This is a genomic window from Nonomuraea sp. NPDC004354 (genome assembly GCF_053602555.1).
Map to the genome: position 1 here is coordinate 1 of NZ_JBSGDV010000018.1, position 219719 is coordinate 219719.

186 protein-coding genes, 1 tRNA gene and 2 pseudogenes are annotated in these 219719 nt (G+C 71.7%); 97 read left to right on the top strand and 92 right to left on the bottom strand.

Annotation, left to right across the window (positions count from 1 at the left end; genetic code table 11):
* Nucleotides 1-402: GAF domain-containing protein (locus ACWENQ_RS35665; protein ID WP_452418325.1), on the bottom strand; the 402-nt coding region annotated here is incomplete at its 3' end.
* 225 nt (nt 403-627) lie between these two features.
* Here ACWENQ_RS35665 and ACWENQ_RS35670 point away from each other — a divergent pair.
* Both ACWENQ_RS35670 and ACWENQ_RS35675 read left to right on the top strand, forming a co-directional pair.
* The gene (locus ACWENQ_RS35670; protein ID WP_452418135.1) at nt 628-3141 is read left to right on the top strand and encodes a cation-translocating P-type ATPase; all 2514 of its coding nucleotides are present in this window, start codon (nt 628-630) and stop codon (nt 3139-3141) included.
* A gap of 191 nt (nt 3142-3332) precedes the next feature.
* Nucleotides 3333-3686 (top strand): isoamylase early set domain-containing protein, encoded by a 354-nt coding sequence (locus tag ACWENQ_RS35675; protein WP_452418136.1) that lies wholly within the window; start codon nt 3333-3335, stop codon nt 3684-3686.
* A gap of 117 nt (nt 3687-3803) precedes the next feature.
* Here the strand turns inward: ACWENQ_RS35675 and ACWENQ_RS35680 are convergent, their stop codons facing one another.
* The 4 genes from ACWENQ_RS35680 to ACWENQ_RS35695 form a co-directional block, all read right to left on the bottom strand.
* On the bottom strand, nt 3804-4883 hold the full coding sequence (locus ACWENQ_RS35680) for a carboxylate-amine ligase (protein WP_452418138.1): 1080 nt from the start codon (nt 4881-4883) through the stop codon (nt 3804-3806).
* Between the two features lie 136 nt (nt 4884-5019).
* Nucleotides 5020-5658, bottom strand: a complete 639-nt coding sequence (locus tag ACWENQ_RS35685; RefSeq protein WP_452418140.1) for a DUF1876 domain-containing protein — start codon at nt 5656-5658, stop codon at nt 5020-5022.
* 187 nt (nt 5659-5845) lie between these two features.
* The gene (locus ACWENQ_RS35690; protein ID WP_452418142.1) at nt 5846-6769 is read right to left on the bottom strand and encodes an NADP-dependent oxidoreductase; all 924 of its coding nucleotides are present in this window, start codon (nt 6767-6769) and stop codon (nt 5846-5848) included.
* Between the two features lie 73 nt (nt 6770-6842).
* Nucleotides 6843-7568 carry an SDR family oxidoreductase gene (locus tag ACWENQ_RS35695; protein ID WP_452418144.1) on the bottom strand — a complete coding sequence of 242 codons (726 nt, stop codon included), beginning with the start codon at nt 7566-7568 and terminating at the stop codon, nt 6843-6845.
* 105 nt (nt 7569-7673) lie between these two features.
* On the opposite strand from ACWENQ_RS35695, the gene ACWENQ_RS35700 reads away from it, so the two are divergent.
* On the top strand, nt 7674-8513 hold the full coding sequence (locus ACWENQ_RS35700; RefSeq protein WP_452418146.1) for a LysR family transcriptional regulator: 840 nt from the start codon (nt 7674-7676) through the stop codon (nt 8511-8513).
* Between the two features lie 396 nt (nt 8514-8909).
* Here ACWENQ_RS35700 and ACWENQ_RS35705 read toward each other — a convergent pair whose 3' ends face one another.
* The 3 genes from ACWENQ_RS35705 to ACWENQ_RS35715 form a co-directional block, all read right to left on the bottom strand.
* Nucleotides 8910-9026, bottom strand: coding sequence for an aromatic-ring hydroxylase C-terminal domain-containing protein (locus ACWENQ_RS35705; RefSeq protein WP_452418148.1), 117 nt, complete (start codon nt 9024-9026; stop codon nt 8910-8912).
* On the bottom strand, nt 8977-10413 hold the full coding sequence (locus tag ACWENQ_RS35710) for an FAD-dependent monooxygenase (protein WP_452418150.1): 1437 nt from the start codon (nt 10411-10413) through the stop codon (nt 8977-8979). Before ACWENQ_RS35710 ends, ACWENQ_RS35705 begins: the two co-directional genes overlap by 50 nt.
* 73 nt (nt 10414-10486) lie before the next feature.
* The gene (locus tag ACWENQ_RS35715) at nt 10487-11089 is read right to left on the bottom strand and encodes an acyl-CoA-like ligand-binding transcription factor (RefSeq protein WP_452418151.1); all 603 of its coding nucleotides are present in this window, start codon (nt 11087-11089) and stop codon (nt 10487-10489) included.
* A 299-nt stretch (nt 11090-11388) separates the two neighbouring features.
* Between ACWENQ_RS35715 and ACWENQ_RS35720 the strand changes: the two genes are divergently transcribed.
* From ACWENQ_RS35720 to ACWENQ_RS35730, 3 genes are all read left to right on the top strand, one after another.
* Nucleotides 11389-13266, top strand: a complete 1878-nt coding sequence (locus tag ACWENQ_RS35720; protein ID WP_452418153.1) for a LamG-like jellyroll fold domain-containing protein — start codon at nt 11389-11391, stop codon at nt 13264-13266.
* 99 nt (nt 13267-13365) lie between these two features.
* Nucleotides 13366-13911, top strand: coding sequence for a TlpA family protein disulfide reductase (locus ACWENQ_RS35725; RefSeq protein WP_449930384.1), 546 nt, complete (start codon nt 13366-13368; stop codon nt 13909-13911).
* A 30-nt stretch (nt 13912-13941) separates the two neighbouring features.
* Nucleotides 13942-14790, top strand: a complete 849-nt coding sequence (locus ACWENQ_RS35730) for a cytochrome c biogenesis CcdA family protein (protein WP_452418155.1) — start codon at nt 13942-13944, stop codon at nt 14788-14790.
* Nucleotides 14791-14876: 86 nt separating this feature from the next.
* Here the strand turns inward: ACWENQ_RS35730 and ACWENQ_RS35735 are convergent, their stop codons facing one another.
* From ACWENQ_RS35735 to ACWENQ_RS35745, 3 genes are read right to left on the bottom strand one after another with little or no spacing between them, the layout of a single operon-like run.
* Nucleotides 14877-15872 (bottom strand): NAD-dependent epimerase/dehydratase family protein, encoded by a 996-nt coding sequence (locus ACWENQ_RS35735; protein ID WP_452418157.1) that lies wholly within the window; start codon nt 15870-15872, stop codon nt 14877-14879.
* 10 nt (nt 15873-15882) lie between these two features.
* The gene (locus tag ACWENQ_RS35740; protein ID WP_452418158.1) at nt 15883-16560 is read right to left on the bottom strand and encodes a TIGR04282 family arsenosugar biosynthesis glycosyltransferase; all 678 of its coding nucleotides are present in this window, start codon (nt 16558-16560) and stop codon (nt 15883-15885) included.
* Nucleotides 16557-17222 (bottom strand): glycosyltransferase family 2 protein, encoded by a 666-nt coding sequence (locus ACWENQ_RS35745; protein WP_452418159.1) that lies wholly within the window; start codon nt 17220-17222, stop codon nt 16557-16559. The genes ACWENQ_RS35740 and ACWENQ_RS35745 overlap by 4 nt, the downstream gene beginning before the upstream one ends.
* Before the next feature lie 104 nt (nt 17223-17326).
* Between ACWENQ_RS35745 and ACWENQ_RS35750 the strand changes: the two genes are divergently transcribed.
* From ACWENQ_RS35750 to ACWENQ_RS35780, 7 genes are all read left to right on the top strand, one after another.
* Complete coding sequence (locus ACWENQ_RS35750) at nt 17327-18634, top strand: hypothetical protein (protein ID WP_452418161.1); 1308 nt, start codon at nt 17327-17329, stop codon at nt 18632-18634.
* A 96-nt stretch (nt 18635-18730) separates the two neighbouring features.
* The gene (locus ACWENQ_RS35755; RefSeq protein WP_452418162.1) at nt 18731-19249 is read left to right on the top strand and encodes a TQO small subunit DoxD; all 519 of its coding nucleotides are present in this window, start codon (nt 18731-18733) and stop codon (nt 19247-19249) included.
* A complete protein-coding gene (locus ACWENQ_RS35760) occupies nt 19246-19587 on the top strand; it encodes an Rv1678 family membrane protein (protein ID WP_354915270.1) in 342 nt (113 codons plus the stop codon). The genes ACWENQ_RS35755 and ACWENQ_RS35760 overlap by 4 nt, the downstream gene beginning before the upstream one ends.
* 41 nt (nt 19588-19628) lie before the next feature.
* Nucleotides 19629-20747 carry an Rv1679 family acyl-CoA dehydrogenase gene (fadE16, locus tag ACWENQ_RS35765; RefSeq protein ID WP_449930369.1) on the top strand — a complete coding sequence of 373 codons (1119 nt, stop codon included), beginning with the start codon at nt 19629-19631 and terminating at the stop codon, nt 20745-20747.
* Nucleotides 20747-21538, top strand: coding sequence for an Rv1680 family SBP-like protein (locus ACWENQ_RS35770; RefSeq protein ID WP_452418163.1), 792 nt, complete (start codon nt 20747-20749; stop codon nt 21536-21538). The genes fadE16 and ACWENQ_RS35770 overlap by 1 nt, the downstream gene beginning before the upstream one ends.
* A complete protein-coding gene (locus ACWENQ_RS35775) occupies nt 21532-22506 on the top strand; it encodes an Rv1681 family radical SAM protein (protein ID WP_452418165.1) in 975 nt (324 codons plus the stop codon). The genes ACWENQ_RS35770 and ACWENQ_RS35775 overlap by 7 nt, the downstream gene beginning before the upstream one ends.
* Before the next feature lie 103 nt (nt 22507-22609).
* Nucleotides 22610-23278, top strand: a complete 669-nt coding sequence (locus tag ACWENQ_RS35780) for a hypothetical protein (protein WP_452418167.1) — start codon at nt 22610-22612, stop codon at nt 23276-23278.
* 88 nt (nt 23279-23366) lie between these two features.
* On the opposite strand, the gene ACWENQ_RS35785 is transcribed toward ACWENQ_RS35780, so the two are convergent.
* The 4 genes from ACWENQ_RS35785 to ACWENQ_RS35800 all read right to left on the bottom strand — a co-directional run bounded on the left by ACWENQ_RS35785 (nt 23367) and on the right by ACWENQ_RS35800 (nt 28445).
* On the bottom strand, nt 23367-26273 hold the full coding sequence (locus ACWENQ_RS35785) for a YbhB/YbcL family Raf kinase inhibitor-like protein (protein ID WP_452418169.1): 2907 nt from the start codon (nt 26271-26273) through the stop codon (nt 23367-23369).
* 325 nt (nt 26274-26598) lie between these two features.
* On the bottom strand, nt 26599-26697 hold the full coding sequence (locus ACWENQ_RS35790; RefSeq protein ID WP_452418326.1) for a BBE domain-containing protein: 99 nt from the start codon (nt 26695-26697) through the stop codon (nt 26599-26601).
* Nucleotides 26675-27940 carry an FAD-binding oxidoreductase gene (locus ACWENQ_RS35795; RefSeq protein WP_452418170.1) on the bottom strand — a complete coding sequence of 422 codons (1266 nt, stop codon included), beginning with the start codon at nt 27938-27940 and terminating at the stop codon, nt 26675-26677. Before ACWENQ_RS35795 ends, ACWENQ_RS35790 begins: the two co-directional genes overlap by 23 nt.
* 28 nt (nt 27941-27968) lie before the next feature.
* The gene (locus ACWENQ_RS35800; protein ID WP_449930359.1) at nt 27969-28445 is read right to left on the bottom strand and encodes a carboxymuconolactone decarboxylase family protein; all 477 of its coding nucleotides are present in this window, start codon (nt 28443-28445) and stop codon (nt 27969-27971) included.
* 248 nt (nt 28446-28693) lie between these two features.
* Between ACWENQ_RS35800 and ACWENQ_RS35805 the strand changes: the two genes are divergently transcribed.
* From ACWENQ_RS35805 to ACWENQ_RS35820, 4 genes are all read left to right on the top strand, one after another.
* Nucleotides 28694-29578, top strand: coding sequence for an RNA polymerase sigma-70 factor (locus ACWENQ_RS35805; RefSeq protein WP_452418172.1), 885 nt, complete (start codon nt 28694-28696; stop codon nt 29576-29578).
* A 422-nt stretch (nt 29579-30000) separates the two neighbouring features.
* Entirely contained in the window at nt 30001-31026 is a 1026-nt protein-coding gene (locus ACWENQ_RS35810; RefSeq protein WP_452418173.1) for an alcohol dehydrogenase catalytic domain-containing protein, read from the top strand.
* A gap of 32 nt (nt 31027-31058) precedes the next feature.
* A complete protein-coding gene (locus tag ACWENQ_RS35815) occupies nt 31059-31181 on the top strand; it encodes a hypothetical protein (RefSeq protein WP_449930355.1) in 123 nt (40 codons plus the stop codon).
* Between the two features lie 8 nt (nt 31182-31189).
* Nucleotides 31190-31549, top strand: a complete 360-nt coding sequence (locus ACWENQ_RS35820) for a hypothetical protein (RefSeq protein ID WP_449930353.1) — start codon at nt 31190-31192, stop codon at nt 31547-31549.
* A gap of 43 nt (nt 31550-31592) precedes the next feature.
* On the opposite strand, the gene ACWENQ_RS35825 is transcribed toward ACWENQ_RS35820, so the two are convergent.
* Entirely contained in the window at nt 31593-32270 is a 678-nt protein-coding gene (locus tag ACWENQ_RS35825; protein ID WP_452418175.1) for a response regulator, read from the bottom strand.
* Between the two features lie 292 nt (nt 32271-32562).
* Here ACWENQ_RS35825 and ACWENQ_RS35830 point away from each other — a divergent pair, with 292 nt between their 5' ends.
* The 6 genes from ACWENQ_RS35830 (at nt 32563) to ACWENQ_RS35855 (ending at nt 39577) form a co-directional block, all read left to right on the top strand.
* Complete coding sequence (locus ACWENQ_RS35830; RefSeq protein ID WP_452418177.1) at nt 32563-33585, top strand: fatty acid desaturase family protein; 1023 nt, start codon at nt 32563-32565, stop codon at nt 33583-33585.
* A gap of 101 nt (nt 33586-33686) precedes the next feature.
* Nucleotides 33687-34115: a pyridoxamine 5'-phosphate oxidase family protein gene (locus tag ACWENQ_RS35835; protein WP_452418178.1), complete on the top strand. Its 429-nt coding sequence runs from the start codon at nt 33687-33689 to the stop codon at nt 34113-34115.
* Nucleotides 34116-34218: 103 nt separating this feature from the next.
* Nucleotides 34219-36597, top strand: a complete 2379-nt coding sequence (locus tag ACWENQ_RS35840) for a heavy metal translocating P-type ATPase (protein ID WP_452418179.1) — start codon at nt 34219-34221, stop codon at nt 36595-36597.
* A gap of 319 nt (nt 36598-36916) precedes the next feature.
* Nucleotides 36917-37351 carry a cupredoxin domain-containing protein gene (locus tag ACWENQ_RS35845; RefSeq protein WP_452418181.1) on the top strand — a complete coding sequence of 145 codons (435 nt, stop codon included), beginning with the start codon at nt 36917-36919 and terminating at the stop codon, nt 37349-37351.
* A 54-nt stretch (nt 37352-37405) separates the two neighbouring features.
* Nucleotides 37406-37954 carry a hypothetical protein gene (locus tag ACWENQ_RS35850; RefSeq protein ID WP_452418182.1) on the top strand — a complete coding sequence of 183 codons (549 nt, stop codon included), beginning with the start codon at nt 37406-37408 and terminating at the stop codon, nt 37952-37954.
* An 81-nt stretch (nt 37955-38035) separates the two neighbouring features.
* Nucleotides 38036-39577, top strand: a complete 1542-nt coding sequence (locus tag ACWENQ_RS35855) for a multicopper oxidase family protein (protein ID WP_452418183.1) — start codon at nt 38036-38038, stop codon at nt 39575-39577.
* A 195-nt stretch (nt 39578-39772) separates the two neighbouring features.
* Here ACWENQ_RS35855 and ACWENQ_RS35860 read toward each other — a convergent pair whose 3' ends face one another.
* Together ACWENQ_RS35860 and ACWENQ_RS35865 are read right to left on the bottom strand one after the other, a co-directional pair.
* Nucleotides 39773-40444: a DUF305 domain-containing protein gene (locus tag ACWENQ_RS35860; RefSeq protein ID WP_452418184.1), complete on the bottom strand. Its 672-nt coding sequence runs from the start codon at nt 40442-40444 to the stop codon at nt 39773-39775.
* A gap of 82 nt (nt 40445-40526) precedes the next feature.
* Nucleotides 40527-40898, bottom strand: a complete 372-nt coding sequence (locus ACWENQ_RS35865; protein WP_449930335.1) for a hypothetical protein — start codon at nt 40896-40898, stop codon at nt 40527-40529.
* A gap of 181 nt (nt 40899-41079) precedes the next feature.
* Between ACWENQ_RS35865 and ACWENQ_RS35870 the strand changes: the two genes are divergently transcribed.
* The 3 genes from ACWENQ_RS35870 (at nt 41080) to ACWENQ_RS35880 (ending at nt 43784) form a co-directional block, all read left to right on the top strand.
* Nucleotides 41080-41412: a hypothetical protein gene (locus ACWENQ_RS35870; RefSeq protein ID WP_452418185.1), complete on the top strand. Its 333-nt coding sequence runs from the start codon at nt 41080-41082 to the stop codon at nt 41410-41412.
* 72 nt (nt 41413-41484) lie between these two features.
* Nucleotides 41485-42555, top strand: a complete 1071-nt coding sequence (locus tag ACWENQ_RS35875) for a PLP-dependent cysteine synthase family protein (protein ID WP_449930331.1) — start codon at nt 41485-41487, stop codon at nt 42553-42555.
* The gene (locus ACWENQ_RS35880) at nt 42552-43784 is read left to right on the top strand and encodes an MFS transporter (RefSeq protein WP_452418186.1); all 1233 of its coding nucleotides are present in this window, start codon (nt 42552-42554) and stop codon (nt 43782-43784) included. Before ACWENQ_RS35875 ends, ACWENQ_RS35880 begins: the two co-directional genes overlap by 4 nt.
* Nucleotides 43785-43861: 77 nt before the next feature.
* On the opposite strand, the gene ACWENQ_RS35885 is transcribed toward ACWENQ_RS35880, so the two are convergent.
* The 4 genes from ACWENQ_RS35885 to ACWENQ_RS35900 form a co-directional block, all read right to left on the bottom strand.
* Nucleotides 43862-44389, bottom strand: coding sequence for a carboxymuconolactone decarboxylase family protein (locus ACWENQ_RS35885; protein ID WP_449930327.1), 528 nt, complete (start codon nt 44387-44389; stop codon nt 43862-43864).
* A 621-nt stretch (nt 44390-45010) separates the two neighbouring features.
* Complete coding sequence (locus ACWENQ_RS35890) at nt 45011-45367, bottom strand: PRC-barrel domain-containing protein (RefSeq protein ID WP_449930325.1); 357 nt, start codon at nt 45365-45367, stop codon at nt 45011-45013.
* Nucleotides 45368-45538: 171 nt separating this feature from the next.
* Nucleotides 45539-46555: an alpha/beta fold hydrolase gene (locus tag ACWENQ_RS35895; RefSeq protein ID WP_449930323.1), complete on the bottom strand. Its 1017-nt coding sequence runs from the start codon at nt 46553-46555 to the stop codon at nt 45539-45541.
* 328 nt (nt 46556-46883) lie between these two features.
* A complete protein-coding gene (locus ACWENQ_RS35900; protein ID WP_452418187.1) occupies nt 46884-47444 on the bottom strand; it encodes a MarR family winged helix-turn-helix transcriptional regulator in 561 nt (186 codons plus the stop codon).
* Between the two features lie 82 nt (nt 47445-47526).
* On the opposite strand from ACWENQ_RS35900, the gene ACWENQ_RS35905 reads away from it, so the two are divergent.
* Entirely contained in the window at nt 47527-48990 is a 1464-nt protein-coding gene (locus ACWENQ_RS35905; protein WP_452418188.1) for an MFS transporter, read from the top strand.
* Between the two features lie 44 nt (nt 48991-49034).
* Nucleotides 49035-50192, top strand: a complete 1158-nt coding sequence (locus tag ACWENQ_RS35910) for a cytochrome P450 (protein ID WP_452418189.1) — start codon at nt 49035-49037, stop codon at nt 50190-50192.
* 120 nt (nt 50193-50312) lie between these two features.
* On the opposite strand, the gene ACWENQ_RS35915 is transcribed toward ACWENQ_RS35910, so the two are convergent.
* The 4 genes from ACWENQ_RS35915 to dnaE all read right to left on the bottom strand — a co-directional run bounded on the left by ACWENQ_RS35915 (nt 50313) and on the right by dnaE (nt 59194).
* Nucleotides 50313-51701 (bottom strand): protein kinase domain-containing protein, encoded by a 1389-nt coding sequence (locus ACWENQ_RS35915; protein WP_452418191.1) that lies wholly within the window; start codon nt 51699-51701, stop codon nt 50313-50315.
* The gene (locus ACWENQ_RS35920) at nt 51686-55087 is read right to left on the bottom strand and encodes a protein kinase domain-containing protein (protein ID WP_452418193.1); all 3402 of its coding nucleotides are present in this window, start codon (nt 55085-55087) and stop codon (nt 51686-51688) included. The genes ACWENQ_RS35915 and ACWENQ_RS35920 overlap by 16 nt, the downstream gene beginning before the upstream one ends.
* Before the next feature lie 247 nt (nt 55088-55334).
* Nucleotides 55335-55652, bottom strand: a complete 318-nt coding sequence (locus ACWENQ_RS35925; protein ID WP_449930311.1) for a DUF6300 family protein — start codon at nt 55650-55652, stop codon at nt 55335-55337.
* Nucleotides 55652-59194: a DNA polymerase III subunit alpha gene (dnaE, locus tag ACWENQ_RS35930; RefSeq protein WP_452418194.1), complete on the bottom strand. Its 3543-nt coding sequence runs from the start codon at nt 59192-59194 to the stop codon at nt 55652-55654. Before dnaE ends, ACWENQ_RS35925 begins: the two co-directional genes overlap by 1 nt.
* 92 nt (nt 59195-59286) lie before the next feature.
* On the opposite strand from dnaE, the gene ACWENQ_RS35935 reads away from it, so the two are divergent.
* Nucleotides 59287-60267 carry a LysR family transcriptional regulator gene (locus ACWENQ_RS35935; protein WP_452418196.1) on the top strand — a complete coding sequence of 327 codons (981 nt, stop codon included), beginning with the start codon at nt 59287-59289 and terminating at the stop codon, nt 60265-60267.
* Nucleotides 60268-60469: 202 nt separating this feature from the next.
* Here the strand turns inward: ACWENQ_RS35935 and ACWENQ_RS35940 are convergent, their stop codons facing one another.
* From ACWENQ_RS35940 to ACWENQ_RS35950, 3 genes are all read right to left on the bottom strand, one after another.
* Complete coding sequence (locus ACWENQ_RS35940; protein WP_452418197.1) at nt 60470-61672, bottom strand: DUF6004 family protein; 1203 nt, start codon at nt 61670-61672, stop codon at nt 60470-60472.
* A 97-nt stretch (nt 61673-61769) separates the two neighbouring features.
* A complete protein-coding gene (locus ACWENQ_RS35945; protein ID WP_452418199.1) occupies nt 61770-62315 on the bottom strand; it encodes a GNAT family N-acetyltransferase in 546 nt (181 codons plus the stop codon).
* A gap of 98 nt (nt 62316-62413) precedes the next feature.
* Nucleotides 62414-62764, bottom strand: a complete 351-nt coding sequence (locus ACWENQ_RS35950) for an alpha/beta hydrolase family protein (protein ID WP_452418201.1) — start codon at nt 62762-62764, stop codon at nt 62414-62416.
* A gap of 214 nt (nt 62765-62978) precedes the next feature.
* On the opposite strand from ACWENQ_RS35950, the gene ACWENQ_RS35955 reads away from it, so the two are divergent.
* Nucleotides 62979-63368: a hypothetical protein gene (locus ACWENQ_RS35955; RefSeq protein ID WP_452418202.1), complete on the top strand. Its 390-nt coding sequence runs from the start codon at nt 62979-62981 to the stop codon at nt 63366-63368.
* Between the two features lie 102 nt (nt 63369-63470).
* Here ACWENQ_RS35955 and ACWENQ_RS35960 read toward each other — a convergent pair whose 3' ends face one another.
* Complete coding sequence (locus tag ACWENQ_RS35960) at nt 63471-64403, bottom strand: NAD-dependent epimerase/dehydratase family protein (RefSeq protein ID WP_452418204.1); 933 nt, start codon at nt 64401-64403, stop codon at nt 63471-63473.
* A 127-nt stretch (nt 64404-64530) separates the two neighbouring features.
* Entirely contained in the window at nt 64531-65553 is a 1023-nt protein-coding gene (locus tag ACWENQ_RS35965) for an MASE1 domain-containing protein (protein WP_449930295.1), read from the bottom strand.
* Between the two features lie 188 nt (nt 65554-65741).
* Between ACWENQ_RS35965 and ACWENQ_RS35970 the strand changes: the two genes are divergently transcribed.
* From ACWENQ_RS35970 to ACWENQ_RS35980, 3 genes are read left to right on the top strand one after another with little or no spacing between them, the layout of a single operon-like run.
* Nucleotides 65742-66152 (top strand): ArsR/SmtB family transcription factor, encoded by a 411-nt coding sequence (locus ACWENQ_RS35970; RefSeq protein ID WP_452418205.1) that lies wholly within the window; start codon nt 65742-65744, stop codon nt 66150-66152.
* Nucleotides 66149-66865 (top strand): cation transporter, encoded by a 717-nt coding sequence (locus ACWENQ_RS35975; RefSeq protein ID WP_452418207.1) that lies wholly within the window; start codon nt 66149-66151, stop codon nt 66863-66865. The genes ACWENQ_RS35970 and ACWENQ_RS35975 overlap by 4 nt, the downstream gene beginning before the upstream one ends.
* Complete coding sequence (locus ACWENQ_RS35980; RefSeq protein ID WP_449930289.1) at nt 66862-67215, top strand: DUF3703 domain-containing protein; 354 nt, start codon at nt 66862-66864, stop codon at nt 67213-67215. The genes ACWENQ_RS35975 and ACWENQ_RS35980 overlap by 4 nt, the downstream gene beginning before the upstream one ends.
* 82 nt (nt 67216-67297) lie before the next feature.
* Here the strand turns inward: ACWENQ_RS35980 and ACWENQ_RS35985 are convergent, their stop codons facing one another.
* Genes ACWENQ_RS35985 through ACWENQ_RS36010 form a run of 6 tightly spaced genes read right to left on the bottom strand, consistent with a single transcriptional unit; the run spans nt 67298 to nt 83692 of the window.
* Entirely contained in the window at nt 67298-72769 is a 5472-nt protein-coding gene (locus ACWENQ_RS35985) for an SDR family NAD(P)-dependent oxidoreductase (RefSeq protein ID WP_452418208.1), read from the bottom strand.
* Complete coding sequence (locus ACWENQ_RS35990) at nt 72766-74472, bottom strand: fatty acyl-AMP ligase (protein ID WP_452418210.1); 1707 nt, start codon at nt 74470-74472, stop codon at nt 72766-72768. Before ACWENQ_RS35990 ends, ACWENQ_RS35985 begins: the two co-directional genes overlap by 4 nt.
* Nucleotides 74465-75757 carry an LLM class flavin-dependent oxidoreductase gene (locus ACWENQ_RS35995; protein WP_452418211.1) on the bottom strand — a complete coding sequence of 431 codons (1293 nt, stop codon included), beginning with the start codon at nt 75755-75757 and terminating at the stop codon, nt 74465-74467. The genes ACWENQ_RS35990 and ACWENQ_RS35995 overlap by 8 nt, the downstream gene beginning before the upstream one ends.
* Before the next feature lie 12 nt (nt 75758-75769).
* On the bottom strand, nt 75770-79024 hold the full coding sequence (locus ACWENQ_RS36000) for a non-ribosomal peptide synthetase (RefSeq protein WP_452418213.1): 3255 nt from the start codon (nt 79022-79024) through the stop codon (nt 75770-75772).
* Complete coding sequence (locus ACWENQ_RS36005) at nt 79021-79218, bottom strand: MbtH family protein (RefSeq protein ID WP_354915398.1); 198 nt, start codon at nt 79216-79218, stop codon at nt 79021-79023. Before ACWENQ_RS36005 ends, ACWENQ_RS36000 begins: the two co-directional genes overlap by 4 nt.
* 13 nt (nt 79219-79231) lie before the next feature.
* Nucleotides 79232-83692 carry an amino acid adenylation domain-containing protein gene (locus ACWENQ_RS36010; RefSeq protein WP_452418215.1) on the bottom strand — a complete coding sequence of 1487 codons (4461 nt, stop codon included), beginning with the start codon at nt 83690-83692 and terminating at the stop codon, nt 79232-79234.
* A gap of 397 nt (nt 83693-84089) precedes the next feature.
* Here ACWENQ_RS36010 and ACWENQ_RS36015 point away from each other — a divergent pair, with 397 nt between their 5' ends.
* Genes ACWENQ_RS36015 through ggt form a run of 5 tightly spaced genes read left to right on the top strand, consistent with a single transcriptional unit; the run spans nt 84090 to nt 90339 of the window.
* Nucleotides 84090-85268 carry a cytochrome P450 gene (locus ACWENQ_RS36015; RefSeq protein ID WP_354915404.1) on the top strand — a complete coding sequence of 393 codons (1179 nt, stop codon included), beginning with the start codon at nt 84090-84092 and terminating at the stop codon, nt 85266-85268.
* Nucleotides 85269-85278: 10 nt separating this feature from the next.
* Nucleotides 85279-86391: a hypothetical protein gene (locus ACWENQ_RS36020; protein ID WP_452418217.1), complete on the top strand. Its 1113-nt coding sequence runs from the start codon at nt 85279-85281 to the stop codon at nt 86389-86391.
* Nucleotides 86388-87011 (top strand): flavin reductase family protein, encoded by a 624-nt coding sequence (locus tag ACWENQ_RS36025; RefSeq protein ID WP_354915409.1) that lies wholly within the window; start codon nt 86388-86390, stop codon nt 87009-87011. The genes ACWENQ_RS36020 and ACWENQ_RS36025 overlap by 4 nt, the downstream gene beginning before the upstream one ends.
* Before the next feature lie 22 nt (nt 87012-87033).
* Nucleotides 87034-88497 (top strand): APC family permease, encoded by a 1464-nt coding sequence (locus ACWENQ_RS36030; protein ID WP_449930275.1) that lies wholly within the window; start codon nt 87034-87036, stop codon nt 88495-88497.
* 3 nt (nt 88498-88500) lie between these two features.
* Nucleotides 88501-90339: a gamma-glutamyltransferase gene (gene ggt, locus ACWENQ_RS36035; RefSeq protein WP_452418218.1), complete on the top strand. Its 1839-nt coding sequence runs from the start codon at nt 88501-88503 to the stop codon at nt 90337-90339.
* A 169-nt stretch (nt 90340-90508) separates the two neighbouring features.
* Here ggt and ACWENQ_RS36040 read toward each other — a convergent pair whose 3' ends face one another.
* Genes ACWENQ_RS36040 through ACWENQ_RS36065 form a run of 6 tightly spaced genes read right to left on the bottom strand, consistent with a single transcriptional unit; the run spans nt 90509 to nt 96420 of the window.
* Nucleotides 90509-91948 carry an MFS transporter gene (locus tag ACWENQ_RS36040; RefSeq protein ID WP_452418220.1) on the bottom strand — a complete coding sequence of 480 codons (1440 nt, stop codon included), beginning with the start codon at nt 91946-91948 and terminating at the stop codon, nt 90509-90511.
* On the bottom strand, nt 91945-92847 hold the full coding sequence (locus ACWENQ_RS36045) for an SDR family oxidoreductase (RefSeq protein WP_452418221.1): 903 nt from the start codon (nt 92845-92847) through the stop codon (nt 91945-91947). The genes ACWENQ_RS36040 and ACWENQ_RS36045 overlap by 4 nt, the downstream gene beginning before the upstream one ends.
* Entirely contained in the window at nt 92844-93203 is a 360-nt protein-coding gene (locus tag ACWENQ_RS36050) for a VOC family protein (protein WP_449928706.1), read from the bottom strand. Before ACWENQ_RS36050 ends, ACWENQ_RS36045 begins: the two co-directional genes overlap by 4 nt.
* The gene (locus ACWENQ_RS36055) at nt 93200-94663 is read right to left on the bottom strand and encodes an NAD(P)/FAD-dependent oxidoreductase (RefSeq protein WP_452418223.1); all 1464 of its coding nucleotides are present in this window, start codon (nt 94661-94663) and stop codon (nt 93200-93202) included. The genes ACWENQ_RS36050 and ACWENQ_RS36055 overlap by 4 nt, the downstream gene beginning before the upstream one ends.
* A 1-nt stretch (nt 94664) precedes the next feature.
* Nucleotides 94665-95891, bottom strand: coding sequence for a nitric oxide synthase oxygenase (locus ACWENQ_RS36060; RefSeq protein ID WP_452418225.1), 1227 nt, complete (start codon nt 95889-95891; stop codon nt 94665-94667).
* Nucleotides 95892-95910: 19 nt separating this feature from the next.
* Nucleotides 95911-96420 carry a winged helix-turn-helix domain-containing protein gene (locus ACWENQ_RS36065; protein WP_354915431.1) on the bottom strand — a complete coding sequence of 170 codons (510 nt, stop codon included), beginning with the start codon at nt 96418-96420 and terminating at the stop codon, nt 95911-95913.
* Between the two features lie 212 nt (nt 96421-96632).
* Between ACWENQ_RS36065 and ACWENQ_RS36070 the strand changes: the two genes are divergently transcribed.
* The 5 genes from ACWENQ_RS36070 (at nt 96633) to ACWENQ_RS36090 (ending at nt 101051) form a co-directional block, all read left to right on the top strand.
* On the top strand, nt 96633-97601 hold the full coding sequence (locus ACWENQ_RS36070; protein WP_452418226.1) for an ATP-binding cassette domain-containing protein: 969 nt from the start codon (nt 96633-96635) through the stop codon (nt 97599-97601).
* The gene (locus tag ACWENQ_RS36075) at nt 97598-98365 is read left to right on the top strand and encodes an ABC transporter permease (protein ID WP_354915436.1); all 768 of its coding nucleotides are present in this window, start codon (nt 97598-97600) and stop codon (nt 98363-98365) included. Before ACWENQ_RS36070 ends, ACWENQ_RS36075 begins: the two co-directional genes overlap by 4 nt.
* Before the next feature lie 123 nt (nt 98366-98488).
* Nucleotides 98489-99109 carry a DUF6073 family protein gene (locus ACWENQ_RS36080; protein WP_354915439.1) on the top strand — a complete coding sequence of 207 codons (621 nt, stop codon included), beginning with the start codon at nt 98489-98491 and terminating at the stop codon, nt 99107-99109.
* A 66-nt stretch (nt 99110-99175) separates the two neighbouring features.
* Nucleotides 99176-100459, top strand: a complete 1284-nt coding sequence (locus tag ACWENQ_RS36085; protein ID WP_449928698.1) for an MFS transporter — start codon at nt 99176-99178, stop codon at nt 100457-100459.
* Entirely contained in the window at nt 100452-101051 is a 600-nt protein-coding gene (locus ACWENQ_RS36090; protein ID WP_449928696.1) for a class I SAM-dependent methyltransferase, read from the top strand. The genes ACWENQ_RS36085 and ACWENQ_RS36090 overlap by 8 nt, the downstream gene beginning before the upstream one ends.
* A 115-nt stretch (nt 101052-101166) precedes the next feature.
* Here ACWENQ_RS36090 and ACWENQ_RS36095 read toward each other — a convergent pair whose 3' ends face one another.
* Nucleotides 101167-102444 carry an ABC1 kinase family protein gene (locus tag ACWENQ_RS36095; RefSeq protein ID WP_452418228.1) on the bottom strand — a complete coding sequence of 426 codons (1278 nt, stop codon included), beginning with the start codon at nt 102442-102444 and terminating at the stop codon, nt 101167-101169.
* Between the two features lie 53 nt (nt 102445-102497).
* Between ACWENQ_RS36095 and ACWENQ_RS36100 the strand changes: the two genes are divergently transcribed.
* Genes ACWENQ_RS36100 through ACWENQ_RS36150 form a run of 11 tightly spaced genes read left to right on the top strand, consistent with a single transcriptional unit; the run spans nt 102498 to nt 114240 of the window.
* On the top strand, nt 102498-103226 hold the full coding sequence (locus ACWENQ_RS36100; protein ID WP_452418229.1) for an O-methyltransferase: 729 nt from the start codon (nt 102498-102500) through the stop codon (nt 103224-103226).
* Nucleotides 103223-104236, top strand: a complete 1014-nt coding sequence (hppD, locus tag ACWENQ_RS36105) for a 4-hydroxyphenylpyruvate dioxygenase (protein ID WP_449928690.1) — start codon at nt 103223-103225, stop codon at nt 104234-104236. Before ACWENQ_RS36100 ends, hppD begins: the two co-directional genes overlap by 4 nt.
* On the top strand, nt 104236-105348 hold the full coding sequence (locus ACWENQ_RS36110) for an alpha-hydroxy acid oxidase (protein ID WP_452418231.1): 1113 nt from the start codon (nt 104236-104238) through the stop codon (nt 105346-105348). Before hppD ends, ACWENQ_RS36110 begins: the two co-directional genes overlap by 1 nt.
* Nucleotides 105345-106658 (top strand): aminotransferase-like domain-containing protein, encoded by a 1314-nt coding sequence (locus ACWENQ_RS36115; protein ID WP_452418233.1) that lies wholly within the window; start codon nt 105345-105347, stop codon nt 106656-106658. The genes ACWENQ_RS36110 and ACWENQ_RS36115 overlap by 4 nt, the downstream gene beginning before the upstream one ends.
* 5 nt (nt 106659-106663) lie before the next feature.
* Nucleotides 106664-108181, top strand: coding sequence for a 4-hydroxyphenylacetate 3-hydroxylase N-terminal domain-containing protein (locus tag ACWENQ_RS36120; RefSeq protein WP_452418235.1), 1518 nt, complete (start codon nt 106664-106666; stop codon nt 108179-108181).
* Between the two features lie 17 nt (nt 108182-108198).
* On the top strand, nt 108199-108990 hold the full coding sequence (locus tag ACWENQ_RS36125) for a hypothetical protein (RefSeq protein WP_452418237.1): 792 nt from the start codon (nt 108199-108201) through the stop codon (nt 108988-108990).
* Complete coding sequence (locus tag ACWENQ_RS36130; protein ID WP_452418238.1) at nt 108987-110252, top strand: aminotransferase class V-fold PLP-dependent enzyme; 1266 nt, start codon at nt 108987-108989, stop codon at nt 110250-110252. Before ACWENQ_RS36125 ends, ACWENQ_RS36130 begins: the two co-directional genes overlap by 4 nt.
* 8 nt (nt 110253-110260) lie before the next feature.
* Nucleotides 110261-111088: a class I SAM-dependent methyltransferase gene (locus ACWENQ_RS36135; protein ID WP_452418240.1), complete on the top strand. Its 828-nt coding sequence runs from the start codon at nt 110261-110263 to the stop codon at nt 111086-111088.
* Nucleotides 111085-112212, top strand: a complete 1128-nt coding sequence (locus tag ACWENQ_RS36140) for a trans-sulfuration enzyme family protein (RefSeq protein ID WP_354915471.1) — start codon at nt 111085-111087, stop codon at nt 112210-112212. Before ACWENQ_RS36135 ends, ACWENQ_RS36140 begins: the two co-directional genes overlap by 4 nt.
* Nucleotides 112209-113087 carry a homocysteine S-methyltransferase family protein gene (locus tag ACWENQ_RS36145; protein ID WP_452418241.1) on the top strand — a complete coding sequence of 293 codons (879 nt, stop codon included), beginning with the start codon at nt 112209-112211 and terminating at the stop codon, nt 113085-113087. Before ACWENQ_RS36140 ends, ACWENQ_RS36145 begins: the two co-directional genes overlap by 4 nt.
* Nucleotides 113041-114240 carry an aminotransferase class V-fold PLP-dependent enzyme gene (locus ACWENQ_RS36150; protein WP_449928672.1) on the top strand — a complete coding sequence of 400 codons (1200 nt, stop codon included), beginning with the start codon at nt 113041-113043 and terminating at the stop codon, nt 114238-114240. Before ACWENQ_RS36145 ends, ACWENQ_RS36150 begins: the two co-directional genes overlap by 47 nt.
* Nucleotides 114241-114244: 4 nt before the next feature.
* Here ACWENQ_RS36150 and ACWENQ_RS36155 read toward each other — a convergent pair whose 3' ends face one another.
* Genes ACWENQ_RS36155 through ACWENQ_RS36165 form a run of 3 tightly spaced genes read right to left on the bottom strand, consistent with a single transcriptional unit; the run spans nt 114245 to nt 117131 of the window.
* Complete coding sequence (locus ACWENQ_RS36155) at nt 114245-114931, bottom strand: DUF899 family protein (protein ID WP_452418243.1); 687 nt, start codon at nt 114929-114931, stop codon at nt 114245-114247.
* Nucleotides 114932-114943: 12 nt separating this feature from the next.
* The gene (locus tag ACWENQ_RS36160) at nt 114944-116521 is read right to left on the bottom strand and encodes an alpha/beta hydrolase (protein WP_449928668.1); all 1578 of its coding nucleotides are present in this window, start codon (nt 116519-116521) and stop codon (nt 114944-114946) included.
* 37 nt (nt 116522-116558) lie between these two features.
* Entirely contained in the window at nt 116559-117131 is a 573-nt protein-coding gene (locus tag ACWENQ_RS36165; RefSeq protein WP_354915485.1) for a DoxX family protein, read from the bottom strand.
* 99 nt (nt 117132-117230) lie between these two features.
* Here ACWENQ_RS36165 and ACWENQ_RS36170 point away from each other — a divergent pair, with 99 nt between their 5' ends.
* Genes ACWENQ_RS36170 through ACWENQ_RS36180 form a run of 3 tightly spaced genes read left to right on the top strand, consistent with a single transcriptional unit; the run spans nt 117231 to nt 121118 of the window.
* Complete coding sequence (locus tag ACWENQ_RS36170) at nt 117231-118091, top strand: metallophosphoesterase family protein (protein WP_449928664.1); 861 nt, start codon at nt 117231-117233, stop codon at nt 118089-118091.
* Nucleotides 118088-118780 carry a 4'-phosphopantetheinyl transferase family protein gene (locus ACWENQ_RS36175; protein ID WP_354915491.1) on the top strand — a complete coding sequence of 231 codons (693 nt, stop codon included), beginning with the start codon at nt 118088-118090 and terminating at the stop codon, nt 118778-118780. The genes ACWENQ_RS36170 and ACWENQ_RS36175 overlap by 4 nt, the downstream gene beginning before the upstream one ends.
* 52 nt (nt 118781-118832) lie before the next feature.
* Nucleotides 118833-121118: an ATP-dependent Clp protease ATP-binding subunit gene (locus tag ACWENQ_RS36180; protein ID WP_449928661.1), complete on the top strand. Its 2286-nt coding sequence runs from the start codon at nt 118833-118835 to the stop codon at nt 121116-121118.
* An 11-nt stretch (nt 121119-121129) separates the two neighbouring features.
* On the opposite strand, the gene ACWENQ_RS36185 is transcribed toward ACWENQ_RS36180, so the two are convergent.
* Nucleotides 121130-121825 (bottom strand): winged helix-turn-helix transcriptional regulator, encoded by a 696-nt coding sequence (locus tag ACWENQ_RS36185; protein WP_354915497.1) that lies wholly within the window; start codon nt 121823-121825, stop codon nt 121130-121132.
* Between the two features lie 448 nt (nt 121826-122273).
* Here ACWENQ_RS36185 and ACWENQ_RS36190 point away from each other — a divergent pair, with 448 nt between their 5' ends.
* A complete protein-coding gene (locus ACWENQ_RS36190) occupies nt 122274-123167 on the top strand; it encodes an aldo/keto reductase (RefSeq protein ID WP_449928657.1) in 894 nt (297 codons plus the stop codon).
* 20 nt (nt 123168-123187) lie between these two features.
* On the opposite strand, the gene ACWENQ_RS36195 is transcribed toward ACWENQ_RS36190, so the two are convergent.
* Entirely contained in the window at nt 123188-123853 is a 666-nt protein-coding gene (locus ACWENQ_RS36195) for a response regulator transcription factor (RefSeq protein ID WP_354915503.1), read from the bottom strand.
* A gap of 101 nt (nt 123854-123954) precedes the next feature.
* The gene (locus tag ACWENQ_RS36200) at nt 123955-125196 is read right to left on the bottom strand and encodes a LeuA family protein (RefSeq protein WP_449928655.1); all 1242 of its coding nucleotides are present in this window, start codon (nt 125194-125196) and stop codon (nt 123955-123957) included.
* Between the two features lie 204 nt (nt 125197-125400).
* Between ACWENQ_RS36200 and ACWENQ_RS36205 the strand changes: the two genes are divergently transcribed.
* Nucleotides 125401-126417: a UbiA family prenyltransferase gene (locus tag ACWENQ_RS36205; RefSeq protein ID WP_449928653.1), complete on the top strand. Its 1017-nt coding sequence runs from the start codon at nt 125401-125403 to the stop codon at nt 126415-126417.
* A gap of 129 nt (nt 126418-126546) precedes the next feature.
* Nucleotides 126547-127575: a sensor histidine kinase gene (locus ACWENQ_RS36210; protein ID WP_452418244.1), complete on the top strand. Its 1029-nt coding sequence runs from the start codon at nt 126547-126549 to the stop codon at nt 127573-127575.
* Here ACWENQ_RS36210 and ACWENQ_RS36215 read toward each other — a convergent pair.
* Nucleotides 127524-128837, bottom strand: a complete 1314-nt coding sequence (locus tag ACWENQ_RS36215) for an MFS transporter (protein ID WP_452418245.1) — start codon at nt 128835-128837, stop codon at nt 127524-127526. The two genes, ACWENQ_RS36210 and ACWENQ_RS36215, sit on opposite strands and share 52 nt — an antisense overlap.
* 169 nt (nt 128838-129006) lie before the next feature.
* On the opposite strand from ACWENQ_RS36215, the gene ACWENQ_RS36220 reads away from it, so the two are divergent.
* Nucleotides 129007-129741 carry an AfsR/SARP family transcriptional regulator gene (locus ACWENQ_RS36220; protein ID WP_449928647.1) on the top strand — a complete coding sequence of 245 codons (735 nt, stop codon included), beginning with the start codon at nt 129007-129009 and terminating at the stop codon, nt 129739-129741.
* Here the strand turns inward: ACWENQ_RS36220 and ACWENQ_RS36225 are convergent.
* The 9 genes from ACWENQ_RS36225 to ACWENQ_RS36265 all read right to left on the bottom strand — a co-directional run bounded on the left by ACWENQ_RS36225 (nt 129738) and on the right by ACWENQ_RS36265 (nt 142793).
* On the bottom strand, nt 129738-130667 hold the full coding sequence (locus ACWENQ_RS36225) for a hypothetical protein (RefSeq protein WP_449928645.1): 930 nt from the start codon (nt 130665-130667) through the stop codon (nt 129738-129740). The two genes, ACWENQ_RS36220 and ACWENQ_RS36225, sit on opposite strands and share 4 nt — an antisense overlap.
* Nucleotides 130664-131398, bottom strand: a complete 735-nt coding sequence (locus tag ACWENQ_RS36230; protein WP_449928643.1) for an NADPH-dependent F420 reductase — start codon at nt 131396-131398, stop codon at nt 130664-130666. Before ACWENQ_RS36230 ends, ACWENQ_RS36225 begins: the two co-directional genes overlap by 4 nt.
* A complete protein-coding gene (locus tag ACWENQ_RS36235) occupies nt 131395-131844 on the bottom strand; it encodes an acyl-CoA thioesterase (RefSeq protein ID WP_449928641.1) in 450 nt (149 codons plus the stop codon). Before ACWENQ_RS36235 ends, ACWENQ_RS36230 begins: the two co-directional genes overlap by 4 nt.
* On the bottom strand, nt 131811-137339 hold the full coding sequence (locus ACWENQ_RS36240) for a type I polyketide synthase (protein ID WP_452418247.1): 5529 nt from the start codon (nt 137337-137339) through the stop codon (nt 131811-131813). Before ACWENQ_RS36240 ends, ACWENQ_RS36235 begins: the two co-directional genes overlap by 34 nt.
* Nucleotides 137340-137349: 10 nt before the next feature.
* Nucleotides 137350-138276 (bottom strand): enediyne biosynthesis protein UnbU, encoded by a 927-nt coding sequence (locus tag ACWENQ_RS36245; RefSeq protein WP_452418249.1) that lies wholly within the window; start codon nt 138274-138276, stop codon nt 137350-137352.
* 2 nt (nt 138277-138278) lie between these two features.
* Complete coding sequence (locus ACWENQ_RS36250; protein WP_452418250.1) at nt 138279-140144, bottom strand: FG-GAP repeat domain-containing protein; 1866 nt, start codon at nt 140142-140144, stop codon at nt 138279-138281.
* The gene (locus ACWENQ_RS36255) at nt 140141-141091 is read right to left on the bottom strand and encodes a DUF1702 family protein (protein WP_354915537.1); all 951 of its coding nucleotides are present in this window, start codon (nt 141089-141091) and stop codon (nt 140141-140143) included. The genes ACWENQ_RS36250 and ACWENQ_RS36255 overlap by 4 nt, the downstream gene beginning before the upstream one ends.
* A 309-nt stretch (nt 141092-141400) precedes the next feature.
* Nucleotides 141401-142123 carry a helix-turn-helix transcriptional regulator gene (locus tag ACWENQ_RS36260; protein ID WP_449928633.1) on the bottom strand — a complete coding sequence of 241 codons (723 nt, stop codon included), beginning with the start codon at nt 142121-142123 and terminating at the stop codon, nt 141401-141403.
* A 139-nt stretch (nt 142124-142262) separates the two neighbouring features.
* Nucleotides 142263-142793: a class I SAM-dependent methyltransferase gene (locus ACWENQ_RS36265; RefSeq protein WP_449928631.1), complete on the bottom strand. Its 531-nt coding sequence runs from the start codon at nt 142791-142793 to the stop codon at nt 142263-142265.
* A gap of 201 nt (nt 142794-142994) precedes the next feature.
* Here ACWENQ_RS36265 and ACWENQ_RS36270 point away from each other — a divergent pair, with 201 nt between their 5' ends.
* The 3 genes from ACWENQ_RS36270 to ACWENQ_RS36280 are packed head-to-tail and all read left to right on the top strand — an operon-like array spanning nt 142995 to nt 145687.
* A complete protein-coding gene (locus ACWENQ_RS36270; protein ID WP_449928629.1) occupies nt 142995-143615 on the top strand; it encodes a class I SAM-dependent methyltransferase in 621 nt (206 codons plus the stop codon).
* A 14-nt stretch (nt 143616-143629) separates the two neighbouring features.
* Complete coding sequence (locus tag ACWENQ_RS36275) at nt 143630-144901, top strand: cytochrome P450 (protein ID WP_354915547.1); 1272 nt, start codon at nt 143630-143632, stop codon at nt 144899-144901.
* 3 nt (nt 144902-144904) lie between these two features.
* Nucleotides 144905-145687 carry an alpha/beta fold hydrolase gene (locus tag ACWENQ_RS36280; protein ID WP_452418251.1) on the top strand — a complete coding sequence of 261 codons (783 nt, stop codon included), beginning with the start codon at nt 144905-144907 and terminating at the stop codon, nt 145685-145687.
* A 185-nt stretch (nt 145688-145872) separates the two neighbouring features.
* Here ACWENQ_RS36280 and ACWENQ_RS36285 read toward each other — a convergent pair whose 3' ends face one another.
* The 3 genes from ACWENQ_RS36285 to ACWENQ_RS36295 all read right to left on the bottom strand — a co-directional run bounded on the left by ACWENQ_RS36285 (nt 145873) and on the right by ACWENQ_RS36295 (nt 149594).
* Nucleotides 145873-147684, bottom strand: coding sequence for a hypothetical protein (locus tag ACWENQ_RS36285; RefSeq protein ID WP_452418253.1), 1812 nt, complete (start codon nt 147682-147684; stop codon nt 145873-145875).
* A gap of 174 nt (nt 147685-147858) precedes the next feature.
* On the bottom strand, nt 147859-148692 hold the full coding sequence (locus ACWENQ_RS36290) for an alpha/beta hydrolase (RefSeq protein ID WP_452418255.1): 834 nt from the start codon (nt 148690-148692) through the stop codon (nt 147859-147861).
* Nucleotides 148689-149594, bottom strand: a complete 906-nt coding sequence (locus ACWENQ_RS36295; RefSeq protein WP_449928620.1) for an alpha/beta hydrolase — start codon at nt 149592-149594, stop codon at nt 148689-148691. Before ACWENQ_RS36295 ends, ACWENQ_RS36290 begins: the two co-directional genes overlap by 4 nt.
* A 119-nt stretch (nt 149595-149713) precedes the next feature.
* Here ACWENQ_RS36295 and ACWENQ_RS36300 point away from each other — a divergent pair, with 119 nt between their 5' ends.
* The gene (locus ACWENQ_RS36300) at nt 149714-152449 is read left to right on the top strand and encodes an ATP-binding protein (protein WP_452418256.1); all 2736 of its coding nucleotides are present in this window, start codon (nt 149714-149716) and stop codon (nt 152447-152449) included.
* 159 nt (nt 152450-152608) lie between these two features.
* Complete coding sequence (locus ACWENQ_RS36305) at nt 152609-153403, top strand: class I SAM-dependent methyltransferase (RefSeq protein ID WP_452418258.1); 795 nt, start codon at nt 152609-152611, stop codon at nt 153401-153403.
* Between the two features lie 173 nt (nt 153404-153576).
* Here the strand turns inward: ACWENQ_RS36305 and clpX are convergent, their stop codons facing one another.
* Entirely contained in the window at nt 153577-154839 is a 1263-nt protein-coding gene (clpX, locus tag ACWENQ_RS36310) for an ATP-dependent Clp protease ATP-binding subunit ClpX (protein ID WP_452418260.1), read from the bottom strand.
* 231 nt (nt 154840-155070) lie between these two features.
* On the opposite strand from clpX, the gene ACWENQ_RS36315 reads away from it, so the two are divergent.
* The 3 genes from ACWENQ_RS36315 (at nt 155071) to ACWENQ_RS36325 (ending at nt 157971) form a co-directional block, all read left to right on the top strand.
* Nucleotides 155071-155430, top strand: a complete 360-nt coding sequence (locus ACWENQ_RS36315; RefSeq protein WP_354915561.1) for a DUF2203 domain-containing protein — start codon at nt 155071-155073, stop codon at nt 155428-155430.
* Between the two features lie 124 nt (nt 155431-155554).
* Entirely contained in the window at nt 155555-157378 is a 1824-nt protein-coding gene (locus tag ACWENQ_RS36320; RefSeq protein ID WP_449928610.1) for a glycoside hydrolase family 15 protein, read from the top strand.
* A 119-nt stretch (nt 157379-157497) separates the two neighbouring features.
* Entirely contained in the window at nt 157498-157971 is a 474-nt protein-coding gene (locus ACWENQ_RS36325; RefSeq protein WP_452418262.1) for a DUF6194 family protein, read from the top strand.
* Between the two features lie 84 nt (nt 157972-158055).
* Here the strand turns inward: ACWENQ_RS36325 and katG are convergent, their stop codons facing one another.
* Both katG and ACWENQ_RS36335 read right to left on the bottom strand, forming a co-directional pair.
* Nucleotides 158056-160287 (bottom strand): catalase/peroxidase HPI, encoded by a 2232-nt coding sequence (gene katG, locus ACWENQ_RS36330; protein ID WP_449928606.1) that lies wholly within the window; start codon nt 160285-160287, stop codon nt 158056-158058.
* A gap of 24 nt (nt 160288-160311) precedes the next feature.
* Nucleotides 160312-160758: a Fur family transcriptional regulator gene (locus ACWENQ_RS36335; RefSeq protein WP_354918169.1), complete on the bottom strand. Its 447-nt coding sequence runs from the start codon at nt 160756-160758 to the stop codon at nt 160312-160314.
* 311 nt (nt 160759-161069) lie between these two features.
* Between ACWENQ_RS36335 and ACWENQ_RS36340 the strand changes: the two genes are divergently transcribed.
* Entirely contained in the window at nt 161070-161318 is a 249-nt protein-coding gene (locus tag ACWENQ_RS36340) for a hypothetical protein (protein WP_449928604.1), read from the top strand.
* Between the two features lie 102 nt (nt 161319-161420).
* Here ACWENQ_RS36340 and ACWENQ_RS36345 read toward each other — a convergent pair whose 3' ends face one another.
* The 5 genes from ACWENQ_RS36345 to ACWENQ_RS36365 all read right to left on the bottom strand — a co-directional run bounded on the left by ACWENQ_RS36345 (nt 161421) and on the right by ACWENQ_RS36365 (nt 166790).
* Nucleotides 161421-162839, bottom strand: coding sequence for an oxygenase MpaB family protein (locus ACWENQ_RS36345; protein ID WP_452418264.1), 1419 nt, complete (start codon nt 162837-162839; stop codon nt 161421-161423).
* Nucleotides 162836-163561 (bottom strand): polyprenyl diphosphate synthase, encoded by a 726-nt coding sequence (uppS, locus tag ACWENQ_RS36350; protein WP_452418266.1) that lies wholly within the window; start codon nt 163559-163561, stop codon nt 162836-162838. The genes ACWENQ_RS36345 and uppS overlap by 4 nt, the downstream gene beginning before the upstream one ends.
* A 269-nt stretch (nt 163562-163830) precedes the next feature.
* Nucleotides 163831-164679, bottom strand: coding sequence for a M55 family metallopeptidase (locus ACWENQ_RS36355; protein WP_449928598.1), 849 nt, complete (start codon nt 164677-164679; stop codon nt 163831-163833).
* A gap of 2 nt (nt 164680-164681) precedes the next feature.
* Nucleotides 164682-166115 carry an MFS transporter gene (locus ACWENQ_RS36360; protein ID WP_452418268.1) on the bottom strand — a complete coding sequence of 478 codons (1434 nt, stop codon included), beginning with the start codon at nt 166113-166115 and terminating at the stop codon, nt 164682-164684.
* A 63-nt stretch (nt 166116-166178) separates the two neighbouring features.
* A complete protein-coding gene (locus tag ACWENQ_RS36365; RefSeq protein WP_452418270.1) occupies nt 166179-166790 on the bottom strand; it encodes a TetR/AcrR family transcriptional regulator in 612 nt (203 codons plus the stop codon).
* A 68-nt stretch (nt 166791-166858) separates the two neighbouring features.
* Between ACWENQ_RS36365 and ACWENQ_RS36370 the strand changes: the two genes are divergently transcribed.
* Entirely contained in the window at nt 166859-168178 is a 1320-nt protein-coding gene (locus tag ACWENQ_RS36370) for a M14 family zinc carboxypeptidase (protein WP_452418272.1), read from the top strand.
* Nucleotides 168179-168272: 94 nt separating this feature from the next.
* Here ACWENQ_RS36370 and ACWENQ_RS36375 read toward each other — a convergent pair whose 3' ends face one another.
* The gene (locus ACWENQ_RS36375) at nt 168273-169019 is read right to left on the bottom strand and encodes an NADPH-dependent F420 reductase (RefSeq protein WP_452418273.1); all 747 of its coding nucleotides are present in this window, start codon (nt 169017-169019) and stop codon (nt 168273-168275) included.
* A 189-nt stretch (nt 169020-169208) separates the two neighbouring features.
* Here ACWENQ_RS36375 and ACWENQ_RS36380 point away from each other — a divergent pair, with 189 nt between their 5' ends.
* Complete coding sequence (locus ACWENQ_RS36380) at nt 169209-170036, top strand: helix-turn-helix domain-containing protein (protein WP_449928588.1); 828 nt, start codon at nt 169209-169211, stop codon at nt 170034-170036.
* Nucleotides 170037-170365: 329 nt separating this feature from the next.
* Nucleotides 170366-175825: an ATP-binding protein gene (locus ACWENQ_RS36385; RefSeq protein ID WP_452418275.1), complete on the top strand. Its 5460-nt coding sequence runs from the start codon at nt 170366-170368 to the stop codon at nt 175823-175825.
* Between the two features lie 88 nt (nt 175826-175913).
* On the opposite strand, the gene ACWENQ_RS36390 is transcribed toward ACWENQ_RS36385, so the two are convergent.
* Complete coding sequence (locus tag ACWENQ_RS36390; protein ID WP_452418276.1) at nt 175914-176273, bottom strand: hypothetical protein; 360 nt, start codon at nt 176271-176273, stop codon at nt 175914-175916.
* Between the two features lie 3 nt (nt 176274-176276).
* Entirely contained in the window at nt 176277-177353 is a 1077-nt protein-coding gene (locus ACWENQ_RS36395; protein WP_452418278.1) for a serine/threonine-protein kinase, read from the bottom strand.
* A 250-nt stretch (nt 177354-177603) separates the two neighbouring features.
* Here ACWENQ_RS36395 and ACWENQ_RS36400 point away from each other — a divergent pair, with 250 nt between their 5' ends.
* Nucleotides 177604-178479: a TIGR03619 family F420-dependent LLM class oxidoreductase gene (locus tag ACWENQ_RS36400; protein WP_452418280.1), complete on the top strand. Its 876-nt coding sequence runs from the start codon at nt 177604-177606 to the stop codon at nt 178477-178479.
* On the opposite strand, the gene ACWENQ_RS36405 is transcribed toward ACWENQ_RS36400, so the two are convergent.
* The 7 genes from ACWENQ_RS36405 to fdh form a co-directional block, all read right to left on the bottom strand.
* Nucleotides 178419-178841: an alpha/beta fold hydrolase gene (locus ACWENQ_RS36405; RefSeq protein ID WP_452418328.1), complete on the bottom strand. Its 423-nt coding sequence runs from the start codon at nt 178839-178841 to the stop codon at nt 178419-178421. The two genes, ACWENQ_RS36400 and ACWENQ_RS36405, sit on opposite strands and share 61 nt — an antisense overlap.
* Before the next feature lie 63 nt (nt 178842-178904).
* Nucleotides 178905-180749, bottom strand: coding sequence for a SelB domain-containing protein (locus tag ACWENQ_RS36410; RefSeq protein ID WP_452418281.1), 1845 nt, complete (start codon nt 180747-180749; stop codon nt 178905-178907).
* Nucleotides 180749-182038: an L-seryl-tRNA(Sec) selenium transferase gene (gene selA, locus ACWENQ_RS36415; RefSeq protein ID WP_449928576.1), complete on the bottom strand. Its 1290-nt coding sequence runs from the start codon at nt 182036-182038 to the stop codon at nt 180749-180751. The genes ACWENQ_RS36410 and selA overlap by 1 nt, the downstream gene beginning before the upstream one ends.
* A gap of 15 nt (nt 182039-182053) precedes the next feature.
* Nucleotides 182054-182146: transfer RNA gene (locus tag ACWENQ_RS36420), tRNA-Sec, on the bottom strand.
* Between the two features lie 34 nt (nt 182147-182180).
* Nucleotides 182181-183005, bottom strand: coding sequence for an NrfD/PsrC family molybdoenzyme membrane anchor subunit (gene nrfD, locus ACWENQ_RS36425; protein WP_452418282.1), 825 nt, complete (start codon nt 183003-183005; stop codon nt 182181-182183).
* A gap of 89 nt (nt 183006-183094) precedes the next feature.
* Nucleotides 183095-183931 (bottom strand): 4Fe-4S dicluster domain-containing protein, encoded by an 837-nt coding sequence (locus ACWENQ_RS36430; RefSeq protein WP_452418284.1) that lies wholly within the window; start codon nt 183929-183931, stop codon nt 183095-183097.
* Nucleotides 183924-187103, bottom strand: a complete 3180-nt coding sequence (gene fdh, locus ACWENQ_RS36435) for a formate dehydrogenase (protein ID WP_452418285.1) — start codon at nt 187101-187103, stop codon at nt 183924-183926. Before fdh ends, ACWENQ_RS36430 begins: the two co-directional genes overlap by 8 nt.
* Before the next feature lie 278 nt (nt 187104-187381).
* Here fdh and ACWENQ_RS36440 point away from each other — a divergent pair, with 278 nt between their 5' ends.
* The 3 genes from ACWENQ_RS36440 to ACWENQ_RS36450 all read left to right on the top strand — a co-directional run bounded on the left by ACWENQ_RS36440 (nt 187382) and on the right by ACWENQ_RS36450 (nt 190346).
* Complete coding sequence (locus tag ACWENQ_RS36440; protein ID WP_449928568.1) at nt 187382-187786, top strand: hypothetical protein; 405 nt, start codon at nt 187382-187384, stop codon at nt 187784-187786.
* Nucleotides 187787-188361: 575 nt separating this feature from the next.
* Nucleotides 188362-189576, top strand: coding sequence for an FAD-dependent monooxygenase (locus ACWENQ_RS36445; protein ID WP_452418287.1), 1215 nt, complete (start codon nt 188362-188364; stop codon nt 189574-189576).
* Between the two features lie 50 nt (nt 189577-189626).
* A complete protein-coding gene (locus ACWENQ_RS36450; RefSeq protein WP_452418289.1) occupies nt 189627-190346 on the top strand; it encodes a TetR/AcrR family transcriptional regulator in 720 nt (239 codons plus the stop codon).
* A gap of 120 nt (nt 190347-190466) precedes the next feature.
* On the opposite strand, the pseudogene ACWENQ_RS36455 reads toward ACWENQ_RS36450, so the two are convergent.
* Nucleotides 190467-190793 (bottom strand): annotated as a pseudogene (locus ACWENQ_RS36455) (saccharopine dehydrogenase NADP-binding domain-containing protein); the annotation flags it as partial.
* Nucleotides 190794-190971: 178 nt separating this feature from the next.
* Between ACWENQ_RS36455 and ACWENQ_RS36460 the strand changes: the two are divergent.
* From ACWENQ_RS36460 to ACWENQ_RS36475, 4 genes are all read left to right on the top strand, one after another.
* Complete coding sequence (locus tag ACWENQ_RS36460) at nt 190972-191802, top strand: S1 family peptidase (protein ID WP_452418291.1); 831 nt, start codon at nt 190972-190974, stop codon at nt 191800-191802.
* A 153-nt stretch (nt 191803-191955) separates the two neighbouring features.
* Nucleotides 191956-192939 (top strand): AraC-like ligand-binding domain-containing protein, encoded by a 984-nt coding sequence (locus ACWENQ_RS36465; protein WP_452418293.1) that lies wholly within the window; start codon nt 191956-191958, stop codon nt 192937-192939.
* Nucleotides 192940-193047: 108 nt separating this feature from the next.
* On the top strand, nt 193048-193443 hold the full coding sequence (locus tag ACWENQ_RS36470) for a VOC family protein (protein ID WP_449928542.1): 396 nt from the start codon (nt 193048-193050) through the stop codon (nt 193441-193443).
* Between the two features lies 1 nt (nt 193444).
* On the top strand, nt 193445-194266 hold the full coding sequence (locus tag ACWENQ_RS36475) for an alpha/beta fold hydrolase (protein WP_452418295.1): 822 nt from the start codon (nt 193445-193447) through the stop codon (nt 194264-194266).
* Between the two features lie 596 nt (nt 194267-194862).
* Here ACWENQ_RS36475 and ACWENQ_RS36480 read toward each other — a convergent pair.
* On the bottom strand, nt 194863-196014 hold the full coding sequence (locus ACWENQ_RS36480) for an epoxide hydrolase family protein (RefSeq protein WP_449928538.1): 1152 nt from the start codon (nt 196012-196014) through the stop codon (nt 194863-194865).
* Nucleotides 196015-196077: 63 nt separating this feature from the next.
* Here ACWENQ_RS36480 and ACWENQ_RS36485 point away from each other — a divergent pair, with 63 nt between their 5' ends.
* Nucleotides 196078-197055, top strand: a complete 978-nt coding sequence (locus tag ACWENQ_RS36485) for a helix-turn-helix transcriptional regulator (protein ID WP_452418297.1) — start codon at nt 196078-196080, stop codon at nt 197053-197055.
* Between the two features lie 224 nt (nt 197056-197279).
* Here ACWENQ_RS36485 and ACWENQ_RS36490 read toward each other — a convergent pair whose 3' ends face one another.
* The 5 genes from ACWENQ_RS36490 to ACWENQ_RS36510 all read right to left on the bottom strand — a co-directional run bounded on the left by ACWENQ_RS36490 (nt 197280) and on the right by ACWENQ_RS36510 (nt 200443).
* Nucleotides 197280-197405 carry an STAS domain-containing protein gene (locus tag ACWENQ_RS36490; RefSeq protein WP_452418299.1) on the bottom strand — a complete coding sequence of 42 codons (126 nt, stop codon included), beginning with the start codon at nt 197403-197405 and terminating at the stop codon, nt 197280-197282.
* 283 nt (nt 197406-197688) lie between these two features.
* Complete coding sequence (locus tag ACWENQ_RS36495; protein WP_452418301.1) at nt 197689-198594, bottom strand: DnaJ C-terminal domain-containing protein; 906 nt, start codon at nt 198592-198594, stop codon at nt 197689-197691.
* A 226-nt stretch (nt 198595-198820) separates the two neighbouring features.
* A complete protein-coding gene (locus ACWENQ_RS36500) occupies nt 198821-199255 on the bottom strand; it encodes an Hsp20/alpha crystallin family protein (protein ID WP_452418303.1) in 435 nt (144 codons plus the stop codon).
* 108 nt (nt 199256-199363) lie between these two features.
* Entirely contained in the window at nt 199364-199732 is a 369-nt protein-coding gene (locus ACWENQ_RS36505; RefSeq protein WP_452418305.1) for a MerR family transcriptional regulator, read from the bottom strand.
* A 537-nt stretch (nt 199733-200269) separates the two neighbouring features.
* The gene (locus ACWENQ_RS36510; RefSeq protein WP_452418306.1) at nt 200270-200443 is read right to left on the bottom strand and encodes a hypothetical protein; all 174 of its coding nucleotides are present in this window, start codon (nt 200441-200443) and stop codon (nt 200270-200272) included.
* A gap of 609 nt (nt 200444-201052) precedes the next feature.
* Between ACWENQ_RS36510 and ACWENQ_RS36515 the strand changes: the two genes are divergently transcribed.
* Genes ACWENQ_RS36515 through ACWENQ_RS36525 form a run of 3 tightly spaced genes read left to right on the top strand, consistent with a single transcriptional unit; the run spans nt 201053 to nt 203314 of the window.
* Nucleotides 201053-201664, top strand: coding sequence for a hypothetical protein (locus tag ACWENQ_RS36515; RefSeq protein WP_452418308.1), 612 nt, complete (start codon nt 201053-201055; stop codon nt 201662-201664).
* A gap of 53 nt (nt 201665-201717) precedes the next feature.
* A complete protein-coding gene (locus tag ACWENQ_RS36520) occupies nt 201718-202179 on the top strand; it encodes a GbsR/MarR family transcriptional regulator (RefSeq protein ID WP_449931629.1) in 462 nt (153 codons plus the stop codon).
* A complete protein-coding gene (locus ACWENQ_RS36525) occupies nt 202172-203314 on the top strand; it encodes an FAD-dependent monooxygenase (RefSeq protein ID WP_449931631.1) in 1143 nt (380 codons plus the stop codon). The genes ACWENQ_RS36520 and ACWENQ_RS36525 overlap by 8 nt, the downstream gene beginning before the upstream one ends.
* Nucleotides 203315-204186: 872 nt before the next feature.
* Here the strand turns inward: ACWENQ_RS36525 and ACWENQ_RS36530 are convergent.
* Nucleotides 204187-204456 carry a DUF397 domain-containing protein gene (locus ACWENQ_RS36530; RefSeq protein ID WP_452418309.1) on the bottom strand — a complete coding sequence of 90 codons (270 nt, stop codon included), beginning with the start codon at nt 204454-204456 and terminating at the stop codon, nt 204187-204189.
* Nucleotides 204457-204896: 440 nt separating this feature from the next.
* Between ACWENQ_RS36530 and ACWENQ_RS36535 the strand changes: the two genes are divergently transcribed.
* Entirely contained in the window at nt 204897-206216 is a 1320-nt protein-coding gene (locus ACWENQ_RS36535; RefSeq protein ID WP_452418310.1) for a hypothetical protein, read from the top strand.
* Between the two features lie 432 nt (nt 206217-206648).
* On the opposite strand, the gene ACWENQ_RS36540 is transcribed toward ACWENQ_RS36535, so the two are convergent.
* Together ACWENQ_RS36540 and ACWENQ_RS36545 are read right to left on the bottom strand one after the other, a co-directional pair.
* A complete protein-coding gene (locus ACWENQ_RS36540) occupies nt 206649-207068 on the bottom strand; it encodes a hypothetical protein (RefSeq protein WP_452418311.1) in 420 nt (139 codons plus the stop codon).
* On the bottom strand, nt 207020-207373 hold the full coding sequence (locus ACWENQ_RS36545) for a hypothetical protein (RefSeq protein WP_452418313.1): 354 nt from the start codon (nt 207371-207373) through the stop codon (nt 207020-207022). The genes ACWENQ_RS36540 and ACWENQ_RS36545 overlap by 49 nt, the downstream gene beginning before the upstream one ends.
* Before the next feature lie 275 nt (nt 207374-207648).
* On the opposite strand from ACWENQ_RS36545, the gene ACWENQ_RS36550 reads away from it, so the two are divergent.
* Nucleotides 207649-208191: an MBL fold metallo-hydrolase gene (locus tag ACWENQ_RS36550; protein ID WP_452418314.1), complete on the top strand. Its 543-nt coding sequence runs from the start codon at nt 207649-207651 to the stop codon at nt 208189-208191.
* A gap of 83 nt (nt 208192-208274) precedes the next feature.
* Here the strand turns inward: ACWENQ_RS36550 and ACWENQ_RS36555 are convergent, their stop codons facing one another.
* Complete coding sequence (locus ACWENQ_RS36555; RefSeq protein WP_452418316.1) at nt 208275-211094, bottom strand: ATP-binding protein; 2820 nt, start codon at nt 211092-211094, stop codon at nt 208275-208277.
* An 11-nt stretch (nt 211095-211105) separates the two neighbouring features.
* On the opposite strand from ACWENQ_RS36555, the gene ACWENQ_RS36560 reads away from it, so the two are divergent.
* From ACWENQ_RS36560 to ACWENQ_RS36605, 10 genes and pseudogenes are all read left to right on the top strand, one after another.
* The gene (locus tag ACWENQ_RS36560) at nt 211106-212191 is read left to right on the top strand and encodes an alkene reductase (protein WP_449931645.1); all 1086 of its coding nucleotides are present in this window, start codon (nt 211106-211108) and stop codon (nt 212189-212191) included.
* Complete coding sequence (locus tag ACWENQ_RS36565; RefSeq protein WP_452418318.1) at nt 212188-213489, top strand: MFS transporter; 1302 nt, start codon at nt 212188-212190, stop codon at nt 213487-213489. Before ACWENQ_RS36560 ends, ACWENQ_RS36565 begins: the two co-directional genes overlap by 4 nt.
* Before the next feature lie 100 nt (nt 213490-213589).
* Nucleotides 213590-215161 (top strand): MFS transporter, encoded by a 1572-nt coding sequence (locus ACWENQ_RS36570; protein WP_452418319.1) that lies wholly within the window; start codon nt 213590-213592, stop codon nt 215159-215161.
* Between the two features lie 276 nt (nt 215162-215437).
* Complete coding sequence (locus tag ACWENQ_RS36575; protein ID WP_449931651.1) at nt 215438-215590, top strand: hypothetical protein; 153 nt, start codon at nt 215438-215440, stop codon at nt 215588-215590.
* A 499-nt stretch (nt 215591-216089) separates the two neighbouring features.
* Nucleotides 216090-216505, top strand: a pseudogene (locus tag ACWENQ_RS36580) (YciI family protein).
* The gene (locus ACWENQ_RS36585; RefSeq protein ID WP_449931653.1) at nt 216505-217719 is read left to right on the top strand and encodes an RNA polymerase sigma factor; all 1215 of its coding nucleotides are present in this window, start codon (nt 216505-216507) and stop codon (nt 217717-217719) included. Before ACWENQ_RS36580 ends, ACWENQ_RS36585 begins: the two are co-directional and overlap by 1 nt.
* Nucleotides 217720-218318: 599 nt before the next feature.
* Nucleotides 218319-218495: a tyrosine-type recombinase/integrase gene (locus ACWENQ_RS36590; RefSeq protein ID WP_449931661.1), complete on the top strand. Its 177-nt coding sequence runs from the start codon at nt 218319-218321 to the stop codon at nt 218493-218495.
* Nucleotides 218492-218632, top strand: coding sequence for a hypothetical protein (locus ACWENQ_RS36595; RefSeq protein WP_452418321.1), 141 nt, complete (start codon nt 218492-218494; stop codon nt 218630-218632). The genes ACWENQ_RS36590 and ACWENQ_RS36595 overlap by 4 nt, the downstream gene beginning before the upstream one ends.
* Before the next feature lie 35 nt (nt 218633-218667).
* Complete coding sequence (locus ACWENQ_RS36600) at nt 218668-218832, top strand: hypothetical protein (protein WP_452418322.1); 165 nt, start codon at nt 218668-218670, stop codon at nt 218830-218832.
* On the top strand, nt 218829-219719 hold an 891-nt coding region (locus ACWENQ_RS36605; RefSeq protein WP_452418324.1), incomplete at its 3' end, for a hypothetical protein. The genes ACWENQ_RS36600 and ACWENQ_RS36605, both read left to right, overlap by 4 nt.

Below are 219719 nucleotides of genomic sequence, written 5' to 3' on the forward strand. Positions count from 1 at the left end.
AAACGTCCCCATCGGCGGATGACCCGGCGGGAAACCGTACGACTCCGGATGATCGCAGATCCGCCCCAGCCGCAACGGCCGCGCATCCTTGATCAACAACCCCAGCAGACCCAGCCCGTGCGGCCAGTGCTCGATCCTGGCGATCTCCTCCTCGCTCAACCCCACCGGGATGAACTGCAGAAGCGTCCGCTCCTCCCCCACCACGCCCAGCGCCCCGTAACTGGCGTCCACCAGATCGGTCGCCGTCTCCACGATCCGGCGCAGCATCGTCTCCAGATCCAGGTCACTGCCCACCGACACCACCGCGTCCAGCAAGGCGTGCACCCGGTCACGGGTGGCCAGCACGGCGTTCAACCGGACCTGGAGTTCGGCCAGCAGCTCGTCGAGTCGCATGTTCGGCATGAGTGGATCGGGCACGTTTCACATCTTCTCAGCAGCGCGGCGAGGGGTCACCCTTGGCGTGCTCTTCGCTGCCCGGCGGTCCCGCCGGTGTGCGGCACGCCACCTCGCACGGCCGGGTATCGGGGACCTTCGTCCCTGTTCAGGCCGCGCGGCACGCCGAAGACTGAGATCACGTGCCAGGCACTCGACGAAGACACTCGACGGAGACACCGGAGGACGGGCAGGATGTCGGCGACCACCACCGCGCCCCACGGGCTCTCATCGGCCGAGGCGGCTGACCGCCTTGATCGCGACGGACCGAACCTGCTGCCGGAGAAGCCCCCGGTGCCGCTGTGGCGCCGGATCCTGTCCCAGCTGCGCGATCCGCTGATCCTGGTGCTGCTGGTGGCCGTGGTGCTGACCATCGTCACCGGCGACTGGAGCGACACGACGGTGATCATGCTGGTGATCGTGGTCAACACCGCGGTCGGTGTGAGCCAGGAGATCAGGGCCGACCGTGCCATCACGGCGCTGACGCGGCTCACCGCCCCGGCCGCCCGGGTGATCAGGGACGGCGTGGAGCAGCACGTGCCGGCCGCCGACGTGGTGGTGGGCGACCTCCTGGTGCTGGCCGAGGGCGACATCGTGCCCGCCGACGCCAGGGTGACGCAGTCGGCGGCCCTGCTCGTCGACGAGTCGGCCCTGACCGGTGAGTCGGTCCCCGTGGAGAAGGCGCGTGAGGAGCAGGTGTCGTCCGGAACCGTCGTGGTGCGGGGCCGTGGGCGGGCGGTGGCCGGCGCGACCGGCGTGGCCAGCGCGACCGGCCGGATCGCCGCCCTGATGGCCCAGGGGTCGGGCCTGACCCCGCTGCAGCGGCGCCTGATGGGGGTCGGCCGCCTGCTGGCCGGCGTCACCGTCCTGCTGTGCACGCTGGTGCTGGCCCTGGGGCTGGTGCGCGGCCAGCCGATCGAGCTGATGGTGATCACGGCGATCAGCCTGGTGGTCGCCGCCGTACCGGAGTCGCTTCCCGCCGTCGTGACCTTGAGCCTGGCGCTGGGCGCCCGCCGGATGGCCGCCCGCAACGCGCTGGTGCGCAGGCTGCCCGCGGTGGAGACGCTGGGCTCGGTGACCGTGCTGGCGACCGACAAGACCGGCACGCTGACCGAGGGCCACATGGTGGTCAGGCGGCTGTGGACACCCGCCGGTGAGGCGGCGGTCTCCGGCTCGGGCTACGCGCCGGACGGCGAGATCACCCGGGAGGGGACCCTCGATGACCGGAGCCTCACCGGCCTGCTGACCGCGGCGGCCCTGTGCAACGACGCCACCCTGTCCGCCGGCGACGAGGGAGAGTGGATCGCGATCGGCGATCCCACCGAGGCGGCGCTGCTCGCGGCCGCGGCCAAGGCGGGCCTGCGCCGTCCGGAGCTGGAGCGCGGCCTGCCCCGGTACGCCGAGATCCCCTTCGACAGCGGGCGCAAGCGCATGACCACCGTGCACCGGCGGGCCGGTGGCCGGGGCGCCGTGGTGCTGTGCAAGGGCGCCCCGGAGGCGCTGCTCCACGCGGCTGCCCTCGTGGACGACCCCGCCCTGCTGGCCAGGGCCAGAGCGCGGGCCGACGAGCTCGCCCGGGACGGCTACCGGGTGCTGGCCGTCGCCAGGGCCGACCTGGCCGACGTACCGCAGGAAGCCGAGGAGCGGGGCCTGTCCCTGCTCGGGCTCGTCGCGATCATGGATCCGCCGCGCGCCGCCGCGGCGGCGACCATCGCCGCGTGCCGGCGGGCGGGCATCCGGCCGGTCCTGATCACCGGCGACCATCCGGGTACGGCCCGCGCCATCGCCACCGACCTGGGCATCATCGACGCCGGCGACGCCGTGGTCGACTGCCGCGCCGCCGGGGGGCTCGACGGGCAGAACGCCGCCGTCTACGCCAGGGCCACCCCCGAGGAGAAGCTGGTCCTCGTCCAGAGCATGCGCGAACGCGGCGAGATCCTCGCCATGACCGGCGACGGCGTCAACGACGGGCCCGCCCTGCGCCGCGCCGACATCGGGGTGGCCATGGGCAGGCGCGGCACCGAGGTCGCCCGCCAGGCCGCCGATCTGGTGCTGGCCGACGACGACCTGAACACCGTGGTGGCGGCGGTCGAGGAGGGTCGCCGGGTCTACACCAACATCCGCCGCTTCCTGGTCTACGGCCTGTCCGGCGGCGCGGCCGAGATCGCCGTCATGCTGCTGGGCCCGGCCGTCGGCCTCGCGCTTCCGCTGCTGCCCGCCCAGATCCTGTGGATCAACCTGCTCACCCACGGGCTGCCCGGGGTGGCGCTGGGCGGCGAGCCCGCCATCCCGCAAGCCATGGCGACACCGCCCCGTCCGCCGTCGCAGAGCATCCTGGGCGCCGGGCTGTGGCAACGCGTCGTCCGCGTCGCCGTCGTGCTCACCGCGGTCTGCCTCGGTGTCGGCGTGTGGGCCTACCAGACGGACCGCCCCTGGCAGAGCATGATCTTCTTCGCTCTCGGCGCCGCCCAGCTCGGCGTGGCGCTCGGCTCCCGCACCCGGCCGGGCTCGCTGGCCAACCCGCTGCTGCTGCTCGCCGTCGCGGGCGCCTTCGTCCTGCAACTGGCCGGGCTGTACCTGCCGCCCCTGCGGGAGCTGCTCGGCACCGAGCCGCTGGCCGCGGGCGATCTCCTCGTCGTCACGGCGCTGTCGGTCCTCGGCTACGCCGCCGCGCGCCTGGACCGGATCCTGCACCGATCGCGGAAGTGACGTCGGCGGTGGGTAGGACCGTTCGCGGGCGAGGTGACGTCCGGCAGCGGCGAAAAGCCCGGAATCGGGGATGAACGTGCTTTCGCGGTCAAGAGCCTGTCATGGACGGCGTGGCTCCGTTGTCCGGGTACGCGGACTGCCGTACGACGGCAGGAGACATCACCAGTCATCACTGCATGCAGGGGGAAAAGATGATCTCGCGCGGTAAGCCGGACAAGAATGCCATGGTCGCGATCACCTTCTCGTTGCCCGGCGAGGTCACCGGGCCGGTCTCAGTCGTCGGCGACTTCAACGACTGGGACCCCTACGTCCACCCGATGACCAAGGGCCCCGACGGCCGGCACGCCGTCACCGTGACGGTGCCGCAGGGGCTCACCTTCGCCTTCCGCTACCTGCGGGACGGCGGCATCTGGTTCGACGACCCGCAGGCCGACGAGTACGACGCGCGGGGCGGCATCCTCCACGTCCCGGCCGCGGACGCCGGCCGTCCGGCCGCCAAGGACAGCAAGGACAGCAGCGACGAGCCCGAGCCGGTGTCGGCCTGAGGCGCGGTGTGATCGTCGCCCGGTCGCCGTCCCGGCTCGGTGCCGCGACGGCGGCCGGCTTGGCACCACGACGGCGGCCGGCCCTTCCAGACATAGGGGGCCAGGGCGCGCTGGTGGTCAGACCAGGCAGGTGCCGCGGGACAGGGCGGCGACCGCCGAGCCGAGCGTGGCCTCGGCCATGAGCTTGGCGAACGCGGGAAGCGTGCCGGCCCGCTGCCACAAGGCCCGCTGCCGGTCCGCGCCGGTGCCGCGCTGGACGAAGGCGGCCAGCAGCGTGCAGACCGGCTCGGCCAGGGCGACGCGGTCGGGCAGCGCGGCCGCCGCGCCGAGCCCGTGCCGGGCGGCGGCCGACAGGTCCGCGGCCACCTGGTCGTCGGTCAGCGGCGTGACGGGCACGCCCTCCCGGATGTCCGCCACGGCGGCGGCCATCAGCTCCCGCACCAGCGCGGCGACGAGCACGGTGTCGTCGACGCTGAGGCAGGTGTCCATGACGCGCACCTCGACGGTCGGGTAGCGGGGTGACAGCCGGGCGTGGAAGTAGGCCGAGCGCTCGTCCAGGATCTTGCCGGTCCTGACCAGCTCGCGCACCTCGGCGTCGTACTCCTCGACGTCGCGCCAGGCGCGGGGGGCCACCGCCGACGGCCATCGCGACCAGCGGAGGTACCGCCGGCTCGCCCAGGCGGTGTCCCGGTGTCCGGCGATGGGCGAGTTGGCGCTGATGGCGAGCAGCGTCGCCAGCCATGGCCGCAACCGCCCGATCACCTGCAGTCCCAGCTCGCGCGACGGGACGCCGACGTGCACGTGGCACCCGCAGGTGCCGGTCGTGGCCACCAGCCGCGGATAGCGCTGGGCCAGCCGCCGGTAGCGCGGATGGTCGGTGAGGGGCACCAGGTCCGGGAGGAATCCCGGTGCGACCCCGGAGGCCACCAGATGGCAGCCGACCTGCTCTGCCGCCGTCGCCGCGATCACGCGCCGGCGGGCGACCTCGCGCTCCACCTGGTCGATCGTCGCGCAGACGCCGGTGACCGTCTCGAGCTGATAGCGCAGAGCCTCGGGTTTGATGCCGTCGTGGCCGTCGAGACCGGCCAGTACCTGCGTCGCCATGGGAGCGAGCACGCCGGTGTCCGAGTCGAGGAGGAAGAACTCCTCCTCGACCCCCAACGTCAGCGGGAACGCGCCGGGGTCCGACCGTGTCATGACTCCAGTATCGGCGTCTGGAACGTTCCGTACAGGGGGCTGAGGTCCCGGATCCGGCGCCGAAGAGCCCGGCCGTCCGTCCCGTTCGTCAGCGTGGCGCGGGTGTCCCGCGCGGGTAGTGAGCAGGCACGGGTGTTCACCACGACCATTTGGGCATCGGAGCGTCCACGAAGCGGGCGATGTCGCGCTGCGTGACGACGGCCAGCTTGTCGGCGAGATCGGCGAGTGCGCGCGAGGCCGCGAGCTCGTCACCGATCTCGGGGATCGACGGATCGGTCGGATTGCGCCGCGCCCGGCCGGTTCCGGACAGATGCGTGCCCTCCCTCGTGATGAGTTCGGCCTTGGCCGTGGTGTCGTCTCCGTCCTCGGCGATGTAGATCTGCACGGTCCACTGTTTGGCTTTCATGGTGCCGCTTTCCTCAGCCAGGTGTCGGCTCTCCGCGATGGAGACTTCACTCCCATCCACCCCCGCTGCGAGCCGGCTGCCAAGAGGCGAAAGACCCCGGGTGCGGCGGCGAAGGTCACGTCCCGCACCTCCCGCCGCCCAGGCGCACGGCGGTGACCTTGTACTCCGGGCACGACGCGCGCCTCCGCACAGCTCCTCACGCAAGAACTCTCGCAGCAGCGGCACCTCCAGCGCCTGCGTGTGGAAGGCCGCGCTCACCCCGTACGCGCACGCGTACAACAGCACCCGCTGCAACGCCTGACCCGCCGCGAGCCACTCCGATCTGCCGTCCTTCGCCGTCGTCAGCACCGTGACCACCCCGGTCGCCACCGCCGACTGCTCGCCCTCGATGCCCCACGGGTAGTCACGCTGCGGGAACCCGGTGTCGGCGGGCTCACGCGGATAGGCGTCGACCGGCGCCCCGTCCCGGCGCGCGCTGCCCGGCGGGCGGGCCCGCCGACGGGGATCATCCTGCGGTTGAGCAGAGCCTTGAGCGCGCTGCGTCGCATGGTGCCGGTTAGGGTTTGAGCACGATCTTGCCGTGGGTGTGTCGGCGTTCGAGTTCGGTGTAGGCCTGGCGGACCTGCGTCAGCGGGTAGACGTTGGCGATCGGGACTTCGAGGTGTCCGTCGGCGATCAGGGCGGCCAGTTCGGCAAGTACCTCGGCGCCCGGTCTGGCGTTGGTTCCGGGTTCGGTCTTGACTCCGTACTTGGCGGCTGCCGCGAAATCGGCGATGGTGTCGATCCGTTCGACCGCGACGCCGAGGGCAAGGGCCAGTTCGACGTACCCGCCGCCGTGGGTGTCGATGAAGGCATCGATGCCGCTCGGTGCGGCGGCCTTGATCCGGTCGGTGACGCCGTCGCCGTATGCGACCGGGATCACACCGTGTGTTCGCAGCCACTCGTGGTTGTGCTGGCTCGCCAGGCCGATGACCGTGGCTCCGGCACGGCGGGCGAGCTGAACGGCGAGCGAGCCGACTCCTCCGGCTGCTGCGGAGACGACAACGGTCTCCCCCTTGTCGAGTTGCACGGAATGTACTGCCCCCCAGGCAGTCACCCCGGCGACGTACAGGCCGCCAGCCACCTCCCAGGGGACGCCGTTCGGTTTGGGTGTGAGGTTGTCGACGTCGACCAGGACCAACTCGGCCTGGGCGGCCCGCTTCTCGGAGAACCCGATCACCTCGTCGCCGACCGAGAATCGGTCGACTCCGACGCCGACCTCGGCGACGACCCCGGCGAGATCGCTGCCTTGCCCGGACGGAAACGTCGAGGGAAAGATGTCGGCCATCGCGCCGGTGCGTATGGCCGCCTCACCGGGGTTGATGCCTGCCGCCTTGACCCGAATCAGGACCTGCCCGTCGTCAGGCACGGGGCGGTCGACATCGTCGACCCGCAAGACCTCGGTTCCGCCGAACTCGTCGTATCTGACTGCCTTTGCCATTGTCTTGCTTCTCCTTCGATGCACGACGCGCGGCTGACCTCGAGAACGGGAATGGTGGGCACCGGTGTGCTGATCACCAGGGCACCGTTCCGGCGTCGTCGAAGAATCCGCCGGTCGGTCCGTCGTCGGGCAGGGTCGCGAGGTGAATCGCGATGGCCGCGCCCTGTTGTGGTGTGCGGACGCCTCGGAAGCCGTTGAGGTCGGTGGCGGTGAAACCGGGGCAGCCGGAGTTGACCAGGATGTTGGTGTCGCTCAGTTCCTTGACGTATTGGATGGTGAGGGCGTTGAGGAAGGTCTTCGAGGCCAAGTAGGCGGCCGGAACCTGGCCCATGTCGATGCCGGGTGTGGTTTGCAGGGCGAGCGAGCCGACGCTGCTGGACATGTTGACGATCCGTGGTGATGCCGAGTCGCGCAGCATCGGCAGCATCGCGTTGGTGACCCGGATGACCCCGATCACGTTGGTTTCCACGACAGCTCGCACGGTCACGGGATCGACCGTGGTCGGTGTCTGCGGCATGCCGCCGGTGATCGCGGCGTTGTTGACCAGAACATCGAGCCCTCCGGCATGGCCGGCGATCAGCTCGGCCGCCGCGGCCACACTTGCGTCGTCGGTCACGTCGAGCGGCACACCGAACGCATCGGTCCCGGCCGCGCGCAGCTTCTCCACCGCGGTGTCGCGGCGTTGCCGATCGCGCGCGCCCACACCGATTCGCCAGCCGAGCGCGCCCAGGCCAGCGGCGATCTCGTATCCGATTCCCTTGTTCGCGCCGGTCACCAGCGCGATCGTCCGTTCACTCATACCGTCGATCATGTTGCGGACTCGGCTGGGGCGTCCAAGACCGGTCGGGTGGGCGGCGATACCGCACGGGTATTGGTCGTGGTCAGCGCTGGATACGATGAGCGGGTGGAGACGCGGGAGTTGCGATACTTCGTCGCCGTCGCCGAGGAGTTGCACTTCGGGCGGGCGGCACAACGGCTCGCGATGGCGCAACCACCACTGTCGCGGGCGATCCAGCAGCTGGAACGGCGGCTCGGAGTCGTTCTGCTGCACCGCACTGCTCGCGCCATCGCCTTGACCGAGGCCGGGTCGGTGCTGCTGCGGGAGGCCCGGACCGCGCTCGACGCGGTCGAAGCCGCCGAGCGGCGAACCCGCCGTGCCGCGGGCGACCAGCCGGGTGTGGTGCTGGCCGCCAAGGCCGGAGCGTCCAGGGAACTGTTGGCGAAGCTTCTGGACGCCTACGCCGCTGAACCGGGCTCCGTGGCAGTCGAGGTGATGTTGTGCGGGCCGGGCGAGCCGGAAAGTCTGCTGCGCACCGGGCGTGCCGACGTTGCTCTGCTCCACCGGCCTTACGACACGACAGCCGGATTCGACACCGAGGATCTGCACACCGAACAGCAGGTCGTGGTCCTGCCCAAGGGTCATCCCCTCGCCAACCGGGCGCATCTGTCGTTGGTCGAGGTCAACGCCCAGACGGACCTGCCCCTGCCGCGCTGGCCTGGACGGGATGGCGGCCATCCGGACGGCCCCGGCCCGCAGGTGCGCGACCATACCCAACTGTTCCAACTGATCGCGCTCGGACTGGCCTGCGCCGTCGTACCCGAGTCGCTCCAAGACCGGCTACGCGACGACCATGCCATCGTGCCGGTGCCGGACGCACCGGCCGTCACGACCGTCATCGCCTGGCCACCACACAGCAGATCCAAAGCCGTCGCCGACCTCGTCCGCACCGCGATACGCCTCTAGCCGATACCCGCGTAGCGCTGCATCTGGAACATCTCAGCGTGCTGGCTGTCGCGCACCGTGCGGGCGAAGTCGGCGACTTCCCCGCCACGATCCGGTGCGTCGCTCCCATCGGCCGGCAGGGCTGCTGCCACCCGGCGGCCGTGGCGGTGGGTTCCGGCCGGCGGTCGGCGGTGGCGAGGACGCCTCCGCTCACCGCTACGGCCGTTGCCACAGCTGCGGTTGTCAGCGTCGCCACGGTCATGGAGCGTTTCATGTCATCCCTCCGCCCCTTGAAGGAGGTGCCTGTCTCAGACTCCTCCCCGCCCGCATTCCGCGCCCAGAGCCGTCAGGCCTGCTCGCCGGGGTCCATGGTCCTGCCGGCCAGGCAACGTTCGAAGAACGCCTCCTGCGAGCAGGTCAGGCGGCGGTGAGCGTCAGCGACCAGCGGGCGAGGGCGGCTTCGAGCGACGCGCGCGACTTGTCGTCAGGCTCCGGCACGTCGGTCGCCCAGGCCACGTACCCGTCGGGCCGCACCAGCAGGGCCGTGCAGGACCCGGGCGGAGCGTCCCCGCACCTGGGGGTGCCCCCAGTCCCCGCCGGTGAAGTCGATCAGCAGCGGCCCAGCGTCCCTGGTCAGCTCGGCCAGTCGCGCTCCGTCGTCGAGGATCAGGTCGGGCGCCCACCGGCCCACCAGCGGATGGTCGCCTGCGGCGTAGCGGATGTCGTTGCCCGACATGAGATCGGCGACGCGCCGCAGGCTGTCCGGGTCGGCGAGCAGTTCGGTGAACAGCTCGCGCAGCCCGGTGACCTCGCTGCCGGGGGCGACGAGGGCGGCCTGGGCTCGCGTGGACATGATCACTCGCTCGGCGGCCGGCCGGCGCTCGGCCTCGTAGGTGTCCAGCAGGTCCTCCTCGGCCCGGCCGCCGATGACGGCGGCCAGTTTCCAGCCGAGGTTGACCGCGTCCTGCAGGCCGAGGTTGAGCCCTGGGCCGCCGATCGCGGAGTGCACGTGGGCGGCGTCACCGACCAGGAGCACGCGCCGGTCGCGGAACCGTTCGGCCAGCCGGGTGTTGCCGCCGGTGAGCTTGCGCAGCAGGTGCGGCCCTTCGCCCTCGGGCGCGCCGAGCTCGATGTCGACGCCGAGCACCCGGCTGATGCTGGCCCGCAGCTCGGGGATGGTCAGCGGCCCTTCGGCGTCCTCCTGGCTCCATTCGGTCGTGGCGACCAGTGGCCACGGACTGGAGGGCAGCGGCGCGTAGACGAACATGCCGCGCTCGGTGCGGTGATGCAGCATCGGCGGGATCGGGCCGTATCCGGGCAGGTCCAGCCCGCCGGTGGCCGGGTCGACGAGCTCGGCGGGCACCCTGGCGTGGGCGGTGCGCGAGATCGTGTGGTCGGTGGTCACCCCGGGGAAGGCGATCTCGGCGAGGTTGCGCGTGATGCTGTGCCCGCCGTCCGCGCCGACCAGGTAGCGGGCCTCGATCCGGTACGGCCCGGCCGCGCCGGAGACCTCGATGACGACGCGGTCCTCGTGCTGGGTGAAGCCGGTGACCTCCTGGCCCCGGCGGATCTCCACGCCGAGCTCGATCGCCCGCTCCTCCAGCATCTGCTCGATCTTGCGCTGTGGGGCCAGCAGGGTGTGGAGCGGGTTGTCCTCGAGCATGCGCAGGTTCAGCGGCAGGGCGCCGAACACGAAACCGGGGGTCGGCGCGGGCGGGTCGGTGGTTCCGGCGAGCCGTTCGTACAGGCCGCGCCGGTCGAGCATCCGCACGACCTGGCCGACCAGTCCGTTGGCCCGGCTTTCCTGGGTGCGCTCGGGGAGCCGTTCCACGACCAGCGGGCGCACGCCGGCCAGGCTGAGCTCGCAGGCCAGCATGAGACCGTTCGGGCCTGCTCCGGCGATGACGACGTCTGTGACCATGACACCTCTCCTAGGGTGTTCGAGGGCATGACGGATCGACCGGCGCGCGGCCGGTTGATCTCGCGGACGGGGGTCAGGGCGTGGGGAGCCCCGCGGTGAGCTGGCGGAAGGCGTCGCGCAGCAGTTCGGCGACCGGAGGCCGCGAGTCGGCACGCAGCAGCAGGTCCGACACCGCCGACAAGACGGCGGCGACCGACCCGGCGACCAGGTGCGGGTAGAGATCGCGGTCGAGATCGGTGCCGGTCCGCTCGGCCACGGTTGCGGCCAGTTCCTCCTGCGCGGCCCGGCTCGCCCGCAGGAGTTCCCCTTGGATCGCCGGGTGCTGCAGCATCAGCCGGATGCCGGCGTTCCAGCCCTCGTCGGAGGGCGCTTCGTCCTCGGTCATGCCGAGGACGAAGCGTGCCGCGACGGCTTGGACGATGGCCTCCCACAGCGGCTCGTCGGCCGGCCTCGCACGCAGTTCCCGCGCGATCTGGGCGGCCCGCTCGCGATGCCGCGCGGCGATCGCCTCCGCCTTGCTCGAGAAGTAGTTGTTGAACGTGCGGGGTGAGACGCCCGCCTCGGCGGCGATGTCCTCCACCTTGACGTTGTCGAAGCCGCGCTCGACGGTCAGCCGGATCGCCGCCCAGCTGAGGGCGATCCGCAGCTCTTCCTTCTTGCGCTCTCTCAACCCCATGAGATCACTCTACACAAAAGTGCGTGTCACGCAATCTTTCGTGACACGCATCTTTTTCGGGGCGCCTGGAGACCTCGCGCCTGCCTCTACCTCGGCGGCGGACAACGGATCCGCCGTCGCAGGGCGGCGCGGCCGTTCCGCTGTGATGTTCACCCGGGCTTCCTCGGCCGTTGCCGGGAGATCAGCCGGGCGCTTCCGTTCGCTCCCACAATCAGGACGTGGCTCACGAGACGTGGGCGATTCCAGGGATTTGTGAGACTCCGGATGCCCGCGTGGCAGGCGGAGATGGGGAGCACGGCATGCAGCACCACTCCAGCGGATCGTCGGCCTCCAGCCGCCGCTCGTTCCTGCGGGCCACCGGGCTGGCCGGCGTCGGCACGGCGGCCGCGATGGGCCTGACGGTCACGCCGGCCGCCGCGTCCGAAGCGGCCGCCTCGAGCGAGGCCGGGACGGCCGGATGGCGGCCCGACACGGACAGCCCGCGTTTCACCGTGGCCGTGATGCCGGACACCCAGTACCTCTTCGACGACACGAGCATCAGGCCCGAACCCGTCGAGGCGTCCTTCCGCTACCTGCTGGACAGGGGCCGCGAGGACAACATCGTCTTCCTGGCGCACCTGGGCGACCTCACCCAGAACGGTCTGAAGCACGAGTTCGAGCCGATCGGCAAGGCCTTCGAGCTCCTTGACCGGCGGGGCCTGCCGTACAGCGTGCTGGCCGGCAACCACGACATCGACTCCTCGACCGACGACCAGCGCGGCGCCACGCCGTACCTGGACGCCTTCGGGCCGCGCCGCTTCCGCCGCTCGCGCTCCTTCGGCGGGGCCAGCCCCGACGGGTACAACACCTTCCACACCTTCCGCGCCGCGGGCCGGGAGTGGCTGGTGCTCGCGCTGGACTGGCGGCCGTCGGCGGCGGGCATCGCCTGGGCGGCGGACGTCATCAGGCGGCATCCGACGGCGCCGGTGATCCTGACCGTCCACGAGCTGATCTACGCCGACACCTACGGCGAGGAGGGCCGCTTCTCCGACTTCGGCGCGCAGGTGTGGGACCGGCTCGTCGCGGGCAACGACCAGATCTTCCTGGCCCTGAACGGTCACTACTGGCCGCCCGCGCGGACCGCCAGGAAGAACGCCGCGGGCAACGACGTCCACGCGCACATCGCGAACTACCAGAACCGCTACTACGGCGGCGCCGGGATGATCAGGCTCTACCGGTTCGACCTGTCCAGGAACACGATCGACGTCGAGACCTTCTCCCCGTGGCTGCTCGGCCAGGACGACGGCCGCCTCAACGCGCTGGAGCGCCTGGAGATCGAGCAGACGGGCCCGCAGGACTCCTTCTCGGTGGCGATCGACTTCGAGCGGCGCTTCGCGGGATTCGCACCCGTCGTCCCCCGCCCGTCGCGGTCCGCGCCGTCCATGGTGATCCCCGGCACGGTGGCCTACTGGCGCTTCGACGGCGCCCACGAGGACGGCTCGCCCACCGCCGACACCGTGGCGGACCTGTCGGGCCGCGGCAACGACCTCACCAAGGTCACCGTGCAGGGCAGCCCCGCGACCGCGCTGACCTGGTCCGCCCAGCACCACCCCGACCAGCCCGGGCACGGCAGCCTCTGCTTCGGCGGCGCCAAGAGCCCGCTGCGCGGCGCCTACCTGCAGACCGTCCCGACGGCGCCGATCAACACCGCCACCTTCCCCACCGGCTACACCGTCGAGGCCTTCGTCAAGCTGCCCGCCGACTGGGATCCGGGCCAGAACGGCTGGGCGGCCCTGCTCAGCCGTTGGGGGCTGAGCAGGGAGGCGGGCAAGACGCAGGGCGACCCCGACGAGCCGGTGGCCACGCTCAGCCTGTCGCCGGGCCGCGAACCGCAGTGGGCCGTCTACCCGGTGAACCTGCAGGGACCCGTCACCAACTGGGGGCACGAACTTCCGCTCGACACGTGGTGGCACGTCGCCGTCGTGAACGACGGCCGCCACACCACCATGTACGTCGACGGCTGCCCCGTCGCGCGCAACCCCGCCACCAAGGCGGTGGGCCTGTCCACGGTGGGACAGCCGTGGCTGCTGGGCGGCTACGAGTACGGCGGCAAGCTGGACCAGGTGCTGCACGGCTGGGTCGGCGACGTGCGCATCGTCGACCGGGCCCTGCCGGTGGAGCAGTTCATGAACGCGTGACGCAGGCCGGGTGCCGGGTGCCGGTCAGGGCTCGCCGCGGGTCGCCGGCCGGCGGCGACCTGCGGCAGGTCGCCCGGGTGCGGGGGTTACGCTGGAGTGGTGGTGGGGACCCGTACCGCGGCGGTCCTCATGACCGCCGCGTTGCTGACGGCCGCATGCGGAGCGCAGGGGGACGGCCCGGCTGGCGCGCTGCCCACCTGGCCGTCGGCCCCCGCCGCCGCTTCCGCCCCGGAGACCGTTCCCGCCGCGTTGAGGTTCACCGCCAGGACCCTGGACGGCAAGGATTTCAAGGGCGAGAGCCTGGCGCGAAAGCACGTGGTCTTCTGGTTCTGGGCGCCGTGGTGCGGGAACTGCTGGGACGAGGCGCCGGCGGTCAGGGCGGCCGCGGCGAAGTTCGGTGACGTCGCCTTCATCGGTGTCGCGGGCCTCGACACCGAGGCGGCGATGAAGGACTTCGTCCAGCGCACCAAGACCGGCACCATCGTCCAGCTCTCCGACGACAAGGGCGTGGTGTGGACCAAACTGGGGGTCACCGAACAGTCCACTTTCGTGTTCATGAGGCCGGACGGCTCGACCAGGCGGACGTTGGGGCCGCTCACCACCGAAGAGCTGACCGGTTATGTCACCGCGACGCTGGCCGGCTAGCACGACGCCCCCGCCGGGGCCACGACGGTGGTGAACGCCGACCTGCCGCTCGCGCTGGCCCTCACCGCGGGCACCCTGGCCGCCTTCAACCCGTGCGGCTTCGCGTTGCTCCCGGCCTACCTGGCCATGCTGCTGTCCGACGACACGGAGCCTCGCTGCCGTCCCGTGCCGCGGGCGCTCAAGCTCTCGCTGGCCATGACGGGCGGGTTCGTCACCGTCTTCGGCCTGTCCGGCCTGGTCCTGACCCCGCTGGCCGTATCGGTCGGGCAGTACCTCCCCTGGCTGACGATCGTGATCGGCGTCGTCCTCGCCGTCCTGGGGCTGTGGCTGCTGAGCGGCAGGGAGCTGTCCCCGCGCATCCCGAAGCCGGCCACCGGCCGCCCGGCGATGTCGGTGGGATCGCTGTACGGGTACGGGCTGACCTACGCGGTGGCCTCGCTGTCGTGCACGGTCGGCCCGTTCCTCGCCGTCGTCTCCGCCGCCCTGGTCGGTGGCGGGGTGCTCGGCGGGCTGGCGGTCTTCGTGGCCTACGCGCTCGGCATGGGGCTGGTGGTCGTGTTTCTCTCCCTGGCCGTCGCGCTGGCCAGGGACGCGGTCGTGGGCGGGCTGCGGCGGGTCCTGCCGTACGTGTCACGGATCGGCGGCGGCCTGCTCCTGCTCGCCGGGCTGTACGTCGCCTACTACGGCTGGTACGAGCTGCGCGTTCTCACGGGCGCCTCGAGCGGCGATCCGATCGTCGGCGCCGCCAGGGCCGTGCAGCGAACGGTGGCGGGATGGGTCGGGGCCCTGGGCGCCGGCTGGATCGCCGTCGCGCTGGCGGTGGCCGCTCTCGCCGCGTTCGGGCTGGGGCGCGGCCGTACCGGATCACGCCGGAAGTGAGCGCGGGAAGTGAGCGCGGGAAGTGAGCGTGGGAAGTGAGCGCGGCACGCCGGGCGGCGGGCACCGCTGCGGGAGTGGCGCCGGCGTCACCCCGGTGAAGCCAGGGGTGCCCAGGCGAACTCGCGCATGCCCTCGGCGAACCCGATCGCGGCCGTGAACCCCAGCTCCGCACCCGCGAGGGAGGGCGAGGCCACGATGTGGCGCACGTCGCCGAGCCGGTACTCCCCCGTCGTGACCGGCGTGGGACCACCCCGCTCGGCGGCCAGCGCCGCGGCCATCTCCCCGATGGTGCGCGGTTCGCCGCTGGCGACGTTGTAGGCGACCAGCGTGCCTGGCCGCCCCGCCCCGAGCGCGGCCAGGTTCGCCCGCGCCACGTCGCGCACGTGCACGAAGTCGCGGCGCTGCCTGCCGTCCTCGAAGACCCGGGGCGCCCTGCCCGCCTCCAGGGCGGAGCGGAAGATCGCCGCCACCCCCGAGTACGGCGTGTCCCTGGGCATGCGCGGGCCGTAGACGTTGTGGTAGCGCAGCGCCACCACCGTGCCGCCGGTCTGTCTCGCCCATCCGGCGGCCAGGTGTTCCTGGGCGAGCTTGGTCGTGGCGTAGGCGTTGCGCGGGTCCGCCGGCGCGTCCTCGCCGATCGGGGCGGGGCACAGGCCGCCGCCGCATCGCGGGCAGCGCGGCTCGAACACCCCCCGTGCCAGGTCCTCCTCGGCGCGCGCCGCGGGGCGGACCCGGCCGTGCTCGGCGCAGTCGTAGGCGCCCTCGCCGTAGATCACCATCGACGAGGCCAGCACCAGCCTGCCGACGCCGTGCCTGGCCATCGCGGCGAGCAGGACGGCGGTGCCGTGGACGTTGATCGAGGCGTAGTCGGGGAGGTCGGCCACGTCGACCCCCAGCCCCACCTTCGCCGCCTGGTGCGCGACGGCGTCCACGCCGGGCAGCAGCCGGTCCAGCGCCGCGCCGTCCCGCACGTCGACCCCGTCCCGCAGGTCGAGTCCGACCACCTCGTGGCCGGCCCCGGCCAGGGCCGCGCGGACGTGGCCGCCGATGAACCCGGCCGAACCGGTGAGAAGTACCTTCACGCTGGTGAGACTACGACCGGCGCCGCGCCCGCCGTCCGGGAACGAGGTTCATCCCGGCGAGAGCGGCCGCGAAGCGGGAGCGTGGCGCCTCGGCCGCCACGCGGATCGTGTCCTGGAAGCAGTCGACGTCGGTCAGCTCCGGCATCACGGCAACCGTCAGCCCGGCCTGCCGCAGGCGCCGTAGCTGAGTGTCTCCCGTCGTGGGCCGGGACATCGGCACCCCCAGCACCAGCGCCGGGTCGGGCCGGCGCAGGCCGAGCAGCCAGAACCCGCCGTCCGCGGCGGGGCCGTACACCGCGTCCCCGGTCCGCAGCGCGGCGACCGCCTCGGCCAGCAGGTCCGCGGTCACCTGGGGCGTGTCCATGCCGATCACCACGACGGGCAGCGGGCACCGCCGGTAGGCGTCCTCGAACGCGGCGGCGAGGCGTTCGTCCAACGGCCCGCCGCGCTGAGGGATGACCACGAAACCGTCGGGCGACCACGCGCCGGGCGGGCCGTCGAAGGCGAGGACCCGCCGGCGCACCCGGACCGCGGCCACGGCGGCCAGGGTGTCCTCCAGTGAGGCCGCCGCCAGGCGCGCGGCCTCCTGGGGGGTGAACGGCGGGGTGAGCCGGGTCTTGACCTTGCCGGGTAGGGGTTCCTTCGCGAGGACGACGATCTGCGCGGCGGCGTGCCGGAGCGGGATCATGCCTGTCCGTCCTGCTCGGCCAGCACCCGCCGCATGTCGCCGAGCGCCCTCAGCGTGCCGCGCACGGTGCCGGTGACCTTGGACCGGCCGGCGCGCGGAAGGTAGTCCACCTCGGTCTCGGCGATGCGCCAGCCGGCCCTCGCCGCGCGCAGCACCATCTCCAGGGGATAGCCGGACCGCCGGTCGGTCAGCCGCAGTGCCAGCAGCTCGGCCCGTCTGCAGGCCCGCATCGGGCCGAGATCGTGCAGCTGGACGCCGGTACGGCGCCGCACCGTCGCGGCCAGGACGCGGTTTCCGAGGCGGGCGTGCAGGGGCCAGCGCGCGCCGGCGCGGGGCATGCGGCGGCCGAGCATCAGATCGCATCCGCCCGCCAGCACGGGGCCGGCCGTCCTGGGCAGCTGGCGCGGGTCCATGGAGGCGTCGGCGTCCATGAAGCACACCACCTCACCGTCGGCGGCCAGGAGCCCCGCATGGCAGGCCGCGCCGAACCCGCGCCGCGGCTCGTTCACCACCAGCACGCCGTGCTCGGCCGCGACCCGTGCGGAGCCGTCGGTCGAGCCGTTGTCGACCACGATCGGGCGGTAGCCGTCCGGCATCCGCCCGAGCACCCACGGCAGGGCCGTCTCCTCGTCCAGGCACGGCAGCACCACGTCGACGGTCACAGCTTTCACGGTAGGGCCGACCGGGGCGGCGAACTCCTATGCGCCGGTGCGGTGTGCTCAAAGAGTTTCCAGCTCGGACCGGCCGTGGGCCTACCGTGGGAAAGGTGGTCGAGCGTTCCGGGGATCGGCCTGGCACGGCCGGCGAAGCCCCTGCCGGGCGGCCGCCGGCCCGCCAAGGCCGGTGGGTGCCGGTCGCGCTGGCCGTCTGGGCCGCGCTGATCGGGTGGTCCTTCTTCGAAGGCGCGGCCCTGCGCGCGCGGGGCGCGCTCCCCATCGACCGCCTGGCGCCGCTGCACGGCGACCTCCGCCTGCTGACGGTCACGCTGCTGCCCGCCGCCGTCTTCGCGGCCATCGCCGTCCTCACGTTGCCGCCCCTCGTGGCGCGGGCGCGCTTCGGCTGGGCGTTGTTCGTGTCGTACGGTTTCGCGCTGGCCTGGACGGTGCTGCTGGCGGTCTCGGACGACGGGCTGGCGGCGCCGCTCACCCATGCCACCGACTATCTCGCCGTGCTGCCCGCCGTGGGCAACGATCCGATGGGCTGGCTGGCCGGCTTCACCCGACACCTGCCTGACTATCCGACCCACGTGCGAGGGCATCCACCGCTGGCCGTGCTCATGCTGTGGGCCCTGGCGGCGGCCGGGCTGCGCGGGCCGGCCTGGGCGGCGCTGCTGGTCGTCGCGGTCGGCTGCTCGGCCACCGTGGCGATCGCCGTGACGGTGCGACGGCTGGCCGGGGAGACGATGGCCCGCCGCAGCCTTCCCTACCTGGCGTTGACCCCCGCCGCGGTCTGGATCGCCACCAGCATGGACGCCTTCTTCGCCGGCGTCGGCGCGTGGGGAGTCGCCCTGCTGGTGCTCGGCCGGGCCTGGATCGCCTTCGCGGCGGGGCTGCTGCTCGGCGCGCTGCCGTACCTCAGCTACGGGCTGGTGCCGTACCTGCTCATCCCCGTGGTGGCCGGTGTGGTGGCCAGGGTGCCGCGCGCGACCGTGCTCGCGGCCCTGGCCGGTGCGGCGTCGGTGACGGCCGCCTTCGCCGCGGGGGGCTTCCTGTGGCCGGCCGGGGTGCTCGCGACATACGCCGAATGGGCCCCCGACCCGGGCGCCGCCGCCCGGCCGTACCTGTATTTCCTGGTGGCCGACCTGGCCGTGCTGGCCATGCTCACCGGTCCTGCGACGGCGGCGGGCCTGGTACGGCTCCCGCCGTACGGCGTGCGGGCCGTCGTCGCCGCGGCGGGGGTGGCGGTGCTCGCACTGGACCTCAGCGGGGTGACCCGTGGCGAGGTCGAGCGCATCTGGCTGCCCTACGCGGTGTGGATCGGCCTGGCGGCGGGGATGTCGCCGGGCCGCCGGTGGCTCGCGGCTCAGGTGGTCACGGGGCTGCTGTTGCAGGCCCTGGTCGACTCGCCCTGGTGAGCCGGCGACGTTCGCACTCGGTAAGAATCGAGGTAGTTGGCCAGGGATATCGTCTGGGTACTGGATGAATGACATTCCGTAACCAGGGAGGCGCTGATGGTCGACGCCGTGACGCTGCCACGGGGCGGCCCCGCCATGATGGCTTTCGTCCGCGTGGCCGTCGCCTGCCTGTGGATCCAGAACTCGGGCTGGAAGACACCCGGTGACGACTTCGGACGGATGGGGCGACGGGGGCTGTACCTGTTCACCGGCTACGCGGTCGAACATCCGGTGTTCCCGCCGTTCACGTGGCTTGTCGAGCATGTCGTGCTGCCGAACTTCGTCATCTTCGGCTGGCTGACGCTGCTCGTCGAGACCTCGCTCGGGGCGTTCCTGCTCGCGGGGCTGGCGACGCGGCTGTGGGCCCTGATCGGGATCGGGCAGTCGCTCGCGATCACGTTCTCTGTGCTCTACGCGCCGCACGAGTGGCACTGGTCCTACTTCCTGATGATCCTGGCGCACGTGGCGTTGTTCGCCACCGCCGCGGGCCGGTTCTACGGTGCCGACGGGTTGCTGCGCCCCTCCTGGGAGAGATCGCCCAACCTGGCGGCCCGGTGGCTGGTGAGGTTCTCATGAGGGCCCCGGACCGGTTCGCGCTCGCCCTGGGCGTCGCCTCGGTGCTCAGCGCCGTGTTCGTCTTCGTGCACGGCGACCCGTGGCAGCTGGTCAAGATGACCGGCCAGGCGGTCCCGGTCGCCATCGTCCTCGGCGTCCTGGCCTGCCTGGCCGGAGCGCTCCGGCGTCCGCCGATGCAGACGACCGCCGGCGCGCTGTTCGTCCTGTCCGCCCTGCTGGTTCTCGCGGAGCTGGCCTTCGGGTTCTCGCTGACCGCGGGCAGCGCGTCCACGGCGAGCCTCTGGCTGGGGCTCGGCATCGGGCTGGTGTCGGCGGGCCGTACGCCCCGGGAGCCGTGAGGGCTCCTCGCACGCCCCGCCGTACCATGGGAAGGAGTGACATGGATCTTTCAGCCCGCCTCGAACCTGTCCTGGACATCGCACGGCAGTCGGCCAGGACGGTGGACGCCGACGGCGGCTTCCCGGTCCAGGCGGTTGACGCCGTGCGCCGTTCCGGCCTGCTGGGGTTGACCCTGCCGCCGCGGCGGGGCGGTCTCGGTGGCGGTCCCGAGGCGCTCGTGGAGGTGCTGAGCAGCCTCGCGGCCGTCTGCGGGTCCACGGCGATGGTCTATCTGATGCATGTGAGCGCGGCCATGGCGGTCGCCGCGGCACCGCCGAGCGGCCATCCCGCGCTGCTCGAGCGGCTCGCCTCGGACTGCCTGGCGACGCTGGCATTCAGCGAGGCAGGATCGCGCTCCCACTTCTGGGCACCGGTCTCGCAGGCCCGCCGTGAAGGGGACACGATCGCCGTGCGGGCCGCCAAGAGCTGGGTCACCTCGGCGGGTCATGCCCAGGTGTACGTGGTGTCCACCCTCGCCCCGGATGGCGAGGAGGGGGCGGTCGACCTCTACGCCGTCTTCGCCGAGAATCCCGGGGTCGAGGTCGCGGGCTCGTGGCGGGGGCTCGGCCTGCGCGGCAACGCGTCCTCTCCCATGCGCTTCGAGGTGCTCGCCGGCGACCACGAGCGGATCGGCGAGCCGGGCGGCGGCTTCCCCCTGATGCTCCAGTCGGTGATGCCGTGGTTCAACCTCGGCAACGCCGCCGTCTCGCTCGGACTGGCGCAGGCCGCCGTGGACGCGGCCGTGGCGCACGCGAGCGGCGTCAGGTTCCAGCACACCGGCGAGGGCCTGGCCGACCTGCCGACCATCCGCGCGCAGCTGTCCCGCATCGCGCTGGACCTCGCGATGGCCCGCGCCTACGTGGAGAAGGCGGCCCGCAGCCTCGCCGCCCCCGACGACTCGACCATGCTGCACGTGCTCGGCGTCAAGGCGGCCGCCAACGACATGGCCCTGCGCGTCACCGACACGGCGATGCGGGTCTGCGGCGGCGCCGCCTTCTCCGAGCACCTTCAGCTCGAGCGGTTCTTCCGGGACGCCCGAGCCGGCCATGTCATGGCCCCGACCGCGGACGTCCTCTACGACTTCTACGGCAAGGCGATCACCGGACGGGAGCTGTTCTGATGCTGACGATCGGCGCGGTGGCCTACACACCCAACGTCGTGCCCATCTGGGAGGGCATCCGCGGCTACTTCGACGGCAGCGGCGCCGAGATGGACTTCGTGCTGTTCTCCAACTACGGCAGGCAGGTCGACTCCCTCCTCGCCGGCACCGTCGACATCGCCTGGAACACCAACCTGGCCTGGGTGCGAACCGTGCTCCAGACCGGCGGGAGCTGCCGCGCCCTGGCCATGCGCGACACCGACCTGACCTTCGCCAGCGTCCTGGTGGCGCGAGCGGGCAGCGGCCTCAGCGGTCTGGACGCCCTGCACCGTCGCCGCATCGCGCTCGGATCCCGCGACTCCGCCCAGGCGGCGATCCTGCCCGTGCATTTCCTCACCCGCGCCGGCGTCACCGACGTCGAGTACCTCCGCATCGACGGCGATCTGGGCAAGCACGGTGACACCGGCCGCAGCGAACTGGACGCGATCCGCGCGGTGCTCGACGACCAGGCCGACGCCGCCGCGATCGGCATCACCACCTGGGGGGCCATCGGCAAGGACGAGCTCATGCCCGACGCGCTCGAGGAGGTGTGGCGCTCCGAGCCGTACTGCCACTGCAACTTCACCACCCTCCTGCCGCCCGAGCGCACCGAGCCGTGGGTGGAGCACCTTCTCGCGATGGACTGGAACGATCCCGCCCACCGGCCCATCCTCGAGATGGAGGGTCTGCGCCGGTGGGTGCGGCCCGAGCTGGACGGCTACGCCTCGCTGTTCGAGGCGGTGCGACGGCAGGGACTCTCGCCGACATGGTGATCCTCGACCTGGTCGAGCGGATGGGCGCGCTCCCCGTCGGGGCGACGGCCGAGGTCCCGCTCGGCGCCGGGGAGGCCGAGCTCGTCGAACGCTGGTGCGCCCGGACCGGGAACGAGCTCGTCGAGATCGGCCGGGGCGTGGCCGTGGTCCGGCGGGGCCGCCCGCCCGACCCCGTCGCCGACCTCCCGGCCGACCGGCGGCCGGGAGCCCGGCTCTGGCTCTACACGAACTTCGACTGCAACCTCGCCTGCGACTACTGCTGCTCGCGCTCCTCGCCACGGACCGCGCGCCGCGCGCTCGGCCTGGACCGGGTGCGCCGGATCATGGCGGAAGCCGAGGGGGTCACCGAGGTCTTCCTCACCGGCGGGGAGCCGTTCCTCCTGCCGGACCTGGACGAGATCGTGCGCGCCTGCACCGACCGGTTCCACACGACGCTGCTGACCAACGGGATGCTCTTCCGCGGCCACCGGCTCGACATGCTGCGTGCTATGCCGCGCGACCGGCTGGCGCTGCAGATCAGCCTCGACTCGCCCACCCCCGACCGGCACGACCGGCACCGCGGCAAGGGGAGCTGGAACCGCGCGATGGCGGGCATCAGGACCGCGCTCGACGAAGGGTTCCGCGTCCGCGTGGCGGCCACCATCGCGCCGGGGGAGGACGCCGACGCCGAAGCGTTCCACGCCTGTCTCGACGGGCTCGGCATCGCCGTCCAGGATCGGGTCGTCCGCCCGGTGGCCAGGCGCGGGTCCGCCGAGGAGGGAGTGGCCCTCACCGTGGAGACCCTCGTGCCCGAGGTGACGGTGACCGCCGAAGGCGTCTACTGGCATCCCGTCGGCGCCGACCACCTCGACCAGCTGGTCACTCGGGAGATCTTCCCCCTCTCCGCCGCGATCGAGGAGGTACGGCGCCGCTTCGCCGAGTACCGGCGTGGCGCGATGGAGGCGGCCGCGAGCTTCCCCTGCGCGTGAAGCGTCCTCGTCGCGGTGGTCGTTCTCGCTATCCGGCCCGCCGTCCTGGTTGGTGCGCGCTCCGCACTGCCATGGAGAGGCGGCGGGTCGTAGACTGCGCGGCATGGGTGATCTTCCCGTTTACGATGTCGTGCTGCTGCCCCCGGCCGACGTCGCCGCGGCGGCCGTCCGGTTGAGCGAGCAGTGCGCGGAGGCGGCTCCCGCCGAGTTCGTCCTGGCCGAGGAGCGGGTGTATCCGCACCTGTCGCTGTTCATGGCCACCTTCGCACCCGAGCAGTGCGCGGCCGCCGTGCGGCTGCTGGGTGACATCAGCGCGCGGACGACGATGATCCCCTTGCGGGGTGATCACTTCGCGGGCAACGAACACGGCATGTTCGAGCTGTTCTACGAGAAGACCGCGGCCGTCACCACGCTGCAGGAGGACATCCTGGCCACGGTGGCGCCGCTGCGCACGGGATGGCGGCGGCGCGATCCGGTCGGGCGCGTCCTGGCGGACTACCGGCGCACCGCTCCCGCGGCCGCCCGCGACAATCTCGAGCGGTACGGCTACGACGAGGTCGGCGCGCTGTTCCGCCCGCACATCACCCTGACCCGTTTCCAGAAGCCTGGTCAGGGAATCGCGCCGGCGCTGCTGCCACCCGCGCGGTCGTTCACGGCGGCCTTCGACACGCTCGCGCTGTGCGTGATGGGCGAGCACGGCACCTGTACCGAGGTCGTCGCCCGCTTCGCCTTGGCCGGCGAGGCCGTCGGCCCGGCCCCAGCTCGCCCCTAGAGTGGAGATGGGATCTCTCCCGCCGGGATCGCGCGCGTCCCGTCCGATGTTTCCGGGGGCCTGGGCGCTCCAGGCCCCCGGAAACAGGTCAGCCGGTGGCGGCGTTGGAGTTGCCCGCCAGCTTGGTGGCGGCCAGGTCGTGCGCCAGGATCGCGGTCTCGACCGCGGCCACCGACGAGCTCTGCGTCACGCCCGGCAGGGTCGCGGTGTCCAGCGCGTACAGGGTGAACTCGTACTTGTGCGTGGAGCCGCCCGGGCACGGCCCGAAGTACTGCAGGGCCTTGTTGCCGCTGCTCATCGCCTTCTGCCTGGCCGGAGCCTGGCCGGGCACGTCGTAGCCGAGCCCGAGTCCCTCCGGCAGCGAGGCCTTGGCCGCCGGGATGTCCCAGATCGCCCAGTGCTTGCCGCCGTTGGCCGTGTCGATGAAGGTGATCGCGTAGCTCTTGGCCGTGGCCGGTCCGTTCGCCCAGGCCAGAGCGGGCGAGATGTCGTTGCCTGACACCCCGTCCTGCGCGCAGGTGTACCTCGCCGGGATGGTGCCGTTGTGCGCGAAGGCCGTGCTGGTCAGCGTGAACGGCGGGCCGGCGAACTTCAGCCTGACGATGTCGTTGTCGATGACGGTGGGTGTGCCGCCGTCCTTGTCGTTGTTGGTCGAGGTCAGCCACAGGCCGCCGTCGGGAGTCTTGACGACGGTGCGCAGCCTGCCCCACTGGCCGTTGAAGAAGGCGCGCGGGGTGTCGGTGGTGTTGCCGGTGATCTTCATGACCCACAGCCGCTGGCCGCGGACGGCCGCCATGTAGATCCAGTCGTTGACGATCTCCAGGCCGCTCGGCGAGGCCGACGAGACGCTCCACACCCTGACCGGGTTGACGTAGCGGGTGTCGCTGCAGGTGCCCTCGCAGGTCGGCCAGCCGTAGTTCTTGCCCGGCTGGATGAGGTTGAGCTCGTCCCAGGTGCCGTCGCCGAACTCCGACTCCCACAGCCTGCCCTGCGAGTCCCAGGCGATGCCCTGCGGGTTGCGGTGGCCGAGGCTGTAGACGCGCGGCGCGTTCGGGAACGGGTTACCGGGGGCGCCGGCGCCCGTGGGCGTCACGCGCAGGATCTTGCCGTTGAGCGAGTTCAGGTCCTGCGACCGGCTGCTGGTCTGCGCGTCTCCGGTGGTGATGTACAGCATGCCGTCCGGACCGAACTTGATCCGCCCGCCGTTGTGGAACTTGGCCTTGGAGATGCCGGTGACGATCGGCTCGCGCGGGCCGATGGAGCCGTTCTCGTACTTGAAGCGCACGACCCGGTTGTCACTGGCGGCCGTGTGGTAGGCGTAGACGTAGTGGTCGGTCGCGAAGGTCGGCGACAGCGCCAGGCCGAGCAGGCCGCCCTCGCCGACGGTGGTCACGGCTTCGGTGACCTTGCCGACGGTGGTCTTCTGCCCGGTGGCGGTCACCCTGACGACCTCGAAGCGGTCGCGCTCGGCGACCAGCGCGCTGCCGTCGGGCAGGAAGGCGACGCCCCAGGGCAGGTCGAGCTTGGCGACGTCGCGGTCGAAGAGCGGGTCGCCGCCGGTGGCCTGCGTGGAGGTCCGCACCGTCAGCGCCTGGCTCCTGGCCGAGACGTTGCCGTTGGCGTCGAACGCCTCCACGGCGAAGGAGTACTCGGTGTTCTGCGTGAGCCCGTCCGCGGTGGCGGTCAGGTCGGGCACGGTGGCGAACTTGACGCCGCCACGGTAGACGTTGTAGCCGGTCACCTCGACGTTGTCGGTCGATGCGTCCCACGCCAGGGTGACGCTGGTGGCGCTGACGTTCGTGGAGCGCAGGTTCGCGGGCACGCCGGGCGCCTCGTGGTCGTCGCTCGGCGGCGTCGTGATCGACACGTTGCCGCTGGCCGGCGAGCCGTTGCCGGCGGCGTCGTAGGCCAGCACGCTCAGCACGTAGGTGGTGTTGGGCGTCAGGCCGGTGACCGTGGCGGTCGTCTGGTTGCCGCCGACGGTCTTGACCACGTTGCCGCCGTTGTAGATCACATAGCTGGAGACGCCCACGTTGTCGGTCGAGGCGTCCCACGCCAGGTCCACGGCGTTCGGCCGTACGTCGCCGACGACCCTGAGGTTGCCCGGCGCGGTGGGGGGCTGCCCGTCAGGCGGCACCGTGGCGGTGATGCGGTCCAGGTTGGGTCCGCCGTTCACCGTCGTGGCGGCGGCGCGGAGCTTGTTGGCGCCGGCGATCAGCGGGACGGTCACGGTCTTCTCCACCCACGTCGTCCAGGCGCCGGTGCCGGGGAAGCTGACGTTGGTGGCCGCCGCCCCGTTGACCGAGACGCCCATCGGCCGGTCGGCTGTGGTGCCGTTGGCGAAGCGGAACTTCACCTCGTAGTTGCCGGCCGTGGCGGCGTTGATCGTGAACTCCACGTGGGAGCCGACCACGTTGTCGTAGTTGACGAAGCCGGTCCCGGTGAAGCCGGCGTGGTTGGACTCCACCACGCCCTGGGAGATGGTCGCGTTCTCCGCCTGCAGCTCGGTGCTCGGCGCGGCCACCTCGACGTCGGCGAAGTCGAGGTTCGGGTTGCCGTTGGCCGTGGTGGCGGTGACACGGATCTTGTTGGTACCGGCGGTGAGGGGTGCGGTGAACGTGGCGGTGGCCCACGTGGTCCACGCGCCGGTGCCGGCGAAGACGTGTCCGGCCGAGATCACGCTGCCGTTGACCGCGATGTCGGCGGGCCGGTCGGCGGTGGTGCCGTTGGCGTAGCGGATGCCGATCGTGGCCTGGCCGGCCGTGGCGGCGTTGACGGTGAACTCGACGTGGCTGCCCGCCACGTTGTCGCCGTTGACGAAGCCGGCGCCGGAGAAGCCCGCGTGGTTGGACTCCACCACGCCCTGGGAGACGGTCGCGTCCTCGGCCTCGTACCGGGTGGGCGCGGCCTCGACGGGCACCGCCTGCAACGCGCTCACCAGTAATGCGGCCACGAGCGCGCCGGCCAACGCGCGCGCCCGGGAGAGAGATCGCATGGATCCTCCTAAGCGGGGGGTGATAGTTAAGAATATTTCCTAACTTGCGATTGATAGGATCATTCCCGACGAGGCCTGTCAAGCGAGATGACACATCCCGGGAGACCTCCCGCCACTGGCGTACCGGCCGATCACCGCGCAGCTCGCACGCCGGGCGCGGCACCCCGATGGAGCGCTTCGGAACCCCCCGGCTCCAGCCGGGGGGTTCCGTCTGCGACGCGTCTTGACGATCGGCGGCGGTCGCCCGACCGCTTCCCGCATGCCGTGCGTCCCGTCGAGGAAGGGGTGCCGGCTCCTCCTTGCTGTCCGAACTCGTCCGCCGGGCCTACCGGGGTCGGACGTTGTGGTTGCCGGCGAACAGATTGCCGGGGTCGTACTGACGCTTGACCGCCGCGAGCCGCTCATAGGTCTGCGGTGGATAGATCGCGGCGACGTCCTCCTCGGTGGCGGAGGCGAGGAAGTTCGCGTAGGCGCCGTTGACGTGAGGCGCGAGTCTCTCCCAGATCGCTTCCAGAGCAGGACGAGCGGCCTCGACGACCGGCCGCGGACCCGCGGTGGTGGTCACGAACATCAACTCGGCTCGGCGATGCGCGTAGGCGGTGGCATCGTCGGGAATCCCGGGACACCGCCCCGCCGACGCTGCGAACAGCGATCAACGGCGACCGCTCCGACGCCCCCACCTCAGCAAGGATCCGAAGGACCTCGGGCACCGATCCCCTGTCGACGAACGCGCTTCGGGTGAGCAGCTGGATGCCAGGCGGCGGGGTCGCGCCATCCACGAGCGTGTCCGCATAGGGTCTCAGCGCGACATCGTCGTCGATCACCGTGCCGAGCCGGCGGATCGGGTCGATCGCCCGCGCCGCGAGCCGCGGGTCATCGCCGTCGAAGGCGACCTGGATCTCGACCGGCGCTTCCGGCCCGCCGGCGAAGGGATTGGCGAAGACCACGATGGAGGTGAGCTCTTCGGGCGCGGTGCGGAGGTGGTCCGCCCACCCCTGGAGCACGCCGGCCGCCTCCGCCGCCGGGAAGGCGATCCTGCCGTAGAAGACGTCTGTCGTCGGGTGTGCCGCGAACTCGAAGGCGGTCACGATCCCGAAGTTGCCGCCGCCACCGCGAATCGCCCAGAACAGCTCCGGGTTGTCCTCGGCGCTCGCACGCACCACCTCTCCGGCGGCCGTGACCACCTCTGCGGCGACCACGTTGTCCAGGGCCAGGCCGTACTTCCTGACCTTCCAGCCGATGCCACCGGTCAGCGTCAGCCCACCGACACCGACGCTCTTGGTGTCGCCCGAGGAGATCGCCAGGCCGTGCGGGGCCAGGACGGCCGCGACCTGCCCCCAGGTGGCGCCGCCGCCGATCCGCACGAGGTGGCGCTCCTTGTCGATGATCTCGACGTCCGCGAGCTCGCCGAGGTCGAGCACGACGCCGCCGTCGTTGGTGCCGAAGCCCGGAAAGCCATGGCCGCCGCCTCGCACGGCGAGCACCAGCCCCGCGCCGGCAGCGAATCTGACACCTGCTTGCACGTCACCGACGCTCTCGGGCCGCAGGACATAGGCCGGACTGCCCGAAGCCAGCACCGAGCGACGAGCCGATTCGTACTCCGCTCCGCCCGGTTCGATGATGTCGCCGCCGAAGTGACGGCGAAGGGTTTCAAGCGCTGAGCTCATGATGTTCCTTCCACACGGGAGAATCTCGTCATCCGAACTGGCCGGGCTGGTAGTCGCCGGCGGGCTGCTGGACGATGACGTTCAGGCGGTTGGCGGCGTTGATGAGGGCGATGATCGACACCAGCGCGGCGAGCTGCTCCTCGTCGTAGTGCTTGGCGGCGTTCGCCCAGACCTCGTCGGGGACGCCACCGGCCGCATCAGCGATGCGGGTGCCCTGCTCCGTCAGCTCCAGGGCGGCGCGCTCGGCGTCGGTGAACACCGTGGTCTCCCGCCAGGCCGCGACCAGGTTGATGCGCACCGAGCTCTCCCCGGCGTGCGCGAGGTCCTTGGTGTGCATGTCGGTGCAGAAGCCGCAGCCGTTGATCTGGCTGGCACGGAGCATCACCAGGTCCCGAGTCGCGGCCGGCAGCGTCGAGCCATCGGTGATCACCTTGCTCGCCGAGGCGAAGTACCTCATGGACTTGGCCGCGAGCGGGCTGCTGAAGAGGTTCAAGCGAGGTTCCATGATGCGTCCCTTGCGTTGTTCGTGTTGCTGCGCTGAACGAACACAAGATGCCGACGACCCGATCCTTGTGACAGCGCTGGTGTGTGGCGTGCGCCACAACCGGCGCCGCGGGCGGTACGGACCGGCTGCCGTCCCGGTGTCACAAAACGGCGGGACCCGGTGTCTGGTGGGTGACACAGTCGACAGCGAACAGGAGCCACACATTGGACGGCACGTCGCAGACCCCGCCCGAAGACCGCGGCGGGGGCATGAGCAAGGACGACAACCGGCGCTCCGCCACCGAGGCGTTCGTCGCCCACCGCAACCTGCTGTTCACCGTCGCCTACGAGCTGCTCGGCTCGGCCGCCGACGCCGAGGACGTCCTGCAGGAGACCTGGTTGCGATGGGCGGGCGTCGACCTCGGCACCGTACGGGATCAGCGTGCCTACCTGGTCCGCATCACCACCCGGCAGGCGCTGGGCCGGCTGCGTACGCTCGGCCGGCGCAAGGAGTCCTACGTCGGCCCCTGGCTGCCCGAGCCGCTGCTGACCGCGCCCGACGTGGCCGAGGACGTCGAGCTGGCCGACAGCGTCTCGATGGCGATGCTGCTGGTGCTGGAGACACTCACACCGACCGAGCGGGCGGTGTTCGTGCTGCGCGAGGTGTTCGATCTGGAGTACGACGAGATCGCCGAAGCCGTCGGCAAGAGCCAGGCCGCGGTGCGCCAGATCGCCCACCGGGCACGATCGCACGTCGCCGCGCGCCGGCCGCGCGGGGTCGTGTCCGCGGCCGAGACCCGCCAGGCGCTCGAGGCGTTCCAGCGGGCGATCGAAACCGGCGATCTGCAACGACTGCTCGACGTCCTCGCGCCGGACGTCGTCCTCCTGGCCGACGGTGGCGGAGTCGTGCAGGCCGCGCCGGCGCCCGTCGTGGGGGCCGACCGGGTGGCCCACGTGCTGGGCAGGATCACCCCCACGGCGTCGCTGCGGCCGGCACAGGTCAACGGCTACCCGGCGCTGGTCCTCCGGCGCGACGGCGAGATCGACACCGTCATGGCGGTACGCATCGACGACGGCCTCATCACCGGGCTCTACGCCGTACGCAATCCCGAGAAGCTGTCGCGCATGGAGCGGGAGACCGCCCTGCACCGCTGAACCCGGCGACCCGCCCGACCGCACCGCCGACAGCGAAGGACGCAGGGTGGTCGCCTGGACTTCGGCGGCGAGGGGCGCGACTGTAGAAGGGAGCACTCCCCCCGGCACGACAGCAGCCCCGGCGGCACGCACAGGCCACCGGCACCGGACGGGAGGAGCCGAGCTCGTGGACATGAAGCTCGAGGTCGAGGTGGGGCCGGTCGCCGACGTGGACCGTGCCGAGGACTTCTCCCGGGCGCTCAGGTGCCGGGGCGCTGCCCCACGCGGGGACCGGAGCACGACGGGTGTCCAGCCCGGTTCCGGACCGCCAGAGCCACCCTTCTTCCGCCCCGTTCGGTGAGCCCGATGCGAACGGCAGGGTGACGGGTGCTCCTCCTGCCGGCGAAGGACAGCCGGCGAAGCCTCGAGAGAAAGGAGCCGGCATGGCTGCGACCACACACCGTTCCATGCAGGTCGCCGAGCCCGGCGGGGAGATGTCCCTGGTCCGGGTGGATACCCGGGAGCCGGGCCCGGGCCAGGTGCGGATCACCGTCGAGGCGTGCGGGGTGTGCCACTCCGACGCGTTGATCACCGGCGGGCACCTCCCGGGCACCACCTTCCCTGTCACGCCAGGACACGAGATCGCCGGACGTATCGACGCGGTCGGCGGCGACGTCACCGGCTGGTCCGTCGGTGACCGGGTGGCGGTCGGCTGGTACGGAGGCAGCTGCGGCCACTGCGACGCCTGCAGGGAGGGCGACGGCGTCCTGTGCCCCGAGCTCCAGGTGCCGGGTGCCGCGTACGCCGGAGGGTTCGCCGACTCGGTCGTGGTGCCGGCCGTCGCCCTGGCCGCGGTCCCGGACGAGCTGACGGCGGTGGAGGCCGCGCCCCTGGCCTGCGCCGGCGTGACCGTGTACAACGCGCTGCGCCGCAGCAGCGCGCGTCCCGGCGACACCGTCGCGGTCCTCGGCCTGGGCGGCCTGGGGCACCTGGGCGTACAGTTCGCCGCGAGGATGGGCTTCAACACCGTCGCGATGGCCCGCGGTCCCGACAAGGCGTCGCTGGCTCACAAGCTCGGCGCGTCCCGCTACATCGACAGCGCCACCGAGCAGACCGCCGACGCGCTGCAGGCGTACGGGGGAGCCAAGGTGGTGCTGGCGACGGTGACCAACGCCGCGGCGATGTCCGCGACGGTCGACGGGATGGGGCGCCGTGGTGAGCTCATCATCGTCGGCGTCGACATGGAGCCGCTGGACGTCACGCCCCTGCAGCTCGTCAGCGGGGCCAGGCGGGTGTACGGCCACGCTTCGGGCATCGCGGTCGACACCCAGGACACCATGAGGTTCGCGACCCAGAGCGGCGTCCGGGCCTGGACCGAGGAGGTCCCGCTGGAGGAGGCCGGTGCGGCGGTCCAGAAGATGATGTCCGGTCAGGCCCGCTTCCGCATGGTCCTGACCACCGGTAACTGAATATCTCGTGTGCGGGGCGCCCGGCCCTTCCCGTGGCGGCCCCACCGGTCCGGGCCGGCGACGAGGGCTTCGTCGTGCCGGCCGATCCCGAGGACAACCAGCTCTGCCTGCTCGACCGACGGCATCCCGAAGGATGCCTGGTGGGATCGCTGTAGGGGGAATCATGAACAGAATCGTCGTCGCCGGGCTCGGGGTGGTGGCCGTCCTCGGCCTGTCCGCGGGCTCAGCCCAGGGCGGGATCGGCCCCGTGCATGAGGTGAGCGAGCAGCAGTACGAGATCCTGATCAATCAGTGCCGGTACGCGGACACGCCGGATGCGCGGGCCGAGTGCCGCTCGGAGGTCAGGCGGACCTATCGCATCGGGCGAGCCGACCCGACGCTGGACTGCCGCACGTATTCCGGGGTGAGCGTGTGCGGCGAGCTGAGACTGAGCCCCTCCGAACGCGCGTGCGTGAAGGACTCGGTCGCGAAGGGTCTCCCCTTCCGCCGCGCCGAGGTCGAGTGCTACGCCTGGAAGCCTTGACGCAGGCACCTCGACCAGGAGGACACAGGCCGGCGACATCCGGCTAGGGACGGTCGTGCTCTCCGGGGCGGACGAGGCCGCTTTCGTAGGCGAAGACCACCGCCTGGACGCGGGTGGCCAGGTTGAGCTTCATGAGGATCCGGGACAGGTGGGTTTTGACCGTCGCCTCGCCCAGGTACAGCCGGGCCGCGATCTGGGTGTTCGTCAGGCCCTGTGCCAGCATCCTCAGAACGTCCGTCTCCCTGCTGGTGAGCGAGTCCAGCTGGGCTGTCCGGCTCGTCGTGCGGGTGGGCTCCGGCTGACCGGCGAAGGCGGCGATCACCCGCAGGGTCACCGCCGGGTGCAGCAGTCCCCCGCCGGCCGCGACCGTCCGGACCGCCTCGACCAGTTGCTCGGGTGGGGCGATCTTGAGCAGGAAGCCGCTGACCCCGGCGCGCAGGGCGGCGGCGACGTGCTCGTCCTCGTCGAACGTGGTGAGCACGATGACCTTGCTGTCCGGGTGATCCCGTACGAGCCGCCGTGACGCCTCCAGCCCGTCCATCCTGGACATGCGCACGTCCATCAGCACGACGTCCGGCCGGGTGCGCGCGACCAGGTCGAGGGCCTCGACACCGTCGGAGGCCTCGCCGACGACCTCGATGTCCGGCTCGCCGCTCAGCACCATGCGCAGGCCCACGCGGACCATCACCTCGTCGTCGACGAGCGCTACCGAGATCGTCATGATGTCGCTCCTCGGACGTCCGGCAGCCGGGTCATCGTCATGGCCACCGATCGTAACCATCCGCGGCATCGGCCGACTCCGCCGGATGGCGGACCCTGCCGGCCTGCCGGGTCCGCCGAACAGCGGACCCGCCCGGCATCCGGCCCACCGCAGCGAGGAGCGGTCATGTACCCGACGGTCCGCGACCGGTTGACCGGCGGGCAACCGTACTCCGATGGTAGGGCTTACCCTCCCATCGAGACGGGTGCAGCCATGATCCCCGCCAGGAGGGATCCTGGCCAGACTCCTCGGCATGTCCAACGTTCAGAGTGTCCGGCCCCAGACCGGCAGCGACTACGCCCGGCTCCTCAAGCGCGTCACCGCGGCCGGGCTGCTCAGGCGCCGGCCCGGCTACTACGCGCGCAGGATCGCGCTGGTCGCAGGACTCTACCTGGCCGGGCTGGCCGCCTTCTTCGCCTTGGGCGACTCCTGGTGGCAGGTGCTCGTCGCCGCCTTCTTCGCGGTCATGTTCGCCCAGGTGGCACTTCTCGGTCACGACATCGCCCACCGCCAGGTCTTTCGCACCATGCGGCCGACCAGGATCAGCGGGTGGATCGCCGGCAATCTCATGATCGGGATGGGCTACGGCTGGTGGATGGACAAGCACACCCGCCACCACGCCAACCCCAACCACGAGGAGCTGGATCCGGACGTCGCGCCGGACATCCTGGTCTGGTCCACCGACCAGGCCAGGGCCAGCAGCGGCCTGTCCAGGTTCATCGGACGTCGTCAGGCGGCGCTGTTCTACCCGCTGCTCCTGCTCGAAGGCCTGAACCTGCACGTCTCGGGATTCCGCTCACTGCGCAACCCGGCCGTCAAGCACCGCCTCGTCGAGGGCACGCTGCTGGCCGCGCACGTGATCGCCTACCTAGCCGCGCTCTTCCTGGTGCTCTCCCCCGGCAAGGCGCTGGTCTTCCTCGTGGTGCACCAGGGGCTGTGGGGTCTCTACATGGGGTCGGTGTTCGCGCCCGGGCACAAGGGCATGCCCACCCTCAAGCCCGGGGAGGAGCTGGACTACCTGCGCCGCCAGGTGCTGACCACCCGCGGCGTTCGCGGCGGCTGGTTCATCGACACCGCCATGGGCGGGTTGAACTACCAGATCGAGCATCACCTGTTCCCGAACATGCCCACGCCGCACCTGGGGAAGGCCCAGGTCATCGTGCGGGAGTACTGCGCCGAGATCGGACTCCCCTACTGCGAGACGGGGTTGCTGGAGTCCTACCGGCTGATGCTCCGCCACCTGCACACGGTGGGCGCGCCGATCCGCGCCGTGTAGCGCCCGGGGCCGCCCACCAGGGGCGAAGGCTGCTGTCGAGGGGCCGCCGATCCCGCGCGAGGCGGTCCAGGGTGCGCGGGTTCGGCTGATAGGAAGGGGACATGAGTGAGCAGACTGGACCCGCCCCGCGCCGCCTGACCCCCGAGGAACTGGAGTCACTCCTGCAGGAGCAGCAGTTCGGGGTGCTGGCGACGGTGAAGCGCAGCGGCCACCCGGCCATGTCGACCGTCCTGTACCGCTGGAGCCCCGTCGAGCGCGTCATCCGGATCTCCACCACGGCCGACCGGCTGAAGGCGCGGCAGGTCCGTAACGACCCGCATGTCGCCCTTCATGTCAGTGGCCCCGACGTGTGGTCGTTCGCGGTGGCCGAGGGGCAGGCCGAGGTGCTGGACAGTCCCGAGGAACTGCTGGCGTTCGCCGGAGAGGTGACCGATCCGGCGGCTTTCCTGGAGCAGCAGGCGCTCGAGCGGCGCGTGGTGATCAAAATCAAGCTTTCCCGCCTGTACGGCACGGCCCTGGACGTTTCCTGACGCCGGCGCCGACCCTCGCGTGCGCCACGCCTAACTATTTTGCATAGTAGTTAACGGGACAGGCGCCGTGGGGCGCGGCGCCGCCGGACGGACGGAGGCGGACGTGTCGATCGGAGAGCTCAAGGACCGCAGCACCGCGATCCTCGACGTGAGCGGGCTGCGGTGGGCATCGGAACAGAGCGTCGTGCACGCGGTCCTGAGCCGCCGCCCCGGGGTGCTGGACGTCGAGGTCAATCCGGTGGCGCAGACGGCCACCGTGGTGTTCGACCCCAGGGCCACGTCGGTGGCCGACCTGCGCCGGTGGGTGCGGGAGTGCGGCTATCACTGCGCAGGGCAGTCCGTGCCGGCCCACATCTGCGATCCGATGCTGGAGCCCGACCCGCCGGGGGATGCGCACGCGCGCCACGTCGCCGCGACCGCCGTACGGGAGAAGGCGGCGGGTGCGGGCCACGAGGGTGAGCCGTCGCCGCACGACATGACGGGGCACGGCGATCACGCCGGCATGTCGATGGAGGCGATGGTCGCCGACATGCGCAACCGGTTCCTGGTGGCGGCCGTGCTGTCGGTGCCGATCCTGATCTGGTCGCCAATCGGGCGCGAGGTGTTCGGCCTGCGCGTGCCGGTTCCGTTCGGGCTGCGCGAGGACGTGTGGGCGCTGCTGCTCAGCCTGCCGGTGATCTTCTACTCGTCGTGGATCTTCTTCGAGGGCGCGGTGCGGGCCCTGCGCGCCCGCACGCTCGACATGATGGTGCTGGTGGCGGTGGCCATCGGGGCGGGCTGGCTGTACTCGGTCATCGTCACCTTCACCGGCGGCGGCGAGGTGTTCTACGAGGCGGCCACCGTGCTCGCCGCCTTCGTGCTGCTCGGCCACTGGTTCGAGATGCGCGCCAGAGGCGGGGCCAACGACGCCGTCCGGGCCCTGCTCGACCTGGCGCCGCCCAAGGCGCTCGTCGTCCGCGACGGCGAGCCGGTCGAGGTGCCCACGGCCGAGGTGGTCACGGGTGATCTCCTGTTGGTACGGCCCGGCGCCAAGATCCCCGTCGACGGAGTGGCCGAGGACGGCGAGAGCGACGTGGACGAGTCCATGGTCACCGGCGAGAGCCTGCCGGTGCACAAGACCGCCGGCTCGACCGTCATCGGGGCGACCATCAACAGGAACGGCACCCTGCGTGTGCGGGCCACCAAGGTGGGAGCCGACACCGCGCTCGCCCAGATCGTCAAGCTGGTCCAGCAGGCGCAGAACTCCAAGGCGCCCGGCCAGCGGCTGGCCGACCGGGCGGCGTTCTGGCTGGTCCTCGTCGCTCTCGTCGGCGGCGCCCTGACCTTCGCCGCCTGGCTGGTGGCGGGGGCGGGCCTCAGTACGGCGGTGCTCTTCGCCATCACCGTGGTGGTCGTCACCTGCCCGGACGCCCTGGGCCTGGCCACACCCACCGCGATCATGGTCGGTACGGGACTGGGCGCCAAGCGTGGCGTGCTGTTCAAGAACGCGATGGCGCTGGAGAGCGCCGCCCGCATCCAGGCGGTCGTCATGGACAAGACCGGGACGCTGACCAAGGGCGAGCCCGAGGTCACCGACGTGATCACCGAGGGCATCGGCGAGGCCCGGCTGCTGCGCCTGGTCGCCGCCGTCGAGCGTGAGTCCGAGCATCCGCTGGCCGAGGCCATCGTCCGGGAGGCCGACGGGCGGGGAGTCGACTCCGCGCGTGCGGTCACGTTCGAGAACGTCCCAGGCCATGGCGCGATCGCCGTCGTGGACGGGAGCCGCGTCGTGGTGGGCAACCGCAGGCTGATGGCGGCCGAAGGCATCGAGCTGGGCGAGCTGGCCGGCCGCCGTGAGGAGTTGGCCGCCGGCGGGCGCACGGCCGTGATCGCCGCGGTGGACGGTCGGGCCGCCGGGCTGTTCGGCATCGCCGACGCGCCGCGCGAGACGTCCGCGGCGGCGGTGGCGGCCCTGCACGAGGCGGGCGTCGAGGTCATCATGCTGACGGGCGACAACGAGGCCACGGCGCGGCGGATCGCCGAGCGGCTGGGAATCGACACGGTGATCGCGGAGGTGCTGCCGGGCGACAAGGCGGCCAGGATCGCCGAGCTGCAGGCCGGCGGCCGGAAGGTCGCCATGGTGGGCGACGGGGTGAACGACGCCCCCGCACTGGCCAGGGCCGACCTCGGCATCGCCATCGGCGCGGGCACGGATGTGGCGATCGAGACCGCCGACGTGGTGCTCATGCGTTCCGATCCGCTGGACGTCCCCACCGCCCTGACCATCGGCCGCGGCACGCTGCGCAAGATGCGGCAGAACCTGGGCTGGGCGGTCGGCTACAACGCGATCGCGCTGCCGATCGCGGCGGGCGTCTTCGAACCTGCCTTCGGCCTGGTGCTCCGTCCGGAGATCGCCGCCCTGTCGATGTCCGGGTCCAGCGTCATCGTCGCGCTCAACGCGCTCGCCCTGAAGCGGCTCCGCCTCCCCGGGCCGCCTCGATGACCCCGCGGCCCTGAGCCACCGCCCGGACGCCCGACGGCCGGGCGGAGGGTCACGGCCGGGCGACGGTCACGGCCGGGCGGCGGCTGACGGCCGAGCGGAGGGTCTCGGCCGACCGGCGGATGACGTCCGGGCGGCGCTCACGGCCGACCGGCGGCTGACGGCAAAAACGCGGCGCGGAGGATAGCCGCCCGACATCTGGGCAGAATTCACTATGGCTGGTAGTACGTATTCGGCAGATGCGGCCCCGCCGCCGATCCGGAACGGCCGCGCCCGACAGCCTCCACGCCGGGCGTCGCGACCGCAGGGAGGAGATCACTCGATGCGTGCGATCAACAAGTTTCCGCTGGCCGGAGCCGGAGCGGCGGTCGTCCTGCTCGCCGTCACGGGCTTCGCCGGCGCCGGCGGTCTCCAGGCCGCGTCCGCGGGGCCCGGTCCTGCCACCGCGACCGCGTCGCCGTCCGCCGCCGCCAAGAATTCCCTGGTGGAGGTGACGATGAAGGAGTTCTCCTTCGCCTTCGCCAGGAACGCCCTGCCCGCCGGCACTTACACCTTCGTGCTGGACAACGTGGGCAAGACATCCCACGCGATGGCGATCACAGGGCCGGGCATGAAGAAGGGACAGCAGTCGAAGACCGTCGAACCCGGCCAGAAGGGCCGGTTCACCGTCACCCTTCAGCGCGGCCGGTACGCGGTGTGGTGCCCGATCGGCAATCACCGGGCGCAGGGCATGCAGACCACCCTCACCGTGACCTGAGCGGCGGACCACCTTTCTACGACGCTCCATAGGAGATACCGGTAGCATGCGACCGTGGGAATGGAGCGGAAGGCATCGCTGACCGGCGCGCTGTCGCGCCTTCTGCTCCTTGTGCTCCTCATGGTGGGCGTGGCCGCGATGCACACCTTCGGGCACCTCGACAACCGGCACGACGCCACGCCCCACACGACGACGGGCGCGTTCCACCCGGAAGGCGCTCACCCCGCCAGGCCGGACGACGGCCCCAACCGCCCACAGGCCGACCCCGGCCGTCCAGACGCCGATTCCAGCCACCCGGATGCGGGTCCCGGCCACCCACAGGCGAATCCCGGCCACCCGGATGCGGGTCCCGGCCGTCCAGACGCCGATCCTGGCCGTGCGGACGCCGATCCCGGCCACGCACCGGGCGGGGCGCCCGGCACCGTGTCGATCTGCCTGGCGATCATCGCCGCGCTGCTGGCCCTGGCCCCGCTGCGGATGCGGCTGGCCGACCCGTTCGACGCATGGCTCCGACCAGGTACCGGACGGCGAGCGCCGCCCGCGCTTGCGGGGACGCCTCCCCTGTCGCTCACCCTGACGCGCACGGTCGTGCTGCGGACCTGAGCGGAGACCCGGACCGCGGCGGCTCCACGCCCGGTCCGGTCCCGCCCATCCGTCAGCACGACCTTCAGCGAGGCATCGATCATGCACCACATCAGCCGGCGTACCCTGCTCAGGGCCGGTCTCGGCCTGCTGGGCGGCGCCGCCCTCACCGCGTGCGCCCAGACCCCCTCGTCCCCGTTCCTCAGCCCGACCAGCGAACAGGTCCGCGCCGCCGAGCGGGCCCGCCGTACGGGAGCGGTGCGCGACTTCCGCTTGAGGGCCGCCCCCGCCGAGGTGGACCTGGGCGGCCCGATCGCGCGGACCTGGGCCTACGACGGCCGGATCCCCGGCACCCCGATGCGGGTCAAGGCCGGCGAGGTGGTCCGCGCCCGCCTGTCCAACGACCTGCCCACCGACACCAGCGTCCACTGGCACGGTCTGGCCCTCCGCAACGACGCCGACGGCGTGCCCGCCGTCACCCAGCGGCCCGTCACCGCCGGCACCGCGTACACCTACGAGTTCGCCGCTCCCGATCCGGGCACCTACTGGTTCCATCCGCACACCGGGACCCAGCTCGACCGCGGGTTGTACGCCCCGCTGATCGTGGAGGACCCGGACGAGCGGCTGGGTTACGACGACGAATGGATCGTGGTCCTCGACGACTGGCTGGACGGGATCACCGGCACCCCGGACGAGGTGCTCGCCGCGTTGTCCGGCGGCATGGGCATGGATCACGGCGGGGGTACGGCGACCGCCACGCCTGAGCGGATGCCGGGCATGGACCATGGCACGACCCCGCCCCGGCCTGAGACGGCCACGCACATGCTGATGGGCGCGACCAGCGTGCTTCTCGGCGGGGACGCGGGCGACGTGCGCTACCCGCACTTCCTGCTCAACGGCCGGATCGCCACCGCGCCGGAGACCTTCCGCGCCAGGCCGGGCACCCGGCTGCGCCTGCGGATCATCAACGCGGGCGGTGACACCGCCTTCCGCGTGGCCCTGGCCGGGCACCGCATGACCGTCACGCACACCGACGGCTTCGCCGTCCGGCCGGCCGAGACGGACGCCCTGCTGCTGGGCATGGGCGAGCGCTACGACGTGCTGGTCACCCTCAAGGACGGCGTGTTCCCGCTGGTCGCCCTCGCGGAAGGGAAGGACGCCGTGGCGCGCGGGCTGATCCGCACCAGCCGCACCCCCGCGCCGCCCGAGCCGGACCTGCGCCCACGCGAACTCGAGGGCGAGGTGGTGCGCTACGCCGAGCTCCGCCCCGGCGAGGCCGTACGGCTCGCACCCAGGAAGCCCGACCGCACCATCGAGCTGGAGCTCACCGGCGGCATGATGGCCTACGACTGGGGGATCAACGGCAGGAAGTACGACCCGGCGATCGTTTCCGCGGTGCGCTCCGGGGAGCGGGTCCGCCTGTCGTTCGTGAACCGCACCACGATGTGGCACCCCATGCACCTGCACGGCCACACGTTCGCGCTGGCCCGGGGAGGCATCCGCAAGGACACCGCGATCGTCATGCCGAACGGCACGCTGGACGTCGACTTCGACGCCGACAACCCGGGGCTGTGGATGATCCACTGCCACAACGTCTACCACGCCGAGTCCGGCATGATGACGCTCCTCGGCTACCTGACGTAACCGGCCACGCCTGCGCCCGCGACGGGCGCAGGCTTCGATCGCCCGCGTCCCGGTAGGGCCGGGCCTCGGGCGATCGGCCGTTCGGGGGCGGCATCGGGGCTCGCCCCACGCCGCCGCTGTCGCCGGCGACCGGGTCCCGGACGATCAGCCGTTCAGCGGCGGCGCCGGTTCGCCCCGACGCCGCCGCTGACCCGCTCAGAGCCGATCGAGGATCTGCTGCAGCTGGGCGACCTCGGCCTGCTGCGTCGTCTCGATCGTCTTGGCGAGCTCCTTGGCCGCGGGACTGGACCCCTGGGCCTGCTCGGTCCTGGCCATCTCGATGGCCCCGTTGTGGTGGGCGATCATCTGCTGGGCGAACAGCCGGTCGAAGGCCGCGCCCTTGGCCGCCTCGAGCTTCTTCAGGTCGTCCTCGCTCATCATCCCCGACATGCCGTGGCCCGCCATGTGCCCGGCCGACTCGGGCTTGCCCCAGTCCTTCAGCCAGCCCCGCAGGGTCCGGATCTCGGGATCCTGCGCGGCCTTGATCTTCACGGCCAGGTCCTTGACCTCCGCGCCGGACGCGCGGGTCCCGGCCAGCTCGGCCATCTCGACCGCCTGCTGGTGGTGCGGGATCATCATCTGCGCGAACATCACGTCCGCGTCGTTGAAGCCGGCGCCAGGCTGGGCGCCGGTCGGCGTCACGGCAGGGCTGCCGGTGGCGCTCATGCCGGGCCCGGCACCGGTCGTCGTCACGGCGGGGGCGCCGGTGGCGCTCATGCCGTGCCCGGCCGTCGCGCCGCCGCCGCACGCCGTCAGCACCGCCAGGGATGCCGCTCCCGCGACCGCGGTCAGCGCGAGCCTGCGGATTCCGGATCGGTTGTCGTCCATACTGCTTGCCTTCTCTCGATCTCCGATGCGTTGGACCGTGCCGCGGACAGGGCCGGTCCGGCTGTCCGCGGAAGTGGCCGGCCTATACGCGGAGAACCGAGAGTTCGGCCAGGCGCACCGCCGTCTTCCTGGGTGGCGGCCTGGCCAACCGGTCCGGGCCCGGGAGGGAGACCGGCACGACGAGGAGGCGCCGTCCGGCGCTCCCCTTCACGGCGATGAGCCACAGCACCAGGAAGGGCGTCATGACGGCCAGGCACACCGCCGTCGGGTCGAGCCCGGGTGTGTCACCGCCCTGCGGCACCACCTGGGGCGTCTGCCCGTGGTGCGGCATCGCGTGCTCGGAGATCGCGTGATCGGCGCTCACGTGGCCCAGCGAGTGCATGCAGGCGACACCGAAGGCGAGCGCGACCACGACGAGCCAGCGCGGCAGCCTCGCGCCCGCTCCCTTGATCACAGCACTCCCCCGATCACACGTCCTATCCACTGTAGTAGATCGCGAACTCCGGAAAGGACAGCGTCGCGACTCGCACATCTCGTTAACTCAGTGTAGAAGCAATGCATACGTTCAGTGAGCTAGCGTCGTCAGCGTGACCTGGAGCCGCGCGCCACGGACGCCAGCTCGCCGAGCTTCCATCGTGCTCGGGCTGCTGGCGGTCACCGTCGTGCTCCACCTCCTGATGTGCGCCTTCGGCCCGCACGGTCACCACGCCGCCGCCGACGTTCACGCGGCGGGCGCCACCACCTCTCACTCGCACCACCATGCTCCAGGCGGCCACGAACACACCGAGAGCTGCGACATGCCGGCCACCCAGCCGAGCCCAGGGCCCGGCCTCGCCGTACCGGCCGGCGCGCGGGTGGCCGCCGAGGAACTGACGGAGCGGCCCCTGTCGCGGCCGGACCGGCCGGCCGACGCCGCCAAGCCGAGCGGGGTCGCCATCCTCACCATGGTGTGCGTGACACGGGTGTAGCAGGCAGGCGTGTGCCCGGCACACGCCTGCCCGAGACATCCGTACGCACGCGTCATGGCAAGGACATTCATCATGGGAACCACCGAGAGGCGCCGGCTCTGCCGTGCGCCGAAACTGTCGAGCCTGGTCGGCGACACCCCGGTGCTGTGGGTGCCGGAACTCTGGGGCGACGGGAAGCGCGGCTTCTGGGCGAAGCTGGAGGGATGCAACCCCGGCGGCATCAAGGACCGCCCCGGGCTGTACATGATCGCGCAAGCGCGGTGCAGGGGAGCGCTCCGGCCGGGAGCCTCGATCATCGAGTCGACCAGCGGAACGCTCGGACTGGGACTGGCCCTGGCCGGGATCGTCTACCGCCACCCGGTCGTCCTGGTGACCGATCCTGGCATGGAGCCCGCCATGCATCGGCTGCTGCGCGCCTACGGCGCCCGCGTCGACACGGTGCCGGCGCCGCACCCCACCGGCGGCTGGCAGCAGGCACGGCGCGAGCGCGTGCGCGCGCTCCTCGAGGAGAACCCGGGCAGCCACTGCCCCGACCAGTATCACAACCCCGACAACGTCAGCGCCTACGACGACCTGGCCAGGGAACTCGCCCACCAGCTCGGCCGGATCGACGTGCTCGTCTGCAGCGTCGGCACCGGCGGTCACAGCGCGGGCGTCTATCGGACGCTTCGGCGGCTCTGCCCCGGCGTTCGCCTGGTCGGAGTCGACACGATCGGCTCGACGATCTTCGGTCAGCCCGCCCGGCAGCGGCTGATGCGCGGCCTGGGCAGCAGCATCCATCCGCGCAACGTCGCCTACGACAGCTTCAGCGAGATCCACTGGGTGGCGCCCGACGAGGCGGTCTGGGCCTGCCGGCGCCTGGCGTCGGGGCACTACGCCAGCGGCGGCTGGAGCGTGGGCGCGGTGGCCCTGGTCTCCTCGTGGCTGGCCAGGACGCACCCCGACGGCACGCGGATCGCCGCGATCTTCCCCGACGGTCCGCACCGTTACGCCGACACGATCTACAACGACGCCTACTGTGACGACCACGGCCTGCTCTCCCGCAAGCCGGATCCCGAGCCGGACGAGGTGGGCCACCCGCTCGACACCGAAGTGCGGCGCTGGACCCGGTGCACGACCGTCATCGACCCGGTGGCGCCATGAGGTCGTTCACCAAGCCGATCAGGCTGCTGCTGGTCAACCAGCTCACCATCAACATCGGCTTCTACATGCTGATGCCGTACCTGGCCAACCATCTGGCCGGGGACCTCGGCCTGGCCGTCTGGCTCGTCGGGCTGATCCTCGGCGTGCGCAACCTCAGCCAGCAGGGCATGTTCCTGCTCGGCGGCAGCCTGGCCGACCGGCTGGGCTACAAGCCGATGATCCTGGCCGGGCTGGTCCTGCGCACCGCCGGATTCGCGCTGCTGGGCCTGGCCGAGGCGGTACCCGTGCTGATCATCGCCTCGGCGCTCACCGGACTGGCCGGCGCCCTGTTCAACCCGGCCGCGCGCGCCTACCTCGCCCACGAAGCGGGCGACAGCAAGGTGGCGGCGTTCGCCGCCTTCAACGTCTTCTACCAGGCCGGCATTCTGATCGGGCCGCTCATCGGGTTGCTTCTCCAGGGCGCGGGCTTCCGGCTGACGTGTCTGGTGGCGGCCGCGCTCTTCGCCCTCCTGGCCGTCGCGCAGGTCAGGGCCATGCCCGCGCGGGCCGGCCACCGTGACGGATCCATCCTGTACGGCTGGCGGCAGGTGCTCCGCAACCGCCCCCTGCTGCTGTTCTCCCTGGCCATGGCCGGCTCGTACGTCCTGAACTTCCAGGTCTATCTCGGGCTGCCGCTGGAGGTGCGGCGGCTCACGGGAGGCGAGGTCGGCGTCATGCTGCTGTTCGCCGTGTCCGGCGGGCTGGCCGTGGCGGGCCAGGTACGGCTGACCGCCTGGATCAGGGCCCGATGGACGGCACGGCAGGCCATCGTGCGGGGTCTGACACTCATGGGGGCGTCGTTCCTGCCGCTGGCCGTTCCGATGACACCGCCACCGGCTCTCGTGCTGGCTCCCGTGCTGCTCACCACCGCCTTGCTGACCGCGGCCACGATGGTCGTCTATCCGTTCGAGATGGCGACGATCACGGAGCTGGGCGGCGACCGGCTGGTGGGGACCTCCTACGGGTTCTACAGCACGCTGTCCGGCATCGGCGTCGCGGTGGGCAACCTGCTCACCGGCGCGGCCCTCGACGCGAGCCGGTCGCTGGGTCTTCCCGCGCTGCCGTGGTGCGGCTTGGCCGTCGTGGGGTGGGCGTGCGCGGCGGCCGTGCACCTGCAGGGCCGAGCCCCCGCCGGCCCCGCCGGCCGCGATGACCGCGCCCCGGCGACCGGCCGCATCGCCCGAGCGTAGGACGGCCTCCGCCGGGACGGCCGCGGGCGCCATCGGCCGCGGCCGTCCCGGAGCCGGCCGGGGTGACGGCCCGCCCCCTACACGCTCTCTTCGGCCGGCTCCAGGCCGGCGAGAAGGTTGAAGGCGCCCGTCAGCAGGTTGAGGGTGACCAGGCCGACGATCTCCGCGATGATCCGGTCGCTCCAGCCGTGCGCCCGCAGCTCCGCCACGTCCTCGTCGGTCAGCGAGGACGGCTCGGCCAGCACGCGAACGGCCACGGCGATGAGTGCCGCCTCACGGGCGTCGACGGAGGTGCCCTGGCGGGCGAGCGCGATGTCCGCCTCGCTCAGGCCGGCCGCGCGACCGGCCTCGGCGTGCGCGTCGAGGCAGTAGGCGCAACCGATCCATTCCTGTACGGCCAGCGAGATCTTCTCGCTGAGCGGCCGCGGGAGCTTCGTCCGCTTCATGGCCTTGGAGAAGTCGAGGTATCCCTGCAGCAGCGCAGGTGAGTGGGCCATCGTGGACACCATCTGGCCCACGCCGCCCCTCCTGCCGATGATGTCGTTCAACAGCTCCCGGGACTTCTCGGGTGCGTCTGCCGGGTCCAGTGCCGTCAGGCGTCGCATGCGTCCTCCTCAACGTACGGTACCCCCCTACCGTATACCACGAGAAGGCCGGTCCGGACCTGGCCTCGACCCTGATGGGTGCGCCCCCCACGCCGGGACCCGCCAGGGCACGCGCGATCAACTTCTCCGGCATGTACCCATGCGACCCGTCGGCGGCGGGGTCATGGCCGACGAATACGCCGGTCGCGCTGTGGCGGGCGTGACAGGCTGAGCCCAGGGCCGCGATCAGCGCTCTGATGATCGGGCCCAGGACCAGCCGCATCCAGCAGGGCTGAGGCGCGCGCTTGACGCAGTTCCTCCCCTTCGCCCACCGGCTGCTCACGCACGGCACGAGCCTGATCCAACTCGCTCTGGAGACGTTGCGGCTGCCCGGCCCGCTTCCTCCAACCGCCGGCGCAGCTCGGCGGCCCGCTCACGACTGGCGCGCACGCTGTTGTTCCTGGCGGCCGGGGACTGTCGGAGGAGCTCGCCGACCACCGCACGATGGACATCAGGCAGGATGCGTAGGGCAGCGCCCCGAAGAGAGCCGGTTCGTGGGCCATGACGTGATGCAGCGCCACCGCCAGGGCCCGCGCCGACCGGTCGTCTGCGGGAGCCGCCGTCAACTGCACGGCATCGGGGCTAGGCACCGCCGTAGAACGGGCCGTAGTAGCCGCCGATCCGCTCGCGGTAGTCCACGTCGTCGTGGCCCCTGTCGGGGTCGTACTCGGGAGCGTTCTTGATCTCCTCCTTGGTACGGTCGACGTAGATCTTCTGCTGTTCGGTGTCGATCCGGTCGATGGTGCCGGCGGGCAGCATGACCTTCTTACCGAAGATCCACAGCCCGGTGTCGACGATGAGGTAGGCCGAGCCGACCTGCTCGCTGGCCTCGTCGACCTTGCCGATCGAGCCGTCGGTCGCCTCGACCTTGTAGCCGACCAGGCCGGCGTCCGCGCTGTAGTTGGACGAGGGCCGATACTCCCAGATCCCGTACGTCATACGCGTCTCCATGCGTTTCAGTGGCAGATTGCGCCCCCGGACCGGCGCCACGGTGGGCCGGTCGCGGCACCTCTACCCGCACGGGATTGCGCAAATCTGCCGGTCACGGGTGCCGGGATGACCAAGAGCGACAAACCGGCGCCCACCGTCAGGAGAGCTGAGAAACAGCTCCTAGACCTCCCGCGCGAGCAACTCCTTGAGCACGTTGTCGATGAACTTCGTGTCCACCGGGTTGAGCCCCCCTCCGGCGAAGTGCCCCCACGAGCCGGGAATGATCCGCAGCTCCGCAAGGGGCATGTGGGCGACCTCCCACTCGTTGTCCTCGGGCGGGAAGTAGAGATCCTGCTGGGCCGGCATGACGATCGCCGGTGTGCGGATGGCGGCGAGTGCCGCCTCGACGCCGCTGAAACCCGGGGTCTTGCCGATGTCGGCGTTCTGCCACGTCCACAGCATGGTGAGGAGATTGTTCGCGTCGCGCTTGAGGAACAACCCCTCCCAGAAGCCGACGAGGAAGTCCTCCAGAGAGCCGTAGCGGAGCGGCTCGCGCTCGTAGAGCTTCTCCCGGTAGAACTGCTGGGAGAAGCCCCAGCCGGCGTAGACGCGGGCCATCGCCCGAAGTCCGACCCGCGGCTGCTCGCGGTACCAGCCGTTGTTCCACTCCGAGTCGGCGGTGAGCGCAGCCTTGACGCCCTCAAGGAAGACGATGTTGTGGATGCTGGTCTTCGCCGAGCCGCAGAAGGGGAGTATCCGACGGACCATTTCGGGGTAGCTGAGCGCCCACTGGTAGGTCTGCCCGGCCCCCATCGACCAGCCCGTGACGAGTTCCAGGCGCTCGATGCCGAACCGCTCGGTGATGAGACGGTGCTGGGCTCGGACGTTGTCGTACATCGTCACGTCCGGGAACCGTGCCCCGTCATGTGGCGGCGGGGTGTTGCTCGGCGACGACGAGAGCCCGTTGCCGAACATGTTGGGGATGACGATGAAATATCGCGACGGATCGAGTGCCATGCCCTCACCGATGAGCCACTCGTTGTCGTAGTGCTGGCCCGAGTACCACGTCGGATAGACGATCGCGTTGCTCTTGTCAGCGTTGAGCTCGCCGTAGGTCTTGTAAGCCAGCTTGGCGTCGCGCAGTGTGGCGCCGCTCTGCAGTTGGATGTCGCCCTGTTCGAATAGGTCGTAGTCCATCGAGGTCTCCTTGCCGATCGTCGATCTCGGCACCTCATTCCTCCGCCGAGTTTCACCCTAATCCCGACGTCAGGGCGACCAGATGAGGGGGATCGTGGACACCCGCCGACCGACCACCGACATCGCCGGTCCTGCGACCAGAAACGATCAATGGCCAGGCCACACCGCGAGCAGCCCGCAGTGGCCGGCAACGCCGGTAACGGCCGGGCAGCAGGCGCGACGTTCTCGTCGGACAACCGCGCGTGCTCTCCTGGCCGGGCGAATTCGACCTCGGCAATGCTGCGCGCCAGTCCCTTCCCGCCGTCGTTCGATGGGTTCCCGACGTCGGCTAACCAGCGGTGTGCTGGGCGTGCACTCCCGCGCTGCCGTCCATGGCTTGGAGCCGGTGGATTTCGGCGGCGGTGCTGCGTTCGGCCGTTCTCATGAATCGGACGATAGTGGCGAGCTCCGCGTCGTCGAAGTCGCCGAGGTCGTCTCGTGTGCGGGTGATCAGTCCCGAGTAGGCGGCACTGACCCGGTCGAGTCCTTCCTGGGTGGGCTCGATGAGCACTTTCCTGCGGTCGTGAGGGTCGGCCACCCGGCGGACGCAGCCTGCGGCGACGAGCCGGTCGATCATGCGTGAGGCCGATCCGGTGGTGAGGTTCACGTGCTTGGCCAGGATGCCCGGTGTCGTCGGGCCGTGACGGCCCAGTACGTGAAGGCATTGCACGTCGGTGTCGGTGACCTCCAGCCGCTCGGCGACCAGGCTGTTGAGCTGAACGACCAGGATCGCCCAGCTTGGCACCACGTCCTTCGTGACCTCGGCAAGTAGCGCTTCTCTGCCCGGTCCCGGCTCCGCCATCGTGGCACCCCTCCCCTTTATTTCGCTGCGTCGCGCAGTGAAGTTCATGATACTTTTGCTGCGTGACGCAGCTACTGTGTTGCGCAGACATGCTATCCCATTGCCTCCTGACAAGGGAGTTCAGCCCAGCATGACCACCCCCACCCGCCGCCACGGCGACCGAGCGGCACCCGCGCTCTTCCTGACCGGCCGCACGGCGACCGTCGTCCTGGCCGCGGTCCTCACCGCGTCCTTCATGGAGCTCCTCGATGCCACGATCGTCAGCGTGGCGGCCCCGGCGATCGCCCAGGACCTCGGCGCCGGCCAGGCCGCACTGCAGTGGATGCTGGCCGGCTACACGCTCTCGGTCGGAGCGGGCCTGATCACCGGGGGCCGCATCGGTGACCTGTACGGGCGCCGCCGCGTCTTCCTGCTGGGGCTGGCCGCGTTCATGCTGGCCTCGGCCGGTTGCGGGCTGGCGCCGAGCCCCGGAGCGCTGGTCGGCATGCGCGTCGCGCAAGGCCTGGCCGGCGGCCTGATGATCCCGCAGGTGTTCGGCGTCATCCGCGCATCATTCGAGCCCGGCGCACGCGCGAGGGCTCTGGGTGCCTACGGTGCCGTGCTCGGTCTGGCCTCGGTGGCCGGACCGCTGCTCGGCGGGCTTCTGGTCGAAGCCGACCTGTTCGGTCTGGGGTGGCGGGCGATCTTCTGGGTCAACGTGCCGATCGCGATCATCGCGCTGATCGTAGGGGCCCGAGCCATGCCCGAATCCCGCTCGCCGGGCCGTACCCGGCTGGACCTGACGGGGGCGGTTCTGGCCGCCACCGCCGCCACGCTCCTGCTCCTGCCCCTGATCCAGGGACGCGAGTGGGGCTGGCCCTGGTGGGGCTTCGCCGTCCTGGCGCTCTCGGCTCCCGCGACGGCCGTGTTCCTCCTCAGGCAGCGGCGCTTGGTCGCCCGGGGCGCGCAGCCGATCCTCGACCCCGCGCTCCTTCGCGTACTCGCCTTCGCCGCCGGCCTGTCGGTCTCCGTGCTGTTCTTCGGAGCGCTCGGTTCCTTCTTCCTGCTGCTGTCCCTCTACCTCCAGCTCGGCGCCGGACGTACCGCCCTCGAAACCGGGCTGGTCATCCTGCCGTACGCCGTCGGTTCGATCATCACCTCCGGGATCGGCGTCCGGTTCGCCCACCGTGCCGGTCGAGCCCTTCTCGTCTACGGCGCGCTGCTCCTGGCCGCGTCCCAGGTCGTACTGCTCCTCATCGTCGGCGATGGCGGCGAACCCTCTTCCTGGGAGTTGGCCATGCCCCTGTTCATGGGAGGTCTGGGGCTGGGTCTCACCGCCCCGTCCCTGATCAACGTCGTTCTCGCCGGCGTGCCCGCCCAGGACGCCGGAGCCGCGGGCGGTGTCCTCACCACCATCACGCAGATCGGCAACGCGCTCGGCGTCGCCGTCCTCGGCGTCGTGTTCTTCGCCCGGTTGGACGGCTCCCTGCGCGACGGAGCCTCCGGTCTCGTCGCGTACGGCGACGCCCTCGCCACGATCCTGCCCTGGCAGATCGCCTGCTACGCCGCCGCGGCCGCGCTCATGTTCCTCCTCCCCAAGAACACCCACACGTGACGCCTGCCGCACCCTCCGATCCAGACCACCCCCAAGGAGACTCCATGACCGACGCGCCCCGTGCCACCGTCGACCCGTTCGCCGTCACCGTCCGCGGGATCGGCGAACCCCATCCCGCCCGCTCCGCCCTGCGCGCCGCCGGTCCCATCGTCCGGGCCGACGCCCCGGCCGGCGGCCCGGCATGGATCATCACCGACGATGTCCTCGCCCGGGAGGCCCTCGTCCACCCGCACATCGTGAAAGACACCGCCTACGCGCCGGCGCACTGGGACCCGCGAACCGCGGGACTGGAGCCGACCGCAGCCGCGCAGCCGTCGCTGACCACCTTCGACGGCCCGGCGCACGCGCGGCTGCGCCGGGCGCACGCTCCCCTCTTCACCGCCCGGCGGATGCAGGACTACGCCGGACGGATCACGAGCTTCGCCCGCGAACAGCTCACCGCACTCGCCGCAACCGGTGAGACGGTCGACCTGATGGCCGACTTCACCACCCGGTTCCCCCTCACCGTGGTCTGCGACGTGCTCGGCGTACCCCTCGACCGGATCGACCAGGCCATCGCGGCCTGCCGGGGCATGCACAGCGCCGACCCCCGCGAGGTGAGCGCGGCCATGGCCGCCTTCGGGCAACTGGCCGCCGCGGCACTCGACGAGGGCCGGCACGGCCTGGCCGCCGAGCTGCGCGAACGGGTCCCCGAAGAGCTCACCGAGGCCCAGATGCACTACCTGATCTTCACGCTGATCTACGCCGGTCAGCTCACCACCGACCCGTCGCTGGGATTCCTTCTCGCTCACGTCTTCGACGGCGACGGCGTCCCAGGGGAGGAGGTCACGATCGAGGATTTCGTCCGGGAGACGCTGCGCCGCCACGCGCCGGCGCCCTTCAGCCTCTGGCGGTTCACCGCCGCCGACATCGAGCTCGCCGGGGTACGGCTGCCCGCCCGATCCCCGGTGCTCATCGACATCCAGGGCATCAACACCCATCCCGGCCGGTCGATCGGACCGGACCTGACCTTCGGCGCCGGCCCCCACTACTGCACCGGCGCCCAACTGGCCCAACTCGAGCTGAGCGCGATCGTCGCGGTCGTACGGGCCGACTTCCCCAGCGCACGCCTCGCGGTGCCGCTCGCCGAACTCCAGCAGACCGACCTCGGCGGCATCCAGGGAAGCCGGTTGACCGCTCTCCCGGTGAACCTACGGGGGTGATAACCCTTCGACAGTTGTAGCCGGCCGGCGGCCGTGGCCTGGTGGCGTCGGCGTCTCCCTCGCCCCCCGGCGATCTTGACCAGGGCCATCGAGGCTGCCGGGTGGGCGCGTAAGCCGCGGTCACGGGGTCAAGGTGCGGAGCGCGTCGTGGAGGTCGGCCGCGCTCTGGTAACCGATCGCGGGCTTCTCCTGCAGCGCTCTGTCGATGACGGCGGCCAGTGCTTTGGGTACGCCTGGGTCCCTGCGGCGGATCGCCACCGGCGGTGACTGCAGGACGATCTGCCACGGATCCCTTCCTGCGGGGAAATCCCTCGGGTACTGGCCGGTCAGGGCATGGTAGAGACAGGCGGCGAGCGCCCAGACGTCGACGGCGGGCGAGGCGTTGCGGAAGTTGACGACCTGCTGGCGGGGCATGTACCAGGGCTTGCCCGCGGCCGTTCCCGTCCTGGTCAGCCCGCTCAGTCCGGCTTGGTCGAAGGCTTTGGCGAGGCCGAAGTCGCCCACTTTCGCCGCAAGGGTGCCGTCGGCCTCCTTCCTCAGCAGGATGTTCTGTGGACTGAGATCGCGGTGGACGATGCCCTGCTCGTGCGCGTGTCTCACGCCTTCCAGCGCCTGCAGTGCCAGGCTGACGGCCTCCGTGGCGGGGAGGCGCCCGCCCCTGCGGTTCAGGAGCTGGTCGAGGCTGCCTCCCGCGCAGAACTCCGTGGTGAAGTAGAACGTGCCGTCTGCTGATCCGGCGTCGTACAGGGCGGCGACGTTCGGGTGTCGCAGCGCCCTGGTGAGTTGCACTTCGCGCAGGAATCGGGCGTGCGCTTCGGCGCCGGCCGCCACCCTCGGCAGCATCACCTTCAGTGCCACTTCCTCGCCTGTGCTCTCGTGGCGGGCGAGGAACACCGCGCCCATCCCGCCTCGGCCGAGTTCGCGAAGGATCGTGTACCCGGCGACGGAGGCGAGGTCGCGGCGCCCGCCGCGCGCGAGGTTCAGCAGCATCGCGGCCACTTCCGCCGGTTTGGCCTGGCAGGCGGCGCAGACGTACGCACCGGAGCGGGCGCCGACCTCGCTGCCCACCTCCCTGTCGCAGATCTTGCACCGGGCCAGCTCCAGCGTGCGCTTCACCACGCCCTCGGCGGGCAGGATGCCGACCCTGAAGACCGTCTCGCCGATCCTGATCTCGTCGCCGTCGGCCAGGTCGTACTCGGGGAACGACAGCGCTGCGCCTTCCTCGGGCGTCTGGTGCGCCTCGCGCTGGCCGATCTTCTTGCCGTTGACGTAGGTTCCGTTGAGGCTGCCGAAGTCGTGGATGCGCGCGTCGGGCGGGTTGAGGTCGAGCAGGCAGTGATGCCGGGAGACGGTGCTGTGGTCCTTGTCGTTCGGCAACTGCGGCTCACAGTCGTCGGCGCGGCCGAGCACGCAGGTGGTCCGCTCGTCGAACACGTAGTCGGTCGTGGCGAGCGTGCCCTTGACCAGTTTCAACGTGACGGTGGCCGGCCGCGTCATCGCCGTTTCCATATCCTGCTCCACATCGCGCCTCGGTGGTCGGCCGTGTCCGCTGGTTCGCGTGCGGCCAGTTCCCAGTCGAGCTCCCAGCGCTGGACGGTCCCGCCGCCCGCGGACAGGACGAAGCTGCCGTCGGGGGCGAACACGAGCCCGCTTATCCGCCTGTGGTGTCCGTCCAGGGCACGCAGCATCTGCCCGCTCTGGACATCCCAGACCCTGAGGACGGAGTCGCCGTCAGCCGAGAGCACGAAGCGCCCGTCGCTGCTGAGCCTGGCTTCCATGGCATAGCCCGGGTGCTCGAGAACTCGCACGCACGCCCCCGACGCGACGTCCCACAACCGGATGCACCTGTCGCCGCTCGACACCACGTAACGCCCGTCGGTGCTCATGGACACCGACCTCACCCGGTCCTCGTGCCCCTCCAGGACGCGCAACCGCCGTTGCCTTCGGAGATTCCACAGCGTGATCTTCGTGCTTCGACCGGTTGTCACGGCGACGCGTTCGTCAGGGCTGACCCAGATCGAGTCCGCCATGTCACATTTCTCGACGGCCCGCAGGAGGCGGCCTTCGGCCAGGTCCCAGAACTGCAGCCTGTCATTGACGGCGGCCACCGCTTTCCGGCCGCCGTCGTAGAACCGCGCCGAGTGCGCGCTGTGAGTGGCCGCGAACAGAACATGCAGGCACTTACCGGTCCCCGCGTCCCACAGCCGGAGCTTGCCATCGTGCCCTGCCGCCAGCACTCGTCGGCCGTCGGCGCTCAGGGCGAGGTCGTTCAACGCGCTCGCAGGGCCTTCAAGGACGCGCACGCAGGCTCCGCTGGCGGCGTCCCAGAGCCGGGCGGCCCCGTCGCCGCCGTCAGTGACCGCGATCTTGCCGTCGGCGGAGAGTGCGACGGAGTACCCGGCGAAGGTCGTCGTCGGCCAGACCCCCCGCAGGCCGATACGGACCGTGTGCCGGCCCAGCGCCCGCCAGGCGGTGAGCACCTGAGCCGCTCGCTCGTGACCAGGGATCGCCCTTGCCCGGGTGAGCAGGTCGAGCGCGTGCGAGTACCGGGAGGCAGCGATCTCCTGCTCCGCCTCGGAGACCAGGGCCTCGACCTCGGTGGCGAGCCGGCTCAGTTCCTCGTGCCGCCGCGGCTTGCTCAGCTGCGGTGTGGCGCTCCAATCGAGGGGGAGGCCCCACGTGCGGGCCGCGTTGTCCTGGCCCGCGGAGACCGCGGAGCGGCCGTCCACGCTCAGCCGTACGGCACGCACAGCGGAGCGGTGCCCACGGAAGGTCCGCAGACAACGCCCGCCGGCGACATCCCAGAGGCGGACGGTCTTGTCCATCGAGCCGGAGAGCACGAAACGCGCGTCCGCGCTCAGTGACAGGGTCTCCACCTCGGAGGGTGCCTTCATGGTCCGCAGGCAGCGGCCGGTGCGGAGGTCCCACAAGCTGATCGTGGCGTCCTTGGCGCCGATGACCGCGAAACGGCCCTCCGGGTCAAGGCAACTGGCGCTGACCGTCGGAGTGTCGGCGGCGCGGATCGTCCGGTGGCGGCCTGAGCTCAGATCCCAGAGCCGGACTTCGCCTGTGGTCTTGCCGGTGGAGAGCAGGAAGCCCTCGTCGGCGGTCAATTCGATCGAGCGCACACCGCCTGCGAGCCCTGCGAGGGTCCGCCTGATCTTTCCACCATGGACGTCCAAGACCTGGATCGGCCCGTCCGCGTTCGACACCAGCACCGTGCTCGCGTCGGCGTTCAGCGCGACAGGATTGGTCGCGTATCCGAACCGGGGCGGCGGTTCGAGTGGGAACGCGCGCACGCAGCGGCCCGTGCCGAGATCCCACAGCCGCAGGGTTTCGTCCTTGCCCGTGGAGGCGGCGAAGCGTCCGTCAGAGGTGAGAGCGACCGAGCACAGCTCTCCGCGGTGCGCCCTGATCTCCCGTAGGCACTCCCCGCTGCGCAGGTCCCATAACTTCGCCATGCCGTCGCGGCCACCGGTCAGCAGCAGCCGACCGTCGGGGGTGAGGCTGGTGAGAATGTAAGGGCCCATCCTGTACGGCCCGTCAGGTTCGGTCAGCTCGTCATCCCGATACAGCGCCCACGGGATCGCTCTGGCCTCGACGCAGCGCGCGTCGGTGAGTCGTCCTGACTGGACGGACCGCATGGCCGCCTGGACCTCGGGCTCGTCACCGATCTCTTCGAGAAGCGCGCGGGCGGCGGTGAGGTCGCCGCGCTCGAGGTGTACCTGGGCGAGCAGGTGGCGGGCCTGCCACGGGTCCCCGGCATCGGCGCGGATCGCTTCGAGCCCGGTGACGAGCTCTTCGTCGGTGATCTCGCCGTGGCGCCACTGGTGCAGGCCGGCGTTGTAGGTGGCCTCCAGGTGCTGCGGGTCCGCCGCCAGCGCCGCTGTGAACGTCTCCCGAGCCTCGGTCGTGCGGTCGAGGTCGAGCAGCGACACTCCCTTGTTGTTGAGCTCGCCGGCCCGCAGATCGGCCGCCACAGGCGTGGCACGTGGATAGAGGCCACCCGAGATCCGCTGGTAGATCCCGGCCAGGCTGGTGGCGACCTCGGCCATCGTGCCCGGCCGATCCGCGGGGTCGAAGCTCAGGCACCGCTCAAGCAGGTCGGCGAGTTCACCGGGCATGGCAGGAAGCCCGGCTGCGCCCGGTCCTTCGGTGCGGTAGGCCGCGAGCGCCTCCCCCGCGATCGGCCCCGCCATCCAGCTGATCCCGCCGGTGAACATCTCCAGCACCGACACCGCGAAGCTGTAGATGTCGGTACGCCTGCCCAGCGCCTCGCCAGAGGCCTGTTCAGGCGAGGCGTAGGCACGGGTCAGGCCACCGGAAGGGACCAGCACGCTGACGCCGGGCGCGCTGTCGCGTGTGGGCGTCGTCGTGGCGACGGCGCGAGCCCTGGCCAGCCCGAAGTCGGTGACCTTCGCGGTGCCCTCTTCATCGAGCAGGACGTTCGCGGGCTTCATGTCCTGGTGCACCAGGCCACGGCTGTGCGCATGCTCAAGGCCCCACGCGGTCTGGATCGCGAAATCCGTGATGCGGGTGAGCACCTCACGTTCCGTACCCTCGTACAGCCTGCGGTCGTCGATCCAGTCACGCAGGCTGCCGCCCGCGACGTACTCCGCGAACACGCGAGGAATGCCGCCGAGCGTGCGAACGTAGTGGCAGGCGCACACGTTCGGGTGCAGCCCCAGCGACACCCACACCTCGGCCTCGGTGACGAACCGCTCCTTGTCGGCTGCGTCGCGGAACAGCTCGGAGCGGGGGCATTTCACCGCGAGATCGGCGCCCCACAGCAGGTGCCGGACCCGGTACACCAGCCCCATCCCGCCGTGCTCATGTACGCGGGTCACCTCGTACCGGCCGTCGATGACATCACCGACCCGCCAAGGCTCGCTCATGGACCCCGCCGCGTCATCCACCCGCATCACCCTAGCCAATGTCCGTACGGGGATATCGGCACTGATGGCGCCTAATTTCACGGCACTGGAAGCTCACTTCGCGATCACGGGTCGGATCGGCGCTGGTAGTGGCCGCCGCCGCCCGGCCGTCCAGCGCCACACCCCCGTGCCTCGCACGGGAACCCGGTCCGATGCCGAGACCCGCCGCCGGCCCGCCACCCGGGCGGGCGGCGTTGATCGCCGGCGGTCACAGCTCGCCCCGGCGCCAGGCCTCGGCCTCGGCTCGCAGCGCCTTCTCGTCCGGCGCCGGCGGTCGCGCCCGGTCGACCCAGCGCAGCAGGAGCCGGGCGAGCTGCCCCACGTTCTCCGGCCGCGCCGATCCGTGGACGGCGAAGTAGGTGATGATCGGGCCGGTGAGGGGATCGTCCGCGTCGCAGCGGGCGCACAGGAGCACGTCGCTGTGGCCCCGGACCGGGTTTCCCGATGTGTTCGTCCAGGCGTGGGGGCGGCGCAGGACGGCGAGGACGCTGTCGGCGCGGCATCGGGGGCACGGCCAGTCGCCCATCACGCGTGGCCGATCGCGTTGGCCCCGAGCAGCGCCTTGACGTCGCCGTAGAACGCCGGTTCCGGTGCGACCCGGAAGGGCGGCAGGTCCATCAGCACGCTGGTGGTCCCGTGGCGGTGCACGCGCACGTGGACGGGAGCCCGGCCGGGATGGGCGGTCAGGATGTGCCTGAACTCCCGGACCAGCCGCGGGTTCAGCTGAGCCTCCTGGACCGAGATCACCACGGGAGGCTCGGTGTCGGCCTGGGAGACGTCGAGGAGCTTGACCTCCTCGCCGTAGACGCTCACCGTCTCGTCGCGTACGTTGATCCGTCCCCGCACGGAGATCACGCGGTCCTGGGCCAGTGCTTCGCCGTACAGGGTGTAGGTCTTGGGGAAGATGAGGCATTCCACGGCGGCGTCGTGGTCCTCGAGGGTGACGATCGCCCACGGGCTGCCCTGCTTGGTGACCTTGCGCTGCAGGCCGGAGACGATGCCGCTGACGCGGCACACGCCGTCCTGCCGTCCGGAGGCCAGGAGGTCGGCGATGGTGGTGTCGCGGTTGGCGTCCAGGACGCGTTCGGCGCCGTCGAGCGGGTGGCTGGAGACGTAGAGGCCGAGCATCTCGCGTTCGAAGGCGAGCAGGGTGGCCTTGTCCCACTCTCCCTCGGGGATCGCGATCGAGAAGGCGCCGCTCTCGCCCGGCTGCCCGAACAGCGATTCCTGGCCGCGGGCCGCGTTCCGCTTGACGTCGATGACCGCGTCGACGGCCTGCTCGTGGACCGCGACCAGGGCCTTGCGATGATGCCGCAGGCTGTCGAAGGCGCCGGCCTTGGCCAGCGACTCGATGACGCGCTTGTTGCAGACGGCGGACGGGACCTTGGCGAGGAAGTCGTTGAAGTCGGTGAAGTGGCCGGCGGCTTCCCGGGTGGCGACGATGGCGTCCACGACACCGGCGCCGACGTTGCGCACGGCGCCCAGCCCGAAGCGGATGTCGGAGCCGACGGCGGCGAAGTCGAGCCGGCTGGCGTTGACGTCGGGGGGCAGCACCCTGATGCCCAGGCGCCGGCTGTCGGCCAGGTAGACGGCCATCTTGTCCTTGTCGCCGCCGACCGAGGTGAGCAGCGCGGCGAGGTACTCGCTGGGGTGGTTGGCCTTGAGGTAGGCGGTCCAGTAGGAGACCAGCCCGTAGCCGGCGGTGTGCGACTTGTTGAAGCCGTAGCCGCTGAAGGGGACCAGGACGTCCCAGACCGCCGTGATCGCCTCCTCGGCGAAGCCGCGCTCGCGCATGCCGACTGAGAAGCGGTCCCATTCGGCGTCCAGGACCTCCTTTTTCTTCTTGCCCATGGCGCGGCGCAGCATGTCGGCGGCGCCGAGGGAGTACCCGGCCAGTTGCTGGGCGATGGCCATGACCTGCTCCTGGAAGACGACCAGATGGTAGGTGTCGCCCAGGATGGGCTCGAGGACCTCCCCGAGCTCGGGGTGGATCGGCTCGACCGGCTGCCTGCCGGTCTTGCGCAGCGCGTAGTTGGTGTGGGCGTTCATCTCCATCGGGCCGGGCCGGTACAGCGCGTTCACCGCGGCGATGTCGGTGAACGTGGTGGGCTGCATCAGTCTCAGCAGCACCCGCATGCCGCCGCTGTCCAGTTGGAAGACGCCGAGCGTGTCACCGCGGGCCAGCAGTTCGTACGTCCTGGCGTCGTCGAGCGGGACGTCGAAGATGTCGATGTCGATGCCCTTGTTGGCGCGGACGCCCGCGATCGCGTCGCCGATCACGGTGAGGTTGCGCAGGCCGAGGAAGTCCATCTTCAGCAGGCCCATGTCCTCGGCCTGGGTGAACGGGAAACCGGTGATGACCGGGCCGTCGGCCTTGGGCCTGGCCAGCGGGATCACGTCGATCAGCGGCTCGCTGGACAGGATCACGCCCGCGGCGTGGATGCCGGTGCCGCGGGTGAGGCCCTCGATGCCGACCGCGGTGTCGATCACCTGCTTGACGTCGGGGTCCTGCTCGTACATCTGGCGCAGCTCGGCCGCCTCGCCGTGGCGCGCGTGGTGCTCGTCGTGGATGGCGGCCAGCGGGATCTCCTTGCCGCCGACCGCCGCGGGGAACGCCTTGGTGATGCGATCGCCCAGGGCGTACGGCAGGCCCAGCACGCGGCAGGAGTCCTTGATGGCGGCTTTGGCCTTGATGGTGCCGAAGGTGACGATCTGGCAGACCCGGTCGTCACCGTACTTGCGGGTGACGTAGTCGATCATCTCGTCGCGCCGCCGGTCGTCGAAGTCGAGATCGACGTCCGGCATGGAGACGCGCTCAGGGTTGAGGAAACGCTCGAAGATCAGCTTGTGCTCGATCGGGTCGAGCTGGGTGATCCCCGTGCAGTAGGCGACGAGTGACCCGGTCGCCGAGCCGCGGCCCGGGCCCAGGCCGATGCCGTTCTCCCGGGCGTACCGGCAGATGTCGGCCACCACCAGGAAGTAGCCGGGGAAGCCCATGGTGTCGATGACCGACAGCTCGTAGTCGATGCGGTCGAGCACCTCCTGCGGCGGGTGCCCGCCGTAGCGGCGCCGCGCGCCCCGCAGGGTCTCCTGGCGCAGCCAGCTGGACTCGCTCTCGCCCTCGGGGACGGGGAAGCGCGGCGTCAGGTCCCGATGGGCGAACACCTCGTCGTAGTCGCCGATCCGCTCGGCGACCAGCAGGGTGTTGTCGCAGGCGCCCGGCACCTCGCCGTCCCACAGCGCGCGCATCTGCTCGGGGGACTTGACGAAGTAGCCGCTGCCGCCGAAGCGGAAGCGGCCGGCGTCGGTGAGCCGCTTGCCGGTGCCGACGCACAGCAGCACGTCGTGCGCCTGGGCCTGGTCCTCGGTGACGTAGTGCGAGTCGTTGGTGGCCAGGGGCGGCAGGTCGAGCTCCTTGCCGAGCCTGAGCAGGTCGTCGCGGACCCGGCGCTCGATGGGGAGGCCGTGGTCCATCAACTCCAGGAAGTAGTTGTCCGGGCCGAAGATGTCGCGACAGCGGGCGGCGGCCTCGACGGCCTGGCTGTACTGGCCGAGCCGCAGCCGGGTCTGCACCTGGCCGGACGGGCAGCCCGTCGTGGCGATGAGGCCCTGGCTGTGCTCGGCGAGCAGCTCATCGTCCATGCGCGGATATTTCTGGACGTGTCCTTCCAGCCAGGCGCGGGACTGCAGGCGGAACAGGTTGCGCAGGCCCCGGGCATCGGCCGCCCACATCGTCATGTGGGTGTACAGGCCGCGCCCGGAGACGTCACCGCCCTCGCCGGTCTCGTCGTCGGAGCGGCGCAGCGCCAGGTTGTCGCTGTAGAACACCGGCTGCCGCTGGTGCCGAGAGGCGGGCGCGACGTAGCTCTCGATGCCGATGATCGGCTTGATCCCCACCCGGCGAGCCGTTCGGTAGAACTCGTACGCGCCGTGCACGTTGCCGTGGTCGCTCATCGCCACGGCCGGCATCCCCTGCCGGGAGACCTCGTCCATCAGCAGGCCGACCTTGGCGGCGCCGTCGAGCATGCTGTACTCGGTGTGCACGTGGAGATGGACGAATGACCTCACCGAAGACCACGCCTCCCAGTTGTAGGCTCGGCTGCGAACCCGAGCATTCGACCCGAGAGCAGGCCCGGTTGTCCAACAATCGACACGCCGATATGCCACAACCAGCGGTTGTCGAGCGAGGCGGGGCGGACCTCGATCTCGGCACGGTCCGCGCCTTCGTCGCCGTCACCGAGGACCGGTCCTTCAGCGAGGCCGCGGCCCGGCTGGGCATCAGCCAGCAGGCCGTCTCCAAGCGGATCGCGAAGCTGGAGTCCGACCTCGGCGTGCGGCTGTTCTTCCGGTCACGCAACGGGGCCGACCTCACCGAGGACGGCAGGACGTTCCTGCATCACGCGCGCGCCCTCGTCGGCATCGCCGACCAGGCACTCGAGGTGCTGCGCGGCCGGCGCCGGTCGCTCCGGGTCGACGTGCTGGACACCCGGCTCGGGTCCATCGACCTGATCCGGGCCTTCCACCAGACCGCCGAGGACGTCGACATCGACGTCGTCACCTCCAACGGGCTGCGATCGGCGCGCGGCGCGCTCGCCCGCGGGTCCGTCGACGCCGCCTTCGCCCGCGTCAGCGGGACGCTGGAGGAGGACCTCCGGTACGTCCCGGCCTACCTGGAACCGTTGCACCTGCTGGTGGGCCGCGACCATCCCCTCGCCGAGCGGCGGGACGTGACGATGGAACAGCTGTCGGGATCGACCGTGTGGATGCCCGGCAACGTCCCGGACAGCGAGTGGGCCGAGTTCTACCGCTTCCTCGGCGCCGCGTTCGACATCCGGATCGACGCCTCGGGGCCGGACTTCGGCTGGGAGTACTTCGTGGAGGAGATCGGCGCCGGCGAGCGCATCGGGTTTGTGGGGAAGCTGTGCCGGCTCCCCTGGCATCCGGGCACCGTCCAGGTCCCGATCGTCGAGCCCGTGCCCGTGTACCCGTGCTCGCTGCTGTGCCACCGGCAGAACCAGCACCCGGTGCTGGCCCGGCTCATCCGCTTCGTCGAGGCCACCTTCCGGCCGTTCGACCCGCGGCACCAGTGGCTGCCGGACCCCGACCGCGCCGTCATCGCCGCCGGCCCAGGACCGCGCTAGCCGGCGCCTGGGCCTGATCGCCAAGCATCCGGAGTGGCAGACGGCCCCGGCCGGCAGCCAGGCGATGGGCCGCTCAGATCACACATTGCGGCGCTGGATACACCTTCCCCGGGCACCCTGTGTGGCGTGCCCGGGGAAGGTCGACAGGACAGAGAGCAGGCTTGCCCTGATGGGCGATGGTCGCTTGCCTTGTGGCGGGGTGTCAGCTGTTGACGGCGGCGTGCTCGCCGACGATCGCTGCCCGCAGGGCGAGCCGAATGCCGGTCAGGCGCGCCTTGACCGTCCCGTCGGTGGTGACGAGCGGCGCGTCCGCGCCTTGCAGGGTCAGCTCGCTGCCGGTGAGCTCCAGGTCGGTGAGCTTGCCGCCGACGTGCACGGGATTGGCCGCGTACAGGGTGCCGTGCGGGGTGACGAGTTCGAACTCGGCGTCGAGGTGCAGCTCGCTGGGGAAGCGCACCCGGCTGAGGCTGTCCTCGGTGCCCTCGCCGAGCGTGCCGCCGGACGGCCGGGACCAGCTCGCCCGCAACATCACCCGGCCGCCGAGCGCGGGGCAGTGGCCCACCAGGGCGGCGCGAGCCAACTGGGCCAGCACCCCGGTGCCCTCGCCGTGCTTGTCGGGCCCGAACAGCAGGATTTCGGCCCCCGCCGCCTTGGCGTGGTCGCCGGCCAGTTCGACGCGCTCCGTCTTGCCGCCGACCTCGACCTCGATGGCGCCTTCCACTGACACCTGCATGATCAATGAAGGGTCGACCAGCATGAACAGGTACGGGGCCGCGCTCGGGGCGAAGAACAGTGTGGGCGTGATCCCCACTGGCTCGTTCTCGTCGTCCGCCGGGTACCACGCCTCGGGCAGGGTGGTGCCGCGCAGCACGTTCGGCGCCTGGGCGATGTCGAAAGGGCCGTCGCCGCGAGGACGGCCGAACAGGGGCCCGGTGAGCGGCTTCTTGAAGGGCGGAACATGGTCGACGATCCCGCAGAGGTTGATGACGTTGCGGTGCGCCAGCCGCAGCGTGCTGCTCTCCAGGATGCCGAAGTGCCGCAGGCGAAGCTCCGCGGGGAAGTTCTTGCCTGGCACGATTTGCCGGATGCGGCCGGTGTTGGGCAGGAACGGGTTGGCCAGCACCTGGACGCGGTCGTCGAGTTCGTAGCTGAAGCCCTTGATGCCGACCTCGGGAGCGCTGATGAGCTCCAGGTCGAACTCGGCATGGCCGTGCTCGTCCACACGGTGCTCGAAGCCGGGCATCGGCCACTTGTTGAGCTGGACGAACCCGGAGAGGCTGATCTCCTCACGGCGGCCGGCGTAGTAGTCGTCGCCGAACACCACGCTCGCGCAGGCGAGGACGTGAGGCCGGATCGGCTTGGGCTCGAGGTTCAGAGACTCATACGTCTCACGCAAAGCACTCATGCAATCACAGTACGTTACGGAATTGGCTTGATCCGGCAGGACCACCAGCCGGACATGATGACGATGACCTGTGAGGATACGGCGTCACCCCTGCGGATCAGCCGCCGTGGACGGCCTCGAACTCGCTCCGGGTGATCGCCATGACCCGCACCGGCTGCCCGTGGGCCGGGACGACCGTCTCGCGTTCCTGGCGCATGCCCAGCTTCGTCATGACGCGGGCGGACACGTGGTGATCGACGTGGCAGATGCTGATGATCCGATCCAGGCCGGCCTCGGCGAATCCGAAGCGCAGTGCCTCTCCGGCTGCCTCGGTGGCGATACCCCGGCCCCAGAATTGCCGTCCCAGCCGCCAACCGATCTCCACAGCGGGCAGCACTTCGGGTAGGAAGCCGGGGACCGTCAGCCCGGCCCAGCCGGCCAGTTGCCCGGTCTCGCGCAGTTCCACCGCGAACAATCCGAAGCCACGCTCGTCCCAGTTCCGCTCCATGAACGCGAGCGCGGCCGCGGTCTGCTCCCTGGTGCGGACCGAACCGTCGCCGATGAAGCGCATGACCTCCGGATCTCCGTCGATCACGGCCAGCGGGTCCAGATCCTCCTCACGCCAGCGGCGCAGCACCAGCCGCTCAGTTCTCAACCCCGTCACCAGTCAGTCACCTTTCAGGCAGTCGGCTCCGCAGACGCGGCGAAGGCGCCGCCGACGACAGACCCGGACACCCCCGTGCTCGCACTCTAGATGGGAGATCAACGAGCCGCCGCTCCGTGGGTGCGATCCGATGCGGGATCGACGAGCCACCGGTCGAACCACCCGCGGGTGCGCCGCAGCACGTCGAGCTGGTGGCTGCGCTCCTGGATCGCGTGGCCTTCTCTCGGATAGACGACGAACTCGTGCTCGACCCCGAACCACCGCAGCGCACGATGGAAGTACGTGGCCTGGCCGACCGGCACGTTCGTGTCGTCCTCGCCGTGCAGGATCAGCACCGGCGTGCGGATCTTCGAGGCGACCGTGTAGGCCACCCGCCGGCCGTCCGGAGAGATCACCGGGTGCAGCGGCGCGGCACCGTCCGCGATCAGCTGCGGCGTTACCTTACTCATGAGACTCGTCCCCCAGCGTCGAAGGTGCTGATCCGCCCGACGGCGATCATGCCTCAGATCCGTGACGACCGGGCATCTCCGGCAGGCCCTCCACCCGGAACGAGATCAGCACCAGATCAGCTACCAGTGATGAAAGGACCTCCGAGGGCTGCGACGTAGCCTTTCCCGGATCACCACCTTGACCGTCTCCCGCGATCTCGGCACCATGCCCGTCATGAGTGTCGGCCTCGTCATCGCGATGCCCCTCCGTCAGTGGGAGCTCGTCGACGCGTGCATGGACAACGACGCCGGCGTCGAGACGGTAGACGGCAGTCGTCAGCGGGCCGACCTCGCACGCAGCGTCCGACGGGCCGGTTGGGATCAGATCGCCAAGTGGACACCGGGCGTTCCGGACTCAGGAAAGTGGCCGCCGCCGGACGAGATCGTGAAACCCGAACTCACGATCGCCCAATGGCTTCTCACGGTTGACGTCCTCGAGCGCTGGGCGGCAACCGGTGACCGGGTGGGACATCACGACAGGGCCGCTCAGGAACGTGAGCTTCGAGATCTGATCGTTTCTCGGCTCCAGGCACACGGCGTTCAGATTCCGCCCGGTCGGCGATGACGGGTGTCGGTGAGAACGCCCCGGTGCGCCGGGAAGGCGGACCGGGGCTCGTGATCAATCACACGGACGGCCGACCACGCGCTTCGGCGTCACGACCGCGGCTCAGCTCGAAGGTGCCAGGCCGAGACCCGCCCGCAGGTCGCGGTAGGTCGGGGTCCAGCCGAGTTCTCGCGTCGCTCTGGCATGGGAGACCCGCATCGAGGTGTCGATCATCAGATGTCCCAGGTAGGGAACGGCCAGGCGCATCATCCACCGGGGCAGCGCGAGCGGCCGCGGGGTGCCGTGTGCCCGGGCGACCGCGGTGATGAAGTCACGCCAGCTCGCCGGGTGGTCGTCGACGATGTTGTAGGCCTGCCCGTCCCTGCCGCGTTCCATGGCCGCGACCGCGGCCGCCGCCGCGTCCTCCACATGGATGAACGACGTGGTTGCCGTCCTGCCCCGCGGTAGCACGGGAGCTCGCCTGCGCATCAGGTCCGCGAACATGTCGCTGAACGCGTTCCTGCCGTAGAACATCCCGTAGCGCAGGGCGATGCCCTCGATGCCGTCCGCGGCGAAGACCTGCTGCTCGGTGGCCACGCTGGCGTCCGTCACCAGATCGCCCACGTTGCCGACGCGCAGGCCGAAGACGTCGTCCTCGGTCAGGACCCGGCTGCCGTGATCGCGGTAGCCGTACCCGGTGATCAGCGACTGGGTGACGAAGCGCCGGGCGCCTGTCACGCGCGCGGCCTCGAGCAGGTGCGCGGTCCCCCTGCCGCGCAGGGCGAGGGTGGGGTCGTCGGGGCGCAGCGTGCGGCGCGCGCCGCGGAGCGCCGTGGCCTGGTGCATGACCACGTCGACGGCGCGGCCGTCCACGGCGCGCAGCAACCCGTCCCGGTCCATCACGTCGGCCACCACCGCGATCGCGCCGCGATCCGCGACGAGCCGCCCCTTGGCGGGGTCGCGGATGATCGCGGTCACCTGGTGACCCGCCGCCTCCAGCGCGGACAGCAGCGGCAGCCCGATGGCGCCGGTCGCCCCGGCGAGCAGCACCTTCATCGCGACCCTCGCTTCGCGTGGTGCTTGTGGTTCGACACCTGTCCTCCCTGTGCACATCAACGTCGGCGTGCGCCGCTCCGGTGGATGGGACGAGACAGCCCGTCCGGATGTGACAGTTCGGGACGGGTCAGCCCGGCAGCTCGCTGTCGGCGTGGCGGGTCGGTGACGAGTCCTGCTCAGGCGGGGCCGGCCACGGCTTCACGATCTGGCCGCGCTCGAGGCTGGTCGCCATGGCGACGAGCCGGGCGCAGATCTGCTCGATGTTCTGGTACGCCTGGTCGCGCTCGGCGATGATCACCGCGAGCAGCAGCGCGGTCAGCGCCGCCGACCCGTTGAAGGCCTGCAGCGTGACCATGTCGACCAGCAGATCATGGTGCGCGAACGGGCCGGTGCCGCGGGCGGCGGCGACGATCGCGACGGTGGAGACGACCAGCGCGCAGGCCGTCGCGCCCAGCAGCCTGAAGTGCAGGGCGGCCCAGATGAGGAACGGGAAGACGAGGAACAGCAGGTTGATGGAGCTGCTCGTCGCCAGCAGCGTCACCAGGAAGATGCTGACCAGCAACGCCACCGCCTCCGCCACCCGGGCCGGACTCGGGTGCCACGGCCCTTGGAAGGCCCGGTGGAGAGCGAGCAGGAACGGCGTGACCACCAGCACGCCCATGGCGTCACCCGTCCACCACACCGACCACGTCGGCCAGAACTCGCCCGGCCGTACCACGTCGGCCAGCACCAGCGTGGCGCTGCCCACCGTGGCGCTGATCAGCATCCCGGCCAGGGCGCCGAGGAACACCAGCGCGAGCGCGTCCCGCAACCGCAGCAGCGAGCTGCGGAACCCCACGCTGGTGAGCAGGAGGTAGGAGCACAGCGGGGCGAGCGTGTTACCCACGGAGATCGCCACGACCGCGGGCATCGACGGGCCGAGCGTGATGTTGACGATGAAGGCGCCCAGGGTGATCCCCGGCCACATGCGCACGCCCAGCAGCAGAAGGCACGCCAGGGCGATGCCGGTGGGTGGCCACAACGGCGTGACCTGCCCCCGGACCAGCTCTTGCTGGAGCCCCAGTTTGGCCGCCGCGACGTAGAGGCCCGCGACCAGCAGGACGCGCAGGCCCGTCGCAGCATGACCCCGGAGCCCTCCGTCGTGCCCCACGAAGCCTCACCACGCAGAAAGTCGAACAGGTCGAGGCTGCCTGCCCCACCTTATCGCTCCGCGGCTCCCGGTATAAGGCTTGACATGCCCGCCGACCTGGGACGACGCGATCACTCAGCCCACCGCGACGAAGGCCGCCGCACCTCGCAGACCTCCATATCGATCCAATTCTGGGATATCATCGCCATATGGCGATCAATGATGGTGGCCGGTGCGTCAGCGCCGACATCGCCGCGGGGATGTCCCCCGCGGCCGCGTTGTTCCACTCCCTGTCCGACGAGAACCGGCTACGCATCGTGCAGCGGCTGGCCAGAGGCGAGGCGAGGGTGGTGGACCTGACCTGCGAACTCGGCCTGGCCCAGTCCACGGTCTCCAAGCACCTGTCCTGCCTGCGCGACTGCGGCCTGGTCGACTGGCGGCCCGCGGGCCGCCAGTCGTTCTACTCCCTGACCAGGCCCGAGCTGATGGACCTGCTGGCCTCGGCCGAGCACCTGCTGGCCGCCACCGGCCACGCGGTCGCCCTGTGCCCCGTCCACGGCATCGCGGCGGACGAGCACACGGACGGGACCGATCTCGTCACGGGACAGGGCGGGTCGTGACCGCGCTGGACCTGCCCGGCCCGCACCCGGCGCGGCGCGCCGTCCTGCGGCGCCGCATCCGGCTGCTGGTCGCGGCGACGATCACCTACAACGTGATCGAGGCGGCCGTCGCCATCACGGCCGGCGGCATCGCCTCCTCGGCGGCGTTGATCGGCTTCGGTCTGGACTCGGTCGTCGAGGTCGCCTCGGCCGCGGCGGTGGCCTGGCAGTTCTCCGCCGCCGACCACGAGCGGCGGGAGCGAACCGCGCTGCGGGTCATCGCGATCTCGTTCTTCGCGCTGGCCGCCTACGTCGCCGTCGAGGCCGGGCGCGCCCTCCTCGGCGCCGAGCAGGCCGACCACTCCACGCCGGGGCTGATCCTGGCCGCGGTGTCCCTGCTGGTGATGCCGTTCCTGTCGGCCGCGCAGCGCCGGGCCGGCCGCGAGCTCGGCTCGGCCTCGGCGGTGGCCGACTCCCGGCAGACGCTGCTGTGCACCTACCTGTCCGCGGTCCTGCTCGCAGGGCTGGCGCTCAACAGCCTGTTCGGCTGGTCGTGGGCCGACCCGGTCGCCGCCCTGGTGATCGCCGGCGTGGCGGTCAGGGAAGGGCGGGCGGCCTGGCGCGGGGACGGCTGCTGCGCCGTACCGGCCACGTCGTCGCGCCGGTCGGCCGCTGCCACGTCCGTCGCCTGCGGCGATGGCTGCTGCTCGAACACCACGGAGGACACCCGATGACCGGCCGTCCGATGCCCGCTCACGTGCGGGCCGCGTACCGCGCCGAGATGAGCGCCGCCCGCGCCGCCACCGACGACGCGGCCCGATGGCGGCATCTGGAACGGGCGCACATCCTGTCGCAGCCCTGGCCGTGGCCGCACACCCGCAACCACGTGGCCATGTTCGCCCTGGCCGTCGCCCAGCGCGATCGCCGGGAGGCGTTCGGGCAGGTGATCAGGATCATCGTGGCCGCGCCCGGCTCCGCGCTGGGCCGCTATCCCGAGGGCAACACGGGCCGCGCCCGGGTCGGCCTGACCCAGCCCATGCCGATGCCTGCCGACCTCGCCGAGCTGCTGCACGCCGCCGCCTGATCGCGGGCGTCGCCGACGGCCCGCGACGGGATCGGGCCTTCCCGGTGGAGGCGCCCGATCCCGGTCGCGGGCCGCCGTCGGCTCAGGTGCTCGTGCTGTGGGCGGCCCTGCCCTGGGCCAGCAGCCGTTCGGCCTCCTCGTCGGTGAGTGATTCCAGCAGCCGGTGCATCTCCTGCTCGGCCAGCACCGCCAGGTTGGCGATGGAGAAGTCGTCGAAGGCCCGCTCCGGCGAGACGGTGACGCCCAGGGCGCGGTTGACGTCGATGAGGATCTGGTTGGCCATCACCGAGTCCCCGCCGAGCTCGAAGAATCCGTCCCGGACGCCGATGGGCTGGATGCTCATCGCCTTCTGCCAGATCGCCGCGATCTGCCGCTCCAGGTCGTTGCGCGGCGCGACGTACTCCGTCGCCAGGTCGGGCCGGTGCGAGGACTGCGTGCCGATGGACCGCAGCCGGTCCACCTCGGCCGTGGCGATCTCGGACAGGAACGACCGGCCCGTGTCGGACGGGTAGAACTGCGCCAGGTTCCGCAGGTCGAACGGCAGCACCACGGGCTGCGCGCGCTCCCCCGCCGCCAGGCTCGCGAACGCGGCCGCCCCGGCGTCGGGGAGGATGGCCCTGGCCGCGGTGCGCAGCTCGCGGTCGTTGTCGGTCTCCCAGGCGGCGGCCATGCCCGCCGCCCAGGGTCCCCAGTCGAAGCTGACCGCGGGCAGGCCTTCGGCCCTGCGGTGGTGGGCCAGGGCGTCGAGGACGGCGTTGGCCGCCGCGTACCCCGCCTGGCCCGGCGAGCCGAGCACTCCCGCGGCGCTGGAGAAGAGGGCGAACCAGTCCAGCTCGTCACCGGAGGTGAGCTCGTGCAGGTGCCGAGCGCCCGACACCTTGGGGCCGAAGACGTCCTGCACCCCGCGGGCTTCGAGGTCGAGCAGCGGGCCGTTGTGCAGCAGCCCGGCCGCGTGGACGACGCCGCGCAGCGGCCCGCCCGCCCGGGCCTGCCGCAGCGCGCCGTCGAGCTGGTGGCGGTCGGACACGTCCGCGGCCAGGACGCGCACGTCCACGCCGCGCGCCCGCCAGGCCGACACCTCGGCGCCCTCGCGTGCCGTCCTGCCGATCAGCACGAGCCGGCGGGCGCCCAGCTCGACCAGGTGCGCGGCCACCCGCAGGCCCAGCGCGCCGGTGCCGCCGGTGATGGCGTAGCCGCCGTCGGCACGGACCGTGACCGGCGGGCCCACCGGTCCGTCGTCGGGCGCGATCCGCCTGACGTACCGCAGGCCGGAGCGGTACCCGACCTCGGCGTCCGCCCATGGCGCCGCCAGTTCCTCGCGGATCGTGGACACCGGGTCCTGATCGTCGGGGTCGAGGTCGAGGCAGAGGAACTCCAGCGAGGGGTGCTCCAGCGGGATCACCTTCGCCAGCCCCCAGACGGCCGCGGCGAACGGGTCGCGCACCGGGTGCCCGCCCACGGGCTGGGCGCCGGTGGTGGCGAAGAGCACCCGCGGGGTCTGCCCGGCGATGCCGTACGACAGCGCCCGCAGCAGCAGCGCGGCCGACAGCGTCCCCGTGTCCGCGTCGGCGCCGGGCAGGTGGATCACGCCGCGCAGCGGGCCCGTGGCCGTCAGGTGGTGCACGAGCTGCCGGTAGTGGCCGGCCTGGCCCGGGTCGATCGACAGTTCCCCGGCGTCCAGCCGGAGATCTCCGGTCGTGCGGCAGATCCGGAATCCCGCCCGCTCGGCCAGCCGGTCGGCCAGCCGCTCCCCCGGCGGGGCGATCACCACCCACCCGCCGGGGAACCGGCCGGTCGGGCAGGCGGGGACGGGCCGTGGGCGCCAGGTCACCTGGTAGAGCCGGAGTCCGGGCAGGCGGGCGGCCTGCGGGTCCAGGACGGCACGCCGCAGGGTGAGCCCGGTGACGCGGGCCACCGGCGCCCCGTCCTCACCGGTCAGGTCGAGGTCCGCGGTCAGCTCCGCGCCACTCGACGCTCCGAGCGTCACGTGCACGTGGGTGGCCGCGTCCGGCTCGGCCCACCACGTCAGCTCCTCGACGGCGACGGGAAGGGCGGGGCCGCGGCCCGGGTCCACGAGCGCGGCGACCACGTGGAAGGCCGCGTCGAGCAGGCGGACGCGATCCCCGCCGCCGGAGAGCACGCCCAGCGCCTCGCCGCTCCCCTTCCACACCCGCTCGACCCCGCGGAAGGCGGGCCCGTAGTCGAGGCCGTGCCGGCGCAGCAGCTCGTACAGCTCGGCGCCCGCGACCTCGTGCGGGCAGCGTGCCCGCACGCGCGCCAGGTCCAGGGGGGCGGGGGCGGGCGCGGCGGCCACGAGACGTCCGGCCGCGTGCTCGCGCCACTGGCCGTCGTCCTCGCGGGCGTGGACGGTGACCGTCCGCCGTTCCCTGTCGAGGGTCGTCTGCAGACGGCGTCTGCCGCCCAGCACCAGCGGGCGGTGCAGGCGCAGCCCCGCCACCGCCTCGTGCCGCCCGCCCGCGCGGCGCAGCAGGTCCGCGTAGCCCGCCGCGGGGAAGACCACCTGCTCGCCGACCTTGTGGTCGGACAGGTACGGCAGCGTCACCGGGTCCAGGTCGCCCTGCCAGATCGTGTGGCCCGGCGACGTGGCCAGGTCCAGCGCGCCGCCCAGCAGCGGGTCGGCGCCGGCGCGGCGGTCGCCCGCGGGGCGGTCCAGCCAGAAGCGGCGGCGGCGCCACGGCGTGACCGGGGCGCTCACGACGGGCGAGCCGGACGGGTAGAGGCGCCGCCACCGGACGGCCGCGCCCAGCCCGAACAACGCGCCCAGCGTGCGCAGCACGGCGAGCTGTTGCCCATCGCCGTCGTCGACACAGGTCAGCACCCGTGCGCGGGTTCCGGCCAGGGCGCGCAGGGATGCCTGGAGCACCGGCTTCGGCCCGACCTCGAGCAGCACGTCCACGCCGTCGTCCAGCGCGGCGGTGACCGCGTCGGCGAACAGGACGGGCTCGCGGACCCCGCGGCCCCACCGCTCGCCGTCCGTCACCGTCACGCGGCGGCCGGTGATCGTGGAATAGAGCGGCACCTCCGGCTCGGCCGACCCGGCCGACCCGGCCTGCTCGGCGTCGAGCAGTTCGGCGGCCCGCGCCATCGACGCGGAGTGGAAGGCGTAGGCGACGGGCAGGCGCCGGGCGAAGACGCCCGCCTCGGTCAGGGCCCGCGCCACCTCCGCCAGCCTGTCGGCCGGGCCGGCCAGCACGGTGGCGGTGGGCGCGTTCACCGCGGCCACCTCGACGCCGTCCTCGCACCACCGGCGTGCCTCGGCGGCGGGCAGGCCGACGGCGAGCATGCCGCCGCCGGGTGCGGCCTCGGCCATGAGCCGCCCGCGCGCGACGGCCAGCCGCATCCCCGCCTCGAGGTCCAGTTCGCCGGCGGCCACCGCGGCGGAGATCTCGCCCACGCTGTGCCCCGCCACGGCGGCGGGCACGATGCCGTAGGAGCCGAGAAGCTCGGTCAGGGCGATCTGCACGGACACGATCAGCGGCTGGGCCACCGCGGTGTGCTCGAGGTCCACCGGCTCACCGCCGTCGAGCGCCGCTTCGATCGACCAGCCCAGCAGTTCGCGCGCCGCCTCGTCGCAGCGGCGGATCACCGAGCGGAACAGCGGCTCGCCGGTCAGGAGCGCGCGGGCCATCCCGGGCCACTGGCTGCCCTGGCCGGAGAAGACGAAGGCGACGCGCGGCGGCGCGGCGGGGACAGGGGACGCCTCCGGCCGGGCCGCGGCGACGGCCTGGCGCAGCTCGGCCGGACCGCCCGCGACCACGGCCGTCCGGTAGGGGCGGTGGTGCGTGCGCCGGGTGGCCATGGTGGCGGCCACCGCGAGGATCTCCGGCTCGTCGGCGGAGTCGATGCGGCGGGCCGTACGGGAGAGGAGTTCGGCGAGCTCGTCGTGACCGCGCGCGGTGAGGGGCAGCAGCACGGGGCCCGCGCTCGGGGCCGCCGGCGCGGTGGCGGGAGCCTCGCCGACGACGACGTGCGCGTTGGTCCCGCCGAAACCGAAGCTGCTCACGCCCGCGAGGCGACGCCCGTCCGGCCAGTTCGCCGGACCGGTGGCCACCCGGAGCCGGTGCTCGTCGAAGGGGATGCGCGGGTTGGGGGTGGAGTAGTGGAGGCTGGGCGGGATGAGGCCGTGGTGCACGGCCAGGACCGTCTTGATCAGCCCGGCCACTCCGGCCGCGGCCTCCAGATGCCCGATGTTGCCCTTGACCGAGCCGATCAGGCACTCGCCCGCCTCGGGACCGCGGGCCGCGGCGAGCGAGCCGGCCTCGATGGGGTCGCCGAGCGGGGTTCCGGTGCCGTGGCACTCCACGTACCGGGCGTCGGCGGGGGCCAGCCCGGCATCGGCGTAGGCCTCGTGCAGGACGGCGCGCTGGGCGGCCGGGTTGGGGGCGGTGAGGCCGTTGGACGCCCCGTCCTGGTTCACCGCGCTCCCCCTGAGGACGGCGTAGATCCGGTCCCCCGCGGCCAGCGCGTCCTCCAGGCGCTTGAGCACGACGACGCCGCAGCCCTCACCGCGCACGTAACCGTTGGCGGCGGCGTCGAACGGCTTGCAGCGGCCGTCGGGGGCGAGCATGCCCGCCTTGCTCAGCCCGATGGAGGGTTCCGGCTCGATCAGCGCGTTGACCCCGCAGGCGAGGGCCTGGTCGCAGTCGCCCGCCCGCAGGGCGCGGATCGCCAGGTGGGTGGCGACCAGCGAGGAGGAGCAGGCGGTGTCCACGGCGACGCTGGGGCCGTGCCAGTCGTAGAAGTACGACAACCGGTTGGCGGCGACCGCGAAGGAGTTGCCCGTGGTGGTGTGGACGCTGATGCGGTCGGGGTCGGACACCTGGCGGTGGGCGTAGTCGCCGGTGGCGATGCCGACGAAGACCCCGGTGCGTGAGCCCCTCAGGCGGCCCGGTGGGCTGCCCGCGTCCTCCATGGCGTCCCAGCTGGTCTCCAGCAGCAGGCGCTGCTGCGGGTCCATGCGCAGCGCCTCCGCCTCCGAGACGCGGAAGAAGGCCGCGTCGAAGTCGGCCAGGCCGTCCAGGAAACCGCCTCGGGTGCTGATCAGCTTTCCGGGTGCGGCCGGGTCGGGGTCGGCCACGCCGTCGGGCCACCGGTCCCGTGGTACCTCCCGCACCGCCTCGGTGCCGGTCAGCAGGAGGTTCCAGTACTGCTCGGCGTCCGCCGCGCCGGGCATGCGGCAGGCCAGCCCGACCACGGCGACCGGGCCGGGGGCCGGGCCGGGCGCGGCCGTGGCGGCGCCCCGGGGCACGGAACCGGAAGCGGGCACGGCCCAGACGGGCCGCGGCGCCGAGGCGTCCCCGCCGCCGTCGAGGCGGCTCAGGTGGGCGGCGAGCGCGGCGATCGTCGAGTGCTCGAACAGCAGGGCGGGGTCGATGAGCCGCCCCAGCCGGCGGCCCATGCGCTCGGCCAGCTCGGCGACGCGCACCGAGTCGAGGCCGTTGGCCGCGAAGGTCTGCTCGGGGTCGGCGTCCTTCCGTCTGCCCAGCTCGGCGACCTGGGTGGTGAGCCACTCCCGCAGATCATCCCGGTTCACGAGATATCACCGTCCGTGTGCAAGATCGTGATGTCTCCGTTGTGCAGCGCGTCCCTGGTCGCCGACCGGCGTGGCTTGCCGCTGGAGGTCTTGAGCACGCTGCGAGGGGGCACCAGGTACAGCCGCGAGATCGGCACCTGCTGGTCGGCGAGGACGGCCCCGGCGATCGCCGCCGCCAGGGTGCGCAGTTCCTCCGGATCCCGCGTGGTGACCTCCTGGAGCAACGCGACGCCCTCGCCGTCCGCCCCCTGGGTCGAGAACGCCACCCCGCCGCCCGGACGCAGGCGGCGGTCCACCTGCTGGGCCACCCGTTCGATGTCGTGGGGGTAGACGTTGCGGCCACGGACGATCACGACGTCCTTGCGCCTGCCGGTGACGAACAGCCGCCCGTCGCGCAGCACCCCGAGGTCGCCGGTGCGCAGGTAGCCCGCGTCCGTGGCGGGCAGCCGGGCGCCGAACGCCGCCCGGGTCTCCTCGGGCTTGCGCCAGTAGCCGTCGGCCACGCCGGGCGCCGCGACCCAGATCTCGCCCACCACGCCGTCGGGCAGCTCCCGCCCCGACCCGGGGTCCACGATCCGCACGTCGTGATCAGGGGGCAGGCCACCCGCGTCGGCCAGCTCGACCGCGCGCGGGTCGGCGGAGTCGCACTCCACCGCCTTGCCCTCGCCGAGCTCCCCGCGCAGCACATGGGCGAACCTCGGCTCGCCGCGCCGCGCGCCGGTCACGATCAGGCTCGCCTCGGCCAGGCCGTAGCAGCCGACCACCGTGCCCGGCCGCAGGCCGCTGGGCGCGAAGGCGGCCTCGAAGGCCCGCGCCACGTCCGGGTTGATGGGTTCGGCCCCGTTGAAGGCGACCTCCCAGCTGGACAGGTCGAGCCGGTCCTGCGGGATCGCGTCGGCCCGCCGGGTGCACAGGTAGTAGGCGAAGCTGGGACCGCCGCTGATCGTGCCGCCGACCCTGCTGATGAGTTCCAGCCAGCGCAGCGGCCGGTGCAGGAAGTGCATCGGGGACATCAGGTAACAGGGCATCCCGCGGAACAGCGGGTAGAGCACGGTGCCGATGAGGCCCATGTCGTGGTAGAGCGGCAGCCACGAGACCACCGTCCCGGTGGCGGGACGGCCGGTGAACCAGTCCATCGAGGCCAGGTTGCCAAGCAGGTGCCGGTGGCGCAGCACGACCCCCTTGGGCGACCCGGTCGAACCGGAGGTGTACTGAAGCATGGCCACGGTGTCCGGCCGGACCCTGGGAGCGCCCCACGCGTCCGCCGGCCGTCCGTCGGGCACCAGCCACGGCAGCCCCCGGAGCGCGTCCAGGCCCGCGGCGACCTCGGCGAGGGCGACCGTCAGCGGGGAGGCGAGCACCGCCTCGGCGCCGCAGTCGGCGGCCACCCGCGCCACGCTCGCGAGCCCGGCGTCGGGCCGCGCGGGCGCCGGCGGGTAGACGGGCACCGCGACCACGCCCGCGAACAGGCAGCCGAAGAAGGCGGCCAGGAAGTCCAGGCCGGGCTCGAAGACCAGCAGCACCCGCCCGCCCGGGGCGACGCGCTCGCCGAGCAGCGCGCCGATCGCGGCGGCCCGCTGCTCCAGCTCGCCGTACGTCATCGACCTGAGGTCCTGCTCCCCGTCCACGAGGAAGCCGTAGGCGTGTCCGTCACCGCCGGCCTGCGCACGCTCACGGACCAGCCCGACCAGGGTGTCAGCCATGACCCGGCCTCTCTCCCCCGCCCGCGCCGCCGATGTGCAGCCGCCACAGCGAGGCGGCGTCCAGCGCGCGCTGGGTGCCCACCTGCTGCACGGTGACTCCGTCGCGTTCCCACAGCCGCGGGTAGGACTCCACGACCGGGGGCGGCACGTCCTCGATGGGGGTGACCCTGTCCATCGCCTTGTCGATGTAGGGCGCCAGGTCGGCCTGCTTGGCCCGCTCGCGCTCGGCGTGCCGTTCGGCGAACTCGGGCAGCACCCGGCGACCCAGCAGTTCCAGGGACTCGCAGATGTGCTCGTGCTCGTACCGGCCGCCCTGCTGGAGCAGGATGAGCTGGTCCACCCCGGCCTCCTCCAGCCCGCGGAAGTGCTCGGCCGCCTCCTCGGGGGTGCCGACCGCCCCCAGCCCCGCCATCGGCTCGGGCTCGGTGCGCTTGAACTCCTCCCACAGGTTGGTACGGCCCGGCACGTGCGCACCGAACCGGTAGTAGTGCGCCAGCGCCCACTTGAAGAACTGCTGCCCCTCGACGCCGCGGGCGCGGGCGAGGTCGCCGTCCTCGTTGACCATGACCCCGGCCAGCATCGCGATGTTGGGGTTGACGGTCTGCCCGATGGGCTGACACTCGCGCTTGAAGGTGTCGTAGTACTCGCGCACCCAGAACCGCGCCTCCCCGGCGTCCATGAAGGAGAAGGTCAGCGCGCCCATGCCGAGCCGGGCGGCCAGCTTGAGCGTGTCGCGGTTGGTGCAGGCCACCCACAGCGGCGGGTGGGGCCGCTGGACCGGCTTGGGCACCACGTTGCGCGGCGGCATCGAGAAGTACTCACCCTGGTGGCCCGGGTACGGCTCGGCCGTCATCATCCGGGCCGCCTCGCGCACGCCTTCGGCCCACATGGCGCGTTTCTCGATGTAGTTGACCCTGAAGCCCTCCAGTTCGAGCCGGGAGCTGGACTCCCCCGTGCCCCACTCGACCCGCCCGCCGCTGACCAGGTCGAGCATGGAGATGCGCTCGGCCACCCGGGCGGGATGGTTGTAGGCGGGCGGCATGAGCGTGATGCCGTGCCCCAGCCGCATGCGCGTGGTGCGCTGGCTCACCGCCGCCAGGAACACCTCGGGCGCGGTGGAGTGGGAGTACTCCTCCAGGAAGTGGTGCTCCTGCGCCCAGGCGTACTCGATGCCCGCGGCCTCGCCCAGCTCGGCCCACTCCAGGGCGTTGGAGACCAGCTCCTGCTCGCTGTCCTGGCGCCAGGGCCGGGGCAGCTGGAGCTCGAAGAACATGCCGAACCGCATGGCTCACCTCCGTTAACTCTGTTCTCGCTCGCCGAGCAGGCCCGCGAGCAACGCGTCGAGCCGGTCCGCCGGAACCTCCTCGACCAGGGAGCGGATGCGTTCCCCTTCGTCGGCGAGCTGCCGCCGCCGGTCCAGGTCCTCCTGGATCATCCGCGCCAGGTTCTGCAGCGTCGGGGTACGGAACACCTTCTGGAGCACCAGCTCGACGTCGTAGCGGCGTTGCAGGTGCACCACCAGCTGCGCGGCGCGGATGGAGTTGCCGCCCAGGTCGAAGAAGTCGTCGTGCAGCCCGATCCGGTCCACCTCGAGGTACTCGGCGACGTGCGCGGCCAGCTCGATCTCCAGCTCCGTGCACGGCTCGACGTACGGCGTGCCGGATGTCCTTTCTCCCTGGGCGGGCGCCGGCAGCCGCGCTCTGTCGGTCTTGCCGGTCCGGGTCCTGGGCAGTTCGTCGAGCAGCACGAAGCGGTCGGGCACGAGGTAGGCGGGCAGCTGCTCGCGCAGCCGCCTGCGCACCGCGGGGATCAGCTCGGTGTCCTCGTACAGGGCCTTGTTGGTGCTGACGAGATAGGCGACCAGCAGGTCGTCCTGGACGGCGACCGCGCATTCCCGCACCCGGGGGTTGGCCTCGATGGCCGCCTCGATCTCGCCCGGCTCCACCCGGTGGCCGCGCACCTTGACCTGGTCGTCGTTGCGGCCGATGAACTGCAGGGTACCGTCGGGGCGGTAGCGGGCGTGGTCGCCGGTCCGGTAGAGACGCTCGCCCGGCACGGTGGCGAACGGGTCGGGCACGAAGCGTTCCGCCGTGGCCGCCGCCCGGCCGTGATAGCCCCTGGCCAGCGCGACCCCGCCCACGCATATCTCGCCCACCGCCCCGATCGGGACCGGCCTCAGCTCCTCGTCCAGCAGGTGCACCCGGGTGTTGGCGATGGGTTCGCCCAGCGGAACCGGGGAGTCGAGGGTGAGCGCGGCCACCGTCACCCACACCGTGGTCTCGGTGGGACCGTACTGCGTCCAGGCCGCCCGCTGGGTGGCCGCGAGCTCGGTGGCCAGCCGCCGGCTGACCCGCTCGCCGCCCACCAGCGCCGTGAGGAGCAGGTTGCCGGGGCGCAGCAGCCGCCACAGGGTCGGGGTGGCCGACAGGACCGTGACGCCGCCCTCGGCCAACGCGTTCTCCAGGCCGTCGCCGAGGTCGTCCTGATCGACCAGGTGGATCCGGCCGCCGAGCGCCAGGGTGCCGAAGATCTCGGCGATCGAGGCGTCGAAGGCGGGGCTGGCGACCGCGCCGACCACGTCGTCCGGGCCGATGCCGTGCACCTCGGACAGGGAGTGCACGTAGTTCACCGCCGCGCGATGGCTGATCTCGACGCCCTTGGGCGTGCCGGTCGACCCGGAGGTGTAGATCATGTAGGCCAGGTTCTCCGGTGCCACGGGGACGTCCGGGGGCGCGTCGTCCTCGTCCTCGTCCAGGACGAGGTCGGGCGCCGCCGTCCCGATCACGACGGTGGCGCCGCTGTCGGCCAGGACCTCGGCGCGGCGGCGCGGGCCGTGCGCCGGGTCGATCGGGACGTAGACCGCGCCCGCCCTGAGCACCCCGAGCGCGGCCACGACCAGGTCGGGCGAGCGTTCCAGGCACACCGCGACCATCGACTCCGCCCCGACGCCCAGCTGGGCCAGGCGTCGCGCGAGCCGGTTGGCCCGGCGGTCCAGCCGGCCGTACGTCAGCGCGCCGGTCACGGCGACCGCCTCCGGCCGCTCGCGGCAGTGCCGGGCGATCAGCTCGTGCAGGCACACCGGCGGCCGTTCCCGCCGCGGGCCGGTCGCCAGGCGGGCCAGCTCCCGCCGCTCCTCGGCGGAGGGCAGGTCGAGCTCGGCGATCGGCGTGTCGGGCCGCGCGAGCAGCGTCCGCACCGTCGCCACGAACCGGCGCGCCAGCAGCTCGGCGGTGTCCGGGCCGAACAGGTCCGCGCGGAACACCAGGCTGCCGTGGACGGCGGGCCGCTCCCAGAGGAAGAACTCCAGGTCGGCGCGGGCGGTACGCCAGCCGAGCTGGACCGGCTCCAACCGGAGGCCGGCGAAGTCGCTGACGGGAGAGGGCGGCTGCATCACGAACGTCACAGGGAACGGCCCGCTCGACGAGGCGTCCCTGGGCAGGTCCAGCTCCTCCACCAGCAGGTCGAAGGGCACGTGCTGGTGTTCCAGCGCCTCCAGGCAGGTCCGCCTGACGGAGGCCAGCAGCTCGTGGAAGCTCTGCCGGGTCTCCACGTCGACGCGCAGCCCCACGGTGTTGGTCAGGTTGCCGATCAGTCCCCGCGTCTCCGGCAGGTCCCGGCCCGCGACCACGCCGGCGATCGCGATGTCCCGCACCCCGGTCGTCTGCCTGAGCAGGACGGCCAGCGCGGTGAGCAGGACCATGTACGGCGTGGCGTTGGCCGCGCGCGCGGCGGCGCGGATCAGGGCGTCGTCGTCGTCGTGGAACGGCAGCGCCCGCCAGTCGCCGGCAGTGGTGAACTCCGGCGGCCGGGGCTCGTCCGCGGGTAGCCGGAGCGGGCTGATCCCGGCCAGCCGGTCGCGCCAGTACGCCAGGTCGCCGGCCTGGCCGCCGCTGCGGCGCTCGTGGGCGGCGACGTCGGCGAAGCGGATCGGCAGCACGTCGTGCACGGGGGCGCTGCCCGCGGCCCTGGCCTGGTAGGCCGACGACAGCTCCAGCAGGGCGACGGCCAGCGCCCAGCCGTCGCCGATGATGTGGTGCACGACCATGACGAGCATGTCCTGCTCGGGCAGCCGGATGAGCAGGAGGCGGGCCAGCGGGCCGCCGGCCAGGTTCATCGGCCCGTCCACCGCCGCCCTCGCCCTGCTCAGGGCCGCCTCGAGAGCCTGCGCGGCGGGCAGGTCACGCAGGTCGACGGTCTCCAGGGACGGCCTGGCCGTCTCGTCCACGATCTGGAGCGGCTCGTCGTCCACGACCCTGATCACCGTGCGCAGCGTGTCGTGCCGTGCCACCAGGTCGTCCAGTGCCCGCGCGAGCAGGGCCGGATCCAGCCGGCCGTCGAGCAGCACGCAGTGGCTGAGGTTGAAGGCGGAGGAGCCGGGGGTCAGCTGGTCCAGGAACCACAGGCGGCGCTGGGCGTACGACAGCGGCGCGGGGCCGGGACCGTGCACCGGGATGACCGGTGTCGCCGGTGCCGCGACCCTGCCCTCACGCCACTGGCGAAGCAGGGCCGCTTTGAGCTCCGACAGCTCGGAGCCCTGCTTCGCGTCGCTCACTGTGACCGCTCCCTGAGGCTGAGGGGACGAAGGTCGGTCCAGACCTGGTCGATGTGGGCCAGGCACTCGCTCCTGGTGCCGCGGTAGCCCGCCTCCCGCCACCCGGCCGGCAGGCTCCGGTCCGCCCACCAGACCGAGTACTGCTCCTCGTGGTTGACCACCACCGTGAAGGTGGCGGCGTCGATGTCGCTCATCGGTCCTCTCCTGTCAGCGCTTGCGCGGGTAACGGTCGGGCGGGTCGAGCTGGCCGTGTCTGACGAGGAAGTCCAGGCAGTCGTGCATGTACTTCTCGTTCAGCGGCGCGGGTTCCCAGCCGGTGCCCTTGATGGCCTCGAGCAGGTTGACGCACTCCAGCCGGTTGTCGATGGCGTCCTCGGTCTCCATGGTCATCTCCACGCCGGCGTCGCCGCTGGAGTAGAGCAGGAGCACGGGGACCATCGGGTAGATCGGGTGGTCGGGACCGGCGTTGATGGCCAGTTCAAGCGCCTCGTCGAACGGCACGACCTCGAAGGGGTAGCCGTAGGAGCGGATCCAGGGGTACAGCATGTTGTGGGAGATCGCGTCGGTGTTCCACAGGTGGAAGATGTTGCCCACCGACGACTCCTGCCGGGAGGCGTGCACCATGGCCGCGCTCGCGTAGTCGAGCGTGATCGCGTTCATCGACTCGGCGTAGTCGGGCAGGATGCCGAACTCGAGGAAGCCGCGCAGCGCCGTCAGGACGTAGTTCTGCGCGTGGCAGGCGCCCGTCTTGGGGTGCCCCATCATGATCGACGGCCGGAAGATCGTGATGGGCAGGCCCCGCTGCTTGGCCTTCAGGATGATCTTCTCGCTGACCCACTTGCTCTGCGGGTAGCTGAAGGGCACCTGGGGCGGCTTGCTGGGCAGCTCCACCTCGAGGAAGGGCCGGGTCATGTGGCCCGCGATGAACACGTCGATCGTGGAGACGAAGTGCACCTGCTTGGCCTTGTAGCGGGAGGCCAGGCGGAGGATCTCGACGGTGCCGTCCACGTTGGGGGCCTTGAGCGCGGAGTACGGCATGGAGAAGTTGACCAGGGCGCCGTTGTGGTAGATGACGTCCACCAGCTTGGCCAGGTCGTCGAACTGCTCGGGCGACAGCCCGAACAGCGGCCGGCCCAGGTCGCCGTTGACGGCCTTGACCCGCCGGTCGAAGCGGTCGTCCCAGGGCACCTCGTACTGCTCGCAGCTGGCCTTGAGCCGGGCCAGCCCGGCGGCCGCGTCCTTGGCCCGCACCAGGCAGTAGATGTCCGCGGTGGTCTGCGCGATGAGCTGGTCGAGCAGGAAGACGCCGAAGTAGCCGGTGCCGCCGGTGAGCAGGACCGCCCTGGGCGAGAAGATGTCGGCCAGCGGCAGGTTCTCCGCGGTGATCGACTCCTCCAGGAACGCCTCCCTGTCCAGGTCGTCGGCCGGGTCGCGGGTGGCGCGCAGTCCCTCGAAGCCCTCGCGCTCGAACAGCTCGATGCGGGAGGCCACGCCTGCCACGGTCGGGGTGCTGAACAGCGCGTGCAGCGGCAGCTCCAGCCCGTAGACCTGGGCAAGCTTGGCGCCCACCTTGGACAGCTGCAGCGAGCTGCCGCCGAAGGAGAAGAAGTCGTCGTGCAGGCCGACCCCTGGCAGCCCGAGCGCCTCCGCGAACACCTCGGCGATCTCGCGCTCGATGCGCCTGCGCGGGACGGCCTCGGTGGGCACCGTCACGGTGCGCACCTGCGGGTCGGGCAGCGCCTTGCGGTCGACCTTGCCGTGCGCGTTCAGCGGGAACCGCTCGCACACGACGATGGTGGCCGGGATCATGTAGTCGGGCAGGATCGTGCGCAGGTGCGCCGCGAGGTGCTCGGTGTCCACCTCCCGCCCGGGTTCCGCCGGGAGCACGTAGGCGATCAGCTCGTTCTCGTCGCCGGCCAGGTTGCGCCGGACGTCGACCACCGCGCTGAGCACCTCGGGGTGTCGCTGCAGCGCGTTCTCGACCTCGCTGAGCTCGATCCGGAAGCCGCGGACCTTGACCTGTGTGTCGGCCCGGCCGATGAACTCCAGCTGCCCGCCGGGCAGGTACCTGGCCAGGTCGCCGGTCCGGTAGAGCCGCCCGCCCGGGGCCGGGGAGAAGGGGTCGGGGATGAACCGGTCGGCCGTCTGGCCCGGGGCGTTCACGTATCCGCGGGCCAGGCCCTCGCCCGCGACGTGGATCTCCCCCGGCACCCCGATCGGGACCGGGTTCAGCTCCTCGTCGAGCAGGTAGATCCTGGTGTTCTGGATCGGGCGGCCGATCGGCACGCTGGCGCCGTCCTCGTCCGCCTTGGCCAGCTGCGCGGTCGCCCAGACGGTGACCTCGGTGGGCCCGTAGTCGTTGTAGAGCTTGGCCCAGGGCAGCGTCCGGTAGTGGTCGACGGCCAGCTGCGAGGGGAAGACGTCGCCTCCGGCCGAGATGTCGCGCAGCGAGATGAGCTTGCGCCCGCCCGCCGCCAGCAGCAGCTGGTAGTAGGAGGGCATGTGGGTGATGTGCGTGACCTGCTCGGCCTGCACCAGCCGGGCCAGCAGCGCCGGGTTGCCGACCTCGTCCTCGTTGGGCAGCACGATCCGGCCGCCGCTGACGAGCGTCCAGTACAGCCCGGCGGCGGAGGCGTCGAAGGTCAGGGAGACCGGGATCGCGTACGCCTCGGGGGCTGGACGGCCGTCGGCGCCGCGCGCCAGCGTGGAGTTGACGATCTGGCGGTGCGGGACCACGACGCCCTTGGGCTGCCCGGTGGAGCCCGAGGTGTAGATCACGTAGGCGACGTTGGCCGGGTCGACGTCCGCCGGCGCCAGGTCCGCGGACTCCTCGCCCACCCCGTGGACGTCGATCCACGCCTCGCCCGGCTCGGGCTGCGGCGCCGCGGCCTCGGGGTCGGTGACGACGACGATCCTGATGCCCGCGTCGGCGATCATCGCGCGGGTGCGCTCGGCCGGCTGCTCGGGGTCGAGCGGGACGTAGCCGCCGCCCGCCTTGAGCACGCCGAGGAAGGCCGCCACGGTGGCCACCCGCCTGCCGGCGACGACGCCGACCAGGGTCTCGGGGCCGACGCCCTCGGCGCGCAGGCGGTTGCCCAGCCGGCCGGCCCACTCGTCGAGCTCGCGGTAGGTCAGCCGGTCGGGTCCCGCCACCACGGCCAGCGCGTCGGGGGTGCGCGCCACCTGCTCGGCGATGAGCTCGTGCAGGCACCGGTCGCCGGGGAAGGGGCTGTCGGTGCGGTTCCACTGCTCGATCACCGTGTCCAGCTCGCGGTCGGAGAGCATGGGCAGGCGGTGGCTCGGGCTGCCGGGATCGGCCGCCGCGGCGGCCAGCAGCACCTCGATGTGGCCGAGCACCAGGTCCACGCTGTCCGGCTTGAACAGCTCGGTGCTGTAGTCGGCGTGCAGGTCGAGGCCGCCGTCGGTGCCCTCGACGAGGTGCACGCTCAGGTCGAACGCGGACAGCCCGACATCGGCCGGGGTCGCGGTCCAGGTGGCGCCGCCCGAACGCCGCGGCTCGGCCGCCTGGTGGGGGACGAACCGGACCTGGTGCAACGGCGCCCTGCCGAGGTCGGTGTCCGGCTGCACCTTGCCGACGATGTGCTCGAACGGGATCAGCTGGTGGTCGCGGCCCTTGGCCCAGGCGGCGTGGACCCTGCGGACCAGCTCCTCGAAGGTGGGCTCGTCGGCCAGGGAAGCGCGGATCACGAGCGTGTTCTCCAGCGGCGCGAGGATCTCGCTCTGCGTGTGGTCGCGCCCCGGCGCGGGGATGCCGACGGCGATGTCACGCTCGCGGGTGTAGCGGCCCAGCACCTCCGCGTAGGCGGCCAGGAGCACCGACGCCCTGCTCGCCTCGCACCGCGCGGCCAGTTCGCCGACGCCGCGCGCGGCCTGCGCGCCGAGCGTACGGCTTCGCCTGGCGCCGCGCAGGGACGGCATGCGCCCCACCGGCCTGGGGTGGTCGGTGGGCAGGTCGACGGGCGTGATCCCGGCGAGCGCCTTGGCCCAGAAGGCCAGCTGGCGGCGCGCCAGCGGGGTGCGCAGCCAGGCGCGCTGGCGGTCGACCACCTTGGCGTAGGGAATCCCGCTGGGCTGCGGCTCGGGCCGCTCGCCGCGCCGGACGGCGTCGTAGGCCTCCAGCAACTGGCCGACGATCAGGTCCATGGCGACCTCGTCGCAGACCACCTGGTGAGCCGTCAGCACCACCTCGTGCCGGTCCTCCGCGACCCTGATGGCCGCCGCCCGCAGCAGCGGCGCCGTCTCCAGGTCGAAGGGGCGGCCGGCCTCGCGGTGCCTGACCTTGCGAAGCTCCTCGGCGTCGGCGACAGAGAAGGTCTTCAGCTCCGGCGCGACGGTCCCTGCGTCGGCGACGGGCCGTACCGGCCTGCCCTCGATCGACAGGAAGCGCGCCCGCAGTTCCTCGCGCGCGTCCGTGAGCGCGGCCAGCGCCGACCGCAACGCCTCGTGGTCCAGCTCTCCGCCGACCTCGAGCACGCGGACGACGTGTGTGGGCAGCTGGGGAGCCATCTGGTGCAACACCCAGTAGCGGCGCTGCGCGGGTAGCAGGCGTTCCCCGCCCTGGTCACCGTCCTGGCCGAGGAGCTGTGCCAGGAGCGCGCGTTTGTCTTGTTCCGATAGCCGGCCGACCTCATCGGCAACTGTTGACACCGCACCGCGTCCTCTCTGTCGGGCGCAATTCATTGGACTATCCAGTTCTGGTCACATTAATAAGTGAAAATGCCGTACGGCCGTTCCTGACGGACTTCTTGCGTATCTGAAGGGGATCGAAAGATCTGTCTGAGTTTCTTGACGGGATCGGTTGGTGGTCCGAAGAATCCGAGGTGCTGGCGCTCGATGATGAGGGCTATGCGGAGGCGGTATCACGCCCTACATCCTCGACTTCCAAGCCCTGCCGGGAACCGGAGAGGAGGGGATCGACGTGCGTTACCTCCACTAATGAAAACCGGTGGATCGCGGCCTGAATCAATTACCGGAATTCGGGCCGCGATTCCCGCCACCGCCGCACGAATCAGAGTCGGCCCTCAGGCCGGATGGGCAGGTCGCCGTGAGCAAGCGAGACGAGTTGTTCAACCCGCTCGACCCGGAAGTCATCCGCGATCCGTATCCCATCTACCGCAGGCTCAGGGAGACCGATCCGGTCTACTGGCACGAGCAGCTCGGCGCGTGGATCCTGACCCGGCACGCCGACTGCACCCACGCGCTGAAGAACCCCGACCTGTTCACCACCGACTTCAGGAAGGTCGGCGTGCCCACCCCCGGGCCGCTGCTCAGCCTGCAGACCCTGGACCCGCCCGACCAGACGCCGCTGCGGCACTTCGCCATCGACGCGATGCGCGCGCAGGACTTCGGCGAGCTGGAGCGGGACGCCTGGCAGCGGGCCGAGGTCCTGCTCCACGGCCTGCGCGACCGGCAGACCTTCGACTTCGTGCACGACTTCGCCACGCCGTTCACGCTGGGCACCATCTCGCGCCTGGTCGGCATGCCGCCGCCGGAGGCCGACGAGGAGTGGCGCCGGCGCAACGACCAGCTGCACCGCAGCATGGACGCCGGGCTCGACCCCGACAGCGAGGAGGCCGGCCTGGCGGCCCGCGAGGCCTTCAGCGACTACGTCGCCCGGTGGCTGGCCGGCGAGCCCACCGAGGGCATCTCGGCCTACGTGGCCGACAACCGCAGCCAGCTCGACTACTCCGACGAGGTGCTGTGCAACTCGCTGCGCGCCTTCTGGCACGCCGGCTTCGAGGTGCCCGCGCGCTTCCTCGGCAACGCCGTCACCACCCTCCTCAGGCATCCCGAGCTGCTGGAGGGGACGCTGGAGGACGTCGACACGGCGGTCGAGGAGCTGGTCCGCTTCTCCGGCCCGGTCCACGTGGTCAGCCGTATGTGCACCAAAAACACCGAGGTCGGCGGGCGGGAGATCAGCCGCGGCGACCTCGTCGTCACCGTGCTCGCCGCCGCCAACCGTGACCCGGAGCGCTTCGACCGGCCCGAGGAGCTCGACCTGACCAGGCACCCCAACCCGCACCTGGGCTTCGGCCGCGGCACCCACTCCTGCCTCGGCAACGCCGTGGCGAGGATCGAGGGCCGGGTCGTGCTCACCACGCTGTTCCGCACCTATCCGGAGGTGCGGCTGGCGGGCGAGCTGCAGTGGTGGGAGAACGCCACGCTGCGCGGGCTGTCCCGGATGCCGGTCAGCCTGGGCCGGGTGTCCGCGACGATCGGCTGAGGGAGAGGCCATGAACACCCGCCATGGCAGCGCCGTCCCCATGGCGCTGCTGGCCGACCCGGTGGAGCGCGCCACCGCCCTGCTCCGCCCCTCCCTGTGCGGGCTCTGGGCGGAGGGCCTGGCCGCCCTGCGCGCCGTCGTGGCCGCCGTCGGCTCAGGTTCGGGCCGGCCCGTACGGCAGGCCGCGGTGGCCACCGACACCGTGGCCAGGTCGCTGGCGGCGGCCGTCCCGCTGCCTGATCCGTCGGCGTACCCGCCCCCCGTGCCCGTGCATTCGGACTATTTCCGCATCCGGCATGCTCCCCTCACCGCCGAGCAGCAGGCCACGACGGCCGCGATCCTGATCTCCCGCATGCTCGCCGACCTCGACGTCGCCATGCTCGACCCGAACGACCTCCTGTGCGAGGTCGAGAGCATGATCACGGTGATGGAGCTGCTGCGCCCGCAGCCCAGCCACGAGCTCGCGGACCCCTCCTCCGAGAGCGCGCCGGAGTCGTGGTACGTGCCCGGCGGCGACTGGATGGACCGCTGGTTCCTGGCCCACCACTACTACTTCCTGCTCAACCTGCTCGCGGCCGAACGGCTCGACCGGGCCGCGGAGCTGGCCCGCGACGGCCGCGACGAGCCCGCGGCCGCGGCCATGGACCAGGCGGCCGTGCTGGTCAGGGGGTTCACGGCGGCCATGGTGCACTCCTGCGCCTTCCCCGCCCGCTACTACCTGGACGTGGTCCGGCCCACGATGGCCCCGCCGCACGTCCGGACCAACCTGACGGGTGTCATGCAGCTCGAGCACCGCAGGTATCGCGCCGCGCTCGGCCGCCTCCTGGAGGAGCTGCCGGCCCCCTACGACGAGCTCGCCGCCCGCGCGCCGGCCCTCGCGGAGGCCAGGAACGCCGTGCTCGAAGCCGACCTGATCGACCTGGAGCGGCACGTGATCGTGGCCGACACGATGGTCGGCGGCGAGCGTTCGCTGGTCCAGCCGGGCACGACCGTCCAGAACGCCGCCAGCACGCTGCGCAAGATGCGGCACCTGCGTGCCGCGGCCTACTGCCAGTACATGCGGTTCGGCGATCGCTGGGTGACCGCGACAAGCCGCAGACCCGATGAGGTGACGACCAGATGACCGTGTCCCCGACACTCGCCACGGGCCGGGAGATCGACCCCGACGCGCTGCCGAAGCCCGACCTGTACCAGCTCATCACCTCCCTCGTCGTGCCGCGGCCGATCGCGTGGGTGTCGACGCAGTCCATGTCGGGCCGGCGCAACCTCGCGCCGTACTCCTACTTCAGCCTGGTCGCCGACCACCCGCCGCACATCGCCGTGAGCTCCATCGGCGAGAAGGACACCCTGCGCAACATCCGCGCGACGAGGGAGTTCGTCGTCAACGTCGCCGACCGCAGCCTGCTCGACATGCTCGACCGCTCGGGCTCGTCCTTCCCGCCGGAGCTGGACGAGTTCGTCGAGGTGGGGGTCACCGCGGCGCCGTCGGCCGTGGTGCGCGCGCCCCGTGTCGCCGAGGCCAAGGCGCACATGGAGTGCAGGCTCGTCGACGTGCACCCCGTGGGCAACGGCAACCTCGTGATCGGCCGGGTCGTGCACATCCACGTGGAGCCCAGCGTGTGGGACGACGGGCGGGTCGACAGCGCGCTGCTGGACCCGGTGCTCCGGCTGTCCCGGCGCTACGGGCGGCTCAGCCCCGAGATGACGCCCGAGGAAGAACCCGCACCACACGTGTTCACGTGACGCACACCCACGGAGCTGCCCGATGACGATCACCGACCGACCACCCCGACTCCGGCCGGCCGCGCGGGGCCTGGCCAGCGACCGCCTCGGCATCCCCGCCGTGGTCTACTTCGTGATCTCGGCGACGGCCGCGCTCACCGTGGTGGCCGGCGGCGTGCCGGCCGCCTACGCCATCACCGGCGTGCTCGGCCTCCCCCTGGCCTTCCTGCTGCTGGGCGCGGTTCTCGCGCTGTTCTCCTTCGGCTATCTGGCGATGGCGCGCCGCGTGCGGAACGCGGGCGCCTTCTACGCCTTCGTCGCGCAGGGGCTGGGCAGGCCGTTGGGGGTCGGTGCGGCCTGGATGACGCTGCTGGCCTACAACGGCCTGCAGATCGGCCTCTACGGGCTGGTCGGCGCCGCCACCAGTCCCCTGGTCGCCGAACTGTCGGGCCTGACCGTGCCCTGGTGGGCGGTCGCGCTCGTGGCCTGGGCCGTGGTCGCGCTGCTCGGCATGCTGCGCGTGGACGTCAACAGCAAGGTGCTGGCCGTCCTGCTGCTCGGCGAGCTGGCCGTCGTGCTGCTCTTCAACGCCGCCAACCTGCTCAACCCGGCCGCCGGCGGCCTGGATCTCGCGCCGCTGAGCCCGCAGCAGCTCTTCGTGCCGGGGGTGGGGGCGCTGTTCGTCTTCGCCATCGCCTCCTTCGCCGGCTTCGAGTCCTCGGCGGTCTTCACCGAGGAGGCCAAGAACCCGGCGCGGACCATTCCGGTGGCCACCTTCCTCGCCCTGGCCGTCCTGGCGGGCCTGTACGCCCTGTCGGCCTGGAGCACCGCGGTCTCCACCGGCACCGGCCAGGTCGTCGCGCGCTCCCAGGGGGAGAGCTCGGCGCTGTTCTTCAACCTGCTCGGCGCCAACGCCGGGGCGGGCGCGGCTTCGGTCGCCTACATCGTCTGGTCGACCAGCGTGATCGCCTCGCTGATCGCCTTCCACAACGCGATCGCCCGCTACGTCTTCGCCCTCGGGCGCGAGCGCGCCCTGCCCGCCGTCTTCGCGCGCACCTCCCGGCGCGGCGCGCCCGTGGCCGGCTCCCTGGCCCAGAGCGGGGCCGCGCTGCTCGTCATCGTGCTGTGGGCGGCCGCCGGGCTCGACCCCGTCCGGCAGCTCTTCGTCGCGGTCGGCAGCTTCGGCGGGTTCGGCACCCTGGCCCTGCTCGTCGTCACCTCCGTCGCGGTGATCGTCTTCTTCGCCCGGCGGCCGGGCGTCGAGAACCTCTGGCGGCGGCTGATCGCCCCCGGGCTGGCCGGCTGCGCGCTGGGCGTCGTCCTCGCCTTCGGGGTGGGCAACTTCGACACCGTGCTCGGGGTCGGCCCCGGCTCGCCCTGGCGCTGGATCCTGCCCGCGATCTACCCGCTGGCCGCCGTCGCCGGCGTCGTCTGGGCGCTGCGTGTCCGTGCCGGCCGCCCCGACGTGTACGCCGGCATCGGGCTCGGCGCCGACAGGGAGCCGTGAGCCATGCGAAAGATCCTGCACCCCGCGCTCTGCCTCATCGTCGGCACCTGCATGATCCCCGTGCCCGGAGCGGCCGCCGTCTCGGACGACGAGCGGCCCGCCACCGAGGGCACGGCCGAACCGGTGACCGCCGACGGCAGACGGCCCGTCGCCGAGGGCACCGGCGGCGCCGTGGCCACCGTCGACCCCGACGCCAGCCGTACCGCCCTCGAGATCCTTCGGCGGGGCGGCAACGCCGCCGACGCCGCGGTCGCCGCCGCGGCCACGCTCGGCGTCACCGAACCGCACATGACCTCCATCGGAGGCGGCGGCTACCTGATGTACTACGAGGCCCGCACCGGCCGCGTCCACAGCCTGGACGCCAGGGAGAGCGCCCCCGCCGCCATGCGGGCCGACTCCTTCCTGGACGACGGCACGCCCATCCCCGAGGACGAGATCGTCACCAGCGGCCTGACCGTGGGCGTCCCCGGCGTGGTGCACCAGTGGGAGACGATCCTGCGCGCGTTCGGCACCATCCCGCTGCGGCAGGCGCTGCGCCCGGCCATCCGCGTGGCACGCTCCGGCTTCCTCGTCGACGCCGAGTTCAACGCGCAGACCGCGCTGAACCAGGACCGTTTCGCCGACGTCAGCTCCGCCAAGGACCTCTTCCTGCCCGGCGGCCGGCCGCCGCCGGTGGGCTCGGTCTTCCGCAACCCCGGCCTGGCCCGCACCTACGAGGAACTGGCGCGGCACGGGTCCGCCTGGTTCTACGGCGGCCCGGTCGCGCGGGAGATCGTCAGGACCGTCAAGCAGCCGCCCGTCGCCCCCTCGGCGAGCCGCCGGATCCGCCCCGGTCTGATGGCCGCCCGTGACCTGGCCGCCTACCGCACGCTGTCACCCGCCTCCACCCGATCCCGCTTCCGTGGCCTCGAGGTGTACGGCATGCCGCCGTCCTCCTCCGGCGGCACCACCGTGGGCGAGGTTCTCGCCATCCTGTCGGCCATGGACGCGCCCGCCGACCGGGTCGAGGCGTTGCACCGCTACCTGGAGGCCTCGCGGCTGGCCTTCGCCGACCGCGAGCGCTACGTCGGCGACCCCGACTTCGCCGAGGTGCCGGTGTCGGAGCTGCTGTCCCCCGGCTACGCCCGCGAACGCGCCTGCCTCATCGGTCCTGCCGCCATGCCGCACCCCGCCGCACCCGGCTCGCCCGACGGCTCCTACCAGCCGTGCCAGGCCCCGGGCGCGCCCTCGTCGGCCTCGCCGTCCGCCGCTTCGTCCGCCGAAGGCGGGCACACCACGCACCTGGTGGTCTCCGACCGCTGGGGCAACGTGGCCTCCTACACCGTCTCCCTCGGTGAGATCGGCGGCAGCGGCCTGGTCGTCCCCGGGCGCGGGTTCCTGCTCAACAGCCAGCTGTCCGGGTTCACCGTCGACCCTTCGGCCGGCGGGCCGAACCTGGCCGGGCCGGGCAAGCGGCCGCGATCCTCCATCGCGCCGACGATCGTGCTCCGTGACGGCCGGCCGCTGTTCGCGCTGGGGTCACCGGGCGGCACGCCCATCATCACGACCGTGATCCAGATCCTGCTCAACCGGGTCGACTTCGGGATGCCCCTGCCCGAGGCGGTGGCCGCTCCCCGGGCCGGCCAGCTCAACCTGCCCGTCACCCTGGCCGAACCCGGCTTCGTCGAGCAGTACGGCGCCGCGTTGACGGCTCGTGGCCACGCCTTCGAGCCGCCCCCCTGGGCCCCGTGGCCGCTCGGCGCCGCCACCGCCCTGGAGTTCCTCGACGGCGACCGTGTGCTGGCCGTGGCCGAACCCACCCGCCTCGGCGGCGGCAGCGCTCTCGTCGTCCGCCCCCGCTGACGCACGACCCGGGTGTCCGGGGGGCCGCCCCCGGACACCGCGACGCCCGGCCGGGCAATGGCCCGGCCGGGCGTCGCTGCTACCAGCCGACGCGGGAGGCGTCAGGCGACGGGGTCAGCCAACCGGATCGGCCAACCGGCGTCGGCCGACCGGCGTCGGCCGACCGGGGTCAGCCGACCGGGTCAGGCGCGGCCGGGGAGTCGCCGGCCGCCATCGCTGCGGGAGCCTGCTGGCGGGGCAGCGCGAGCGAGCAGACCGCGACGACAGCGGGGAACACCAGCGCGGCCAGGAAGCCGGCCCGGTAACCGGCCACCGCGGCGTCGGCTGACCCGGCCGCGGCGGAGGCGGCCTGGACGGCGACGAGGTTGAGCGCGGCCAGCCCGAACACGCCGCCCAGCTGCTGGGAGGTCGAGAGCAGGCCGGAGGCGAGCCCCTGCTGGTGGTCGGCGACGCCGGTGGTGGCCACGAACATGCCGGGGGCGAAGCCCAGCCCGCCGCCGATGCCGGAGACGAGCAGTCCGGGCACGACGTGCAGCAGGAAGCTCCCCTCGGCCGGGACGGTGGCCAGCAGCAGCGAGCCCGCGGCGATCAGGAGCGCGGAGGCCAGCAGCACGTTCCGGACGCCGAAACGCCCGACGGCCGCCCCCGACTTGAGCGCCACGACGGTGATGACGGCCGACACCGGGGCGAAGCTGAGCCCCGCCTGCAGCGCGCTCGCGCCGAGCACCTGCTGCATCACCATCGCGGCCAGGAAGACGGTGGCCATGACGGTGGCCGACGAGGCGAAACAGATCACGTTGCCGAGGGTGACGTGCCGGTTGCGGAAGAGCCCCAGGGGGACGATCGGGTCCTGGACTCGCCGTTCGGTCAACCAGAACGCCCCGAGCAGCACCACCGCGGCCAGGCCGAGCAGCGCCACCTGGGCCGAGAGCCCCTGCTCGGCCGCCTGGGAGGCGCCGGTGACCAGGAGCACGAAGGCGCCGGTGAGCAGCGCGGCGCCGACGACGTCGGTCCGCCCCGCGGCCCGGCCGGGAGTGGCGGAGACGCCGAGCAGGACCGCCAGCAGGACCAGGGCGGCGATCGGGACGTTGACGAAGAAGATCCACTCCCAGCCGGCCAGGCCGATCAGCACGCCGCCGAGCAGCTGGCCCGCCACCGCGCCGCCGGCCGAGACGGCTCCCCAGACGCCCATGGCCCTGGCCCGGCCCTCGCCTTCGCCGAAGCTGGTGGTGACGATCGAGAGCGCGGCGGGCGAGACGAGGGCGGCACCCAGGCCCTGCAGGCCGCGTGAGGCGAACAGCATCCAGCCGGTCTCGGCCAGCCCGCAGCCCAGGGAGGCGACCGCGAAGACGACCAGGCCGATCACCATCAGCCTGCGGGCGCCGAACAGGTCGGCCATCCGGCCCGTCGTGACCAGGAAGCCGCCGAACGCCAGCGCGTAGGCGGTCCCGACCCACTGGATGTCGGCCGGGCTGATCCCGAGGTCGGGCTGGATCGTGGGCAGTGCCACGGCCACCACGGCCACGTCGAGAATCAGCATGAACTGTGCCAGGCACAGCACCGCGAGCAGGATGCCCGGACCGCGGCTCGTCGATTGCTCTGAGGTCATCTGTAGTCCTCCGGATTGGTCTGTCCTTGCGTTGGCCCGAACGCGACCGTGCGGTAGCGGCCCCAGTCGGGCCGGGAACCGTCGAGGTCGGTGAAGCCGTACTCGCCGGCCAGCTGCCATGACGACAGCACGCGGCCGTTCCACCTGGCCACGTCCGGGTCCGTGGCGAGGGCGGCCACCGCCCTGCCCACGTAGTGCGGCGACTCGGCCAGCGCGAAGTGGCGGTCCTTGGCGACGGCGTCGCGCCAGTTCTCCTCGGTGACGCCGAAGCCCTCCAGCATGGCCTCCGAGCGGAGGAAGCCGGGGGTGAGCGCGACGGCGGTCAGGCCGTGCTTGCCGAGATCCTCGCCGAGCACGCGGCCCAGCCGCCGTACGCCGGCCTTGACAACGTCGTAGAAGAGGGAGCCGTAGTAGTCGTCGCCGTCGCCGTCGGTGATCTCCACCACGAGCCCGCAGCCCCGCCGTACCATCAGCGGAACCAGGCGGTGCAGGGAGACCAGGTAACTCTGGATGCCGTTGCGCCAGGCGGTCAGGGCGTTGGCCAGGTCGTGCTCCCAGAAGGGCTTGCCCCACTCCACGAGCGGGTCGCCGCCCCACACGTCGTTGACCAGGACGTCGAGCCTGCCCGCCACCTCCGACTCCAGCCGCTCGCGCAGCGCGTCGACCTCGGCGGGCTCGGTGAAGTCGCAGCGCACGGGGATGCCGCGCCCGCCGGCCTTCTCGACGAGTTCGGCGGTCTCCTCGATGGTCTCGGGCCGTTTCATGGCGGAGGGCCGGTCGCGCGTGGACCGGCCCGCCGCGTACACGGTGGCGCCCAGCGCGCCGAGGCTGACCGCGATGCCGCGGCCGGCCCCTCGGGTGGCGCCGGCGACGACGGCGACGAGGTCCGCGTGCGTCACAGCGCCCCCGCCCACAGCCCGAAGGCCGTCCCGGTGGGCGCGGTGAGACAGGCGAAGGCGCCCGACTCCGCGTCGACGAAGGTGGGCGGGACGTCCACCCGCGCGCCGAGCCGGATGGCCAGCTCGACGGAGGCCCGCAGGTCCTCCACGAAGGCGTAGACGAGGGTGCCGGGCGGGCCGCCGGGCGCCGAGTCCGTCGCGGTGATCATGCCGATCTCGTCGGCGCCGTTCCACACCGTCACACCGAACGGCTCGAACGGTTTGAAGTTCCAGCCGAGCAGCGCGCCGAAGAAGGCGGTGGCGGCTTCGAGGTCGGGGGTGCGCAGCTCGAACCAGTCGACGCGTCCGGGGATCACGACACGCCTCCGTAGTGCCGGTAGGAGGCGGCCAGGTAGTCCGTGACCAGGCTCTTGGCGTCGGGGTCGCTCATGATCGCCAGGATGATCTCCGGCGCCAGGCCGATCGGGTGCTCCAGGCCGTCGTAGAAGCTCCGGGCCGCCGCCTGGTAGTGGCCTTCGAACAGGGAGGTGTCGGTGTGGGACGGCAGCCGCAGCCCCGCCTCGATGGCCGCCGACACGCCGTGGAAGGCGAACTCCTTCACCGCCTCCTCGACGGTCAGCGACTCGATCGGCCGCCGCTCGGGCGTGAAGTGCGGCAGCGCCTCGGCCAGGCTCGCGCCCCCCAGCAGGTCGTCGACCACGAGCCGGGCGATCTCGGGAGAGCAGTGGAAGCCGTCCCGGTAGGTGCCCGCGACCACCGTGAGCCCTGCCACGGAGGTCCGGCCGATCAGGGGGTAACCGTCGACCGCCACCGGCCGGTTGCCGACCAGCCAGCGGCGCACGTCGGAGAAGAACAGCCGCTGGTCCAGCTGCTCGCGGGCGACCTGGACGAGGAACTCGCTCATGCCGACGTCCTGGACGTAGGCGGGCGCGCTGTAGACCAGGTTGGTGGCGCCGATGTACTCCACGCCGTCGCCCTGCGGGACCAGGTGCAGGCCGCAGGAGCCCGACCGGTTGGGTGTGCGGACCACGTGCTGGAAGCCGGGGTGCGCCTGCCGTACCGTCTCGACGGCGATGCCCTTGCCGCACAGCACGGGCGGCACGCTGCCGGGCGGCAGCACGTCGAGGAGGGCGCGGCTGAAGGCGCCCGCGGCCAGCACAACACTGTCGCAGGCCAGCACCTCGCCGCCGGCCAGCCTGACCCCGCTGACCCGGCCACCGCTCGTCTCGACCCCGGCGACCTGGTCGTCGATCGTGCCGACGCGCAGCTCCGACAGCGCCCGCTCGAGCGCGGGGAGCACCTCGCGGGCGTCGATGGCGCCCTCCCTGGGCAGGTGGACGGCACGCAGCGGCCTGGCCTCCGCCACGGGCTGCAGACCCACCACGTCCTGGGGGTCGATCTCCTCGTGCGGCTCGTCGAACTTGGCCGCGGCGCTCAGCAGGGCGGCGAAGTTCTCGTCGTCGAGGTGCCCGGACTTCGCGTTCAGCAGCACCGTGGTGCCGGTGGGCGCGCCGTCGCCGAGACCGCCGTTCCCCGACGCCTCCGCCAGCCCGGCCCGCCAGTCGGGCCAGGCGTCCAGGGCGTCCTTGCAGAGCTGGAACTTGGCCTGCCCGGCGGGCGAGAGCAGGGTGTACTTGGTCACCTCGCCGAAGCAGTTGAGCATGGCGCCCGCGGCGACGGACGCGGCGCCCGCCCGCTGCGCCGGGCCGACCACCAGGACGCTGGTGCCGGGGGCTCGCCTGGCCAGTTCGTAGGCGATGGACATGCCGATCACACCGTTGCCGACGACGATGACGTCGGCTTTTCGTGCGCTCATCTCATGGCTCCCAAGGGTCGAAGGATGGTGAGAAGACCAGGGCCGATCCGTCGGAGACCACGTGGCCGGCGCCGGTGCGGATCTCCGAGGGGAGGAAGTTCGGCAGCAGGTGGCTGGTGTCGTAGTAGCGGTGGAACACCGGGGTCTGCGAGCCCGACATCGGCGGGACGATCCAGCTCCAGTCCGCCGGGCACCTGCGGCCGGCCCGCTCCTCTCGGTTCAGGTGGTTGATGAAGCGCTCGGATTCGGTGTGGTGGTCGGTGATGGTCACCCCTGCCTGGTGGAAGGAGTGCAGCACCGCGCGGTTGACCTCGACGAGCGCGCGGTCTCGCCACAGGTGGTGCTCGGCCGAGGTGTCCAGGCCGAAGATCGCGGCCACGGCGGGCAGCACGTCGTACCTGTCGCGGTCGGCGAGGTTGCGCGCGCCGATCTCGGTGCCCATGTACCAGCCGTTGAACGGGGCGGCGGGGTAGTCGACCCCGCCGACGCGCAGCACCATGTTGCTGATCGCGGGTACGGCGTGCCAGCGCAGGCCCAGGCCGGCGAAGGCAGGCTCGTCGGGATGCGCGATGGGCACCTCGAGCACGGCCTCGGACGGCAGCTGCACCAGGAGCGGGTCGCGGCCGGAGGAGTGCACGATCAGGGGCAGCAGGTCGAAGCGGCCCCGCGGTTCGGGCGGCTGCCAGCCCAGCGACGCCGCGGCCGCGGTCAGCCCGACGTTGCGCGGGTCGCCGACGACCCCCGTGGGCGTGCGGTATCCGGCGTACCTGATGAGCTGGTCGTTGCGGATGCGAGGTCCTGGACGGCCGGGCTGGTCGGGCGCGAACACCGTGATGACCGGGCGGATCCGGCCGCCGTTGCTCGCGGCGTGCAGGTGTTCCAGGCATCCGGCCGCGACTCCTTCGGCGTCGCCGACCAGGCGCCGGTCGAGCACCTTGAGACTGCGCCAGTAGAGCCGCCCTATGCACCGCGCGGAGTTGCGCCAGGCCACCCGGGCGCCGAAGGTGAGCTCGGCCTGGGTGTGCCAGTAGGTGCCGGAGTCCTCGATCTGCGCGCGCACCTGCGCCAGCCGCCTGGTCAGGCCGTGGCCGCCCAGCTGCTCGTGATGGTAGAGGCTGACGAAGTGCTCCGCCTCGGCCAGCAGGCGCCGGACGGCGAGGTCGCGCCGCTCCCTGACGGGCCACAGCGTCGCCGTGCGCGGCGCAGGCGCGGCGCTCTTCCCGCTCACGGTCACCTCGGCCCTCCGGTCAGACTTCGTGGAGCTCAAGCTGGTAGCCCAGTCCCCAGACGGTGCGGATCACCAGGCCGAGCGGCTGGATGCGCCGGCGGATCCGCATGATGTGCAGGTCGAGCGCGTTGCGCAGGGACCTGCCCGAGCGCTCAGGCAGGCACTGCTCGAGTTCTTCGCGGCGCACCACGTCCCCGAAGCAGTTGACCAGGCACTGGAGGAGATCGGCCTCCGTCGGGGAGATCGCCGCGGACCGGGAGGCGTATCTGATCACCCCGATGGGGTCGATCTCCGGCACCCGGTCGACCCGTACGCGGGCGCGCAGGGTGGCGACCCGCGCCTCGAGATCGTCGCGGCTGATCGGCGGACGGACCCAGTCCTCCTTGACGTCACCGCAGAACGGCGGTTTGGAGCCGCCTTCGACGATCAGCAGCCGCGGCACACCCAGGGCTCGGAAGTACTCGCGGCGACTCTCCTCGGCGGGCCACCGAACAAGTACGACGTCGATGTCCTTGTGCGTGGACCGCATGTGATCCCACCCTTTGTCGGTCGGTTTCTGCGTACCCATCGGCAACTCGGACTCTAACAAAGGCACTACATATTCTTGAACCTACCCGAATGGGTATGCCCAGCCGTACACCTGAGGGCGGAGATGATGGAAGGCCGAGCGGCGCGAGGCGAACCTTTCATCCGCTAACAGATTCTTTACCGGAACAGCCGATAAGGGTTTTAATCCGGAGCATGCGACCGGAAGCCTCCGCGATAGCGGTCGAGGGCCTCGTCAAGTCCTACGGGCGCACCGCCGCGCTGCGGGGACTGACCATGCACGCGGCCCGCGGGACGGTGGTCTGCCTGATGGGCCCCAACGGCGCCGGCAAGACCACCGTGATCCGCGTCCTGTCGACCTTGACCAGGCCGGACGGCGGCACAGCGATGGTGTGCGGCCACGACGTGGTCCAGGCCGCCGGCCGGGTCCGCACGCTGATCGGCCTGACCGGCCAGGACGCCGCGGTCGACGAGCACCTCACCGCGATGGAGAACCTCTGGCTGTTCGCCCGGCTGAACGGGCTGGCCCGCCGCCTCGCGCGCAGCAGGGTCGCCGAGCTCGTCGAGGCCTTCGATCTCGGACCGGTCGCCGAGCGGCCGGTGCGGACCTACTCCGGCGGCCTGCGCCGGCGGGTGGATCTGGCGGCCGCGCTGGTCGCGGCCCCGCCCGTGCTCTTCGTCGACGAGCCGACGACGGGGCTGGATCCGCGCAGCCGCAGGACGCTGTGGGAGCTGATCCGCGCGCGAGCACGGGCGGGTTCCACGATCCTGCTGACCACGCAGTACCTGGAGGAAGGCGACCAGCTCGCGGACCGCATCTACGTGGTGGACCAGGGCCGCGCGGTCGCCGAGGGCACGCCGGACGAGCTGAAGGCGAGGATCGGCGGTGAGCGCATCGAGGTCACCCTGGCCCATCCGGCCGCCCTCCCGCTGGCGGCGGCCGAGCTCGAGACGCTGCTCGGCGGCCGTCCCGAGGTGGACGCGGCGGCGCTGACCGTGAGCGTGCTCACCGACGACCGGCCGGGCGTGCTGTCCCGGGCGGTGCGCGGGCTGGACGAGGCGGGAGTGGACGTGACGGACGTACGGCTGCGCAGGCTCACCCTCGACGACGTGTTCTTCGCCTTCACCGGCGCCGAGCCCGCGGCGAACGGGCACCGGCGGTGACCGCGGTCGCGGTCGAGGTGACCTCGCTGGTCCGCCGCAACCTCATCCACCTGCGGCGGCGTCCCGAGCTGCTGGTGTTCTCGATCGTCGAGCCCGTGGTGCTGGTGCTGCTGTTCCGTTACGTCTTCGGCGGCGCCGTCGGCCTCAGCACGGACCTGGCCTATCCCGACTTCATGGTGCCGGGCATCCTGGTGCAGACCGTCACGCTGGGCTCGATCACCATCGGCGCGGGCCTGGCCCAGGACCTGCGGCTGGGGCTGATGGACAGGTTCCGGTCGCTGCCGATCTCCAGGGTGTCGGTGGTGGCCTCGCACGCGCTGGCCGGGCTGCTCCGGAGCTCGGTCGTGGTGCTGGTGATGGCCCTGGTGGGGGTGGCGGTGGGCTTCCGGCCCGCCGCGAGCCCGTCGCAGGCGCTGCTCGCGCTGATCCTGCTGTGGTTGTACGGCGTGGCCATGGCCTGGGTGACGCTGACGCTCGCCCTGATCCTGAGGAGCGTGGAGGCCACCGAGACCATCGGGCTGGGCCTGCTGTTCCCTCTGACGATGCTGAGCAGTGCCTTCGTGCCCATCGAGACCCTGCCAGGGCCCCTGCGTGCCTTCGCCGACCACCAGCCCGTCACCGCGGCCATCGACGCGACCCGTGCGCTGCTGCTGGACCGGCCGGTGGGGGGCGACCTGTGGGCGGCGGTGGCGTGGTCGCTCGCGATCGTCGCGGTCCTCGCGCCGGTGACGGCCGCGCTCTATCAGCGTCGCATTGGCAGATAACTTTTTATATAGCGAAATAAGTACATAGATGTGGCGAATGCCAGGGAATGCTGCCCCTTGACACCTCTCGCTCGCTAGATAAATCTAAAGCGAAAGCAGCACGGCCAACCACAGGAGCAGAGCATGACCGTGAACTACTTCCCCCCCGCCGGCACCGACTACCTCCGGCTCTGGACCGACGCCGTCATCGAGCTGGCCGGCGGCGAGGAGACCATCGAGGCTGACGGCTGGTTCTGCGTGACCCGCAGCAACCCCGAGCGACAGAACCCGAACGCGATCGTCACGCAGATCATCCAGATGTACCTGCCCGGCCGCAGCGAGCACCTCGGCAACTTCGTCTTCAGCCTCAACCCGCAGATCCCCACCATGGGCGAGGAGACCACCTTCGCGGTCAACAAGTTCGACAGCCGGTTCAAGGGCTACTTCAACGTCTACTTCCAGCTCGAGCTGCTGGACCAGGGCAAGACGCTGATCAACAAGGAGCCCGTGGTGATCGAGGGCGTCTTCGGCGCCCTGCCCCCGATCGGCGCCATCGGTGAGATGGCCCCCGGCGACCGCGTCGGCATGTACGACAAGGACAACCCCGACTCCGAGCCCGTGATGTACATGCTGGCCACCAGGAAGATCGTCGGCCAGTACGTCACCGGCGACTACGCCGCCCGCAAGGAGGACTTCCTGGCGGTCAAGGAGCAGGCCGCCGAGTTCGCCCGGACCGGCAGGCTCGGCTCCATCGCCGAGGTGTGAGGTCCGACCCGATTCGAGGCGGGGGCGCGTAGCGGCCCCGCCTCAAAGCGTGCGCGAGGAGAATGTGTGAACACCGGTACGACAGACCGCCGCTGGAGGCTCGTCCCGCCCGGCTACCGCCCGGTCCTGCGCAACCGCCGGTTCATGCGGCTGCTGCCGGGCCTGCTGATCTCCAGATTCGGCGACGGCATGGGCGGGGTGGCCCTGACCTGGCTGGCGCTCGAACTGGCGCCCGCCGATCAGCGCGGCCAGGTCGTCGGGCTGGCCCTGGCCGCCTACGTGTTGCCGGGAGCGCTGTCCGGGCTCCTGCTCGGCCGGTGGTGCGCCCGCCTCGACAGCCGCACGCTGCTGATCACCGACGCGCTGCTGCGTGCCGCCCTGCTGTCGTCGGTCATGGTGCTGCACCGGTTCGACGCCCTGTCGGCCTTCGGCTACATCGGCATCCTCGCGCTCTCCTCCCTCTTCCACACCTGGGGCATGGGGGCCAGGACCGCGGTCGTGGCCGAGCTCGTGGACGAGGAGGAGGACCGGCGCGCGGCCAACTCCCTGCTGTACTCCGGCGGCCAGCTCAGCCTGATCCTGGGCCCGGCCGTCGCCGGCCTGCTGGCCACGGCGATCGGCCCCGACGCGGTGCTGGCCACCAACGGGCTGTGCTTCCTGGTGCTGGCCGTCTCGCTCGTGGGCTTCCCGCGCCTCGGCCGGCCCCCGGCGGAGGAGGCCGAGGGGCTGGGCAGCATGCTCCCCGGGCTGCGCGCCCTGTTCGGCAACGTGCGGGTGGCCACGCTGATCGTGATGACCTTCGTGGTGGCCGTCATCGCCACCCCCGTCGACGTCGCCCTGCCGGTCTACGTGGCCGACATCCTGGGCGGCTCGGCGAGCACGCTCGGGCTGTTCTGGACGCTGTACGGCGTGGGCGGCCTCGCGGGGGCGATCCTGGGCGGCGCCCTGCGCAGGATCCCGCTCTGGCCGGCCACCATCGCCATCGCCTTCGGCTGCGGCGCCGCGGTGCTGCCGCTCGGGCTGACGGCCATGTTCCTGCCCGCCCTCATCGGCTTCGCCATCAGCGGCTTCGTGTTCGCGCCCTACCCCGCCCTGTCGACCACCCTGCTCCAGCAGTCCATTCCCGCCGCCGCGATGGTGGCCGCGGGAACCGCCTGGTCGAGCATGATCCTGGTGGCCGAGCCGATCGGCTCGGCCCTCGGCGGCGCCATGGTGCAGCGGCTCGGGCCGCAGCCCACCATCCTCATCTCCGCCTTCGCCATGATGGGCGTGGCGCTGCTGGCCTGCCTGCCCTCCCTCCTGTCGCGCCTGCTCCGCAGGCCCCAGCCCGTCGGAGCGCCCGATGCGTGACACCGGCTCAGTGGACCAGTTCAACCGCATGGCCCGCCGCTACGACAGCAGCCCCGGCCAGTACGGCTGCCGCCGCGCCGACCCCGACGTGCTCGCGGCGGCGGCCGACCTGTCCCCTGACACGGTGCTGGACGTGGGCTGCGGCACCGGGCGGCTGCTGAGCCTGGCCGCCGGCCGGTGGCCGCGGGCCCGCCTGTACGGCGTGGACCCGGCCGGCGAGATGGTTCGCGTGGCGGGCGAGAAGCTGCCGCGGGCCCGCCTCCACGTGTGCGGCGCCGAGCGGCTGCCGTTTCCGGACCGGAGCTTCGACCTGGTGCTCAGCACCACGGCGTTCGGCCACTGGCAGGACCAGCCCGCCGGGTTGCGGGAGATCGCCCGTGTGCTGCGCCGTCCCGGCCGGCTCGTGCTGGCCGAGCACCGGCCGCCGCCGCGCTGGGCCCGACCGCTCCTGCGCCTGGTCGGCGGCGAGCTGCCGGCGCACCGCACTCCTGAGGAGACGCGGCACCTGCTGACGCAGGCGGGTTTCCAGGTGCGGAGCATCGGGCGGGTGCGGGGCGGGCTGGTGCTGGCGGTCGCCGAACCGGCGAGCTGACCGGCTCCCGCCCTCGCCGCGGGAGCCGGTCAGCACGTTGCTGGACGGGCACGCCGGTCAGCACGGCCTTCGGACCCGCACTCCGGTCAGCACGGCCCGCGGACCCGCACGCCGGTCAGCTCGCCTTGCGCTCGATCGGCACGCCGGTCAGCAGCGCCTTGAACAGCACCGGCTTGGCCTCGTTCTGGAAGTCCACGTCCGCGTGGAAGTCGTTGATCATCCCTTCCAGCACCAGCAACGACAGCAGCGGGAAGACGAACTCGGGGGCGGCGTACAGGCCGCTGCGCCGCTGCAGGTCGAAGAGCTTGGCGGCGAAGGGCGCCAGGCGGAAGTCGCGCGCCGGACGGCTGGCCGCCCCGGCGACCAGCGCCCCGATGCCTTCGCGGAAGGCGTCCAGATCGGCGTGCTCGCCGATGCTCCTGGCGCTGCGGATGACGATGCCGGCGCAGTAGGGGCCGTTGCCGCGCGCCATGTTGAGGAAGAACTCGGCGAACAGGCGGCGCACCTTCGGCTCCAGCCGGACCACGAAGCCCGCGTCGAGGATGACGATGCCGCCGTCCGGCGCGATGTACAGGTTGCCCGGATGCAGGTCGCAGTGGACCAGGCCGTTGATGAAGAGCATGCGGTACGCGCACCGGAGCACCCGCCTGACCACCAGCTCGGCCACCTCGGCCGGCAGTTCGGCCGGCTCGATCCGCCGCAGGCCGGGCAGGTACTCCATGACCAGCACCCCCTCGGCCCCCGCTTCGCGCACGGGTTCGGGGACGCGCAGGTAGGCCAGGTCCCCGAGGTTGCGGCGCAGCGCGTCGAGCGCGTCGGCCTCGGCCGCGAAGTCGAGCTGGGCCAGCACGGCGTCGCGGCACTGCCCGACGATCTCGCCGGCGGGCAGCCCCCGCATGCCGGGCAGGCGCTGCATGAGACGGGCGCCCGATTCGGCCAGGGCGAAGTCGGCGCGCATGCGCGGAGCGATCCCCACGCGGCGCACCTTGACGGCCACCTGCCGCCCGTCGGTCAGCACGGCCCGATAGACGCACGCGATGCTGCCGCTGGCGATCGGCTCCCAGTCGAAGTCGGCGAAGGGCCACGGGCGGCCCGCGTAGGCCGACCGCACCGCCTCGCGGGCATCCTGCTCGCTCATCGGGGCCACCTGGTCGTGGAGCCGGCCGAGCGCCTCGCAGATCTCCCGCGGCAGCAGATCCTGCCGGGTGCTGAGCAGCTGGGCGCCCTTGACGAAGCTGGGCCCCAGCTCGGTCACCAGCGTGCGCAGCTGCTTCCTGAGCACCGCGCGACGGCTTCCCCTGCCGCTCAGGGCGATCGCCGGCAGGGCGGCGCAGCTCCGGCGCACGGTGACTGCGGCGATGGCGAGGGCACGGCTCCAGGTTCGAAATGCCATTGCGGGCCCCTCGGTCGGTGATGTCCTCAGCGTGCCGCATATACGAAAAGGCAATGGCGATCGATTGCTGGATCCCGAAAGATTCCACCTATTTCAGAGAAGCGCACCCTATATCTACTGATATGCAACCAATCACTTTGCCCGGCATCGAGGAATACGCCCTTGCGCACACCACTCCGGACCCCCCGAGCCTGCTGGCGCTCGCGGCGGAGACCCAGGCAAGGTGTGAGCGGCCGCACATGATGGTGGGACCGGTGGAAGCGCGTTTCCTGCAATTCCTGGTGTGGACGTTGCGTCCCAGGGCCGTCCTGGAAATCGGTACATTCACCGGCTATTCCGCGTTGTCCATGGCCGGCGAGTTGCCGCCCGACGGACACATTGTCACGTGCGAACTCAGCCAGGAGCACGCCGACATAGCGCGCAAGCACATCGCGACGGCGGGCCACGACGACCGCATCACGGTCGTCGTCGGGCCGGCCATGGAGACGATCCGCACGCTGCCCGGCCCCTTCGACCTCATCCTGCTCGACGCCGACCAGGCCCACTTCCCCGAGTACCTGGACGAGCTGGTGCCCAAGCTCGCCGACAGGGGCGTGCTCGCCGTCGACAACACCCTGTGGAGCGGGGCCGTCCTCGACCCGTCCGACACGCTGGACAGCACCGAGGGCATCCGCCGTTTCAACGACCTGGTGGCCGCGCGTACGGACCTGGTCTCGGTGCTGCTCAGCGTGCGGGACGGGCTGACCCTCATCCGCCGTGCCCCGGGAGGAACGCAGACGTGACCCCGCACGGCATCGACCACCTCGAACTGTTCACCGGCGAGCCCGCCCGGCTGACCGCCTACCTGCGGGACGGCCTCGGCTTCACCGAGCACGCCGACGTGCCCTTCCCCGTCGAGGACCGCACGTCGGTGCTGCTGACCCAGGGACACATCGAGCTCGTCGTGAGCGCGCCGCGGCAGCAGGGCAGGGCCGCCGCCTTCGTCGCCAGGCACGGCGAGGGGGTCGCCGACATCGCCCTCCGCGTCGCCGACGCGGAGGCCGCCTTCGACGCGGCCGTCGCGCGCGGGGCCAGGCCCGTGCGGGAGCCCACCACGTTCGGGCAGACGGTCATCGGGGTCGTCGGCGGGCCGGGAGACGTCGTGCACTCGCTCGTCGAAAGACCCGGACGCGAGCCCTCAGGCGCCGGCCCGCTGCTCCTGGTCGACCACGTCGCCATGTGCCTGCCCGCCGGGATGCTCGCCCCCTCCATCAGGTTCTACCGCGACGTCTTCGGCTTCGAGACGATCTTCGAGGAGAAGATCGAGATCGGTGACCAGGGCATGGACTCCAAAGTGGTGCAGAGCCCGTCGGGCGGCATCACGTTCACGCTGATCGAGCCGGACATCGCCCGCGCCCCCGGGCAGATCGACGCGTTCCTGGACCGGCACGGCGGCGCGGGAGTGCAGCACGTGGCGCTCATGACCGACGACATCGTGAGCTCCGTGGCCGAGCTCGAGGCCCGCGACGTGGAGTTCCTCACCGCCCCGCTGCGCTACTACGACACCCTCGCCGAGCGCGTGACCACCATGACCGACCGCATCCAGGTCCTGCGCGAGCGGAACGTGCTGGTCGACCGGGACCACTGGGGTGTGCTGCTGCAGATCTTCACCAAGCCCGTCCATCCCTCCGGCGCCTTCTTCTTCGAGCTCATCGAGCGGCGAGAGGCCAGGACGTTCGGCAGCGGCAACGTCCGCGCGCTGTACGAGGCCGTGGAGCAGGAGCGCCGGGCCTCCCTCGCGGCGAGACCGTGATGACGACCTCCGCGCTCGGCCAGGAGCCGTCCGTCGCCCTGCGGACGGAGGACTTCGCCGTCCTGGCACAGGCCCGGCTCGATCCCGCCGTCTGGGACTTCCTGTCCGGCGGAAGCGGCGCGGAGCGCACCCTCGCCGGCAACCTGCGGGCCTTCGACGCGGTACGGCTGCGCCCGCGGATCCTGACCGGCACGGCCGAACCGGACACCCACGTCGACGTGTTCGGGCACCGGTGGCCGGCGCCCTTCGCGATCGCCCCCGTCGCCTGCCACCGGCTGCTGCACCCGGAGGGAGAGGTCGCCACCGTCAGGGGAGCGGGAGCGCTGGGCGCCGTCACGATCGTGCCCATGCTGGCCAGCCGGACGCTGGAGGACATCAGCAGGGCGGCGGCCGGGGCCCCGCTGTGGCTGCAGCTCTTCTGGACCAGGGACCGCGGCCTCATGATCGAGCTCGTCCGGCGGGCCGAGAGCGCCGGATACGGCGCCCTGGTCATCACCTCGGACATGCCCGTGATGGCCAGGCGGCTGCGCGACCTGCGCAACCGCTTCGTGATCGAGCCGGAGCTCGGCCCGGTCAACCTCGGCTCCGCCGGGGTGCAGGTGCGCGGCGGCGAAGGCGAGTCGGGGGTGAGGGCGCACGCGGCCAGGACCTTCGACCCCACCGCCACCTGGCACGACCTGGAGTGGCTGCGCTCCACCACCAGGCTGCCCGTGATCGTCAAGGGCGTGCTCACCGACCGCGACGCGGCGCTGGCCGTACGGCACGGCGCCCAGGGCGTCGTGGTCTCCAACCACGGCGGGCGGCAGTTGGACGGGGCGCAGTCCTCGCTCACCGCCCTGCGCGAGGTGGCGGACGCGCTCGGCGGCCGGGTGCCGGTGCTCGTGGACGGCGGCGTGCGCAGGGGCGTCGACGTGCTGGTCGCGCTGGCCGCCGGCGCCGACGCGGTGCTGCTCGGCCGCGCGCCCATGTGGGGCCTCGCCGCGGCGGGCGAGCGGGGCGTGCGGGAGGTGCTCGCGCTGATCCTCGAGGAGCTGGAGGAGGCCATGCTCCTGTGCGGTGCCGCGACCACGGCCGATATCGGGCCCGGCCTGCTGTCGTGGAGCGCGCCATGACCGCGCTGCTCAACGAGATCCCGGCCGAGGACCTGTGTCCCGCGCTGGGGCATCCCGTGCTGAGCTCGGCCGCCTTCCTCAACGAGGTCGCCGGCCGCTACCCGCGGGCCGTCTCCCTGGCCGCGGGCCGGCCGTACGACGGCTTCTTCGACCCCGCCGAGCTCGGCGACAACCTGCTGGCCTACCAGGAGCACCTGATCGGGCGCGAGGGACTGTCCCCCGGCGAGGTCACCCGCCGCCTCTTCCAGTACGGCAGGACCGCCGGGCACATCCACGGCCTGATCGCCGAGCTGATCGCCAACGACGAGGGCATCCACGTGCCGGCCGAGTCGATCGTCGTGGTCAACGGGGCGCAGGAAGGCATGCTGATCACGCTCAGGGCGCTCTGCAACGCGCCCGACGACGTGCTGCTCACCACCTCTCCCGCCTACATCGGCATTCTCGGTGCGGCCAGGCTGCTCGGCATCAGCTGCGCCGCGGTGGCCGAGGACGAGGACGGCGTGGATCCCGCGGCCGTCGCGGCCGTCGCGCGCCGCCTGCGCGCCAGCGGCCGGCGCCCCCGTGCCCTGTATCTGGTGCCGGACTTCTCCAACCCCAGCGGCCACACGCTCAGCGCGGAGCGTCGCGGCGCCCTGCTGCGCGTGGCCGAGGACGAGGGGTTGCTGATCCTGGAGGACAGCCCCTACGGCTTTCTCGCCGACCCGCCGCTGCCCAGCCTGAAGTCGCTGGACACCTCGGGCCGGGTGATCCACATCGGTTCCTTCGCCAAGACGTGCTTCCCCGGGGCCAGGGTCGGCTACGTCGTCGCCGACCAGGTGGTACGGCACGCCGACGGCTCGCGCTCGACGCTGGCGGACCAGCTCGCCCTGATCCGCAGCATGATCACGGTCAACACCTCGTCGGTGGCCCAGGCCGTGATCGGCGGCATCCTGGTGCGTTCGCGATGCCGGCTGCGCGAGCACAACGCCGAGCGGATCCGCTTCTATCGCGAGAACCTGGCCGCCCTGCTGCGCGCCCTGGACCACTGGCTGCCCGATGACCTCAGGAACCGGCTCGGAGTGTCGTGGAACGCGCCGGGCGCCGGCTTCTTCGTGGTGGTCAGGGTGCCCTTCCCGGCGGACGAGAACCTGCTCACCGTCTCCGCGCGCGACTACGGCGTGGTGTGGACGCCCATGAGCTACTTCTTCGCCGACGGCGGCGGATCCCGCGCGATACGGCTGTCGTGCAGCTCGGTGAGCGCCGCCGACCTCGAGGAGGGCGCGCGCCGGCTCGCCCTGCTGGTGCGCGACACAGCCCAGATGAGGAGATGATTGCCATGGCTGCTGATGGAACGGCGGTCCGGCGGCCGTTCACCGGCGACGAGTATCTGGAAAGTCTCCGCGACGGACGGGAGATCTGGATCCACGGCGAGCGCGTCAAGGACGTCACGGAACATCCCGCCTTCCGCAACAACGCCAGAACCATCGCCGGTCTCTACGACGCGCTGTGGGACTCCCCCGACAGGGACGTGCTGACGACGGAGACCGACACCGGCAACGGCGGCTTCACCCACCGTTTCTTCCGCTCCCCCGCCGACGCCGTCGAGCTGCGGCGCAGCCGCGACGCGATCGCGGCCTGGCAGCGGCGGGTGTACGGCTGGCTGGGCCGCTCCCCCGACTACAAGGCCTCTTTCCTGGCCACCCTCGGCGCCAACGCGGACTTCTACGGCGAGTACGCGGGCAACGCCCGCCACTGGTACCGCCTCGCCCAGGAGCGGGTGCTGCACCTCAACCACGCCCTGGTGCACCCGCCGGTGGACCGGCACCGGCCCCCGGACGAGGTGGCCGACGTGTACGTGCACGTCGAGCGGGAGACCGACGAGGGCATCGTGGTGAGCGGCGCGAAGGTCGTGGCCACCGGCTCGGCCCTGACGCACTACAACTTCATCGCCCACCACGGCCTGCCGGTGAAGGAGAAGCGGTTCGGCGTGGTGTTCATCGCCGCCATGGACACCCCCGGCGTCAAGCTGCTGTGCCGCCCCTCCTACGAGCTGGCCGCGGCCACCCTGGGCAGCCCGTTCGACTACCCGCTGGCCAGCCGCATGGACGAGAACGACACGGTGATCGTCTTCGACCGGGCGCTGATCCCCTGGGAGAACGTGCTCGTCTACGGCGACGTGGAGAAGGCCAACACCTTCTTCCACAACTCCGGCTTCCTGCCCAGGTTCGCCCTCCACGGCGTCACCCGGCTGGCAGTCAAGCTCGACTTCATCTGCGGGCTGCTGATCAGGGCGGTGGAGATCAACGGCACCGACGACTTCAGGGGCGTCCAGGCCAACATCGGCGAGGCCATGGTGTGGCGGCACCTGATGTGGGCGCTGTCGGACGCGATGATCCAGGGCTGCCGCCCGTGGAACGAGGGTTACGTGCAGCCCAGCGAGGAGTACGCGCTGGCCTACCGGGTGCTGGCCCCCATCGCCTACGGCAAGGTCAGGGAGCTGGTCCTGCACACCGCGGGCAGCGGGCTGATCTACCTCAACTCCGGCGTGGCCGACTTCCACAACGAGGAGGTCCGGCCGTACCTGGACCAGTACCTGCGCGGCTCACACGGGCACACCGCGGAGAACCGGGTCAAGGTCATGAAGCTGCTCTGGGACGCGGTCGGCAGCGAGTTCGCCGGGCGGCAGGAACTGTACGAGCGCAGCTACGCGGGCAACGCCGAGGAGAACCGGGTGCAGGTGCTGCGCAAGGGCAAGGCCGCGGGGGTGGCGGGAGACATGCTCGACCTCGTCGACGTGTGCCTGTCCGAATACGACCTCACAGGCTGGATCACCCCCCGCCTGGCCGGCCCCTGAACATCCTGGGGGGAAAGGTGAGCGACCAGCCGCTGATCGACGGCGCCGACCTGGTGGCCGTGGCACAGAAGTACGTCGACGGTGCCTCGGTGTTCGCATCAGGGCGTCAGCCGCTGTCCAGGCTCGCCTCCGTCACCCTCGACCTGGACCTCGACTACTGCAGGGCGGTCGCCGACTACTACGACCGCTCCCCCCGCATGGCCTACTCCCCCGCGGTCAGGCGCAGTTACGACCGCATGAAGGAGGAGAACGCCGAGCAGTTCCACGCGATCACCGCGGCCGGGATCGAGGTCGAGCCCTGGCTCGGCCCCGGCCAGCCGTACCGCGGCTCGCGCGACCTGCGGGCCGGGGTGTTCAGGACGGGCACGATCCACGTCTTCCTGACCCGCGACGGGCACGGTCCCGGCGGGATCCACGGCTACCACCCGCTCAGGGAGGGCTCCGGGATCGTGATCCGCGGCATCGAGTTCACCCACAACGACATCTTCCGCGTCGTGCACGACGTCTTCGGCCACGTCATGCCGGGCAACAGCTTCGGACCGCGGGGCGAGCTCCTGGCGGCCTACTGCCACATGCACATGTACTCCGACGACGTGCACCCGGTCATCTTCATCGAGCACGTCGGCCAGATCTGCTGGTTCTTCTACGGGCCGCACCTGCGTGACCCGGCGGGACTCCTGCCCAGGCCGGGCGAGCCCGGCTACGTCCCGCCTCCGGACCGGCCGTACGCCGCGCAGAAGGTCTTCCCCTTCGAGCGGAAGTACATCGACCGGTTTCACAGCATGTTCTCCACACGGGAGTTGGGATGACACACAGCCTGGAGCACTTCGTCCTGTCCGAGACGGTCAGGGAGGACTTCCCCTTCCTGCGGCAGGGCGAGCCGCTCGTCTACCTTGACAACGCGGCGACCACGCAGAAGCCGCAGGCCGTCCTCGACGCGCTGATCGACTACTACACCCGCAGCAACAGCAACGTCGGGCGCGGCTACTACCGGCTGAGCATGGAGTCGACCGAACGCTACGAGCAGGCCAGAGCGGTCGTCCAGCGCGCTCTCGGGGCCCGGCACCCCGAAGAGGTGATCTTCACCAGGAGCACGACCGACGCCACCAACCTCGTGGTCGACACCCTCGGCAGGCAGCTGGTGCGGGCGGGCGACCAGGTCGTGGTCACCGGCATGGAGCACAACTCCAACCTGCTGCCCTGGCGGCGGCTGTGCGAGGAGACGGGCGCCAAGCTCGTCGTCGTGCCCGTCAACGCCCAGGGCCGCGTGGACACCGCCGCCTTCGCCGCCGCGCTGGGGCCGCGCACCAGGCTCGCGGCCGTCGCGCACGTCTCCAACGTGCTCGGCACGGTCAACCCGGTCCAGGAGCTGGTCGCCGAGGCGCACCGGCACGGCGTCATCGTGATGGTCGACGGCGCCCAGGCGGTGCCCCACCGGCCGGTGGACGTCGCCGAGCTGGGAGCCGACTTCTACTGCTTCTCCGGGCACAAGGTCTACGGGCCCATGGGCATCGGCGTGCTGTACGGCAGGCGCGAGCTGCTCTCCGAGCTGCCGCCCTACCAGGTGGGCGGCGGCACGGTGAAGGGGGTGACCTTCGCCGAGCCGGTCGAGTACGTGCCCGTGCCCAACCGGCTGGAGGCCGGCACCCCGCACGTCGCGGGGGCGGTCGCGCTCGCGGCCGCCTTCGAGTACCTGGAGCACCTGGGCTGGGACGCCGTGCGGCGGCACGACGACACGCTGGTGCGCGCGACGCTCGACGCCGTGGCCGGCCTGGACGGCGTGCACGTCGTCGGCGATCCGGGCGGCGACCCCTGCGGGATCGTCTCCCTGTCCTTCGAGGGCCTGCACCCCTACGACGTGGGCGGCCACCTCGACCGGCACGGCATCGCCGTGCGCTGCGGGGTGCACTGCGCCAGCACCTTCCTCGACGACCTCGGGCTGGTCGGCACCGTTCGCATCTCGTTCGGCGTGTACAACACGCCGGCGGAGATCGAACGGCTCCGCGACGTCCTGGCGACCGTCGAGCCGGGCTTCTGGACCCTCGAGCAGCCGACCACCCGATTCCTCTGAGGTGCGCCATGACGTCGGTCGTGAACGAGCAGCGCGAGATCTGGGACGCGGTCAGCGAGGGCTGGCGGCGCTGGCAGAACGTCTTCGAGCGGGGCGCGGCCTCCGTGAGCACGGCGCTCGTGCGCATGGGCGGCCTGCGCCCCGGGCAGTCGGTGCTCGACGTCGGGACGGGGCTGGGCGAGCCGGCACTCACCGCCGCCGGAGTGGTCGGGCCGCGGGGCAGGGTGCTCGGGATCGACGTGTCCCCCGCCATGATCAGCGCCGCTCGCGCGCGGGCGGCGCACCTGCCCTTCGCGGAGTTCGTGGTGGGCGAGGTGACGACGGCGGCGCTGGCGCCGGGCGCCTTCGACGCCGTGCTCAGCCGCTGGGGGCTGATGTTCGCCGCCGACCGTGCCGCCACGCTGCGCGCGCTGGCCGGGCTGCTCAGGCCCGGAGGCGTGCTGGCCGCGGCGACGTGGGCGCCGCCGCCTGCCGTACCCATGATCAGCCTCGCCTTCCGGGTCATCGCCGAGCGGCTCGCGCTGGCCCCGCCGCCTCCGGGCCTGCCCGGCCCCTTCTCCATGGCCGACCCGAAGGCGGTGGCCGCCGAGCTCGCCGAGGCGGGCTTCACCGAGGTCACCGTCACCGAGCGGAAGGTGCCGTTCGTCATGGACTCGGTGTCGCACTTCGTGGCCTTCTCCAGGGACGTGCTCCCGCCCAGGATGCGCTCGCTCGTACGGGAGGCGGCCGACCCGCTGATCTGGGAGGCGGTCGCCGAGGCCGCCGCGGCCCACGCCAGGCCGGACGGGTCGCTCGACCTCACCTCCACCTGCCTGTGCGTGCGGGGTGTCCGGTGAGGCCCGACACCAAGCTGATCCACGCCGGGCGGCCCAGGGAATCCGGCACCGGAGACGTGATCCCGCCCGTGCACCTGTCGGCCACCTACGACCGGCGACCGCAGGACCCGCCGCGGTACTTCTACGGCCGCGGCGAGAACCCCACCCGCGAGGATCTCGAGCTGTGCCTGGCGGCCCTCGAGAACGCCGCGTTCGCCACCGCCTACGCCTCCGGGCAGGCCGCCGCGGCCGCGGTGGTGGGCCTGCTGTCTCCCGGCGACCGGCTGGTCTGCTCCGACAACGTCTACAGCGGCACCCGCGCCCTGCTGGAGTGGACCGGCAAGTACGGCATCACCGTCGAGTACGCCGATCTGGCGGAGCCGTCCCTCGTCGAACGCGCGGTCCAGGGCGCCGACCTGGTGTGGGTGGAGAGCCCCACCAACCCGCTGATGAAGATCGCCGACCTCGACCTCGTCTGCCGCGCGGCCCGCGCCACGGGAGCCACCGTCGTCGTGGACAACACGCTCGCCGGTCCGCTGCTCCAGCAGCCGCTGAGCTGGGGCGCGGACATCACGCTCTACAGCACCACCAAGTCGATCTCGGGCCATCTCGACGTGATCGGCGGCGCGCTCGTCTACAACCGTCCCGAGCTGCACGACCAGCTGCTCGCCCACCGCACCGCCACCGGCGGCGTCCCGGGGGCGCTGGACTGCTTCCTGATCCACCGAGGGCTGAGGACCCTGTCGGTCCGGGTCGAGCGCCAGGTGCGCACCGCCGAGGCGATCGCCGCGATGCTCGCCGGTCACCCGTCGGTCTCCCTGGTCCGCTACCCGGGCCTGCCCGACCACCCCCAGTACGACGTCGCCAAGCGTCAGATGTCCGGCCCCGGTTCGGTGCTGAGCTTCGAGTACGCCGGCGACCCCGCCGCGCTGATGGCGCGGCTGCGCTTCTTCGGCTGCGCGGTGAGCCTGGGCGGGGTGCACTCCCTGATCGAGTGTCCCGCCATGATGACCCAGCGTCCCGTCCCCCGTGAGGTACGGCTTCGCATGGGGCTGTCCGATCGCCTCATCCGGCTGTCGGTCGGCCTGGAGGACCGGCGCGACCTCATGGAGGACCTGCAGGAGGCCATGCGAGGAGCGCCGTGATCCTCCTGGACGGGGCGGTGGCCACGGAGCTGGAGCGGCGCGGGCTGCCCATGGCCGCCCCCTGGTGGACCACCCGGGCCCTGCTCACCGAGCACGGCCGGGAGCTGCTGCGTGCCGTGCACCGGCGCTACCTGGAGGCGGGGGCCAGGGTGCTGACCGCCAACACCTTCCGCTGCAACCTGCGGGCGTTGCGGCGGGCCGAGCTGGACGAGCGGCAGGCGGGCCGCATGGTGCGGCTCGCCGTGGACCTGGCGCGGTCGGCGCGGGACGGTCACGACGACGTGGTGGTGGCCGGTTCGATGGCCCCGGTCGAGGACTGCTACCGGCCCGACCTCGTCCCCGCCGACGCCGAGCTCCGTGCCGAGCACCGGTGGATGGCCGGGCAGCTGGCGGCGGCCGGAGTCGACCTCGCCCTGATCGAGACGGTCAACACCGTCCGCGAGGCGCGGATCGCGGTGGAGGAGGCGCGGGAGGCGGGACTGACCGCCTGGGTCAGCTTCGTCTGCGGCCCCTCCGCCACCCTGCTGTCGGGTGAGCCGGTCGCGCGTGCCGCCGCCGCCGTCTACCGCGCGGGGGCCGCGGCCGTGCTCGTCAACTGCACCTCGCTGGACGTGGCGCGCGGCTGCGTCGCCGAACTGGCCGGCCTCGGCGCGGGCGACATCGGCGTCATGCCCAACCTCGAACCCCGCAACGGCCCTCCGGTGCCACCCGAACGCTTCGCCGCGCTGATGTCCGGCTGGCGGCGGCGGTACGGCCTGACCCTGCTCGGCGGCTGTTGCGGCACGACCCCTGCCCACATCACGGCCCTGAACGGATGGGAAGACGCGCATGATGGACTGGCCGCAGGTCCGCGAGCTGTTCACGATCGACCCTGACCTCATCCACCTCAACACCGCCGGCCTCGGCTCGGCGCCGCGCCCCGTGCTGGACGTCATCGGCGGCGCCGACCGGGTGTACGCGAGGTCGCCGCGCGACCCGTTCGCCGACACCGCCCTCACCGACGTGCGGGAGTCCCTGGCGGGCGGGCTGGGATGCGAGGCCGACGAGCTGGCCGTCGTGCCGAGCGCCACCGACGCCAACGCCCGGATCCTGGCCGGGCTCGACCTGCGCGAAGGCGACGAGATCATCACCACCGACCACGAGTGCTACACCGTGCGCGCGCCGCTGTGCCAGCTGCGCGACCGTCGGGGCGTCGTCCTCAGGGAGCTCACCCCGCCGGTCGGGGCGGGGCAGCGGGCCGAGGAGATCGTCGAGCTGGTACGGTCGGCGATCACGCCGCGCACCAGGGTGCTCCAGTGGGCCGGGATCACGCTGACCACCGGAGCCGCCTTCCCCACGGCCGAGCTGGTCGAGCTGGCGCGGCGGCACGACCTGATCACGGTGCTCGACGGCAGCCAGGTGCTCGGCCACGTCCCCCTGCGGCTGCGGGAGCTGGGGGTCGACTTCCTCAGCGCGTCGGGATCGCGCTACCAGTGCGGCCCCATGGGCACCGGCCTGATCTACGCGCGCAACCGGCCCCTGCCCCTGCCGGTCTTCTGGCCGGTCGTCTCCCTGCTCTACCCGCTGCGGGACGGCCTGCCCGCCCGGCCCCACGACCTCGGGCGGCTGCTCCAGCAGAGCGACTCGGCCGACCTGTCGCGGGCGCAGGGCCTGCGCATCGCCTGCGAGCTGTGGGACCGCATCGGCCGCGACCGCATCCGGCGCCACGTCCTGGAGCTGAGCGCCCACCTCAAGGAGCGCGTCGTCCATCACTGGGGCCGGGCCGCGCTCCTCAGTCCCTTGGACGACCCGCGGCTGCACTCGGGCCTGGTGGCCTTCGACCCCTTCGGGGGGAGCGCGGACATCGGCGGGTTCGTCCAGCTCAAGCGGCAGCTGGCCGATGAGCACGGGATCACCGTCGAGATCACCCGCTTCGCCCGCCCCGGCGTGCGGGACGAGCTGCCCGCGGTCCGGGTCTCCCCGCACCTGTACAACGACGTGGAGCAGATCGACCGGGCGATCGACACGATGATCAAACTCTGCCGCTGAAGGGTCAGCGGGCCGGGCGGCTGGGATACCAGTCGCCCCGGCCCTGCGGCAGCAGGTCGAGCAGCGACCAGGTCGCGCAGAGCAGGTCGAGGCCGCGGGCGTCGCCGCCGTCACCCGGCTGGTACGGCTCGTCGCCGGGGTCGCTCAGCATGGCCGAGCCCTGCCAGGAGATCCTGACGCGCCCGTCGGACCTGTCGTAGACGGTCACCACGGGTTCGAGGTCACCGGGATGGGCGCGCAGCCCGAGCCGGTCGGTGAGGTCGCCGGGACGCGTGGAGTAGAGGGGCACCCACCGCCACTGCCGGCGCCGCGCCACCTCGGCCAGGCGCGCGGGTCCGGCGGGCGCCATGACGGCCACCGCGGTGCGCTCGAGCAGGTGCGGGGTGACGGCGTCGATGCCGTCGACCCACATGGAGCACAGGGGGCACGGCTCCGGCCAGTCCTCGTCGAACATCATGTTGTAGACGAGCAGCGTGTGATGGTCGCCGAACAGCCCGCTCAGGCGCGCCGGCGAGCCGTCGAGCGCGGCGAGCGGCGGGTCATCGTCCAGCTCGGGCCCCGGGGGCAGGGCCCGCCGCCGCGCGGCCACCTGCTCGCCCAGCTCGCGCAACCGGCGTTCGGCGCTCAGCAGTTCGGCCCGCGCCTTGACGTACTCGGGCGTGGCCGACTCGAACAGAGCGGGACGTGACACCTCGGCTCCACCTCACCACATGATCGGCGACAACTGGCTCAGCACCCACGCCACCGCCCCCGCCTGCACGAACGCGGTGACCCTGTGGTCGCGGCCCAGCGCGTACAGGCCGTAGGCGGCCAGTTCGAGCAGGAGCAGGATGGGCGCCAGCACCATGACGTACAACCCCAGCATGCCAGGCAGCACCTGGGTGATGACGCCAATCATGACAACGGCCAGCATCAGCAGGCGAGCCGCGAGCGACTTGGCCGCGGCGGCCGGCGGGCGGCCGCGGCGCAGCAACCGGTCGGCGGCCAGGAAGAAGGGCAGGATCAGCGCGGTCGCGAGCGCCCAGAGCAGCACGCGCTTCGGGGTGGGCACCAGTCCGTGCACCATCGCCCCGAGCGGGGTCAGCACGACGATCACGCCCACGAGGACCAGCGCGGCGGGCGCGAGCGTGTGTCGTGCGGACCACGCCTGCGCAGCCGGGAGCCACTGCCGTGCCGGAGTGAGCCGGCCCACGGCCAGGAGGATCGTTCCCGCGACGCCCAGCAGCACCGCCAGCGCGCCGCCCGCCTCCATCCCGAGCAGGTGGCCCGCGTCACCCCAGGCCAGCCACGGCAGCGGCAGCAGCAGCGCGCCGCCCACCAGCAGAAGGCCGAGCACGGGACGCCCCGCCTCGGCGGTCGGCTCGCCGCTGCGGGCCAGCGCGCCGCCGGCGAAGCCCACGAGCGTGAGGAGTACGGCGGCGCAGGGCAGGTAGAGCACCGTCAGCAGCGGCCGCCGATCCGCGGCGCCGGACGGCGTGGCCGGACGGCCGGTCACCTTGGCCACCCAGTCCACCACGTAACCGGCCGTCAGGTCCGAGAAGAGCATGGTCAGGTGGTTGGTCCCGGCCACCTCCCGCAGGGCCACGGCCGTGCCCTGAGCGTGGTCGCCGTTGACCTGGCCGTAGGCGAGCGGGGTGCCCGACCACAGGCGGGCCGTGCGCTCGGCGCCCTCCCGCACGACGCCCGCGTCGCCCTCCGCCACCACGAACAGGACGTTCCTGGCTCTGGTGCCGGGTTCGACGCCGCCCATGGCGCCGCCCATGGCGACGGTCGCGACGGGCCGCCGATCGCGCACCGCGAAGCCGAGCACGCCGGCGGCGCCCATCGAGTGGCCGACGACGACGACCTTGGCCGGGTCCACGTAGGGGACCGTGCCCAGCCAGGTGAGGACGGCGTCCAGATCGGAGCGCATGCCCTCGAACCCGGCCGACTGGTGCCGTTCGGTGCTCAGGCCGTGGCCGCGGAAGTCGAAGGTGACCACCGCGTAGCCCGCGGCGGCCACGCGCCGCGCGAGCACGCTCATGGTGGCCTGGTCGGCGGAGTGGCCGTGTGCGATCACGACCACGGGCGGCCTGCTCCCCTGCGGAGGCGGGTCAGGCATGCCCAGGACGCCCGGAGCCGTGACCGTGCCCGGCACGTACAGCGTGGCCGGCACCCGGCCGTCGACGAGCACCGGGCGGTGCGGCACGCCGCCGCGTTCCTCCCCGCCCAGCGCGAGGGCCAGCCAGCCGCCGACCGCCACGGACACGAACGTCACCAGAGCGACGAGAGCTCTGTTCACCGGGTCTCCTCGGGTACGGCGGCCCGCCGGCCGACGATCACTTGATGAACGGGACGATGGCCACGAACGCGAGCACCGTGAGCACGGCCGCGATCGCCCTGACGCGGCCGAGGGCCCGGCCGGACAGCTTGCTGTCCAGGGCGAACCTGCCCGCTCCGGCCAGCAGGAGGCCCAGCCCGCCCGCGAGCACGGCCAGCTCCCACTCGAAGCCCGTCGGCATGAAGAAGCCGCCGCCCGCGGAGAGCTTGATGTAGCTGGAGGCGGCCATCGTGACCACCACGATCGCCGCGCCCACCGAGGTGAGCAGCCCTGCCAGGAGCAGGACGCCGGCGATCACCTCGGAGACCGCGGTGATCCACGAGAAGGCCTGGGACGCCCCGACTCCCTTGGAGCCGAGGTAGCCGGCCATCTTGGCGGTGTCCCATCCGGTCCACGCGCCGAACAGGTTCTGCACGCCGTGCAGGAGGAAGGTGGCGCCGAGCGCCACACGGAGGACGAGCAGCCCGGCACTCACCCAGGTGTCCCGGACCGTCGCCGCCGACCAAGAGCTGGCACTGTCACCGTTCACTCCCCCGTCCCAGTGCCGTGGACGGGCTGCTTCGGTAGCCATACTCGGCAAGGTAGGCAGGCACCGACCGGCCCGCTCGGCATCTGTCGGGCGAGCGACAGCTCACTGGGCAATCGGGCGCCGGCACGCGATCATCGGAGTATGGGCGATCTGGGAGGTGTGGTGGCGGGAAGACTGGTCGCGGTGAGCGACCTGCACGTCGGGTACGCGAGGAACCGGGAACTGCTGGAGGATCTGCCGCGCGAACCGACGGACGACTGGCTGCTGATCGCCGGGGACGTGGCCGAGCGCTGGGAGGACATCGCCTGGGCGCTGGCCACGTTGCGCGCCCGCTTCGCCAAGGTGGTGTGGGCCCCCGGCAACCACGAGCTGTGGACGGTACCGGGCGATCGCCTCCAGTTGCAGGGTGACGGCAAGTACCGCGCTCTGGTCCAGCTGTGCCGCAGCCTGGGTGTGCTGACCCCGGAGGATCCCTTCCCGGTCTGGACAGGGGAGGGCGGGCCGGTCACGATCGCGCCCCTGTTCGTCCTGTACGACTACAGCTTCCGTACGGCCGGCTGCGCCACCAAGCAGGAGGCGCTGGCACTGGCCCACGAGGCCGGCGTGGTGTGCACCGACGAGTTCCTGCTCCACCCGGACCCCTACCCGACCAGGGAGGACTGGTGCCGGGCGCGCGTGGCCGAGAGCGAGCGCAGGCTGGCGGCCTGCGATCCGGACGTGCCGATCGTCATGGTCAACCACTTCCCGCTGGTCCGCGAGCCGACGGCGATCCTGCGTCATCCGGAGTTCGCCCTGTGGTGCGGCACCGAGCTGACGGCCGACTGGCACCGCAGGTTCCGCACGGCGGCGGTGATCTACGGCCATCTGCACATCCCCCGGGTCACCTGGCATGACGGCGTGCGCTTCGAGGAGGTCTCCGTCGGCTACCCGCGCGAGTGGGAGCGGCGTGGACTGCCGCACGACATCTTCCGCCAGGTCCTTCCCGTACTGGAGCCGGTGTGATCGAGGACATCCTGCCCAAGGGCGTCGCCGTGGCCGAGTTGTTCGCCGACCGGCCCGGCGCCACGCTGTTCGAGGAGGAGGCCGTCGCGGTGCAGCGGGCCGTCGACTCCAGGCGCCGCGAGTTCACCACTGGCCGCGCCTGCGCGCGGCGCGCCCTGGCCCGGCTCGGGCTGCCTCCCGTCCCCGTGCCCCGGGGCGAGCGCGGCGCGCCCGCCTGGCCCGACGGCGTGGTCGGCAGCATCACGCACTGCGCGGGTTACCGCGCGTGCGCCGTCGCGATGGACACGCAGGTCCTGACCATCGGGATCGACGCCGAGCCGCACGAGCCGCTGCCTGACGGGGTCTTCGACATGATCTCGCTGCGGACCGAGCGCTGGGCGCTGGCCGGGCTGCCCTCCGGCGTGCACTGGGACCGGGTGCTGTTCAGCGCCAAGGAGTCGGTCTACAAGGCCTGGTTCCCCCTTGCCCGGCGCTGGCTGGACTTCTCCGAGGCCACCGTCACGATCGATCCGTCGGCGGGGACGTTCCACGCCCACCTGTCGAAGATCGCCACCGTTCACGGGGGTGAGCTGCTGACGGAGTTCGCGGGAAGGTGGCGCGTGACCGACGGGTTCGTCCTCACCGCGATAGCTCACCCCGCGGATCGAGCCGCATCACCTGTGGGCGAACCTCTTGCCATGAAGCTGTGAACGAGCGAACTTTAGAAAGTAATAGTAGTCGTCGGCCTTCCGGGAGCGAGGAATGTTCGAGAGGTTCACCGACCGCGCGCGGCGGGTTCTCGTCCTGGCTCAGGAGGAGGCCAGGAAACTCAACCACGACTATCTCGGCACCGAGCACCTGCTGCTCGGCCTGCTCCTGGAGGGGCAGGGGGTGGCGGCGCTCGCCCTGACCAAGCTCGGCATCGGGCTGGACGCGGTCCAGACGGGGGTCGTCTCGATCAGCCTGCCCGGCGAGCGGCCGCATGACGGGCACATCCCCTTCACCCCCCGCGCCAAGCGCGTGCTCGAGCTGGCGCTGCGCGAGGCGCTCTTCTTCGGCCACGACCACATCGGCACCGAGCACCTGCTGCTGGGGCTGATCAGGGAGGGCGAAGGGGTGGCCGCGCAGGTGCTGGCCTCGCAGGGCGCCGAGCCCACCGGCATCCGCAACGAGGTCACCAGGATCCTCCAGGGGGACGAGATCGGGGACGAGGACGACCAGCGTCCCCCGGTCGCGCCGCCCAAGCCCAAGTCCTCCATCCTCGACCAGTTCGGCATGAACATCACCGAGGCGGCCCGCGAAGGCAGGCTGGACCCGGTGATCGGCCGCGAGGAGGAGATCGAGCGGGTCATGGAGGTGCTCTCCCGGCGGACCAAGAACAACCCGGTGCTGATCGGCGAGCCCGGCGTCGGCAAGACCGCCGTCGTCGAGGGGCTGTCCCAGATGATCGTCGACGGGGACGTGCCCGAGACGCTCAAGGACAAGCAGCTCTACACGCTGGACCTCGGAGCGCTGGTCGCCGGCTCCCGCTACCGGGGCGACTTCGAGGAGCGGCTGAAGAAGGTGCTCAAGGAGATCCGCGCCCGCGGCGACGTCATCCTGTTCATCGACGAGCTGCACACCCTGGTGGGGGCGGGGGCGGCCGAGGGCGCGATCGACGCGGCCAACATCCTCAAGCCCATGCTGGCTCGTGGCGAGCTGCAGACCATCGGGGCGACCACGCTCGACGAGTACCGCAAGTACCTGGAGAAGGACGCCGCACTGGAGCGGCGTTTCCAGCCGATCCAGGTGCCCGAGCCCTCCCTCTCGCACACGATCGAGATCCTCAGGGGGCTGCGTGACCGCTACGAGGCCCACCACCGGGTCTCGATCACCGACGGCGCGCTGGTGGCCGCCGCGCAGCTGGCCGACCGCTACATCAGCGACCGTTTCCTGCCCGACAAGGCGATCGACCTCATCGACGAGGCCGGCTCACGCATCCGCATCCGCCGGGGCGCCGCCCATGCGGTGCCACGCGAGGTGACCGAGGAGCTCATCGCCGAGGTGCTGGCCAGGGCGACCGGCATCCCGGCCGTCAAGCTGACCGAGGAGGAGTCGCAGCGGCTGCTGCGCATGGAGGACGAGCTGCACAGGCGGATCATCGGCCAGGACGACGCCATCAAGGGCCTGTCCCGGTCGATCCGGCGCACCCGCGCCGGGTTGAAGGACCCGCGCCGTCCCGGCGGGTCGTTCATCTTCGCCGGCCCCTCGGGCGTCGGCAAGACCGAGCTGTCCAAGACGCTGGCCGAGTTCCTCTTCGGCGACGAAGACGCCCTGATCATGCTGGACATGTCGGAGTTCATGGAGAAGCACACCGTGTCGCGGCTGTTCGGCTCCCCGCCCGGCTACGTCGGATACGAGGAGGGCGGCCAGCTGACCGAGAAGGTACGGCGCAAGCCGTTCTCGGTCGTGCTGTTCGACGAGATCGAGAAGGCCCACCCCGACATCTTCAACACGCTGCTGCAGATCCTGGAGGACGGCCGGCTGACCGACGCCCAGGGCCGGGTGGTCGACTTCAAGAACACGGTCATCATCATGACCACCAACCTCGGCACCCGCGACATCTCCAAGGGCATCGGGATCGGGTTCGCCGCCTCCGACGTGGGCGGGTCCACCTACGACCGGATGAAGGGCAAGGTGCAGGAGGAGCTCAAGCAGCACTTCCGGCCCGAGTTCCTCAACCGGGTCGACGACATCGTCGTCTTCCACCAACTCGCCTCGCAGGAGATCATCCTCGTCCTCGACCTGATGCTGGCGCGGGTGGCCGAGCGGATGGCGGAGCGCGGAATGGAACTGGAGGTGTCCGGGGAGGCCAAGCGGTTGCTGGCCGACCGGGGCTACGACCCGGTCATGGGCGCCCGGCCGCTGCGCCGTACCATCCAGCGCGAGCTGGAGGACGTGCTGTCGGAGAAGATCCTCTACGGCGAGCTGCGCTCCGGCCAGCACGTGCTCGTCAGCGTGAGGGAGGGAGCCCTGCACGTGACCGGCGTGGAGCGGCCCGCGCCGTAGCGGCGCCCCGCTCAGCGGCTCGCGGCACCGCGCGCCTGGTCGGGCGTCCCCTCGGGCACCAGCCCGAGGAGGGCGCTCACCCGCAGGATCGCCTCCGGCGGGCCCTGCAACGTCAGCCGCCCCGACACCACGGCGCCGAAGGGCGAGAGCCGCTTGGAACCGATCTCCATGAACGTGCGGGCATCGGTGACGGCGGTCACCGTGGGCGAGCCGGGATAGCCGCCCTCGACCGCGACGGCGCCGCCGTCCTTGACGACGACGTGGAAGAGCACGTCGTCGACCTGGAACTCGTACACCTCGTCCAGGTCGGGCACCCGCGAGTCGTCGATCATGGCCTGCACCGCCAGGAACCCCCAGTACGGCCGGACGATCTCCTCGGGCGTCGGCGCGTCCAGGAACGGCAGCCCCCACCGGGCCAGGCTGAGCACCGGCTCGCGCAGTTGCCGGCCGACCTCGGTCAGCTCGTAGCCCCGGTCCTTGCCCTGGTCGTCGGCCACCTTGCGGAGCACGCCCTCGGCGGTGAGGAACTTCAGCCGCTCGGCCAGCAGGTTGGTGCCGACGCCCGGCAGCGCGGCGATGAGGTCGCTGTAGCGGCGCGGCCCCAGCAGCAGCTCCCTGATGATGAGCAGCGTCCACCGCTCACCGATGACGTCGAGGGCGGCGGCGAGCCCGCAGTACTGGCCGTAGTTACGCCTGGCATGGACCATGTGCCGCCTCCAACGCGCCGACGGTGACCGCCTTCCCCTCACCACTCTATTTTATTGAAGTGGCGAGGAGAACCACACGAGTCCATAGCCGGTTGGCGTACCCGGATGACCAGGCCCGGATGACCAGGCAGGGTCTGCCCCGGCGGGCAGGCACCAACGGCGGCCTCCGCGCTAGGCGCGTGCTTGGCCGCCGCGAACCCGGAGGAACACACTGGAGGCATCCATGCGGGGAGGGCCCGCCCGCCCCGGCGGAAGACCCAGAGGTGCACCATGATGACTCGATGGCGGCCCGGCGCGATCCGCGCCCGGGTGGACGGTGCGGACCAGGTCCCGGCCGGAAAGCCCCGGAAGAGCGCCCCGCGACCGCTCGCGGGGATCGAGTACGACTGGTCGCGCGCGCCCGCGCCGCGCACCACGGACATCGGACGGCGTGCGCTGCTCTGGACTGATGCCTGAGAGCACACCGGCCACCGCGCGTCTGAGGAGGATCGGCGAGCTGGCGCTACCGCCGGTCGGCCTCGGCTGCGCGGCTCTCAGTGGCTTCTACGGCGCGGTGAAGGGCGCCGACGGCGTGCGCGTCCTCCGGCAGGCGCTCGGAGCCGGCCCGGCCCTCCTGGAGACCGGCGTCAGCCCGGACCGGGCCACCGGTGTGGTCCGGCGAGCTCTCGCCGGACGCCGCGAGCGCGCCGTCGTGGTGGCGGGGGACGCGACGGGGGACGTGGAGCGGGCCTGCGACGCGTGGCTGCGCGAGCTGGGCACCGGCCACCTCGACCTGTTCTACGTCAGCCGTTGCCCGGCGGGGCTGGAGGAGACGGTCGGCAGGCTCGGCGCCCTGGTCACCGCCGGGAAGGTCCGCCACATCGGGCTGTCCGGTGTCTCCGCCGACCAGCTCCGGCGGGCGCACCGGATCCATCCCGTGACCGCGCTGGTGAGGGAGTACTCACTCGTGCACCGCGACATCGAGGCCGAACTGCTGCCCGTCGCGCGCTCGCTCGGCATCGGGGTGATCGCCGGCTGCCCCCTCGGGCGGGGACTCCTCACCGGCAGGATCCGCGCTCCCGAACACCTGCGCTCCGGCGATCCTCGCCGGCTCGACCCCCGTTTCCGTGGCGAGCGGCTGCGGCAGAGCGTACGGCTGCTGCCGCTCGCCGAGGAGATGGCCGCCGAGCTCAACGTCAGCCTGTCCCGCCTGGCGCTGGCCTGGCTGCTGGCCCAGGGGGAGGACGTCGTGGTCGTCCCGAGCACGCGCAACCCGTTGCACCTGGAGATGAACCTCGCCGCCAAGCACGTCCGGCTGGCGCCCGAGCAGCGTGCTGGGCTCGAGCGGGTCTTCACTCGCTGAGGACCCGCGAGGCGGCCCGGTCACCGCCCGTTGTGGACCTTGTCGACCTTGATCAGGGACGCGCTGACGGCCTTGTTGACCGCGTCGATCCTGGACACGGCGCCCAGCTTGATGAAGATGTTGCGCAGGTGCCGCTTGACGGTGGCCTCCGTCAGGCCGAGCCGGGAGCCGATCTGGGTGTTGGTGAGCGCCTGGGCGGCCAGGGTGAGCACCTCACGTTCCCGGTCGGACAGCAGGTCAGAGGACTGCCCGTCGACCTGGGCCAGGCTCTCGCGGGAGACGGCGAGCAGCACCCGCCCGTCGCCGCAGCGGGCGCTGTGGATGGCCGACACGACCTCCTGGATGCTGGCGCTCTTCAGCAGGTAGCCCCTGATCCCCGCGGCGAGCAGGCTGCGGAGCAGTTCCGGCCCGTCGTACATGCTCAGGATCAGCACCTGTGTCTCGGGCGAGTGCCGATGGATGCGGGCCACGGTCGTCGGAGCGTCGTCGCCGGGGATCTCGACGTCGAGCAGCACGACGTGCGGCCGTTCCCTGGCCACGAGGGCGACCGCCGACTCGCTGTCGCCGGCCTCCCCGACCACGACCATCCCGGCCTGCGCCTCCAGGAGTTCGCGCAGCCCCTCCCTCACCAGGACATGGTCATCGACGAGCAAGACCCTGATGGGTTCCTGGGCCTCGCGTGTCATCGCGGTCCATCCACGTGATAGCCCCTCTGGGATGTATCCGGCGCCAGCTGACAAGCCGGACTCAGAGTAACCCAGGTCGACGGTCAGCGCGATGCATCGCGTCAGCTTCTCGCGCCCGCCATCATCAGGAGTTCGGAGTCGGTCAGCACCCGGTGGGACCGACGCGCCAGGCGAAGGATGTCGTCGACCACCTCGCCATCAGCGGGAAGGCCGCGCCGGCGCATCCAGTGCACCACGTTCCACCGGCCGCTGGCGGGCCCGATGTCGATCTGCTGCGACCGGCCCACCGCGGAGGCGGGGACGGCGGAGTAGACGCGGTCGGCGAGCGGGAGGTTCCCCGCGAACTCGGCCTTGGCCACGGCGGCGGCGTGCACACCGGTCGCGGTGCGGAAGGCGTCGGCCCCGACCACCGGATAGTCGACGGGGATGGGCCGCTCGCAGGCGGCGGCCGCGAGCGCGCAGTAGTCGGGCAGCGCGCGCAGCTCACGCGTGTCGCCGGACAGGTGCAGGTTCACCAGCAGCTGGTCCATGGCGGTGTTGCCGCAGCGCTCCCCCATGCCGAGCGCGGTGCCGTGCACCCTGTCGACGCCCGCCTCGATCGCGGCCAGCGCGTTGGCCAGGCCCAGCCCCCGGTCGTTGTGCCCGTGCCATTCGATGGGCACGGACCCGAAGCCGTGGGCGGCGAGGATCTCCTCGGCCACGTAGCCGACGATCGCCCGGGTGCCTCGCGGCGTGGCGTGGCCGACCGTGTCGCAGAGGCAGATCCGCTCGGCGCCCTCGTACAGGGCCACGTGCGCGATGAGCCGGAGCATGTCGGGGCAGGTTCGCGTGGCGTCCTCCACCACGATGCACACCGGCAGATTCTCCCGCCGCCCGAATTGCATGGCCGCGGTGACCGAATTAACCAGATGGTTTTCCGTCCAACCTTCTGTATATATCCTTATGGGACTCGTTCCGATAAACGCCATTACGCCGATGACGCGACCCGTGTCCTGGCTGATTTGCGCGATGGGAATGATGTCTTCAGGAACGGTCCGGGCGGCGCAATGGAGCTCCAGCGGCAACCGCAGGTCCTCGGCGTGCCGGGCGAGCCGGGCGGCGAAGAACGCGGCCTCGGACCCGGTGGCCGGCATGCCGATGCTGGCGGCGTCGATCCCCAGCCTGGCCATCAGCCGGAGGAGCGCGGCCCGTTCCTCGAGGGTGGGCTGGCGGACGGAGGGGCTCTGCAGCCCGTCACGGAGCGACTCGTCGTTCAGCTCCACCTGCCCGGTCGGCTCCGGCTCGGGTGGGCGGAGCCGTGACCGGTTCCAGTCGAAAATTACCTCGCCTGTTCCGCTGCTCATTTCCGGGGTGCCGTCCTCTCCTATAATGAGATGGTCGAGACGGTAGGCCGACGTTAACAACGGAACGCGACTCCAACAAGTCCGGACCCGAAAGAGCGGGTGCCGCGGAGGCCGGACAATCACCGGTATCGAAAGATGTAGGATCCGCTACCCCCTTCGAGATCCGCATTAACGGAAGTCCGCGAGCGGGCTCATAATCACGCCATGGTGACCCAGGAGGCCGTTCCGCGCCGCGTCCCCGCTCGCACGCTCCTGAAGTGCCTCGTCGAGGCGCGCCCGTCGGTCCTGGCGATGTATCTGCTCAGGTTCGTCACCGGCGCGGCGCTCGGGGTGTCCTCCATGATCGGGGGATCGGTGCCGGAGGTGGCGGGCGCCGCGCCCGAGTGGCTCGGCTCGCCGGCCATACAGGGGGGCGCGGGAGCCGCCGCGTGGCTGGGGTCGTCGGCGCCAGGGGTGCTGGGCGGGGCGGCGGTATGGGTCCTGGCGATCCTGTCGGCCTACCTGCTCAACGGGGTGACCGACGTCCACGAGGACCGGGCCAACGACTCCCGCCGCCCCATCGCGGCAGGCGAGCTGAGGCCGGAGTCGGCCGCGGCGGTCGCGAAGGCGGCCGCGGCGCTGTCCATGGTGGGCGCCGTCCTGCTCGTCCCCACGCTCGCCCCGGCGGTGGCCGCCGTGCTGGTGCTCGGCTACGCGTACTCGATGCCCCCGCTCAGCCTCAAGCGCCACACGCTGGGCGCGCCCGGCATCGGGGTGGCCGCCGCGCTCCTCAGCTACCTGGCCGGATACGCCAGCGTCGCCCACGGCACGACGCCGGACGCGGGGACACTCCTGTTCGCGGTGGTGATGTCGCTGTGGGTCGGCCTCGTGGGCACGATGGCCAAGGACCTCCCGGACGCGCCGGGCGACGCCGCGGCGGGACGGCGCACGGTCGCGGTGCTGTACGGCGAGCCGCTCCTGCGCCGCCTCCTGGCGGTCGCGGCCGCCGCCCTGGCCGGGTGCCTCTGGCTGGCCGTGGCGACCGTCGCGCCGGGACTGGGCCTGCCGGCCTGCGCGCTGACGCTGGGAGCGGGCGTGGTCGCCGTCCTGGCCCTGACCCACGCGTCGCGGGGCGGGCGCTGCAGGAAACGCCGCCTCTACCGAGGCTTCATGGCCACGCAGTACGTGACGCACCTGTGTCAACTCGTGTCAGTCGGCGTACCCTCAGTGGTGTCCAGTTGACACCGTTGCTCCCAACCTGGCGGGCTTCGGTTGGTTGCCGCGAGTGGAGGGCCCGTGGCCGCAGACGCCAAGCCCCATGGGTCGCCGTGGGACGACTTAGCGCGCTCCCTTGAGAAGGAGCGAGCCGCGATGCTGCTCGCCTACGAGAGGGAACTTCATGAAGCGGGCAATCCGATCGTCCGCGAGCGCGAGTCGAGGGCCCAGGCGATGGCTCAGGCGAACGCCACCCTGACCGACCTGATCCGCAGCCTGCGGGACCGGAAGGTCACCATGGACAGCGAGCGGTGGCTGCTCACCAGGGACATCGGCGAGAGCAGGGCCGCGAGCCGGCTCGACCCGCGTGACTCGCTGCGGGCGGCGGGCACCCTCTTCGAGCTCATCCTCGGCGAGGTGGAGCGCCACGTCTCCGCCGAGCAGGCCCCGCTGGAGCTGCTGACGCTGACCGCCCTGGCGGTGAACGAGAGCATCAACACCAGGATCAGGGAGGCGGCCAGCGCGTACACCGGCTACCTGCTCAACATCATCCACCGGGCGCATCTCAACGAGCGTCGCCGTATCGCCCGGGAGCTGCACGACCGGGTGGGGCCGGGGCTCAGCGTCGCCCACCGCCAGCTGGAGCTCTTCGAGATGTTCGCCACGAGCGGGCCGTCACGGGCCGCTTCGCGGGCGGGCAAGGCCAAGCAGGCCGTCGGCGAGGCGATGCAGAACCTGCGCGCCGTCACCTCGGAGCTGCGTTTCGAGGACACCGTGACCAGCATGGAGAAGGCGCTGCTCACCTTCACCGAGACGTTGCGCACCGACGAGGTGACCATCAGGGTGAGCGTCAACGGCGACGAGACGTGGGCGCCACCAGCCGTGCGCGACGAGTCCTTCCTCGTCATCAGGGAGGCCATCCGCAACGCCGTCGCCCACGGCGCCCCCGCCGTGGTGCTGGCCAGGATCGACATCTCACCCCACGACCTGCGGGCCTCCGTCGAGGACGACGGCGTCGGGTTCGACACCGGCCGGGCGGGCAGGTCGCGCAGCGTCGGGCTGTCGTCGATGCGGGAGCGGGCCGAGCTGATGGGCGGCACGCTGACCGTCTCCTCCTGGCCGGGCCGCGGCTCTCACGTCGAGCTTCTGGTCCCGCTGCCCGGACGGCGGGAGGCCACCGTCTGACCGGCCAGGTCGGCCGCGCGGGTCTCGGGCGCGAACAGGACCGCCACCAGCGAGGCCGCCGCCAGCACCACGATCAGGACGGCGAGCGGCCACGACGCGCCGCCGGCCGCCTGGACGAGGGCGGCGGCGACGAGCGGCATGGGTCCGCCGAACAGGGCGGCACTGGTCTCCCGCGCCACCACGACGCCGCTGAAGCGATACCGCGTCTCGAACATCTCGATGAACAGCGAGGCCTGCGCCACGCCCATGGCGACCAGGCCGCCGGCCGTGGCCATCGTGACCGCGAGCACGACGAGCAGGGGCCGTCCGGTGTCCAGCAGGACGATCATCGGACCGGCGAAGGCGATCAGGAACAGGCAGCCGAAGAACCAGACGGGGCGCCGACCGACCAGGTCGGCCAGCCGGCCGAAGACCGGTACTGCCAGCACCGCGGCGGTGCCCGCCACCACGTTGGCCGTCAGCCCGACGGCCGGCGGCAGGCCCAGTGTCCGGCTGACGTAGTGAAGCAGGAACACCGACACCAGGTAGTAGACCGCGACGAAGGGCCCGTTGGCCGCGAACGCCACCAGCAGGCGACGGGGCTGGTGGCGGACCAGGCTCCACAGCGGCAGCCGCACCCGCCGCCCGGAGGAGGCCTGGAACGCCTCCGTCTCGGAGATCCGCAGCCGCGTGTAGAGGCCCACCGCCAGGGTGAGGGCGCTCAGCAGGAACGGAACACGCCAGCCCCAGGCGGCGAACTGGTCGGGCGGCAGGGTGGCGAAGCCAGCGAACGCCACCGTGGCCAGCACGATGCCGGCGAAGTAGCCGATGCTCGGCAGCGCGGCCCGCATGCCCCTGCGCTCCGGCGGGCCCGACTCGGCCGCGACGAGGATCGCGCCGACGAACTCGGCTCCGGCGCCGAACCCCTGCGCCAGGCGGAGCAGGACGAGCAGGACGGGGGCGGCCACCCCGATGGTCTCGTAGCCGGGCAGCACGCCGATGCCGACCGTGGCCGTGCCCATCAGCACCAAGGTGAGCACCAGGACGGGGACCCGGCCCAGGCGGTCGCCCAGATGGCTCATCACGATGCCGCCGATCGGCCTGGCCAGCAGGCCGACGGCGAAGGTGGCCAGCGAGGCGAGCATCGCCGTGCCCGGCCGGGCCTCGGGGAAGAACTGTTCGCCGAAGACCAGTGCCGCGCCCAGCCCGAACAGCGCCAGGTCGTAGGACTCGATGACGGTGCCCACGACGGTCGCGGTCACGACCCGGGGCCCGGTGTTCACACGGTCACCATCGGTTGCCATGAAACCCCCAAACCCCCTCACCTTATGGCGAGTCCGCGAGCCTTTGTATCCTTCGGACCGCGAAGCGAACCTTCGGTGAGCGGTCTTGTCCACGGCGGGGGCCGGCCGTACCGTCGATCCGTTCACGGGGCGGAAGGACGGTGCTCAGATGATCGAGTTCCGCGTGCTGGGCCCGGTCGCGGTGTGCCGCGACCGACTCGACATCACGCCCAGGGCGGCGCGCCTGCGCCAGGTGCTCTCCCTGCTGCTCCTCCAGGCGAACAACCAGGCCGTGCCGCTGGACGCGCTGGTGGACGAGCTCTGGGGGGAGCGCACTCCCAAGACCGCGGTGACGACCGCCCAGACCTACGTCTACCGCCTGCGCACGCTGCTGGGCCGGGCCCGCCTGGTCACCACGCCGCACGGCTACCTGCTGCGCGCCGAGGAGGACACCGTGGACGCCACGCTGTTCCACCGGCGTCTCGACGAAGGTCACCGGCTGCTCGAGGAGGGCGACAGGGAAACCGCCGCCCGCACGTTCCGGCAGGCGCTGAACCTGTGGACCGGCGCCGCCCTGGCCACCGTGGCCCAGGGGCGGGCGCTGCAGGCCCACGCGGTCTTCCTGGAGGAGAAGCGGCTGCACGCGTACGAGCTGGTCATCCAGACCGAGCTGGACCTGGGGCTGCACCGCCAACTCGTGGGCGAGTTGCGCGGGCTGGTGACGACCCACCCGCTGAACGAGTGGTTCCACGCGCAGCTCATCACGGCTCTCCACCGGTCCGGACGGCGCAGCGAGGCGCTGCTGGCCTACGAGCACCTGCGTGCCGTGCTCGACAGCGAACTGGGCGTGGACCCGTCCCCCGAAGTGGAACGGGTCCAGCGCGAGGTGCTGTCGGTCGGCTAGGACCAGGGCGCCATCGGATACCAGATGAGCTCGCGGCGGGCCAGCAGCCTGACGTCCCAGTACAGCAGGGTGAACACGCCGACCACGAGGAGCGCCGACCCGGCGACCACGGCCGCCCGGCCCGGCTTGGCGGTGAACCACCGGTGCAGCCGGCCGCCCGCGAACCCGGCCAGGGCCAGGAAGAGCACCGCGACCAGGAGGATGTTGCCGGCCGACTGCAGGACGAAGGCCAGCGCGCCGTAGAAGGGGTCGTGGCTGGCGGCGGTGTCCCGGAAGAGCTGCCGGAACAGCCCGTACGGGCGGCCGACGAGGAACCCGCCGATGAGCGCGCCCATGAGCAGGACACGGGCGTGCGGGAAGCGCGCCGAGATCCGCCGCAGCGGGTCGCGGACCACGCCCAGCGCGGCCAGCCCGAGATAGATCATCACCAGCCCGATCAGGCCGAAGGCCACCATGGACTGGACGGAGCGCGGGGAGAGCCCGGGGCCGGAGGGCGCGGTCGAGGCCTGCGGCATGCCGTCGCCCACCAGGGCGGCGATCACGCCGTAGGTGGCGGAGACCACCACCATGCCCACGACGAGCCAGCCGAGCGGGCGCAGCGCGCTGACCATCCGGCCGCGCACCCCCTCCCCTTCGCCGAACATCGGCGCGAGGGCACCGAAGACGGCCACGTTGCACGCGGTGAAGGTGCCTGCCACGCCGGTGACGAAGGCGAAGATCATCCCCGCCGCGGTGCCGGTGAAGGCGAAGTCCTGAGGGTCGCCTCCCAGGAGGGTGGTGGCGACGGTGCCGCCGATGACCTTGTCGACGAACGTCGCCGACCAGATCATGCTCAGCACGGCGCCGCCCACGACGCTCAGGACGACGACCAGGGCGCGCCGGGTGGGTACCGCGGCCGGCCGCACGGGCTGCTGGGTGACGGTCATGACATTCCTCCCTGAGCGGCGCCCGCCTCGGCGGCCGCGACCCGCAGCAAGGGCAGCCGCACGGTCTCGTCCGCGTCGGCCGAGTTCTCGATCTGCAACAGCAGCCAGCTGAGCCCCTCGATCCAGCGGCTGCTCGACAGCGCTCCGGCGTCGGCCGTGTCGAAGCCGATGCGGTGGACCAGGTCGGCCACGCAGGCCTTGGCCCACATGTCGTCACCCGCCACGGGAATGGTCAACCGCTCGTGGCCGGAGCTCAGCTCGCCGAGCCGCTTGGCGGCCACGCAGTTCAGCGCCTTCACCACGTACCCGCCGGGCATGGCCTGCGCGATGCGCTCGGCGGCGGAGATGTCGGGCCGGCCCCGGTTGTCCACCAGGCCGGGATTGGACACGTCGATGAGCACCTTGTCGTTCACCAGGCCCTGGATGCGCGGAGCGATCTCCTCGCACGTGGCGTCGACCGGCGTGGCCAGGATCACCACGTCGCCGTTGGCCACCGCCCATTCCAGCGGGCCGGCGACGGCGCCTTGGACCTGCCGCGCCAGCTGGGCGGCCGACCGGCGCACCCGGCTGGTCAGGAACAGCCGGGTGCCCTTGCCGGACAACGCCCGCGCCAGCGCCGAGCCCATCTGGCCGCAGCCGACGATGCTGATCGCGGTCTTGGTACCTGACGGCATGGCCGCGACCCGGCGCCGTGCCGTGCCCTCGCGCCATCGCAGGATCTGTGTGTTCACTGCACTCCTCCACCTACCAGCTGATCCGAATAGCGCTCGAGAGCCCGCCGCAGCCGGTCCGGAACGGCCACCGGCGTCAGCCCCCGCTCCGTGCGAAGCATGCAGGCGATCGTCTGGGATCCCCGCGCCACCAGCTGGGCGGGGTCGATGTTGACCCGGTAGTAGGCGAAGCCCATGGTGACGCGGTTCTGCTCCAGGCCGCTGAGGGTCATGCGGATGGAGACCCGGTCGAAGGCGTACAGCTCGCCGAAGTAGTCGCACGAGCACGCCAGCGTGACCAGCGCGAGGTCGTCGCCCAGCTGAGCCAGGATCTCCGGAGCGTGCTCGGCCAGGAAGCGTTCCCTGCACTCCCCCTGCCAGGCCAGGTGCCGGGCGAAGTAGACGTTGCCGACCAGGTTCGTGTCCGCGAAGGTCACGAGGTGCTCATAGGCGTAGTAAGGGCGCACTGTTCTCCTTCCATGAATGCGGTGATGGCGACCGGGTCGTCCTCCCCCTCGACCTGCACCAGGGCGGAGACCAGCAGGTCGTCGCCCGACCGCAGGACCGCCCAGCCCTGGTCGTAGACGCCCTGGATCTCCGGCGGCGCCTCGTCGTCGCGTCCGGCCCTGGCAAGGCAGTCCCGGAGGCCGCGCGTGCGGGCCAGCACGTGGCCCACCGGCTCGGCGGCCAGCCGTACCAGCTCGCGGGTCAGGCCGGGCCAGGGGTCCGCGCCGTCCGGTACGGCTCGCGCGAGCTCGGCGCCCGCCAGCATCGCGGAGTCCGGCGGCAGGACCTCGAGTGTGAGGTCCTCGCCGAGGTCCAGCTCGACGTCCGCACCGGGCAGGTGGGAGGCGAGTGCGCGGGTCAGGTAGGGCCTCAGGAGCAGCCGCGGCCAGCGGGTGAAGGCCGGCAGCGGCCCGACGTCCCGCAGCCGCAGCCCCTCCCAGGTGACGACCGGCTCTCCCGTGGCCTGGGAGACCACCACGTCGTAGGTGTAGTCGGCGCCCTGCCTGGACCGCTCGGCCGCGGCGAGCACCAGGTGGTCGCCCGCGACCGCCCGCCGGTGGACCGTCAGGCGGTCGCAGCCGACCGGCAGCAGGCGGCGGTGCGGAACGCACGCCTGGAGCACATGGATGGTGGCGTCGTTGCGCGCGTGGTCCCCCAATTCGGTGTCGCCTGCCGCACCACCGGGCGCGAGCACCGCGGTGCACGCGGTGGCCTCCAGATGCTCGTAGCCTCGCAGCAGCTGGAAGGCGGGCCCGTGGAAGAACAGCGGGCCGTACAGCCGGGCGGCCTCGTGCGGCGGCACCGGCGACCGGCGCGCCGGTACCTCCAGAACCTCGGGGATCGCCGCCTCCTGCGCGGGGCCCGCGACCCGGCAGCTGAAGTGATCGACGGCGAAGCCGGTCTCGTCGCTGAGGATCGCGACGTCGACCCCCTTGTCCTCGCGCACCTGGGCGCAGATGCGGATGGTGCGGCCCCCCTCCTCGGGGACCACGATCGGGCGGGTGAAGCGCCCGAACTCCAGGCAGGTCGCGGCCTGCCCGGTCAGCAGCCGCGCCGCCTGCGCCATGGCCTCCATGGCGCAGACCGCGGGCAGCACGCGCAGCCCGTCGATCCGGTGGTCGGCCAGGAACGCGTCCAGCTCCGCGGTGAGGACGGCTTCGGCCACCAGCTCGACACCGGGCACGTGCAGCCGCACGTGCTCCAGGTAGCGGGCCGTTCCCGGTGCGGTGTCCGCGGCGCGGTCCAGCGCGGGATGCCTGCCGGAGATCACGATCGAGGCCGGCTCCGGGCGCGTCGCCAGCACCTGGAGCAGGAACTGCACGCCGCGGGCCGCGGGCAGCGGCGTGACACCGGCCCGTTCCAGGTCGTGCAGGACGTGCAGCCGCTCCCCCATGCCCGCGCCCGACCAGGCCGTCCAGTCGAGGTTGCACACGTAGGCGGCGGGCAGGCGGGACCGCAGGGTGCGCACCAGTTCGCGCATGCGGCCGTTGGCCAGCGCGTAGTGGGCCTCGCCGTGCAGGCCGTACCTGCCGATCACCGATCCGTAGGTGATCACGACGCGTAACCGGTCGGTGTCCAGCGCGTCCAGGACCGTGCGCAGCCCGCCCACCTTGGGCGCGGCATGCTCGGCGAAGTCGGCGGCGCTCAGGTCGGTGAACCTGGCCGGGCGGTTGACGCCGCTGCTGTGCACGAGAGCCGTGATGGTGCCCAGGGCCCGCGTGGCCTGCGCGACCCCGCGGCGGACGGCGGCGGCGTCGCAGACGTCGGCCGCGATGTAGTGGAATGCCACCCCGGCCTCCCGCAGCCTTTCGAGGTTGGCGCGCAGCTCCTCGTCGTGGTCGGGGTCGCCGCGGCCGAGCAGCGCCAGCCGTACCCCTCGCGAGGCCAGCGCGAGAGCGGTCTCCAGGCCGATGCCCCGGCCGCCACCGGTGACGAGCGCCACGTCGTCGGGGCCGAGCCCGATGTGCGCGCCGGTGGCGGGCTCCAGCGGCCGGTGGGTGACGGCGAAGATCCGCGCGTCGTCGTCGACGAGCAGGTCGTCGGCCATGTCGGCGGGAGCGGCGATCACCTTGGCCAGCGCCTCGGCGGCCACCGGACAGCGGCCGGGGCAGTCGGCGCGCACCAGGCGGACGATCTGGCCGGGGTGCTCCTGGCGGAGCGTTCCCGCGAAGCCGGAGGCGGTGTCGCCCTGGTCGATGACGACCAGCGGCGTTCCGGCGGCCACGGCCTGACGGGAGGCGTCGACCAGGACGGCGATGTCCTGATCGCCGGGGTCGGCGGGCAGGAAGACCAGCACCGCGGGAGGCCCGTGCGGCGCCGTGACCAGGCGTGGCTCGACCGCGTCACGCAGCGGCGCGAGACCGTGCACCTGCCAGGCATGGGGCTCGGCGGGCGCGTCGGGCGGCTCCACGGGATGCGCCTCGGGCACGAAGAGGCGATGCCAGGGCGACAGGCCGCGCGGCACCGCAGGCTCGGCTTCCCTGGCCCCGGAGGGCAGCTCCCGCACGGTGGCCATCAGGTCGGCCACCGTGGCGTCGGCCAGAGAGGGCGGCAGCTCGGGCACCGCCCGGTCGCAGGCGTTGGCCGCGTCCACCACGAGCTGGGCCACGCGCAGCGAGTTGAGGTGGAGGTCGCCGATCAGCAGGTCGCTCTCGCTGATCGCCTCGCTCGGCAGCTCGAGCGCCGCGGCGACCAGATCGCGCACCAGCGCGTCGACGTCGCCGGCCGCGGCGTCCCCGCCGGGCTCGGCGGGGACCGGGAGCTCCCCTGTCGTCCGCTCGCACGGGTTGACCAGGAAGGACGGGTCCCGCCACAGGTCGAAGGGCCGGTGGAAGCCCGCGGCGAACATGGCGCGCAGATCGTCCACGGCGCCGACGGCATGCAGCGCGGCGGCCACCTGGCACAGTCCCTCGGCCGAGGCCGCCCCCACGTCCAGGGAGACGGCGGGCACGTCGGTGATGCCTGCGGCCAGGGTCGCCAGCCCCCTGCCCGGCCCCACCTCCACGAGCAGGTCGCAGTCGCGCGAGAGCAGCTCGACGGCCTGGCGGAACAGCACCGGACCGGTGACCTGCGCCGCCAGCGCCCGTCGCAGGTCCGTCGCGGGCGTCGCCTTGGCGCCCAGGATCGTGGAGTAGACGGGCCGGGAGATGGGCGCCATCTCCATCTCGGCCAGGTGGCTGGACAGGGGCCACTCCGCCGCGAGCATGGCCCTGGTGTGGAAGGCGTGGCTCACCTGGAGCCTGGTGCACTGCAGGCCGGCCTCGCGCGCCCTCGCCAGCACCCGTTCGAGCTCGCCGACCGGGCCGCCGACGACCTGGGAGGCGCCGTTGTCCGCCGAGATCACCAGCTCGGTGTCGTCGATCAGGCGGGCCACGGTCTCGGCCGGGGCGTGGACGGCGGCCATGCCCGTCCCCGCCTCGCCCTCCTCGCTCATCACCCGGCCGCGGAAGGTGACCAGGTCCAGGGCGTCCGGCTCGGAGAAGGCGCCGGCCCAGCACAGGGCGGTGATCTCGCCGAGGCTGTGCCCGGCCGCGGCGACGGCGGTCACCCCCAGGCGGTCCAGCCAGCGCAGGCCGGCCATGGACGCCGAGAAGATCTGGGGCTGGGCGACCGAGGTGTCCACGGGCCCGTCGCCGCGTTCCCCGGTGCCGAAGCGGACCTCGGGCAGCACGGAGGAAAGAGCGCCGGGACCGGTGGGCACCGGCGCGCCCTGTCCCGTGAACAGCAGGCCCACCCGGCCCTCGGCGATGCCGGAGACGAAGATCCCCGGAGCGGTGAGCAACCTGGCCTCGCCTGCCCCGGCCAGCATCGCGGCCGCCTGCCCCGCGCGCCTGCCCAGCTGTGCCGGATCCCGCGCCACGATGCCGGCCCGGTACCGGCGCCGGCCCGTCGAGACCGCCAGGCTCGCCGCGAGGTCGACGTGGTCGGCGAAGGACATCGCGGCGGCCACCTCGGCGGTCCTCGCCAGCGTCGCCGCCAGCTCCTCGACGGTGTCGGCGGCGAAGACGAACGCCTCGTGTCCGCGCGGACGCCCGGCCGTGCTGCGCTCGGGCGCGGTAAGGGGACGACCCACCGGCCGCATGGCGGCTTCGAGCACCACGTGGGCGTTGATGCCGCCGAACCCCATGGCGCTCACCGCCGCCCGCAGGGGCGCGTCGGGCCAGGGCTCGGCCCCGGCGACGACGCGGAGCGGGGCACCGGCCGCACGCAGCAGCTCGTGCGGCTCCTCGCAGCCGGTGGTCGGGGGGATGACCTGGCGCTGCAGCGCGGTGGCCGCCTTCAACAGCCCCGCCACCCCGGCGGCCGCCTTGGTGTGGCCGATGTTGGCCTTGATGGAGCCCAACGCGGCGGGCGGTAGCTCGCGGCCGCCGCGCTGGGCTTCCATGAGGGCGGCCAGCTCCACGCTGTCGCCGACAGCGGTGCCGGTTCCGTGTCCCTCGAACAGTGAGACGGTCTCGGGCCCCCACCCGGCGCGCCGGTAGGCCCGCTCGATCGCCAGCAGCTGCCCGCCCCGTTCGGGCCGGGTGATGCCGCCCTGACCGTCCGATGAGACGCCCCAGCCGCTGATGACCGCGACCGGGGCGCGGCCCGCGGCCAGAGCGTCGTCCAACCGCATCAGCGCGACCATCCCGCAGCCCTCGCCGGGCCAGAACCCCGTGGGCCGGGCGTCGTAGACGCGCATGGCTCCGTTCGCCAGCGCGCCGGTCCTGGCGAACCCGACCAGCTCGAAGGGGTCGAGGCTGAGGTCGACACCGCCCGCCAGGGCGAAGTCGACCTCCCCTTCGCGCAGCGCCGTACAGGCCGTGATGACCGCCAGCAGCGACGACGAGCAGGCCCCGTCCACCGTGTAGCCGCCGCCGCCCAGGTCGAAGTAGTTACAGATGCGGCCGGCGATGGTGTTGGCCAGCCCGCCGGCGAGGGTCTCGTCGGACGGCTCGGCGAAGGGCGCCTTGAAGATCTGCTCGGCCCGCGCCAGCAGGCCACGCAGGCGCGCGGGGTCCTCGGCCGCGAGCACCTCGCGCATCACGCCTTCCACGTACGGCCAGCGCAGCCGCAGGGCCGCCGCCCGGCTGAACTCCCCGGCCATGGTGTTGCCCACCACCACGCCCACGCGTCGCCGGTCCAGCCCTTCGGCCCCGCCGTACCCGGCGTCGGCCAGCGTGTCCGCGGCGACCTCGAGGGCCAGCCAGTGCGCCGGATCCGTGGCCCGGTACACCGGGCCGGGGATCCGGAAGCGGGACCGGTCGAACTCCCAGCCCTCCAGCACCGCGGCGTACCCGACATAGGTGCGGTCGGGGTCGCTGGGATCGGAGCTGCGGTAGCCCGAGCCCAGCCGGACCGTGGGGATCGGCCGGAAGGCCCGGCGGCGCGACAGGACCAGCTCCCACAGCTGCCCGGGGTCGCGGGCGTCAGGGTATCGGCAGCCCGTCCCCACGATGGCGATCGCAGAACTCATGATCAGCTCCTCAGCGGGCGACGGCGGGTTCCGGCACCAGGACCGGCTCGCCGGCGGGCGCGCTCCTGCGCCGCGAGATCGAGACGAGCGCGAGCGCGACGCCCCGGATGGCGCTCACGATGGTCAGCGCGAAGAACAGGCCGAACACGATGTGGAAGGAGACCAGCAGGCCGTAGACCGCGGCCGTCCCCGCCCCGAACGCGACCTGCCGCCAGCGGGCCACCGGCGTGGTCCCCGGGTCGGTGATCATGTAGTTGGTGTAGAGGATGAACGCCGTCCCGCTCATCACCAGCAGGGCGCTCCACGTCGAGGTGCCGTCCACGGCGGTCCTGATGAGCGCCTGCGCCGCGAAGCCGCCGACCCAGCCGAGGATGAGGGGGATCTTCCCGGTGAGCTTGGCGTTGAGCATGGTGCCCGCGGACAGGATGGCCAGCGGGATGATCCAGTCGACCGGGCCCGAGACGAACTCGGTGAAGTGGTACGGCGGCGCGATGCTGACCCAGGGGAAGGCCAGCAGCACGACGACGATCCCGAAGTTGGACGGGTTGAGCACGTGCCGGACGCTCCGCCTGCCGGTGCGGTCGATCACCATGACGCGGAAGAGGTACTTGGAGGTGATGGCGATCACCACCGCGAGCAGCACCGGTTCCAGCCGCTCGTTGGCGTACATCAGCATCGCGCAGGCCAGGGCGCTGATGTGCGCCGGCAGCAGGAAGTCCATGAGCTTGACCCAGCCGCCCAGGTACTTCGCCGGCCGCCGCCTGGCCCGCGCGTCGATCGTCTCGAGTCCGAGCTCCAGCACGTAGGCCAGCAGGATGGTGGCGATCGGGGTGACGTACGCCTGCTCGAAGCCGAGAAGGAGATGGCCGACGATGTTGAAGACCGTGATGGACAGGGCGAACCGGCGCAGGGCCGCCGTCCTGGGGTCGCGTTTCATGGTCATACCTCCGGACGGAGAACCAGTTCGTGCCAGCCCGGCTTCAGGGTGGCGTCGGTGGTGTGGCGGGTGCCGCACCCGTCACGCCAGGTCACGGTGACCGGGACCGGGGCCTTCGGGTCGGCCAGCGCGAACAGCAGCTCGGCGGCGGAGACTCCACCGTGGCCGTTGGCCGGGTAGAGCTGACCGGCGGAGATGCCCGCCGCGCCCGAGCGCAGCGTCACGCTCGCGCCGACGGCCGGGGTCGTGGCGGTCGACGAGCCGCAGCCCGCGGGCCGCTTCAGGGTCAGGCCCAGGTACGGCAGGTCGGTGGGCCTGGTGTTGCGGTAGACGTAGGAGGCGCGCCACTGGTTGGCCACGGCGAAGTCCAGCTTGCCGTCGTGGTCCACGTCGGCCAGGGCGATTCCCCTGGAGACGCCGGGGTCCGCCACGCCGAGCCGGGCGGCGATGTCGTGGAAGCGGCCGTCCCGGTCTCGCGCGAAGAAGGGATTGGGATCAGATCCCGAAATATCATCGCCCGGGATTACCTGTGGCCAGATGGTGGGATTGCTCACCACAACGTCGTTGGCCATCGCCAGCTCCTGCAGGTTCGCCCACCGGTTGTCCTCACCGGCGACGAACCCGGTGGCCTGGAGCACCTGCACGTCGCCGTCCCCGCCGAAGTCGCCGGCCTTGATGTCCCAGCCCCAGCCCGACCTCGACAGCCCGAGCGGTTCGCTGAGGTCGTCGTAGTGGGCCGTGCCGCCCGCGCCCAGCACCTCGCGCCGGGTGCTGACCCAGGCGAAGTTGCTCTCCTGGAGGGCGAACTCCTCGGTGATGTTGCTCACCACCATGTCGGGCGCGCCGTCGTCGTTGAGGTGGGTGAAGGCGACGCCCATGCCCTTGAAGGAGTCGCGCCCCAGGACCTTGGACTTGGGCGTCGTCAGGTGCCTGATGCCGCCCTGGACCTCGAAGCGGGGCCGGCCCGGCGTCGACAGGTTGCGCAGCAGGTGGTCGGCGCCGAAGTCGTTGGCGAAGTAGAGCTCGGGCAGGCCGTCGCCGTTCAGGTCCTGCGCGCCGATGGCCAGCGTCCAGCTCCTGGCCACGGCCGCGTCCAGCACGCCGGGCACGTCGGAGAACCGCGCCTCGCCCGGCTTGCCCGCGTTCAGCAGGATGCGGTTGACCCCGCCGTTGACCGAGGACGACATGGAGGTCTGCATGTGCAGCTCGTCCTGCCGGGCGGCCGGATCGAGCACCCGCGCGCCGTCGGGGAAGTAGTTGCCGATCACGATGTCGGTCCTGCCGTCGCCGTCGACGTCGGCGAGCGAGGCCGCGTTGCTGTTCCACACCTGGTACGGCTTGACCAGCTCCTGCGCGGTGAAGGCCAACGTGCTCCCGGTGCGCAGGAACAGCACCGGCGAGCGGCCCCAGTAGTAGACCATCGCGTCGGTGCTGCCGTTCTGGTCGAAGTCGCCGGTCACGCAGCCCGTCGGCGCCATCGTGGAGGTGTACGGCAGGCTGCCGGGCGTGAGCGTGACGACCGGATAGCGGTCGCCCGTGCCGGGCACCGGGCGGATCGTCACCGAGTCGTCCCGGGTGTCCACCAGGCACACGTCGTCCGGGCGCCCGTTGCCGTCCACGTCGTCCATGGCCAGACCGGCGCCGACGGAGGAGATCCAGTGGCTGATCCGCTTGTAGGCGGGCGCCACCGCCCGGACCGTTCGCCGGGTGTCGGTCGTGTTCAGCGCCGTCTGCCGGAAGGCGAAGCGGCCGGCGAGCCGGTCCTCCTCCGCGGCGGAGATGGACGGAGCCTGCGCGGCGAAGACCCCGCCGGTGATCAGCACCACCGAGCAGAAGGCGGCCGCACCCGTCCGCAGTCTTTCGATCATGTCGTCTCCTTCGCCTGGTGGGCCTCCGCCCAGGCGTGGCGGATCCGCGCACGCCACGCCTCGTAGGCGGTGGTGGAGCTGGGCAGGCTGACCACCTGCTCGAAGGCGCGGTCGGTCCACGCAGCCGCGGTGGCCAGATCCGCGCCGGTCAATCTCTCCACGGCGATCGCCGTGCCCGCGGGCTCGATGCCGGACAGGTGGTGCGCCTTGGCCGCGAAGGCGGCGCCCTGGGCGAGGTCCGCGCGGTGGCTCGCGGCCAGAGCGGCCAGGTCGTCCACGCCGTCGGCCGCCAGCGCGCCGGTGTAGGTGGCGGCCAGCCCGATCCCGGCCCACAGATCGCCCCGGCGCTCGGGGGCGAACCGCTCGATCGTCGCCGCGACGCGCTCGGGCTCGGCGGCTCCGTAGAACCACAGCGCGCGGCCCACGCCCTGGTCCCTGATCGCTCTGACCGGGCCGCGGGCCGCGCGCTCGATCCACTGCCGGCCGAAGACCGCCTCGGGCCGGAAGAACGCCTGGTGGAAGCCCCAGCCGTCCCAGGCCAGCCAGCCCAGCAGGGGATGCCAGGGGCGGGCCAGCCGCCAGACCGGCAGCCGCAGCCGGGCGTAGGCCCATCCCGCGCCGACGGTGATGAGATGGATGTAGCCCGCGCCCCGATCCTCGCGGAGGTCGCGCAGCCGCCGTCCGCCTGACAGGCTCAGGACGTCGAGCAGGCACCTGCTCATGGCCGCGCCCTCGTAGGCGAACCCACGGAACTCGGGCGTGACGCCGGACAGGTCGAGCGGGCCGGAGGACTGGGTGAGGCCGTCGTTGTAGCCGCGCACGAAGCTGCGGACCACCTCGTCGAGCCGGTCACGCACGCCGGGGGCGGCCTGGGGGAAGCCCAGCCGGGCCAGGGTGAGCCGCGCGGGATCGAGGGCGAGCGCGCGACGTAGCAGTGTCGCGGTCATGGTCTACCTCACTGGATCTAGTAGGACAGGACCCGGCCGGAAGGAGTGCGAAGATCAAGAGTTTCGAGTACCGCGGGTGCCCTTCTAGGCTTTTTCACTCTGATTTGGCGCATCGCCTGTCCCCTTTCTCATTTTTCTATATAAATCATCACCATTTTCCTCATATCAGCACGGACGACGCCTTATCTGAAGACCTAGATGGGCACCCCCCTAGGGGTAGCCATCCGGCTAGCCCAAAAGCCGCCGAACAGCGAAAATCACGCCCCCGCACATCAAGGCGGGGACGTGATGGAAAAACACGAATTTCGACTAGGCGCCGTATGCGCTCCGCAAGGCGATGGCCACCGCGAGGGTCCGGTTCGAGCAGTTGAGTTTCGCCAGAACATTGGACACCAGGCGTTTGACGCCGTGCTGTGAGATATGCAGGCGCAGCGCGATCTGTTTGTTGCCGAGCCCCTCGACCAACAGGTCGAGCACCTCACGCTCGCGCGGGGTCAGGGTGTTGATACGCGACTGCGACTGGCGGAAGTCCGCCCTGGCCCGGCTCAGCAGCCGGTTGGCCAGGAACGACGGCATCGGCACGTCGCCTGCCACCACGCCGGAGATGGCGGCGTCCAGCGCCTGGGCGGTCAGCTCGTCCTGGACGAGGAAGCCGTTGCAGGGCACCGCGGTGGCCAGGTCGAGGCCGTCCTCGTCCACCCCGGCGATCAGCACCAGCACCTTGACGTCGTGCCGGCACACCTCGGCGGCCAGCATGCACACCTCTGCCCCGTTGAGCCCGCCGAGGCCGAGGATGAGCAGGTCGAACGCCCGCTGGCGGGCCAGCTCCAGCACCTCGGCGCGGAGCGCGCACAGCCGGACGTGCCGTACCGGGGCGAGCGCGCCGAGCATGACGTTGAGGCCGTGCCTGACCAGGTCGTTGTCGACATGGACGGCCACCCGCAGGAAGCCGGCGCTCTCCCCGTGCAGGGAGTGGTGGTAGCTCGCCTGCTCCAGGACGGGGAGCCCGCTCGTGGATCCGTTCACCTTCACAGCCATCCCCTCCAGAGGTTCGACCGGGATCGGCCATGTCCGCGACGCTACGCGGCGAACGGGCTCCTTCAACGCATCCGGACCGAAGGTCGGACCGCGGGACCGAAAGAGGCAGCCCGCCGTACAACCTTCGGACCACTCAGTCGCGCGGGCGGGCCACGATGCACACCAGGGCGGCCGAGGTGGAGGTGACGTCGGTCACGGGGGTGGCCGCGAACCCGTGCGCCTCGACGGCGGGGACCACCTTGTCGACGATCTCCCTGGCGCGTCCCGCGCCGGGCGGCTCCCAGCACAGGTGCAGGCTGCCGCCGGGAGCCAGCCAGCGGCGCAGCGCGGTCAGCTCCCTGGCCGGGGAGCGCGTCCAGAACAGGTTGACGTTGACCGAGAAGATCTTGTCGAAGGAGCCGTCGTCGAACGCGGCCTCCTCGAGTCCCATGACCTCGAAGCTCGCCCTGCCCGCCGCGACGCTCACGTCGTTGCGCTGCCTGGCCGCCTCGATCGCCACCCGCGACCGGTCGATGGCGGCGAAGGTGCCCTCCTTGAGCCGGTCGAGGACGAGCGCGGCGGCGACGCCGCGGCCGCATCCGATCTCCAGCACACGATCCGAAGGCGCGAGCTCCAGCGTCTCCACCGCCCACGACAAACGCTCAGGTACCGCTTTTTCAGCCATGGTGACAACGTATCCCGCCACATACGGAATCTGGCGGAGATCGAAAAGAATCTGTCAGCAGCAAGAAACGCCCCCAGCTCACGTCCTTCCCTTTCCTATAGAAAGGAGCAAAAAGGGCATTTCTGGAGGAGAGTCGTCATGTCGGAGACAGTAGCCGCCGATTTCGAAACCCTCTACCGGGGTGCGTCTCCGGTGCCGGGGATGGAATTCGACACGGTCCCGTGGGACATCGGGGAACCACAACCGGTGGTCGTCGAGTTCGAGGGCAGGGGGCAGGTCAGCGGCGACGTGCTCGACGTCGGATGCGGCGCGGGCGACAACGCGATCTTCCTCGCCGCCCGCGGATACCGGGTGACGGGCGTGGACATCGCGCCCACCGCGATCGAGTGGGCACGGCAGCGCTCGCGCGACCGCGGCGCCGAGGTGGAGTACGCCGTCGCCGACGTCACCGACCTGCGCGGTTACGACTGCCGCTTCGACACGATCATCGACAGCGGCGTCTTCGACTGCCTCGACGCCGAGCAGCGCGACCGCTACGCCGCCGAGCTCCACCGCGCCGCCAGGCCCGGCGCCAAGCTGTTGGTCGTCTGCTTCTCCGACGCGGTGACCGTCGAGGTCCCGGGCGTCTTCACGATCTCCGAGCAGGACTTCCGCACCACCCTGGGCGGCGCGGGCTGGACCATCACCGCGCTGCGCGTGGACACCTTCCTGGTCACCGCGACGGCCACCGGATTCTTCCGGTCCGCCGGGCTCAACCTCGACACCGACGATCGCGGACGGGGGCGGCTGCCCGCCTGGGCCGTCGAAGCCGTCCGCGGCTGACCCGGAGACAACCGATGACGACACAGCTGACCGACACCGACTCCCCCGTTCCCGCCACCGGCCTGGACTGCCTCGACCCCACCTACCAGCGCGACCCCTATCCCTTCTACCACTGGCTGCTCCGCCACGACCCGGTCCACCGCGGCAAGGACGGCACCTGGTACGTCACCCGCTACGAGGACGTGCGCACGGCCATGAGCGACAAGCGCTTCGCCTGCGCCAACGTCCGCGACCACTGGGAGGAGATGGTCGGCCCCGGCGCGCTCAAGGAGGTCATGCGGGACACGATCTTCTTCGAGGACGACCCGCAGCACGGGTTCCTGCGCTCCCTCATCAGCCCGGCCTTCAAGCCCAAGCGCATGCGGGCGATGGAGCCGCAGATCCGCCGCGTGGTCGACGAGCTGCTCGAGCCGCTGGTCCGGCGCGGCGAGATGGACCTGGTGAAGGACTTCGCCGCGCCGCTCGCGCTGATCTTCATCTGCGAGCTGCTCGGCGTGCCTGAGGAAGGCCACGAGAAGGTGCGCGTCTGGTCGCTGGACATCGCCCCGACCCTGGATCTCGTCCCGACCGAGGAGGAGATCAGGATCGGCCACATCGCCATGGGCCAGTTCAGCGACTACCTGGCCCAGCTGATCGCCGAACGGCCCGACCGGGCCGGCGAGGACCTCATCGGCGTCATGCTGGAGGCCCTGGAGGAGGGCAGGGGCGGCGGCGACCGGCCGCTCACGCTGAGCGCCATCATCAGCACGATCATCTCGGTGGTCTTCGCCGGGCACGACACGGTGACCAACCAGATCTCCAACAGCATCCTGGCCTTCATCCACCATCCCGAGCAGATCCGGCTGCTCAGGCAGGACCCGGACCGCATGGCCGACGCGGTCAGCGAGTGCCTGCGCTACGACTCGGCCGTGCAGTCCAACAGCCGCAGGCTCACCGAGGACGTCGAGCTCGGCGGCGTCACGCTGCCCGCCGGCGACTTCGTCGTGGCCCTCATGGGCGCCGCCAACCGCGACCCCGCGGAGTTCCCCGACCCCGACCGCTTCGACATCACCCGCACCGGCGTGCAGCCGATGTCTTTCGGTGCGGGCATGCGCTACTGCCTGGGCGCCATCCTGGGCCGGCTGGAGATCGCCGCCGCCCTGGAGCGCCTCATCTGGCTGGACGACCTGCGCGTGACGATCCCCGAGGAGCAGTTCGTCTACCAGCGCAGCTCGATGTTCCGCGGCCTGGCCAGCCTGCCCGTCGCCTTCACCCCCGTCACCGACTACCCGCCCAGGAGGAAGTAGCCCATGCCCACGGTCACTGTGGCCGACGCCGACGTGCACTACGCGCTCACCGGCTCCGGCCCTGGCCTGATCATGCTGCACGGCACGCAGGCGGGCGCCGAGGCCAGCTGGGGCCACGTGGTCGGCGGCTTCGCCGACCGCCGTACCGTCGTCACGCCCGACCTGAGCGGCAGCGGCAGGACCACGGACGGCGGCGCGCCGCTGACCGTCGAGGGCCTGGCCGACCAGGTCGTGGCGGTCGCCCGGACGGCCGCGCCCGGTCCGGTGGATCTGGTGGGCGCCTCGCTGGGCGCGGTGGTGGCCGCCGCCACCGCCGCGCACCACCCCGACCTGGTCAGGAGCCTCGTGCTCATCGCCGGCTGGGCGCACGGGGACGACGTACGGCACCGGCTGAACTTCGGGCTCTGGCGCGATCTGGCGCGGACCGACTTCGACCTGTTCAGCAGGTTCGGCATGCTGCAGGGCTTCACCCCCGGCTACCTCAGCGCGCTCAGCGACGAGGGGCTGAACGCCGTGCTGGCCGCCAACCAGCCCGCTCCCGGCCTGGCCCGCCAGATCGAGCTGGACCTCCAGGCCGACATCCGGGACCTGCTGCCCAAGATCTCCGCTCGCACGCTGGTGATCGGGCTGACCCGGGACGAGATCGTCCCGGTGGAACGCTCGCGGGAGCTGCGGGCCGCCATTCCCGGTAGCGCCTACGCCGAGGTCGACAGCGGCCACTTCGCGATCTTCGAGAAGACGGCCGAGATGGTCGGCCTGATCCGCTCCTTCCTGCTGACCGGCTGAACCGTCGAGGGGAGGACGAGGTCTCCTCGTCCTCCCCTCCCGCCGTGGATGCCGGCCCTCGCCCCCGCCCTCCTTCGCCCCCGCCCCCGCCGCTGCGGACGCGGAAGGGGGCACGGTCTCGACGAGGAGGCGCACCACGCGGAGGACCCCGCCATCTCCATGGCGGGGTCCTCGGCTGTTACGGCTCAGCGGATCCGGTAGGCCCGCAGGATCGTGAGCTCGGCGCGGTTGCCGGAAGCGTCGACGAGGGCGGCGCGTAGCGAGACGTGCCCCGACCTGGGGTGCCAGACCATCGCCTTCCACTGGTCGCCCGCGCCCTCCAGGCGCACCGACCGCCACGACCGGCCGTCGTCGTAGGAGATCTCGACGTTCAGCCGCCGCACGGCGCTGGGTGTGGAGCCGTCCTGCCGCTGCACGTAGACCGGGAAGGAGAAGGGCCCTGACGCCGCCCGGTTGTACTCGTCCAGGCCGGGCGCGAACCGGACCACGGCCAAGGGCAGCCGCTGCTCGCCCGTGCCGGACCTGAACGTCCATGACGCGCGGACCTCGGCCGACAGGCCCGAGACGCCGCTGCGGCGGGCCGTGGCCGTCAGGCGGTAGGAGCCGTCGCCCGGGGGCAAGGTGAAGGAGCCCTTGCCGGGGAGCGCGGTGTGCCCGACCACCCTGCCGTCCCGGTACAGGACGGTGGCGGCCCGGTCGACCGTGGAGCGCGTCTCCCTGATCGGGTTCTGGTCGGTGAACAGCGGGATCTCGACGTCCAGGGTGTCGCCGGACCGCACCGCCTTCGTCCAGGACCACGGCCACGCCGGCGGGAAGGACGGCCCGAACGCGGCCACGCCCCAGCTCTCTCGCGAGACCGCACCCGCGGTGAACACCTTGGGCCCGCTGTAGGTGATGATCTCGGGGGTGGCCCCGACCGCGCCGTCGAACTGGCCGAACGACGACAGCCAGTGAGTGTCGGGGATGTAGTACTCCTTGAGGGAGAACGGCAGCGGCGCCGAGACCAGGTAGTCCTTCTGTCCGACCTTGCCGGGGGCCGACGCGGCGAACGTCGAGTCGACGGTCGCCAGGTTGCCGTCGGGGATGTGCCGCACCAGGTCCGCGGGCACCCTGTCGGGCTGCACCCACTGGAGGTGGTAGAGGTACGGGCTGCCCGCGAAGCCGCCCGCGCCGTCGGGCTTGGCGAAGCGCCCGGCGACGTAGAAGGTGAACTGTCCGGGCGGCGCCGCCGTGGTCGACGGACGCACCAGGGTGTCGGCGAAGTTCACCGCGTGGTACCCCTGCCCGACGAACCGGCCGTCCGGCGTGTACCGCTCGAAGATCAACGCGACCTCGCCGCCGACCGCCTCCGGCCGGTCCAGCGTGATGCCGACCGGCTTGCCCTCGGTGGCCACCAGGTCGAGCGTACGGTCCCCGTCGACCACGAACAGCGGCTCGACGATGTGCGTGACGAGCGGCCCGGTCCGCACCTCCGCCTGCAGGTAGTAGGAGCCGCGCGGGAGCTTGGCCACCACCGTGCCCGAGGGGTCGTGGGGGGAGAACGACTGCTCCACCTCGAGGCTGTTGAACACCGCCGACCAGGTCGAGGTGGGGCGGCCCTGGTGGTCGAGCACGCGGATGGTGACGTCGAAGGTCTCCGCCGCCGTGGTCGTGGCCGCCGCCCGGCGCGCTCCTCCCGACCTGGTCAGGTTGAACAGCTCACGGTCGCGTCCCTCGGCGTCGGACGGGACCACATAGGTGTCGCCGTGGTCGGTGTAGCTGCGGAAGCGTACCTGGTCGCGCCCGCGGGCGGGTCTGACCACCACGTCCTGTCCGCGTGGCGCGTCCGGCCGCAGCAACACCCGGTCTCCGGTGACCAGGGTGATCCACTTCTCGCCGTCCGGTGCCGTGACCGCGGCATCGGACGGCGCCGCGGCCACGGCCGGCGACGGGCCGGCGACCAGCGGGGTCACGGCCAGCACGAAGAGTGATAACAGGGTCCTGAGCTTGCGTGACATCGCGGCTCCAAGGCTCGGGGGCGAGCCGAGGATAACCCGGGCGGCAAACCCCGGATCCGAGATCTTTCCGCCCCTCGCAGGAGGTCTCGCGGCCGGGTCCGCCCCCGGCCTCCGCGGGCCCGGCCGCCGGTCAGCCCGAGGCGATGACGCGCCGCGCGAGGAGGAGTCGGCGCGTCAGAGCACCTTCTTCACGAAGGCGAGAGCGGTGTCGCAGACCTCGCGCCAACCGCTGTCGATGGTCAGGGAGTGGCCGCGGCCGGGCATCTCGATGATCTCGGTGGGATGGTGTTCGTTGCGGGCCTGCTTCTTGTAGGAGGCGTTGGCGATGGCCCAGGGGACGGTGTGGTCCTTCTCGCCGGAGACGATCAGCAGCGGGCCGCGGTCGGGGGTGAGGCTGTCGACCTTGGTCTCGCTCCACGGGTTGACGTTGGCGACGGCGGCCTGGAACAGCGGCGCGCCGGGGGCGGGGACGCAGAAGGTGTCGTAGAGCTCGTGGGCTTCCTGCTCGGTGACGGCGTTGGCGAAGGCGTAGCGGAACTGCTCGTAGGTCAGCGGCACGGCGCGGTGGATGTTGGCGGGGTTGGCCAGCACCGGGGCGGCGGCGCGCAGAGAGGAGATCGGCAACGGCAGCACCCCTTGGAAGGGGGCGGGGTCGATGGCCACGCCGGCGCAGGCCAGACCGCGGCCGGCGAGGATCTGGGTGAGCAGCCCGCCGAAGGAGTGGCCGATGATGACCGGCTTGCGGTCCAGTGTGGCGATCAGGTCGGCGAAGTGGTCGGCGACCTGGCCGACCGTCTTGTGCGCGAACACCTGCGGGTGGGCGTTGGCTTCCTCGACGGTGTCGGGGTCGTCGGGCCAGCCGGGGGTGACGGGTGCGAAGCCGGCCTCGGCGAAGACGCGGGCCCAGCGGTCCCAGCTGCTGGGCAGCAGCCACAGGCCGTGGACGAACACCGCGGGGATCTTGCCGGTGGCGTTGGCCTGCTCGATCTGCTGGAGGTCGTGGCTCACAGGATGCCCTTCAGGAAGGAGACGGCCTGGTTGATGGCTGCCTCGGCGGCGTGGGTGTCGCGCAGCGCGTTGAGCATGACGAAGTCGTGGATGACGCCCTGGTAGCGCACGGCCACCACCGGCACCCCGGCCTGGCGCAGCTTGTCGGCGTAGGCCTCGCCCTCGTCGCGCAGCACGTCGGCCTCGGCGGTGATGACCAGCGCCGGCGGCAGCCCGGCCAGGTCCTCGGTGGTGGCGCGCAGCGGCGAGGCGGTGATCTCGGCGCGCTGCTCGTCGCTGGTTGTGTACTGGTCCCAGAACCACTGCATGGCGTCGCGGCGCAGGAAGTAGCCGGTGGCGAACTGCCGGTAGGAGCCGGTGTCGAAGCCGGCGTCGGTGACCGGGTAGAACAGCACCTGGGCCTTGAGGTGCTCGCGGGCGGTCAGGGTGAGCGCGGCGGCCATGTTGCCGCCGACGGAGTCGCCGGCCACCGCGATCCTGGCCGCGTCCAGGCCGAAGGTGGCGCCGTGGGTGAGCACCCAGTGCAGGGCGGCCCGGTTCTGCTGGTTGGCCACCGGGTAGCGGGCCTCGGGCGAGAGGCTGTAGTTGACGAACACCACGGCCGCGCCGGTGCCCCGGGCCAGTTCGCGGGCCAGCCGGCCATGGGTGTGGTCGTTGCCGAACACCCAGCCGGCGCCGTGGATGTACAGGATGACCGGCAACGGGCCGGTCGCGTCGGCGGGCCGGAAGATGGTGAGGTTCTCGACGGTCTCCCGGGTGGTGCCCGGCACCTCGATCTCGGGCGACTGCACCTGGTCTACGGCCTTGCGGCCCTCCTCGGGCGGCAGCTCGAACAGGTAGGGCGGGTTCGCCGTCGCGTCGGCGAAGGCCTGCGCGGCCGGCTCCAGAACGGGCTTGCTCATGAACGTTCTCCAGGACGTGAGTGATGTCCCGAGAACCATCCCCCTCGGACCCGGCGATCGAGTCCTTGAAACCCCTTAGCCTTTCAGGTGCCGATCAGGGAAACCCTTAGTCTGAGACCATGGTTCTGCGTGGCAGGAAGGCGGAGACCGCCGAGCTCGACGGCCTGCTGGGCAGAGCCGCAGCGGGTCTGAGCGGCGTGCTGGTCCTCAGCGGCCCGGCGGGCATCGGCAAGACCGCGTTGCTCGACCACGCGGTCGGCGCCGCGGCCGGGTTACAGGTCACCAGGGTCGCCGGGGTGGAGGCCGAGCAGGAGCTGGGCTTCGCCGGACTGCACCGCCTGCTGCTGCCCTTCCTCGGCGAGCGCGGACGGCTGCCGGGGCCGCAGCGCGACGCGCTGGAGACGGCCTTCGGCCTGCTGCGCGCGGCCCCGCCGGACCGTTTCCTGGTGGGGCTCGCGGCGCTGACCCTGCTCGCGGAGTCCGCCGCCGACCGCCCGGTACTGGCCGTCTGCGACGACGCCCAGTGGATGGACCGCGAGTCCCTGGAGGTGCTCGCCTTCGTCGCCCGCCGCCTGTACGCCGACGGGATCGTCCTGCTGTTCGGTGTCCGCGACGGTGACCCCGCCCTCGCCTGCCTGGCCGGGCTGGACGAGCTCCACGTGGCGGGGCTCCCCGACGACGAGGCCCTGGCGCTGCTGGACTCCTCCCTGGGCGCCGAGATCGACCGGGTGATCGTCAGGCGCTGCCTCGAGGAGACCGGCGGCAACCCGCTGGCCATCCGCGAGCTCGGCCGCGGGCTGGCCGCGGGCGAGCTGGCCGAACCGGGCTTCGGCGAGCCGCTGTCCCTGGACCGCAGGCTCGAAGCGCGCTTCCTGCGCCAGGTCGGCGATCTCGACTCGCTGACCCAGCAGGTCCTCCTGGTCGCCGCCGCCGACCCCACCGGCGATCCTGCCCTGGTACGGCAGGCGGTCGCGCACCTGTCGGCCGCGCCCCCCGCCGGCATCGAGGCGGCCGTCGAACGAGCCGAGCGCGGCGAGTTCCTGGCCTCGAACCCGGGTACCCACTTCCGCCACCCGTTGATCCGCTCGGCGGTGTACGGCGGAGCCGCCGCGTCCCGGCGGCGGCAGGCGCATGCGGCCCTGGCCGCGGTCACCGACCCCGTGCGGGACGCCGACCGGCACGCCTGGCACCTGGCCGCGGCCGCCGACGGCCCCAGCGAAGCCGTCGCGGCCGAGCTGGAGGCCAGCGCCGAGCGGGCGCGCGAGCGCGGCGGCCACCTGGCGCAGGCCGCCTTCCTGCGCCGGGCCGCCGAGCTGACCCCGCCGGGGCCGCAGCGCAGCGGCCGGCTGCTGGCGGCCTGCGCGGCGGCACTGACGGCCGGTGCGCCGCACCGCGGCGAGGAACTGCTGGAACTGCTCACCCCCGATCTGGGTGTCGCGGCGCTGGACGCCTACGCCATGCGGCTGCGCGGTTTCCTGAACGTCATGCTCGGCAGGGAAGGCGCGGTGGCGCTGCTGCTCCAGGCCGCTCAGGTCCTGGCCGGGCCGGACCCGCGTGCCGCCAGGGACACCCTGCTGGAGGCGTTCGACGCGGCCATCGTCGTGGCCCGCGTCGGCCCCGGCATGAGCGCCGAGCGGGTGGCCAGGGCCGCGCTGCGGGCGCCCGCCGTACCGGGTGAGCCCACGATCGCGGACGTGCTGCTGGCGGCGCACGCCACCATGGTCGCCGTCGGTTACCGCGAGGCGGTTCCGCTGATGCGGCAGGGTCTGCTCGCCATGCAGGCCGAAGGCGCGGAGAACGGCGACGCGGCGCGCTGGTTCCTGCTCGGCGCCGTCCTCGCCCTCGACCTGTGGGACATCGACGCGCTGGGCGACTGCTCGCGGCGCTTCTCGGCGGCGGCCCGCCGCCAGGGCGCGCTGCGCATGCTCCAGGCGGGCGCGCACGGCTCGGCCACCCACGCGCTGCTCTGCGGCCGCTTCGCCGCGTCCGAGGCGCATTTCGCCGAGTTCATGGACGTGGCGGCGGCGATCGGCGCGGACCTGCGCTTCGCCGGCACGAGCGACGTCATGCTGCACGCCTGGCGCGGTGACAGGGAACGCACGCTGGCCGCCGTGGCGATCCAGGCCGGGCCCGACGCCGAACGGCCCGGCGGCCTCCAGGTGCAGCTCGCCCGCGCCGCCCTCGTGCTGCTGGAGCTCGGCCACTGCCGCTACGCCGAAGCCCAGGCCGCCGGGGAGGCCGGCTACGCCGCCGATCCGCCGCACTACGGCGGCGGGGTCCTGCCCGATCTGGTCGAGGCGGCGGTGCGCAACAACGACACCGCGGTGGCCGAGCGGGCGCTGGCGCGGCTGAGCGAGCGCGCCGAGGCGAGCGGCACCCCGTGGGCGCTGGGCGTGCTCGCCCGCAGCCGCGCTCTCCTGGCCGACGACGAGCGGCTCTACCGGGAGGCGCTCGCACTGCTGGAGCGGACCCCGCTGGCCACGGAGGTGGCCCGCACCCACCTGCTCTACGGCGAGTGGCTCCGGCGGCGCAACCGCCGTCTCGACGCTCGCGAGCAGTTGCGGACCGCCCACGAGAGGTTCGTGGCCATGGGCGCCGCCGCCTTCGCCGAGCGGGCCCGGATGGAGCTGGCCGCCACCGGGGAGCAGGCCCGTGTCCGCACTCCCAGCGCCAGGTACGACCTGACACCTCAGGAGCTGCGGGTGGCCCGGCTCGCCGCGGGGGGCACCACCAACCAGGAGATCGCCGCCGAGCTGTTCATCAGTGCGAGCACGGTGGAGTACCACCTGCGCAAGGTGTTCAGGAAGCTCGACGTCACCTCCCGCAGGCACCTGGGCGACGCCCTGCGCGCGTAGACGCGACACCCTGCGCGTAGACGCGACACCCCTCGCGCAGGCGCGGCGCCCTGGGCGCGCAGGCCGGTCGACCCGCGCGGGACGCCCGGCCAACGGGCGGAGGGCCGCGGCATGGCGCCCGGCGAGCCGGCGCCCGGCCCGCCGGCGTAGCGTCACACCATGGGCGGGAGGAGGATCTGGCAGGTCGGCGAGGCGTACGAGCGCTACATGGGCCGGTGGAGCCGGACGGTGGCCGCGGCGTTCGTCTCGTGGCTCGCCGTACCGGCCGGCCGGCGCTGGCTGGACGTCGGCTGCGGCACCGGCGCGCTGGCCGCCGCGGTGCCGGGCGCCGCCGCGCCGGCCGAGGTGGTCGGGGTCGATCCGTCGCACGGATTCGTCAGGCACGCGCGGGAGCTGGTCGCCGATCCGCTGGTCCGGTTCGCGGCCGCCGAGGCGGGGGCGCTGCCGTTCGAGGACGGGCGGTTCGACGTCGCGGTCAGCGGGCTGGTGCTGAACTTCGTGCCGGACGCGCCGGCGGCCGTGGCCGAGCTGGCCCGGGTGACCGCACCGGGCGGGACGGTCGCGGCGTACGTCTGGGACTACTCCGGCCGGATGTCGATCATCCGGACCTTCTGGGCGGCCGCCACCGAACTCGATCCGGACGCGGAGGCGCTGGACGAAGGTACCCGGTTCCCGCTCTGCCGGCCGGAGCCGTTGCGCGCGTTGTGGGCCGGCGCCGGGCTGAGCGACGTGCTGGTCGAGCCGATCGAGGTGGCCGCGGTGTTCCCGGACTTCGACGACTACTGGCGGCCGTTCCTCGGCGCTCAGGGCCCGGCGCCGGCGTACGCCGCGTCCCTGTCCGAGGCGCACCGGACGGCCCTGCGGGACCGGCTGCGCGAGCGGCTCCCGGTGGCGGCCGACGGGTCGATCACGCTGCCCGTCCGGGCCTGGGCGGTCCGCGGCGCGACCCCTTAGACCGGCCGTCGGCGACCCCGGCGGCACGGCGCGAGCCCTCAGGCCCGACCGTCGGCGACCTCGATGGTGCGCGGCGCGAGCCCAGAGGCCGACCGTCGGTGACCTCGGCGGCGCGAGCCCGCAGGCCCGACCGTCGGCGGCGTCGATGGTGCGCGGCGCGAGCATAGCCGCCGCTAGGCCGACCGGCGGTGGCGGCGCCCGTCGTCGGAGCGCGGCACCAGGGTCGGGCCGGCGTTGCGGAGCACCGTGTCGCGCCCGATCACCACGCGCGCCACGTCATCCCGGCCCGGGATCTCGTACATGACGCCGAGCAGCACCTCCTCGAGGATCGCGCGCGCCGCCCTGGCCCCGGTACGGCGCAGCAGCGCCAGCTCGGCGATCGCCTCGACGGCGCCGTCGGCGAAGTCCAGGGCCACGCCGTCCATCTCGAACAGCCGCTGGTACTGCCTGATCAGCGCGTTGCGCGGCTCGGTGAGGATCCGCGTCACCGCCGCACCGTCCAGTGGCTGGAAGGTGGCCACGACCGGCAGGCGGCCGACGAACTCGGGGATCAGCCCGAACCGCCGCAGGTCCTGCGGCATGACCTCGGCGAACGGGTCGGGCTCCGTCTCCCCGCGGACCGTGGCGCCGAACCCGGCGGCCCCGCGCCCCGCCCGCTGGTCGATGATCGGTTCGAGCCCGGAGAAGGCGCCGCCGGCGACGAACAGCACGTCGGTGGTGTCCATCCGGACGTACTCCTCCTGCGGGTGCTTGCGGCCGGTCAGCGGGGGCACACTGACGACGGTCCCTTCGAGGATCTTCAGCAGTGCCTGCTGGACACCCTCGCCGGAGACGTCCCGGGTGAGCGACGCGTGCTCGCTCCTGCGCGTGATCTTGTCGATCTCGTCGATGTAGACGATGCCGCGCTCGGCCTTGCGCACGTCGTTGCCGGCCGCGTGGAGCAGCTTGGCCAGGATGGTCTCGACGTCCTCCCCGACGTACCCGGCCTCGGTGAGCGCGGTGGCGTCGGCCGTCGCGAAGGGTACGTCGAGCATGCGGGCCAGCGTATGGACGAGATGGGTCTTGCCGCAGCCCGTGGGGCCGATCAGCAGGATGTTGGACTTGCCGAGCTCGACCCGCTCGTCGCGCCCGCCCTGGCGTGATCGCGTGTTGACACGCTTGTAGTGGTTGTACACGGCCACGGCTAGCGTGCGCTTGGCCCGGTCCTGCCCGATGACGTACTGGTCGAGGAAGGCGTGGATCTCCCGCGGCTTCGGCGGCCTGGGCGGCGCGCCGGCGGGGTCGAGGTCGTCGTCGACGAGCTCGGTGCACACCTCGACGCACTCGTCGCAGATGCAGATGCGGCCCGGACCCGCGATGAGCTTCTTGACCTGCTTCTGGGGCTTGCCGCAGAACGCGCACCTCAGCGCCGCGTCCCGGCTTCCTGCGTGGGCCATCGCGTGTCAGACGGTCGTCGGGAGCGCGGGCACCTGCCGGAGGCCCAGGTCGGGCAGCGGCTCAGGACGGGTGAAGTCGATCCCGCGGGTCACAGAGTCCCTCATTTCAAATGTCATTAACATTCAGATGTTGATATCATTCGAAGCGCGACGCTACCGTGGATCCCTCGTCACGACAACACGGGCGGGCCGCGGATCCGCGCCTCCGGCCCGAGCCGGTAGCGTGCCGTCATGGACAGGACCTTCACCCTCGACGAGGCCCGCGCGCTGCTGCCCGTGATCATCGAGGAGGCCCGAGAGCTGGTCGCCGCCCGCGCCGACCTGGCCGAGATCGCCCACGACCGCGAGCAGCACGGCGCCTCGCCGCTGGGCGGGCTCGCCGAGCTGAAGGGCATCGAGGCCCGTATCGAGGAGATCCTCACCGGCTGGACGCAGCAGGGGGTCGAGGTGAAGGGCATCGCGCCGATCCTGGTGGACTTCCCGTCGGTGCTGGACGGGCGATCGGTGCGGTTGTGCTGGATCGAGGGCGAACGCGAGCTGTCCTGGTACCACCGCACCGAACTGGGCTTTCCCGGCCGTCGCCCGCTCTAAGTCGCGGTGGTCGTCGCGGCGAGGCCAAACCCTGCCGAGTCCTTGACGTGACGCAGACCCGGCCCGGCGACCCGCTTTCCTAGGCTTTGACCGTCGGACCACTCGAAACCGCGAGGAGGCCCCGGTGGCCACTGCGATCCCCGGCGAGAACTCCCGATACCTGCCGATAGCCGACCACGGCCTGATCGGCGACCTGCGCACGACCGCGCTGGTCGGCACGAACGGCACGATCGACTGGTACTGCTGTCCCCGGTTCGACTCCCCCAGCGTGTTCGCCTCGCTCCTCGACAGCGAGCGGGGCGGCTCGTTCGAACTGGCCGCCGACGTGCCGGCCAGGACCAAGCAGTTCTACTTCCCCGACACCAACGTCCTGATCACCCGCTTCTACGCCAATGACGGCGTCGGCGAGATCCAGGACTTCATGCCCGTCGCCGACGAGGCGCTCGAGCACGACCGCCACCGGCTCATCCGCCGGGTGACCTGCGTGCGGGGCGCGCTCCCCTTCCGGGCGCGGATAGCGCCGCGGTTCGGCTACGGAAGCGAGCAGCACACCCTCCGCCTGGCGCACGGCCAGGCCGTCTTCGAGACGCCTTCCCTGTCGCTGGCGCTGACCGCCACCGTGCCGATGGAAGCAGACGGCACGGACGTGTGGTCGGAGTTCAAACTCCAGGAGGGTGAGCACGCCGTCTTCGCCCTCGACCGGGTCGGCGACGGAGTCGCGCCGCGCTCGTGCGCGACCACCGAGGCCGAGGAGCAGTTCACCGCCACCGTCGCCTTCTGGCGGCGCTGGCTGTCCACCTCGCGCTACCGCGGCCGCTGGCGCGAGATGGTGCACCGGTCGGCGCTGGTGCTGAAGCTGCTCACGTACGCCCCGACCGGCGGCATCGTGGCCGCGCCGACCACCAGCCTGCCGGAGTCGATCGGCGGCGAGCGCAACTGGGACTACCGCTACGTGTGGGTGCGCGACGCCGCGTTCTGCGTCTACGCGCTGCTCAGGCTCGGCTTCACCGGGGAGGCCGCGGCGTTCATGCGCTTCCTGACGACCAGCGTGTGCACCTGCACGCCCGGCACGCCCGGTCCCTTGCAGATCATGTACGGCATCGACGGGCGCGGCGACCTGCCGGAACGCCTGCTCGACAACTTCGAGGGCTACCAGGGATCGTGGCCGGTCCGGGTCGGGAACGCCGCCGTCGACCAGTTGCAGCTCGACATCTACGGCGCGCTCGTCGACGCCATCTACCTCTACGACAAGTGGGGCAAACCAATCTCCAGCGACGACTGGGACTACGTCGGCACCCTGGTCGACTGGGTGTGCGACAACTGGGACCAGCCCGACGAGGGCGTGTGGGAGACCCGCGGCGGCCGCAAGAACTTCCTGTACTCGCGGCTGATGTGCTGGGTGGCCATCGAGCGCGCCATCCGCCTGGCCAACCACCGCGGGCTGCCCGCCGATCTGGCCCGCTGGCAGCGGACCCGCGACACGATCTACCGGCAGATCATGCGCCGCGGCTGGTCGGGCGACCTGGAGGCCTTCGCCCAGTATCTCGACGGCGACGTCCTCGACGCCTCGGTGCTGATGATGCCGCTGGCCAAGTTCTCGGCGCCCACCGACCCGAAGTGGATGTCCACCCTCACCGCTCTCGGCAACCATCTGGTGTCCGACTCGCTGGTCTACCGCTACGACCCGCAGGCCAGCCCGGACGGCCTGCAGGGCATGGAAGGCACGTTCTCGATCTGCTCGTTCTGGTACGTCGAGGCGCTCGCCCGCGCCGGACGCCTGGACGAGGCCCGGCTGGCCTTCGAGAAGATGCTCACCTACGCCAACCATGTCGGCCTGTTCGCCGAGCAGATCGGGCACACCGGCGAGCAGCTCGGCAACTTCCCGCAGGCGTTCACCCATCTGGCGCTGATCAGCGCCGCCTTCAACCTCGACCGCGCGCTCGGCTGACAGCGCCGGTTGAGGGTTTTCCGGCCGGAGTCCCGGCAGAAAGCACGAAAAGTCCCAAGTAGGAGTTCAATGAAACACTTGAAGGGAGGGAACCCGACTCCGAAAGGACCCGTCCGAGCGTGACCGAGAACGACATCATCGACTTCGTCAGCGGCCTGCCCGCCACCGTCGCCATCACCGCCGGCGAGGACAACGGCACCCCCGAGGCGGCATGGGGGGACACCTTCTTCTTCTACGCCCCCGAGGGGACGATGCCCACCGACGGACGCCTGCCGTACGCGACGGTCGTCGTCAAGGACTACCCCGGCTGGGACACCGCCTCCGGCCTCGACCGGCCCGGCGTGTTCCGGCTGAACATCGCCGTCGGCCGGGCCGCCTTCGAGGAGCTGATCGGCTACCCGCCCGCGGCCCACGCCGACCACCACGCCGGCGTCGACTACACGGTGACCGACCGGATCATCCCGCACCCGCTGTACGCCGTCCAGGGATGGATCTGCGTCCTCAACCCCGGCGAGGCGACCGGCGGGCAGGCGTACACGCTGCTGAACGAGGCGCACGCCAGGGCGGCCAAGCGTTACCGTCCCGGCCGCTGACCAGTCGGGCCGCCGGCAGCCGTCGCCGGCCCCGTGTCGCGAGGCGTCCAGGCCGGCCGGCGCCGGCCGGCCTGGACGTCACGATCAGACCAGGTCGAACCGGTCGAGGTTCATCACCTTGTCCCACGCCGCGACGAAGTCGTTCACGAACTTCTCCTTCGCGTCATCGCTCGCGTAGACCTCCGCGAGCGCCCGCAGCTCGGAGTTCGACCCGAAGACCAGGTCGACACGGCTGCCGGTCCACTTGACCTCGCCCGTGGCCGAGTCGCGAGCCTCGAAGGTGTTCGCGTCCTCGGAGGTCGCCTTCCACGTCGTGCCCAGGTCGAGCAGGTTGACGAAGAAGTCGTTGGTCAGCGACCCGGGGGTCGAGGTGAGGACACCCACCGGCGACTGCTGGTGGGTCGCGCCGAGGACGCGCAGGCCGCCGACGAGGACCGTCATCTCCGGGGCGCTGAGGGTCAGCAGGTTCGCCCGGTCGATCAGCAGGTACTCGGCCGGGAGCCGGTTGCCCTTCTCGAGGTAGTTGCGGAAGCCGTCGGCGGTCGGCTCGAGCGCGGCGAACGACTCCACGTCGGTCTGCTCCTGCGCGGCGTCGACGCGGCCCGGCGTGAAGGGGACCGCGACGTCGAAGCCGGCCTGCTTGGCGGCCTGCTCGACGGCCGCGCCACCGGCGAGCACGATCACGTCGGCGAGAGAGACCCGCTTGCCGCCGGTCTGGGCGGCGTTGAAGTCCTGCTGGATGCCCTCCAGGGTGCGCAGCACCGTCGCCAGCTGGTCGGGGTCGTTGACCTCCCACCCGCTCTGCGGCTCGAGGCGGACGCGCGCGCCGTTGGCGCCGCCGCGCTTGTCGCTGCCGCGGAAGGACGCTGCCGACGCCCACGCGGTGGACACCAGCTGCGGCACCGACAGGCCCGAGGCGAGGATCCGGCCCTTGAGAGCGGCGATGTCCTCGGCGTCGACGAGCTCGTGCGTCACCGCGGGAAGGGGGTCCTGCCACAGCAGCGTCTCGGACGGGACCTCCGGGCCGAGGTAGCGCGCGACCGGGCCCATGTCGCGGTGGGTCAGCTTGAACCACGCACGAGCGAAGGCGTCCGCGAACTCGTCCGGGTTCTCCAGGAAGCGTCGCGAGATCTGCTCGTAGATCGGGTCCACGCGCAGCGAGAGGTCGGTCGTGAGCATCGTCGGGGCGTGGCTCTTCGACGGGTCGTGGGCGTCGGGGACCGTACCCGCCCCTGCGCCGTCCTTCGGCCGCCACTGGTGGGCGCCGGCGGGGCTCTTGAACAGCTCCCACTCGTAGCCGAACAGGATCTCGAAGAAGCTGTTGTCCCACGTCACCGGGGTGTTGGTCCAGATGCCCTCGAGACCGCTGGTGATCGTGTCGCCACCCTTGCCGGTGCCGAAGGTGCTCCTCCAGCCGAAGCCCTGCTCCTCGATCGGGGCGGCCTCGGGGTCGGGGCCGACGTGGTCCGACGGGCCCGCGCCGTGGGTCTTGCCGAAGGTGTGACCGCCCGCGATGAGGGCGACCGTCTCCTCGTCGTTCATCGCCATCCGGCGGAAGGTCTCACGGATGTCGCGGGCCGCGGCGAGCGGGTCCGGGTTGCCGTTCGGGCCCTCCGGGTTGACGTAGATGAGGCCCATCTGGACCGCGCCGAGCGGGTTCTCCAGCTCGCGGTCGCCGCTGTAGCGCTGGTCGCCGAGCCAGGTGGTCTCGGGACCCCAGTAGACGTCCTCGTCGGGCTCCCACACGTCGGCACGACCGCCGGCGAAGCCGAAGGTCTCGAAGCCCATGGTCTCCAGGGCGACGTTACCGGCGAGGATCATGAGGTCGGCCCACGAGAGCTTCTTGCCGTACTTCTTCTTGACCGGCCACAGCAGGCGGCGGGCCTTGTCGAGGTTGCCGTTGTCCGGCCAGCTGTTGAGCGGGGCGAAGCGCTGCTGGCCGGCCCCCGCGCCGCCACGGCCGTCGCTGATCCGGTAGGTGCCCGCGCTGTGCCAGGCCATCCGGATGATGAACGGGCCGTAGTGGCCGAAGTCGGCCGGCCACCAGTCCTGCGAGGTCGTCAGCACCTCCGCGATGTCCCGCTTGACGGCAGGAAGGTCGAGGCTCTTGAACGCCTCGGCGTAGTCGAACCCGTCGCCAAGGGGGTTCGCCACAGCGGGGTTCTTGGCGAGGATCTTCAGGTTGAGCCGCTCCGGCCACCACTGGCGGTTCCCGCCACCCTGAGTCGGGTGCGGGGCGCGCCCGTGCGCGACCGGGCAGCCACCTTCACCCTCGGTCTTCGCGTCTGTGACGATGGCGTCGTGGTTCTCAGACATGGGAATCCTTCCGGACTATTCAGATCACTGTGCTGAGGCACTGCGGGCGGTGGAACAGTCGGGGCACAGGCCCCAGTAGATGACCTCGGCCTCGTCGATCGCGAAACCGTGGTCCTGGGAGGCGGTCAGGCAGGGGGCGTGACCGACCGCGCAGTCGACGTCGGCGACGGCACCGCACGACCGGCACACGAGATGGTGATGGTTGTCCCCGACGCGTCCCTCGAACAGGGCCGGGCTGCCGGGCGGTTCGATGCGGCGCACGAGCCCCGCCGCGGTCAGCGCGTGGAGGGCCTCGTACACGGCTTGGAGTGAGATGTGGCCGACGCGCTCGCGCACCCCGGAGGCGACGGCCTCGACGTCGAGGTGGTCACCGTTCCTGACGGTCTCGAGCAGCGCGACGCGAGCGGCCGTCACCCGCAGGCCGGCACCGCGCAGCTCCTCGGCGGTGGTCGGAGTCTGGGATGCGGACATAGCGCCCAACCTACCGCCATAAACACGAATCACACAAGATAATGAATTGTCCAAGTTAGTCCTGCATCAGGCAATCCGGCCGACCGGTGGGTTCCGCCACCTCGCAGCGCGCCGTGGCCGAGGGGCTCGGCCCTGCCATTCACCACAACCCCGAGCGCGGGACCGGCTGCCGGCAGGCATGCGCGAACACGGCGGCGAGCCCTTGCTCTGCTGGGCGAACACATCGCACGCCAGGCGGGAGGAGACAAGGGGAATCGCCGACATGCCGGCGCGCGGCACCGGTGACCGCGGCACCGGCGACAGCCGCCACCGTGATGGACGAACTGCGCCGCGACGTACAGGCGCAGCAGGAGGCCCGCGACCTGCCGGTGCGGCAGGCCGAGGAGCAGCAGCGGCTACTCGAAGCCGATGCCGAGCAAGCCGAGAAGATCCGGCAGATTCTGCTCGGTGAGACCAGGAAGTCCATCAAGGCCGAACGCCGCCGGCAGTGGGGCTACATCCTTGCCGGTGCCGTCTGGTCCGTCCCCGTCGGTGTGGCCATCAACCTCGTGGTGCCGTAACGCCCTGGCAGGTCAGGACACGTGCAGGTCCACCGGCGCCGGGCTGTTCGCGCAGGTCGGGCGGTATGTCAACCACCTGTCGTTCCGGCCGACCCCGTACGGTCACCCCTGGGAAAGGAGCGAGGTGTAGGCGTTCGAGTGCTGTTGCCCGGACATGAAGGAGACGAAGTGCCTGACGAAGGCGCTGCGTGAGTAGCTGCCCCCGCTGTCGGTCAGGTCGCGGTGGAAGGCCGTACGGAACAGGTTGCGGTATTCCTCGGCGTCGATCTTCTCGTCGTCGTCGGCGTCGGTGGCGTCGAACAACACGTCGGCGATCCTGATGAGCCCGGAGCCGGGCAGGCAGGCGGCCGCGGCGGCGTATTCGTGGCGGGTGACGCGTCCGTCGCCGTCGCTGTCGAGAGCGGTCTGCAGCTCGCGCCACCAGGCGGCGTACGCCTGGAACAGCCGCTCCTCCTCCTGCTCGCCCAGGTCGAGCCGCGTGGCGATCTCTCTGGCCATGGCGGCCAGATCGGGCCAGCGCAGGTAGCCGTCGCCGGTCTGGTCGAGGACCTCGGCGAAGAACCGGTCGGCCGATCGGACCACCTGGTCGTCCTCGTCGGAGGCGGGGGTGAGAAGACGTGCCAGGGCCGCGGCCTTGCCGGCCTGGCGGCGTACGGCCTCCCATGGGCCGGCGCCCTCGTGGGAGGGGTCCAGCAGACCCATGAAGAACTCCACCCGCGTCCAGCTTTCCGGCAGGTAGCGCGTGGCGAGTGCGGCGCTCAGATACGCGGCCTGCATGAGCGTCCTGGCTCCCGGCAGATCGGGCAGGGCGACGCGCCGGCTGAAGGCTTCGGGGAGCGAGGCGATGGTGATCGCGGTGACCACCGGGCTTGCCACGGCCCGGCCCGCGGTCCACACCGCGGGATGGCCGCGCAGCACCGGAGGTGCGGGCACGTTGGCGAAGAGCCGGTAGAGGATGACCCCCACCGCCTCGTTGTTCTCCAGGCGGTGGGCGATGACGTCGTCGTAGTAGGACCAGAACTCCGGCAGCGTCGCGGGGAGATGGTCGCTGGTGCCGTCGATCAGGGCCAGGAACGTGCGGTGTTCGTCGTAGAGCCGTCGCATCGTCTCGGCGTCGAGCGCCTCGCCACTCAGCCGGCACATCGTCACCGTCGACTCGAACAGGGTCGCCACCACCCAGGCGCGCGCCTCGGGGTCGGTCGCGTCGTAGGGGCGGCCCTGCGCGTCGGTGCCGGACATGCGGGCGTGGAGGCGGTTGAGCCGGGCCGCTTCGCGGTCGCGTACGCGCGGGTCGGGGTCGAGGATGCGCCGCGAGCTCATCGTGGTGTTGCGCAGGCGTCGCCACGGGTGCGTCAGGAACGTGGAGTTCTCCATCAGGGCCGCGCCGATCGGCGGGTAGGCGGCTTCCAGCAGGGTGGCCCTGGTCACCGCGAGACCCCAGCGCGCCTCTTTGACCAGGCGACGCAGGATGGAGTCGGGCCCGAAGACGTCGACGTTATCCTCCGGGGTGGTCTGGCTCATCGAGGGTCCTCTCCTGTCATGAGGGTGGGCTGGCGTACGTCGCCGAACCGGCGCTGGCGCCGGAAGTAGGCGCCAAGGCATTCCCAGAAGTGGGTCGCGCGGAAGTCGGGCCAGAGCACCTGGGGGAAGACCCACTCGGCGTAGGCCACCTGCCAGAGCATGAAGTTGGAGATGCGCTGCTCGCCGGAGGTGCGGATGACCAGGTCGACGTCGGGCGTGTCGGCGTACGGCAGGTGCTCGGCGAAGCTGGCCTCGGTGACCTGGTCGGCCGGCGTCGCGGAACGGATCAGCGACCGCGCGGCCTCCACGATGTCGCGGCGCCCGCCGTGGTCGAAGGCGACGGTCAGCGTCATGCGCTTGTTGTCGCGGGTGAGCGTCATCAGGTCGGTGATGTCCTGGACCAGCGGTGCCGGGATGCGCGGATCGCTCATGCCGAGGAATCTGCAGCGGACACCCCGCGCGTGCAGCACCGGCGCGTGTTTGCGGATGGCCCGTCGGACGAGCCGCATGAGGATGTCGACCTCGCCGGACGGCCGCCGCCAGTTCTCCGTGGAGAAGGCGTACAGGCTCAGCCAGGTGACCCCGGAGGAGCGCGCCGCCTCGATGACGTCCATCACCGCGGCCTCGGCGGCCTCGTGGCCCGCGGTGCGCGGCAGCGACCGCTGCGCGGCCCAACGGCCGTTCCCGTCCATCACACAGGCCACGTGACGCGGCACGGCCATGACCACCTCCATAGCTGGATGTGACTATAGCATTACTCATAGTGTCGGCCAGTGCGGTGACCAACCGGCTTGAGTGATCAGGCCGCTCGGGCGGACGGTCGGCCCCGACGTCGTTGTTCGTCACCGCGGATACGGGCGCGTTCCCGACGCCGGGCGGCCAGCACGTCGGGGTGGCGGGCGGTGTCCGGCGTGCCGGTGACAGGGGGCGAGCAGGTCACCCCCTGTCACTCCGCGCGGCTCATCCCGCCGGCGGCGGACCGGCGGCCGGGCTAGCGGCGGCCGTACAGGGCCATCCGGCTGATCATGGCGTCGGCGGCGAGGTGATAGCAGACCGTCACGCAGCCCAGCACCTCCGTGGGCGTGCCGAAGGTGGCGGCCAGCGTCTTGTCGGCGACCCGGCGCACGCCCGGGACCAGCGCCCCCAGCTCGGCCGCGGGCGCGCTGGGCATGTCGATCTCGAGCTCGAGCACCTCCGGCAGCTGGAGCGGCGCCAGTTCCCCGGCCCCCCGTACGGCCTCCGCCGCCGCCTCCCGGATCTGCCGCCTGGCCTCGGCGGGTGAGAGGCTGTCCGCGGCGGTGTGCCCGTGCGCGACCTTGACGGCGACCGTACGCACGCCGGGGAACGCCTTCTCCGCGACGCCGCAGATGACGTCGTCACCGGTGAGCAATCCCACCGGGACGCCGACCGCGGCCGCCTGCAGCGCGTTGACCTCCGCCTCGGAGACGGGCCTGCCGTTGAGGCGTACCCCGAGGAAGTGCGAGGAGAAGGTGTGCGCGAGCACGCCGGGCGAACCGGCGGCGGCGTGGTAGCCGAGGAACATCGCCACGTCGTGCTCGGCCGAGATGCCCTCGGCCATGCAGTCCAGCTTGGGCGAGCCGAAGATCAGCCGGGCCCGCGGGTCGAGTTCGTCGTGCAGGAGGTTGTCCATGGTGCCGTGGCTGTCGTTGACCAGGACGCTCTCGGCCCCGGCCGCGAACGCCCCCTCGATGGCGGCGTTGGCCTCGGCGGTCATGAGCCGTTGCGACCGGGGGTAGCCGTGACCGCCGCGGACCACCTGGTCCATGGTGGCGATGCCCGTCACGCCCTCCATGTCGATGGAGATGTAAACCTTTGCCATCGTCACAGGCTTTCACTCGGGTGAACGGCGGGCTTTGTCGTCGGGGCCGAAGCTTCGCCCCCGCCTTGGGCCTGCTGTCCAACGGCGGGGATCACCAGGGCGGCGCCGACGGCAAGCAGGGCGAGCACCGCCGACAGCAGGAAGGTCTCGACGAAGCTGCTCTCGGTGGGCACTCCCGCCACCGTGCCGGCCGCCAGCACCATGCCGCCGAGCATCGCTCCGAAGGTGCCGCCGATGCTCTTGACGAAGAAGACCACGCCGCTGACGCCGGCCGCGCGGTCGGCGGGCACGTCGGCGGCCACGGCGTTGAGCCCGGCGGTGAGGCCGATGGACAGGCCCAGTCCCGTGATCGTCACCCCGGCCACGATCTGCCACGGGGAGGAGTGCCAGAAGGCCAGCACGGCGGTGCCGGCCGAGACGAGCGCGCTGCCGAGCACCAGCACGGTGCGCCGCCCGAGCAGCCTGGTCATCGGCCCGACCAGCGGCGCGATCAGGGTGCCCGCGACGCCCAGCGGGACCATGTAGATCCCGATCCACAGCGTGTCGGCGCCCAGGCCGTACCCGGTCTCGACGGGCAGCGACAGCATCATCGGCAGGGCGACCACGAGCCCGAAGGAGGCGAAGCCGAACACGAACCCCATCGCGGTCACTCCGGCGGGAGAGCGCCCGGCCAGCAGCCGCAGGTCCACGAGCGGGTCTCGGGTGCGCAGCTCGACGACCGCCCACAGGCCCAGCGTCAGCGCCGCGGCCGCGAACAGGGCAAGGGTGGCGGGAGCCGTCCAGCCCCAGCTGGAGGCGGCGGTCAGGCCCAGCATCAGCACGGCGAGCCCGCCGGCGAGCAGCAGCCCGCCGGCCCAGTCGACCCGCCCGGAGGCCGCGCGGGACGTCGCGGGCACCACGCGCCAGGCCCAGAGCCCGGCCACCAGCGCACCGGCCAGAGTCAGGAAGAACAGCGACCGGTAGCCGAGCGCCGCGGTGATCGGCCCGGCGAGGATGAGACCGAGCGTTCCGGCCAGGGCGGACACGCCGATGACCAGGCCGTTGCCGGTGGCGCCCCGCTCGGGCTCGAGGGTGTCGCGGAACAGCCCCACGGTCAGGGGCAGCACGCCCAGCCAGACGCCCTCCACCGCCATGCCCACGATCAGCACGGTGACGTTGGGCGCCAGGCCGGCGATGAGCACTCCGGCACTGCTGATCGCCATCACGACGAGCAGCAGCAGGCGTTTGTCGTACATGTCGGCCAGGCGGCCGACGATCGGGGTGCTGATCGCCGAACTGATCAGCGAGCCGGTGAAGATCCACGCGAGCGCGCCGGGCGGGGCCGACAGGTCTTGCTGGATGAGCGGGAGCGCGGGCGAGAGCATGATCTCCAACAGTTGGAGAACGCCGATGAACAACACCGGCGCACCGATGACGCCGAAGCCGGATCTGCGCATGGTCGTGCCTTTCGGGTGGGGTGATGTGTGGCCGCGTGTTCCCCCCGAACCCTCGGCCGTGGTTCAGGCCGGGCCGAGCACCTCATGCGTGATCAGCGCCTGCGCGGTGGCGACGAAGAACTCCTCGGAGCCGTCGTGGGTGCCGAGCACGGCGGCCAGCCCGAGCCCGGACAGCAGAGCCTTGAGCGCGCGGGCCAGGCGCACCGCCTGCTCGGCCGTGACGGGCGCCCCGCCGTACGCACTGCCGGTGAACAGCGCGGCGAGCCCGGCCTCGATCGACCTGGTCGAGGCGTTGAGCTTGCCGAGCAGTGCCGGATCGTTGAGTACGAGGTCGAGCACCCGCGTCTCGAACAGGAGCTTGCCGGTGGCCTCGGGGTCGGCCGACATGCGCAGGAACCCGCGGGCGACCTCGGCCACGATCTCCTCCAGCGGCATGCCGGGCGCGGCGGCCTCGACCGAACGCAGGTCGAGCGGCCCGGTGTAGTCGTCGACCATGGCGACCATCAGGTCGTTCTTGCCGCCGAACAGTGAGTAGACCGCGCCGGTGGTCAGGCCGGCCAGCTCGGCGATGTCCTCGAGCTTCGCCTTGGAGCCGTCCCGGCCGACGATCTCGCGCGCCGCCTCGAGCAGCGCGCGCTTGTTGGCCGCTTTACTTTCCGCTCTGGTCAGCCGCATGACATCTCCTGCATGCCGTAAAGATAATCTGGTTTACTAGAATAATCCAGTTTATCAGGAGGTCGGAGATGGACGTCGCCCACCACATGAGCCGAGTGCCCGACTACACCGCGTTCCCCACCGTGGACCAGATGCATGCCGAGCTCGACGAGCTGGCCGCCGCCCACCCCGATCTGGTACGGCTGCGCCGCATCGGCACCTCGCGGCTGGGTGAGCCGCTGCGCGCGGCCACCATCGGCTCCGGCCCTCACGACGCCGTGATCATCGGCGGGCCCCACCCGAACGAGCCCATCGGCGCGCTCACCGTCAGCAGCCTGCTGCGCCAGCTCGTCGAGGACGCCTCGCTGCGCGAGGACTTCGGCTACCGCTGGCACCTCGTCCCGTGCGCCGACCCCGACGGCGCCCGGCTCAACGAGGGCTGGTACTCGCGGCCGAGCGACCGCCGCGCCTACGCCGAGCACTTCTACCGCCCCGCCGAAGCCGACCAGGTCGAATGGACCTTCCCGCTGGCCGGCGAGGACTACTTCTTCGACCGCACCCTGCCTGAGACCGAGGCGCTGATGCGGCTGATGGACGAGGTCAAGCCCGCCTTCGTCTACTCCCTGCACAACGGCGAACTCCAGGGCGCGTTCTACTACCTCAGCAAGGACGACCCCGCGCTCGCCGCCCGCCTGACCGCGATCGCGACCGCCCAGGGCCTGCCGCTGCACATGGGCCCGCCCGAGGTGCCGAGCGCCGTCCCGATCGGCCCGGCCGCCTACATGACCCCGAGAGGCGCCCACATCGCGGCGGCCTACGGCATCGGCGGCGGAAGCGTCGACTACGCCGACCGCTTCGACGCCCTGCACCTGGTGACCGAACTGCCCTACTGGGCCGACCCCCGCGTCGCCGACCAGACCCCCACCGAGCAGACCTACAGCGAGGCGATCCAGGCCAACCTGGCCGGGCAGCGCGCCCTGATCGCCGAGCTGGCGCGGTCCCATTCCGCCGTCAGGGCCGACCTGAGGGTGCGCTCGCCCTTCCGCGACGCCCTCGAGGACTTCGTCGCCGCCCACGACGACTTCATCGGCGAATGGGAGACCTTCCCCGGCACCGACCGGCCCGCCACGGTGGCCGAGGTGGTGGGCAACCGGCAGCTCGTGCACAGCATGCGGCTGAGGTACACCGGGACCTGTCTGCGCATGCTCGACGCCGAGCTCGGCGCGGGCAACGCCACGCCCGCCATCCGGGCCGAGCGAGCCCGTCTCGGTGCGCGCTTCGACGAATGGTTCACCGAGGCCGAGGCCGACGCGGTGGCCACCCCGATCCCGATCCGCACGCTGGTCGCCGTCCAGCTCGGTGCGGCCCTGCTCGCGGCGGAGTCCGCGAAGCGGACGGCTGTCTGCTGAGTTCGCCCGTGCGGGATGGCGCGGCCGGAGGGTGAAGGGCGCGCCGAGGAGATCACCGCACCCCGGCGACGCGCCGCCTCGATGGGGTGCGGAGTCAGTCGACGCTCGGCAGCCTGGCCTCGCCCGCCGCTTGGCGAACCGCGGTCTCGGCCAGGTCGCCGACCTGTGACGCCGGAACGACGACGCCGGGAGTCTGGAGAGTCCAGCGGAGGAAGTCCTCGACGTTCATGGCGGGCACCTCGCCGAGATAGGGCTGGATGTACACCGGCGTGTTCGGTTCACTGCGCCAGCTGGCGGCAAGCGTTCCGATGTCCACCGCGTCATAGCCGAGGACGTCCAGCAGCCGGGCGGCCTCTTCCTTGGCCTCCGCGTCGTCACCGGCGATGGGCAGGGCGCTGCGGTCCGGCGCGCCCGCGGGCCGGGCGAGGGTGACCAGCTGGTGCGGGGTGATGTTGTTGAACGCCTTGACCACCTGGGAGCCCGCGAGGTGGCGCTGCATCAGGGCGCTGGAGGTCAGGTCGCCCGCGTCAAGTTCGGCCAGGTGGCCGTCCCGCTCGGGGTAGTAGTTCGCCGTGTCCAGCACCGTCTTGCCGGCCAGGGCTTCGGCGGGGAGCTGTTCGTAGGCCTGCAACGGGATGGCCGCCACCACCAGGTCGGCGGCGCGCGCGGCTTCTGCCGGTGTGGCCGCCCGGGCGTGCTCGCCCAGCTCGGCGACAAGATCAGCGAGTGTCTCGGGCCCTCGCGAATTGCTGAGGACGACCTCAAGGCCGGCCGCGACGGCCAGGCGGGCAACAGAAGAACCGATCATTCCGCTGCCGATGAGTCCGAGTGTTCGGGACACGGCTCCGCTCCGTTCGTTCGGTGGATGTCGATAGAGGAGCCGCCGGCGAGCGAGCGCGGCGAGGCCGGTCCGCTCGCGTGTGGCGGGCTCGCCTGACAGCCTGGAGCCGGCGTGACCACCCGACCAGGCCCGTGTCCTGCGTACTCACGGCGTGATCACCCACCGCACGCTCACACGTAGGGTTGTCGCGTGGACGACCGGACCGAGCTGAGCGAGTTCCTCAAATCACGCCGTGCCCGTCTGCGTCCGGCGGACGTCGGGCTGCACGACTACGGCGGAGCGCGCCGGGTCGCGGGCCTGCGGCGTGAGGAGCTGGCCCGGCTCGCGGGTGTGAGCATCGCCCACTACACGCGTCTGGAGCAGGGCAAGGGCGACAGCGTCTCGGACGAGGTCGTGGACGCCGTCGGTGCGGCGCTGCGCCTGGACACCGACGAGCTGGCTTACCTGCACCGGATCGCGCGGCGTCCCCTGGCGTGTACGGCCACCGAGTCGCCGGTTCTGCCCGCGGGGTTGCGCTACCTGCTGGAGTCGTTCGTGATGACGCCGGCGCTGGTGGTCGGCAGGCACACCCAGATCGTCGGCTGGAACGAGCTCGCCGTGGCGGTGTTCGGGGACTTCCCCGCGCTGCCTGAGGACCGCCGCACGCTCTCGCACCTGCTGTTCACCGAACCCTCCGGGCGCGAGCTGCACCGCGCCGGTTGGGAGCGGGCGGCGCGCGACCAGGTGGCGCATCTTCGCGTGCTGCTCGGGCGCTATCGCGGGGACTCCGGGCTCACGGCGCACATCGACCACATGCTGGGGCTGAGCCCGGAATTCGCGCGGATGTGGGCCGAGCACCCGGTCGCGCAGGTCCGGTCCCGGACGTACGTGCTGCACCACCCGGTCGTGGGCGAACTGACCCTTCACGGCGAGCTCATCGCGCTGCCCGACGAGCCGTCGTGCTGCGGGCTGGACCTGTTCGCCGCCGAGCCGGGCTCGGCGTCGGAGCAGGCACTGCGGAAGCTCGGGAGCCGGTGACCGGGTAGCCAGTAGGGCCGGTGGAGCCGGTGGGCCGGTGGGCCGGCGTGCCGCGGTCAGGTGACTCGTCCACCCCGGCTCAGCCCGGCGGTCGCGACCGCGAGGCGTGACGGCGCCTTGACGGACGGGAGTCGCCCACTCCCCTCGCACATGCCCTGGTCGGGCCGGAGCGGCCGACGGTTTTGGTGGCTTTCCCACAACTCGGGCCGGGTAGCGTGCGCTGTCTGCGACATAGCGCGGCCGGCCCGGTAGACGGAAGGGTGAACAATGCCGGGGGGCGCCGTGTGTCGCGGCGCGCACATCGTTGGTCTACAGGAGGGCTCGGTCGGGTGTTCAGTCGTGTCGCCATCGTCAACCGTGGTGAGGCCGCCATGCGGCTCATCCACGCCGTACGGGACATCGCCGCGGAGACCGGGACTCGGATCGAGACCGTCGCCCTGCACACCGACGTCGACCGCACCGCCACGTTCGTGCGCGAGGCCGACATCGCCTACGACCTCGGACCCGCGTCCGCGCGCCCGTATCTCGACCTGAAGGTGCTGGAGCGGGCGCTGGTGGAGACCGGGGCCGACGCAGCGTGGGTCGGCTGGGGCTTCGTCGCGGAGGACCCGGCGTTCGCGGAGCTGTGCGACGAGATCGGGGTCACGTTCGTCGGGCCGAGCGCGGAGGCGATGCGCAAGCTCGGCGACAAGATCGGCGCGAAGCTGATCGCCGAGGAGGTCGGCGTGCCGGTCGCGCCGTGGAGCCGGGGGCCGGTCGAGACCCTGGACGCCGCCTTGGCGGCGGCGGCCGAGATCGGCTATCCGCTGATGCTGAAGGCGACCGCGGGGGGCGGCGGGCGCGGCATCCGCGTGATCACGAGCGACGCCGAGCTCGCCGACGCCTACGAGCGCACCAGCCAGGAGGCCGCGCGGGCGTTCGGCAGCGGCATCGTGTTCCTGGAGCGGCTGGTCACCGGCGCCCGGCACGTCGAGGTCCAGGTGATCGCCGACGGCCAGGGAACCGCGTGGGCGCTCGGCGTGCGCGACTGCTCGGTGCAGCGGCGCAACCAGAAGGTCATCGAGGAGTCGGCGTCGCCGGTGCTCAGCCCCGCGCAGGCGGCCGAGCTCAAGAGGTCGGCCGAACGACTGGCCGTCGCGGTCGGCTACAGCGGCGCGGCGACCGTCGAGTTCCTCTACCACCCCGGTGACAAGCTCTTCGCCTTCCTCGAGGTCAACACCCGCCTGCAGGTCGAGCACCCGATCACCGAGTGCACCACGGGCTTCGACCTGGTCAAGGCGCAGCTGCGGGTGGCCTCAGGCGGCAGGCTCGAAGGCGACCCGCCGGTGGAACGCGGCCACGCCATCGAGGCCCGGCTGAACGCCGAAGACCCCGACCGCGACTTCGCGCCCTCTCCGGGCCGCATCGCGCGGATGGACCTGCCCGCCGGGCCCGGTATCCGCGTGGACACCGGCGTCAGCGAGGGCGACACCATCCCCGCCGACTTCGACTCGATGATCGCGAAGATCATCGCCTACGGCCGCGATCGCGACGAGGCGCTCGGCCGGCTGCGCCGCGCGATGGCGCAGACCTCGGTGATCATCGAGGGTGGCGCGACGAACAAGAGCTTCGTGCTCGACCTGCTCGACCAGCCCGAGGTGATCGACGCCAGCGCGGACACCGGCTGGATCGACCGTGTCCGCGGCGAGGGCAGGCTCGTCTCGCACCGCCACTCCGGCGTCGCGCTGGCGGCCGCCGCCATCGAGGCGTACGAGGAGGAGGAACGCGTCGAGCGGCAGCGGCTGCTGTCGACGGCGTTCGGCGGACGCCCGCAGGTGCAGCACGAGAGCGGCCGGCCGCTGGACCTCAAGCTGCGTGGCGTCGGATACCGCGTGCGGGTCGCGCGGGTCGGCGCGCATCGCTTCCGCGTCGGCGTCCACGCGGGTGACGACGTCCGTACCGCCGACGTCGAGCTCGACCGCTTCGACCGGCACACCGGGCAGATCGTCGTCAACGGCGCCCGGTACCGCCTGCTCACCGGCACGCACGGGCCGATCCATGTGATCGAGGTGGACGGCGTGACGCACCGGGTCAGCCGCGACGAGGGCGGCGTCGTCCGCTCGCCCGCGCCCGCGCTGGTCGTGGCCACGCCGCTGGAGGTCGGCGCCGAGGTCGAGGCGGGCGAGCCGGTGATGGTGCTCGAGAGCATGAAGATGGAGACGGTGCTGCGGGCGCCGTTCAAGGCGCGGCTGAAGGAATGCGTCGTGTCCGTGGGCGGCAAGGTGGAGACGGGGGCACCGCTGCTGCGGCTGGAGCCGCTCGCCGACACCGCGGTCGAGCACTCCTCGGCCGCCGCGTCCGTCGAGCTGGACCTGCCCGCGGCGCCGGCGGAGGTCCCGGTGCGGGAGCGCACCACGCGTGGTCAGGAGGACCTGCGCAGCCTGCTGCTGGGCTTCGACGTCGACCCGCACGACGAAAGCCGGGTGCTCGACGACTACCTCGCCGCGCGGCGGGCCGCCGGCGAGGACGGCCACCGGCCGCTGACCGAGGAGCTCGAGCTGATCGAGGTGTTCGCCGACCTCGCCGAGCTGAGCCGTAACCGGCCGGCGAGCGAGGACGGCGGCGGCGACGGCCACGTGCGCAGCGCCCGCGAGTACTTCCACACCTACCTGCAGAGCCTCGACGTCGAGCGGGCCGGGCTGCCGCAGGCGTTCCAGGACAAGCTCGCCAAGGCGCTCGGGCACTACGGTGTCACCGGGCTGGAGCCGTCCCCCGAGCTCGAAGCCGCGGTGTTCCGGATCTTCCTCGCCCTGCAACGCGCGTCCGCCGACGCCACGGCCGTCGCGACGTTGCTGCGCGCGTGGCTGCGGGAGGCGCCGCCGGACGAGACGCTGCGCGAGCCCGCCGGCCTCGCGCTGGAACGGCTGGTGGCCGCGACGCAGGTCCGCTTCCCCGTGGTCGCCGACCTCGCGCGCGGCGTGGTGTTCGCCTGGTTCGGCCAGCCGCTGCTGCGCCGCAACCGCGCCCGCGTCTACGCCAGTGTCCGCAAGCACCTGCGCCACCTGGACGCGCACCCGGACGCCCCGGACCGCGCCGAGCGCATCGCCGAGATGGTGCGCAGCACCGAGCCGCTGGTGCGGCTGCTCGGCCAGCGGCTCATCCGCGCCGACCTGGACAACACGATCATGCTGGAGGTGCTGACCCGGCGCTACTACGGCAACAAGGCTCTCACCGGTGTCCGCACCAGCGCGGGCGCGGGCTGCACGTTCGTGGTCGCCGAGCGCGCGGGCTCATGTGTGGCATCCGCCGCGGTGAGCTTCGAAGCGCTGGGCAGCGCGCTGCGCGGGCTCGCCGAGCTCGCGAGCGGCGAGGACGCCATCGACGCCGACATCTATCTCGCGTGGGAGGAGCAGCCCGAGGACTCCGACGCGATGGCGGCCGCGCTGCACGAGGTGATCAGCGCGCACCCGATGCCGAGCCAGGTCCGCAGGCTCACCGCCACCGTCGCGGGCAGCCGCGGCGCGGTGATGCACCACCACTTCACCTTCCGCCCGTCGGCCACCGGCATGACCGAGGAGCGGCTGATCCGCGGTCTGCATCCGTACATCGCGCAGCGGATGCAGATGGAGCGGCTGGGCAAGTTCGACCTCACCCGGCTGCCGTCGTCTGACGAGGAGGTCTACCTCTTCCAGTGCGTGGCGCGGGAGAACCGTTCTGACGAGCGCCTCGTCGCGTTCGCACAGGTGCGTGACCTGACCGAGCTGCGCGAGCACGACGGCAGGCTGGTCGCGCTGCCGACGGCCGAGGACACCATCGCCGCCTGCGTCGACTCGATCCGCCGCGCCCAGTCGCGGCGGCCGTCGAACAAGCGCCTCAACACCAACCGGATCGTGATCTACGTCTGGCCGCCCAGCAACATCACCCGCGCGGAGCTGGAGATGATCGCCCGGCGCGTCCTGCCGACGACCGTGGGCGCAGGGCTGGAGGAGACCCTGTTCATCGGACGGCAGCGCGACCAGGAGACCGGCGAGCTGACCAAGATCGCCGTGCGCATCTCCCTCGACGCCACCGGCGGCACCGAGCTGACCATCGGCGAGCCGTCGGACGAGCCCATCGAGCCGCTCGACGACTACCGGCAGAAGGTCCTGCGCGCGAGCAGCCGCAACACGGTCTACCCGTACGAGCTGACCGGCCTGCTCGGCGACTTCGTCGAGCACGACCTCGACGACGCCCACACGCTGGTGCCGGTCGACCGGCCGAAGGGGCGCAACAGCGCGGCGATCGTGGCCGGCGTGGTCTCCACGCCGACCGCGCGGCACCCCGAGGGCCTCACCAGGGTCGTGCTGCTCGGCGACCCGACGAAGTCGCTCGGCGCGCTGTCGGAGCCGGAGTGCCGCCGCGTGATCGCCGCGCTGGACCTGGCCGAGCGGATGCGGGTGCCGCTGGAGTGGTACGCGCTGTCGTCCGGCGCGCGCATCTCCATGGCGTCGGGCACCGAGAACATGGACTGGGTGGCCGCGGCGCTCAAGCGGATCGTCGAGTTCACCCAGGACGGCGGCGAGATCAACATCGTGGTCGCGGGCATCAACGTCGGCGCGCAGCCGTACTGGAACGCCGAGGCGACGATGCTCATGCACACCAAGGGCATCCTGGTGATGACGCCGGACTCGGCGATGGTGCTCACCGGCAAGCAGTCGCTCGACTTCTCCGGTGGCGTCTCGGCCGAGGACAACTTCGGCATCGGCGGCTACGACCGGGTGATGGGCCCGAACGGGCAGGCGCAGTACTGGGCGCCGAACCTGACCGCCGCGCGCGACGTGCTGATGTCGCACTACGACCACACCTACGTCGCGCCTGGCGAGCAGGCGCCGCGGCGGGCGACGACGACCGACCCCGTCGACCGCGACGTCTCCGACTTCCCGCACGCTGTGGCGGGCAGTGACTTCACCTCGGTCGGTCAGATCTTCTCCGCCGAGGCCAACCCGGACCGCAAGAAGCCGTTCGACATCCGAACCGTGATGCGGGCGCTGTCCGACCAGGACCACCCGGTGCTCGAACGCTGGGCGGGCATGGCCGACGCGGAGACCGCGGTGGTGCAGGACGTCCATCTCGGCGGCATGCCGGTGTGCCTGCTCGGCATCGAGTCGCGGGCGATACCGCGGCGCGGCTTCCCTCCCACCGACGGCCCGGACACCTACACCGCGGGCACCCTGTTCCCGCGGTCGTCGAAGAAGGCCGCGCGGGCGATCAACGCGGCCAGCGGCAACCGGCCGCTGGTGGTGCTGGCGAACCTGTCGGGCTTCGACGGCTCGCCGGAGTCGATGCGGAAGCTGCAACTGGAGTACGGCGCCGAGATCGGCCGCGCGATCGTGAACTTCCGCGGGCCCATCGTGTTCTGCGTGATCTCGCGGTACCACGGCGGCGCGTTCGTGGTCTTCTCGAAGGCGCTGAACCCGAACATGACCGTGCTCGCGCTGGAAGGCTCGTTCGCCTCGGTGCTCGGCGGCGCCCCCGCCGCCGCGGTGGTGTTCTCCGGCGAGGTCGACGCCCGCACCGCGGCCGACCCGCGCGTGCGGGACCTGGAGGCCCGCGTCGCGGCCGCCGCCGGCGCCGACCGGGCCGCGTTGACCGCGGAGCTGGACGAGCTCCGCTCGTCGGTCCGCGCGGAGAAGCTCGGCGAGGTGGCCGCGGAGTTCGACCGCGTGCACAACATCCAGCGGGCGGTCGAGGTGGGTTCCGTCGACGCCGTCATCCGCGCCGCGGAACTGCGGCCGCGGATCATCGAGGCCATCGAGGCCCGCCTGCGCTGACCTCACCCCGGCGCTACGTGAAGGTGCCCTGCCAGCGGTGTCGACCGCCCGATCGTGCTGATCGGGCGGTCGCCCGGGGCCGCCGACGTCAGCCCCGGAACCCCCCGGTCCCGCCATCGGTGGGGTGCGGAGAAGAGACGTGGTCGACTCCGCGTCGGCGTCGCGCCTGCCGCAGGTCCTGCACCGCCACGACCAGGGCGAAGGCGACGAGCCCGTTGACGTAGGCGAGGACGCCGAGCATCACCCCGCTGAGCTCGAGCCGACCCCATTGCGTGATCAACAACACCGCCAGCCCGGTGATCAGGATCGGTTGCAACGGCAGGACGGTGACAGCCACCAGGAGGCGATGCTCGGAGAGGAAGCGTCTCCTCTTGACGATGAAGAGCCAGGCCGAACCGGCGAGTCCGGCCAGCGCGAACAGGGCGATGATGAGACCTTCGACGTCCACGTGTCAGCTCCGTTTCGCCGCGAACCGCAGCGCCAGCGTGATCAGGCTCCCGATGACGATCCATGCGATCATGCCGGGCCAGAACGGAATCCCGTCGTCCACCCACGGGAAGGGGATCGGAGACAGGCCGCCGTCCGGGTCCGCGCCGTAGCCGTAATGGACGGCGAAGCCGATCACGGGAGTGGCCAGCATCACGACGAGCTGGGCGACGAAGGCCAGGCCGAACGGCCGGTCAGCGGAGGGCGGCGCCGGAAGGGCGAGCGTCGGCTCGTGATGGCCCAGGATGCGCTGCAGCAGTTGGCCGGCGCTCGGGCGCTCCCGCGGGTCTTTGGCCAGGCACGCCGAGAGCAGGCCCTTCAGCTCGTCCGGAACGCCGTCCAGATCGGGTTGCCGGTTGAGGATGCGGTTGAACACCGCGGGAATGCTGTCCTGGCCGAAGGCCGGTCGGCCGGTGGCCGCGAACACCATCGTGACGGCCCAGGAGAACACGTCGGAGCTCGGCTCGACGTCCTTTCCCGCGAGCTGTTCGGGAGACATGTACGGAGGGGTGCCGACGATCGCGCTCGAGAGCATGGTCGTGCCCTCGAGCGCCCGGGCGATACCGAAGTCGATGACCCGGGGGCCGTCCAGCGCCAGCAGCACGTTGCTCGGCTTGAAGTCACGATGCACGATGCCGGACTCGTGGATGGCCTGCAGCGCGGCCGCGGTGGCCAGCATCAGGCGGCGCATCCCGCCCGCGTCGCGAGGCCCCTCCCGGCTGATCAGCTGCTGCAAGGACTCACCGGAGATGTACTCGCTGACGATGTACGGCTGATCTCCCTCGATGTCGACGTCCACGACGCGTGCCGTACCGAACGGTCCCACCCTGCGCGCCGTGTTCACCTCCCGGACGAACCGGCGGCGGCTTTCGGCGTCCTGGACGAGGCGGGCGTGCAGTACCTTGACCGCCACCTGACCGCCGTCGGGAGCGACGCCCAGGTAGACCGCTCCCTGCCCGCCTTCACCCAGCAGACCCACGAGCCGGTACGACGCCACGTGAAGGGGATCGGACGGCCTTAACGGGCGCGGGTTGGTGATCACCAGACTCTTATATCAATCTCCCGGTCCACGAGGTCCCGAATCCGGAAGCCCTCACCAGCCGACCCCGCACGCCACGACGACAACGCCGTCGGCCCGGCCTCCAGGCGCCACCGTCGAGCGGCTGGAGAGCGGGTGTTCGGCGAGCTGGTCGTCGAGCGCCGGCGAGCCCGCGTCCGGCTTGCCTGCCGGCGGGTGTGGGGCCTCACGGGTTTTGCCTTGACGCTGGTGTCAACGTTCTAGCGTGGCCGCCATGAAGTTCGGGATCAGTTACAGCACGCCGTATCACGGGGTCGACCCAGACAAGCTCGCCGCCTACGCCCGGCACGCCGAGGAATGCGGCTTCGAGTCCCTGTACGTTCCGGAGCACATCGTGCTGTACCCCGGGGCGACCATCGGATCCTTCGCCATGCCGCCGTCGCTGCCGTACGGTGACCCGCTCGACTGCCTGGGCTTCGCCGCCGCGCACACCAGCCGGATCCTGCTCGGCACGGGCGTGCTGCTGCTGCCTTACCACCACCCGGTGACCCTCGCCAAACGCCTGGCCACCATCGACGTGCTGTCGAAGGGGCGGATGCGGCTGCTGACCGTGGGGCTGGGGGCGCTGCCCGGCGAGGCCCAGGCGGTGGGCGTCGACTACGCCACCCGCGGCCGCCGGGCCGACGAGGCGATCGACGTGCTGCGGCTGCTCTGGCAGGGCGGCGAGGAAGGCGTCAGCTTCGCCGGGGAGTTCTTCGCCTTCGAGAACCTGAGCAGCTTCCCGAAGCCTTACGGGGTCACGCACCTGCCCATCCACGTCGGCGGGTCGAGCCGGGCGGCCGCCCGCCGCGCCGGGCTGCGCGGCGACGGGTTCTTCCCCGGCGGCGCGCTCCACCCCGACGAGCGGGCCGTTCAGCTGGACCTCGCCAGGAAGACCGCCGTGGAGGCGGGACGCGATCCGGCGGCGCTGGAGTACACCCGGTCCGCGTCGATGGACATCTCCGAAGAGCAGGTCGCGGCCCTCGCCGAACAGGGCGTGACCCGTATCGTCGTCAGCTCCGGCGCCACCGAACCGGACGAGCAGCGCGATCAGATGTCCGCCTTCGCCGAGCGCCTCATGGGCGGGGCAGCGGCCGGCTCCGCTTCTTGAGGCCGGCGGCGAGTCTCGTGGAACATCGCCTCGAAGAGCTTGGCCGTCGCCCACGGGGAGGCCGACAGGCACTGGGCGACGGTGTGCTCGATCATGGCCGGCGACACCTCGTCGAGGTGGGTGGCGAACCAGGCCTGCGCCTGCCGGGCGAACCACTGGGGCCGGTCGGCCCGGAAGGCTTGGAGAGTGGCCTGCAGAGCCGCCTCCGGCACACCTTCGGGGTTGTCGTCGGTCAGCTTGAGGTAGGGCAGGACGGCGGAGACGAAGGCGGCACCGGCGATGCGGTCCTCCCCGTGCCGGGCCACGTAGCGGGCGACCTCGGCGCCGCCCGCCGAGTGCCCGACCAGGATGACGTCGTCCAGGTCGAGGCCGCCGCTCCCCGCGCGGCGTCTCGGCCCGCGCGTCCCACGGTGTCGTTCATGGGGTCAACGGCAGCGGCGGTGGACATCGTCCACCCGTTCGGTGACCCCGCTCCGATCGAGGTGTTCCAGCAGCGGCACCGCGACCCTTCGGGTGGTGTCGAGGGCGCGCCGGGCCTGGCTGACCGTGAAGGGCTGCGGCAGCCGTCTCAGCAGCTCCGCCGCCCTGGCGTCCGCGCCGGGCAGCAGCACGACGCCTTCGGCCACGCGTAGCAGGCGTCCCGCCCGTACGGCCGCCGCCAGCTCCCGGATCCCGAGCCCCAGCTGGGTCAGGCGCCGGGCCTCCAGCGCCTGGAAGGGATGCGCGGACAGCTCGGCCGTCAGCCGCTCGACCGCCCTGGCCACCTGTGTGGGCAGCCCGGGAGGCCGGGTGAGGATCCGGCCCTCGCCGAGAGTGAGCGGCGGCCGTACCAGCGCGGCGACCAGCCGCCGGTCGGGCAGGGCGAGCTCGTGCCGGGCCGCTTCGAGCGGCATGCCGGGATCGAGCGGGTGCTCGGCCGCGTACCGCCGGGCCACCCCGGTCAGCCGCCCGGCCAGCTCCTCCCAATGATCGGGGTCGGCGTACCAGTCGCCGCAGACCGGCTGCCCGCCGGGCGTCCGGACCATGGCGGTCAGGTCGGCGGCGCGCAGCAGCCGGTGGGTGCGCAGGGCGGAGGCCGCGTCCGGCGTGGCCGACTCGAGCCGTGCGGCGTGCGCCCGCGCCGCGCCCCGGCGGCCGAGCGCCGGCGGGCGCACGTCGAGCACGCTCGCCGCGGCCAGCACCCGCACCTCGGCCCGGTCGCGGCCGGGGTCGCGCAGCAGCAGCACATCTGCGAGGTGGAGCGGGAGCGGGCCGGCCAGGCGCAGCCGCGCGACACGGCCGCCGAGCGGCCGTACCTCGCACGCCACCGCCGCCGACCCGATGTGCGCGATCAGCCGCCTGGGCAGGCGCCGCCCCTCGTCGCCGCCGCCCGGACCGCGGCCGGGATCCCGGAGCGCTCCGACCGGTGAGATCCGGACGTCCACCAGGTCCGTGAACGTCCATCGGCCGGGGGTGACCAGGGCCAGGCCTCGCTCGGGAAGTCCGCGGCCCCGCAGGTTCACCGCCACCCTGGCGACGCCCGTCACCGCGGCCAGTGGCTCCTTGAGGGACTCCAGCGCCCGCACCCGTACCGCTTCGCCACCGAGAGCCAGGTCGTCGCCCACCGAGATCGTGCCCTCGGGCAGGGTCCCGGTCACGACCGTGCCGCTGCCGGTCACGGTGAACACCCTGTCGATCCACAGCCGGACCGGTGCCCGCGGATCGGGCGAGGGAAGCCGGGCGACCAGCCGGTCCAGTGCCTCCCGCAGCTCGCCGAGTCCCTGACCGGTGCGCCCGCTCACCCCGACCGCCTCGACGCCGCCCGACCCGCCCGACCTGCCCGCATCCAGGCCCGATCCGCCCGCATCCGGGCCCGCGCCCTCCAGCCCCGCGGCGGCCAGGCGGGTCCGCGCCTGCTCGATCGCCTGGCCCGGGTCGGCGAGGTCGGCGCGGGTCACCGCGAGCAGGCAGTGCCGTACGCCGAGGGCCTCCAGCGCCACCAGGTGCTCCTCGGACTGCGGCATCCAGCCCTCGTCGGCGGCCACCACGAACAGGACGGCCGGCACGGGACCTACCCCGGCCAGCATCGTGCCGAGAAACCGCTCGTGGCCGGGAACGTCCACGAAGGCGAGGCGCCGCCCCGAGGGCAGGGCCGTCCAGGCGTAGCCCAGCTCGATCGTCAGCCCCCGCCGCCGCTCCTCCTCCAGCCGGTCGGGCTCCATCCCGGTGAGCGCCCGCACCAGCGTGGACTTGCCGTGATCGACGTGACCGGCGGTGGCGACGACGTGCATCAGCCGCTCACCTCGAGGATCGCGCGGGCCACGTCGCCGTCCCTGTCGCGGGGAACGGTGCGCAGGTCGAGCAGCAGCCGCCCGCCCTGGACGCGGCCGACGACCGGCGGATCGCCGGTGCGCAGCGGAGCGGCGAGCCGTTCGGGCAAGCTCACCGCGGCGCTCGGCAGCGTGACCCCGGGCGCTCCCCCACCTCCCACGGCGGCCTCGCTCGGTACGGCTCGCGCGTCGACCCCGGCGCCCGCCAGCGTGCCGGCGAGCGCCTCGGCCCGGTCGGCGAGCGCCGCCGGATCGGCGTGCAGCGCCTGGCGGACGGGGACGGCGGGACCCCGGAGCGTGGCCTCCAGCGCCGCCAGCGTCAGCTTGCCGACTCGCAGCGCGCGGGCGAGGGGATGCCGCCTGCATCGTTCGACCAGGTCGTGGCGGCCGAGAAGGAGTCCCGCCTGCGGCCCGCCGAGCAGCTTGTCGCCGCTGGCGGTCACGAGATCCGCCCCGGACTCGAGCATGGTGGTCGCGTCAGGCTCGGCGGGCAGCAGCGGCTCGCGGGTGAGGAGGCCGGAGCCGATGTCGGCCACGACGGGCACACCCAGCCCGGTGAGCTCCGGCACCTCGGCGCAGCCGGTGAAACCCTCGATCCGGAAGTTCGACGGGTGCACCTTGAGCACGCATCCGGTCTGCGGTCCCACGGCCGCCGCGTAGTCGCCGAAGGAGGTGCGGTTGGTCGTGCCGACCTCGCGCAGCCGCGCCCCCGTGGAGACCAGCAGGTCGGGGATGCGGAACCCGTCGCCGATCTCCACCAGCTCGCCGCGGCTGATCACGATCTCCCGGCCCGCGGCGAGCGCGGTGGCCACCAGGACGAGCGCCGCGGCGTTGTTGTTGACGACGTGCACGTCCTCGGCGGCCGGCACGGCGCGCGCGAGCGCGTCCAGCGCGCCGCGCCCGCGGCGGGCCCGGACGCCGGTCTCCAGGTCGAACTCCACGTCGGCGGCTCCGGCGGCGGCCGCCATCGCCTCGACCGCGGCGGGCGACAGCGGTGCCCGGCCGAGGTTGGTGTGGATCAGCACGCCGGTCGCGTTGATCACCGCGCGCAGGCTCGCGGCCTGTGGGGGGAGCGCCGCCACGGCCTCGTCCGCGACCTCCTCGGCGGTGATCTCGCCGAGCCGCGCCCGCTGCTGGGCCCGCGCCACCGCGTCCTTGACGACCGACCGGCCCAGCCGCCCGCCCGCCGCGACCAGGCGCGGGTCGGCGAGCACGGCGTCGGTGCGTGGCACCTGCCTTCGTGGGTCCACCCTTCGAAAATAGAGCGGAGGCGGACGGGAATCGAACCCGCCAGGCCGATGACCTCGGCCTCGTCGGTTTTGAAGACCGCGGGGGCCACCAGGCGCCCACACGCCTCCAAGGGAGAACCTACGCGCAGGCGGGTAAGGCCGATCAGGCGGGCCGCTCTCCGTCGAGGCGCTGCCGCTGCGGTACGACCGTGTACCTCGGATCGGCGGCCGAGGCCCTGCCCGCCGCCAGGATGCCGAAGCGGGTGCACAGGGCGCCGGCCGTGAGGGCCAGGCCGGACAGGGCGGTGAGCGTACGGCTGCGCCCCGCGACCGCGGCGAACAGCCCGCCACCGGCCGTCAGCGCGCGGGCGGCGCGCATCAGGCGGCCCGCCCTCCCCAGCCGGTACGGCTCGCCGACCGGCCCCAGCCTGCGCTCCATCACCGCGCCGGAGACGGTCTCCATGGCGGCCCCGAGCACCGCCACCACGCGGGCGGGACCGGCCTCGGCGCGGGGCGTCGCCAGCATGCCCACCGCCCCGGCGCTGGCCAGCGCGCTCCCTGCGAACAGGAACGGCAGCTCCCTGTAGGCGTCGTGCCAGGCCGGCACGGCGGTGTCGGCGACCAGGACGGCGGTGTAGGTGGCGGTCAGCGGACCGGTCACGCCCGTGGCGAGGACCGCCGCGTCGCCCACCACGGGCAGGATCCCGGCCAGCTCGGTGGCGGCGGCGACCGCCGACAGCCCTCCCTGGGCGGCAAGGATCCAGGAGCCCACGCTCATCGGCGAGGTCGGCTTGAACACCCGCAGCATGTTGAGGAAGCGTTCGGGCCTGCCCAGCTCGGCGGCGAGGAGGCCGGCGCCGGCGGCCGCCCCGAGTGCCGCCGCGATCCGGGCCGCGCGCGCGAGCCGGTGGTGCCCGGCGAACCCGGCCACCACGGCGATCATCGACGAACCCCCCGACATGCCGCCCAGGTAGAGATAGGTTGGCATGTGAGGTTCGTGCCATATCGGCGCCTTGATCACCGGCCGCCCGTAGTACGAGCGGAACTCGGCCTCCGGCACCATCGACCGCTCCCGCGTCACCGCCGCCCTCCGTCACGGAATCGCGCGAAGCCGCCCGAGAAGCCGCCCGAGAAGGCGACCGCCACCACACCTGCCACGGACAGCGCCGCGGCCCCCGCCCAGCGCCACATGGACGGCAGGTCGCGGGTGGTCACCACCGGGTCAGGGGGCAGGCCGTACACCTCCGGCTCGTCCAGCAGCAGGAAGAACGCCCCCGCGCCGCCCACGCCGTCGTCCGGGCTCTCGCCGTACAGCCTGGCCTCGGGGCGCCCTTCGGCGTGCAGGCTCTCCAGCCGGTCCGCGGCCCGTTCCCGGAGCTCGTCGAGCGGGCCGAACTGGATCGAGTCGGTCGGGCATGCCTTGGCGCACGCCGGTTCGAGGCCCCCGCGCTGCCGGTCGTAGCACATCGTGCACTTCCAGGCCCGCCCGTCGTCCTCCCTGCGGTCGATCACGCCGAACGGGCAGGCCGGCACGCAGTAGCCGCAGCCGTTGCAGATGTCCTCCTGGATCACCACCGTGCCGAACTCGGTCCGGAACAGCGCGCCGGTCGGGCAGACGTCCAGGCAGGCGGCGTGGGTGCAGTGCTTGCACACGTCGGACGACATCAGCCAGCGGTCCACGCCGCCGTCGCCGTCCCCGTCCCCGCCCCCGTTCGTCCGCACGGGGCGCGTCTGCTCGATGAAGGCGACGTGGCGCCAGGTGCTCGCCCCGAGCTGCCCGGTGTTGTCGTAGGAGGTCGCTTCGAACACGAACCCGTCGTCGGGCAGCTGGTTCCACTCCTTGCAGGCCACCTCGCAGGCCTTGCAGCCGATGCAGACGCTGGTGTCGGTGAAGAAGCCCATCCGCTCAGTCATGCCGGTACTCCTCCAGCAGGTCGAGCATCGCCCGGCCCCTCGGCCGCCTGCCGGGACGCACGTCGCAGGTCATGGCCTTGCTCTCCTGGATGTAGACGTTCGGGTCGAGCACCAGCGGCAGCAGGTCGTTGGTGACGTCGCCGGTCACCAGGCCGCCACCGCCCCACCCCCAGTGGTAGGGCAGGCCGATCTGATGCACCGTCTCGCCCTGGATCCGCAGCGGCCGGACCCGGCCGGTGACCAGCACCCTGGCCTCGATCACGGTACGGCTCGTCACGATCGTGGCCCAGTCGCCGTTGGCCAGCCCGAGCTCGGCGGCGAGCAGGGGGGACACCTCGCAGAACAGCTCAGGCTGCAGCTCGGCGAGGTAGGCCAGCGGCCGGCTCATGGCGCCGGCCGTGTGGTGCTCGGTGAGCCGGTAGGTGGTCAGCACGTACGGGAAGCGCGGCGACCGCGGCGGGTTGTAGGGGCTTACCGCGCGCGGGTAGGTCCGTCGCGCGGGGTTGGCCTGCTGGCCGTACAACGGGTTGCGGACCGGCGACTCGTGCGGCTCGTAGTGGGCGGGCAGCGGCCCGTCGGCCAGGCCCGCCGGCACGTACAGCCAGCCCTTCCCGTCGGACTGCATGATGAACGGGTCGGTCCCCGACAGCGCGGCCTCGGCCCTGGCGCCCTCGGGCGGCACGTAGTCCGGCGGCTTGTTCCTTTCGAAGTCGGGCACGTCGTGCCCGGTCCACTCACCGCGCTCCGCGTCCCACCAGACGTAGGCCTTCCGCTCGCTCCACGGACGGCCCTCGGGGTCGGCGGAAGCCCGGTTGTACAGGATCCGCCGGTTGGCCGGCCAGGCCCAGCCCCATTCGGGCGCCACGGGCGTCTGCTCCCTCCCGGGCCGGCGCCGGGCGGCCTGGTTGACCTCGCCGGCGTAGACGCCGCAGTAGATCCAGCAGCCGCACGTGGTGGACCCGTCGGGCCTGAGCTGGGTGGGGGACGACAGCGCCCGGCCGTCCGGGCCGACACCGTTGATCTCGCGAAGCACGGCCGCCGCCGACGGCTCGCGGTGCTCGCCGTGCTCGGGGTAGTCCCACGTCAGCTCGCGCAGCGGCCGGTCGATCTCGTCCCCTGTCAGCCGCTCCCTGAGAATCCTGCCGAGGTGGTAGTAGAACCACAGGTCGCTACGGCAGTCGCCGGGCGGGTCGAGCGCCTTCTCCCGCCACTGCAGGAGCCGCTGGGTGTTGGTGAAGGTGCCCTCCTTCTCCACGTGGCTCGCGGCGGGCAGGAAGAACACCTCGGTGGCGATGTCCTCGGTGCGCATCTCCCCGGTCTCGAGCTCCGGCCCGTCCTGCCAGAACGTGGCCGTCTCCACCAGCGTCAGGTCGCGCACCACCAGCCAGTCGAGGTTGGCCAGGCCGAGGCGCTGGGCCCGGCCGCCGGACGAGCCGACCGCGGGGTTCTCCCCCACCACGAAGTAGCCCTTCACCGTCCCGTCGATCTGGCCCATCACCGTGGTGTAGTGGCCGTGGTCGCCGGTCAGGCGCGGCAGGTGGTCGAAGCAGAAGTCGTTCTCCTCGGTGGCCGCCTCTCCCCACCAGGCCTTGAGCAGGCTCACCAGGTAGGAACGCCGGTTGCCCCAGAAGCCGGTGTCTCCTCCCTCGCGAGCCAGGTAGTCGTCCAGGCCCGTGTGCCGGTGGGCGTGGGGCATGGCCAGGTAGCCCGGCAGGATGTTGAACAGCGTCGGGATGTCGGTCGAGCCCTGGATGCTCGCGTGCCCGCGCAGCGCCAGGATGCCGCCGCCGGGGCGGCCGATGTTGCCCAGGAGCAGCTGGAGGATCGCGGCGGTGCGGATGTACTGCGCGCCCACCGTGTGCTGGGTCCAGCCGACGGAGTACACCCACGCGGTGGTGCGCTCCCGGCCGGAGTTGGCGGTGACCGCGTCGGCGAGCTCGGCGAAGTCCTCCGGCGAGATGCCGCAGAGCTGCTCCACCAGCTGCGGGGTGTAGCGGGCGAAGTGCCGTCTGAGGATCTGGTAGACGCAGCGCGGGTGGCGCAGCGTCGGGTCCGTCGGCGGGCTGGGGTGCGCGGCGGCCCCGCTGGAGCCGTACCGGTCCGCCCCTGCCGCCGCGGCGTGGTGCAGGCCGCCCTCCAGGGTCTCCCCCGGCGCGTGCTCGGCCGGGCCCTCGTACGACCAGCTCTTCGGGTCGTACGAGCACGTCTCAGGATCGAAGCCGGAGAACAGCCCGTCGAGATCCTCGGTGTCCTGGAAGTCCTCGGACACGAGGTTCGCGGCGTTGGTGTAGGCCAGCACGTACTCGCGGAAGTCCAGTTCGTTGCCGAGGACATGGTTGACCAGGGCGCCGAGCAGCACGATGTCGCTGCCCGCGCGGATCGGCAGGTGCCGGTCGGCCAGCGCGCTGGTCCGGGTGAAGCGCGGGTCCACGTGGAAGACCTTCGCTCCGCGCGCCCTGGCCTCCACCACCCACTGGAAGCCCACCGGATGGCATTCGGCCATGTTGGAACCCTGGATGACGATGCAGTCCGCACGAGCCAGATCCTGCTGGAAGGTCGTCGCGCCGCCACGCCCGAAGCTGGTCCCCAGACCGGGGACGGTGGAGGAGTGTCAAATACGCGCCTGGTTCTCCACCTGGATCGCGCCGAGGGCGGTGTAGAGCTTCTTCATCAGGTAGTTCTCTTCGTTGTCGAGCGTCGCCCCGCCCAGACCGGCGATGCCCAGCGTGCGGCGCACGACCTTGCCCTCATGGGTCTGCTGCCAGGTGTCCCGCCGCGTCGTCAGCACCCGCTCGGCGATCATCTCCATCGCGGTGCCGAGGTCGAGCCGCTCCCACCGCGTGCCGTACGGCCTGCGGTACAGCACGTGCGTCTGACGGCCCGGATGGGTGACGAGTTGCTTGCTGGCCGAGCCCTTGGGGCACAGCCTGCCGCGCGAGATCGGGGAGTCGGGGTCGCCCTCGATCTGGCTGACCCGGCCGTCCTTGACGTAGACGAGCTGGCCGCAGCCGACCGCGCAGTAGGGGCAGACCGAGCGGGCGACCGTGTCCGCCTCCTCGGTGCGCGGCCTCAGCGCGTCGGTGCGCGCCGAGCGCGCGGCGTCGCTCCTGCCGTCCTCTCCCCGAAGCTGCCGCAGCACCGGCCATCGGGAGAACCATCCCCCACCTGCCATAATGCAAGTTTTGCCCCGGTCTGCCGCGCCTAACCTCCTCTGTCTGGCCCGCGCGCGCCCAAGTCCCGGTGCGGACCGCCGCCGGGACGTTCGCGGTCCGCTGCGCCGTGGCCACGGCCGGATCTTGTTGAAAAGGAAAGAATTGGTCTCGCCGAAATGGTGAATGCTGTACGACCCTCAGAGACTTTCGTGGGGTTGGCGCTCCGTATGCGTGGAGAGGTGATGGAGGCCTGCGCCATGGCCGACATCGGTGGTACGGCGATGAAGGGATGGCGATCATGTTCGCTGTTCATCGTTCCAGAGGCACGTACTGTCTGGCGGCAGTACTGGCCTCCACCGCGCTGACACTGACGGCCGGCGGCACGGCCGCCGTGGCAGCGCCCCACGTCACGGCGAGCGCCGCTGACACTTCTGTCGTCAAGGTGAGGGAAGGAAACTACTTCATCGCGCTCTCGAGGTGGCGCTTCAGGCCCGGAAGCGTCACCTTCAGGATCAAGAACGTGGGCTCGCACCCACACGGCCTGTCGATCAGGGGACCCGGCGTCAGCCGCACCTCCATGATCGTCCCACCTGGAGGACGGACAGCGCTCACGGTCACCCTGAAGCATGGCCGGTACCTGCTGTGGTGCCCGGTGGACCAGCACCGCCAGCGGGGCATGTGGACGTGGATCGGGGTGGGATAGCACCCCCATAACGCCCATCACGTGACCGGCTCGCGCAGCTCGCGCGAAGCCGGGGGGTGAGCTGCGCGCCTGTCCCCGCCACTCTGGTCCCCTCGGCGTCCAGGGAGAACCGGCAGCCCGCTGCGGGCCGGCCCGGCCCCAGCCCGCAGCGCCTGCACACGCCCCGGATCCGTCGCCCGGCTCGGACCCGGGGCGCTGATCGCGGGTTGCGCTGGCGCTGCCGCTGTTTCCGCTTGTGCTGGCGCTGCCGCTGTTTCCGCTTGTGCGGGTACTGCCGCTGTTTCCGCTTGTGCGGGTACTGCCGCTGTTTCCGCGGAGGACGGCCGCTCCCCCGCCGGCCGCCTCCGCCCGCGACCGACCATCCGGCCGGCTTCGGCACGCCTTTACACCCGAGGGGAGTCTTGGCCCCGCGCAGAACAGCCCGCCGGAGGCCGATGGCGACGACCCTCTGACACTCCTGTCTTCCCGGTGCGGGAGGTTCGCCCGTGTGGCCTCCACCACAAACTGACCAAACGAACTGAATTGGTCAGTTCGTTCAGTAGCGTCATGGACGACACGACAGGAAGGAAGTCGTCATGACGGGCACAGTCAGACATGGCCGGGCTCTGGTGGTCGGTCTCGGGATAGCGGGCATCGCCACCGCGCTGCGGCTGCGGGAAGTGGGTTGGGAGCCGGTACTGGTGGAGCGGGCGCCCGCGCGCCGTTCGAGCGGGTACTTCATCATGCTGTTCGGCACCGGTATCGCCTCCGCCCGCCGGTTGGGCGTGCTGGAGGCGATCGGTGACCGCAGGAGCCCGCAACTCACCACCTACGAGGTGAACCGGGCCGGGCGCCGTAGCCCCGGCATGAGCCCGGCCGACCTGCCTGGCAAACCCCGGCTGGTGGTGCGCGGCGACATCGAGCAGGCGCTGTTCTCCGCGCTGCCGGACGATGTGGAGATCCGCTACTCCACCGTGCCGACCCGCATCACGCAGGACGATTCCGCCGCGACGGTCACCCTGCACGACACCGCCTCCGGCGCCGTCGTCACCGAACGTTTCGACCTGGTGGTGGGCGCCGACGGGATGCGCTCCACCGTGCGTGAGCTGGTCTTCGGCTCCCAGAACCATTTGCATCCGCTGAACTACATGATCGGTGCGACCGTCCTGAAGGAGTCCATAGAGGGCTTCACCCAGGACGAGGGCCTCGTCCTGGCCGAGCCGGGACGCTCTGCGTGGATCTTCTCCTTCCGCGACCACACGCCGGGCCTGCTGTTCTCCTACCGCACCGATGACACGGACGCCGAGTTCGCGCGCCCGCCGATCGAGTCCATCAGGGCCGCGTTCGGCCCGCAGCCCCCCGGCCCGCTGCTGGAGCGCTTGTTCACGGCGTTCGAGCAGGCCCCGGACTTCCTGTTCGACTCGGTGCACCAGGTCAGGATGCCGCGCTGGCACCGCGGCCGGGTCGTCTTGATCGGTGACGCCGCATGGTGCGTTACCCTGTACGCGGGCATGGGCGCCTCCAGCGGCATCGCCGGCGGCGAACTCCTGGGCACCATGCTGCAGCGCCACCCCGGCGACCTGTCCGGCGCGCTGCGCGCGTGGGAGGACCGGATGCGGCCGTTCATCCACACCGAGCAGAAGAGCGCGCTGGTCATGCGCCGGCTGCTCACCCCGCATGACCGCAAGGAGCAGATCATGCGCAGCGTGATGGTCCGCCTCATGCACGCGCCGGTCATCGGCCCGGCCATAGGCAAGATGGTGAACGGCCCCGACATGAACAACAAACAGCTGGACATCGCCGCCGCCTGACCCGATTCCAGCCCGATGGAACCCGAGCACGGGAGAAGAGGACCGCCCCGGTGAGCCAGCTGATCGAGCGCCACTCGCGTAAGGCCGCCCGCATCCTGGACAGCGCACGCGAGCTGGTGCTCGACCATGGCGTGCGCAAGGTCACCGTCAGCGAGATCGCCCGGGTGGCAGGGGTCGGCAAGGGCACCGTCTACCTGTACTGGCCCGCCAAGGAAGACCTCATCCTCGGGCTGTTCGCACGCGACGTGCTGACCTTCCTGGACGAGATCATCGCCCGCATCACCGCCGACCCCGCCGTCGTGCTGCCGCGCCGCTTCGCCCCGCTGCTGATCCGCACCGGGTTGAAACTCCCGCTGGCGCGCCGCCTGCACAGCGGCGACACCGAGCTGCTGCGGCTGCTCACCCAGCAGACCGGCGACCGCGAGCTGTTCGCCCGCACCACACCCAGCGCCATGTGCGAGATGGGAATGCCGATCGTGCACCGGCACGGACTGGTCCGCCACGACCGTCCCCTGCCGGAGCAGACGTACACCGTACACGCCCTGCTCACCGGGTTCGGCACCGCGATGTCCGACCCGGCCACCGCGGTGCCCGGCGTCGACGATCCCGACAAGGTTCTCGCCGACACCGTCGCCCGGCTGCTCGAGCCCGACACCGCACCCGGTGAGCAGGCCATCGCCGCGGCCGCCGCGGAGACCGTCGCCGTCCTCCGCGAGATGAGGGACGCGGTGCTGGATCTCATCGACCGCAGTCAGACCCTCCAGCAGTGAGCAGATCCTGGCCAGAGACGGCCACCGCGGCACGACCCTGCCTGTGGCGCCCATGCTGATCACCGCGCACACATCCGCCGCGCGGGCCTCGGCGTCGAGGTCGAGCATCTCCAGGGTGGGCTCCCAGTCGTCACAGATGTCCAGGTAATGGGTACGGCCAGCGATCGCAGCCCGCAGGACCAGGGGGCCGAACCGGTAGTACGGTCCGACGGTGTTGACCACGAGGTCGGCCTCGGCCAGCGCGGCGGCAAGGGCGCCCTCGTCGGTGACGTCGACCTGACGGGCGTCGAGCCGTACCGGGCCGCCTTCCAGATCCTTGACCAGTGCTCGCGCCGCATGCAGGTCCCGGTCGGCGACGACGACCTCCCGGACCCCGGCAAGACCGGCCGCTTCGCGCACCACGACCCGCCCCATCGCTCCGGGTCCGCCAAGGGCGAGGATTCTCATGGACCCCCCTACGGGAGCGTGACTGACCCCGCCACCTCGGTCCACACGAGCCGTGATGTCCGCCCTGGTCAGGTGGGGTTACCCCTACCCCATGTTGGCGTGCTGACGTGATCCCCCAGGAAAAGACGGACATCTAGCTTTATAACGTCTCAATCTTCCACTGAAGGGTTTCTCCCCCGTGATTGGCAAGAAGTCGTTCCACCGCGCCATGTCCCGTTCCGCCGTCGTCGCCCTGGCCGGCGCGGCCTGCCTCGCGGCGACGGCCGGCAGCGCCGGAGCGATCATCAACGGCACCAAGCCCACCGAGTCCTACGGCTTCATGGCCTCCATCCCCATCACGGCGCCCGCCCTGGGCCTCAAGGACGGCAACTGCGGTGCGGCCCTGATCAACCCCCAGTGGGTGGTCACCGCGGCGCACTGCGTCGACATGGAGATCGGCTCGATCGTGAAGGGCACCGTCCGCATCGGCAGCGACCAGCGCAAGTCCGGCGGCACCGTCCGCAGGATCGCCCAAGCGATCACCCACCCCCGCTACGCCCAGGGCACGGACAAGGCGCCGTACAACACCGCCGACCTCGCGCTGATCCGCCTGGACAAGCCCGTCTCCGTCAAGCCCGTCCCGATCGCCCGGCAGGCCGGCAAGCCCGGCACCCCCACCCGCATCATCGGCTTCGGCATCACCACGTTCAGCAAGAACCCGGACGAGTGGAAGATGGCCAAGAAGCTGCGCCAGCTGGAGACCCGCCGCGGCGCGATCTCCGAATGCGGACCCGGCTACGCCTCCGACACCCGCCTGTGCACCATCAGCCGCACGCCCAAGGCCATGGCCTGCAACGGCGACTCCGGCGGCCCGCAGATCCAGCGCGGCCGCGGCGGTCGCTGGGAGCTCATCGGCGTCACCTCCGGCCCCGGCGCCCCGAGCCCCTCCTGCGCCGAAGGCCCCGGCCTGTACACCAACGTGAGCGCCTACACCGACTGGATCAACCAGACCATCCGCGCGAACAGCTGACCCGCTGCCCGCCCTGCCCGGGCCGCCGCGCACCCGGCGCCTGCGAGCAGGCCAGCGGCGTCGGCGACGGCGGCCTCCAGGTCAGCCAGAACGGCGGGTTGTCTGGATCATGGCCTTTCGATCGATCGTGGTCGCGCTCTATGATCTTCCGGAATGGCGGGAGGTGGGTTGGCCGTTCTGATCCGGGCAAGCGATGTGCCCGCCGCGCAGCGGGTGGATGCCTGGTTGAGCGTCGTGTGCGACATCCTCGGGCCGCTGGACGTGCGGATGGATCGAAACGTCGCCCTGCAGGGGCAGATCGAGGCGGCCCAGCTCGGTCCGGTCGGCATCGGCAGGGTCCAGACCACGACGCCGCACCGCGTTCTGCGGACGCCAGGCTTGATCCGGAAGGAGAGCCCGGAGCTCTACCGGGTGGTGATGCCCGTATCCGGGACCATCCTGGTCGAACAGGACGGCCGCGCGGCGCGGTTGGGGGCGGGGGACCTTGCCATCTACGATTTCTCCCGGCCTTATGAGCTGGTCTACGACACGACGGTGGAGCTGGCCGTCTTCAGCTTCACGCGCGAGATGCTGGCCGTGCCCGCGGATCCGGTCGCTCGGCTCACCGCCGTCGCGATCTCTGGAAGCGGCGGCACGGCGGCGTTGGCGGCGCCGCTGCTGGCTCGAGTGGCCCGCGACGTGGAGACCTACCAGCCGGCCAGCGCGGCCCGGCTGTCCACGGTGGTGATGGACCTGCTGGCCGCCACCGTCGCCGAGCAGGCGTCCCAGCTCGCGGCGCTCGAGCCGGAGACCCGCGAACAGGTGCTGCTGCGGCGCGTCCACACCTTCATCGAGCAGCACTTGGGCGACGCCGGCCTCGGTCCCGCGACGGTCGCGGCGGCGCACCACGTCTCACTGCGGTACCTGCACCGCCTGTTCGCGTCGCAGGACACCACGCTCGCGGCGTGGATCCGGCACCGCAGGCTCGAACGCTGCCGCCGCGACCTGGCCGATCCGGCCAATGCCGGCCAGCCGGTCAGCAGCATCGCGGCCCGCTGGGGACTACCCGACCCGGCACATTTCAGCCGATTGTTCCGGCAGGCGTACGGGATGCCGCCGGTCGAGTACCGCCGAGCGAGCCTGACGCCGAGCGGCTGAGGCCCGGCACGGATCGTCAAGCGGCCGGCACGCGGCGACAAGCCGGGCGATCGGCCGATCAGCACACTGGAGGCCACAAGGAGACCCCGGAAGAAAGAGAGACCGACAATGTCCGGTCCCGCCCTGTTCGTGAACCTCGCCGTCAAGGACCTCCACCGCTCCAAGGCCTTCTACACCGCGCTCGGCTTCGAGCACTTCGGCATGGCCGACGACATGGCGTCCGTGATCATCAGCGAGCGCACCCAGGTCATGCTGCTGGCCGAGCCGACCTTCGCAGGCTACGCCAGAAACGAGGTCGCTGACCCGGCCAAGACCACCCAGGCGATCCTGGTCCTCGGCCTCGACGACCAAGGGCAGGTGGACGAGCTGATCGGCAAGGCCGTGGCCGCAGGAGCCGAGGAGCTCGGCGAGCCCGTCACCGCGGGCGGGCGCTACCAGCGTCACTTCGCCGACCCCGACGGCCACCACTGGTCCGCGCTGTGCATCGCCGCGCCGAGCAACTGACGTGACGACCCCCACCATGGTCACCGGGACCGCGACGTCGGCCGACGGCACGAGCATCGTGTTCGACCGCCTCGGCTCGGGACCGGTGGTCGTCCTCGTCCATGGCGCGGTCACCGACCGGTCCCACCCAACGCTCGCCGAGGTCGCCCGAGCCCTCTCGCCCTGGTTCACGGTGGTCAACTACGACCGCCGTGGCCGCGGCGGCAGCGGGGACACCCGCCCCTACGCCGTCCAGCGAGAGATCGAGGACCTTGCCGCCGTCATCACGGCGACGGGCGGCAGCGCCATGGTCTTCGGCGGGTCCTCCGGCGCCGCACTGGCGCTGGAGGCCGCGGCCCAACTGCCCGCGATCACCTGCCTGGCCCTGTGGGAGCCGCCGTACCACGTCGACCCGACCGCTCCCTACCTGCCGGACGACTTCGCCTCGCGCCTCACCGCCCTGATCGAGGCGGGACGGCCGGGCGACGCGGTCGAGCTGTTCATGGTCCAGGCCGCAGAGGTCCCCGCCGACGCGGTCGCCGCCATGCGGACCCATCCCACCTGGACGCACCTCGAAGCCATCGCCCGCACCCTCGCCTACGAGGCCGAGATCATGCGGCCAGGAAACCGCCTCCCCACCGTCGCCGCCACGCTCACCCAGCCCACACTCGTCCTCGACGGCGGTGACAGCCCCGCCTGGATGCGCAACGCCGGAACCGCCGTAGCCCGCACCATCCCCGCCGCCTGCCACCGACTCCTCCCGAACCAGTCCCACGACGTGGCCGCCCACGCCCTGGCCCCCGAACTCCTCGAATTCTTCGCCAGACAGCAACGACGTCCCTGATCCCGAAACCCCAGCGCCGAAGAACTGCTCGCGCGGACCCGCCGAGCGCCGGTCCCTCCCGCGCAACCCCGCCGGCTTCCCTGACCCCACAGCCTCCCGCTCCCTCACGCGCGGGCGCGCGACCGGGAGGACCATCCGGAAGGTCAGCGCCACCCCGGGAACCTCGTGGAGGGCGGGGCCGCGCGTGTCAGGACAGATGACGCCGCCGAGCACGTTCTCCACCACCAGGCTGGACCAGAGACCGGTCGGCCCGTTGGCGTAGACGACGTTGTAGAGCGCGAACCAGACGAGCATGCCAGCGGTGAGCAGCGCCAGGATGCCGGCGATCATCGCCGGATTCGGCTGCATCCGCACTACTCGCGTGTTTCGGCGACACGAACCCGCCGCCCGTCATGGGCCGCGATCATCGTAGTGAAAGGTCGCGAATGGTGGCGGTTGGTGACAGCTCGCTGGCTTCGCGGCGCGGGGATCATGGGCGTTCCTCGGGCGTGTGGTCGCAAGAGCGCCGAGACCGTAACTCCTGACCCGCACGTCAAGGTCAACCTCCTCGAAGCTGGCCGCCACGCGCGGGGCACTCGCGGACCCCTGCTGTCCGGTTAGCCCAGGCTCCGGAAGAACGCCCGGAGGTCGGCGATCATCAGGTCGGGGGTCTCCAGGGCCGCGAAGTGGCCGCCCCGCTCGAACTCCGACCAGCGCACCACGTTGTGCGCCTGGTCGGCCAGCGGGCGGACCGAGAAGTCCGTGGGGAACACCGCGACCGCGGTCGCCACCGTCCCGCGCTCCTTCGGCGCCCACATGGTGAAGTCGTTGAACCGCTCGTAGTAGGTGTGAGCCGCCGAGCCTGCGGTGCCGGTGAACCAGTAGATGCTCACGTCGGTGAGGATCCGGTCCCGGTCCACCGCGTCCTCGGGGAGCTCAGCGGCCGGGTCCGTCCAGTCCTTGAACTTCTCCACGATCCAGGCGAGCTGACCGGCGGGGGAGTCGTGCAGCGCGGCCGCAACCGTCTGCGGGCGCGTGCCCTGGACCTGCATGTACGCGCCCAGCTTCTCCTGCCACTCCTTCATCCCGGCCAGCCGCCCACGCTCGGCCTCGGTCAGCGAGCCCATGATCGCCGGATCGCCGTTGGGGAACGTGAGCAGGCCGTTGACGTGCACGCCGATGACACTGTCCGGCGCGGCGCGTCCTACCAGCGGAGCGATGAACGCGCTGACGTCGCCACCCTGCACGCCGTACCGGTCGTAGCCGAGCCTGGACATCAGCTCCGCCAGCGCCGCGGCGGTGCGGCCGTCCGTCCAGCCGGTGCCGGGCAGCGGGCCGGAGAAGCCGTACCCCGGCAGCGACGGAATCACCAGGTGGAAGGCGTCGGCGGCCTCGCCGCCGTGGGCCACGGGGTCGGTGAGCGGGCCGATGAGGTCGAGGAACTCGACGATCGAGCCGGGCCAGCCGTGCAGCAGCAGGAGCGGGGTGGCGTCGGGCTCGGGGGAGCGTACGTGCAGGAAGTGCACCTGCGCGCCGTCCACGGTGGTGGTGAACTGCGGGTACGCGTTGAGCGCCGCCTCCTGGGCGTGCCAGTCGAAGCCGTCGGCCCAGTAGGTGGCGAGCTCCCGCAGGTAGCCGGTCGGCACGCCACGCTCCCACCCGGTGCCGGGCAACTCGGGGGCCCAGCGGGTACGGCGCAGCCGCTCGTGCAGGTCGTCGCGGTCGGCCTGCGGGATCTCGACGCGGTAGGGCTGGATCTCGTTCGTCATGTCCGTCACGGTATTGGCCATTGGTGTCAGGTTTGGGCACCAATCGTGGCCACAATGGTGCCCATGTTGGAAACCTCCGCGCGGCTGCTGCGCCTGCTGTCGCTCCTGCAGGCGCGTACGGACTGGACCGGTGCCGAACTCGCCGACCGGCTGGAGGTCGGCCTGCGCACCGTGCGGCGCGACGTCGAACGGCTGCGCGAGCTGGGCTATCCGGTGGACGCCACTCCGGGTGTGGCCGGCGGATACCGGCTCGGGGTGGGGGCCGCGTTGCCGCCGCTGCTGCTCGACGACGAGGAGGCCGTGGCGGTGGCGATCAGCCTGCGTACGGCCGCGACGGGCAGCGTCGCCGGCCTGGAGGAGGGTGCGGTGCGGGCGCTGGCCAAGCTCCAGCAGCTCCTGCCCTCCCGGCTGCGGCACCGGGTGGAGGCGTTCCGCGCGGCGACCGTGGCGCTGCCCGGGACGGCCGATCCGGAGGTCAGCGCCGATCTGCTGGCCGCGATCGCCACGGCGTGCCGCGACCGGCGCCGGGTGCGGCTGCGCTACCGGGGGCGCGACGGCGTCACCGCGCGCGAGGTCGAGCCGCACCGGCTGGTGCACACCCCGCGCCGGTGGTACCTGGTGGCGTGGGACGTGGCCAAGGACGACTGGCGTACCTTCCGGGTCGACCGGATCGAGGAGCCGCTCGGGCCACCGGGGGCGCGCTTCACGCCGCGCATGCCGCCCGAGGAGGACGCGGCCGCCTACGTCTCGCACGCCATCACCTCGGCGCCGTACACGTACCAGGCCCGCGTCCTCTTCCACGCCCCGCTGGAGGCGGTGGCGCCGCGCACGTCGCCCGGCGCTGGACGGCTGGAGGCCGTGGACGCGCGCACCTGCCTGTTCACGGCCGGCTCGAACTCGCTGCGTGAGCTGGCGGTGCACGTGGCGGTGAAGGGGTTCGACTTCGAGGTGCTGGATCCGCCGGAGCTGGTCCCGGTGCTGCGCGAGGTCTGCGACCGCCTCGACCGGGCCGCGACCATGTCGGACCCGGGTTCCGGCTGAAGGAGGTTCCGGTAGCAACGGCGGAAAATCGAGACGCCCTCACATCAGGGCAGGTCAGGGGTACATCCGTTGGATTTTCCGCGATTACTACCGGGACCCCGGGCACGGCGACCAGGGTTTTCGGACTATTCGGGCCCCTCTATGCGCGGGCGCGCGTGGCGCCCCGGCCCGGCCGCTGAGCGGCGAGAAGTTGACGGTGGTCGGCGACAAGTTCTGTCAGTAGCTCACCGTAGTTGAGAATGCTCTCGTCGGTAGGGCAGGATCTGCTGCTTGATCGCCATCAGTGCGCGCAGCCCCGAGCAGTCCATGAACGACACCTGGCTCAGGTCCACCACCAGCGCGGGAGCCATCCGGTGCTGGGCATTAGCACCGCCTGCAGAAGGTCAGCGGTCGCCATGTCGAGCTCCCCGAGCGGGCGGACGACAACACGGTGGCCCTCGTCTTTGCACGTCACCGTCAGACACCCCATCGCAACCCCCACTGATCTCTATGCCCCGAATTGTCGCGAACCGTTACATTTGCCATCAGGTGGCCACAGTCGACGGCGCCGTGCCCTCCCGGCTGGGCAAACCCCTGGCAGGCACACCGGCAACGGTCCCTACTTGGCTAGAGGGGGCAGCTGCGGTGCGGCGGTCACGGCTGCCTTCTCGGGTCGAATCCGGTTCTGGCCGCCAGCTGCTGGAACAGGCGGCGCTCGTCCTCGCTGAGCGAGTTGGGGACCACGATCCGGGCCTCGGCGTACAGGTCGCCGGGGGCTCCCTGGGGGTTGGGCAGGCCACGGCCGCGGAGCCGGAGACGGTGCCCGCTCGAGGTGCCCGGCGGCACCTTGATCATTTCTGGGCCGGCCGGGGTGTCCACCGGCACGACGGCTCCCAGCGCGGCCTCCCACGGAGCCAGACGAAGCTCCACGTGGATGTCGCGCCCCTGCACCCGGTACTTCGGGTGGTCGGCGACGCGCACCACGAGGAAGAGATCGCCGTCCGGCGCTCCCGCCCTGCCGCGCCCGCCCTGCCCCGCGATTCGGAGGCGCTGGCCTCCGATGAACCCGGGAGGAACCACGATCTCCATCCGGTGGCGATCGTCGAGGGTGAGGACACGGCGGGCGCCGTGGTAGGCCTCCTCGACGGTGATCTCAAGCTCGGCCTCCTGATGGGCGCCTGCGGCGGGGGCCCATCCCTGGTACGGGCGGTGGCCGAACATGTCGCCGAACAGGTCGTCGAAACCGGGAGCCGTCGTCCAGACCGGGGCGGGCCCCGGCGTCGGCGCTCCTCGCCGGACCCGTACGTGCGGCCGCATGCCGGGGTCCCAGCCCGCTGAAGCCGGCTGGAAGTTCTGTCCGGCCGCGTCGTAGCGCCTGCGCGCCGCCGGGTCCCCCAGGACGCGGTAGGCCTCGGAGATCTCTTTGAAGCGCTCCTCGGCGCCGGGCTCGCGATTGACGTCAGGGTGGTAGAGGCGGGCCAGTCTGCGATAGGCACGCTGAATCTCCTCCTGGCCGGCAGTCCTGGTGACCCCCAGCACCTGGTAGAAGTCCTTCGCCATCGCCCGATCCCTTGGTCACTGCGTGAAAGCTCGGGAAGGCCGGCCGTCTCGGGTCAGTCCGGCTCGGCGTTCCACGGTTCCTGCCAGGGTTCCGTACCGCGTGCTGGACCTGGAGAAGATCGGCGACCTGGCGAGCGCGGCAGCGTGGACGATCGGCCTCCGGGCCGGGGGCGGGCCACGGGACCATGCGCGGCGGTGCCGCGCCATGGCCCGTCCCCGGAGCGGGTCAGGCGTTGATGGCTTTGCTGTCGCCGCGGCTGATCTCCACCTTGCGCGGCTTGGCCTTCTCCATCACGGGGATGCGCACGGTCAACACCCCGTTGGTGTAGTCGGCGTCGATCCTGTCGCTGTCGAGGTGCTCGGACAGGTAGACGCGGCGGGTGAAGGCTCCCATCACCCGTTCGCGGACGAAGACGCGCTCGTCCTGGCCGAGCTCCTCCTCGCGGCGGGCGCTGACCGAGAGCACCCCGCGGTCGACGGTGACCTCGATGGAGTCGGGGTCGATGCCGGGCAGATCGAACCGCAGCACCACGTCGTCGGCGCGGCGGATTCCGTCCATCGGCATCACCGCGCCGGCGCCCTCGGCGGCGGCCTGGCGGGTCAGCCGGTCGAACTGACGCTCGAACTCCTGCACGAACGGGTCGATCGACGTCAGCAGCATCGTGCTCACCTCCGAAGATCCCCCGGGGCCGACGGCACCCAGGGATGCCTGCTCTGCCACAGAGGAAAACCTCTAAGAGAGATTGTAGATAATCTTAGTGGCCAATTGTCAAATCCCCTGCGGGTGACTCTCCGCGGGGTCCGATGCGACTGCTTCGGCCGCGGCCACCTCCAGGCCGCGTGCCAGATCCTGGAGCCGGCCGATGTGGGCGCGGGCCACCGCCAGCTCGTCCTCCAGTGACAGGATCCGCAAGGTGGAGGCCAGGGAGTGGCCCTGGTCGAACAGCTCTCGGATGCGCATCACGAACACAAGCTGGCGGCGACTGTAGCGGCGGTGCCCGCCAGCCGAGCGGTCCGGCCGTACCGCCCCGGCGGAGTCCAGCCCCCGCAGGAACGCCTGCTGCACGCCGAGCACCTGGGCAGCCTGGCCGGTGGTGTAGGCGGGGTAGTCCAGATCGTCGAGCCGTTCAACCGACATGATCACTTCCTGGTACGGCGGCCACTCGCCGGGTGCGCGAAGAAGGAGCTTGACAGATTCTTGCAGCATTGGCTATAGAAAAAGTGTATCGGTCGATGACCTGGCAGCGCTATCAGAGGTTTCCGGGGAGGGATCGACGTGCAGGACCTGGCCACGCGGCGCGTGGACGGTGAGTTCGCGGAGCTGATCTGCGCCGACGATCAGTGGCTGCGCGAAACGTTCGACGCTTTGATCGCGGCAAGCTATGGGCCGCCACCTGCCGGTCCCTGGCCGCCTGCCCCTCCTCGGACGCCGCCGACCGGGCCGCGGCACCGGCGGCTTCACGTCTGGCGCGACGATCGGATGCCGGAAGGCGTCGAGGTGGCGAAGGCGTCAGGCGTCCGGCTCGGCCGCTCACCGCCCACCTCCACACCCAGCAGGCCGAACACGCAGCCGAACGGATCGCAGACCGGCGCGAGACCATGCGGCTGCGCGGCGTACCGCTACCCAGCCTCCCGCCGGAACTCATCCACCTCGACTACCGCCCCTGACACCCGCCTACAAGGCGCGTTCCTGCCGGCGGCGCCGGATCTCGTCCATGCTGGACGTCGGCAGGCTGCCCGTCTCCGCCGCCTGGTGGATGCTGTCGCGGTCAGGGTCGGGGTCGAGTATCGCGCGGCCCCACCAGGCGTTCAGCACGCTGTCCAGTTCGGGGCCCTGCTCGGCGCTCATCAGTTCGGCGAAGAACTGAGCACGGCGGGCGCCGCTCAGCGCGTCCGAGATCCCGCCGATCGTTCGCGGGACCCTCGGCTGGCCAGCCGTTTCAACAAGTCGGACGCTCCACCGATACCACCTCTCATCGCCTGCTTGCAGGCTATGGCAGCGGCGCAGCCCGCAAGGCCGGAAGCGCGCGACGGCCCACTTCACAGCCAGGAGGGCGGCCCGAAAGTCGGCTCGTCGACAGGCCGTATCGCGGCCGCCTGATGTATCAGCCACACGCCGAAACGATCGCCGCCGCTGTGGAAGTAGACGAGGACCTCCCAGCCTCGCGGGCCGAGCAGTCACCTTCTTGAACCGGGTGACGTGGTCGCCGACCGCGTATTGCAGCATCGGCCGCGGCACGCGATGCCACCGCGAGCACATGCCAGGCGCGAGAATCACCCCGCCATCGTACAAGCGTTCGATATATGCCGGTTTGGGCTCGTGGCCAACACCAGACGTAAGGTGATCAAATTACGGTGGCGACCGATCCACCCGGGCGCCGGCCGGAAGATGGGCGCGACCATGGGACGCTCCCCCAGGCGCGATCCGCCGGACCTGCGCAACCACTGGAGACTCTCCATGCCCGCGGTCCCTACGCCGCATCCCCAGCCGTCGTCGGTCAAGTCGGCCAGAGCCGCACCGCTCGGCCTGCGCGAACCGGCCTCCAGCCATCCCGCTGATTTCGACGTGCCGTCATGGCGGGCGCACTGCCACACCCTGCTCGCCACCTGGCTCGCCGAGGAGTTCACCTGGGCAGGTACCCGGCCGGCCCAGCACATCGCGGCCATCACGGCGCATCTGACCGACGGCCAAGACCTGCTGCTGTGGGGCGAGAAGTCGTCCAGCCCCGGCGCGACCACACCGGCGTCGCTGCCCGCCGAATTGGCCGATGCCCAGCACGACCCCTGGCACCCCGCGTGGTGTGAGCCGGCCGGCGCCCCTTGGGCCCTGGCGGGACGCTGGCTGCATCCAGAGACTGCCTTCGAGATCGACCAGGTCACCTTCTCCGGCAACACCGGGAACCTGCTCATCGGCTGCGTCGACCGCCACGACCCGACGGCACGCAAGCCCTTGGATCCGCACACCTCGCCGTATGTCACGGATCAGGGCGTCATCGCGGTCCCGTTGTTTCCCTTCCGCGCCCTTTCGGGACAGGAGCTGCACAAGCGGCGGCATACCTTCTTATGCTAGCTTCAACTAGCATAAGACAGCGCAAGCTACTTTTAGCTGGAGGAGATGGGAAAGTGGCAGAGCCAGAGCACGACGAGTTGCGTGCATGGGTGGAGGAGGTGGCCACGTTCTTCGCCGAGCAGTACGGCCACCCACCCATCTCAGGCCGGATCCTGGGATGGCTGATGGTGTGCGATCCAGCCGAGCAGTCGGCCACGCAGATCGCCGAGGCGATCGGGGCCAGCCGCGCGTCCCTGACCACGAACATGAACCTGCTCACCGCCTCCGGCCTGGTACGCCGCCGAGCCGGTCAGGGCGAGCGCACGACGTACTTCCGGATTGACGACGACGCCTGGCCGATGGTGATGAAGCAGCGGATCGCCACGCTGGCCGCCTTCGCTGACGTCGCCCACAAAGGCATGGACATGTTCGAACCCGGCAGCGCCAGAGCGGCCCGGCTGCGCGCGGCGCACCAGACTTTCGCGTGGCTGGCCACCGCGTTCACATTCGAGAGGAGCGAGGAGCGAGATGCGTAAGGGTTCGGCGGTTGTGGCCGGGGGCGGCATCGGCGGGATCACCGCCGCCATCGCTTTACGACGGGCCGGGTGGGACGTCGTGGTGCTGGAGCGCGCGCCCGAACTGGGCGAGGTCGGCGCCGGGCTGTCCATCGCCCCGAACGCCCTACGCGCGCTCGACTCGCTCGGCATCGGCGCGCTGATCCGGGCCGCGGCCACGCCGTCGCAGGCGGCCTACAACCTGCTCCTGCCCGACGGAGAGTATCTGCGGCGCTTCGATCCCGAGCTCGACACCGCGCTTTCCTGCTTTCACCGCGCCGATCTGCACCGTCTGCTGGTCGAGCAGGTTCCCGCCGAGATCGTCCGCACGGGCGCCACCGTCACCGGGGTGAGCACAGCGGCGACCAGCGCGACCGTCCGCTACCGCACGGAGCAGGGCGAGCAGGAGATCGAAGCCGACCTCGTGGTGGGGGCGGACGGCATCAACAGCACCGTGCGCAAGACACTCTGGCCGGACGCGCCCGCGCCCCGCTTCCAGTACACGGCCTGGCGCGGCGTCACCCGCCCCGGATCAGTGTGGCCGGAGGTCGGGACCTTCACGTTCGGGCGTGGCTCCTACTTCCTGGCCCATCCCGTCGGGAACGAGCGCGTCTACTGGGCGCTCGGCGTGCACGCCGGCTCTCCCGGCGTGCGCTACACCGACAACCTGGCCGAGGTACGGCGCCGTGTCCAGGGCTGGCACAAGCAGGTCGGAGAATTGCTCGACGCGACACCTGGCGAGGCCGTGCTGCACAACGACATCAACGATCTCGACCGGCTGTCCACGTACGTGCACGGCCGGGTCGTCCTGCTGGGCGACGCCGCGCATGCTGTCACGCCGGACATGGGCCAGGGGGCGTGCCAGGCGATCGAGGATGCGGCCACGCTCGCAGCCACTACGGACGATCTCGCCGCCTACGACCGGGCCAGGCTCGACCGGACGCACATGATCGCTTCGATGGCCCGGAGGAAGGGCAAGATCGCGGTGTCGCGGTCAAAGCTCATCTACCAGATGCAGGTCATGGGCATGCGCAGGGCGCCCGCGTCGGTCGTACGCAAGGAAACCGGCAAGCTGTGGAACTGGACGCCGCCGGCCCCCGCCGAATCCTCGAACTGAACGGGGAACGCGATGAACGACAAGTGGCGCGGGCGCTGGTGACGGCGCTGAGGGATCAGCGGACTCACCGACCAGCGGGCGTACACCGGCGCCGTTCCGGCGCAACTAAACCAGGCCCCGGCAACAACGGCCCCAGGACGCTACAACGCCAGCCGTTCAGGACGAGACCGAGCTCCGTCACCGGCGATCCGTCCGTCGAAAGCCTGTCGTCGCAGGCGTGATCAGCGAAGACCACCACGCCGCTTCACCGCAGCTCAGGAGACGTAACTCAATATTCGAGCGGTACGGGTCCACCCGGCGTCGCCGTCACAAGGCACCCACTACCAGCGCAGATCCAGTCATGATCTCACAGTGTCACTGGAGTGCTGGCCGAGTGTCAGTCTCAGGGGGAGCCCGCCGACCTCCGCTGAGCCGGCAGCCGCTGATAGGCGAACGCGGCGCGGCCGAACAGCAAGCCTCCGTCACGGGCGCTGGCGCCGATGGCGCCGATCAGCCTGGTCAGACGGCCTGCCAGCTCGATGCCGGGCCCCCAGCGATTGACAGGAGCCTTGACCAGCAGCCTTTACACTGCGTGCTTGCCATGCTCCGCAGGGTGCGCGCATCATGTTGGGATAAGCAAAGTGGGATCTTGGTTACAAACGTGGTGGCAAGACGGCGACGGGCCCGATCAGGAGAAAACACCTGGGCCGCTGGAGACGTTCGCGGTGCAGACGCTGTATGACACGTACGGCCGTGAGATCTACGCCCGCGCGGCCGCCGACCCGGCCTTCAGCGCGGCGACCAGTGAGCTGGTGGCATCGATAGCCGTGCCAGAGCCCGCCGGCACTTCCGGTACTGGCAGAAGGTGTTCGCCGCCGAGATGGTCGCCACCGTCAGGACGCATCTGCAGGAGCGGGTCGGGCGGCACTGCGCACGCCCCCGATGAATACTCGCCACTCGCCGGGCGTGAACGCCAGCACTGGCCCGTCCGGGTCGCGGCTGTTGCGCACCAGGATGCGCTCGCCATCGCGGCGAACCTCGACGCATCCGCCGCTTTCGGATGCCGACACCCAGTTCTCGCCAAGCACGTGCGACAGTATGCCCGCCTCGCTCACACAGCGCGGGCCGTTTCCCGTTTCAGGGTGATCTACGATGGCGCTCATCTCCCGCCGCATTTCTGGAGCCGGCATGCCCCACCTGCGTCCCCTGCTGGGCCGGTGCAGGCCGGCGCAGATGCCGGACAGGATCTGAAGGTTGACGCCGCGCGGCCCGGGACGGTCGTCGGTCTGGCCACGGGCTTGATCACCGGTCGTTAGAATCTTGAGGCTCGCGCTGGTTGGTGACGGTTTGCGGGGGTCGGGGCGTCGATCGTTCGGGCGGCTCACCCAAGGTTCACGAGAGCGGTGTCGACGCGGGAGCCTGCCGATGTGTTCACCTCGTCGCATGACGAGTGGAGTGGGCACGCGGTAACACGCGGTTGGCCGCCAGGGCGTAACGCCGGGTGGTTCGAGGGAGCCGTGGCCGAGCAGTTCGGCGACCAGGGCAGGGATTTCCGCTGCGGATGAGTTGGGTGGTGAAAGGTATGGTGCGGAACCCCCCGCCAATGGTGCACGCCGTCGATGAGATCGGAAAAGCGGTGGCAGCCCCGGGTGCGGTCCGCAGGTCTGTCAAGGCTTTGCTGTGTCTGGTCGCCGTAGCGGCGATCGGATGGAGCGGCGCGCTGCTGTGGCAGAACTGGCAGGCCCGACAGCAGATCAACGACTCCTGCGCGGACCTTGTGCCGGCCGGGCTGGTGCTCGCGCTGTCCCCTGCGGGCAGCACCATCTCTCACCGGACGGCCGACGAGGAAACGATCGAGCTCGACGCCGGCCTGCCTGAGCGCTGCGCGATCTTCAGCCCCGAGGCGGGTGCGGAAAACCCCGCGTCCACCAGCCATAGGCTCTTCTTCACGGGAGCGGTGGGAGTTCTGCCTTCGAACGGACAGATGTCCCCCGAGGTCCCGGGTGACAACCTCGTCAACCGCTACGTCCCTACCTACCCCGGCGAACCGCTCGGCGGCGGGATGGCGGGCTTGGTCACGGCCTCGAGCATCACCGTCGACCTCCCCTGCCCGCGGGGCACGTCGAACGGGCAGCCGATCACATCGCTGTGGGCGCGGGCCGCGCTGGAAAATCTCGGCCCGCCGTTCGCCGACAACGGCCAGCTCACCTCGCGCGACCGCGACACGCTCGCCAAGATCGCCGTGATCACCGCCAACAACCTCGCCGAACGCCTGGGCTGCGCCGAACGCCTGCCCGACCCACCCGAGGACATCCCCGCCCTGACGCAAGGCCCCGTTCCGGTCGCCGGCGCGGACGGCACCTGCGCCTGGTACCGCAAGACCGGCTTCGCGCGCCACAAGCAGCTTCCGGACCAGGTCCTCGAAAGCCGCACGGACGACAAACTGTGGGACGAGCGCTGCGGCCTCGTGCTCAGCAGCACCCGCGCGGACGATCTCTGGCGGGCTGACGCCGCGGATCGCGACGACATCCTGCGCCCCGAAAATCCGGGCATGTGGTGGGTCTCCTTTCACACCTACGCCGGCCAGGACGTAGCCAACGTCCGGCTCAAAAGGACTCACTACGACGAGGCTCCGGTCGTCGCGGAACCAGGCAAGGCGGGCCGCAGTGACCAGCCGCTCTGGTGGGCGTCGTCCCGCTGTCACGGCGAACCCCAGATCCACACGATGACCATCGCCTCCGGCTACGACGAACTGGTGACGTCCGCGCTGGAGAAGGTGTTCCGCGCCTACGTCACCCACGTCGTCGCCCGCCGCGGCTGCACGGACACCACGTTCCCCGCCTCCTCGACCTTCCGTCCCGACTACGGCCTGACCCCGCGGGACAGGGGTGCCACCGGAAGGGGCATGGACGGGTCGCGCTGAGCCGCTGACCCGGCCAGGATGGGCTGAACTGACCGAGGCGGCGGTCATCGCGCGCCATCCGACACGACGATCAGCGTCGTCGACGTCGACAGGCGGGTTCCGTTGCGTGAGCTCAGGCGGACCTATCTACTGTCTCGCTCCGGGGTGATCTCGCTTGGCCCGGCAGGCTCGCCGATCTCCCATGGCCGGGGCCACTGACCGGAGGGCGGCGGCGGACCGGCGATGCCGAGATCGCGGCGCGCGCTGGCGTAGAAGGCGTCGCGGGCGCGACTCATGGCGCCTACGGCGCTGACCCAACCATCTGGGTCACTGCGCATGCCCTTGGCGTAGAGCTCAACGTTCCAGACCGCTTCGTGCCAGGTGCGGGCTGCGGCCACGGTTGCCGCATCGCCTACCAGTAGCACCGACTCCCACTCGGCGGCCCGCTTGGTCTCAGCCTCGTGGAGCTGAGCCAGCCCCTCCTCGATGTCTATCGGGGATGCCGGTGCGGGGTAAGCCCCGGGGCAGCGCCGATGCGCTGACCGGGCGTCGCCCGAGCTTCTCCAACTGCAGGCGGCCGCCGACGAACTGCACCGCGGTGTTGGCGCCCAGCCCGTCCAGAACCCGGGTGTAGGCGCCCTCCAGCGCGCCGGCGAGCTCGGCCAGATGCCCTGCCGGTTCGGCCTCCAGCTCTAGCGAGGTGAGGATCTGCGGCATCGCCGCCTGCCACGCCTCGCCGTCCAGCAGCCGGGCCCGCGGATCGCTCCACCGCTCGGAGCCTTCAGCGAACACATCGCGCCGACGCAGTGCCTGGTGCAGGTGCATCAACGCGCACAAGGTGAACGCCGCCTTGTCGATCTGCTCTTCGGGCAAGTCTGGGTTGCGGTAGACCAGCGGCCGCCACGACCCAGTGACAGGGCCTCGTGGGCGGCGATGTCGGTGGGACCGTAGCGGCGTCGGCCTTTGGCCATCACCGCGGCGGTGCGCACCATCGCCAGTACTGGACTGCCGGCCTCGACCATCCGGAACCGGATCGTGGTCAGCAGCGGCTCGATGAACCCCTGCACGGTGCGGTAGCGATTGACCAGCTCGGATCGCCACTCTGCCGCCGCGTCGTCGTCGGTGACCGTCACGAACGCCGCGACTGTCTCCACTGCGGCCGCCAATTTCCCTTCCATACCTCCACCAGCGACACCAGGCGATCGGTGGTGGCCTCCGGCGCGTCCATCAGCACCTCCATCGCCGAGGCCATCGTGCGCGCCGCCGAAGGCAGCTTCGGGAAGGTGCGCAGCTGCTCGGTCTTGCCCGCCCGCTCGGCCCGCGCCAGCAGATTCGCCGAAACGCACCCAGGGGGGCGTGATCGCCGGGCTGTGCACGCACCTGCACCGGGATCACACCGATGCCGCGGCGCTGGCCCAGGCGCTGCGGCCCGACGGCAAGGTCCTGCACCCCGGTGTCCTTCTGGGGAGACGACCACGAGAACCTGTGGACGCTCAAGACCGACCGCGAGCTCGACCAGCAGAATCTGGCCCGGCGACCGATGGGCCTATGGGAGACCACGACGATCGGTCCCTTCACGATCGCGGCGGTACCGGCCGTCGGCACCCTCGGCGATCCGCAGGTGTCCTGGGCCGTCGAGGCGGGCGGCAAGCGCGTCCTGCACCTGGGCGACAGCATGTTCCACGGCTGTTGGTGGCGCGCCGCCCGTCGCTTCGGGCCGTTCGACGCGGTGCTCACCCCCATCAACGGACCCACCGTGTGCTTCCCGCACTGCCAGCCCCCGAGCCCGTATCCGGCCTCGCTCGACACCGACCAGGCGGCCGTGGCGGCGCGCCTGCTGGGAGCCAAGGACGTGGTGCCGATCCACTACGACGGATTCCACATCGACGGCTTCTACCAGACCCGGCCCGACGAACTCAGCCGGTTCCTGGACGCCACCTCGGAGGAGACCTACGAGGTCGCCGCCCTCAAACAGGGCGAGGACCTGTCCATCTGAAGCAACAACACCAGCCAAGATCGCTTCATACACCACGTCCGTGGACGTGACCGCGGCTGCGGCTCCATGCGCGAACGCCGAAGTCAGCTGATGTCGAGGCGGGCCAGCTCGCGGCGTGAGCGAATGCCAAGCTTGCGGAAGGCCCGGTAGAGGTGGTGCTCGATCGTCCGAGGGCTGAGAAAGAGCTGCGCGGCGATGTCCCGGCTGGAAGCCCCTTCCATCGCCAACCGCACCACCTGCAGTTCTTGTGAGGTGAGCCGATCCAGCAGGTTCGCGGCGGCGGGCTCGGCCGGGGCCAGAGTTTCGCCTGTGGCGTGCAGTTCAGCTCGCGCCCGTTCCAGCCAGGGCACCGCGTTCAGCCGCTCGAAGACGGCCAGCGCGGAGCGTAGCCGTGCCCGCGCGTCGCTGCGCCGCTTCGCCCTCCGGAGCCACTCCCCATACAGCAACTCGGTACGCGCCTGCTCGAACGGCCGGTCCGCACGCTTGTGCGCCTCGAGCGCGTGCACGAAATCCGCCTCGCCGCCGCCTACCAGGGCACGGCAGCGGCTGGTCACGGCCTCCGCCCACGGCTGCCCTGCGGCCCGCGCCCACGCTTCCAGCCGGCGCAGTGGCTCCGCGGCCCGCGCCGGCTCGCCCAGCCGAACGGCCGCCTCCACCTGATCGGCGGCCGCGGCGAGCAGTCCCGCCGCGTGCCTCAGCGGCCCGCGCGAGGCGGCCTCCAGCCGGTCCAGCGCGGCGGCGTAGCGGCCCAGTCCCAGATCCAGCAGGCTCAGCGCGGCGGTGCCTGCCATGCCGCCGGTGTCGGGCGCGATGCTCGCCAGCCGTACGCAGCGAGTCTCGTCGCCCTCGATGGCAGGGATCTTTGCCAGCACCGAGTAGAGCTGCGGAACCCGCTGCCCGAGCCCGGTGTCGTGGGCCAGCCGTGCGGCCTCTTCGATGGACGCCTCGGCATCGCGATGCCGTCCGGCCGCCACCTGGACGCCGGCCAGGTCCTGGAGCACTTGGGGCAGCGCACCGACCAGGCCGTGACGACGGCAGTGCGCCACGTCCGCCTCGGCCAGCTCGGCGGCGGCCTCGTCAGCGCCGAGGATCATCGCGCAGAGCGTGGCCCACGAGTTCGTCAGACCTCCGGCCAGACGGATCGTTCCCTCCTGAAACGTCTCCGGCCTTGCCGTCCCGGCCGGAAGGCCCACGCCGGCGGCACGGACGACGAAGTCCGTCAGCAACGGCAGGCCACGCGTGTAGTCCTCCTGCACCAGAGCCGCCATCCCGAGCACCATGGGGTCGGGCCGCCCGATCTCCCGCAACCGCTGGGCGGCGCCCAGGATCGCCTCGCGGTCACCGTGGAACCAGCCGTAGCCGGCGCTGGCGCGCAGCATCGCCGCGGCCGGCTCCGGCGCCGCGTACGCCGACCGCTCGACCAGCTCACGTGCGGCCAGTCGCCGCTCGCCCACCTCGAACTCCACCGCCGCACGCACCGGCGCCAACCCGGCCAGCGACTCGGGGTCATACACCAGCCGCTCGGCCTCCTCGACGAGGTTCACGGCCCGGATCGCGTGGCCGACGGACAGCGCCAGCCACGCTGCCTCCCCGAGCCGTGCCGCCTGCATCCGCGGCTCGGGGCTGAGCCGCGCGGCCTGCTCGTACAGCCCTGATGCGGCGGCGTACGCGGTGCGACCGCGGGCGCGCTCGGCCGCGCGGGCGATCTCGTCGGAAACCTGCTCGTCCGCCGACGTCGTCGCCGCGGCGAGATGCCGGGCCCGGCAGTCCTCGTCGCTCGCCACCGCCGCCAGCGCCCGGTGCACAGCGATACGGCGCGCCAGCGGAGCGCCCTGGTAGGTAGCGGTACCGATCAAGGGATGACGAAACGTCACAACGTTCCCGGTGACGTCGACTAGCCCGGCCTTCTCCGCCTCCTCCAGATCCTCCACCCCGACCCCCAGCGCGACGGCCGCGCCCAGCAGCGTCGGCAGATGCCCACGTCCCTCGGCGGCGACCGTGAGCATCATCAGGCGCGTCTCGTCCGGCAGCATGCCGATCCGTGACCGGAAGGAGGCGAGCACCCGGTCGGGGACCGGCATCGGCCCCGCCACGGAATGGTAGGGACGCTGCGAGGCGGCGAACTCGATGAGCGCCAGCGGGTTACCCGCCGCCTCGGCGACCACCTGCTCGCGCGAGGCAGGCGCGAGCCCGCGGTCCGCCAGCAGTAAGGACGCGTCCTCGGTGGACAGGCGCGACGGCCGCAGCTCCGGAAGGCCGGCCGCGACGAAGCCCTCCTCCCGCGCGGCGAACAGCAGCGCGACCCCTTCGGCGGACAGCCTGCGAGCGGCGAAGAGCAACGCGTCGGCGGTCGCCTGGTCCAGCCAGTGCGCGTCGTCCACCAGTAACAGCAGCGGCCCTTCGTCGGCGACGTCGGCCAGGAGGGTCAGTACGGCCAGCCCCGACAGGAACCTGTCCTGCGCACCCGGCCCTCGCGCCTGCCCAGGCGCGAGCACGGCCCGCAACATGTCGGCCTGCGGCCCGGGCAGAGCGCCGAGCCTGTCCTGCACCGGCCAGAGAAGCTGCACGAGTCCGGCGAAGGCGAGGTCGGCCTCGGCCTCGATGCCGGTCACCGACAGCGTGCGCAGCCCCAACCCTGTCGCGTACTCGGCAGCCCAGGCAAGCAGCGCCGACTTGCCGATCCCGGGCTCCCCCCGGACGACCAGGCCGCCGCTCCGGCCGTCTCGCGCCGCATCGACGAGGGCCCGAATCTCGGCTCGTTCGCCTTCCCTGCCGTACAGCAACCAAGCTCCCCGCCCCGTCGATACGCATACCGGACACCGTACGTAATACCGAAACATTACCGATTCGGCCCGTATTCGCCGCTTCCTAGCCTCGGACCAGCGGAAATGACCACACGACATGCGAGGAAGCCTTGAGCGAACTCCTGAAGCCGGTGACCGTGGGCCACCTGGATCTGCCCAACCGCCTCATCATGGCTCCGATGACCCGAAGCCGTGCTCGCGGCGGTCTGGTGGACAAGCTGACGGCGGAGTATTACGGCCAGCGTGCCGGCGCGGGACTGATCATCACAGAGGGCACCCACCCCTGCGTGCTGGGGCAGGGCTACATCGACGCCCCCGGGCTGCACTCGCCGGAGCAGACGGCGGCCTGGCGAACGGTCACCGACGAAGTACACCGTCGCGGTGGCCGTATCTTCGTCCAGCTCATGCACGCGGGCCGGATCGGCCACCCCTGCCTCTACCCCCACGGCGAGCTGCCGCTGGCGCCGTCACCCATCCCCTCCGGGGAATGCCTCTACACGCCGCAGGGTTTGCTGGAGCATCCCACTCCGCGCCACATGACCATGGACGACATCGCCTGCGCCATCGAGGAATTCGTGACCGCGGCCCGATACGCGATGGACGCGGGGTTCGACGGGGTGGAGCTGCACGGCGCCAGCGGCCATCTCATTCACCAGTTCCTGTCGGACAACACCAACCGGCGCGCCGACGCATACGGCGGGTCGGTGCAGCGACGCATCCGGTTCGCCGTGGAGGTGGTGCAGGCGGTCAGCGACGCCATCGGCCCGGCTCGCACCGGGATCCGTGTCTCACCGGGGATCACGTACAACGGCATGAAGGAGAGCGACTCCGAGATCCTCTACCGCGAGCTGGCGCGGGCGCTGGCGCCGTACGGCCTGGCGTACCTGCACGTCTCGGAGAACGACACGCGCGGCATCACGCAGCTGCTGCGCGCCGAATGGCCTGGCAGCCTCGTGCTCAACCCGCACCCGAGGAGCGGAGCGGAGCCCGCGACCGTGCAGGAGGGGGTGGAGGCGCTACGTGCGGGGCTCGCCGACGCGATCTCGTTCGGGCAACTCTGGCTGGCCAATCCCGATCTGGCCGCCCGCGTCGAGGCAGGTGGACCGTACGGCACAGCGGACCCCGCCACCTTCTACGGCGGCGACCACCGCGGCTACACCGACTACCCGACGCTGGCAAGGGCGGACGCCCGATGAGCGGCGACTCCCTCACCGCCGATCACCGCACCGGCCGTCCGGGCGCGCCGGACGGCGGACCGCCTGCCGTACCGGCCGACCGATCCCGCGACCTGCCGGTGAGCGCGGCCACGCACGATGGGCGCGCCACCACGGGCGGCGGCGTCCCGGCAGTATTGCTGGCGCTGATCGCGGGCCCGATGTCATTCGGCATCGCCGGGCCGACACTGGTCCTGCCCCACGCCGCTCGCGGGCTCGCCCTCACCATCGGGGCGGTGACCTGGATGGTCACCGCGTTCGGGTGGGCCATCGCGGTCGGCACCCCGCTGCTGGCAGGCCTGCAGAACCGTCGCGGTGCACGCGTGGCGCTGCTGACCGCCGCGGCGCTGGTGCTCCTGGGTGCGGTCATGGTGATGACCACCTCTGACTTGCCGTTCCTCGTGGCCGGCAGCGCGCTCCAGGGACTCGGCACCGCAGGGCTCACCACGATCGCGATGAGCCTCACCGGCTCGCCCCGCGCGATGGGTCTGGTCACGGCCTCGCTGGCGACGATCGGGGCCGCCGCCCCGCTGATCGGTGACGTCGTGTCCGATCATCTGGGCTGGCGGGCCGCGCTGGCCCTGCCCGTGCTCAGCGTGGCCGGGGTGCCCTTCGTGCTGCGCAGCCGACCGGTCACGCCGGTGTCCGGCAGGCGTCTCGATCCGACCGGCATGATGCTGCTGACTGCTCTGGTCACGGCGCTGGTGTTCATCCCGCACTCCTGGCAGGCGGGCGTGGGCGCGGCGGTGATCGCCGGGACGCTGCTGGCACTGCGCCTGCGCACTAGACCCGACGGTTTCGTCCCCTTGGGTGTCGTCCGAGCTCCGGCCTTCCTGATCGCGGCGGGATCGGCGTTCGTGCTGGCGGTGGTCAACTTCGGGTTGATATACGCGCTGCCGCCGTTGCTGACAGGGAACGCCGGCTGGAGCAGCGGGCAGGTCGGGCTGGCCATCACCTTGCCGCTGCTGTTCGGCGGGCTCGCCTCGTACCTGGTGATCGCGATGATCGAGCGGAGGCCCCTCCTCTTCCCGGTCGTGCTCTTCCTGGTGCTGGCGGGAACCGCGGCAGTGCCGGCCGCCCTGAGCGTCACCCCGATGGCGCTGCTGTCCGCCCAGGCGCTCGCCTCGCTGGCCGCCGCCTCAGGTCAGGGAGTGTTCGCGAACCGCGCTCGCGCGGCCGTTCCCGAAGCGCAGCAGCCGGCGGCCATCGGCCTGTTCAACCTCGCCTACCTGCTCGGCGCCGCCTTCGGGCCCGCCATCACCACCCTGATGGTGGGCTGAGCCCACGGCCACCCCCACCCGCACCACCCCGGCTCCGGCCGCGGTCGCGCGCGACGCCACGTACGTCCAGAGCCGTCCCACCGATCTACGAAGGAAACACATGTCTGCCAACGCCGCGAAGGCCGGGGCCAGGGAGTGGGCGGGGCTCGCCGTGCTGGCCCTGCCCACCCTGCTGATCTCCCTCGACCAGAGCGTTCTTTTCCTCGCCCTGCCGCACCTCGTGGAGGCGCTGAGTCCCACCGGAACCCAGACGTTGTGGATCATGGACATCTACGGCTTCCTGATCGCCGGCTTCCTGGTCACCATGGGCACGCTGGGCGACCGGATCGGCCGCCGCAAGCTGTTGATGATCGGCGCCGTCGCCGTCGGCCTCACCTCGCTGCTGGCCGCGTACTCGTCCAGCGCGGAGATGCTCATCGCCACCCGCGCCATGCTCGGGATCGCGGCCGCCACGCTGATGCCGTCCACCCTCGCCCTGATCGGCAACATGTTCCACCACCCGCACCAGCGCGGCCGTGCCATCGCCGTGTGGGCCAGCTGCTTCATGGCGGGCACCGCGCTCGGCCCGGTGGTCGGCGGCACCCTGCTCGAGTTCTTCTGGTGGGGCTCGGTGTTCCTGCTGGGCGTGCCCGTCATGCTGATGCTGCTGGTCGCCGCGCCGATCCTGCTGCCCGAGTACAAGGACCCCGACGGCGGCAAGCTCGACCTTTTCAGCGTCGTCCTGTCGCTGGCGGCCATCCTGCCGATCGTCTACGGGCTCAAGGAGCTCGCCCGCCATGGCTGGGAACCGTTGCCCCTCGCCGCCGTCGTCGTGGGCACGGCCGTCGGCGCGCTGTTCGTCTCGCGGCAGCGCAAACTCACCCACCCGCTGCTCGACCTCGGGCTCTTTCGCACCGGCGCCTTCACCGCGGCATTGGTGATCCTGCTGGTCTCCATGATCGCCACCGGCGGCAGCTACCTCTTCATCACCGGGTTCTTCCAGATGGTGGAGGGACTGTCGCCGATGGCGGCGGGGCTGTGGATGGTGCCGTCCGCGGTCGCGTCGATCGTCGCCGCGCAGCTCGCCCCAGCCCTGGCCAAGCGCTTCCCGCTCTCCGCTGTCATCGGGCTGGGCCTGCTCGTCAGCATGGCCGGCTATCTGCTGATCGTCTTCGTCGACCCGGTGGGCGGCATGCCGCTGCTCGTCGCCGGTTTCGTGGCCGCCTTCCTCGGCGGCGGCCCCATCGGCGCGCTGGGCACCAACCTCGTCGTCGGCTCCGCCCCGCCGCAGAAGGCCGGCTCCGCGGCCGCGCTCTCCTCCATCAGCGGTGACCTCGGCGCCTCGCTCGGCATCGCCGTCCTCGGCAGCCTGGGCACCGCCGTCTACCGCGGCGTGGTCACCGTCCCGGATGGCCTGCCCGCCGACGTTTCGCAGGCTGTCGGCGGCGGTCTCGAGAACGCGATCGTGGCGGTTCAGCACCTGCCCGTCGAGGCCGCCGCCAAGGTGCTGGCCGCGGCGCGGGACGCCTACACCAGTGGACTGAACGCCATCGGTGTGGTCTGCGCCGTGATCGCCGCCGTCACCGCGGCCATCGCGCTTGCCGCACTCCGCAGGCCCGGCGCGAGTGAGCCAGCCGGACCCTCCGGGCGGGAGCGGACGGCGGAGGTCGAGGAAGGCCTCTCCTCGGCCTGACGAACTCTTCCCCACCGGATCCCTCACCGTGGCCCGATGATGTCTTCGCGCGACAGCTCCGACAGCATCCGCACGACGCGCAGGAAGGCGTCACGATCCGCATTCCTGGGATATGGCCAAGACCCTGGGCGGCGGCCAGGGGGGCGACCGCCTTACGGCCAGCCTTCAACAGCGCCTGCCGGAGCGCCTGCTCGTCGGCGCGGCACCCGGATCCCGCACTCCAGCGCTCTCCAGGCGCAGCTGGAGCTTCCCCTTGGCGCCCAAGGGGCTGTCCCCGTGCCCGCCGGCGAGCTTTACACCGGCTCCTACCACCGCGCGGCCCGCCGCGCCGCCGACGCACTCACCCACGACGGCGGCCGCGTGCTGAACCTCTCCGCCCTGCACGGCCTGGTCGAGCTCGACCAGATGCTCGCCTGGTTTTGTTCGTGAGTTCTGGCGCCAGATGTCGCTGAGTTCGGGCGCCAGCGAGATCTCGCCGCTCTCGATGTTCGTGAGTTTCGGCGCCACGCCGGTTGCGACGGCCGCGCCCGGCGTCGAACGGATCTCCGCTCACGCATAGTGACGAACCGTGGGAGGCCAGCCACTCGTTGTCTGCGGCATGAGAGTGCGCCGCAGGCGAAACGCCGCTAAAGATTCCCGTCGCCCTCTCTTCAGCCCGGCAGCGGAAAGAAGTCACTGAGCGCGTCCCGAATGCTTTCCCCAGATCTGTGTGAGCGTCGCCGCCTTCCAAAGATGCGACGATAAGCTTGCTGATCAGCAGGGAGTCCGCGTCAGCCATCGCTCATGGGCCGCGCTGACAGGCGAAACGCGGAAGGATCGGCTGCGTCGCGGCGAGAGATTTCTCCGGGGCCGTGTCGATCCGCGGGCCGCTCGTTCGACGTGTGGGTGCGAGGGCCGAGAGGCGGCCCCGCCGGACGAGGAGAATGCGATGCCGAAGTACCTGCTGATCATGCGGGGCACCGACGAGTCGAACGCGGCCATGATGGCCAACATCGACGAGATGATGGCCACGACCCGCCAGTTCATCGAGGAGATGGTCAAGGCCGGCGTTCTCCTCGCGGCGGAAGGGCTGGACGATCCGGGTCAGGGCGTCGTGGTCGACTTCAGCGGCGAGGCCCCGGTGGTCACGGACGGGCCGTACGGCGAGACCAAGGAACTGTTCGGGGGCTTCTTCCTGCTCGACGTCGCCTCGAAACAGGAGGCGGTCGAGTGGGCCAAGCGGGTCCCGGCGGCCCCCGGGTCCAAGATCGAGGTCCGGCGGGTGCCCGGGAGCGACGAGGTCCCGCAGGTCGACGAGTGATCATCAAGGACTGGGCCGGGCGCGAGAGCAACGGCCAGATCTGATGGGTACGGCCGATGTCGAGGCCGTCTGGCGGATCGAGTCGGCGCGGATCGTCGCCGCGCTGACCCGGTTCACCGGCGATTTCGGGCTGGCCGAGGACGCGGCCCAGGAGGCGGTGGCCGAGGCGCTGGTGTCGTGGCCGCTCGCCTCTCCGGCGAATCCGGCCGGCTGGCTGATGGCCACGGCCCGGCGGCGGGCGATCGACGCGATCCGCCGCCGGACCGCCCTCCAGGACCGATACGCCCTGCTGGCAGCCGACTTGGCAGTTGACGAAGAAATCGATCCCGACAGGATCGATGACGACGTGCTGGCGCTGATGTTCGTCAGCTGCCACCCGGTGCTCTCCCCCGAGGCCCGGGTGGCGCTGACCCTGCGCGTGGTCGGCGGCCTGTCCAGCGAGGAGATCGCCCGCGCGTTCCTCGTACCCGTGCCGACCGTGCAGGCCCGCATCACCCGGGGCAAGAAGACGATCGCAGCGGCCGGGGTGCCGTTCGAGCTGCCGCCGGCCGCCGAGCGCCGGGAGCGGCTGGGCGGCGTGCTCAGCGTCCTCTACGTGATCTTCACCGAGGGGTCGACGGCCACGTCGGGCGACCGGCTGCTGCGCCCCGACGTCGCGTACGAGGCGATCCGGCTGGCCCGCACGCTGGCCGCGCTGCAGCCGGACGAGCCGGAGGTGCACGGCCTGCTGGCGTTGTGCGAGCTGACGGCCGCGCGTTTCCCGGCCCGGACCGGCCCGGACGGTTCGCCGGTCCTGCTCGACGAGCAGGACCGGCGGCGGTGGGACTTCTCGGCGATCCGCCGTGGGCTGGCCGCGCTGGCCAAGGCATCGACTCGCGGCCTCGGCCCCTACGGCCTGCAGGCCGCGATCGCCGCCACCCACGCGTCGGCGCCCTCGGTCGAGGCGACCGACTGGGACCGGATCGTGGTGCTCTACGAGGCACTCGGCCGGGTCGCACCCTCGCCGGTGGTCGAGCTCAACCGGGCCGTCGCCGTCGCCATGGCCTCGGGCCCGGCGCAAGCCCTGGCCATCGTGGACGAGCTGATCGCCTCGGACCGGCTCCCCGGTTCACATCTGATCCCGACCGTACGCGGGGAGCTGCTGGCCCGACTCGGACGGCGACCAGAAGCGCGCGCCGAGCTGGAGCTGGCGGCCCGGCTGTGCGCCAACCAGCGCGAACGCTCAGTGCTGCTGCGCAAGGCGGCCACGCTGAGCTGACTTCTCCAGCTCGGCCAGCCGGGACTCAGGCGCGGCCCAGATACCGTCGATCGCATCGGCCCCGACGGCCGAATCCCCGAATGCGGACGGCGGGAGCGCGGCGAACCCGGGGAGAAACTCGCCCACGGTCGGCGCGTAGACCTCGTCCGGGACCGGCCGTGGCCCAGGTGCTTTGTCAGGCCAGGATGGCAGCAACGTAAACGCGCCGCGCGGAGAAGGCCGAACGCGAAGCCCGCCGCCGCGCCACGTACGTCACCGCCGACACCATCTGCGTCGACCAGCGCGGCCGCGCCTCGGCGCGCTTCACCTTCCCCCGCGCCACGGGCAAGGCCGAGGCCCGCGCCGCCGCCACCCGCCGGTTCGCTGCCGCCTACGACGTGCAGACCGTCCAGCTCGACGCGTTCACCCTCCAGGCGCACGGCACCCCCGAGCAGGTGGCCCGCTTCGTCTCCGCGCTGCCCGGCTGGTCGAGCTAACCGAAGGATTCACTTCGATCGTGGTCCGCCACTACGGCCGCTGGGAGCGCCACTCCTCTTCCCAGCGGCACCTGGACGGCGTGGACGCGACCGGGCGCCGCGCCCTGGCCCGCCAGTACCCACCTGATCGAGGACGGCTGGGATCCGCGCTTCGTCCAAGAGCAGGTCGGACACGAGCATGCAAGCACGACCTCGATCTACACCTGCGTCAGCTCCGACTTCCGCACCCGCACCTTGCGTCGGCACCTGGACGCCACCATCGCGGCCGCGCTCAAGACTCAGCCGGGGAGAGAATCATGAAACGCAAAGTCGGCTACACCTGGAGGCTGCGCGAGATCATGGCCGATCAGCGCATCTACACGGCCACCGAGCTCGTGCCGCTGCTGCGCGAGCGCGGCATCGACCTGTCGGCATCCCAAATACACCGCCTAGTCTAGTCTCCGGCGCTCCCGAGCGGCTGTCGCTGCAGGTGATGTCCGCGCTCTGCGACATCCTCTCCTGCACCCCGGCCGACCTGGTCGCCACCACCGCCGAGAACGCCGGCGTCCGCAAGACCGCCACCAGCGACCTGCCCACCCCGCCCGCCGGAGTCGAGAAGCTCCGGCCACGGCGGGCGCGCATCCTCCCCGACGCATGACCCGCACCTACGCAAACGAGAAGCAGCACGAGCGGTGGCACGCCGAGTGCTGCCGCTGCGGTCGCTGCGGACCCAAATCCGGACGTTGGCCGGACGGCTACATCTGCCGGACCTGCGCCGATCGCGCGCTCCGAACCCGGGGCACCTGTCTCGAATGCGGCCAGGCCCGCGCGCTTCCTGGACGTCGAAGCTGCGACGGCGCCGCAATCTGCACCACCTGCGCGGGCTTCTCCCAGACATTCAACTGCTCCCGCTGCGGCTGCGAAGGCAAGCTCCTGGGTGGGCGGCTCTGCGAACGCTGCACCCTCAGCGACCGGCTCACCGCCGTCCTGGACGATGGCACCGGCCGCATCCGCCCGGAGCTTACGCCGCTGTTCGACCTGCTCGTGGCGATGGAACGGCCCGGCAGCGGGCTGGCCTGGCTGGCGATGCGCCGCAACCATCCGGGAAACGCGTCGGCTCTTGTGAACCAGCTCGCTCGCGGTCAGATCACGCTCACCCACGACGCCTTCCACGAACTCCAGCCCTGGCGGACCATCGCTCACCTGGAAGAACTCCTGATGGCCAGCGGTGTCCTACCCGCCGTCGACAAATACATCTGCTCCTTCCAACGCCGGCTCCCCGGCCACCTGGCCAGCGTCACCAACCCCTTGCACATCAAGACGATCCAACTGTTCGCAACCTGGCGCGTCCTTCCCGCTCTTCGAGACCGCGCCGAGCGGAGCAACATCACGCCGAGTGTCCGCCGCGACGCTGCCGATCAGATCGAATACGCGACATCGTTCCTCACCTGGCTCGACAAGCGCGACCGCACGCTCGCCTCTTGCCGCCAGAGCGACATTGACGCCTGGCATGCCCAGAACACCGAACATACCCGCAAACGGCTA

Bases quoted from the DNA above. Each gene is read 5' to 3' on its own strand.
- ACWENQ_RS36335 (WP_354918169.1), bottom strand. From the start codon at position 160,758: ATGTCCGCATCCCAGACTCCGACCACCGCCGAGGAGCTGCGCGGTGCC.
- ACWENQ_RS36265 (WP_449928631.1), bottom strand. From the start codon at position 142,793: ATGGCTGAAAAAGCGGTACCTGAGCGTTTGTCGTGGGCGGTGGAGACG.
- ACWENQ_RS36180 (WP_449928661.1), top strand. From the start codon at position 118,833: ATGTTCGAGAGGTTCACCGACCGCGCGCGGCGGGTTCTCGTCCTGGCT.
- ACWENQ_RS36495 (WP_452418301.1), bottom strand. From the start codon at position 198,594: ATGGCGAAGGACTTCTACCAGGTGCTGGGGGTCACCAGGACTGCCGGC.
- ACWENQ_RS35955 (WP_452418202.1), top strand. From the start codon at position 62,979: ATGAGTGTCGGCCTCGTCATCGCGATGCCCCTCCGTCAGTGGGAGCTC.
- ACWENQ_RS36440 (WP_449928568.1), top strand. From the start codon at position 187,382: ATGTTCGCTGTTCATCGTTCCAGAGGCACGTACTGTCTGGCGGCAGTA.
- ACWENQ_RS35920 (WP_452418193.1), bottom strand. From the start codon at position 55,087: ATGAGCGAGCCTTGGCGGGTCGGTGATGTCATCGACGGCCGGTACGAG.
- ACWENQ_RS36200 (WP_449928655.1), bottom strand. From the start codon at position 125,196: ATGAGCAGCGGAACAGGCGAGGTAATTTTCGACTGGAACCGGTCACGG.
- ACWENQ_RS36250 (WP_452418250.1), bottom strand. From the start codon at position 140,144: ATGATCGAAAGACTGCGGACGGGTGCGGCCGCCTTCTGCTCGGTGGTG.
- ACWENQ_RS36055 (WP_452418223.1), bottom strand. From the start codon at position 94,663: ATGAGCGCACGAAAAGCCGACGTCATCGTCGTCGGCAACGGTGTGATC.
- ACWENQ_RS36280 (WP_452418251.1), top strand. From the start codon at position 144,905: ATGCCCACGGTCACTGTGGCCGACGCCGACGTGCACTACGCGCTCACC.
- ACWENQ_RS36355 (WP_449928598.1), bottom strand. From the start codon at position 164,679: ATGGCAAAGGTTTACATCTCCATCGACATGGAGGGCGTGACGGGCATC.
- ACWENQ_RS36150 (WP_449928672.1), top strand. From the start codon at position 113,041: ATGATGGACTGGCCGCAGGTCCGCGAGCTGTTCACGATCGACCCTGAC.
- ACWENQ_RS36090 (WP_449928696.1), top strand. From the start codon at position 100,452: ATGCGTGACACCGGCTCAGTGGACCAGTTCAACCGCATGGCCCGCCGC.
- ACWENQ_RS35890 (WP_449930325.1), bottom strand. From the start codon at position 45,367: ATGACGTACGGGATCTGGGAGTATCGGCCCTCGTCCAACTACAGCGCG.
- ACWENQ_RS35995 (WP_452418211.1), bottom strand. From the start codon at position 75,757: ATGCGGTTCGGCATGTTCTTCGAGCTCCAGCTGCCCCGGCCCTGGCGC.
- ACWENQ_RS36515 (WP_452418308.1), top strand. From the start codon at position 201,053: ATGCCCGCGGTCCCTACGCCGCATCCCCAGCCGTCGTCGGTCAAGTCG.
- ACWENQ_RS35710 (WP_452418150.1), bottom strand. From the start codon at position 10,413: ATGGTCACAGACGTCGTCATCGCCGGAGCAGGCCCGAACGGTCTCATG.
- ACWENQ_RS36005 (WP_354915398.1), bottom strand. From the start codon at position 79,218: ATGAGCGACATCGACGCCGCCACCTTCACGGTGGTGGTCAACCACGAG.
- ACWENQ_RS36535 (WP_452418310.1), top strand. From the start codon at position 204,897: ATGGTGCACGCCGTCGATGAGATCGGAAAAGCGGTGGCAGCCCCGGGT.
- ACWENQ_RS35950 (WP_452418201.1), bottom strand. From the start codon at position 62,764: ATGAGTAAGGTAACGCCGCAGCTGATCGCGGACGGTGCCGCGCCGCTG.
- ACWENQ_RS35680 (WP_452418138.1), bottom strand. From the start codon at position 4,883: ATGACACGGTCGGACCCCGGCGCGTTCCCGCTGACGTTGGGGGTCGAG.
- ACWENQ_RS36365 (WP_452418270.1), bottom strand. From the start codon at position 166,790: ATGCGGCTGACCAGAGCGGAAAGTAAAGCGGCCAACAAGCGCGCGCTG.
- ACWENQ_RS35925 (WP_449930311.1), bottom strand. From the start codon at position 55,652: ATGGGCGACTGGCCGTGCCCCCGATGCCGCGCCGACAGCGTCCTCGCC.
- ACWENQ_RS36285 (WP_452418253.1), bottom strand. From the start codon at position 147,684: ATGTCACGCAAGCTCAGGACCCTGTTATCACTCTTCGTGCTGGCCGTG.
- ACWENQ_RS35810 (WP_452418173.1), top strand. From the start codon at position 30,001: ATGGCTGCGACCACACACCGTTCCATGCAGGTCGCCGAGCCCGGCGGG.
- ACWENQ_RS36020 (WP_452418217.1), top strand. From the start codon at position 85,279: ATGAACACCCGCCATGGCAGCGCCGTCCCCATGGCGCTGCTGGCCGAC.
- ACWENQ_RS36485 (WP_452418297.1), top strand. From the start codon at position 196,078: ATGTTGGAAACCTCCGCGCGGCTGCTGCGCCTGCTGTCGCTCCTGCAG.
- ACWENQ_RS36245 (WP_452418249.1), bottom strand. From the start codon at position 138,276: ATGAAACGCGACCCCAGGACGGCGGCCCTGCGCCGGTTCGCCCTGTCC.
- ACWENQ_RS35670 (WP_452418135.1), top strand. From the start codon at position 628: ATGTCGGCGACCACCACCGCGCCCCACGGGCTCTCATCGGCCGAGGCG.
- ACWENQ_RS36315 (WP_354915561.1), top strand. From the start codon at position 155,071: ATGGACAGGACCTTCACCCTCGACGAGGCCCGCGCGCTGCTGCCCGTG.
- ACWENQ_RS35895 (WP_449930323.1), bottom strand. From the start codon at position 46,555: ATGGACTACGACCTATTCGAACAGGGCGACATCCAACTGCAGAGCGGC.
- ACWENQ_RS35675 (WP_452418136.1), top strand. From the start codon at position 3,333: ATGATCTCGCGCGGTAAGCCGGACAAGAATGCCATGGTCGCGATCACC.
- ACWENQ_RS36095 (WP_452418228.1), bottom strand. From the start codon at position 102,444: ATGGCATTTCGAACCTGGAGCCGTGCCCTCGCCATCGCCGCAGTCACC.
- ACWENQ_RS36530 (WP_452418309.1), bottom strand. From the start codon at position 204,456: ATGAGCGCCATCGTAGATCACCCTGAAACGGGAAACGGCCCGCGCTGT.
- ACWENQ_RS35715 (WP_452418151.1), bottom strand. From the start codon at position 11,089: ATGGGGTTGAGAGAGCGCAAGAAGGAAGAGCTGCGGATCGCCCTCAGC.
- ACWENQ_RS35755 (WP_452418162.1), top strand. From the start codon at position 18,731: ATGGTCGACGCCGTGACGCTGCCACGGGGCGGCCCCGCCATGATGGCT.
- ACWENQ_RS35820 (WP_449930353.1), top strand. From the start codon at position 31,190: ATGAACAGAATCGTCGTCGCCGGGCTCGGGGTGGTGGCCGTCCTCGGC.
- ACWENQ_RS36195 (WP_354915503.1), bottom strand. From the start codon at position 123,853: ATGACACGCGAGGCCCAGGAACCCATCAGGGTCTTGCTCGTCGATGAC.
- ACWENQ_RS36445 (WP_452418287.1), top strand. From the start codon at position 188,362: ATGACGGGCACAGTCAGACATGGCCGGGCTCTGGTGGTCGGTCTCGGG.
- ggt (WP_452418218.1), top strand. From the start codon at position 88,501: ATGCGAAAGATCCTGCACCCCGCGCTCTGCCTCATCGTCGGCACCTGC.
- ACWENQ_RS36505 (WP_452418305.1), bottom strand. From the start codon at position 199,732: ATGTCGGTTGAACGGCTCGACGATCTGGACTACCCCGCCTACACCACC.
- ACWENQ_RS35940 (WP_452418197.1), bottom strand. From the start codon at position 61,672: ATGAGTGCTTTGCGTGAGACGTATGAGTCTCTGAACCTCGAGCCCAAG.
- ACWENQ_RS35690 (WP_452418142.1), bottom strand. From the start codon at position 6,769: ATGGCAAAGGCAGTCAGATACGACGAGTTCGGCGGAACCGAGGTCTTG.
- ACWENQ_RS36220 (WP_449928647.1), top strand. From the start codon at position 129,007: ATGATCGAGTTCCGCGTGCTGGGCCCGGTCGCGGTGTGCCGCGACCGA.
- ACWENQ_RS36270 (WP_449928629.1), top strand. From the start codon at position 142,995: ATGGAATTCGACACGGTCCCGTGGGACATCGGGGAACCACAACCGGTG.
- ACWENQ_RS35835 (WP_452418178.1), top strand. From the start codon at position 33,687: ATGAGTGAGCAGACTGGACCCGCCCCGCGCCGCCTGACCCCCGAGGAA.
- ACWENQ_RS36190 (WP_449928657.1), top strand. From the start codon at position 122,274: ATGCCTGAGAGCACACCGGCCACCGCGCGTCTGAGGAGGATCGGCGAG.
- ACWENQ_RS35900 (WP_452418187.1), bottom strand. From the start codon at position 47,444: ATGAACTTCACTGCGCGACGCAGCGAAATAAAGGGGAGGGGTGCCACG.
- ACWENQ_RS35960 (WP_452418204.1), bottom strand. From the start codon at position 64,403: ATGAAGGTGCTGCTCGCCGGGGCGACCGGCGCCATCGGGCTGCCGCTG.
- ACWENQ_RS36595 (WP_452418321.1), top strand. From the start codon at position 218,492: ATGAAACGCAAAGTCGGCTACACCTGGAGGCTGCGCGAGATCATGGCC.
- katG (WP_449928606.1), bottom strand. From the start codon at position 160,287: ATGTCTGAGAACCACGACGCCATCGTCACAGACGCGAAGACCGAGGGT.
- ACWENQ_RS35785 (WP_452418169.1), bottom strand. From the start codon at position 26,273: ATGCGATCTCTCTCCCGGGCGCGCGCGTTGGCCGGCGCGCTCGTGGCC.
- ACWENQ_RS36110 (WP_452418231.1), top strand. From the start codon at position 104,236: ATGACGACCTCCGCGCTCGGCCAGGAGCCGTCCGTCGCCCTGCGGACG.
- ACWENQ_RS36130 (WP_452418238.1), top strand. From the start codon at position 108,987: ATGACACACAGCCTGGAGCACTTCGTCCTGTCCGAGACGGTCAGGGAG.
- ACWENQ_RS36500 (WP_452418303.1), bottom strand. From the start codon at position 199,255: ATGCTGCTGACGTCGATCGACCCGTTCGTGCAGGAGTTCGAGCGTCAG.
- ACWENQ_RS36555 (WP_452418316.1), bottom strand. From the start codon at position 211,094: ATGTCGTGTGGTCATTTCCGCTGGTCCGAGGCTAGGAAGCGGCGAATA.
- ACWENQ_RS36205 (WP_449928653.1), top strand. From the start codon at position 125,401: ATGGTGACCCAGGAGGCCGTTCCGCGCCGCGTCCCCGCTCGCACGCTC.
- ACWENQ_RS35800 (WP_449930359.1), bottom strand. From the start codon at position 28,445: ATGGAACCTCGCTTGAACCTCTTCAGCAGCCCGCTCGCGGCCAAGTCC.
- ACWENQ_RS35720 (WP_452418153.1), top strand. From the start codon at position 11,389: ATGCAGCACCACTCCAGCGGATCGTCGGCCTCCAGCCGCCGCTCGTTC.
- ACWENQ_RS35855 (WP_452418183.1), top strand. From the start codon at position 38,036: ATGCACCACATCAGCCGGCGTACCCTGCTCAGGGCCGGTCTCGGCCTG.
- clpX (WP_452418260.1), bottom strand. From the start codon at position 154,839: ATGGCCCACGCAGGAAGCCGGGACGCGGCGCTGAGGTGCGCGTTCTGC.
- ACWENQ_RS36565 (WP_452418318.1), top strand. From the start codon at position 212,188: ATGAGCGGCGACTCCCTCACCGCCGATCACCGCACCGGCCGTCCGGGC.
- ACWENQ_RS36345 (WP_452418264.1), bottom strand. From the start codon at position 162,839: ATGAGCCAGACCACCCCGGAGGATAACGTCGACGTCTTCGGGCCCGAC.
- ACWENQ_RS36480 (WP_449928538.1), bottom strand. From the start codon at position 196,014: ATGACGAACGAGATCCAGCCCTACCGCGTCGAGATCCCGCAGGCCGAC.
- ACWENQ_RS36600 (WP_452418322.1), top strand. From the start codon at position 218,668: ATGTCCGCGCTCTGCGACATCCTCTCCTGCACCCCGGCCGACCTGGTC.
- ACWENQ_RS36185 (WP_354915497.1), bottom strand. From the start codon at position 121,825: ATGGTCCATGCCAGGCGTAACTACGGCCAGTACTGCGGGCTCGCCGCC.
- ACWENQ_RS36410 (WP_452418281.1), bottom strand. From the start codon at position 180,749: ATGCACGTCGTCGCCACCGCCGGTCACGTCGATCACGGCAAGTCCACG.
- ACWENQ_RS36370 (WP_452418272.1), top strand. From the start codon at position 166,859: ATGGACGTCGCCCACCACATGAGCCGAGTGCCCGACTACACCGCGTTC.
- ACWENQ_RS36305 (WP_452418258.1), top strand. From the start codon at position 152,609: ATGGGCGGGAGGAGGATCTGGCAGGTCGGCGAGGCGTACGAGCGCTAC.
- ACWENQ_RS35775 (WP_452418165.1), top strand. From the start codon at position 21,532: ATGGTGATCCTCGACCTGGTCGAGCGGATGGGCGCGCTCCCCGTCGGG.
- ACWENQ_RS36100 (WP_452418229.1), top strand. From the start codon at position 102,498: ATGGCGATCGATTGCTGGATCCCGAAAGATTCCACCTATTTCAGAGAA.
- ACWENQ_RS36255 (WP_354915537.1), bottom strand. From the start codon at position 141,091: ATGACCGCGACACTGCTACGTCGCGCGCTCGCCCTCGATCCCGCGCGG.
- ACWENQ_RS35780 (WP_452418167.1), top strand. From the start codon at position 22,610: ATGGGTGATCTTCCCGTTTACGATGTCGTGCTGCTGCCCCCGGCCGAC.
- ACWENQ_RS35980 (WP_449930289.1), top strand. From the start codon at position 66,862: ATGACCGGCCGTCCGATGCCCGCTCACGTGCGGGCCGCGTACCGCGCC.
- ACWENQ_RS36465 (WP_452418293.1), top strand. From the start codon at position 191,956: ATGGCGGGAGGTGGGTTGGCCGTTCTGATCCGGGCAAGCGATGTGCCC.
- ACWENQ_RS36210 (WP_452418244.1), top strand. From the start codon at position 126,547: ATGCTGCTCGCCTACGAGAGGGAACTTCATGAAGCGGGCAATCCGATC.
- ACWENQ_RS35860 (WP_452418184.1), bottom strand. From the start codon at position 40,444: ATGGACGACAACCGATCCGGAATCCGCAGGCTCGCGCTGACCGCGGTC.
- ACWENQ_RS35695 (WP_452418144.1), bottom strand. From the start codon at position 7,568: ATGAGTGAACGGACGATCGCGCTGGTGACCGGCGCGAACAAGGGAATC.
- ACWENQ_RS36030 (WP_449930275.1), top strand. From the start codon at position 87,034: ATGACGATCACCGACCGACCACCCCGACTCCGGCCGGCCGCGCGGGGC.
- ACWENQ_RS36070 (WP_452418226.1), top strand. From the start codon at position 96,633: ATGCGACCGGAAGCCTCCGCGATAGCGGTCGAGGGCCTCGTCAAGTCC.
- ACWENQ_RS36240 (WP_452418247.1), bottom strand. From the start codon at position 137,339: ATGAGTTCTGCGATCGCCATCGTGGGGACGGGCTGCCGATACCCTGAC.
- ACWENQ_RS35830 (WP_452418177.1), top strand. From the start codon at position 32,563: ATGTCCAACGTTCAGAGTGTCCGGCCCCAGACCGGCAGCGACTACGCC.
- ACWENQ_RS36170 (WP_449928664.1), top strand. From the start codon at position 117,231: ATGGGCGATCTGGGAGGTGTGGTGGCGGGAAGACTGGTCGCGGTGAGC.
- ACWENQ_RS36065 (WP_354915431.1), bottom strand. From the start codon at position 96,420: ATGCGGTCCACGCACAAGGACATCGACGTCGTACTTGTTCGGTGGCCC.
- ACWENQ_RS35760 (WP_354915270.1), top strand. From the start codon at position 19,246: ATGAGGGCCCCGGACCGGTTCGCGCTCGCCCTGGGCGTCGCCTCGGTG.
- ACWENQ_RS36115 (WP_452418233.1), top strand. From the start codon at position 105,345: ATGACCGCGCTGCTCAACGAGATCCCGGCCGAGGACCTGTGTCCCGCG.
- ACWENQ_RS36300 (WP_452418256.1), top strand. From the start codon at position 149,714: ATGGTTCTGCGTGGCAGGAAGGCGGAGACCGCCGAGCTCGACGGCCTG.
- ACWENQ_RS36490 (WP_452418299.1), bottom strand. From the start codon at position 197,405: ATGGCTCCCGCGCTGGTGGTGGACCTGAGCCAGGTGTCGTTCATGGAC.
- ACWENQ_RS36135 (WP_452418240.1), top strand. From the start codon at position 110,261: ATGACGTCGGTCGTGAACGAGCAGCGCGAGATCTGGGACGCGGTCAGC.
- ACWENQ_RS36080 (WP_354915439.1), top strand. From the start codon at position 98,489: ATGACCGTGAACTACTTCCCCCCCGCCGGCACCGACTACCTCCGGCTC.
- fadE16 (WP_449930369.1), top strand. From the start codon at position 19,629: ATGGATCTTTCAGCCCGCCTCGAACCTGTCCTGGACATCGCACGGCAG.
- ACWENQ_RS36545 (WP_452418313.1), bottom strand. From the start codon at position 207,373: ATGGAAGGGAAATTGGCGGCCGCAGTGGAGACAGTCGCGGCGTTCGTG.
- ACWENQ_RS35905 (WP_452418188.1), top strand. From the start codon at position 47,527: ATGACCACCCCCACCCGCCGCCACGGCGACCGAGCGGCACCCGCGCTC.
- ACWENQ_RS35910 (WP_452418189.1), top strand. From the start codon at position 49,035: ATGACCGACGCGCCCCGTGCCACCGTCGACCCGTTCGCCGTCACCGTC.
- ACWENQ_RS36295 (WP_449928620.1), bottom strand. From the start codon at position 149,594: ATGAGCAAGCCCGTTCTGGAGCCGGCCGCGCAGGCCTTCGCCGACGCG.
- ACWENQ_RS35770 (WP_452418163.1), top strand. From the start codon at position 20,747: ATGCTGACGATCGGCGCGGTGGCCTACACACCCAACGTCGTGCCCATC.
- ACWENQ_RS36470 (WP_449928542.1), top strand. From the start codon at position 193,048: ATGTCCGGTCCCGCCCTGTTCGTGAACCTCGCCGTCAAGGACCTCCAC.
- ACWENQ_RS36510 (WP_452418306.1), bottom strand. From the start codon at position 200,443: ATGAGCGCCGAGCAGGGCCCCGAACTGGACAGCGTGCTGAACGCCTGG.
- ACWENQ_RS36430 (WP_452418284.1), bottom strand. From the start codon at position 183,931: ATGACTGAGCGGATGGGCTTCTTCACCGACACCAGCGTCTGCATCGGC.
- ACWENQ_RS36040 (WP_452418220.1), bottom strand. From the start codon at position 91,948: ATGACCTCAGAGCAATCGACGAGCCGCGGTCCGGGCATCCTGCTCGCG.
- ACWENQ_RS36570 (WP_452418319.1), top strand. From the start codon at position 213,590: ATGTCTGCCAACGCCGCGAAGGCCGGGGCCAGGGAGTGGGCGGGGCTC.
- ACWENQ_RS35805 (WP_452418172.1), top strand. From the start codon at position 28,694: ATGAGCAAGGACGACAACCGGCGCTCCGCCACCGAGGCGTTCGTCGCC.
- ACWENQ_RS35795 (WP_452418170.1), bottom strand. From the start codon at position 27,940: ATGAGCTCAGCGCTTGAAACCCTTCGCCGTCACTTCGGCGGCGACATC.
- ACWENQ_RS36360 (WP_452418268.1), bottom strand. From the start codon at position 166,115: ATGCGCAGATCCGGCTTCGGCGTCATCGGTGCGCCGGTGTTGTTCATC.
- ACWENQ_RS36165 (WP_354915485.1), bottom strand. From the start codon at position 117,131: ATGGCTACCGAAGCAGCCCGTCCACGGCACTGGGACGGGGGAGTGAAC.
- ACWENQ_RS36400 (WP_452418280.1), top strand. From the start codon at position 177,604: ATGAAGTTCGGGATCAGTTACAGCACGCCGTATCACGGGGTCGACCCA.
- ACWENQ_RS35825 (WP_452418175.1), bottom strand. From the start codon at position 32,270: ATGACGATCTCGGTAGCGCTCGTCGACGACGAGGTGATGGTCCGCGTG.
- ACWENQ_RS35970 (WP_452418205.1), top strand. From the start codon at position 65,742: ATGGCGATCAATGATGGTGGCCGGTGCGTCAGCGCCGACATCGCCGCG.
- ACWENQ_RS35875 (WP_449930331.1), top strand. From the start codon at position 41,485: ATGGGAACCACCGAGAGGCGCCGGCTCTGCCGTGCGCCGAAACTGTCG.
- ACWENQ_RS35740 (WP_452418158.1), bottom strand. From the start codon at position 16,560: ATGATCCCGCTCCGGCACGCCGCCGCGCAGATCGTCGTCCTCGCGAAG.
- ACWENQ_RS36225 (WP_449928645.1), bottom strand. From the start codon at position 130,667: ATGACCGTCACCCAGCAGCCCGTGCGGCCGGCCGCGGTACCCACCCGG.
- ACWENQ_RS35990 (WP_452418210.1), bottom strand. From the start codon at position 74,472: ATGGCTGACACCCTGGTCGGGCTGGTCCGTGAGCGTGCGCAGGCCGGC.
- ACWENQ_RS36275 (WP_354915547.1), top strand. From the start codon at position 143,630: ATGACGACACAGCTGACCGACACCGACTCCCCCGTTCCCGCCACCGGC.
- ACWENQ_RS35880 (WP_452418186.1), top strand. From the start codon at position 42,552: ATGAGGTCGTTCACCAAGCCGATCAGGCTGCTGCTGGTCAACCAGCTC.
- ACWENQ_RS35915 (WP_452418191.1), bottom strand. From the start codon at position 51,701: ATGGAAACGGCGATGACGCGGCCGGCCACCGTCACGTTGAAACTGGTC.
- ACWENQ_RS36525 (WP_449931631.1), top strand. From the start codon at position 202,172: ATGCGTAAGGGTTCGGCGGTTGTGGCCGGGGGCGGCATCGGCGGGATC.
- uppS (WP_452418266.1), bottom strand. From the start codon at position 163,561: ATGGCCGTGCCGCGTCACGTGGCCTGTGTGATGGACGGGAACGGCCGT.
- ACWENQ_RS35885 (WP_449930327.1), bottom strand. From the start codon at position 44,389: ATGCGACGCCTGACGGCACTGGACCCGGCAGACGCACCCGAGAAGTCC.
- ACWENQ_RS36025 (WP_354915409.1), top strand. From the start codon at position 86,388: ATGACCGTGTCCCCGACACTCGCCACGGGCCGGGAGATCGACCCCGAC.
- ACWENQ_RS36585 (WP_449931653.1), top strand. From the start codon at position 216,505: ATGGGTACGGCCGATGTCGAGGCCGTCTGGCGGATCGAGTCGGCGCGG.
- ACWENQ_RS35845 (WP_452418181.1), top strand. From the start codon at position 36,917: ATGCGTGCGATCAACAAGTTTCCGCTGGCCGGAGCCGGAGCGGCGGTC.
- nrfD (WP_452418282.1), bottom strand. From the start codon at position 183,005: ATGCCAACCTATCTCTACCTGGGCGGCATGTCGGGGGGTTCGTCGATG.
- ACWENQ_RS36120 (WP_452418235.1), top strand. From the start codon at position 106,664: ATGGCTGCTGATGGAACGGCGGTCCGGCGGCCGTTCACCGGCGACGAG.
- ACWENQ_RS35935 (WP_452418196.1), top strand. From the start codon at position 59,287: ATGCCACAACCAGCGGTTGTCGAGCGAGGCGGGGCGGACCTCGATCTC.